This is a genomic window from Saccharothrix sp. 6-C (genome assembly GCF_016695385.1).
In the GTDB taxonomy this organism is placed as follows: domain Bacteria; phylum Actinomycetota; class Actinomycetes; order Mycobacteriales; family Pseudonocardiaceae; genus Actinosynnema; species Actinosynnema texasense.
In genome coordinates, this window is record NZ_CP064192.1 from 6,940,897 (window position 1) to 7,168,003 (window position 227,107).

Below are 227,107 nucleotides of genomic sequence, written 5' to 3' on the forward strand. Positions count from 1 at the left end.
CCGATGCCCTGCCGCAGCAGCGCGCCGAACGCCACCGCCGACTTGATCGTGCCCTGGAACGCCGGGCCCGCCTCCGTCACACCCAGGTGCAGCGGGTAGTCGCACTGCTCGGCCAGCAGCTCGTACGCCCGGACCATCACCACCGGGTCGTTGTGCTTCACCGAGATCTTCAGGTCGTGGAAGTCGTGCTCGGCGAACAGCGACGCCTCCCACAGCGCCGACTCCGCCAGCGCCTCCGGCGTCGCCTTGCCGTACTTCGCCATCAACCGCGGGTCCAGCGAGCCCGCGTTCACGCCGATGCGGATCGGCGTGCCGTGGTCCCGGGCCGCCGCCGCGATCTCCTTGACCTTGTCGTCGAACTTCTTGATGTTGCCGGGGTTCACCCGGACCGCCGCGCAGCCGGCCTCGATCGCCGCGAACACGTACTTCGGCTGGAAGTGGATGTCCGCGATGACCGGGATCTGCGACTTCTTCGCGATCGCCGCCAGCGCGTCCGCGTCGTCCTGCGACGGGCACGCCACCCGCACGATGTCGCAGCCGGCCGCCGTCAGCTCCGCGATCTGCTGGAGCGTGGCGTTCACGTCCGCCGTCACGGTCGTCGTCATCGACTGCACCGACACCGGGAACTCACTCCCGACACCCACCGAACCCACCATGAGCTGGCGGGTCTTGCGCCGCTCCGACAACACCGGAGGAGGCATCGCCGGCAGGCCGAGCATGACGCCGTCACTCATGAACTGGCACCTCTCACTGGGATCACTGGAAGAGCTTGATCGGGTTGACGATGTCCGCGGTGATCGTCAACAACGTGACCGATCCGCCGACGAAAATCACGAAGTAGGTGAGCGGCAAGAGTCGCAGGTAGTTGACCGGCGCGCCGGCCGGCAGCCCGCGCAGCTTCCGGATCCAGTCTCGCACCCGCTCGTACAGGTTGACGGCGATGTGACCACCGTCAAGCGGCAGCAGCGGCAGGAGGTTGAACACACCCACGAAGAAGTTCAGGCCCGCCAGCATCAGCCAGAACAGCTGCCACAGGCCGCGGTCGACCGCCTCGCCGCCGAGCCTGCTCGCGCCGACCACGCTGACCGGGCTGTCGATGTCGCGCTCGCCGCCGCCGATGGCCTCGATCACGGCCGGGATCTTCTTCGGGAAGTTGATCAGACCGCGCCAGGTGTTCTCGAACATCGTGCCGGTGAACGAGGTCGCGCCGCCGATGGCGGTGATCGCGTTGTACTCGAAGTTGCGCTGCTGGATGACGCCGATCGCGCCGACCTCTTCCTTGTAGCGCGTGCCGTCCTTGCGCTCCAGCTCGCGCTCGACCCGGGCGACGTCGGCGGTGAGGGTCAGCTCGCGGCCGTCGCGGAGCACCCGGAACTCGGTCGTGCCGCTGCGCTCGCGGGTCTTGGTGAGCACGTCGGCCCAGGTGGGCGTGGCCGCGCCGGCCACCGCCACGATCTCGTCGCCGACCTGGAAGCCCGCGTCCTTGGCCGGCGCGGGCGCGCCGGGCGCGCACTCGGCGTCGGTGCTGCTCTGCACGCACGGGGCGACCTCGGCGATCATCGCGCTGTCGCGGAGGTTCGGGATGCCCATGGTGAAGGCCATGAAGTACAGGATCACGAAGCCCACGATGAAGTGGGTGATGGAGCCCGCGGACAGCACCACCACGCGCTTCCAGGTCTTCTGCCGGTTGAACGCGCGGTGCTGGTCCTCCGGCGCGACCTCCTCCAGCGCGGTCATGCCGGTGATCTCGCAGAAGCCGCCCGCCGGGATCGCCTTGAGGCCGTACTCGGTCTCGCCGCGGCGGAAGGACCAGATCTTCGGACCGAACCCGATGAAGTACCGGGTCACCTTCATCCCGAACATCTTCGCGGTGGCCAGGTGGCCGAGCTCGTGCAACGCGATCGAGATGCCGATGAGCAGGGCGAACAGCAGAATGCCCAGGAAAACGAGCACGTCAGTCCCTTCCAGACCCCACCGAAGTGGCCACGAGTTCCCGCGCCCGCGCCCGGGCCCATTGCTCCGCCGCGAGGACTTCGTCGACGTCGACCGGCTCGTGCGCCCAGCCGTCCGCCTCCGCGAGCACCCGTTCGACAGTGTCCACGATGGAGGTGAACGACGTGCCGCCGCCGAGGAAGACCGCGACCGCTTCCTCGTTCGCCGCGTTGTACACCGCCGGCAGGCAGCCACCGCCGGAGCCCGCCTGCCTGGCGAGCCGCACCGCCGGGAACGTCTCGTCGTCCAGCGGCTCGAACGTCCACGCCGTCGCCACGTCGAAAGTACACGCGGCGGCGGCGCCGGGGATGCGGTCCGGCCAGCCCAGCGCCAGGGCGATCGGCAGCTTCATGTCCGGCGGGCTGGCCTGGGCGAGGGTGGAGCCGTCGGTGAAGGTGACCATCGAGTGCACGATCGACTGGGGGTGCACGACCACGTCGATGCGGTCGTAGGGCACGTCGAACAGCAGCTGCGCCTCGATCAGCTCCAGGCCCTTGTTGACCAGGGTGGACGAGTTGACGGTGATGACCGGGCCCATCGACCACGTGGGGTGCGCCATGGCCTCGCGCGCGGTGACGTCGGCGAGCTGGGCGCGGGTGCGGCCGCGGAACGGGCCGCCGGAGGCCGTGAGGACGAGCTTCGCCACCTCGTCGGCCCGGCCGCCGCGCAGGCACTGGGCCAGGGCGGAGTGCTCGGAGTCGACCGGCACGATCTGACCGGGCCGGGCCGCCTTGAGCACGAGCGGGCCGCCCGCGATCAGCGACTCCTTGTTGGCCAGGGCGAGGGTCGCGCCCGCTTCGAGGGCGTGCAGCGTCGGCGCCAGGCCGATCGAGCCGGTGATGCCGTTGAGCACCACGTCGGCCGGGGTGGAGTCGACCAGGTCGGTCATCGCGGTCGGGCCGGCCAGGATGCGCGGCAGCTTGAACGCCCCCCGGGCGTAGCCGCGCTTCTGCGCCTCGGCGTAGAGGGCGAGCGTGACGTCCTCGACCGCGGTGGCCCGGGCGACGGCCACGGCCTGGACGCCGAACTCGACCGCCTGGGCGGCGAGGGCGGCCGGGTCGGCGCCGCCGGCGGCCAGGCCGACCACGGTGAACCGGTCGCGGTTGGCGGCGATGACGTCGAGGGCCTGGGTGCCGACGGACCCGGTCGACCCGAGTACCAGGACCGTGCGTGGTGTGCTCATCACCCACCATTGTTCCCGAGCCGACCTGATAACCCGCACAGCGGTACTTTGATAACAGAACGATAACGAGCGCGTGGCATCACTCGAACGTGGGCATTCCTCGATCAAGCGCCCGACGGATCCGCCCGTCGCGGCCATCAGGAAGGAGAGCCCCGTGGGCATCTTGGGTTGGATCGTCCTCGGCCTCATCGCGGGTGCCATCGCCAAGGCCATCATGCCAGGTCGGGACCCCGGCGGCATCATCATCACGATGCTGCTCGGCATTGTCGGCGCCATCATCGGCGGCTTCGTCGGTCGGGCCATCTTCGGCACCGACATCAACACGTTCTTCGACCTGAGCACCTGGCTGCTCGCCATCCTCGGCTCGCTGATCGTGCTGGGCGTCTACCGCATGGTGACCGGTTCCCGAGCCAGGGCCTGACGTCCGCGAAAACCACTGACCACCGGGTGTGCCCCGTCGGCTGACCGACGGGGCACACCCCTGTGCGCACCCTCAGTTCGCCAGCCCCGCGTCCCGGGCCAGCAAGGCGGCCTGCACGCGGTTGGTGAGCCCCAGCTTGGCCAGCAGCCTGCTCACGTAGGTCTTCACGGTCGCCTCGCTCATGTGCAGGCGCTGCCCGACGTCGGCGTTCGACATCCCCAGCCCGAGCAGGGCCAGCACCTCGACCTCGCGGTCGGTCAGCCCCTCGACCTGGCGCATCGCCGCCTGCCGGCGCGGCTGACCCACCTGCGCCACCATGCCCACCACCCGACTGGTCACCATGGGTGACAGGTAGGCCTCGCCCGAGTGAACCGCGCGCACGGCGCGCAGCAGCTCTTCCGGGGCGGAGTCCTTCAGCAGGAACCCGGCGGCGCCGTCGGACAGCGCCCGGACGATGTTGTCGTCCTCGCCGAACGTGGTGAGCATCACCACCCGCACCGAGGGTGCGACGGACCGCAGCTCGCGCGCCGCCGCCAAACCGTCCAGGCGGGGCATCCGGATGTCGAGCACGGCGACGTCCACCCGCCGCTCCTGGGCGATCCGGACGGCTTCGCGCCCGTCACCGGCCTCGGCGACCAGTTCGATGTCGTCGGCGGTGCCGAGGATGGCCTTGATGCCCGCGCGCATCAGCGGCTCGTCGTCGGCGATGAGGACCCGGATCACTGTCACAACTCCTGCAAGTGGGTGTTCTTCTCGACCAGCGTGCCGTCGGCGAAGCAGAACCGCACGATCTTGGTCGCCCGCGAGGAGTAGGTCTGCACGTCGGCCACGCGGTACTCGCACCGCGCCCCGGCGGGTTCCGGCCCGGCGTCGGAGTTGAGGTCGCCCAGCGGCGGCTCGGCGCCACCCGGGAGCCTGGCCATCACCTCCGCCTCCGACTGCCCGACCGACACCGAGTCGTACAGCTCGTCGGACACCACCTTGGTGACGGGCTGCGACCCGATCCACGTGTAGCCGCCGACGACCACGAGCACCACGACCCCGGCCAGCACGATCGAGCCGACACCCGCCCACTTGCGGATGCCGGTGGGCTTGGCGGGTTCGGGCTGCTCCTCGTCGGACGGCTCGTCACCGGCCGCGGCGGTGTCCTCGTACGGCAGCACGGCCGCGATGCGGAACCCGCCGGCGGGCAGCTCGCCCACGTGCAGCATGCCGCCCGCCAACCGCACCCGCTCCCCCAACCCGATCAGGCCGAACCCGGCGCCGCCCGGCAGCTTGGCCCGCGGCGGGTTGTTGCGCACCTCCACCACCAGCGCGTCCGGCTCGTACTTCACGGTCACCTGCACGCTCGCGCCCGGCGCGTGCTTGTTGGCGTTGGTCAGGCCCTCCTGGGCGATGCGGTACGCGGCGTGGCTGACCTTCGCGGGCAGCGGCACGGCCTGGCCGCCGCGCACGAGGCTGACCCGCACACCGGCCCGCCGCGCGCCGTCGACCAGCTCGTCGATCGCGTCCACGGTCCGGTTGTCGGCTCCGCCGACGGTGGTCCGCCGCCCCTGGTCCTCTTCCGGCTCCTCGTCGCGCCGCAGCACGCCGATGACGCCCCGCAGCTCCTCCATCGCGGTGAGGGCCGCGCTGCGCAGCACCTGCACCGCCTCGCGCTGGCGTTCACCGAGACCGGTGTCCATGGTGAGCGCGCCCGCGTGCACGGAGATGAGGCTGAGCCGGTGGCCGAGGCTGTCGTGCATGTCCTGCGCGATCCGGTTGCGCTCGCGCAGCCGCACCTGGCGCGACACCATCCGCCGCTCCCGCACCACCCGTTCCTCGCGTTCCTGCAACGCCGCGACCAGCGCGTTGCGCTGCGCCACGTACCGGCCGACCAGGAACGGCAGCGCCACGACCATGCAGTAGACGGTCAGCATCACCCACTGGCCGAACGGCCCGGACAGGCCGGGCGCGGACACGCCCCAGGCGAACATGTGCAGGGCGAGCGCGAGGACCGCGGTGAGCAGCGAGCGCTGCCACGGCGTGATCCGGTAGCCGGCGGAGTAGGCCAGCATGACCACCATCGCGACGCCGCCGTGCTCGGAGCTGAACACCACCCAGGTGGCCACCAGCAGGGCCAGCGCGGGGAACAGCAGCCTCGACAGGAAGATCGCGACGTAGCCGACGCCCAGGGCGATCAGCACCCACCCGGACGACCGCCAGTCGCCGGAGACCCAGCCGGGGAACACGTCCAGCCCGAGCAGCACGACGACGGCCAGCACCTCGCGCGCCACCCGCCAGGGCGTGAGCTCGCCGAGCCGCTCGGCGTGGGCGCGCAGGAACGCGGCGGGCGCCTCCCGGAGATCCGGCAGGACGGGCCGGAGCCGCTGAACGACAGACGTCACAGGTGACCACGGTAAAGAACCAGCCGCCCGCCGGCCGCGTTCGTTGGTCTCGAGCCTCGCCGACGAAAGTTGACGCAGGTGACGTGCGCGCCGCGCACCACCCGACCGCAGCCGCTCCGGTGCCGCGCACCTCACGTCCCGCCTGGCACGCCCGTGTGCGACGATGACGCCGTTGGTGAACGTGATCGGGCAGGAAGGTCGTGCGGCTGTGTCTTCGTCCTCGGAACTGGACAAGCGTCCGGCGGTCGACCCCCACGAAGAGCCCTCGGCCGACTGGGGTTGGCACGGCGGCTTCCCCAAGGGCGTCAAGATCGCGGGCTGGCTCTCCACCCTGGCCGTCTTCGGCCTGCTGATCGGCAACCACCACGGCCGGACCGAGAACATCTGGGTGATCCTCGTGGGCCTCGGCATGGCCGCCCTGCTGATCTGGGACCAGGTCCGCAGCCGCACCTCCTGGCGCCGCTAGCCCACCCCGACCGGCCTCTTCCCCGAGGCCCGGTCGACCGTCGCGCCGCCTCGGCTTCAGCCCAGGGCCGCGCCGCAGGAGTGCGAACCTCGACTGCGACCTCGTCGACGCGGGACGTCGGATCAAGGTCGCAGTCGAAGAAGCCTGCTGATCAGCCTTCCGCGGCGAGCTGGCCGCAGGCGGCGGCGATTTCCTGGCCCCTGGTGTCACGCACGGTGCACGCGACGCCCTGGTCGTTGACCCGGCGGACGAACTCGCGTTCCACCGGCTTCGGCGACGCGTCCCACTTGGAGCCCGGCGTGGGGTTCAGCGGGATGACGTTGACGTGCACCAGTTGGCCCAGGTGCCTGCGCAGCAGCTTGCCCAGCATGTCCGCGCGCCACGGCTGGTCGTTGATGTCGCGGATCAGGGCGTACTCGATCGACACCCGGCGGCCCGTGCGGTCGGCGTAGCCGCGAGCCGCCTCCAGCACCTCGGCGACCTTCCACCGCGTGTTGACCGGCACCAGGGTGTCGCGCAGCTCGTCGTCCGGCGTGTGCAACGACACCGCCAGCCTGACCTGGAGGTTCTCCTCCGTCAGCTTCCGGATCGCCGGCACGAGCCCGACCGTGGACACCGTGACCGAGCGCTGCGAGATGCCCAGGCCGTCCGGCGCCGGGTCGCAGATGCGGTGCACCGACTCGACCACGCGCTTGTAGTTGGCCAGCGGCTCGCCCATGCCCATGAACACGATGTTGGACAACCGCCCCGGCCCGCCGGGCAGCTCGCCGTCACGCATGGCCGCCGCACCGCGCCGCACCTGGTCCACGATCTCCGCGGTGGACAGGTTCCGGGTCAGGCCGCCCTGCCCGGTGGCGCAGAACGGGCACGCCATGCCGCACCCCGCCTGCGACGAGATGCACAGCGTGGCGCGGTCCGGGTAGCGCATCAGGACGCTCTCGACCAACGTGCCGTCGTGGGCGCGCAGCAGCGTCTTGCGCGTCGTGCCGCCGTCGGCCTCGACGCTGCGAAGCTCCGTCCACAGCGGCGGCATCAGGTCGGTCACCAGGCGTTCGCGCGTGGCGGCGGGGATGTCGGTCATCGCGTCGGGGTCGACGGTCAGCCGACCGAAGTAGTGGTTCGACAGCTGCGCGGCGCGGAAGGGCTTCTCGCCGAGTGCGGCGACGGCCTCTCGACGCTGGTCGGCGGAGAGGTCGGCGAGGTGGCGCGGCGGCAGCCCGCGCTTGGGCGCGTCGAAGACGAGGGGGAGGGCAGTCATAGCGCCCTCCAGTGTCCCACGTGTGCGCGGCAGCCAGGACCACCCCGACTGCGACAGCCATCACCGTTGCATCGCGATACGTTCCGATATATCGTCGACACGTCGCAACCGATCGATACAAGGAGCATGAAGATGCACTTCCACGGACACAGGCACCACGAGCACAGGCTTCACCGCGAGCACGGCTTCGGCGACCCGCGGCAGGGTTTCGGCGGCGGGTTCGGCGGCGGCTTCAACCGCGGCGGCCCGTTCGGCGGCCCCCCGGTCCCGCCCGAACCGCCGGGTTTCCCCGGTCACGGCCGGGGACGGGGTCGCGGCGGCAGGCAGCGCAAGGGCAACGTCCGCACGGCGGTCCTGGCGCTGCTCGTCGAACGCCCCATGCACGGCTACGAGATGATCCAGGAGATCGGCGGCCGCACGGACGGCCTCTGGCGACCCAGCCCCGGCTCGGTCTACCCGACCCTGCAGATGCTGGCCGACGAGGGCCTCGTCGCCTCCACCGAGGAGGCGGGCGGCAAGAAGCTGTTCACGCTGACCGAGTCCGGTCGCGAGGCGGCCGGGAAGCTCGAGGGCGCGCCGCCGTGGCAGCAGGTCAACGAAGACCTCGACCTGCACGCGGCGAAGCTGCGCACGGCGGCACGGCACCTCGGCGCGGCCATGCAGCAGATGGCGCACGCGGGCACGCGTGAACAGCAGGCGCGGGCCGTCGAAGTCCTCAGCGAGGCCCGCCGCAAGCTGTACGCGATCCTCGGCGAGCTCGACGTCGAGGAAGACAACCCGGAAGAGTGAACTACCAGCGGTCGTGGACCAGCGGCCGGATCAGCGAGTCGTACACCGACCGCACCTCGTCCTGCGCCTGCGCGGACAACGGCGCGAGGTCCGCGGCGGCCGAGTTGGCGCGAGCCTGCTCGGCGTTGCGGGCGCCGGGGATGACCACGGTGACGCCCGGCTGGTCCACGATCCACCGCAGCGCGAACTGCGCCATGGTCGCGCCGGACGGCACGAGGGCGCGCAGCCGCTCCACCGCCTCCAGCCCGACCTCGAACGGCACGCCGGAGAACGTCTCGCCCACGTCGAACGCGTCACCGTTGCGGTTGTAGTTGCGGTGGTCGTCGGTCCCGAACGTGGTCGACGCGGTGTACTTGCCGGACAGTAGCCCCGAGGCGAGCGGAACGCGGGCGATGATCGCCACGCCCGCTTCCGCCGCCGCGGGCAGCACCCGCTCCAGCGGCTTGAGGCGCAGCGCGTTCAGGATGATCTGGACGCTCGCGACACCCGGTCGGGCGATCGCGGTCAACGCCTCCTCGACCGTCTCCACGCTCACGCCGTACGCGGCGACGCGCTTGGTCTCCACCAGCTCGTCGAGGGTGTCGAACACCTCGTCGGTCGAGTAGACCGGCGTCGGCGGGCAGTGCAGCTGCACCAGGTCGAGCGTGTCCACGCCGAGGTTGGCGCGCGACCGGTCGTTCCAGGCCAGGAAGTTCTCGCGGCGGTAGTTCTCCGGCACCTGGTCGACGCGGCGGCCCATCTTGGTGGCCACCGTGATGCCCGCGTCGCCGCGCTCGCGGAGGAACTTGCCGATCAGCGTCTCGCTGCGGCCGTCGCCGTAGACGTCGGCGGTGTCGAAGAAGTTCACGCCGGTGTCGGCGGCGGCGTGCAGCACCGCCAGCGCGTCGGACTCCTCGACCTGGCCCCAGTCCGCGCCGAGCTGCCAGCAGCCCAGACCCACGACGCCGACCTGCCGACCCAACCTGCCCGCGTTCCTGTTCTCCACGCCCCGAATCCTAGGTGAGCGCTCTCAGGGCAGCACAATCCCGACCGGCTTGCGCCTCACGTGGACGCGGTAGCCGACCTCGAACGACAGGCCGGGCGTGCTCGCGATGGCCTTCTCCGCGACGGTTCCGGAGAACTCGATGCGCAGCACGGCTTCCAGGTCCTCACGGCGTTCGAACCGCCACAGCGCGCGCACGCGCCGCAACGAGAACCCCTGATCGGCGAAGAACCGCTCCACGTCCGCCGGGTTGTAGCGCGGCTCGTCGGCGCACAGCCACGGCCCGTACGGCTCGGCCGTGCCGTCGAGGTCCACGATCGCCAGCGCGCCGCCCGGCCGCAGCACCCGGTCGGCCTCGCGCATCCCCGGCTCGCAGCCGGGACCGAAGAAGTACGCCGTGCGCGCGTGCACCAGGTCCGCGGTCGCGTCGCGCAGCGGCAGGCGCTGCGCGGGACCGGCGACCACCTCGGCGTTCGGCACGTCCGCCACCCGTGCGCGGGCGCGCTGCACCAGCGGGGGGTGCGGCTCGACGCCGATGACCGAACGCGCCTCCCGCGCGAGCACCGGCAGGTGGAACCCGTCGCCGCAGCCGACGTCGACCACGTCCCGCCCGGCCCAGTCGCACTCCTCGCGCAGCGCGCGCCAGATGGCCCCGTCCACGTCTTGGGCGCGGTTCTCGACCTCGTAGAGCTCGGGCCAGTGCCAGATGTTCGGGCTCGGCAGGACGTCGACAGGCCGGACTGCGGCCAACGCGGCGCGGACGAATCCCTTCACGGGACGACTTTAGAGCCGTAGCGTGATCGAACAAGCGGCTGGCAGGAGGTACCCGGTGTCGATCGTCCCCAATTCTCCCGCTCTGGCCGAGTTGCACCACGGCTCGCCGTGCTGGGTCGACCTCGCCACCACGGACCTCCAGGCCACGGTCGACTTCTACTCGGGCCTGTTCGGCTGGTACTTCTCCGACGTCGACGGCAACGCGATCGCCCTGGTGAACGGGTTGCCGGTGGCCGAGCTGGTCGTCGCCGACAAGCCGAGCGCCTGGACGCTGTACCTGAACACGCCGCACGCCCGCGCCACCGCCGAGAAGGCGCACGCGTTGGGCGGGGAGGTGCTCGGCGAGCCCTCGGACACCGTCACCGTGCTCGCCGACCCGACCGGCGCGGTCGTCGGCTTCCGGCACGTGCCACCCGACTGGGTGTTCGGCGCGGACGGGCACGGCGCGTACGCGTGGGCCGAGCTGAACACGCGCGACGGGCACGCCGCGGACGAGTTCTTCCACGAGCTGTGCGGGTACGAGATCACCCAGATCGGTGACGGCCAGGCGGTGGACTACACGCTGTGGGCCATCCAGGGGAACACCGTGCTCGGGCGGCAGCGGATGGGCCGGGCGTTCGCGCCGGAGACCCCGCCGCACTGGATGGTGTACTTCACCGCGGCGCCGGAGATCGGCACGGACTCGGCCGCGACCAGGGTGCTGGAGCTGGGCGGACGCGTCACCGTGGAGCCGTACGACACGCCGTTCGGCCGGATCACGGTCGTCGCGGACCACACGGGCGCGGTGTTCTCGGTGATCGACCCGTCCCGCACCACCCCGCTGTCCGACGAGGACACCGGCTCACGCGTGGACGACCCGTACGACGACTAGCGAGGTCGGCTTCCGGGTCACCTCGCCGCCGTCCGCGGCGCGGTGTCGGTCACACGAACAGGTGAAGCAGCAGCCAGGCGACGACGGCCGAGGGCAGCAGCGAGTCCATCCGGTCCATCAGGCCGCCGTGACCGGGCAGCAGCGTGCCCATGTCCTTGATCCCGAGGTCGCGCTTGATCAGCGACTCGACCAGGTCGCCCGCGGTCGCGGTGACGACGAGGGCCGCGCCGAACAGCACGCCCTGCCACCACTGGCCGTCCAGCATGAGGCCCACGGTGAGCGCGCCGCCGACCATGCCCGCCACCATCGAGCCCGCGAAACCCTCCCAGGACTTCTTCGGGCTGATGGTGGGGGCCATCGGGTGCTTGCCGAACAGCACGCCGGCCACGTAGCCGCCGGTGTCGGACAGCACGACGCCGATCAGGAACGCCAGGACGCGGAACACGCCGTCGTCCGGCACGACCAGCATGACCGCGAACGCCGCGAACACGGCCACGTAGGCGACCGTGAAGATGGACGCGGTGACGTCGCGCAGGTAGCCGTCCGCGCCGTCCTTGAGCCGCCAGATCAGGCACACCAGGATCGTCACCACGAACGCGCTGAGCACGCCGCCGCGCTCGTACGGCCAGGCCAGCCACACCACGGCCTGCCCGCCGGCCAGCACGGGCAGCAGCGCCACCCGGATGCCCGCGCCGCGCCGCAACGCGCCCGTCAGCTCGTACATCGACACGGCGACCGCGATCGCGACGACGCCCACGAACAGCTCGCGCACCGTGAACAGCGCCACGAGGATGACGGCGCCCAAGCCGACGCCCACGGCGATGGCCGCGGGCAGGTTGCGCCCCGCGCGTGACGCGCTCTTCTCCGGCGCGCCCTGGTCACCGCCGCCTGACACCTGCTGTGCTCCTATCACGGCCGTGCACCGGCCGAGCCAAGCGCGCGGGCACCTCGCCCGACCCGCCGAACCGACGTGACCACCTAGACCTCGAGCAGCTCGGCTTCCTTGTGCTTGACCAGCTCGTCGATCTGGGCGACGTAGCGGTGGGTGACGTTCTCCAGTTCCTTCTCGGCCCTGGTGCCGTCGTCCTCGCCGACCTCGCCGTCCTTGACCAGGCGGTCCAGCTCTTCCTTGGCCTTGCGGCGGATGTTGCGGACGGACACCTTGGCGTCCTCGCCCTTGCCCTTGGCGACCTTGACCATCTCGCGGCGCCGTTCCTCGGACAGCTGAGGGATCACCACGCGGATGATCGAGCCGTCGTTGCTGGGGTTCACGCCCAGGTCGGAGTCGCGGATGGCCTTCTCGACCGCGTTGAGCTGGGTGGCGTCGTAGGGCTTGATCACCGCCATGCGCGCCTCCGGGATGGCGACGCTGGCGAGCTGGTTCAGCGGGGTGGGCGAACCGTAGTACTCGACCACGATGCGGGAGAACATCGAGGGGTTGGCGCGGCCGGTGCGCACCGCGGCCAGGTCCTCCTTCGCCACGGACACCGCTTTTTCCATCTTCTCCTCGGCGTCGAGGAGGGTCTCGTCAATCACGGCTGACTCCCTTGGTGTGCGCAGTTCGGCTCGAATCCCAGCAGGTCTAGAAGGACGGGCGACCACCGGGGGTGCTCACCAGCGTGCCGATCTTCTCACCACGCACGGCTCGCGCGATGTTCCCCTCGGTGAGCAGGTTGAAGACCATGATCGGCATGTTGTTGTCCATGCACAGGCTGAACGCGGTCGCGTCGGCCACGTTCAGGCCGCGTTCGAGCACTTCCCGGTGGGTGATGTTGTCGAACATCTGCGCGTCCGGGTCGATCTTGGGGTCCGCGGTGTAGACGCCGTCCACGGCCTTGGCCATCAGCACGACCTCGCAGCCGATCTCCAGCGCGCGCTGCGCGGCGGTGGTGTCGGTGGAGAAGTACGGCATGCCCGCGCCGCCGCCGAAGATCACCACGCGCCCCTTGTCGAGGTGCCGCATGGCCCGGCGGGGGATGTAGGACTCGGCGATCTGGCCCATCGTGATGGCGGTCTGCACCCGGGTCTCGATGCCGTGCTCGCGCTCCAGGAAGTCCTGCAGGGCGAGGCAGTTCATCACGGTGCCGAGCATGCCCATGTAGTCGGCGCGGCTGCGGTCCATGCCGCGCTGCTGCAGTTCCGCGCCGCGGAAGAAGTTGCCGCCGCCGATGACGACCGCGACCTGGACCCCTGTTCGGACCACCGCGGCGATCTGGCGCGAGACGGTCTGCACGACGTCGGGGTCGACGCCGACCCCGCCACCGCCGAACATCTCGCCGCCGAGCTTCAGCATCACCCGGCGGTAGCCCTGGATCGGCTCCTCGTCGGCGTGGTCGGCTTTCGCGTGGTCTACCTCTGCGCTCACAGGTACTCCTCTGGACACGGCAAGGGCGGGGTCGCGACGTCTGCGCGCAACCCCGCCCTCACGCGAATCAGGCCTGGCCGACCTCGAACCGGGCGAAGCGGGTCACGGTGACACCGGCCTCGTCCAGCACGGCCTTGACGGTCTTCTTGGACTCCGTCACGGACGACTGCTCCAGGAGCACGACGTCCTTGAAGAAGCCGTTCACGCGACCCTCGACGATCTTGGACAGCGCCGCTTCCGGCTTGCCCTCCTCGCGAGCGGTCTCCTCGGCGATGTGGCGCTCGTTGGCCACCACGTCCGCGGGGACGTCGTCGCGGGTGAGGTAGCGCGGACGCATCGCGGCGATCTGCATCGCGGCGCCGCGGGCGGCGTCCTCGTTGTCGCCGGTGTACTCGACCACCACGCCGACGGCGGGCGGCAGGTCGGCGGCACGGCGGTGCAGGTAGGTGGTCACGGTGCCGTCGAAGATGGCGACCTTGGCCAGCTCCAGCTTCTCGCCGATCTTGGCCGAGAACTCCTGGACGACCGCGTCGACGGCCTTGCCGTCGAGGTCGGTGGCCTTGAGCACCTCGACGTCGGCCGGGCGGGTGGCCTTGGCGACCGCGACGATCCGCGCCGCCAGCTCCTGGAAGTCGGCGTTCTTGGCGACGAAGTCCGTCTCGCAGCGCAGCTCGATCATCACGCCGTCCTCGGCCATGACCAGGCCGTTCGAGGTCGTGCGCTCGGCGCGCTTGTCGACGTCCTTCGCGCCCTTGATGCGCAGGATCTCGACCGCCTTGTCGAAGTCGCCGTCGGTCTCCTCGAGCGCCTTCTTGCAGGCCATCATGCCTGCGGCGGTCAGCTCGCGGAGGCGCTTCACGTCAGCGGCGGTGTAGTTCGCCATCGTGCGATTTCCGTTCCTTCTGCGGTCTGGTCGTCGGCTTCGCTCGCCGACGCGTTTACGCGCTTGGGGTGGTGCTGTTCCGGCTGTTCAGCGCCGGCGCCGTGCGCACGCCGCGCCCGCCTCGATCAGGCAGGCGCGGCGTGCGGGCGGGTCAGGACTGGACGGCCTCGGTGCCCTCGGCGGCGGGCGCCTCGGCAGCGGGGGCGGCCTCGGCGGCAGCGGGCGCGGCGGGGGCGTCGGCGCCGACCAGCAGCTCCTGCTCCCACTCGGCCAGCGGCTCGTCGGTGCCCGGCTCGGGCTTGTCCGCGCCGTCGGCGGCCTTGGTGCGGGCGCCGGAGCGCGCCATCAGACCGGCGGCGGCGGCCTCGGCCACCACCTTGGTCAGCAGCGCGGCGGACCGGATGGCGTCGTCGTTGCCCGGGATCGGGTAGTCGACCTCGTCCGGGTCGCAGTTCGTGTCGAGGATCGCCACGATCGGGATGTTCAGCTTGCGCGCCTCGCCGACGGCGATGTGCTCCTTCTTGGTGTCCACGATCCACACGGCGCTGGGCACCTTGGACATGTCGCGGATACCGCCGAGCGTGCGCTCCAGCTTGTCCTTCTCACGGTTCATCATCAGGATTTCCTTCTTGGTGAAACCCTGGAAACCGCCGGTCTGCTCCATCGACTCCAGCTCCTTGAGCCGCTGGAGGCGCTTGTGCACCGTCGAGAAGTTGGTGAGCATGCCGCCCAGCCAGCGCTGGTTCACGAAGGGCATGCCGACGCGGAGGGCCTCGTTGGCGATGGCCTCCTGCGCCTGCTTCTTGGTGCCGATGAACAGGATCGACCCGCCGTGCGCGACCGTCTCCCGGACGAACTCGTACGCCCGGTCGATGTAGGTCAGCGTCTGCTGGAGGTCGATGATGTAGATGCCGTTGCGCTCGGTGAAGATGTAGCGCTTCATCTTCGGGTTCCAGCGACGGGTCTGGTGCCCGAAGTGCACGCCGCTGTCGAGCAGCTGCTTCATGGTGACGACGGCCATGGCCGGGTTCGCACCTCTTCGTTCAGGCGCGCCTGGCGTCGAGCCGGCGCGCGTTCCGGTTGGTCGCGGCGGGCCGGGTCCGGTCCGCCGCCCTGGTGCCCCTGCCGCCGTCCGAACCGGAGGACGTCTCGCCTCAGGACCGCTGGACGCCGTGATCCGACCACACCGAAACTGGTCGGGTCTGCATTGGCACGCGAAGTCGCCCCGCACTCACACGGGCCGCGGTCCGAGTGTACGCCGGTGAGCCGGAGAACCACGAACCGGGCCTGAAGTTGTCCACAGCCCCGCGAGTTGTCCACAGGTGGGCCGAAGCCACTGGTAGCCCCCGGTGCCCGCCGGGACGCTGGACCCGTGACTCCCACGATGCGAACACTGCTGGTCCTGGCCTTGACAACGGTGATGACGCTACCCGCGGCCGGTCTGCCCCCATCCGCGCGGGCCTCCCGCCCACCGCGCTTCGCCTGGCCGCTCGCCCCACCGCACCAGGTCGTCCGCGCCTTCGAAGCACCGGCCACGGAGTACGGCCCCGGCCACCGCGGCGTCGACCTGGCCGCCCCGGCGGGCGCCGCCGTCCTGGCCGCCGCCGACGCCGTGGTCGTGCACGCGGGCCCGGTCGCCGACCGCGCGGTCGTGTCACTGCTGCACCCCGGCGGCCTGCGAACCACCTACGAGCCGGTCACACCCGCGGTCCGCCGGGGCCAACCGGTCCGCCGAGGCGACCTGATCGGCACTCTCGACCCCGGCCACGAGGGCTGCCCGACGGACACCTGCCTCCACTGGGGCGCGCTCCGCCCCGACCCACCCCGATCCCCCACCTACCTGAACCCACTGCGCCTGCTCTCCACCGGCCGAGCCCGCCTGCTCCCCAGTCCTGCCCACCCCACCGAACCCACCACCCACCACGCCCGGTGACCCACCGAACCCGTCCCGACCCGCCAGCGCCGATCCCACCTCTACTTCAACCCACCGCACCCCAGCGCCCACCAGCCGAGTCCGCCTCCTCCCGAGGCCACCTCCTTCCCCTGCCCACCGACCCACCGGACCCTCTCGACCTGCGCGCGCCGCCCGCCCGACCCACACCCACCTGAACCCACTGCCCCGGTCTCCAACGACCAGGTCCGCGTCCTCCCAGTCGGACCACCCACCCGAGCTACCGGCCCAACAGCCCACCGACCCCTATCTCCTCCCCTGACCCGCCCGACCCGCGCGCCATCCACCTGACCGACTACGCCTCGTGTCCAACAGCCAAGTCCGCGTTCCGCCGAGGTCGGTCGGTCCACCCCGCCGGGCCCACCGGCCCACCGGACCCGTCCTCGCCTCCGCAGCTCGGCCAACCCAACCTGCTCGACCTGCGTGGTTCGAGCGCGCCCGCGCGCGGAAGTGCGCCGATGCCTGCCCGTTCCCGTAGCGGGTGTTCGGCGGTGACGGAGCGGGTCGTGGGTGTTTCGGCGGGCGGTCGGCTGGAGCCGGGGGAGGTCAGGCCTCCAGCTGCTCGTTCAGCTTGGTGCGCAGGCGCAGCACCGCCCGCGTGTGCAGTTGGCACACGCGGGACTCCGTGACGCCCAGGACCTTGCCGATCTCGGCCAGCGTCAGGTTCTCGAAGTAGTACAGGGTGACCACGACGCGGTCCCGTTCGGCGAGCTGGGCGATCGCGTCGGCGAGCTGGCGGCGGCTGTCCTGGTCGACCAGGGTGGCGATCGGGTCCTCCGCGCCCTCGTCGGGCAGGGACTCTGCCAGCGACGAGCCCGCGCCGCCCGTGTTGCGGCCCGCGGCGATCAACTCGTCCAGGGCGACCACGCTGGTGAGCTGGAGCTGGGCGTAGAGCTCGCGCAGCTCACCGAGGCCGATCTTCAACTCGGCGGCGAGCTCGCGGTCGGTGGGGGTGCGTTGCAGCCGCCCACCCAGGCGTTCCAGGGCACGTTCGACGTCGCGTGCCCGGCTGCGCACCGAGCGGGGCACCCAGTCCTGGGAGCGCAGGTCGTCGAGGATCGCGCCGCGGATGCGCTGCATCGCGTACGTCTCGAACTTCAGTCCGCGTTCGGGTTCGAACTTCTCGATCGCGTCGACCAGGCCGAAGATGCCGGACTGGATCAGGTCGGCCACGTCGACGTGCGCGGGCAGGCCGGTGCCGACCCGGCCGGCGACGTACTTCACCAGCGGCGCGTAGTGCAGCACCAGCCGGTCCCGCAGGGCCTGCCGACGCGACTCGCCGTAGGTGTGCCACAGCGCGATGATCCCGGCTTCCACGTCATCGGCGGTGCGCGACTCGGAAGCCGCGTGCGCGGGTCTACCGGGCGCCACCGCGGGGATGGCGTGCCCGTTCGTGCGCAGCGGCTCGCCGTCGACGTGGTGACCGTTCGTCCCAGCCGGGGTGCGCGCCGCCGACGAGGTCCCGACGTGCGCGGCGGAGGGAGAGGTCACGGTTGCGGTCCGCGAACCTCCCCCTGCGACGTCAGGAGCGGGGGTGGGTTCGGTCATGGATCGCCTTCAGCCGTTCGACGGTGACGTGTGTGTAGAGCTGAGTCGTTGCGAGCGTAGCGTGACCAAGAAGCTCTTGGACGGTGCGCAGGTCCGCTCCCCCTTCCAGCAGGTGCGTGGCCGCGGAGTGGCGCAGGCCGTGGGGGCCGGTGTCGGCCGTCTCGGGTACCGCACCCACCACATCGTGGACGACCCTCCTGGCAGTACGCGGATCAAGCCGGCCACCTCGCGCGCCCAGCAGCAGCGCACGTTGTGAACGGTCGTTGACCAGGGCGGATCGTCCATATTCCACCCAGCGCCGTACAGCCCGTTCGGCCGGAACGCCGAACGGCACGGTGCGTTCGCGACTACCCTTGCCCAGAACCCGAATCACCCTTTGGGAGTAGTCCACGTCGTCGAGGTCGAGACCGCACAACTCGGCGACCCGGACACCTGTTGCGTACAGCAACTCCACCACGGCTTGGTCACGCAGCGCAACCGGATCGCCCTGTTCCGCGTCTACTTCGACAACTGTCATGGCGGCGGCGGCTTGGTCCGGCCGCAGTACGGCGGGAAGGGTCCGGTGGGGACGGGGCGCGCTGAGCCGCGGACCGGGATCGGCGGCGAGCAAGTCGTGGCGGGAAGCCCAGGCGGTGAACGTGCGGGCGGAGGCGGCGCGTCGGGCCATCGTCGTCCGGCTCGCGCCGGCGGAGTGCTGGGAAGCCAGCCACGACCGCAGGCCCGGCAGGTCGATCGCTTCCACGGTGGCGTTGTCGGGTGTGCCCTCGGCTAAGTGGACCAGCAGGGCGACCACGTCACCGAGGTACGCGCGCACCGTGTGCGGTGACAGACCGCGTTCCATCGCGAGGTGGCGTTCGTAGCGGTCCAGGGCCGTCGCCACGTCTGCGGGCAGCGCTCGACGCAGGCGAACCAGGTCGACACGACGTGTCCGAGCGGGCGGCTGCGGGGACATAGACCCTGACGCTGCGCCCTCAAGCGCTCTTGGTCAAGTATCGCCACGCCAACTCCCGTCCTGGGAGCGCTTCCAACCGCTTTCCGCGCGTTCGGCGAGACTGGCCAGTTCCAATTGTGGCAGCAATGCGCGCACCCTGGACAGCTCGACGCCCGATTCCACGGAGATCGCCTCCGGGCTGTGCCCGACCGTCAGGCCCAGTGCCTCGAAGACCCGCATCGCGTCACCCTGCGGTGGTCCGGTGTCGGTGTTCCGGGTGGCTTCGACGAGGTCGACACCGAGCCGTCCGGTCGACTCGATGACCTCGGCGACGCTGGTCACGGGCAACGCGACGCCCGAACGCAGCAGCTCGTGGCAGCCCGACGAGCTGACCGAGGTGATCGGCCCGGGAACCGCCATCAGCACCCGTCCCAGCGCCGCCGTCGACGCCGCCGTGTTCTTGGCGCCGCTGCGCTGTCCCGCTTCGACGACGACGGTGCCTTCGGCGAGAGCCGCGATGAGCCGGTTCCGCGTCAGGAACCGGTGCCGCGCGGGCGTGTGGGTCGGCGGGTATTCGCTCACCAGCAGCCCTTGGCTCGGAATGCGTTCCAGCAGAGCACGGTGACCGGCCGGGTAGGCGACGTCGATCCCGCAGGCCAGCACCGCGATCGTCAGCCCGCCGGCCGTGATCGCGCCCCGGTGGGCCGCGCCGTCGATGCCGTAGGCCGCTCCGGACACCACGGTGATCCCGGCCTGGGCCAGCCCGAAGCCGAACTCGCCCGCGACGTGCTGCCCGTAGCCGGAGGCCGCCCGACTGCCGACCACCGCGACGGCACGCTCCGTGATCGTGGCGAGGTGGGCGTCGCCCCGGACCCACAACGCCAAGGGCTCCAGACCGCACCGCAGGCCGTTGGCGGCGGCGATGGCCAAGGCGTTGAAGGGCCAGCGGGGCCACTCGTCGTCCTCGGGCACCAGGAGCCGCCCACCGACCTTCGCGGCCGCCTCCAGGTCCTGTTCGGCCAAGTCCAGCGCCCGGCGGGCCGAGGTCTGGCTCTCGACCCCGGAAGGCACCTCCCCGGCCCGGACCAGCTCCGCCGCCTCGACCGGCCCGACTTCGGCGACGAACCGGGCCAGCGCGGCGGCGGGCGGCTCGGCCACCCGGGACAGGTAGGCACGGGCCAGCCGGATCTCGTCGGTGCTCACGGCCACCGCCACCATTCGTCGGGCCCCAGGCGCGTGGCCGGCGCGAACCCCTCACCGCGGTCGGCGTCACATTCCGCGCCACGCCCCATGTCCACCGCCACTGCCGTCGACGCCGGAACCGCCTTCGGCCCGCCCGGCGCCGAATCGACCGACCGGCCCGCGGGCCGACCACCGGCAAGCAGGCTGGACATGACCGAGGTCTGCGTCGCCGAGGCCGGCGCTGGGGCTGCGACCGGGACCGAGACCAGGGCTGAGGTGGGAGGCATGGGGGGAAGCACGGTGGAAGGCGGCGATGACGGGACCGAGGTTGACGTCGCGACCGGAGCGGGGGCTGGGGTCGGCGGTGGGAAGGGCGGCGGTGCGGGCGGGGTTGGGGCCTGGCCGGCGGAGAGCGGGGGTCGAAGGAGGAGGGGCAGGCCGTGGGCAGCGGTTGGCTGGGAGGCGAGGGGCCGGTCAGCGACGGTCGGGGCGCCTGAGGTCGGTTGACCGGAGGCGGTCGGAGCGGCGGCTGGGGTGACGGCGGTGGGATCGACGGCGGTGGGGGTCGGTTCGGGTGTGGTCGGGGCCGGGGCGGAGATGGCGGGAGTGAGGGTGGAGGCGGCTGGGGTCAGGGTGGAGGCGGGCGGGGTGGAGGTCGGCGGTTCGGTCATGACTTCCTGCGCTCTCGGAATTCCAGGGCGGCTGCGACGTGGTCGGCGGTGGGTTGGTCGACTTCGGCCAGGTCGGCCAGGGTCCAGGCGACGCGCAGGCACCTGTCCGCGCCGCGGCCGGTCAGCGCTCCGGTGGTCAGTGCCCGGTCCAGGACGGAGGTCGTGTGGCGAGGCAGGGCGTAGTCACGGCGGAGGACGGGGCCGGGGACCTCGGCGTTGGTCAGCCAGCCGTGGGCGGCCCAGCGTTCGGTGGCCCTCGTCCTGGCTTTGTGGACCCGCTCGCGGACGGTGGCGGTCGGTTCCGGTGAGGTGATCTCCGCGTTGCTCATGGCGGTCAGGGGGCGCATCACGACCCTCAGGTCCACGCGGTCCAGCAGAGGGCCGGAGAGCTTGCTCTGGTAGCGCCTCCGCGCGGCGGGCAGGCAGACGCAGTCGATGTCCTTCGGCGGCGCGCAGGGGCACGGGTTGGTGGCCATCACCAGCTGGAACCTGGCCGGGTAGCGGGCGATGCCGTCACGCCGCGCCAACCGCACCTCGCCCTCCTCCAACGCCGTGCGCAGCGCCTCCAGCTTCGCCGTGCCGAACTCCCTCGCCTCGTCCAGGAACAGCACGCCCCGGTGGGCCCGGCTCATCGCACCCGGCTTCGCCATCCCGGTGCCGCCACCGATCAGCGCCACCGTCGACGTGGAGTGGTGCAGCGAGACGAACGGCGGCGTGGCGACCAGCGGGGTCTCCGGGCTGAGCAACCCCGCGATGGAGTGCACCGCCGTGACACCGAGGGCCTCCGCCGGCGACAACGGCGGCAGGAGGCCCGCCAGGCGTTGGGCCAGCATGGTCTTGCCGGTGCCCGGCGGCCCGGTCAGCAGGATGTGGTGACCGCCGGCGGCGGCGACTTCGAGGGCCCACCGCGCCTCCGGCTGGCCGATCACGTCCGCCAGGTCCGGGCCGTCCGGTGGTGGGGCGACGGCGGGCGGGGTGGTGTGGTGCAGGGTCCGCTCCCCCGCCAGCCAGGCCAGGACGTCGGTCAGCGTGGTGGCGCCGTGCACGGTCATGCCGTCCACCAGGGCGGCTTCGGGGAGGGCGTCCACCGGGACCACGGCCTCGGTCAGGCCCGACCGCCTGGCGGCCAGCAGGGCGGGCAGGACCCCGCGGACGGCGCGGACCCGGCCGTCCAGGGCCAGCTCGCCCAGCAGGACGGTGTCGGCCAGGCGTTCACCCGGGATGGCCTTCGCGGCGGCCAGCACGACGCACGCGATGGCCAGGTCGTAGCCGGAGCCGTTCTTGGGCAGCGTGGCCGGGGACAGGCCCAGCGTCACCCGCTGGGACGGCCAGTCGTGCCCGCTGTTGCGCACGGCCGCCTTCACGCGGTCCTTCGACTCGTGCAGGGCGGCGTCCGGCAGGCCGAGGAGCTGGGTCTTCACCGTGCCCACGCCGACGTCGGCCTCGATCTCCACCGGCACGCCGTCCACCCCGAACAACGCCACCGACCACGTTCGCGCGAGCGCCATCACACACCCCGCAGGTGGTGCAGGTGGACCTTGCCCTCGGGCGGCCACTCGATCGCGATCACGTCGAACCGGATCTCCACGCGCCCGATGCGGTGGGCGCTCAGCCAGCGCAGGGCCGACTTCCGGACCCGCTCCAGCTTGTCCGGCGTCACGGCTTCCAGCGGCGTGCCCCTGGTGGTGCCCGAACGGCACTTCACCTCGACCACCACCAGCCGCGCGCCGTCGGTGGCTATGACGTCGAGTTCCCCTTCGCCGCACCGCCAGTTGCGCGCCAGGATCGACAGGCCCTGGTGCTCCAGGTACCGGCACGCCGCGTCCTCGCCACGCCTGCCCAGGTCGGTCGCCGTGTTCATGTCCCACTCCTCCGGAATCGGTCCTGGTTCGACCTTGCCGGGGCGGCGGGGAGCGGGCGATGGGCAGTTCGTCGGTTGTGGACAACTCCAGGGGCTGTGGATGGCGACGACGGAGATGTCGGTATCGCGTGGTAAGGGCCGGCAGACGCAAAGGGGCCCACCCTCACGGGCGGGCCCCTGCGACTTTGCGGGTATCAGGAGTTGAACGGACCGTCCTCAGGCAGCCTGAGGTCGGGTTTGTCCAGCTCCTCGACGTTGACGTCCTTGAAGGTGATGACGCGGACGTTCTTCACGAACCGGGCGGGGCGGTACATGTCCCACACCCACGCGTCGGACATCCGCACCTCGAAGTAGACCTCGCCGTCCGCGTTGCGGACCTGCACGTCCACCGAGTTGGCCAGGTAGAACCGCCGCTCGGTCTCCACGACGAACGAGAACTGGCTGACGATGTCGCGGTACTCCTTGTACAGCGACAACTCCATCTCGGTCTCGTACTTCTCGAGATCCTCTGCACTCATTACGCCTCCGCGCGGGTAATCATCGAATCCGCGCCCCTCCTCGTCGCGAGCCTGCCACCGCTGGTCTGCGGGGTTGTCCCATTCTGGACCACGGCGGCCCCGATCACGCCGCGCGCCACCCGGTGCGGCGCTTCCACCCCGTGCCGCAGCGCCGCGGCGGCCACGTTCGCATACGACCAGCGGTGTTGCGCGCTCGGGCCGTGCTCCACCAGCGCCGCCGAGTGCTCGGGGGTGCTGTAGCCCTTGTGCACGTCGAACCCGTAGACGGGCAGCTCCTCGTGCAGACCGGTCATGATCCGGTCCCGCGTGACCTTGGCCAGCACGGACGCCGCCGCGACGCACGCGGCCACCCGGTCGCCTTTGACCACCGGCATGTTCGGCGCCGTGAGACCGGGCACCGGGAAACCGTCCGTCAGCACGTACCCGGGGTGCGCGTCCAGCTGCGCGACCGCCCGCCGCATGCCCTCGATGTTCGCCACGTGCACGCCGATCAGGTCGACCTCGGCGGCCGGGATCACGATGACCGCGTAGTCCCGCGCCCGCTTGAGCACCAGGTCGTACATCCGGTCCCGCGCGGCGGCGGTGAGCAGCTTCGAGTCGGTGAGCCCCTCGAACTTCGCCGCGTCACCCGGCTTGAGCACGCACGACGCCACGACGAGCGGGCCCGCGCAGGCGCCGCGACCGGCCTCGTCCACGCCGGCCACCGGGCCGAACCCGCGGCGGTCCAACGCGGCCTCGAAGGCCCAGATGCCCGCGGTCTGCCGAACCTGGACGCGGGGCGGCTTGCGGATCACCCCACGACCCTATCTCAGCCGCGAACCCCGGAACCGCGACCTCACTCGCTTGCCCAGCAGCAGCACCGGCCACGCCGCCGCGAAGCCGACCCCGGCGGGCAGTGCGTCCTGCCACGGGGGCGCCCCGATGGCCACGACCTGCGGGTTGTGGTCCCCGACGCCCTGCCAGCGCGCCGGCGGCAGCACGATCACCCGCACCTTGCCCACCACGTTGCCCACCGGCACGAGACCGCCCTCGCGGCCGTCGCCCTGGCACCGCGAGTCGCACGAGTCGTTGCGGTTGTCACCCAGCACGAACAGGTAGCCCTCGGGGATCTTCAGCTCGGCGAACGACTCCTGCACGGTGCTGCGGCCCGGCGCCCAGTACACGTACGGCTCGTCCAGCGGCTTGCCGTCGACCATCACCCGGTTGCGGTCGTCGCAGCACTGCACGGTCTGCCCGCCGACCGCGATCACCCGCTTGACGAAGTCCTCCTCGTTCGCCGCCGGGAACCCCATCAGCGAGCCGAGCCCCTGCACCGCCTTGACCACCGGGTTCGTCGGCTCGGCCGCCACGAAGTCCTGGTTGATCCAGGTGTCGGGCCCGTGGAAGACCACGACCTCGCCCGGTTCGACGTCGGTGAAGTCGTAGACGAGCTTGTCGACCAGCACCCGGTCGCCGAAGCAGCCGCCGGAGCAGCCGTGCAGCGTCTGCTCCATCGACTCCGACGGGATCATGTAGACCTTCGCCAGGAACGACTGGATCAGCACCGCGAGCACCACCGCGACGCCGATCAGGATCGGCAGCTCTTTCCAGAACGACCCCTTGCGCTTGGCCGTTTTGCGCGCGCGGGCGCGCCACTGCTCGACCTTTTCCTCGTGCTCCGGTTCCCCCTCGTCGGAGGATCCCCGGGACGATGCGACGTCCACCACCGGGTCAGCGTACCGATCAGGGCTGTGTGGCCCTGGTCAACCGCCTGCGGACCTTGCGGCCGAAGAACACCAGCGGCCACGCCGCGGCCAGGCCGGCGCCCGCCGGGATGGCGCCCTGCCACGCGGGTGCGCCCAGCGCGAGGGCCTGCGGGTTGTGGTCGCCGATGCCCTGCCAGCGCGACGGCGGCAGCACGATGACCCGAGCCTTGCCGATGACGTTGTCCTCCGGCACGGTGCCCGCCAGACCGCCGCCGCCCTGCTTGCGGGAGTCGGTGGAGTTCGTGCGGTTGTCACCCATCACCCAAAGGTGTCCTTCGGGGACCTTCACCGGCTCGAACGGGTCGTGGTTCTCGGGTGACGTGCCGGGCTGCCAGTAGATGTACGGCTCGTCCAGCGGCTTGCCGTCGACCTTCACGCGGTGCTGGTCGTCGCAGCACTCGACGGTCTGCCCGCCGACCGCGATGACCCGCTTCACGAAGTCGCGCTCGTCCGGCGGCGCGAGGCCGACCAGCGAGGCCACCGACTGGATGCCGGCCACGATCGGGTTGTCCGACCGGCCGGAGTTGAAGTCGTTGTTGCCCCACGTCTCGGGGCCGCGGAAGACCACGACCTCACCCGGCTCGATGTCGGTGAAGTCGTAGACCAGCTTGTCGACCAGCACCCGGTCGTTGTTGCACCCGGGGCAGCCGTGGAGCGTCTGCTCCATCGACTGCGACGGGATCACGTACACCCGCGCCAGGAACGTCTGGATCAGGATGGTGAGGACGAGGGCCGTGGCGCCGAGCACGAGCAGTTCGCGCCAGAGCGGGGGCTTCTTCTTGTCCTTCTTCGACTTGCCGCCCGCAGTCGAATCCGTGGAGGACTCGACTGCGGGATCCTGACCGTCTTCGTCAGCGGAGCGGTGCACGGGATCTGCCACGTGGGCAGGCTACTGCTTCCGCGTGTGCCCGGCGTCAGGAGGCCGGGCGTGCCTCGCGCTTCTCCTTGATCTTGGCGGCCTTGCCGCGCAGGTCGCGCAGGTAGTACAGCTTCGCCCGGCGGACGTCGCCGCGGGAGGCGACCTCGATCTCGGCGATGTTCGGGGAGTGCACCGGGAAGGTGCGCTCGACGCCGACACCGAACGAGACCTTGCGGACGGTGAAGGTCTCGCGGATGCCGCCGTTCTGCCGGCGGATCACGACGCCCTGGAACACCTGGACCCGCTCACGGGAGCCCTCGATGACGCGGACGTGGACCTTCAGCGTGTCGCCCGGCCGGAAGCTGGGGATGTCGGAGCGCAGCGACTGGGCGTCAAGAGCGTCCAGGGTGTTCATCGGTGGTCCGTCCTCGTCCTCACGTGTATTGCGTACTCCCCCAGGGCGCGGCCGAACTCGAATCACACACGCGCGGGGGCGGGCCTAGCGCACGCCGGATGAGTTGAACCGGGTGCAGCAACCTGTCCAGTGTGCCAGACGAGGGGCGGTGGCACGAAATCGCCCCTCGTCCGACGCTCAGTCCAGCTCTTCGAGCAGCTTGCGGTCGTGCTTGTCGAGCGCCCCTTCGGGCAGGGCGGCGAGCAGTTCGGGACGGCGGTCGCGGGTGCGGCGCAGCGACTGGTCGCGCCGCCAGCGGTCGATCGCCCTGTGGTTGCCCGAGCGCAGCACCTCCGGCACGGCGAGGTCGCGCCACACCTCGGGCCGGGTGTAGCTGGGTCCCTCCAGCAGGCCGTCGGAGAACGAGTCCTCGGCGGCCGACTTGGGGTTGCCCAGCACGCCGGGCAGCAGGCGGACGACGGCCTCGACCATCACCAGCACCGCCACCTCGCCGCCGACGAGCACGTAGTCGCCGATGGAGACCTCGTCCACGCGCGTCCGGCGCGCCGCGTCGTCCACCACCCGCTGGTCGATGCCCTCGTACCGGCCGCAGGCGAACACCAGGTGCTCCTCCGCGGCCAGGTCGTGCGCCATCCGCTGGGTGAACGGCCGGCCGGCCGGCGTCGGCACGATCAGGCGGGTGGCCGGGGTGACGACCTCGTCCAGCGCCTCGCCCCACACCTGCGGCTTCATCACCATGCCGGGGCCGCCGCCGTACGGGCTGTCGTCGACGGCCTTGTGCACGTCGTGCGTCCAGTCCCGCAGGTCGTGCACGCCGACGCTGATCAGGCCCTTGTCGATCGCCTTGCCCAGCAGGGCGGCGCGCAGCGGGTCCAGGTACTCCGGGAAGATCGTGACGACGTCAATCCGCATCGAGGAGGCCCTCGGGCGGGTCCAGCACGACGCGCCCGCCCGCGAGGTCCACCGCGGGCACGATCTCGCGCACGAACGGGATGAGGGTCTCGTCGCCGTTCTCGCGCTTGACGACCAGCAGCTCACCGCCCGGGCCGTGCACGACCTCCAGCACGGTGCCGATCCGCGTGCCGTCCGCGAGCTCGGCGGCCAGCCCTTCGAGCTGGTGGTCGTAGAACTCGTCCGGGTCGCCGGTCGGCGGCAGGTCCTCGGTGCTGCCGAGCAGCACCGTGCCCCGCAGCGTCTCGGCGACGTCACGGGTCAGCACTTCCTCGAAACGCACCAGCAGCCGCCCGGAGTGGTTCCGGGCGGCTGCGACGGTGAGGTTGCGGGAAGTGCCGTCGCGCAGTTTGGCGGTCAGCACCGAGCCCGGCGCGAACCGGGTCTCGGGTGAGTCCGTGCGCACGTCGACCGCGAGCTCGCCGCTGATCCCGTGCGCCTTGGCCACTCGGCCGACGACGACGTCCATGTGCGCGTTCAGCGGTCGGTGTCGACCACGTCGACACGCACGCCACGACCACCGATGCCGGCCATCACGGTGCGCAGGGCGGTCGCGGTGCGACCGCTGCGGCCGATCACCTTGCCGAGGTCGTCCGGGTGGACGTGAACCTCGAGCGTGCGACCACGTCGGGTCGTGACCAGGTTCACCCGGACGTCGTCCGGGTGGTCGACGATGCCCCGAACGAGGTGTTCGAGAGCGTCAGCCAACAAACTCACGCCTCGTCCTTGGCAGCCTCGGGAGCGGCCTCGGCGTCAGCCTTCTTGGCGTCGTCCTTCTTGGCCGACTTCTTCTTCGGGGTGGTCGCCTCGGTGGACGGCGCGTCGCCCGCGGCGGCCAGCGCGGCGGCGAACAGGTCCGCCTTGCTGGTCTTGGGCTCCTTGACCTTCAGCGTGCCCTCGGCGCCCGGGAGGCCCTTGAACTTCTGCCAGTCACCGGTGATCTCCAGCAGGCGCTGCACCGACTCGGTCGGCTGCGCGCCGACACCCAGCCAGTACTGCGCGCGGTCGCTGTCCACCGCGATGAACGACGGCTCTTCCTTCGGGTGGTACTTGCCGATCGTCTCGATGGCCTTGCCGTTGCGGCGGGTGCGGGCGTCGGCGACGACGATCCGGTAGTACGGCTGACGGATCTTGCCAAGCCGCTGAAGCTTGATCTTGACGGCCACGGGTGTGGGTGCTCCTCGTGCTCTGTGTGCTCAGGTGCGGGCAGTCCTCACCCGAGTGGGGCGCGGGTGGTGAAAGCCCAGATGTCTGGGGCGCCATGGCACGGTGAGAGGGACCGACCTCGGCGAACAACCAACCATTCTGCCAGACAGTTCTACCGGGGGACGAATCGGGCCACGGGGACCCCCGCGTCGGCCAGCGCCGCGCGGATCTTCGTCGCGTGCTCGACCGCGCCCGGCGTGTCGCCGTGCAGGCAGACGGAGTCGACCTCCACCTTGAGCGAGGTGCCGTCCACGGCGACCAGCTCGCCGCGTTCGGCGAGCCCGAGCACCTGCGCCAGCACGGCTTCCGTGCTGGTCAGGACGGCGTTCGGCGCGCTGCGCGGCACCAGGGTGGCCTCGGGCGTGTACGCGCGGTCGGCGAACGCCTCCCGCACCGGGCGCAGGCCCGCCCGTTCGGCGTGGTGGAGCAGGCGCGAGCCGGGCAGCCCGAGCACGGGCAGGTCGCCGAACGCCCTCACGCCGTCCACGACGGCCCGCGCCTGCCGGTCGTGGTGCACGGTGGCGTTGTAGAGCGCGCCGTGCGGCTTCACGTACTCGACCGACGTCCCCGCCGCCCTGGCGCACGCGTCCAGCGCTCCGATCTGGTAGAGCACCTCGTCGGCCAGCTCCCCTGGGTCCGCGTCGATGAACCGGCGGCCGAAGCCCGCCAGGTCGCGGTAGGAGACCTGCGCGCCGACCGCCACGCCCGCGTCCGCCGCCTGGCGGCACACCCGGCGCATGGTCGACGGGTCGCCCGCGTGGAAGCCGCAGGCCACGTTCGCGCTGGTCACGATGTCGAGCAGGGCTTCGTCGTCGCCGAGGCGCCAGATGCCGAAGCCCTCGCCGAGGTCGCTGTTGAGGTCGATCGCGCGGGTGCTCACGCGGGCATCACCCCGACGGAGACGAGGAGGAGGGTCAGGCCGGGCAGGAAGTTGTTGATCACGTGTGCCACCACGCTCGCGGTGAGCCGGCGGGTGATGAGGCGGGCGATGCCGATGGGCAGCGCGATGACGATGAGCAACGACGTCCGCAGCGGTTCGAGGTGGCTGGCCGCGAAGATCAGCGTGGTCAGCACGAACGCGGCCCACCGGCTCCAGCGCTGCCGCTCGATCGCGCCCCACAGCAGGCCGCGGTAGATCACCTCCTCGCACACCGGGCCCAGGAAGCACACGTAGACGAACATCGCCACGGCGGCGCCGAGGGGCAGCCCCGCGCCGTCGACCAGCTCGCCGATCGCCGAGGTGGCGTTCTTGTCGCCGACCACCTTCGACCAGATCACCGCGGCCACGTAGGTGAGCACCAGGCCGAGCGCGCCGAGCTTGAGCCCGACCTTGACGTCCGCCCAGTCCCAGGCCAGCCGGAGGTCCTGGAACGGGCCGTTGCCGCGCAGGTAGGTGATGGTGACGGCGACCGCCGCGGCCAGCACCGTCGGCACCATGGAGCCGATCAGCACGAAGCTCACCGAGGAGCCGAGGTCCATGCCGGACGTGCGGGCCACCGCCGTGATGAACACCGCGCTCAGGATGAAGACGGCCTCGACGAGCAGGAACGCGCCGAAGCCCCACCGCTGGCCGGCGTGCACCGCTTCCGGCTCGCGCCCGACCGCGCGGACGCTGGCGATCAGGCCTGGGGGCGGTTCATCCGGTCGTGTCACAGCCATCCACCCTAGTCAGCCGGTGTAGAGGTAGACGGCGGGCAGCAGGTTGTTGGTGGCGTGCGCCACCACGCTGGAGGCCACCCGGCCGGTGATCATGCGGGCCGCGCCGATCGCGAGCCCCTGCGCGAACAGGCCGAGCACGCGCCAGCTCTCCTCGTGCAGGAACGCGAAGACGATGGCGGTCAGCGCCAGGATCGCGGTCCTGGGTATCCGGTAGTGGGCCAGCGCCTGCCACAGCGCGCCCCTGGTCAACAGCTCCTCGGTCAGCGGCGCGCCGAGGAAGACGAACAGCGCCGCGGCGGCCAGCCAGATCGTGCGGCCGCCGGAGAGCGCCTCGATCTCGTCCAGCGACCCGGACCGGTCGGGGTTGATGCGCAGCAGCAGGGCGCCGATGAGCCACGCGGCCAGCAACGCCGCGCCGCCGGCGGCCACGCCCACCTTCAGGTCGCGGAGGGTGGGCACCAGGCCGAAGTCCTTGCCGGGCCCTTCGCCGCGGCGCCACGAGATGACGACGGGGCCGAGGCCGAGCAGGACGTTGGGCAGAAAGACCAGCAGCAGGAGCGGGCCGAGCACCGGCGGGTCGGTGACGTCCACCTCGGCGAAGCGGTCGGCCGTCGCGGCGGTGAAGACCAGGATGGCGAGGTGGTAGCCGCCGAGCCCGGTGAAGAACGCGAGGAAGCCCCAGTGCGCCCGTCCGGTGTCCTGGTCCCGCTGTTCCTCCACTCGTCCGAACGTAGTGGTCCGGTGGGGCGGAGTGCTGCCCGAGGCCGTTCAAGATCACCCTGACGGCCGCAGCGCTCACCTCGGGTGGCGGAAGAACTCCTCGTCACCCGGCCCGGTGACGGATTTCCTACCGCCGGGGGACGGTGCGCGCGAGGTCAGGCGTGGATCCGGCCGCGCAGCATGACCAGCTTCGGGTGCCGCAGGGCGTCGAGGTCCTCGCGCGGGTCGTCCTCGTAGACCACGACGTCGGCGGCGGCGCCCTCGGTCAGCGACGGGAAGCCGAGCCACTCGCGGGCGGCCCAGGAGGCGGCGCCCAAGGCCTGCGTCGTGCTCAGGCCGACGCCGTGCAGCGCCTTGATCTCGTCCACGATCCGGCCGTGCTCGATGCCGCCACCCGCGTCGGTGCCCGCGAACACCGGCACGCCGGCCTCGACCGCCTTCGCGACGGTCTCGGCGTTGCGCTCGTGCAGGTGCCTCATGTGGCCCTGGTAGGCCGGGTACTTGTCCGCGCCGGCCGCGATGGCCGGGAAGTTCTCGATGTTGATCAGCGTGGGCACCAGCGCGGTCCCGTTGCGGGCCATCTGCGCGATCGTGTCGTCGGTCAGGCCCGTGCCGTGCTCGATGCAGTCGATGCCCGCGTTGAGCAGCGCGGGCAGCGCGTCCTCGCCGAAGACGTGCGCGGTGACCCTGGCCTTGTTCTCGTGCGCGACCTTGATCGCCTCGGTGAGCACGTCCTCGGTCCACAGGGGCGCGAGGTCGCCGGTCCCCCGGTCGATCCAGTCGCCGACGAGCTTCACCCAGCCGTCGCCGGCGGCGACCTGCTCGGCCACCGCGGCCGGCAGGTCGGCCGGGTCCTCGATCTCCACGCCCAGGTACTTGATGTACCGCTTGGGCCGGGCCAGGTGCCTGCCCGCGCGGATGATGCGGGGCAGGTCGAGGCGCTCCTGCAGCGGTCGCGTGTCCAGCGGCGAGCCGCAGTCGCGGATGAGCAGCGTGCCCGTCCGCCGGTCGGCCAGCGCCTGGTCCACCGCCTCGGGCAGGTCGACCGCGCCCTTGGCGCCCAGGCCGACGTGGCAGTGCGCGTCGACCAGGCCGGGCACCAGGTACCCGCCGCTGCTGACGGTGGTCGCGCCGGGCACCGGCTTGGTGCGGATCCGCCCGTTGACCACCCAGACGTCCCGCGGGTCGCCGCCCTCGGGGAGGACCACGCCCCGCAGGTGCAGGCCGCTCACTTGTCGAACTTCAGCTTCGACGGGTCGAAACCGGGTGGGAGCTGGTCGAAGCCGCCCAGCCCCGGCGGCAGCGCGGGACCGCCGCCGCCCTGGGTCGGCATGCCGGGCATCCCGGGCATCATGCCGGGCATGCCGGGGAACCCGCCGCGCACCTTCGGTGGCGTGGGGCCGCGGCCCTTGCCCTTCTTCCCCTTCTTGCCCTTGCCCTTGCGGTTGTTCTTGCCGCCGCCCGGCAGGCCGAAGCGGCCGGCCATCTGGCTCATCATCTTGCGCGCTTCGAAGAAGCGGTTGACCAGGTCGTTCACGTCGCTGACCCGGACGCCCGAGCCGTTGGCGATGCGCAGCCGGCGGGACGCGTTGATGATCTTCGGGTCGTCGCGCTCGGCGGGGGTCATGCCGCGGATGATCGCCTGCACCCGGTCCAGGTGCTTCTCGTCCAGGTTGGCCAGCTGGTCCTTCATCTGGCCCGCGCCGGGCAGCATGCCGAGCAGGTTCGCGATCGGGCCCATCTTGCGCAGGGCCAGCATCTGCTCCAGGAAGTCCTCGAGCGTGAGCTGGCCGGAGCCCATCTTGACCGCGGCGGCCTCGGCCTGGTCGGCGTCGAAGGCCTGTTCCGCCTGCTCGATGAGGGTGAGCATGTCGCCCATGCCCAGGATGCGGCTCGCCATCCGGTCCGGGTGGAAGACGTCGAAGTCCTCGAGCTTCTCACCGTTCGAGGCGAACAGGATGGGCTGGCCGGTGACCTCGCGGACGCTGAGCGCGGCGCCACCGCGGGCGTCGCCGTCGAGCTTGGTGAGCACCACGCCGGTGAAGCCGACGCCGTCCTGGAACGCCGTGGCGGTGTTCACCGCGTCCTGGCCGATCATCGCGTCGACCACGAACAGCACCTCGTCGGGCTGCACGGCGGCGCGGATGTCGACGGCCTGGCGCATCATCTCCTCGTCGACGCCGAGGCGGCCCGCGGTGTCGACCACGACGATGTCGTGCTGCGCCCGCTTGGCCTCCTCGATGCCCTTGCGGGCCACGTCGACCGGGTCGCCCACGCCGTTGCCGGGCTCGGGGGCGAACACGGGCACGCCCGCCCGCTGGCCGACCACCTGCAGCTGGGTCACCGCGTTGGGGCGCTGGAGGTCGCAGGCCACCAGCATCGGGGTGTGGCCCTGCGCCTTGAGCCACCGGGCGAGCTTGCCCGCCAGGGTGGTCTTACCGGCGCCCTGCAGACCCGCGAGCATGATCACGGTGGGCGGGTTCTTCGCCAGGTCGAGCCTGCGGGTCTCCCCGCCGAGGATGCCGACCAGCTCCTCGTTGACGATCTTGACGACCTGCTGGGCCGGGTTCAGGGCCTGGCTGACCTCGGCGCCCTTGGCGCGCTCCTTGACCTTCGCGATGAACGTGCGCACCACGGGCAGCGCGACGTCGGCCTCCAGCAGCGCGACCCGGATCTCGCGCGCGGTCGCGTCGATGTCGGCCTCGGACAGCCGCCCCTTGCCCCGCAGGTTCTGCAGGACCGAGGTGAGCCGGTCGGAAAGGGTGTTGAACACGATGCCGCCAGACCTCGCACGTCGTCGGTGGGTTCCTCGTACTCAGGGTAGCCGTTCACCCCGGCGTCACCGACAGGCGCAGGTGGTCACGACGGGTCAGCAGGGTCAGGCCCTGCCAGCCGCGCGGCGGCACGCCCTCGGCGAAGCGGGTGCGCAGCCGGGCCGCGCGGCGCACGTGCCGGGCGAACGACCGCGACCGGATCAGCCTGCCCCGCTCGACCTGCCCCGACAGCGCCTGCTCCGGGCTCGCGTCCAGCCACAGGAAGTGCCGCGGCCGGCGGGTGAGCACACCGACGGCGACCAGGCCGGCGCGGGTGGTCGGGCGGGTGGACGGCTCGTGCACGAGCAGCAGGCCGCTCGTGGTGATCGCGAACCACACGATCCGGGCGCGGTGCACGAGGTGCACCAACGGGCGGTAGAAGCGGTACGGCAGGGACTTCGGGAAGAAGGCGCGGAGGCTGGTCCGCACCTGGTCGGAATCGAGCACGACGGCGGGCGCGCCGTCCGTGTCGGCGGCGGCGAGCAGCGTCGACTTACCCGCTCCCGGCAGTCCGGCCAGCACGACCAGCGAGCGCGGCCTCACGGCGACAGCGGTCATCGCATCCATACTAAAGAGACGTTTCGGACGTCGACGAGTTCCGGCGTGATCGGGAGCGGCCCAACCCCTCGACAGGCCGCTCCCGATCACGCGGTGGCGACGACCCCGCCGGCGCCCCCCGGGCCACGCGGGTCCCCCGTGCCACGGGAGAAGCTTGCCCCGGCACGGGGGCCGACCGGCAGCGTGAGCACCCTCGGTCGGTTGTGCGTAGACCTACGCAACCTCAGCGCGCGGCCAGCAGCACGGCCCGCTCGATGCGCCGGCGCCGGTTCTCGTCCATGCCGTCGGGCGCGGTGATCGCGAACGAGTCGACCACCGTGGAGCCCAGCGTGGACACCCGCGACCACACGATGTCCACACCGGACTGCTCCAGCGCGCCCGCGACGTGGTGCAGCAGCCCGATGCGGTCCGCCGCGCGCAGTTCCAGCACCACCGCGCCGGTCGACTCGTCGTCGAACCAGAGCACCTTCGGCGGCGGCGGGTCCTGCGGCGGGCCGCCGTAGTCGCGTTCCTTCGCGGCCAGCTTGTCGGCCAGCGCGAGGGAGCCGTCCAACGCCCTGGTGAGCTGTTCGCGCAGCAGCGTCACGTCCGGCAGGGAGCCGAACCTGGGCGACACGGTGAACACGTCGACGGCGGCCGCCCCGGAGGCCGGGTCGCCGTGCGAGCGGAGCGTCGCGGCGTGCACTTCGAGGGAGTTGAGGGCGAGCACGCCCGCCGCGCGGGACAGCAGCCCCGGCCGGTCGGGTGCGACCACCGTGACGGTGGCGGCGTGGTCGCCCGGGTCGATCAGCACGTCCGGCCTGCCGCTGGCCAGCACGGCCCGCGCGAGGTCCTGCTGGCGCTGGTCCAACGGCTCCGGCTCGGGCAGCGGGTCGCCCGCCATCGCCGTGCGGCAGCGCGCGACCAGGTCGCTGATCAGCGACGCCTTCCAGTCCGACCACACGCCCGGCCCGGTGGCCACGGCGTCGGCCTCGGCCAGCGCGTAGAGCAGTTCCAGCAGCACCGGGTCGCCGCCGAGGGTGTCCACCACGCGCCGCACGGTGGCCTCGTCCTCCACGTCGCGGCGGGTCGCCGTGTGCGGCAGCAGGAGGTGGTGGCGCACCAGCGCGGTGAGCGTGGCCACGTCCTGCGGCCACAGGCCGAGCCGTTCGGCGATCTGCGTGGTGATCGCCGCGCCGACCTCCGAGTGGTCGGCCTGCCTGCCCTTGCCGATGTCGTGCACCAGCGTGCCGAGCAGCAGCAGGTCCGGGCGGGACACCCTGGTCACCAGGCGGGCCGCGTGCGCGGTGGCCTGCACGAGGTGGCGGTCGACGGTCCACGTGTGCGCGGCGTCGCGCGGCGGCAGGTCCCGCACCGCGCCCCACTCGGGGAAGAGCCTGCCCCACAGGCCGGTGCGGTCCAGCGCCTCGACCACGTCGATCAGGCCGGCGCCGGTGCCGAGCAGGGCCAGCAGCTCCTCGCGGGCCTCCGTCGGCCACGGTTGGCGCAGCTCCGGGGCCGAGTCGGCGAGCTTCGCCAACGTGCCGGCGGCGATCGGGTGCTTGCTGCGCGCGGCGGCCGTGGCGACGCGCAGCAGCAGGGCCGGGTCGCGGCTGGGCATCGCGTCCCGCGCCAACGCCACCTCGGAGCCGTGCAGCACGACGCCCTCGTCCAGCGGACGCCTGGCCGGGGCGCGCCTGAGCGGGGAGCGGGCGAACACGCCCAGTCCGCGCTTGGGCACCGCGGCGCGCGCCGTGCGCATGGCCACGTCCACGGCGTAGACGATCGTGCGCGCGGCGGACGACATCGAACGGGCCAGCGTGAAGCGGTCCTGCAGGCCCAGCGCGGTGGCGACCTCGTCGCCGTCCTGCGCGCGGAGCACGTCCCGGGGCTTGCCCGCCACCCGGCGCAGCTCGGTGCGCACGTCCAGCAGCAGCTTGCGGGCCTCGTTGACCTCGGCGGACGCCCGGTCGGTCAGCTGCGCCACGCTCAACGCGTCGAGCAGCGTCACGTCGCGCAGCCCGCCGCGGCCGTGCTTGAGGTCCGGCTCGACGCGGTGCGCGATCTCGCCGCTGCGCGCCCAGCGCCGCGACGCCGACTCGGCCATCTCGTCCAGCCGCGTGCGCACCCCGGTGCGCCACGCCTGCCGGGCGCTGTCGGTCAGCCGCTGGCTGATCTCCTGGTCGCCCGCGATGTGGCGGATGTCCAGCAGCCCCAGCGCGGTGCGCAGGTCGCCGGCGGCGACGCGCAGCGCCTCGCCGACCGTGCGCACCGAGTGGTCCAGGCCGATGCCGGAGTTCCACAGCGGGTACCAGAGCTTCTCGGCGATCCCGTCCACGCCCTTGTGCCCGTTGTGCACCAGGAGCAGGTCGAGATCGGAATAGGGCACCAGCTCCCGCCTGCCCAGACCCCCCACGGCGACCAGTGCGACCCCGCTGCCCGGTCCGCCGACGCCCGACTGCGAGGCGTGCGCGGTGAGCCAGAACTCGTGCAGGTCCACCAGCGCCTCGCGCAGCGACTCCCCCGTCAAACGGCGCCGACCTGGCGCGAGCAGCCGATCGCGTGCTCGCACCAGGTCGTCAGCCGTGACGACGGCCGCCTCGGCGTTGTCCATACGGCCGTCTCCCATTCCTACTTCGGATCCCTATAGGGCATCCGAGCCGCGCTCCCCGGTGCGGACGCGGATGACGGTGTCGACCGGCGTCACCCAGACCTTCCCGTCGCCGATCTTGCCGGTGCGCGCGGCCTCCACGACGGCGTCGAGGACCTTCTCCACGGCGGCGTCGTCGATCAGCACCTCGATGCGCAGCTTGGGCACGAAGTCCACGGCGTACTCGGCGCCGCGGTAGACCTCGGTGTGGCCCTTCTGCCTGCCGTACCCCTGGACCTCGCTGACGGTCATGCCCAGCACGCCCAGCTGTTCCAGGGACGCCTTCACGTCGTCCAGCGTGAAGGGCTTGATGATCGCGGTGACCAACTTCATGACTTGTTGCTCCCCTCGAGGACCGCAGTGGCGCCGGCGGCGACACTGGGCTTGCTGCCGCCACGGGCGCCGATGCCGCTGCCGAACTCGTACGCGGTCTCGGCGTGCTCCGCCTCGTCGATGCCGGCGACCTCGGCCTCCTCGTCGACCCGGAAGCCGACGGTGATCTTGACCAGGTAGCCCAGCACGAGGCTCAGCACGAATGAGTACGCGAGCACGGCCAGCGCGCCGACGGCCTGCCGCCACAGCTGGTCCAGACCGCCACCGTAGAAGAGGCCGTCGACACCCGCCGGGGCGGAGGAGCTGGCGAAGAAGCCGATCAGGATGGTGCCGGACAGACCGCCGACCAGGTGCACGCCCACCACGTCGAGCGAGTCGTCGAAGCCGAAGCGGTACTTCAGGCTGACCGCCAGGGCGCACAGGGCGCCGGTGATCGCGCCGATCGCGATGGCGCCGAGCGGGGTGACCGACGAGCAGGCCGGCGTGATGGCGACCAGGCCCGCGACGACGCCGGACGCGGCGCCGAGCGTGGTGGCGTTGCCGTCGCGGACGCGTTCCACGAGCAGCCAGCCGAGCATCGCGGCGGCGGTGGCGACCAGGGTGTTGACGAAGGTGACGCCGGCGGTGCCGTTCGCGCCGAGGGCGGAGCCCGCGTTGAAGCCGAACCAGCCGAACCACAGCAGACCGGCGCCCAGCACGACCAGCGGCAGGCTGTGCGGCTTCATCCGGTCCTTCGGCCAACCGACGCGCTTGCCGAGGACGAGCGCCAGCGCGAGGCCCGCCGCGCCGGCGTTGATGTGGACCGCGGTGCCGCCCGCGAAGTCGATGGCGAGCAGCTTGTTGGCGATCCAGCCGCCCGCGTCGACGACGTTGCCGTCGGCGTCCTTGCCGTCGAAGTCGAACACCCAGTGCGCGACCGGGAAGTACACGAGCACGGCCCACAGGCCGGCGAACAGCAGCCACGGCCCGAAGCGCGCCCGGTCGGCGATCGCGCCGGAGATCAGCGCCACCGTGATGATGGCGAACATCGCCTGGAACGCGACGAAGACGGTCGTCGGGATGGTCCCCGACAACGACTCCTTGCCGAGCAGGCCGTCGAGGCCGAAGAACTCGAACGGCTGACCGAGCAGACCGGCGCCGACGTCGGTGCCGAACGCCATCGAGTAGCCGACCAACACCCAGAGCACACCGACCACGGCGATTGCGCCCAGGCTCATCATCATCATGTTGAGCACACTCTTCGACCGGACCATGCCCCCGTAGAAGAAGGCAAGTCCCGGCGTCATCAACAGCACCAGTGCGGCACTGGTGAGCACCCAGGCGGTGTCCCCTGTATCCACGTCGACCTCCACTGCACGTCGGTTGCAGGGAGCATCGGTATGCCCTGTTTCACGCGGTTGCGCCTCAGGTTTCCGGCAGGTGAACTGTCCCGGCCCCGGTGTTACGGGCAGGTTTCACGGGCTTGAAGCGGGCAGTTCCACCCGCGAGGAGGCCGGGTCGCCGCGGAATTCGCGGTGACGGACCGTGCGAGCACAACTCGCCTTTGCGGTGGTTCGTGTGATCCCGTGGAGGGTCTCGACGACGCTGGGTCACCGGCGGTCGGACGCGGGACCGGGCGTGTCGCGACCGAGCCTGCCAGACCGGTCGGGGCCGCCCCCGCCGGGTGGCGGAGGCGGCCCGCGGCGGTGCGCCTACCAGCCCGGGATGGCCGGGGTCGGGCCTTCCGGGACGGGCTTCGCGGACGCCGACGCGACCGGCTGCGGCGCGGGCTCGACGGCCGCGCACCGCGCACCGGGACGCGGCGCCTTCAGGTCGACCAGGTACTCGTCCGTGGCGCCACGCGTGCAGTCGCTGCGGTCGTAGACGCCGTGGCCCCAGCCCTCGTAGGTCAGCAGGACCGTGGTGTCGCGGCTCTGCCGGTGGGCGTTGACGGCCCACTCGTACCCGGTGGCGGGGTCGTGCAGGGCGTTGAGCATCAGGATCTTCGGCGCGTGCTCGACGTCGAGCCGGTGCTGGGGGTTGTTGACCCGCTCCGGCAGACCGACGCAGCCCGCCGTCGCGCGGTGGCCGAGCGACGAACCCCGCATGTGCGGCGCGAGCTGCCGGGTGCGGTCCACCAGGGCGGCGAACTGGCGGTGGTCCTTCACCCGGATCGCCCAGTCCTGGCAGAACACGGCCGGGAACGGGTTGCGCGCGGTCTCCTCCGCGAACGCGGCCTCCGCCGGCGCACCCGCGCCGAGCTCGACCAGGAAGTCCGAGAGCTGCTGCCAGTCCGGGCCGTAGAACGCGCTGAACGCGCTGCCGATGATGTCGTCCGCGGTCACCTCGCGGCTCGGGTCGAACGGGTCGGCGACCTCGCCCCGGTCGGCGCGGGCCAGCAGGTCGTCCCAGACCGCCGCCACGTCCCGGCCGTGCAGGGCGCACGACTCGGTGCGGTCGCACCACGCGACGAACTCGCGGAACGAGTCCTCGGCGGTCGCGGCCTCGGTCTCGTTGAACCGCCACGTGCCGAGGCTGTGGTCCATGTTGGAGTCGATCACCATGGCGCGGACGTGCCGCCCGAACTCCTCGGCGTACTGCTGGCCGATGAGCGTGCCGTAGGACAGGCCGTAGTAGTTGATCCGGCGCTCGCCGAGCGCCGTGCGCAGCGCGTCGACGTCCCGGACCACGGCGCCGGTGTCGGCGTGGTCGTAGATCGGGCCGCTGCGCTCGCGGCAGTCGGCGGCCAGCTCGCGGTTGTACGCGGCGAGCGCGTCGAACTCCCGCTGGTCGGTCGGGTGCGTCGACGGCTGCGCGCGCAGCACCTCGAGCGAGCACCGCACGGCTTGGCTGCGGGCCACCCCGCGCGGGTCGAAGCCGACGATGTCGAAGCGCTGCCGCACCTGCGGGCTGAAGTAGCCGTCCGCGCCCAGCGCGAAGTTCACGCCCGAGCCGCCCGGACCGCCCGGGTTGACGACCAGGACGCCGATGCGCCCGGCCGGGTCGGTGGCCTTGCGGCGGGCCACGGCGAGGTCGAACCTCTCGCCCCGCGGCTTCGCCCAGTCGATCGGCAGGCTCAGCGTGCCGCACTCCACCTCGGCCTGCTCCGGGCACGGCCGCCAGTCGATCCTCCCGGGTCCGCCCGCTCGCGCCGGATCGGCCGACGCCACCGAGGTCGTGCCCACTGCCAGCGCCAACGCGGTGGCGACACCGCCGAGCGCCCTGATGACCGGTCGCACAGGTTCCTCCCTAGTTCCTGTTCACCCCATCGGGAGTTCGCAGGCTTCCAGGGCGGTCGGACACGCCACATCCGACTGGAGTCGCACCGATGATCAGCCCGAGGGCTGACAACTTTCACACCTCTCAGCGCAGGTCCTGGTAGCGCTGGGTGATCACCCTGAGGCCGTCGGCGGTCAACCCGCCGAACAGCCGCAGTCGTGCCATCCCGCCGTCCGGGTAGATGTCGAGCCGCGCGTGGGTGGCCTCGGCGCCGCCCTCGACGCGGAAGCGGTGGCGGGTGTCGGGCTGGAGCCGGGTGCGCGGCAGCACGTCGAACTCCGCGCCGGTGCGCGCGTCGCGGCCCCGGACCGACGCCCAGCCCGGCGCGTTGCCCTTGAAGTGGCTGGTGTCCAGCTCCGCGAGCCGGATGACGCCCGGCGCGGCCAGCTCGACCTCCACCCAGTCGTTGCCGTCGTCGCGCCGGCGCGCGGTCTCCCAGCCCTCGCCCATGACGGTGGCCTGGCCGGGCGCGATGAGGTTGCCCGGGTCGCTGTAGAACATGTTGCTGCACCCCGTGATCGACGCGCCGTTCTCCAGGGCCGCCAGGTCGAGCGCGTCCGGCAGGATCAGCTCGGGGTCGGCCACCGGCGTGCCGTGCACGCGCAGCCGGGCCACGCCGCCGTCCGGGTGGATGGTGAGCCGGACGTGCGTGTAGCGGCGGTGCGCGGACACCTCGAAGTGGTGCTTGCGGTCGCCGCCGAGCGGCGACTTCGGCACCACGGTCTCCCAGCCGGTCAGCTCGTCGGGCGCCGGGTGGCCGGTGGCGGAGGTCGCCTCGACCGACGCGAACGGCGGGAAGTTGCCCTTGAAGAACGCGGTGTCGACCACGACGCCCTTGACCACACCCGGCAGGCCGAGCCGGACGATCGCCCGGTCCTCGCCGCCTTCCCGGCGGCGACGCGTCTCCCACCCGTCGTAGACCTGGCCCTTGTGGCCGAACGTGTAGGTCCGGTACTCCGGTTCGGGTTTGCGGATGAGGTTCTCGCGCTCGGCGAAGGACTCGTCGTTGGCCCACACCACGCTGCCGCCGACCGCGCGGCAGGCCAGGTCGGGCAGGCGGGTCCAGCCGGGGACTTCCGTCATGCGTCTCCTCCGTCCGATCCCCGGCTCGGCCGGGGGCGCTGGAGCAACCGGCCGCGCGGCCGGTCGTCGATCGGGCGACCGCGCAGCCACGTCTGCCGCACCACGCCCGCCAGCGGACGGCCGTGGTAGGGCGTGACGGGGTTGCGGTGCAGCAGCGCGTCGCGGTCCACCACGAACGCGTCGTCCGGCGCGAACACGCAGAAGTCGGCGTCCGCGCCGGGCGCGATGCGGCCCTTGACGCCCAGCCCGACCAGGTCGGCCGGGTTCGTCGCCATCCACCGCACCACGTCGGTCAGCGCGTGCCCGCGTCGCCTGGCCTGGGTCCACACCGCGGACAGGCCCAGCTGAAGGCTCGCGATGCCGCCCCACGCGGTGGCGAAGTCACCCCGCTTCAGCTCCGGCGTGCACGGCGAGTGGTCCGTGACGACGAGGTCGATCAGGCCCTCGCGCAGCGCGTGCCACAGCTGCTCGCGGTTGGCCGCGTCGCGGATCGGCGGGCAGCACTTGAACTCCGTGGCGGTGTCGCCGATCTCCTCCGCGACGAACGTCAGGTAGTGCGGGCACGTCTCGGCGGTCAGCCGCAGCCCGAGTCCCTTGGCGATCCGCACCTGCCGCACGGCCTCGCCGCTGGACAGGTGCAGCACGTGCAGCCTGGCCCCCGTCTCGTTGGCCAGGTCGACCACGGTGGTGATGGCGTGCTGCTCGGCCCGGTGCGGCCGGGAGTCGAGGAAGGCGCGGTAGCCGGGACCGGGCTCGGTGACCTCGTGCGGGTCCTCGGCGTGCACGATCGTCAGGGCGTCGCGGGCGCGCAGCCGCAGCAGGGCCGCGCGCAGCTCGTCCTCGGTGACGTGCGGGAACTCGTCGACGCCCGAGTGGATCAGGAAGCACTTGAAGCCGAACACGCCGGCGTCGTGCAGCTCCTCCAGGTCGTCCAGGTTGGTCGGCACGATGCCGCCCCAGAACCCGACGTCGACGTGCGCCTCGTCCCGCGCCGCCTCCTGCTTGGCCTTCAGCGCGGCCACCGTGGTCGTCGGCGGCAGGCTGTTGAGCGGCATGTCGACGATCGTGGTGACGCCGCCGGCCGCCGCCGCCCTGGTCGCGGTCTCGAAGCCCTCCCAGTCGCTGCGGCCGGGGTCGTTCACGTGCACGTGCGTGTCGACCAGGCCGGGGAGGAGGACTTCGTCGTCGGCGAGGGTCACGACGGTCGCGGCGTCCAGGCGGTCGGCCACCGCGACGATCCGACCGTCCGCGACGCCGACGTCGGCACGGCGTTCGCCGTCCGGGGTGATCACTCGGGCCGCGCGCAGCACCAGATCCATGCGCTTCACTCTCCCAGCCGGTCGGCGGCGATGCGACCGGCCAGACGTCGCAGGAACCGGTTCCGGCGCGGCCGGGCGGCAGCCCGACCACCTCTGCCGCCGGAGGTGTGGCCGCCCGCCGCAGGCGGGCCCTCGACGGCGGCGCGAGACTGTTGACACGTTCGGAGGGCGCTCGTAGCGTCCCCTCTTTGCGGAAATGGGATTCCGCGATACAGAAAAGAGAGCCTGCGTGCCCGATCTGGAAGGGTTCAACTCCGCGCCCGCGGCCGAGCTCCGCCCCCTGCTCACCGACTGCCTCGCCGTGCCGCGCTGGGTCGACGCGCTGCTCGCCGACCGCCCCTACCCCGACGTGGACGCGCTGGTCGCCGCATCGGACCGGCACGCGGACCTGACGGACGACGAGGTGCGCGCCGCCATCGCGAGCCACCCGCGCATCGGGGAGAAGGCCGCGGGAGGCGGGGTGTCGGCGAAGTGGTCGGCCGACGAGCAGTCCGGCGTCACCGCGCCCCTCGCCGACCGGCTGCTCGCCGCCAACACCGCCTACGAGGACCGGTTCGGGCACATCTACCTGGTGTGCGCGACCGGCCTGAGCGGCGAACGCGTCCTGGCCGACCTCGCCGCCCGGATGGACAACCCGCCGGACGCGGAACTGCGCGTGGTGAGCCGGGAACTGGCGAAGATCGCGGCACTGCGACTGAGGAAGGCGCTGGCATGACCACCACCGGTGAGGCGGACCCGAGGTCGACTTCGCTGTCCACCCACGTGCTCGACGCCGAGGCCGGCCGGCCGCGCGTCGGCGTGCCGGTCCGGTTGGAGCACGACGGCGGGGTGCTGGCCGAGGGCGTCACCGACGACGACGGCCGGCTGAGGTTCGCCCGCGAGCTGAGCCCCGGCGTGCACCGGCTGACGTTCGAGGTCGACACGCCGTTCTACCCGGAGATCACCGTCGCGTTCCGGGTCACCGGCGACCTGCCGCACCTGCACGTGCCGATCCTGTTGAGCCCGTTCGCCTTCACGACCTACCGAGGGAGCTGACCGATGGCCATCGTCCTGGGGCCCAACCAGTACGGGAAAGCGGAGAACCGCCTCGTCACGGTGACCCGCGACGGCGCCGTGCACACGATCAGGGACCTCACGGTCAGCACCTCCCTGCGCGGCGACCTGACCGACACCCACCTGACCGGCGACAACTCGAAGGTGCTGGCGACCGACACGCAGAAGAACACCGTCTACGCCTTCGCCAAGCAAGCGCCGGTCGGCGAGATCGAGGACTTCGCGCTACGGCTGGGCCGGCACTTCGTCTCGTCGCAGGAGGCGATCACCGGCGCCCGCGTGCTGGTCGACGAGCACGCTTGGGAGCGCATCGAGGACGACGACCACTCGTTCGTGCGGGGCAGCGACGAGAAGCGCACGACCGCCGTGACCGTCGAGGGCGGCCGCGCGTGGGTGGTGTCGGGCGTGCGGGACGTGGTGGTGCTCAAGTCGACCGGCTCGGAGTTCCACGGCTTCCCGCGCGACGAGTACACGACGTTGAAGGAGACCCACGACCGGATCCTGGCCACCTCGGTGACCGCGCGGTGGCGCTACCAGGGCGAAGGGATCGACTGGGCGGAGAGCTTCACCGAGATCCGGCGGCTGCTGCTGGCCACGTTCGCGGCGAAGCACAGCCTGTCGTTGCAGCAGACGCTGTACGCGATGGGCGAGGCGGTGCTGCGGGCCCGGCAGGAGGTGGCGGAGGTGCGGCTGTCGATGCCCAACAAGCACCACTTCGCGGTGGACCTGTCGCCATTCGGGCTGGAGAACGACAACGAGGTGTTCTACGCCGCCGACCGGCCGTACGGGCTGATCGAGGGTTCCGTGCTGCGCGACGACGCCGAGGACCCCGGGTCCGCCTGGTACACCCTGCCCGCGTTCTGAGCGGGTCCGACCGTGCTCCCCCACCCGGGAGCACGGTCGTCTCCGGTGCCGTCACCCCTCGGGCGCCGTCACTTCTTGGCGCCGTCGCTCTTGTGCAGCGCCATGCGTTGCAGCCGCCAGGCGTGGAACAGGTCGGCTTCCTCGTACCAGTCCACGGCGGTCGGCCGGCGCGCGGTGAACATGAACTCCAGCAGGACCTCCCGGTAGGTCGTCAGCGGCACGCCCACGCCCGGCGGGAAGTCGGTGTAGGTCTCGTCCACGTACGGCGCGTCCGGCTCGCCCTTCGGCCAGCCGGTGAACTCGTCGTCCACGTAGTTGAGGTAGCCCCACGCGCCTCGGACGGCGAGCACCAGGTTGTGGTCGCTCTCCCCCTCCGCGTCGGGCGCCCGGCCGAAGTGCTCCAGCATCCCGTCATTGCACTCGGGCCGCGCCAAGGCGGCGATGAGCACGTCCACGTCCGCCGCGCACGCCACCACCTGGTAGCGGAACTCCGCCCGCTCCAGGTCCGGCAGCCCGGTCCACAACCCGGCCCGCATGGTCATGGACACACCCTGACCGGTATCGCGTGATCCGGCTTTTCGCTGGTTCGAGGATCACCCCATCCAGCGATGCCACGATCACTCTCTTCTGGCTAGAGCCTGCAAATCGGTCACGGTGAGTCCCGTCGCGCGGCGGATTTCGTCCTCGTCCAGGGCACCGCAGTCCAAGGCGCGGAGGAACGACGTGGACAACGCCTGCGCGGTCGCGGGCTCGTCCAGCACCGAGCCGCCGGCCCGGTCCACGTACGCCTTGAGCCGGCGCGCGTCGGCGTCCACGCCTTCGAGGTAGAACGCGTGCACGGCCGCGTACCTGGTCACCAGCTGCGCCGGGTGCAGGTCCCAGCCCTGGTAGAAGCCGTGCGCCAACGACCGCCGCACCAGCCGGTAGTGCGTGCGCCAGCCCTCGTGCACGTCGTCGCCGACCGGCAGCACGTTCGTGGACCCGTCCGACAGCGCGACCCCGGTGCCGGCCGCGGACACCTGCATGACGTTGCGGGCGAAGTCGCACGCCCCGTGCGCCAGGTGCTGGTGCGCCGCGCCCAGGCCGCAGCCCGCCGTGTAGTCGTACGTGCCGAAGTGCAGCCCGGTGACCCGGCCGCGGCCCGCCTCGATGAACCGGGGCAGCGCCAGCCTGCCCTCGCCGTCCACGATCGACCGGGTCGTCTCGACCTGGATCTCGAACCGCAGCGGCAGCCCGAACAGGTCGAGGACGTCGCCGAGCACCTCCACCTGGGCCACCGAGGTGACCTTCGGGAACGTGATCACGAAACCCCCGGGCGCCTCACCCAGCGCGGTGAGGAAGACGTCCAGCGTCCGGATGCCGCGCTCGCGCGACGCCCTCGTGTCGAAGGACTTCATCCGCAGGCCGAACCGCGACGGGGCCGTGCCGTCGCGCAGCCAGTCCCGCACCACGAGCGCGGTGCGTTCGGCGTCCGAGTCCTCCTCCGCGTCGGACCGGACGCCGTAGCCGTCCTCGAAGTCGACCCGCAGGTCCTCCACCGGCGCGCCGACCAGCTTCGCCCGCACCCGCCCGTGCACGACCTCCGCCAGGTCCGGCGCGAGGCCCAGCACGCCGGCCAAGCCGTCCGGCGCGTGCCCGTCCAGTGCCGCAAGCGCTTGCGCGCCCCAGTCGTCGAGCGTGGACGGGCCCACCCGGTCGGCGGGCACGTAGCAGGTGTGCACCGGCTGGCGGCCCGCCGGCGCGCGCAGCTCCACATCGGACAGCCGCGCGGTGACCGCCCGCACCGCGTCGGCCGACAACGACGTCCGCGGCACGTCAGCCGATCCGCTCGTAGGCGGGCAGGGTCAGGAAGTCCACGAACTCGTCGGACAGCGCGACCTGCTCGAACAGCTCCACGGCCAGGTCGAGGTGCTCGCCCTCCAGCTCCTCCTTCGCCCAGGCCAGCGCGTCGCGCACGAGGTCGGCGGTGACCGGCGTGCCGTCGTCCAGCACCACGTCGTTGTGCACCCACTGCCACAGCTGCGAGCGGGAGATCTCGGCCGTGGCCGCGTCCTCCATCAGGTTGTGGATGGCCGCCGCGCCGTTGCCGCCGAGCCAGGACATCAGGTACCGCACGCCGACGTCCACCGCGGACGCCACACCCGCGCGGGTCGCGCTGCCGCCCGCCGACGCGAAGTCGAGCAGCTGCTCGGCGGTGACGGACACCTCGGGCCGCAGCTCGTCGAGCTGGTTGGGACTGCCCGAGAACTTCTGGTCGAAGATCTCCGCGCACTCCCCCACCAGGTCCGGGTGCGCCACCCACGAACCGTCGAAGCCGTCGCCCGCCTCGCGGCGCTTGTCGTCGCGCACCTTCGCCAGCGCGTCTCGCGTGACCTCCGGGTCGCGCCGGTTCGGGATGAACGCCGCCATGCCGCCCATCGCGAACGCGCCGCGCTTGTGGCACGTGTGCACCAGCAGCTCGGTGTAGGCGCGCATGAACGGCACGGTCATCGTGATGCTGTTGCGGTCGGGCAGCACGAAGTCGCGGCCGGCGTCGCGGAAGTACTTGATGATGCTGAACAGGTAGTCCCAGCGGCCCGCGTTCAGGCCCGAGGCGTGCTCGCGCAGCTCGTAGAGGATCTCGTCCATCTCGAACGCGGCCGGGATCGTCTCGATCAGCACGGTCGCGCGGATCGTGCCGTGCGGGACGCCGAGCCGTCGCTGGGCGGCGGTGAAGACGTCGTTCCAGAGCCGGGCTTCGAGGTGGCTCTCCATCTTCGGCAGGTAGTAGTAGGGCCGGCCGAGTCCGGCGTTGTGGAAGAAGTGCAGGCCGAAGTCGACCAGCGCGCCGATCGCGGGACGGCCGTCGACCTCGACGTGCCGCTCGGGCAGGTGCCAGCCGCGCGGCCGCACCACGATCGTCGGCCGGGGCACGTCGTCGCGCAGCGTGTAGTGCTTGCCCTCCGGCGAGGTGTGCTCGACCGTGCCGCGGGCCGCGTCGTAGAGGTTGACCTGGCCGGAGACGACGTTGTGCCAGTGCGGCGTGTTGGCGTCCTCCAGGTCGGCCAGCCACACCTTCGCGCCGGAGTTCAGCGCGTTCACGGTCATCTTCCGCTCGGTCGGGCCGGTGATCTCCACCCGTCGGTCGCGCAGCGGTTCGGGCGCCTCGGCGACCCGCCAGTCACCGTCGCGGATCGCCTGCGTCTCCGGCAGGAACCCGAGCGGGCGGCGGTCCGCGCGGCGGCGCATCAGGGCGGCGTGCTCGAGCGCGAACGCGCGGTGCAGCTCGGCCACGAACTCCAGCGCGTCCGGCGTGAGGATCTCGTCCCCGCGCTCCACTTCGCCACCGAGGACGCGAACACCGGACATGGAAGCCCACCTCGTTCCGAGTCGGTTTCTACTTCGCGGACTATAGTTTTCACCACGCGGAACGGCAACGAAGGAGTGATGTCGGTGGCACGAGAGTCCACGGGCGGCGTGCAGTCGCTCCAACGTGCCTTCGACCTGCTGGAACGCCTGGCCGACGCGGGCGGCGAGGCGAGCCTGTCCGAGCTGGCCGCCACCTCCGGCCTGCCGCTGCCGACCATCCACCGGCTGATCCGCACCCTGGTCACGTCGGGGTACGTGCGGCAGAACAGCAACCGCCGCTACACCCTCGGGTCCCGGCTGATCCGGCTCGGCGAGAGCGCGTCGCGGCAGTTCGGCACGTGGGCGCGGCCGTTCCTGGCGCAGCTGGTGGACAAGGTCGAGGAGACCGCGAACCTGGCCGTGCTGGACGGCGACGAGGTGGTGTACGTGGCGCAGGTGCCGTCACGGCACTCGATGCGGATGTTCACCGAGGTGGGCCGCCGGCTGCTGCCGCACGGCACGGGCGTGGGCAAGGCGATGCTGTCGCAGCTGCCGCGGAACGAGGTGCGCGCCCTGCTGGCCCGCACCGGCCTGCCCGCGTACACGCCGAACACCATCACCGACGCCGAGGAGCTGCTGGCGTCCTTGGACCAGATCGCCGAGCAGGGCTACGCGCTGGACGAGAGCGAGCAGGAGCTGGGCGTGCGCTGCGTCGCCGTTCCGCTGCACGGCGCCCCGACCCTCGCCGCCGTCTCCGTCTCGGGCCCGGACAGCCGCCTCACCAAGGACTCGCTGACCAGGATCATCCCGGAGGTCCTGACCATCGCCACCCGCCTCTCCACCCACTCCCACCACTGACCCCCACGAGAGTCGTACCTCCACCTCGCGTGAGTCGTACCTCCACGCGCCGAGAGTCCTACGTTCAGAGCACCTGAATTCAACGCTCACGCATCGACCGTTCGTCGTGAGCGTTGAATTCAGGGTGCGTGAACGTAGGACTCTCGCGCCGTGAACGTTGGACTCTCGCGGGGTCAGGTGAGGAGGGCGTCGACGAAGGCGGTCGGTTCGAAGGGGGCCAAGTGGTCGGCGCCCTCGCCGAGGCCGACCAGCTTGACGGGGACGCCCAGCTCGCGCTGGACCTGGAACACGATGCCGCCCTTGGCGGTGCCGTCCAGCTTGGTCAGCACGATGCCGGTCACGTCGACCACCTCGGCGAACACCCGCGCCTGGGTCAGGCCGTTCTGGCCGGTGGTGGCGTCGAGCACGAGGAGCACCTCGTCGACCTCCGCCTGCTTCTCCACCACGCGCTTGACCTTGCCCAGCTCGTCCATCAGGCCGGTCTTGGTGTGCAGCCGGCCCGCCGTGTCGATCAGCACGGTGTCCACACCGGCGGCGACGCCCTGCTTCACCGCCTCGAACGCCACCGAAGCCGGGTCCGCGCCCTCGGCGCCGCGGACGGTCGACGCGCCCACGCGCGAACCCCACGTCTCCAACTGGTCGGCCGCCGCCGCGCGGAAGGTGTCCGCCGCGCCCAGCAGCACGGTGCGGCCGTCGGCCACCAGCACCCGGGCCAGCTTGCCGGTCGTCGTGGTCTTGCCGACGCCGTTCACGCCGACCACCAGCACCACGGCGGGCTTCGGCCCGGACGCGCCGTCGGCGTGCGGCAACGCGTTCACCGCGCGCCGCATCTCCGGGTGCAGCGCGTCGACGAGCACGTCGCGCAGCAACGCCCGCACGTCGTCGGACGTGCGCACGCCACGCGCCACGATCTGCTCACGCAGCGCCGCGACGATCTGGTCCGTGATCGCCGCGCCGAGGTCGGCCATCAGCAGCGTGTCCTCGATGTCCGTCCACGAGTCCTCGTCCAGGTCGCCCGCGCCGAGCAGCCCCAGCAGGCTCTGCCCGAACGTCGACCGCGACCGCGACAGCCGTCCGCGCAGCCGCTCCAACCGACCGGAGGTCGGCTCGATCTCCTCGATCTCGGAGGCCTGCTCGGGCAGGTCGACCTCGACGAACCCGCGCTTGGCCGAGTCGCGCGGCACGGCGGCGTCGTCACCGACGCCCGGCTGCCCGTCGACCTCGGTCCGCTCGGCGACCGGGTGCTCGACCGGCTCGACCCGCTCGACCCGCTCGGCCGGTTCGACCGGCGCGGCCCGTTCGACCGGAGCGGGTGACGCTCCGGAGCGCTCCACGGGCTCGGCCGGTCTGGTCGGTTCCGCCACCGGTGGCGCGGGCTCGTTGAACGTGATGGCGCCACCGGCCCGGTAACCGCCCTTGGCCGGCTTGTCCTGCTCGGGCTCGGTGAGGCTGATCCGCCGGCGCCGCGCCAGCACGACGCCCGTCACGAGGGCGACCGCGAGGAGTACCGCGACGACGACGATGATCCAGATCAGGGACGTGGTGGACACGGCGCAATCCTCGCACGCCACCATATGTTGACGATCGACGAACCAGGTTGATTTCAGGCAACTTTCAAACGAACACTCTTGCGCAAGCGTGCAGTGTGGAATAGACCACAGGGCGTGAGGGTGATCGGGCTCATCTCGGGCACGTCGATGGACGCCGTCGACGTGGCCGTCGCCGACCTGTCCCTGGCCGGCCGCACGGTCGTGCTGACCCCGGTCGAGCACGCCGAGCACCCGTTCCCAGAGGACCTGCGCAGGCCGCCGACCAGCGCCGCCGACCTGTGCGTGCTCGACACCCGGCTCGGGCAGGTGTTCGCCGAGGTCGCCGCCCGGTACGAGGGCGACCTGGTGTCGTCGCTGGGCCAGACCGTGCACCACTGGGTGGAGGACGGCCGCTGCCTGGGCACGCTCCAGCTCGGCCAGCCCGCGTGGATAGCCGAAGCCACCGGCCTGCCGGTGGTGGCCGACCTGCGGGTCCGCGACGTCGCCGCGGGTGGTCACGGCGCGCCGTTGGCGAGCACCCTGGACGCGCTGTGGCTGGCCGACTTCGACGGACCGGCCACCGCGCTGAACATCGGCGGCATCGCCAACGTCACCAAGGTCTCGCCCGAAGGCGTGATCGCCTACGACACCGGACCGGGCAACGCGCTCATGGACGCCGCGATGACCGTGCTGTCCGGCGGTTTGCGGAACCAGGACACCGACGGTGGGTTCGCCGGTCGCGGCCGGGTGCGCGCCGACCTGCTCGACCGCCTGCTGGCCGACCCGTACTACGCCCTCCCCGCGCCCAAGTCGACCGGCAAGGAGCACTTCGACCGCGCCTACCTGGACCGCGTCACCGAGGGCCTGACCATGCCCGCCGAGGACCTGCTGGCCACGCTGACCGAGCTGACCGCGCGCACGATCGCCGCCGAGTGCGAGGGCACGGTCATCGGCTCCGGCGGCGGCATGCGCAACCCCGTGCTGGTCGAGTCGTTGGGACGGCGCGTGGACCTGCGCACGAGCGACGAGCTGGGACTGCCCGCCGAGGCCAAGGAGGCCTACCTCGCCGCCTTGCTCGGCTTCCTCACCTGGCACGGCCTGCCCGCGAACGTGCCGTCCGCCACCGGCGCCGCCGGCCCGCGCCCGCTGGGGTCGATCACCCCCGGCCGCTACCCGCTGCGCCTGCCCGAGCCCGTGATCACCGCCGTGACGGGATTGACGATCGGCCGCCGTGAGAGGCAGTCGGATGGGAGAGGCCATGCGCGCGCTTGATGTCGCCATCATCGTGCTGTTCCTGGTGGGCATGCCGCTGCTGGGCGTGTGGATCGCCGGGCGCCAGCGCTCCGCCACCGACTACTTCGTCAGCGAACGCCGCATCTCGTGGTGGGTCGTGTGCGTGTCGGTGGTGTCGGCGGAGACGTCCACGCTGACCGTGCTGAGCGTGCCGACGGTCGCCTACCTGGGCACGATGACGTTCCTGTCGCTGGCCGTCGGCTACCTGATCGGCCGGATCGTGGTGTCGTTCGTGCTGCTGCCCAAGTACATCGCGGGCGAGCTGATCACCGCGTACGGGTTCCTGGGCAAGCGGTTCGGCCGCAACATCCAGAGCACGGCGTCGCTGACGTTCCTCGTCACGCGGTTGCTGGCGGACGGCCTGCGGCTGTTCGCCACCGCCATCCCGATCAAGGTCGTGCTCGTCGCGTACGGCGTGGACGTGTCGTACTGGGTGATCGTGGCGGCGCTCGGCGTCGCGATGGTCGTCTACAGCTTCCTGGGCGGCGTGCGGGCCGTGGTGTGGGTCGACGCGATCCAGATGCTCTGGTACGTGATCGGCGCGTTCGCGGTGATCCTGGTGCTGAACGGCAAGCTGCCCGACGGGTGGTTCGCCAGTGCCGCCGACGCGGGCAAGTTCCAGGTCCTCGACTTCGACGCCAGCGCCTTCACCTCGCCCTACGCGATCGTCGTCGCGTTCATCGGCGGCGCGGTGCTGTCCATGGCCTCGCACGGCGCGGACCAGCTCATCGTGCAGCGGCTGATGGCGACCAAGGACGTGCGCGCGGCGCAGAAGGCGCTGATCGCCAGCGGTGTCGTGGTGTTCCTCCAGTTCGCGCTGTTCCTGTTCATCGGCGTGATGCTGTGGGCGTTCTACAAGGCGGCCAACCCGGTCACGGACCTCAAGCTCAACAACAACGACGAGCTGTTCGCCAACTTCATCGTCAACGACATGCCGTCGGGGCTGTCCGGGTTCGTGATCGCGGGCATCCTGGCGGCGGCGCTGTCGTCGTCGTTGGGCGCGCTGGCCTCCTCGACCGTGACGGACATCGTGCAGCGCGTGGTGCGGCGGCCGATGAGCGAGGCCGAGGTGTTCAAGCAGGGTCGGATCTGGACGGTGGTCTGGGCGGGTCTGCTGATCGTGTGCGCCGGGCTGTTCGCCACGCTGACGCGGCGCGGCAACCCGATCGTGGAGCAGGGCCTGTCGATCGCCGGGTTCACCTACGGCGCGCTGCTCGGCGCGTTCCTGCTGGGGCTGGTGTTCCGCAAGGCCAAGGAGCTCGACGCGATCGTGGCGTTCGCGGTCACGGTGGTGGTGATGGCGTTCGTGATCCTGGGGGTGAAGTTCGTCGGGCCGGAGGCGAGGATGGTGATCGACTTCGCGCCGGCGGCGCCCGCGCGGAAGTTCGTGTCGCTGGCCTACCCCTGGTACACGGTGCTCGGCGTGCTGGTGACGCTGGTCGTGGGCGGGTTGATGTCGTTGCGGCACAAGGGCTACCAGCCGCCGGGCGTGCAGGACGACGTGATGTCGGCCAAGGCGTCGTAGGGCTCGGGCGTCGTAGGGCTCGGGCTGCGTGGGGCTCGGGCTGCGTGGGGCTCAGGCTGCGTGGGGCTCAGGCGGCGGGGTTGGCGCGGTAGGCGACGAGTTCGAGGTGCAACCGGAAGCCGAGCCGGTCGAAGAGCCGCTGGGAGGAGCGGTTGCCGGCCAGTATCGCGGCGGCGGCCTGCGGTCGTGCCCCGGACTTCTCGGCCAGCTTCCAGACCAGCTCGGTGACCAGCGCCGCGCCGACGCCCTGCCCGCGCACGTCCGGTTCCACGGCGACGAAGTCCAGGTAGAACTCGCCCGGCTCGGCCTTGCCCGAGGCGTAGCCGAGGACGCGGTCGCCGTCCATGGCCACCACCACGGTGTGCCGTCGGGCGGCGTCCACGAGCTTGCGCCCGCTCAGGTAGGTCTTGGGGAAGCACCGCTCGTGCAGCACCGCCACCGCTTCGTGCACGGCCGGGTCGGTCGGCAGGACCCGCATCTCGCGGGCCGGTCCGGTGCGCGGGCAGCTCGCCTCGCGCAGCAGCAGGCCGCGCAGGCCGTCGCCGTCGAGGACGTGTATCCCGCACGCCCGGGCGGCGGCGAAGCGGTGCCGTTCGGCGAACGCGGCCAGCCGCCGGTGCCCGGTGTGGCCGAGCAGCTCGCGGTCCGGGACGCCGTCGAGCAGCGGCAGGGCGGCCGCGTAGAGCGCGTCGGCGGTCTGGTCCCAGATCCGGCTGCCCGCCGGGTGGTTGACCGGCACGTCGACGAACGGTCCGTGCAGGTAGGCGCGGCCGGACTCGGCGTCGAGCTCGACGCTGAGCGCGCCGACGACCCAGCCGGAGTCGTCGGTGGCGACCACGGTGCACGCGGCCCAGTCGGGCTCGAACTCGGCCAGCTCGGCCGAGATGTCGCCGAGCGTCTCGCCGAGGTAGCCGATGTGGTGCGCGTCGTCGGCCTGCAACCGCAGGACGAGCGAGAGGACGGCGTCCAGGTCGTCCTGGGCGGCGGGACGGATGTCGTACATGTCTGGAATGGTCACCCGCGGGACGGCCGAACGCGAGGGAGTTTTCGGTGGTGGACGGGCCGGACGTGACGGAAGTCGCCGAAGTGCCCCGGATGGGGCCGGCACCGTGCTCCCCCCGCTCCTAGCGTCGGGGTCATGACGGACGACGTCCTCGACATCCCCTTCGCCGATGCCTTCGCCTTCGACCCCTCGCCCACGTGGGCGAAGCTGCGCGACGAGTCGCCCGTGGTCCGGGTCCGCACGCTCGCGGGCGCCGAGGTGTGGCTGGTGACCCGCTACGACGACGTCAAGCTGGTGCTGGCCGACCCGCGGTTCTCGCGGGCCGGCGTGGTGGCGGCGGGCGCGCCCCGGGTCGGCGTGTCCCGGCCGCTGCCCGGCACCCTGCCGACCACCGACCCGCCCGAGCACACCCGGCTGCGCAAGCTCGTGTCCGGCGCGTTCTCGCACCGGACGATCTCGCAGACCCGGCCGTGGGTGCGCGAGCTGTGCGAGCGGCTCGCCGACGACGTGGTGGACGGCGCCGACCTGCGGCAGGTGTACGCGCTGCCGTTGCCGATCCAGGTCATCTGCACGCTGCTCGGGGTGCCGTACGCGGACCGGGAGCGGTTCCGCGAGTGGACCGAGCTCGCGTACAGCCTGGAGATGGCCGACCAGCCGCGGGTCGAGGCGGCGATGGCGAGCCTGCTCGCGTACATGGGCGACCTGGTCGCGGCGAAACGGCGGGAGCCGAGGTCGGAGGACCTGCTCGACGAGCTGTGCGCGACGCCCCTGACGCACGACGAGCTGACCGCGTTCGCGTTGAACCTGCTGGTCGCGGGGCACGAGACGTCGGCCAACCAGATCACCAGCTTCGTCGCCACCCTGCTGCGCGAGCCGGCGCAGTGGGACCGGCTGGTCGCCGACCCGGAGCTGGTGCCGAGCGCGGTCGAGGAGCTGATGCGGTTCACCCGGCTCAGCGAGGTGGGGCAGCTGCGGGTGGCGTTGGAGGACGTGCGGGTCGCGGGGGTGACGGTGCGGGCGGGCGAGGGCGTGATGGCGTCCATCGGCTCCGCCAACCGGGACCCCCGCGCGTTCGCCGAGCCGGACTCGCTGGACCTGGCGCGCACGCCCAACCAGCATTTGGCGCTCGGCATCGGCCCCCACTTCTGCCTCGGCGCGCAGTTGGCCCGCATCGAGCTCCAGGAGGCGCTGCTGGTGCTGCTGCGGCGGTTCCCGGGGCTGCGGGCGGCCCGGCCGGTCGAGGAGCTGGCGTGGCGGAGGGTCCTGGTCAGCGGTCTGGCCGAGTTGCCGGTCAGCCTCGGATGACCGACATCTCTTGCCGCGCGTTTCGCGTTGGGGAACCCTGGTGGGGTGAGCGAGGAAACGATCCAACTCGAACTCAACGACAGCGGGGTGGCGGTAGACCTACCGATGCCTGCCAACCAGCGGGACCAGGTGCAGGAGGTCCCCTACCGGCCGGTCGAGTTCCGTGACGACGACCTGCCCAACGCGTTGGAGCGCGCAGCGTCCTGGCTGCGGCAGACGCAGGACTGGCTCGGTGAAGCGGTCGACGTGATCGCGGTCCACCTGGACTACGACGACACCAAGGGTTCGCCGTATTACGCCCTGAAGCTGCTGTGCAATGAGGAGGACCTGGCAGGCGTTCCCAAGGTGGTGCGCGAGCACGATCGCACTACTGACGAGTAACGTAAGCTGGGTCCATGCCAGATCGCGTGTACCCGCCGGTGATCGCCGCAGCCAAACTGATGTTCCGCGTGCTCGACATGCGGATCACCGTGGAGGGCGCGGAGCACGTGCCGACCACCGGCGGGGCCGTGCTGGCCTCGAACCACGTCTCCTACCTCGATTTCATCTTCGCCGGCTACGGCGCGCACCCGGCGCGCAGGTTGGTCCGGTTCATGGCCAAGCACGAGGTGTTCAAGCACCGCGTGTCCGGCCCGCTCATGCGCGGGATGCACCACATCCCGGTGGACCGGGCCGCCGGGCAGGCGTCCTACCAGCAGGCGTTGGACGCGCTGCGGGCCGGTGAGATCGTCGGGATCTTCCCCGAGGCCACGATCAGCCGGTCGTTCACGGTCAAGGACGTGAAGAGCGGCGCGGTGCGGCTGGCGGCCGAGGCCGGCGTGCCGTTGCTGCCGACCGCGGTGTGGGGCACGCAACGCCTGTGGACGAAGGGCAGGCCGAAGTCGCTGACCCAGCGGCACGTGCCGATCACCATCATCGTCGGCGAGCCGATGGAGCCGACCACGGACGCCGCGCTGCGCGAGCGGATGCAGGACCTCGTGGACGACGCCCAGGCCCGCTACCCGGAGTCGGGCGAGGGCCAGTGGTGGCAACCGGCGCACCTCGGTGGCGCCGCGCCCACGCCGGAAGAGGCCAAACGCCTCGACGACCGCTGACGCCGCGTCCTAGGCCCACTTCTGCAGGGACTCCGCCAGCCGCCGTTCGAACGTCAGGAACGCCTGGCCCTCGCCGCCGTCGCAGACCACCACCAGCTCACCGGAGACGGTGACGCAGCAGGCGAGCCCGCGAGGGCCGCGGCGGACACCGACGACCTCCTCGACGTGCGGCCGGTCGTCCTCGCGGTAGACGCAGGCGGTGAGGGTGTCGTAGCTGAAGCCGTCCTCGTCCAGGAACCCGGTGAGCGGCAGCGGCTCGCCGCCCTCGACCTCCACGAGATCACCGGCGGCCGTGACGGCGACCCCGCCTTCGGCGAACAGGACGTCGTGCTCGACCACGGTCGTCCACGCCATCCCGAACCGCTTCTTCGACCGGTGCTCGACGGAGACGCGCCTGGGCGCCATGCCGATCGCCGCGGCGACGCGCGCGAACGCCCGCGCCTGCTCCCGCCACGACTCGCGGTGCTCCGGCAACCGGGCCATGACCTCCGCCGCGACCCGCCGCCCCCGGCTCCGCTCCAGCCGCACGTGCTCGACCCGCTCCCGGAGCCGGGTCTCGAAGTCAGCCATGAGCCGACCCTACGCAGGCCCGGCACACCGCAGGCCCGGCACGTTCGCAGACGCAGCACCTTCGCAGGCGGGTGCTTCACAGGCGGGGGACTTCACGGGCCAGGGCTTCGCAGGCGTCCCCGCCCAGGGGGTCCCCTGTTCTTGATCCTGCCGGCCGGCACCGACATTCCGGACCGCTGGACGCGAGCCTGTGGACAACTCGGGTTTGTGCCGGCGCCGAGACGACCTAGGGCGTGTTTCAAAGGTGAGGTGAGTGGCGGCGTGTCGGTGGCCGGAACATAGCAAGGTCTCCGGTAAGTCGGTTAGCGACCAAGCAAACCTGAACACCGGAGACCTCGTGGTCAGCGTAGCGGCAGCGGGGCGGGCCGACCTGACCGACGCGCAGTGGGCGGTGCTGCAACCTCTGCTGCCCGTCGGTGCCAAGCCGGGCCGTCCGCCGAAGTGGAGCAAGCGGCAGTTGATCGACGGCATCCGGTGGCGGGTGCGTGTCGGGGCCCCGTGGCGTGACGTCCCGCCCGAGTACGGACCCCGGCAGACGGTCTACGGGTTGTTCCGGCGTTGGCAGCGTGCCGGGGTCTGACGGCAGGTCCTGACCGCGTTGCAGGCCCGCGCCGATGCCGCCGGGTCGATCGTGTGGGACGTGTCGGTGGACTCCACGGTCATGCGGGCGCACCAGCACGCCGCCGGTGCGCGGAAAAGGGGGATCTCCAGGTCGAACCGCCCGACACACCTGACGGCGGCACGGAACCGGACGACCACGGGTTGGGCGGTCGCGGGGCGGGTGGACCAGCAAGCTGCACCTGGCCTGTGAACAACGGCGGCGGCCATTGCCGCTGCTGCTTACCGCCGCTCAGCGGGGTGACAGCCCGCAGTTCACGCCTGTGATCGAGCAGATCTCGGTGCCGCGCGTCGGCCCCGGCCGGGCACGAACCCGACCGGACCGGGTCCTGACGGACAAGGCCTACAGCTCCAAGGCCAACCGCGCCTACCTGCGGCATCGCGGGATCAAGGCGACCATCAACCAGCCCCGCGGCCAGGCGGCCCACCGCAAGGCCAAAGGCTCCGCGGGTGGACGGCCGCCTCTGATCGACAGAGAGATCTACAAACAGCGCCACGCGGTGGAATGCGGCATCAACCTGCTCAAGCAGCACCGGGCGGTCGCCACCCGATACGACAAACTCGCCGTCCGCTACCAGGCCACCATCGACATCGCCGCCATCAACATCTGGCAACGCCACATCTGAAACACGCCCTAGTCGGAGGCGGCGGGCGGTCCGGTCTCAGGAGTAGCGGCGGCGGGTTCCGGAGCGGCGGGTTCCGGAGCGGCGGTGGTGGCGGCCGGTGGAGCGGCGGCCACGGCGGCGGGTTTGGCGCGTTTCGGCTTGTCCTCGCCCCGCAGGCGTTGGGAGATCACCTGGCTGATGCCGTCACCGCGCATGGAGACGCCGTACAGCGCGTCGGCGATCTCCATCGTCGGCTTCTGGTGCGTGATGATCAGCAGCTGCGAGTGCTCGCGCAGCTGCTCGAACAGGCTGATCAGCCGGTGCAGGTTGGTGTCGTCCAAGGCCGCTTCGACCTCGTCCATCACGTAGAACGGCGACGGGCGGGCGCGGAAGATGGCGACCAGCATCGCCACGGCCGCCAGCGACTTCTCGCCACCCGACAGCAGCGACAGCCGCTTGACCTTCTTGCCCGGCGGCCGGGCTTCCAGCTCGATGCCGGTGGTCAGCATGTCGTCCGGCTCGGTCAGCACCAACCGCCCCTCGCCGCCGGGGAACAGCACCTTGAACACGACCTCGAACTCGCGGGCGACGTCCTCGTAGGCCGACGTGAAGACCTCCAGGATCTTGTCGTCGACCTCCTTCACCACGGTCAGCAGGTCGCGCCGCGTCGCCTTGATGTCCTCCAGCTGGTTGGACAGGAACTTGTACCGCTCCTCCAGCGCCGCGAACTCCTCCAGCGCCAACGGGTTGACCTTGCCCAGCAGCGACAGGTCCCGCTCGGCGCGCTTGGCCCGCCGCGCCTGCGTGTCCCGGTCGTACGGGATCGGCTGCGGCGCGGTCACCGCCTCGCCGCGCTCCTTCGCCACCTCGTACTCGGCCATCTCCTGCGGCGACGGCGGGATGAACACGTCCGGGCCGTACTCGGCGACCAGGTCCTCCAGGCCGATGCCGAACTCCTCGGCGACCTTGGTCTCCAGCTGCTCGATGCGCATCCGCTGCTCGGCCCGCAGCACCTCGTCGCGGTGCACGGCGTCGGTCAGCTTCTCCAGCTCCACCGACATCTCGCGGACGAGGTTGCGCACCTGCGCCAGGTACGTCTCGCGCCGCGACTTGCGCTCCTGCGCCGCGTCCCGCTCCGCGGCCGCCCGGCTCAACGACGCGGCGATCCGCTCCAGCGCGACCTCGCCACCGCGCACCACGGCCTTCGCCACGACCGCGCCCCGGGCCCGGGCGGCGTGGGCGCGCTGGGCGCGTTCCCGCGCCTCACGTTCCGCCCGTGCGGCCCGCCGGAGCCCTTCCGCCTTGCCCTGCAAGGCGCGAGCGCGTTCCTCGGCGGTCCGCAGCGACAGCCGGGCGTCGACCTCCCCCTGGCGCGCGGCGGCCAGCTCGGCGGCCAGCTCGTCGCGGTGGGAGCTGTCCGGCTCGTCGTCCAGCGGCTGCTCCTCCGCCACCAGCAGGCGTTCTTCCAGCTCGCCGAGCTTGAGCAGGTTCTCCTCGCGGGCCGCCTCGACCTTCGCCCGCTGCGCCCGCACGCGCTCCACCTCGGCCTCGGCCGAGCGCACCGCCGCGGCCAGCCGGTTCAGCCGCTCCGACGACCGGGCGCGCCGCACCTTGGCCTCGTTGAGCTGCTCCTTCACCGCGGCGACCTCGGCCCGCCGTGCCTGCTGCTCGGCCCGTGCGCCTTCCAGGGCGGCCGTGGACTGCTCCAGCGCGCGCTCCGCCAGCGCCAGCTTCTCCGACGCCTCGTCCACCGCGGCCTGGACCTCGATGACGCTCTGGCTGCGCCCGGACCCGCCGACCGCCCAGTCCGCGCCGAGCACGTCGCCGTCACGGGTCACCGCGCGCACCGACGGGTGCGCGTCCACCAAGCCGCGCGCCGTGGCCAGCGAGTCGACCACCACGACCTTGTCCAACGCGCGGTGCAGCGCGGGCCGCAGCGGCTCCGGCGCCTGCACCACGTCCACCGCCCACCGCGCGTCCGGCGGCAACGACGGCCATCCGGACCGGTCGACGCTCACCGGCGCGCCGCCGACCAGCACCCCGGCCCGACCGGTGTCCTGCTCCTTCAACAGCTCCAGCGCCGCCACCGCGTCCGCGCCGGAGGCCACCGCGACCGCGTCCGCGATCGGGCCCAGCGCCGCCGCCAGCGCGACCTCCGCGCCCGGCTCCACGGTCAGCAGCGCCGCGACCGACCCGAGCAACCCCGGCAGCCGCGACGCCAGCAACGCGCCCGCGCCGTCCTTGCGGGTCAGGCCCAACGACAGCGCGTCCACGCGCGCCTGCCACGACGCGATGTCCCGCTCGGCGGTCCGCTCGGCCTTGACCAGCTCCTCGACCCGGCGGCGCGCGGCGTCGTCCGACTCGGCGGCCAGCCGGTGCCGCTCGTCGAGCCCGACGTCGTCCTCGTCCTCGGTCCCGGTCACCTCGCGGGCCTCGGCCAGCTCCTGCTGCACGACCTCCGACCGCTCGACCGCCTCGGCCAGCGCGACGGACATCCGCTCGATCTCCTCGGCGGTCGCGCTCGTCTTCGACCGCAGCGCCTCCACCTGGCCGGACAGCCGGGCCAGGCCTTCGCGCCGGTCCGCGATCGCCCGCACCGCGGCCAGGTGCGCCTTCTCCGCCGCGGACACCACGCGTTCCAGCTCGGCCCGCGTCTCCACGGCCTCCGCCAGCCCCACCCGGGCCTCGGTCACGCCGTCCTGGAGCTCCTGCTCCAGCTCCGCGGTCTGCTCGGCCTCGGCTTCCAGCTCGTCCGGGTCACGCCCGCCGCGCGGCGCGTCGACCGCCGCCGACAGGTGCCGCTCCCGTTCCACGGCCAGCCGCACGGTGCCGCGCAGCCGTTCCTCCAACGCCGACAGCCGGTACCAGGTGTCCTGGGCCTGCTGGAGCTTCGGCGCGTCGGCCGCGACCTGGTCCTCCAGCTCGTTCTGCTGGAACTGGGCCTGTTGCAGCGACTTCTCGACCTCGGTGCGCCGGGCCCGGGCGACGGCCTCGTCCTGCTCCTCGCGCGCCAACGCCTCGCGCTGCGTCACCAGGTCGTCGGCCAGCAGGCGCATCCGGGCGTCGCGCAGCTCCGACTGCACGGCCTGCGCGCGGCGCGCGATCTCGGCCTGCTTGCCCAGCGGCTTGAGCTGGCGGCGCAGCTCGGCGGTGAGGTCGGTGAGGCGGGTCAGGTTCGCCTGCATCGCCTCCAGCTTCCGCAGCGCCTTCTCCTTGCGCTTGCGGTGCTTCAGGACGCCCGCGGCCTCCTCGACGAACGCGCGCCGCTCCTCGGGCTTGGACTCCAGGATCGCGGCGAGCTGGCCCTGGCCGACGATCACGTGCATCTCGCGGCCGATGCCGGAGTCGCTGAGCAGTTCCTGGATGTCCATCAACCGGCACGAGTTGCCGTTGATCTCGTACTCGGTGGCGCCCTCGCGGAACATCCGGCGGGTGATCGACACCTCGACGTAGTCGATCGGCAGCGCGCCGTCGGAGTTGTCGATGGTCAGCGTCACCTCGGCGCGGCCCAGCGGCGCGCGGCCGGACGTGCCGGCGAAGATGACGTCCTCCATCTTGCCGCCGCGCAGGTCCTTCGCGCCCTGCGTGCCCATGACCCAGCGCAGCGCGTCGAGCACGTTCGACTTGCCGGACCCGTTCGGACCGACGACGCAGGTGATGCCGGGCTCGAAGCGCAGCGTGGTAGCCGAGGCGAAGGACTTGAACCCCTTCAGCGTCAGGCTCTTGAGGTGCACGCCGGGCAGCGTACCCGTGCGGCCCGTGAACCCGGCGGCGGCACGCTGACCTGCGCGATCACCGCCGGACCGAGACCAGCACCGTCATGTCGACCACCAGGTCCAGCCGTTCGATCTCCTGGACCGGGAACGACGTGGAGCCGGGTATCCGCTCGTCGGGCGCGTGGTCGGTGCCCCACCAGCCGCCGATCTCGGTCCGGCCGGCCCGGTCGTGGACGATCAGCTTGCACCGCACGCCCTTCGGCATGTTCTCGACGCGCATCCACAGCTCGGTGCCCCAGGACCTGCCGACGAGATCGGCGCTGGCCACCACGCCGGACGTGCCGTCGGCGGCGTGCCACGTCACGGCGTCGTCGCCGGCCAGGCGCGGCACGACCACCACGCCCAGCGCCACGAGCACGACCAGCACACCCGCGCCCACCAGCACCGGCCACCGCCGCCGCCGTGCCCGCACGGGCGACGGCCCCGGCGCCGCCAGGGGCGGCAGCGGCCGGAGGTCGGGATCGGGCGCGGGGTCGTCGAACGGCAGCTCCAGGTCCGACAGCTGCACCTGGCCGAGCAGCCCCGGCAGCGGCGCCAGCCGCACCATCTCGCGCCGGCAGTCGGCACAACCGCGCACGTGCCGCTCGAACGTCGAGCGCTCCGCCGGGTCGAGCGAGCCGAGCAGGTAGGCGCCGAGCGCCACGGTCTGGGCGCAGCTCACGACTCCGTCACCCCCCGCTCCTCCAACGCGTCGCGCAGCGCGCGCAGGGCGTAGAAGCAGCGCGACTTGACCGTGCCGGGCGGGATGCCGAGCACCGCCGCCGCCTCCGCCACCGATCGCCGCCGGTAGTACAGCTCGACCACGACGTCGCGGTGGTCGGCGCTGAGCCCGCGCAGCACCTCCGCGACCTGCCAGCTCTGCAGGACGTGCTCCACCTCGTCCGCGACCGGGGGCAGGTCGCCCGGTTCGATCGGCACCTCGGAGTGCCGGCCGGCGCGCTTGCGGAAGCCGGAGATGACCAGGTTCCTGGCCACCGTGTAGAGCCACGGGCCCGCGTCGGCGGGGGTCAGCTCGTCGACGTGCCGCCAGGCGCGCAGCAACGTCTCCTGGACGACGTCCTCCGCCTGCTGGTGGTCACCGCCGACCAGACGCAGGACGTAGCCGTGCAGCGGGCCGCGCCAACGGCCGTACAGCTGCCTGACGACATCTTCGCCACGGTCCACATCGATGTACTACGCCACCGGGCCCTTCGGCGTTCAACGCTCGACGAAACCCGTGAAGCCGCCGCGGGCCTCCGACCAGCGCTCCACGATCGAGTCCACCCGCCCGGGGGTAGCGCCGGAACGCAACGCAGTCAGCAGATCCCGGCACGCGGATTCCGGCCCTTCCGCGTTCACCTCGACCCGACCGTCACGCAGGTTGGACGCCGAACCGACAAGTCCCAGCTCAAGCGCCCTGGCGCGGGTCCACCAGCGGAAACCGACACCCTGCACGTGGCCCCGCACCCAGGCGGTCAGGCGCACGGTCTGCTCTACTCCAGCCACAAGAGCCATCCTGTCATTTCACCCGTTAGTGGTACGGTGCGCGACCGTGACAGCACGGCGTGGTAACCGATCCGTGATCGGCGGACTCGTCGGCCTGCTCCTCGGCGCGGCCGGTGCGACCGGCGTCGCCGTCGCCAACCCGGAACAGCTCGCCCCGTTCGTCGGGGAAAGCGCAGCACAGCGCAGCGGTTCCGACAACATCGGCGCCGGCGGGGTCGGGGGCGTGGGCGAGCCCGAACGGGGCCGTGAGCCGGTGACGCCGCCGACCACCACCGAAGCGCCGCCGTCCACGACGACCACGACCCAGACGACGACCACCACCGAGACCACCACGACGACGGAGACGACGACCGCCACGTCCGAACCGTCCCCCGAGCCCACGACGACGACCGCGCCCGCCGACCTGCCGCAGGCGCAGCAGGTCGTCGCCCTGGTGAACGAGGCGCGCGACCTCGCCGGCTGCGGGCCGCTCGAGGTGGACGACCGGGTGGTCCAGGCCGCGCAGGGCCACAGCACCGACATGGCCCGGCGCGACTACTTCTCGCACACCACCCCCGAGGGCGTCGACTTCGCGCAGCGCATGCGCGCGGCGGGCTACCCGAGCCCCGGCGGCGAGAACATCGCCATGGGCCAGCGGTCCCCCGAGCAGGTCATGAAGGCCTGGATGAACTCCGACGGGCACCGCCGCAACATCCTGAACTGCGGGTTCACCACCATCGGCGTGGGTCTGGACACCCGCGGCTGGTACTGGACCCAGAACTTCGGCTGGTAGAGACCGTCCGACAGACCTTGGGAGAACCGTTGTACGAGACCCCGGAGCCCGAGCGCGCCCGCCCGCGCGTGTCGCCCCACGTGCTGCTGGCGGCGTCCGGTGTCGCCGTGTCGACGATCTTCGCCACCATCGCGGCCCTGGCGGGCGCGACCCCGGACGCGTCGCCCGGCAGCCAGCTGCCGCGTGAGGACGTCGTGTCCCGCAGCACCCTCAGCACGTCCCCGCGCACGTCTTCGTCGTCCTCGGCGGTCAGCCTGACCACCACCGCGGAGTCGACCACCACGACGACCGAGGCCACCCCGACGACGACCACGTCGCGCCGCACCCGCGTGACCACGGTGACCCGGCCGGACGGCACCACCACGACCACGGTGGTGGAAGAGCCCCAACCCACGAACACGAACACCGGTCAGCCGACCACCACCACGACCGCGGTCGTCACCACCACGACCGACCCCAAGCCGACGACGACCACGACCGTCCCCACGACGACCACCACCACGGTGCCGGTCGACCCGCCGTCGGGCGCGTAACGAGATCACCCGCAGCCGGTGACGGTCCGCCACACCATCGGGTGGTGGACCGCCGGAACGTTGAGGCACGCGGCGTGAGCGGCCGATAACCCGAACACTGACCATCCGTCCGGATCCCCCGCAGGGAGATGGTGTGTTCGAGGAAGACCAGGCCGCGCCGCCGAAGAAGAAGCTCACCTCTGTGGTGCTGCTCGCCGCGGGCGGCGCCGTCGTCGCCACCGTGATCGCCACCCTCGCGTCGGTGCTGGCCGGCGGCGGGTCCACGGCCGCCCCGCCGCCCGTGCCGCGGGTCGAGGTGCTGACGACGCAGGACGTGCCGGAAGCCGCCGCGCCGGACGCGAGGACCGCCACGCTGGTGGTCACGGTGTCCAAGCGGGCGGGCGAGCAGCCGCCGCCGGGCAAGGCGGGCGGCTCGACGCCGGCGGACGCGCGGGCGAAGGCCGACCCGGGCGCGGAGTCGACCGCGGCGACGTCGCCCGAACCCGCGGTCACCACCCAGCCGCCGAGCAACCCGCCGGCGACCTACGACCCGCCGGCGCCGTCGTCCTCCGCGTCGACCACCACCGCCACCACGCCGACGACCGAGGACGACGAAGCGCCGTAGCTACCAGACGTCGCCGTCCCGCCAGTCGCACACGAGGTCGCCCGCCAGGTCGAGCGGCACGACCGGCAGGACGAAGATCCCGTCGTCCTCCTCTTCGGTGCGCTCGACGCCCGTGGGCGTCATCGCGAACGTCCGTCCCCGCCACCGCCGCCACCCCCGCGCCGCGTAGAACTCCAGGGCGTCCTCCGACGCGCTGAGAGCGCCGAGGGGGTACGCGCCGCGCACGACGGCCTCCAAGGCCGCCATCACGGCCCCGCCAACGCCCAGGCGTCGTCGGTCCGCGCGCACCGCGACACCTTCCACGTACCCGGCCCGCAGCGCGCGGGTCGTGTGCGGGAGACCCGTGCCCTGGCGTGCGTGCAGCAACCGGCGCTGCACGACGGCGCCGTGGCCGATCAACTCGTCACCGTCCCAGGCGAAGGCGTGCACGCCGCCCAGGCTGTGCTCCCAGTCGTCATCGCCGAAATCGCCGTCGAAGGCCTCGTCGAGCAGCTCGCGGGCGGCGGCGAGCGCCGACTCGGGCGCTTGCCAGGTGTGCAGCACGGAGACAGGTGACACGGCTCACACCCTAGGCCGTCACGTCCGGCGCTCCCGTCTCGCTCCTCTGGCAGCGAAAGGAGCCCGAAATGGCAGAGCACATCGTGGTCGTCGGCGCGGGTTACGCGGGTCTGGCCGCGGCCAAGCTGGCCGCCAGGTGGACCGACTCGAAGGTGACCCTGGTGAACGCGCGGGACCGGTTCGTCGAACGGGTCCGGCTGCACCAGTTCGCGGTGGGGCAGCAGCTGCGGGACGTCCCGCTCGCCGCCGTCCTCAAGGGCACCGGCGTCGAGCTGGTGGTGGACCGGGTCACCGGCATCGACCCCGACGCGCGCAAGGTGCAGCTCGCCAACGGCGCGCTGACCTACGACCGGCTGATCTACGCCCTGGGCAGCCAGGCGGACCTGGGCGGCGTCCCGGGCGCGGCCGAGCACGCGCACGCCGTCTCGACCCAGGAGGACGCCGAGGAGCTGGCCGCGGCGCTGCGGACCGCGCGCACGGTCGCCGTCACGGGCGGCGGGCTGACGGGCATCGAGGCCGCCGCCGAGTTGGCCGAGTCGCGCCCGGACCTGGACGTGCTGCTGGTCACCGCCGGCGGTTTCGGCGAGGCACTGTCGGACAAGGGCAGGCGGCACCTGGTCAAGGTGTTCGCCCGGCTCGGCGTCGAGGTCCGCGACCACGTCCGGGTCACCGAGGTCCGCGCCGACGGCCTGGTGCTCGACACCGGTGACCTGGTCGCCGCCGACACGGTCGTCTGGACGGCCGGTTTCGCCGTGCCGGACCTGGCGGCGCGGGCCGGGTTCGCGGTGGACGGCCGCGGCCGGATGCTGGTCGACCACACGTTGACCTCGACCTCGCACCCGGAGGTCCAGGGCATCGGCGACGCCGCCGCGATGAAGCGGCACGACGGCCTGGAACTGCGCATGGCGTGCGCGACCGGCCTGCCGACGGCGCAGAAGGCCGTGCGGGCGCTGGCGAAGCGGCTCGGCGGTGGCGTGCCGGCCGACCGGCTCGACTTCCGCTACCTCAACCAGTGCATCAGCCTGGGCCGCCGGGACGGCCTGATCCAGTTCGTGAACGCCGACGACAGCCCGAAGGAGCGCGTCCTCACCGGCCGGCCGGCGGCGCGCTACAAGGAACTCGTGGTGCGCGCCGCCCTGATGTTCCAGCGCCACCCCACGATGCCGGCGGGCTGAGCCGTCACCGGGCCGCGAGGCCCGCGTCCGCCACGTCGTGCGCGTCGCGGCGCGGCACCTCGCCGCCGAACACGAGCCGGTACAGCGACGGGTCGGCCGCGGCGGACCCGACGAGCCCCGGGCCGCCGCGGCCGCCACCAGGGCGGCCTCGTCCGCGAAGTGCGGGTGGGCCGCGGTGTGCGAGACACCGGCCGTCGCCGCGGCACGGCGCAGGGTCGGGTCTTCGGCGTCCTCGGCGACGACGAGCGAGCGTGCCGCCGCGACCAGGGCGGCCCGCAGGTCCCCGTGGTGGTAGGGCCGCCGGGGCGATGTCGCCACCGGGGACTCCCTCTCCGGACGGGCGCTAGATGTAGTGACTAATCAGGTTGTTGACGGCGTGTCGGGTTGAACGCAGGGAGGACCTCCGGGCGGAGTGGATGTGTCTGACGCATCCCATCGGCACACGGAGGTCCTCGCGTGCACAGTAACGCCCGCACCACGGTCCATGCCCGCAGGCTGATCGTGACCCGTCGCGCGGCCGGGTGGTCGCCCGCGAGCATCGCCGAGCAGCTCGGTATCTCCCGGGCCACCGTGCACAAGTGGCTGGCCCGGCACCGCGGTGAAGGAGACGCCGGGCCGGCCGACCGCAGCTCACGACCGCACCACAGCCCCCGGCGCACCCCGACCGAGATCGAGGACCGCATCCTCGCCGTCCGACGGTCGGTGCGACGCGGGCCGGTGCACCTGTCCGGACTGCTCGGACTGCCGGCCTCCACGATCGGCCGGGTCCTGCGCCGCCGCGCCGAGCCCGCCCTGGCCGCGACCGATGCGATCACCGGCCTGCCGGTGCGGCGCCGGCACACCGGCATCCGCTACGAACGCCCCCACCCCGGCGACCTGCTGCACGTCGACGTCAAGAAACTCGGCCGCGTCCCCGACGGCGGCGGCTGGCGGGCGCACGGCCGCAGCGAGAAGGTCCGCGGCCGGGGCATCGGCTACGACTACCTGCACGTCGCCGTGGACGACCGCACCCGCCTGGCCTACGTCGAGGCACTGCCCGACGAGCGCGACGCGACCTGCGCCGCCTTCCTGCACCGCGCCGTGGCCTGGTTCCGCGACCGGGGCGTCGTGGTGCTGCGGGTGCTCACCGACAACGCCAAGACCTACCGCGTCGGCGGCAACTGGCGGGCGGTCTGCGTCGCCCTGGGCATCCGCCGACGCTTCACCAAACCCGGCTGCCCCTGGACCAACGGCAAAGCCGAACGCTTCAACCGCACCCTGCGGACCGAGTTCGCCTACGCCCAAGCCTGGACCGGCAACGACCACCGCCTGACCGCCCTGCCCGACTGGGTCCACGACTACAACCACCACCGCGCCCACAGCGCCCTCGGCGGCCAGCCACCCATCACCCGACTGACCCCCTAGACGTCAACAACGTCACGAATCAGTACAGCTAGAGCTCGAACCGGTAGCCCATGCCGGGCTCCGTCACCAGGTGCCGGGGGTGCGCGGGCTCGGGCTCCAGCTTGCGGCGCAACTGGGCCAGGTAGACGCGCAGGTAGTGGGTCTCCTTCGCGTACGCCGGCCCCCACACCTCCTGAAGCAGCTGCTTCTGCGCCACCAGCCGGCCCCGGTTGCGGGCCAGGATCTCCAGCAGGCCCCACTCCGTGGGCGTCAGGTGCACCTCGACGCCCTCCCGGCGCACCTTCTTCGCCGCCAGGTCGACGGTGAACGACGCGGTCTCCACGACCGCGTCCCCGCCCTCCGCCACCGCCGACCGGCGCACCGCCGCGCGCAGCCTGGCCAGCAGCTCGTCCATCCCGAACGGCTTGGTCACGTAGTCGTCGGCGCCCGCGTCCAGCGCCTGCACCTTGTCGGCCGAGTCGACCCGCGCGGACAGCACGATGATCGGCACGGTCGTCCAGCCGCGCAGTCCCGCGATGACCTCGGCGCCGTCCACGTCCGGCAGGCCCAGGTCGAGCACCACCACGTCCGGCCTGCCCTCGGCCGCCGCCTTGAGCGCCGCCGTGCCGTCGTGCGCGGTCAGGACCGAGTAGCCGCGGGCCGACAGGTTGATCCGCAACGCCCGCACGATCTGCGGCTCGTCATCGACCACCAGCACCTTTGTCACGCTGAGACACTACGCCCGGACCACGCCCGCCGACCGGGTCCGACTACGTTCGGCGAGCTTCCTGACGGGCCCTTGATGCGAGCCCGTTCACCCTTTATGGCGTTTTGACGGGTCCTTCTCCGCATCAGTGCGGAAAGGGTGAGTACATCCGGGTGCGAATGCAATCATTCCCTGGACAGCCGTACTGCGAAAGTGCGAATGTCCTGTCCGAATTCGGACACTTGCTCACTCACGGTGAGCCACGAGGAGGTCTGATGACCACCAGTGTGACCAATCAGGACGCGTTACAACTCGTGGTCGCCGTGCACCGGCTGATCCGCAGCCTGCGCCAGTCCGCGTCCGTCCGGCGCCTGCAGCCCACCCAGCTGCTGGTGCTGGCGGAGCTCGCGTCGCAGGGACCGATGCGGATCGGCGAGATCGCGGTGCGCGCGCTGTGCTCGCAGCCGACGGCGACCACGGTGGTGACGGGCCTGGAGTCCAGCGGCCTGGTGCGCCGCGAATCCGATCCGGCCGACGGGCGGGCCACGATCGTCGAGCTGACCGGCCTCGGGCGGGACACCATCCTGTCCCTCGCGCACGGCGAGGCGGAGCTGCTGTCCGAGCGGATCTCCCGGCTGGAACCGGAGGAGCGCGACGCGCTCAGGTCGGTCACGCCGCTGCTGCGCAGGCTCGCCGACCCGGCGCGGTGAGCGCGCCCGTCAACCCCTCGGTCGGGGTTGGCAGCGCGGGCACGAGTAGGACGAGCGGTTCATGAACGGCTCGCGCCTGATCGCCGTCCCGCACCGCCGGCACGGCTCGTTCTCCCGCCCGTACACGGCCAGGGACCGGTCGAAGTAACCCGACTGGCCGTTCACGTTGACGTAGAGCGCGTCGAACGACGTGCCGCCCTCACCCAGTGCCTCGTACATCACCCGGGTGGCGTGCGCCAGCAGCTCGGCGGCCTTGGCCCTGGTCAGCTTGTCCACGGGCCGCGACCCGTGCAGCCGGGCCCGCCACAGCGCCTCGTCGGCGTAGATGTTGCCCACGCCGGAGACGACCGTCTGGTCGAGCAGGGCGCGCTTGACCTCGGTCCGCCGCTTCCGCAGCGCCGCGACCGCCGCGTCCGGGTCGAACGCCGGGTCCATCGGATCACGCGCGATGTGCGCCACCGGCCGCGGCAGCATGGCGCCGTCGACCTCGACGATGTCCGCCAGCGCCAGTCCGCCGAACGTGCGCTGGTCCACGAAGCGCAGCTCCGGCCCGCCGTCGGCGAACCGGACCCGCACCCGCAGGTGCTTCTCGTCCGGCGCGTCGACGGGCTGGACCAGCATCTGGCCGCTCATGCCGAGGTGCGCGAGCATGGCGTCGCCGCCCGACAGGTCGACCCACAGGTACTTGCCGCGACGGCGCGCGGCCTCCAGTCGCTGACCGGTCAGGCGCACGGCGAAATCCGCCGCACCGGGCAGGTGTCGGCGGATCGCGCGTGGGTGGAGGACTTCTACCGCTTCGACGGTCCTCCCGGCGACGTGCTCGTGCAGACCTCGGCGGACTACCTCGACCTCGGGCAGCTCGGGCACGGGCGGGTGATCAGTCCTCGGACTCGCGCTCGGCGGCGGCGGCCTCGGCCTGCTCCAGCTCTTCGAGCATCTCGTAGGCGGCGGCCTGCGGCTTGGTCGGCTTGAGCATCCAGCCGCCCGCCTGGGCGGTGTCGCGCACGAGGACCAAGCCCTGGATGCCGCCGTTGCGGCTGGCGTTCAGCGGGCGGGACGGACGCGCGTGGCGCGCGCGGCGGTTCGTCCGGACGTTCGTGGCATACATTTCGGCGTCAGTCTTCCTGAGTAGGTGAAGCCTGGGGTGAAGCCTGCGTGGCCGAGCCGGACGCGTGGCCGTTCCCGGACGCGCCGGTCTCCTCGGCGCGAACCCGTTCGTGCAACACGCGGTAGGCGGCCTCGGCCGCCTTCTGCTCGGCTTCCTTCTTCGTGCGCCCGTCCCCGGTCCCGTAGGCCTGACCACCGACGAGCACCGTGGCGGTGAACTCCTTGCGGTGGTCCGGGCCCTGGTCGTCCACCCGGTACTCGGGGACGCCAAGACCGGCGGACGCGGTCAGCTCCTGAAGACTCGTCTTCCAGTCCAGTCCAGCACCCCGCAGCGGCGCTTCCGCCAACAACGGGTCGAACAGGTGGTGAACGAGTTGACGCGCGGTTTCAATGCCGAACTGCAAGTACACCGCGCCGATGACGGCTTCCAGGCCGTCCGCGAGGATGCTCGCCTTGTCCCTGCCGCCGGTCAGCTCCTCGCCGCGACCGAGCAGCAGGTGCCCGCCCAACCCGTCGTCGCCGAGACCCCGCGCGACGCCCGCGAGGGCGTGCATGTTGACCACGCTCGCGCGGAGCTTGGCGAGCTGCCCCTCGGGCAGGTCGGGGTGCGTGCGGTACAGGTGATCGGTGACGACGAGGCCGAGCACCGCGTCGCCGAGGAACTCCAGCCGCTCGTTGGGCGGCAGACCACCGTTCTCGTACGCGTACGACCGGTGTGTGAGTGCGAGCGTCAGCAGCTCGGCGTCCAACGGGACGCCGAGCGCTTCGATCAACGGGGCGCGGTCGGCGGACCGACCGCGCGACGACCTACCCCCCACGATTCGCCGCTACCTTCGCCAGAGAGGTGATCAGGCCGGCTGGACGACCTGGCGGCCGTCGTACTGGCCGCAGGCCGGGCAGGCGACGTGCTGGGGCTTCGGCTGGCGGCAGGCCCGGTTCTGGCACGCCACCAGGTGCACGGCACTGGTCTTCCACTGAGCGCGGCGCGAGCGCGTGTTCGAGCGCGACATCTTCCGCTTCGGGACGGCCACGACTAGTTCTCCTCTGGATTGTCACGATTCCCGTCGAACCGCTCTTGCAAGGCGGCCCAACGGGGGTCAATCGTCTCATGCCCGTGGTCGGGGCCGAGATCAGCCAGCCTGCCGCCGCAGTCGACGCACAGCCCGAGGCAGTCCGGCGAGCACAGCGGCACCTGCGGCAACGCGAGCACGATGGCGTCGCGCACCACGGGTTCGAGGTCGATCAGGTCGTCGTGCAGACGGCTGACCTCGTCCTCTTCGGTGGTCTCGTCGGTGGTGCTGTCCGGGTAGGCGTACAGCTCGGTCAGCTCCACCTCGACCTCCGCCGACAGCGGGTCCAGGCAGCGCGAGCACTCCCCTTCGACCACCGTCGCGGCCGTGCCCGTCACGAGCACGCCTTCGACCACCGACTCCAACAAGAGGTCGAGTTCGACGTCGCCCCCCGCCGGCACCGCGATCACGCCGAGAAGGCCGACGCCCTCCGCGGGCACCGTCCGGCGCACACCGCGGCTGGAGCCCGCTCGACGCCCGAGGTCCCTGGTGTCGATGACCCAGGGCCCGGTCGCTGTGGGACGCGCGGAGGCGTGACGATGCTCAGACATGATGTTTGGTGTTGCCGTCGGGGACTTACCACGACCAGCCGGTCAAGGGTACGGGACAACGGGCGTCCACGTGAAATCGGCTGGTCGGAGCGTCGTCCGGTCGGGTTATTCGTGGTAGTCGAACGGCGCGGCGGCGCTCGCGACGGCCGGGCCGCGCAGGTGCGAGCGACCCTTCCCGACGCTGCGCAGGGTGTGCGCGAGCAGGTCCTCGAAGTCGGCCAGCTTGCCGTCCACGTACGCGTCGCACTCGTTGCGCAGCCGGATGGCCTCCGTCTGCGCCGCGTCCAGCACCCGGGCGGCCTCGGCGTGCGCGGCCTGCACGACCTCGGTCCCGTCGACCAGGCGCGCCTGCTCCGCCCGGCCCTCCTCGATCGCGCGCTCGTAGTTGGCCCGGCCCGCCTGGACCATGCGGTCGGCCTCGGCGTGCGCCCGGCCCACCAGGTCCTCGTACTCCTGGCGGCCCGCGGAGACGGTGCGCTGCGCCTGGTCCTCGGCGTCGGCGACCATCCGCTCGGCCCGCGCCCGCGCCTCGGACAGCATCCGCTCGGCCTCGTGCTGCGCCTCGGAGACCATCCGCTCGGCGTCGGACCGCGCCTTGCTCACGGCCTGGTCCGCGTCGTGCTGGGCCTTGCCGACCAGCTCGTCGCGGTGGTCGAGCACGTCCTGGGCGTCGTCCAGCTCCGCCGGGATGGCGTCGCGCACGTCGTCGAGGAGTTCGAGCACGTCGCCGCGCGGCACGACGCACCCGGAGGTCATCGGCACGCCACGCGCTTCCTCGACGATCGTGACCAGCTCGTCGAGGGCCTCGAACACCCGGTACACGTCTCACTCCTCGCGCCCACAGCAGTACCCGTCCTAGTGTGCCCTGCCGATCTCGTCGCCGCCGGGAGATCGGCAGGGCGTGTCCGGCTACCGGGTGATGTCCGCCGGGACGGGGCCGGCGCGGTGGTCCGGGCTCGCGTCGCCGATCACGACCCGCCGCGCGCCACGCGTGCGGAGGCCCGTCGTCTTGACCGCGCCCACCTCGCAGCAGCCGGTCGAGCACGCCTGCGCGGCCGTGGAAGGTCCACTTGTCCTGCGGATACGGCCGCACGGTGTCGACGGCCCGGGCGGGCGGGCCGACAGGCCGACCTCGCGGCAGGCGGCGTGCCGCCCGCACCGGCGCGACCGCCCGAGCGGGCGCGGTGGCCGTGCCCGCTCGGGGAGGGCAGCGCCTTCGCGGTGCGCGATGTGATCTCGCTCATGCCGGTGAACGGTCACCGCACCGAGCGACGAGCCGGTTCACGGACCGTGAACGGTCAGCGACCCTCGGCGAGCCGGGCGGAGAGCCGGTCCTTGATCGTGGGGGGCAGCAGGCTCGTCACGTCGCCGCCGTAGGTCGCCACGTCCTTGACCAGGGAGCTGGCCAGGAAGCTGTAGATCGGGTTGGTCGGCATGAACAGCGTCTCGACCCCGGTGAGCTGGTGGTTCATCTGCGCCATCTGCAGCTCGTAGTCGTAGTCGCTGACCGCCCGCAGGCCTTTGACGATGGCCTTGATGTCGTTCTCCAGGCAGTAGTCGACCAGCAGGCCGTGCCAGGCGTCGACGCGGACGTTCGGCCACTGCGCGGTGACCTCGCGCAGCATTTCGGTGCGCTCCTCCACCGAGAACAACGTCTTCTTGTTCTTGTTGATGAGCACGGCGACGACGACTTCGTCGAAGAGCTTCGCCGCTCTGCCGATGATGTCCAGGTGTCCGTTGGTGGCCGGGTCGTAGGAGCCGGGGCACACGGCACGCGTCATGGTTTCGGACGGTAGCACCCGATCGGACGCGTCCACTCCGGTGCGTGGTCGGCATCACCCGGAGGCGTCAACCTGTTCGGCCCAGTGCAGCGCCGTGTCGCCGTATCGCTTGCTGCGCAAGGATTCCACCGGGCTTGGCCAAATCGGTTCAGGGCTGCGCGCGCCCCGTTCGACGACGAACAGCGAGCCCGGTTTCGTCCAACCGTTCGTGACCAGCGACGCGAGGAGCCGGTTGAGCTGTTCGTCCGTCACCGCGTAGGGCGGATCGGCGAAGACCACGTCACAGGCGACCTCCGCCGCACCGCCCGCCACGGCCTCCGCGGTGCGGTTGACGACCGTGGCGCCGGGCAGCGCGACCACCTTGGCGTTGCTCTTCAAGACTTCGGCAGCCCGCTTGTCCGACTCCACGAACGTGGCCCTCGCCGCGCCCCTGGACATCGCCTCGAACCCGAGCGCCCCGGACCCCGCGTACAGGTCCAGCACCACCGCGCCGTCCAGGTCGACCAACGTCTCCAACGAGCTGAACAACGCCTCCCGCACCCGGTCGGAGGTGGGTCGGGTACCCCTGGGCGGCACTCGCAGCCGGCGGCCACCGGCGGCGCCCGCGACAATCCTGGTCACCGGGTCATCGTCCCACCGCGAGTGCCTGCCACCACCCGTCGACCTCCGGCGGCTGCCCCACGTCGACCCGCTCGCCGGGCCTGGGCACGGCCAACGGCACCCCGTGCGCCTTCGCTTCCCGCCACACCCGGTCCACCGGTTCGGTCCAGTCGTGGAACGCCAGGTTGAAGGTCGCCCAGTGCACCGGGATCAGCAGGCCGCCCCGCACGTCCCGGTGCGCCGCCACGCCCTCTTCCGGCGTCATGTGGATGTCCGGCCACCCGGGCCCGTAAGCACCGATCTGGATCAAGGACGCGTCGAACGGGCCGTGCTCTTCACCGATCGTCCGGTAACCGTCGAAGTAACCCGTGTCACCGCTGTAGTAGACGCGGTGCCGCGGCCCCTTCAGCACCCACGAAGCCCACAGCGTGTTGTCCCGCTGGAAGCCCCGACCGGAGAAGTGCTGCGCCGCCGTGGCCACCAACGTGACCCCGGCCACTTCGTGCGACTCGTCCCAGTCCAGCTCGACGATCCGCTGCTCGGGCACGTCCCACCGGCGCAGGTGCGCCCCGATCCCGAGCGGCACCACGAACACCGCGTCCGTGTCCGCCGTCAACGCGCGCACCGTCGCCAGGTCCAGGTGGTCGTAGTGGTCGTGCGAGATCACCACCGCGTCCACCCGCCCGACCTCGTGCAACGCGTGCGGCACCGGGTGCAACCGCTTCGGACCGACCACTTGCGACGGTGACACGCGGTCGCTCCACACGGGGTCGACCAACACCCGCGCGCCGTCGATCTCGACCAGCGTCGACGCGTGCCCGTACCAGGTGATGTGCAGCCCGTCCGCCGACCCGACGACCGGCGGCACCAACGGCACCTCCCCGACCGGCCGCCGCTGCTGCCCGCCGAAGAACATCTCCCGCACCGTCCCGGCCGCGCCGTCGGGCGGCATGGTCCGCGTGCGGGCGTCGTTGTGGAACTTCCCGTCGCGATACCGAGGCGACCGCCGCACCCGCTCCCCGCCGAGCTTCCCGCCCAACGCCGACGACACGTCCCGCGCCGCCCAGGCGAGAGCGCCGGCCGTGAGAGCGAGCAACCCAACCGCGACCTTCTTCATGCCCCGACCAACGCCAACCCCAACCCGGGGGTTCCCCCCACCGCGCTATGTGTCCACCAACACCACCAGCCCTCGAAGCCGCCCCACAACACACCACCAAGGCCCGATTTGACATGGGTTCGGGCGCCATAGGCTGGACGAAGCCGGGCAGGCGTGGCGGACGCCCTTCCCGCCATGCCTGCCCGGCTTCGGCCTGCCTGGGGTGCCCGTAAGGGCCCCATGTCAAATCGAGCCGTACTCCCCCCAACCCAACCCCGACCCCGACCCCGACCCTCACTCCAGCACGATCAGCAGATCCCCACCCTCGACCTGCTGCACCCCGCGCACGGCCAACCGCCTGACCCGCCCGGCCTTGGGCGCGGTGATCGCGGCCTCCATCTTCATCGCCTCGATCGTCGCGATCGTCTGCCCGACCTCGACCTGTTCGTCCTCTTCCACGCTCGGCGTGACGACCCCGGCGAACGGCGCCGCGACGTGCCCCGGGTTGCCCCGGTCCGCCTTCTCCGCCACGGGCACCTCGGCCGCGATCGACCGGTCCCGCACCTGGATCGGGCGCAACTGCCCGTTCAGCGTGGCCATCACGGTGCGGATACCGCGCTCGTCGGCCTCGCCGATGGCTTCCAGCCCGATCAGCAGCCGCACGCCCGGCTCCAGGTCGACCTGGTACTCCTCCCCCGGCTTGAGCCCGTAGAAGAAGTCCTTGCTGCCCAGCACACTCGTGTCGCCGTACGCCTCGCGGTGCGCGAGGAACTCCTTCGTCGGCGCCGGGAACAGCAACCTGTTGAGCGTCGCCCGCGGGTCGTCCTCCAGGCCCTTGACGTCGTCCTCGGTCAGCTCCGCGACGCCCTTCGGCGCGGCGCGGCCCTGCAACGCCTTGCTCCGGAACGGCTCCGGCCACCCGCCCGGCGGGTCGCCCAGCTCACCGTGCAGGAACCCGATCACCGACGCCGGGATGTCGAACCGACCGGGGTCCGCCTCGAACTCCTTCGGCGAGACGCCCGCGCCGACCAGGTGCAACGCCAGGTCGCCGACGACCTTGGACGACGGCGTCACCTTCACCAGCCGACCCAGCATCCGGTCGGCCGCCGCGTACATGGACTCGATCTCCTCGAACTTCTGCCCGAGGCCGAGCGCGACCGCCTGCGTCCGCAGGTTCGACAGCTGCCCACCGGGGATCTCGTGCGAGTACACGCGTCCCGTCGGGCCGGGGATGCCCGACTCGAACGGCGCGTAGACCTTGCGCACCGACTCCCAGTACGGCTCCAGGTCGCACACCGCCCGCAGGTCCAGGCCCGTGGACCGCTCCGTGTAGTCGGTGGCCGCGACGATCGCCGACAGCGGCGGCTGCGACGTCGTGCCCGCCATCGACGCCACCGCGCCGTCGACCGCGTCGACCCCGGACTGGATGGCCGCCAGGTACGTCGCGAGCTGCCCGCCCGCCGTGTCGTGCGTGTGCAGGTGCACCGGCAGGTCGAACTCCTTGCGCAACGCCGTCACCAGGCGCGCCGCCGCCGGCGGGCGCAGCAGCCCGGCCATGTCCTTCACCGCGAGGACGTGCGCGCCGGCGCCGACGATCTGCTCGGCCAGCTTCAGGTAGTAGTCGAGCGTGTAGATCCGCTCGTCGGGGTTGGAGAGGTCCGAGGTGTAGCACAGGCAGACCTCGGCGACGGCCGTGCCGGTCTCGCGGACGGCCTCGATCGCCGGCCGCATCTGCTCCACGTCGTTCAGCGCGTCGAAGATCCGGAAGATGTCGATGCCGGTCTTCGTCGCTTCCTGGACGAACGTGCTGGTCACCGCCTCGGGGTAGGGCGTGTAGCCCACCGTGTTCCGGCCGCGCAGCAGCATCTGCAGGGTGATGTTCGGCACCGCTTCGCGCAGCGCCGCCAGCCGCTCCCACGGGTCCTCGGCCAGGAACCGGAGCGCCACGTCGTACGTCGCGCCGCCCCACGCCTCCAACGACAGCAGCTGCGGCGTCATGCGTGCCACGTGCGGCGCGATGGCCAGCAGGTCCTTCGTCCGCACGCGCGTCGCCAGCAACGACTGGTGCGCGTCGCGGAACGTGGTGTCGGTGACGGCCAGCGCCTTGCCCTCCCGCAGCCAGCGGGCGAAGCCCTCCGGCCCCAGCTCCTCCAGCTTCTGCTTCGACCCCGCCGGCGGCTCGGCGTTCAGGTCGACCGCCGGCAGCTTCACCTTCGGGTCCACGACGGACGGGCGCGGGCCGTTCGGCCGGTTCACCGTCACGTCGGCCAGGTAGGTCAGCATGCGCGTGCCGCGGTCGGCGGAGTGCCGCGCGGTCAGCAGGTGGGGTCGCTTCTCGATGAACGACGTCGTGACCCGGCCCTCGTAGAAGTCCGGGTCGTCCAGCACCGCCTGGATGAACGGGATGTTCGTGGACACGCCCCGGATGCGGAACTCGGCCACCGCGCGCCGCGCGCGGGCCACCGCGGCGGAGAACGTGCGCCCGCGGCACGTCAGCTTGACCAGCATCGAGTCGAAGTGCGCGCCGATGACCGTGCCCGCGCCGGTCGTGCCGCCGTCCAGCCGGATGCCCGAGCCGCCCGGCGAGCGGTAGGCGCTGATCATGCCGGTGTCCGGGCGGAAGCCGTTGGCCGGGTCTTCCGTCGTGATGCGGCACTGCAGCGCCGCGCCGCGCAGCTGCACGGTCTCCTGGCTCAGCCCCAGGTCGGCCAGGGTCTCGCCGCCCGCGATGCGCATCTGCGACTGCACCAGGTCCACGTCGGTGACCTCTTCGGTGACCGTGTGCTCGACCTGGATGCGGGGGTTCATCTCGATGAAGACGTAGTTGCCGCGCGGGTCGAGCAGGAACTCGACGGTGCCGGCGTTGCGGTAGCCGATGTGCCGGGCGAACTTCACCGCGTCGGCGCAGATCCGGTCGCGCAGCTCCGGCGCGAGGTTCGGCGCGGGCGCGATCTCGATGACCTTCTGGTGACGGCGCTGCACCGAGCAGTCGCGCTCGAACAGGTGAATCACGTTGCCCTCGCCGTCGGCGAGGATCTGCACCTCGATGTGCCGCGGCTCGACCACGGCCTGCTCCAGGAACACCGTCGGGTCGCCGAACGCCGACTCCGCCTCGCGTGACGCGGCCTCCAGCGACTCCCTGAGCTGGGCGGGCTCTTCCACCCGCCGCATGCCGCGTCCGCCACCACCCGCGACGGCCTTCACGAACACCGGGAACGAGATGTCCTCGGCGGCCCGGACCAGGGCGTCGATGTCGCTCGACGGCTCGCTGGACTTGAGCACCGGCAGGCCGGCCGCGCGGGCCGCGGCGATCGCGCGGGCCTTGTTGCCGGTCAGTTCGAGCACGTCCGAGGGCGGGCCGACGAACGTGATGCCGGCGTCCGCGCAGGCCTTGGCCAGCTCGGGGTTCTCGGACAGGAAGCCGTAGCCGGGGTAGACCGCGTCGGCGCCCGCCTTGCGCGCCGCCTTGATGATCTCCTCGACGGACAGGTAGGCCCGGACGGGGTGGCCGGGCTCGCCGATCTCGTAGGACTCGTCGGCCTTCAGCCGGTGCAGGGAGTTGCGGTCTTCGTGGGGGAAGACGGCAACGGTGCCGGCGCCAAGCTCGTAGGCAGCGCGAAAGGCCCGGATCGCGATCTCGCCGCGGTTGGCGACAAGAACCTTGCGGAACATGCGGCGTTCCCTCCCGGTTACTCGGCGAGTCGCGCCCGAGCGCGGGCGGAACTCGATGAATCAAGGCACGCTACCGTGCGCTTCCCGCCCCTCGGGAGTTCCATCTCACGTGACGGACGTCATCGTGATCGTTCACTCACCCGGTCAAGGCAGGCGCGACCTGGGATCACGCTCCGGGATTCTCCCTTGTGAGGTCGCCCGGCGCAGCCCCCACGCGCACGGCGGATTGACGGACCGGCGGCGGAGGCGCGGTGCGGCCCTTTACCGCACCGACCGCCATCGCGCCTTCACCCCACACGGTGGATCATCGACTCGTTACGGTGCGTTCGCTGCATCGGGTGACTACGGCCGGCGACTTCTCGGTAGGGTTGGCCGCATGGCCGGGGCTGAAGGGACTGGGCAGCCTGCTGCCCGCACCCATTTCGACGTCGTACTGCGCGGGTACAACCAGCGTCAGGTGAACGAACGGGTGACGCGGCTCGAGTTCGACCTCAAGAACTCGAACCGGGCCCGGGACGCGGCGTCGGCCCAGGCCGCGGAGCTGGGCAAGCTGCTCACCTCCACCCGCGCCGAGCTCGACAAGGTCAAGTCCCAGCTCGGCAAGCTCGCCGCCAGCCCCTCCAGCGCGTCCAACGTCACCGAGCGCGTGCGCGTGATGATGACGTTGGCCGAGGAGGAGATCGCCGACATCCGCAAGGCCGCGCTGGACCAGGCCAACGCCACCCGCGCCGAGGCCGAGCGGGCCGCGGCCGAGGGCAAGGCGGCGCACCACCGCGCGATGGGCGAGCTGGAGGACCGGCGGCGGCAGCTGGAGGCGGCCCACCAGCAGCGGACCACCGAGCTGGAGCGGCAGTACGACGAGCGCCGCACCGAGCTGGAGCGCTCGCACGAGGAGCTGCGGGCCAAGCTGACCGCCGAGCACGAGGCGTTGATGGCGGAGGCCCGCGCCGACCGCGAGAAGCTCACCGCGGACTTCGAGGCCAAGACCGCCGAGCTCGAGGCGAAGCGGGTCGAGCTGGAGCAGAAGTACAAGGGCTACCACGACGACCTCGACAAGGAGTACGACGAGCTGCGCACCAAGCTCCGCAAGGAGCACGAGGTGCACGTGGTCGAGGCGAAGGCCGAGGCCGTGAAGCTGCTCGAAGCCGCTCGGACCGAGGCCGCCGAGCTGCGCGCGGAGACCGAGAAGCAGGTCGCCGAGCTGGAGTCCGAGGCGCTGGCCAAGACCGAGCAGACGATCAGCGAGGCCAACGCGCTGGCCGAGAAGACCGTCACCGAGGCCGACGCGCACGCCAAGAAGACCATCACCGAGGCCGACGCCCACGCCGACCGGCGCACCACCGCCGCCGACCGGAAGCTGGCCGAGCTGCACCGCGTGCACCGCACGGTGAGCGAGCAGTTCGCCGCGGCCCAGGAAGCGGTCTCCCGCGCGGTCGCCACGCTCACGCCGCTGGACGAGGAAACCGCAACCGACCAGCCCGCAGCCGACCACGCGGCGGGCACGTCGACCGAAGCGGCAACCGGCCCGGCCGCGGACGCGGACCCGCCCACCAAACCGGCGACCGCCAAGCCCGTGCCCGCCAAACCGGCCGGCTCCAAGCCCGCCGCCAAGGCCAAGGACGTCGACCCCTCCGAGCAGCCGACCACCCAACTGCCGGTGCCCAAGACCAGGCAGTCCAGGTAACCGGGTCTGCCCGCGGTCAGCTCACTGGGGCAGCTGGTCGGCCGGCACGACCTCACCCTGCTCCGGCACGGTGATCCCGACCGGCTCGCCCCACCCGCGGAACCGGGTCGTCGACTGCTTCACGACCTTGCCGTCCAGCTCGAACCGGTACTCGGCGCGCACCGGCGCGCTCGTGTCGTCCACCCACACCGACGCGGCGATCTTCACGCCGTACTCGGCCAGCTCGGTGTGCTGGAGCTGGATGTCCTGGTCCTGGATGACCTTCGCCATCTTCAACGGGTCCACCACCAGGTCGAACCGCGTCACCGGCGCCCCGTCCACCTGTTCGGCCGACCTGCCCACGATCAGCGCCGCCCGGGGCTGCACGTAGTCCAGCTCCGCGCCCGGCACCGCGCTCGGCCCGAAGCCGCGCAGCAGCGCGGCCACCTCGCCACCGCTCGCCGCCGGGTAGAAGCCCCACTTCTTGCCCGCGGGCATCGGGGCGCCCTCGACCTGCACGTACGTGCCGTCGCGCACCACCACCAACGCGATCTTCCTCGGCTGCCCGCCGGTCGACACGTCCATCGTCATCGACCCGGTCACGTCGTCACCGTCGCGCCGCAGCACGCCGTCGGTCACGTTGCGCACCTCGGTGGCCTGCCCGTCCGAGGCGAAGCCCTCGGTGTGGAAGGTCGCCGTGCCCAGCTCGGCCCGCCGCTGCTCGATGCGGTCGGCGAGCACCGCCAGGTCGCCCTTGGGCAGCGAGGACGTGGTCGGGGCCCGGTCGTCGGCGGGCGCGGCCGTGCACGCGACGAGCACCAACGGAACCAGGGCGAGCAGGAATCGGCGCACAAGCCAGGGTAACCGGCGCGCCCGCGCAGGCCCGTGACCCGGCCACGACCCTCCGCGCTCCCCGGGAACCAGGTGTCGGCTACGCCTTCTCCAGGTACTCCGCCCGCTCGTCGTCCAGCAGCCCCGCCACGAGCCCGGCCAGCCCGGGGTGCGCGGTCAGCTCAGGGTCCGCCTCCACGACCTCCTGCGCCACCACCCGCGCCTCGGCGATCACGTCCTCGTCGCGCAGCAGCGACAGCATCTTCAGCCCCGACCGCGTCCCGGACTGCGCCGCGCCGAGGATGTCGCCCTCCCGCCGCAGCTCCAGGTCCAGCTGCGCCAGCTCGAACCCGTCCAGGGTGGACTCCACGGCCCGCAGCCGCTCCATCGTCGACGTGCCGTCCGGCATCTCGGTGACCAGCAGGCACAGGCCCGCCGCGCTGCCCCGCCCGACCCGGCCGCGCAGCTGGTGCAGCTGGCTGACCCCGAACCGGTCCGCGTCCATGATCACCATGACGGTGGCGTTGGGCACGTTCACGCCGACCTCGACGACGGTCGTGGCGACGAGCACCTGCACCTCGTTCGCCGCGAACGCCCGCATCACGGCGTCCTTGTCCTCCGGCGGCATCCGGCCGTGCAGGATGTCGATCCGCAGGCCGCGCAACGGCCCCTCGGCCAGCCGGTTCGCCACGTCCACCACCGCGAGCGGCGGCCGGCGATCGGAACCGTCGTCCTTCGGCGAGCCCTTCGACGAGCCCTTGGCCGCGGACTCCTTCGGCGGCGCCTCCCCGTCGTCCTCCGCGTCGCCGTCGCCGATCCGCGGGCACACCACGTACGCCTGGTGCCCCTTGCGGACCTCTTCGTGGATCCGCTGCCACGCCCGGTCCAGCCAGCCCGGCTTCGCCGCCACCGGCACCACGGACGTGCTGATCGGCGAACGCCCCTGGGGCAGCTCGCGCAGCGCGGACACCTCCAGGTCGCCGTACACCGTCATCGCCACCGTGCGCGGGATCGGTGTGGCCGTCATCACCAGCACGTGCGGCGTCGACCCGCCGGCGCGCCCGCTCAACGCGGCCCGCTGCTCCACGCCGAACCGGTGCTGCTCGTCCACCACGACCAGTCCCAGGTCGGCGAACTCCACCTTGTCCTGGATCAGCGCGTGCGTGCCGACCACGATCCCGGCCTCGCCGGACACGATCTCCAGCAGCGCCCGCTTCCGCGCCGCCGTGGCCATCGAACCGGTCAGCAGCGTCACCCGGGTCGCGTGCTCGGCCCCACCCAGCTCGCCGGCCTGCCCGAGGTCGCCGAGCAGCTCCCGCAACGACCGCGCGTGCTGCGCCGCCAGGACCTCGGTCGGCGCGAGCATCGCCGCCTGCCGCCCGGCGTCGACGACCTGCAACATCGCCCGCAGCGCCACGATGGTCTTCCCCGAGCCGACTTCGCCCTGGAGCAGCCGGTTCATCGGGTGCTCGCCGGACAGGTCCCGGACGATCTGCTCGCCGACCTCGCGCTGCCCCGCCGTCAGCTCGAACGGCAGCCGGGCCTCGAACGCGTCGCGCACCAGACCGGCGCGGGGCGGGCACGCGGGCGCGGGGCGGGCCGTCGCCGAACGGCGGCGTTGCGCCAGCGTGAGCTGCACCGCCATCGCCTCGTCCCACTTCAACCGCTGCTGCGCGACGGTGATCGCGGCCCAGCCGTCCGGCCGGTGGATGTCGCGCAGCGCCTTCTCCAGGCCGATCAGCCCGCGCTCGGCGCGCAACGACTCCGGCAGCGGGTCCTGCGCCACCCCGTCCCACACCGCGAGGACCTGCTCGACGCAGTTGGAGACGTTCCACGACTGGATGCCCTGCGCCGCCGGGTAGACCGGGATCATCGCGCCCGCGAAGTCGGCCGCCGCGGCGTCCTCGCCGTCGAGCACCTGGTAGTCGGGGTGCGCGAGCTGGAGCTTGCCGTTGAACATGCCGACCTTGCCCGCGAACATCGCCTCGCGCCCCGGCAGCAGCTCCCGCTCGACCTTGCGCGAGCCGCGCCCGAAGAACACCAGGTGCAGGTCGCTGCTGCCGTCGGTGATCACGGCCTCCAGCAGCTCGCCGCTGCGCGACTTCATCCGCCGCTGCCGCGCGCTCTTGACCCGCGCCTGCACGGTGGCGTGCTCGCCCAGCTCCAGCCCGGCGATCTCGGTCAGCTTGCCGCGCTCGTCGTAGCGGCGCGGGTAGTGGCGCAGCAGCTCGCCGACGGTGGTCAGGCCGAGCCCGGCCTCCAGCGCGTCGGCGCTCTTCTTGCCGAGCACCGACACCAGCTTCTCGTCGAAGGTCGTCATCCCGGCCCATCCACCTACTCGACACCGACAGTCAGCAGGGCGTCGCGCTGCCCGCCCGGGTAAGCGGCCAGTTCCACCTCCGGGTGGGCGACGCGCAGGTGATCCTCCAACACCCGCTCGACCCCGTCCGGGGCGGCCCGCCCCAACAGCACGGTGACCAGCTCGCCGCCGCTGGCGAGCATCCGGTCGACCAGCCGGCACGCCAGCGCGCCCACGTCGGCCGGGTCGGGCTCGACCAGCACGACCTCGCCGTCCACCATGCCCAGCAGGTCGCCGGGGCGGCACCGGCCGACCCAGGTGATCGCCTCCCGGTCGGACACCGCGACCTCGCCGCGGCGGGTGGCCGCCGCCGCCTCGGCCATCGCGACCACGTCGTCGCCGGCGCGGCGGGTCGGCGAGTGCACGGCCAGCGCCGCCAGCGCCTGCACCGGGGAGAACGTGGGCACGACCACGACGTCCTGACCCGCGGCGACGGCTTGCGCGACGGCCTCGTCCAGCGGTTCGCGCCAGGTCGGGTCGCCGGGCAGCACGGTCACCTGCCGCGCCCGCGTGCTCACCACCACGGCCAGCAGGTCCGCGGCCGTCACCCCGTCGCCGGGCTCGAACACCACCGCGCCCTCGGACCGGAACAGCTCGGCCGCGCCCTCGCCCTCGACCAGCACGACGATCGCCCGGTCGCGCACGAACCGGGGCGCCTGGGCGGCGATCTGGTCGGCGAAGCGCGTCACCGTGATCCGGTGCGGCCGGCCGGCCCGGATGCCCGCCTCGACGGCCGCGCCGATGTCGTTGCAGTGCACGTGCACGGTCCACAGCCCGGCGCCGTCGCCGACCACGGACACGCAGTCGCCGACGGCCGTCAGCTCGCCCTTCAACGCTTCCACGGCCGGCGAGCCGTCCAGCAGGTACATGACCTCGTACTCGAACTCGGCCGACCCGGCCTCCCGCGCGGTGGTCAGCGGCTCGCGCGGCACCGTGGCGACGACCGGCGCGTCCTCGACCTCGCGCCCGGTGACCACCGCCGCCAACGTGTCCAGCAGCACCACCAGCCCGCGCCCGCCCGCGTCCACCACCCCGGCCCGCGCCAGCACGGCCAGCTGGCGCGGTGTGTCGGCCAGCGCCTCCGCGCCCGCCTTCGCCGCGACCGTGATCACCTCGTCCAGGTCGTCGGACGCGCTGTCGCGAGCCGCCTCGGCCGCCGCGCGCAGCACGGACAGCACCGTGCCCGCCACCGGCTCCGAGACGGCCGCGGTGGCCAGTTCGTCGGCACGCCACAACGCCCGCCGCAACGACGCGCCGGACGCCGTGGAGGCCCCTTGGACGGCCTCCGCCAGGCCGCGCAGCACCTGCGACAGGATCACCCCGGAGTTGCCCCGCGCACCGGCCAGCGCGCCTCGCGCGAGCGCGCCCAGCGCCGCGCCCACCGTGTCGACGGGTGTCCTGAGCAGCGCGTCCAACGCCGAGCGCATCGTCTGGAGCAGGTTGGTCCCGGTGTCGCCGTCCGGCACGGGGAACACGTTGCTGCGGTCGATGTCCTCCCGGTTGGCGTCCAGGGACCGAACACAGGCGTCCGCCCACTGGCGCACCGCGACCGCATCGAGTGCCTGCATGCCGGCGAGGGTATTCGACCCGGTTTGGTGGCAGAACGCGCCACCGGCTACCCTGACGGGGTTGCCATGCCCGGCTGAGGCTTGTGCACGCTTGCGCGCCCGCCGGGGCGTGAGTACCGATCAGGAACCTTAAGGAGTGGCTGACGTGGCTGCCGTGTGCGACGTCTGTGGCAAGGGGCCGGGCTTCGGCCATTCTGTCTCGCACTCCCACCGGAAGACGAACCGCCGGTGGAACCCGAACATTCAGACCGTGCGCGCGAAGGTTTCCTCTTCGACGCGGCAGCGGCTGAACGTGTGCACCTCGTGCCTGAAGGCGGGCAAGGTGGTGCGCGGCTGATGACCCGCGCCTGAGCTCGTCGAAAGGCCCCCGGAACGCGGTTCCGGGGGCCTTTCGGCATTCTCGGTGTTCTCGGTGTTCTGGGTGTTCTTCAGTCGCTCAGGGCAGCTTCCAGTCGATCGGCTCGGCGCCCTGCTTCACCAGCAGCTCGTTGACCTTGCTGAACGGCCGCGAGCCGAAGAAGCCGCCGGCCGCGGACAGCGGGCTCGGGTGGACCGACTCCACGCAGCGGTCGGCGCCCAGCAGCGGCTTGAGGGCCCGCGCCTGGCTGCCCCACAGGATCGCGACCAGCGGCGCGTCCCGCTCGGCCAGTGCCTTGATCGCCTGCTCGGTCACCGGCTCCCAGCCCTTGTTGCGGTGGGAGTTCGACTTGCCCGGCTGCACCGTCAACGCCCGGTTGAGCAGCAGCACGCCGCGCTCGGTCCAGGGCGTCAGGTCGCCGTTGGAGGGCTTGGGGTGCCCCAGGTCGGCCACGTACTCGGTGTAGATGTTGACCAGGCTCTTCGGGATGGGCCGGGTCTCCGGCGACACCGAGAAGCTCAGCCCCACCGCGTGCCCCGGCGTCGGGTACGGGTCCTGGCCGACGATCAGCACCCGCACGGAGTGGAACGGCTGCTGGAACGCCCGCAGCACGTTCTCCCCGGCGGGCAGGTAGGTCCGCCCGGCGGCCACCTCCGCCCGCAGGAACTCGCCCATCGCGGCGATGCGATCGGCCACGGGCGCGAGTGCCGCGGCCCAGCCGGCTTCCATGATCTCTTCAAGCGGACGTGCCACGGCGGGACCTTATCTCAGTCCAGGCGGCGCAGTCCCTTGCGGTAGAGCAAGATGTTGTCCACGTACTTGTCCACGGCGAACTGCCACGCGCCGTCCGGCACGACGTAGCCCTCGCGCACGCGGGCGGGCACGCCGAGCGCCATCGACCGGGCGGGCACGTGCCCCTCGAACGACACCACCGCGCCCGCGCCGACGATCGCGCCGGTCTCCACCACGGCGCCGTTGAGCACCACCGAGCCCGAGGCGATCAGGCAGCGGTCGGCGATGGTCGCGCCCTCGATGTGCACGTTGTGCCCGACCACGCACTCCGCGCCGATCAGCGTCGGGTGGACCTCCGTGCAGTGCACGACCGTGCCGTCCTGGATCGACGTCCGCTCGCCGACCTCGATGCGCCCGTAGTCGCCGCGCAGCACGGCCTGCGGCCACACCGAGGCGTGCGCGCCGATCCGCACGTCGCCGATGACCGTCGCGTCGGGGTGCACGTAGGCGTCCGGGTGGATCACCGGCTCGAAGTCGCCCAACGCGTAGATCGCCATCGCGGTCCCTCCCGGCCCGTCAGAGATCCTTCGCGAAGCAAAGGCTTTCCGGATGATGCCGGTAGACGCCGAAGTTGTCGATGCGCGCGTATCCATTGGCCCGGTAGAGGCCGATGGCCTCCGGTTGGCGCAGCCCGGTCTCCAGCACCATCCGCCGGCGACCGGCCGCGCGCGCCGCCGTTTCCAGCGACGCCAGCACGACCCGCGCGAGACCGCGGCCGCGCACGGCCTCCACCACGTACATGCGCTTGATCTCGGCGTCGCCGGGGCGCAGGGAGTGCTCGGCCACGTCGTGCGCGCGCCACCCGCCGCACGCCACCGGCACGCCGTCGAGGTAGCCGACCACGAAGTGCCCCGACGGCGCGGCGAACTCCGCCGGGTCGACCGGGGTGACGTCGCCCTCGCCGTAGCGGTCCACGTAGACCTGCTGGAGGTCGGCGATCAACTTCACCGAGTCTGGATGGTCATACGCGAGCGTGCATAGTTCCACATACCTGAGGCTACCTACCGCCAGTGCTCCCAGCCAGGGGGTTTCTCGTACGCGCGCCCGTCGACCGTCACGCCGCTGCCGTGCCGGACCGTGCCGATCGTGCGCCAGCCCTCGGGCACGGCCCCCGGCTCGGGGAACGTCGCCGCCAGGGCGTGATCCTCGCCACCGGTCAGCGCCCAGTGCCGGGCGTCCGCGCCGAGCGCCGCCGCGACGTCGATCAGCCGCGGGTGGACCTCCAGCAGCTCCGTGCGGATGTCGATGCCGATGCCCGACTCGTCCGCGATGTGCCCCAGGTCGGCCAGCAGTCCGTCCGACACGTCGATCATCGCCGTCGCGCCCGCCGCGGCGGCCTGGGGCCCGGCCTCGTAAGGGGGTTCGGGGTTCCGCTGCGCGCCGACGACCGCGACCGGCGACCGGAACCCGCGCTGCAGCACGGCCAACCCGCCCGCCGCCCAGCCGAGCCGCCCGCACACCGCGACGACGTCACCCACCTGCGCGCCCGACCGGGTGACGGGCTCGAAGCCGCCCATGTCACCCATCGCGGTAACGGAGATCACCAGTGTCGCGGACGACACCATGTCGCCGCCCACCACGCCCGCGCCCGCCACGGTCGCCTCCTGCCACAGCCCGGCGGTGATCCCCTCCACCACGGCCGACGGCGTGTCGGCGGGGCACGCGAGGCCGATCAGCAGGGCCGTGGGCATCGCGCCCATGGCCACCACGTCGGCCAGGTTCACGGCCGCCGCCTTGCGCCCCACCTGCTCGGGAGACGACCAGTCGAGTCTGAAGTGGACGCCTTCGACCAGCACGTCGGTGGACACCACCACGCGACCGTCGGGCGCCGCGACCACAGCCGCGTCGTCACCCGGCCCGAGCAGGGTGGTGGGCGGCTGCGTCCGACCTGCCGTCACCCGGCGGATGAGACCGAACTCACCCACCTCAGCGACCGTGTCCGCGTTGCGCGGCGGCTCCGGACGCAAGATTGCCTCCCGTTCTGAGCATTCGGAACCCCAACTGGGGTACGTTGCTGTGCACGTTCCTACCCCGACCTAACCTGTCGCGACGAAGGGGCACGCCGTGGTGCACGCATACATCCTCATCCAGACCGAGGTCGGGAAGGCAGCCGCCGTTGCGGCGGAGATCTCCGGCATCCCCGGTGTGGCCACCGCGGAAGACGTCACCGGCCCGTACGACGTCATCGTCCGCGCCGAGGCCGACACCGTCGACCAGTTGGGGCAGCTCGTGGTCGCCCGCATCCAGAACGTGGAGGGCATCACGCGAACGCTGACCTGCCCGGTGGTCCATCTCTAGGCCCGTGCTGTCATAGCCGGGTGGCCCAGGAACCGGAACCCGCCTCGCTGCTCCCCCGCCCGCTGCTCGTCGTCGCCCTCGGGCTGACGGCGCTGCTCGTGGTGGGAGTGGCGGCGGCGGGTCTCGTCCTCGGCGGCCGCGACGACGCGGCGGACCCGTCCGCCGTGCGCACCGGGCCCGTGGCGCTCGTGCCGGTGCCCGCGCCGGAGGCCGGGTCGGCCGAGTGCGCGGCGCTGCTGGGCGCGCTGCCCGCGCAGCTCCTGTCCGGTGGCGTCACCCTGCCCCGCCGCGAGCTGGCCACCCCCGCGCCGGCCGGCGCCCTCGCGTGGGGTGACGAGCGGCACGAGCCCGTCGTGCTGCGGTGCGGGCTGGACCGTCCCGGCGACCTCACCCCGACCTCCCAGCTGCGGGTCATCTCGGACGTGCAGTGGCTGGAGGTGTCCGACGGCGGTTCGGCCACCTGGTACGTGGTGGACCGGCCGGTGTACGTGGCGCTCACCGTGCCGTCCGACGCGGGCACGGGGCCCCTGCAGGACGTCTCGACCACGATCCGAGACACCCTCGCCAAGGGCCCCGTGGACACCAAGGGCTGACTAGCGCAGGCCCGTGCCGCGGGCGATCGCCGTCTCCACCAACGTGGTCAGCAGCGCCGGGTAGTCGACGCCCGTCTCGGCCCACATCCGCGGGTACATCGAGATCGGCGTGAAGCCGGGCATGGTGTTGACCTCGTTGACCACGAGCTCGTCGTAGTCGGTGACGAAGAAGTCGACCCGGGCCAGGCCCTGGCAGTCCAGCGCGCGGAACGCGGCGACGGCCATCTCGCGCAGGTCGCGGGTGACGTGCTCGTCGAGCTTGGCGGGGATGTCGAACTCGCACACGTCGTCGAGGTACTTGGCGTCGAAGTCGTACCAGTCGACCTCGCCGCCGACGATGCGCAGCTCGGCGGGCAGCGACGCCTCGACGCGGCCGTCCGGGAACTCCAGCACGCCGCACTCGACCTCGCGGCCCGAGACGGCGGCCTCGATGATCACCTTCGGGTCGGTCTTGCGCGCCAGCGCGATCGCGCTGTCCAGGTGGGCCCAGTCGACGACCTTCGAGATGCCGACGGACGACCCGGCGCGCGCGGGCTTGACGAAGACCGGCAGGCCCAGCCGCTCGCGGTCGGCCTCGGTCAGCGTCTCCTGCTCGCGCCGCAGCACCGCGAACTCGCCCACGGGCAGGCCCGCGCCCTTGAGCAGGCGCTTGGTGAACTCCTTGTCCATGGCGACCGCGCTGGCCAGCACACCCGGTCCCACGTACGGGATGTCGGCCAGCTCCAGCAGGCCCTGGATGGTGCCGTCCTCGCCCCACGCGCCGTGCAGCACGGGGAACACGACCTCCACGTCGGCCAGCACCTCGGTGGGCGCCACCGGCACCAGTTCGCTGCCGGACACGGGGACCAGCGCGTTGACGGTGGGCAGCTGCCGGTCCCGCACTTCGAGCGCCTTGGTGTCGTCCGCGCCGATCACCCACGCGCCCGTTTCGGTGATGCCGACGGGCACGACGTCGAACCTGTCCCGGTCCAGGTGCGGCAGGACACTGCCGGCGGACAGGCAGGAGACCATGTGCTCGCTGCTGCGCCCGCCGAACACCACGGCGACCTTGGTCTTGCGCTGTGTCATGGCTCGGACCCTACCCGGATGGCGTAACCACCCACTGGCACCGCGCACCCGAGCGCACAACTCACGCGTCGCGAACGTACGACTCTCGCGAGAGTCGTACGTTCGCGACGCGTGAGTCCAACGTCCAGGCGTCCTGAGTTCAACGCTCGCGACGGGCCGGTGTGGTGGCGAGGATGCCGATCAGGGTGGGGATGGCGGCGGTCAGCTGCTCGCGCGAGCAGGCGCTGTAGCCGATCGCCGCGCCGTGCACCTTCGGCCGGCCCGCGTGGTGGCGGCCCAGGCCGTCCAGCCGCAGGCCGCGGTCGTGCGCCTCGGCCAGCACGTCGCGCTCCGCCTGCGCCGACGGCAGCGGCACGACGATGTGCGCGCCCGCGTCGTCGCCGAGCACGGGGATCCCGGCCTCGGCGAACGCCGCCGACAGCAGCGCGCGGCGCTCGGACAGCTCACGGCGGAGCTTGCGCAGGTGCCGGCCCAGGTCGCCGTTGCGCGCCAGCTCGACCAGGACCCGCTGCCCCGCCGCGGACGGGCTGGTGCCGGTCCGGTCCCGGTGCGCCATCACCTCGGCGGCGATCGGCTCGGGCGCGACCATCCACCCCGCGCCCAGCGTCGGCGTGAGGATCTTGCTCGTCGTGCCCAGGTGCACCACCACGTCCGGCGCCAGCGCGGCCAGCAACGGCAACGGCGCGACGTCGTAGCGCAGCTCGCCGTCGTAGTCGTCCTCGACGACCAGCCACCCCTCCGCCCGCGCCCGCTCCACCAGCGCCACCCGCCGCGCCGCCGACATCCGCCCGCCCATCGGGTACTGGTGCGCCGGCGAGCAGTACACGCCGCGCACCCCCGGCGGCACGGCCTCCACCAACAGCCCTTCGGCGTCCACGGGCGCCTGCACGACCTTCACCCCGGCCGACCTCAACGCCCACACCGCCCGCTGGTAGCCCGGCTCCTCCACCGCCACCGCGTCACCCGGCCGCAGCACGGCCGACCCCAGCTCCACCAACGCCGCCGTGGTCCCGCCGGTCGCCAGCACCAGCTCCTCCCGCAACCCGCCGCGCACCGCCAACCCCCGGTGCCGCAGCAGGTGCTCCGCCACCACCGCCCGGTACTCGGGCAACCCGCCCCGCGCCGGCCGGAACAACGGCTGCACGTCCGCCGCCGCGCGCCAGGCCCGCCGCCAGGCCGCCCGGTCCAACCCCTCCGCCCACGGCGCGCCGGGCGCGAGGTCCACCACGTCCACCGGCGCGGCGGGCGCCGCCACCCGCCGGGCCCGCGACTTCAACGCGCCCGGCGGCGTGGTCGTCACGTAGGTGCCCGACCCGTGCCGCCCCGCGATCCAGCCCTCGGCGTGCAGCTGCTCGTATGCTGCCGCGGTCACGGTCCGGCTCACGCCGAGCCGCTCGGCCAGCGCCCGGGTCGAGGGCAACCGGTCACCGCTGCGCAGCCGCCCGTCGCCCGCCGCCGTGCGCAGGGCGTCCGCGAGCTGCACGGCCAGCGGTTCGGCCGACTCGCGGTCCAGCACCACCGCCAACGCCGTCTCCGCCACAGTGGCCTCCTCAAAACGCCGAGAATTGGCACTTGAAGAAGGCCACTTTACCGGACAAGCTCGTCGCATGACGTTGTCACCGACGGACCGCAGCACCATCAAGCGCGGGCGCAACCGCGCCGTCACCGAACGCGAGGCGCTGCACGCGGTCCTCGACGCCGCTCTCGTCTGCCACCTGGCCGTCGTCGTGGACGACGCGCCGCTCGTGCTGCCCACCGGCTACGGCCGCGACGGCGACACCCTCTACCTGCACGGCTCGACCGGCGCGCGCAGCCTCCGCGAAGCCGGGACCGGCGTGCCCGTGTGCGTCGCCGTGACGATCCTCGACGGCGTCGTCTACGCCCGCTCGGTGTTCGACCACTCGATGAACTACCGCGCCGCCGTCGTGCACGGCACCGCCGTCCCCGTCACCGACCCGGACGCCAAGCTGCACGCCCTGCGCGTGCTCACCGAGCACATCGCCCCCGGCTCGTGGGACTACGCCCGCCCGCCGACGCCGAAGGAGCTGGCCGCGACCGCCGTGCTGTCGCTCGACCTGGCCGAGGCGTCGGTCAAGATCCGCAGCGGCCCGCCCGGCGACGAGGACGAGGACGTCGCCGCCAACGCGAGGTGGGCGGGTGTGCTGCCGCTGCGCACCGCGTGGGGCGAGCCCGAGCCGGACCCGGCGCTGGTCGGTGACTGGGACGTCCCGCCGCACGTCACCGCGCGGAGGTAGGCCCGGCGAGCGGGTCGAACCGGACCGGCCGGATGGTGCGCCCGCCGTCGCGGAACACGTGGATCGTGACGGCGGGGTCGGTGCCGTCGTTGCGCACCTGGTGCGCGTAGCCGGGCCCGAAGACCCGCGACTGGCCCGCCACCAGGTGGTGCAGCACCTGGGTCGGGCCCGGCGTGACGACCTCCGTCAGCGAGCCGCTGACCACGGTGAACGCGCCACTGGTGACGCCGTGGTCGTGCAGCTCGGCGCGTTGGCCGGGCAGCCAGCTCATCAGCCACACCTCCTGCTCGTCGGTGCGGTCGACCAGCGCGGCGAAGCGGGTCTCGGGGTCGTAGCGCAGCAGGTGGGCCCAGCGCTCCCGCCGTGCCGCCGTGTCGAGCGCGATCCGCACCGGGTGCAGGGCGGCGTGCGACTGGGGCAGGGCGATGGTGTTCTCCGGAACGGCGAACATGGTTCCTTCTCGGTGCTCGGTGATGTGGCGAGCCTCACGGGCTCGCGGGACGCGAGACGATCACCGGGAAGGACAGAGCGCGCTGGCGACCAGGCGCAGGTCGATGTGACCCCGCCCGTCGGTCATGGCGCGAAAAGACATGGTGACGAGGGTGGCAGCCGCCTCGCCGCCGCGCAACCACGTCCCACGAACTGGACCCGTCAGAGTGACCGGAGCACGTCCTCGACGAGGTCGGCGGTGTCCTCGCAGCCCGCGGACAGCCGCACCAGGCCCTCGGGCACCGGGTCGCCCCACTGCGCCCGCCGGTCCAGGCTCGTGTGCAGGCCGCCGAAGCTCGTGCTCGCGTAAACCAGCCGCGACCGCTCCAGGAAGGACGCCACCGCGCCCTCGTCGGCCAGCACGAACGTCAGCACCCCGCCGAACCGCCGCATCTGCCGCGACGCCACCTCGTGCGCCGGGTCCCCCGGCGCGCCCGGCCACCGCAGCCCGCTGACCGCCGGGTGGTCCTTCAAGACCTCGTGCAGCGCCGCCGCGTTCTCCGCCTGCCTGCCCAACCGCAGGTCGAGCGTGCCGAGACCCCGGTGGGCCAGCCACGCCTCGAACGGCCCGGGGATCGCGCCGCCGGTCGTCCGCGCCGCCCGCACCCGTTCCGCCAGGTCCGGGTCCGAGGTGGACACGTGGCCCAGCAGCACGTCGCTGTGCCCCGCGACGGCCTTCGTGTCGCTGCTCACCACCGCGTCCGCGCCCAGCAGCAGCGGCTGCTGCCCCAACGGCGTGGCGGTGGTGTTGTCCACCGCCACCAGCGTGCCCGCCGCGTGCGCGGCGGCCACCAACGCGCTGATGTCGCACACGTCCAGCCCGGGGTTCGACGGCGACTCCAGCAGCACCAGCCGCACGCCCTCGAACGACGGGTACGGCCCGGCCGTCGGCGCCTCGACCACCTCCACCGGCATGTCGGCGACCAGCGTGCGCGTCAGGTAGTAGCCGTCGCTCGGCACCACCACGACGTCACCGGGCGCGAGCACGACCCGCAGGAACGTCGAGATCGCCGCCATCCCGGACGGGAACAGCACGGTCGTGCCGCCGTCCAGCTCGCCCAGCGCCACCTCCAACGCCCGCCACGTCGGGTTGTGCACCCGCCCGTAGGTGTCGGCGCCGCCCAGGTGGTACGCGGACGCGAACACCGGCCCGGCCAGGAACGGCTCGCCCCGCACCGCCGGCGTCGAGTGCACCACGCGGGTGCCGTCGCCCCAGGTCATTGCCGTTCCGCCTTCCGCTCGCGCCCGAGCAGCGCCGTCGTCAGCACGCGCGGGTCCAGTCCTTCGTGGCACACCTGGTGCACGCCGTCGGTGATCGGCATGTCCACGCCCACCCGCGCGGCCAGCTCCCGGATCGACGAGCACGACTTCACGCCCTCGGCGACCTGCCCGTGCGCGGCCTCCTGCGCCTGCGCCAGCGAGTCGCCGAGACCCAGCCGCTCGCCGAACGACCGGTTGCGCGACAGCGGCGAGGCGCACGTGGCCACCAGGTCGCCCAGCCCGGCCAACCCGGCGAACGTCAACGGGTCCGCGCCCAGCGCCGCGCCCAACCGCGCCGTCTCGGCGAGACCGCGGGTGATGATCGAGGCCATCGTGTTGTCCCCGAACCCCATGCCCGCCGCCATGCCGCACGCCAGCGCGATCACGTTCTTGCACGCGCCACCGAGCTCGCAGCCCACCACGTCGACGTTGGTGTACGGCCGGAAGTAGGAGTTCGAGCACGCGTGCTGCAACTCCACCGCGCGGTCGTGGTCGGTGCAGGCGATGACCGTCGCGGTGGGCTGCTCGGCCGCGATCTCCTTGGCCAGGTTGGGCCCCGACACCACCGCGACCTGGTCCTCCGGCACGCCGGCGACCTCGCGGACCACCTCGCTCATCCGCTTCAGCGTGCCCAGCTCGACCCCCTTGGCCAGGCTGACCAGCGTCGCGCCCGCCGGCAGCCACGGCCGCCAGCCGCCCAGGTTCTCCCGCAACGTCTGGCTCGGCACCGCCAGCACCACGGCCCCCGCCCCGGCCAGCGCCTTGCGCGCGTCCGACGTGGCGGTCAGGTTCGGGGGCAGCGCCACACCCGGCAGGTAGTCGTCGTTGACGCGGCCCGCCGTGATGGCGTCGGCCACGTCGGAGCGCCGCGCCCACAGCACCACGTCCGTGCCGGAGTCCGCGAGCACCTTCGCGAAGGCGGTGCCCCACGACCCGGCGCCCAGCACCGCGACCCGGTTCACGTCAGGCCTTCTTGGTGTAGAAGCCGTCGGGCGCCTGCTCCTCGCGGATCTCCGCGAGCAGGCCCTTCACGTCGTTCATCAGCACGTCGGTCACCTCGCGCAGCAGCGCCAGGTTCTGCGGCCTGCTGCGGTAGGCGTCCAGGTCGGCGGGCGGGCCCACCTTCGTCACCACGGTCTTGCGGGGGAACGGCCGGAACTTCTTCCGGTAGTGGTCGTAGACCTCGCGCGTGCCCCACCGCGCCGCGGGCAGCACCGGCACGTCGTGCTCCAGCGCGAGCCGCGCGACCCCGGTGCGCGAGGCCATCGGCCAGCCGTCCGGGTCGCGCGTGATCGTGCCCTCCGGGTAGATGATCACGACGAGGCCCTGCTCCAGGGCTTCGTGGGCGGCGCGCAGGCTCTGCTGCGCGTCGGCCGTGCCCCGGTACACCGGGATCTGCCGGGCGCCCCTGACCACCGTGCCGACGAACGGGACGTTCCACAGGCTGTGCTTGGCGAGGAAGTGCGGCACGCGGCCCTGCCTGTGCGTGAAGACGGCGTCGTAGACGGGGTCCAGGTGCGACACGTGGTTCATCACGATGAGCGCCCCGCCCGTCCTGGGCACCCTCTCCGCGCCTTCGTCGCGCCGCCGCGCCATCACCGCGGTGGCGGGGTAGAAGACCGCCGCGGCGAGCCCGACCCAGAAGCCGCCCTTCTCCTTGGCCACGTGCACTCCCTCTTCGTCGTGGACCTGGAGTCTTCCCCACGTCGCCAGGGGCGACAATCAGGCCCGAGGCCCCTGGCCAGGTCCAGCCGGCATCCGGGAGTATGGCGGGGTGGGAGCCGACGTCGACCTGGTGGTACCGGTCAAGACCCTGCAACGGGCCAAGACCCGGCTGGTCGGCGCCCGGCTGGACCGCCCGGCGCTGGCCCTGGCGTTCGCGGTGGACACCATCGCCGCGGCGCTGCCGGCCGTCCGCCGTGTGGTGGCCGTCACGTCCGACCCGTCGGTCGTCGCGGAGCTGCGGGCGCTCGGCGTCGAGTCGATCCCCGGCCCCGAGGGCCTGAACGAGTCCCTGCGCCACGGCTTCGACGTCCTGCGGTCCCGCGACCCCGCCTCCGCGATCGGCGCCCTCCAAGCCGACCTGCCGGCCCTCCGGACCGCGGAGCTCGCCGCCGCCCTCGCCGCCGCGCGCGGCCGCTCGTTCTGCCCGGACCGCCAGGGCACCGGCACCACGCTGCTCCTGTCGTCCCCCGGCGGCGACCTCGCGCCCGCCTTCGGACCCGGCTCCGCCGCCGCCCACTCGACCTCGGGGGCCACTCCCCTGCTCGGCCCGTGGCCGTCGCTGCGCCACGACGTCGACACCGCCGACGACTTGCGCCTCGCCGCCGACCTGGGCCTGGGTCCGCGCACCGCCGCCGCCGTCACGCCCGTCGGCGGCTGAGACCCCGTTCCCCCGGTCCGGTCAGGACTCCTTGGGCTAGCTTTGCCCCCGTGACCGACCACCCGACCGAGCGCGAGCAGGCCACGGTGAGCGCCCACCACCCCGACGGCTCGGCCACCGTGCTGCGCGACGACGGCGTGCTGGTCGACGTGACGGCCGAAGCCGTCGCCGAAGGCGGCTGGCGCTCGCTGCGCCCCGGCCAGCGGGTCGCGCTCGTGCGGGACGCCGCTGGTGACGTGCGCGGCGTGCTCCGCCCGGTGTGACGCGGAGTTCACTTCCTCGTCGGCTCAGCTCAGCGCGCAGCCGCCCATATTGGGGAACAATGCTGATCGTGAGCACGGAAGACACTCCCGACCAGCCCGCGCCGAAGCGACGGACGAGGACGCCGCGGACCGCGCCCGCCGCGAGCACCCCCCGCCGCCGTCCGCGCCCGGCCACCCGCCGCGGCGCCGCAGGCACGCGTGCGGGCACGACGGCGGCCACGGCGCAGCAACCCGCGCCGGCCGACGGCGCGTCCCGGTCGTTCCCGAGCTCGCCGCCCGCGGTCACGGCCACCGAGGCCCAGGCCGACCTGCCCGACGACCGGTACTTCAACCGGGAGCTGTCCTGGTTGGACTTCAACGCCAGGGTGCTCGCGCTGGCCGAGGACGCCTCCCAGCCGTTGCTGGAGCGGGCGAAGTTCCTGGCCATCTTCGCCTCGAACCTCGACGAGTTCTACATGGTCCGGGTCGCGGGCCTGAAGCGCCGCGACGAGACGGGCCTCTCGGTGCGCAGCGCGGACGGGCTCACCCCGCGCGAGCAGCTGGCGAACATGTCCAAGCGCGCCCAGGGCCTGGTCGAGCAGCACGCCAGGGCGTTCCTCGACCACGTGCAGCCGGAGCTGGAGAAGCACGGCATCAGCATCGTCAACTGGGCGCAGCTCAGCGACTTCGAGCAGCTGCGGCTGTCCAACTACTTCACCGACCAGGTGTTCCCGGTGCTCACACCGCTGGCCGTGGACGCCGCGCACCCGTTCCCCTACATCTCCGGCCTGTCGCTGAACCTCGCCGTGACGGTGCGCGACCCGGAGGGCGGCGCGGAGCGGTTCGCGCGCATCAAGGTGCCGGACAACGTGCCGCGCCTGGTCCGCGTGGAGAGCGACCGGACCAGCCCGACGGCGACGTTCCTGCCGTTGGAGGAGCTGATCGCGGCGCACCTCGGCGAGCTGTTCGCGGGCATGCAGGTGATCGAGTGCCACGCGTTCCGGGTCACCCGCAACGCCGACCTGGAGGTCGAGGAGGACCAGGACGAGGACCTGCTCAAGTCGTTGGAGCGGGAGCTGGCGCGCCGCCGGTTCGGGCCGCCGGTGCGGCTGGAGATCGCCGACGACATGACCGAGCACATGCTGGAACGGCTGCTGCGCGAGCTGGAGGTCGACCCGCACGACGTCGTCCAGGTGCCCGGCCTGCTGGACCTGTCGTGCCTGTGGCAGCTCTACAGCGTGGACCGCAAGCAGCTCAAGGACGCGCCGTTCGTGCCCGCGACGCACTCGGCGTTCGGCGAGCGCGAGACGCCCAAGAGCATCTTCGCCACCCTCCGCGAGGGCGACGTGCTGGTGCACCACCCGTACGACTCGTTCTCCACGTCCGTCCAGCGGTTCATCGAGCAGGCGGCGGCCGACCCGCGCGTGCTGGCCATCAAGCAGACGCTGTACCGCACGTCGGGCGACTCCCCGATCGTCGACGCGCTGATCGACGCGGCCGAAGCGGGCAAGCAGGTCGTGGCGCTGGTGGAGATCAAGGCGCGGTTCGACGAGCAGGCGAACATCAAGTGGGCGCGCGCGCTGGAGAAGGCGGGCGTGCACGTCGTCTACGGCCTGATGGGGCTCAAGACGCACTGCAAGACCTCGCTGGTGGTGCGGCAGGAGGGCTCGCGGATCCAGCGGTACTGCCACATCGGCACCGGCAACTACAACCCGAAGACGGCCCGGCTGTACGAGGACATCGGCATCCTCACCGCCGAGCCGACCATCGGCGCGGACCTCACCGACCTGTTCAACGTGCTCACCGGGTACGCCCGGCAGGACCACTACCGCAGCCTGCTCGTCGCGCCCTACGGCGTGCGGCGTGGGATCGTGGAGCGCATCGAGCGCGAGGTCGAGCACGCCCGGGCGGGCGCGCCCGCCGGTGTGCGCATCAAGGTGAACTCCCTGGTCGACGAGCAGGTCATCGACTCGCTGTACCGGGCGTCGCAGGCCGGCGTGCGGGTGGACGTGGTGGTGCGCGGCGTGTGCGCGTTGAAGCCGGGCATCAAGGGGCTGTCGGAGAACATCCACGTCCGGTCCGTCCTCGGCCGGTTCCTGGAGCACTCGCGGGTGTTCCACTTCGTCGGCTCGGGCGAGCACTGGATCGGCAGCGCCGACATGATGCACCGCAACCTGGACCGGCGGGTGGAGGTGCAGGTGCGGGTGACCGACCCGAAGCTCACCGCGCAGCTCGACGCGATGATGGACTCGGCGCTGGAACCCACCACGCGGTGCTGGGTGCTGCAACCGGACGGCGAGTGGGAGGCGTCGCCCGCGGACGGCACCAGGGTGCGCGACCACCAGACCGAGATGCTGCGCACCCACCGCGCGATCGGGTGAGTCGGTGATCCGGGCAGCGGGCGCCGTGCTGTGGCGCGAGGGTTCCGTGGCGGTCGTGCACCGGCCGCGGTACGACGACTGGTCCCTGCCGAAGGGCAAGCTGGACCCCGGTGAGACCGTGCCGGCCGCAGCGGTGCGCGAGGTGCTGGAGGAAACCGGGTACCACGCCGTGCTGGGTCGGCACCTGAGCCAGGTGTCGTACCGCGCTTTCGGCAAGCCGAAGGTCGTGGACTACTTCAGCGCGCGGGTCGCGGCGGGCGAGTTCACGCCGAACGACGAGGTGGACGAGCTGCGGTGGGTGCCGGTGGCCGAGGCGGCTTCCCTGGTGACGAAGCACACGGACCGCTCGGTGCTGGCGGCGTTCGCGGCGGAGCCCACCGACTTGGCCACCGTGCTGCTGGTGCGGCACGCGAAGGCGGGCAAGCGGGACAACTGGCCCGGTGACGACGACCTGCGGCCGTTGAGCTCGGCGGGGTGGCGGCAGGCCGGCGGGTTGCGGTCGATGCTGCCGCTGTGGGGGCCGGTGCGGGTGCACTCCGCGCCCAGGGTGCGGTGCGTGGAGACCGTCCAGGGGGTGGCGGAGGACCTGGGCATCGGCGTGCTGCTGGAGCCGAGGTTGTCCGAGGAGGGGTTCTGGCCGGACCGCGAGGCCGGGTTGGTGCGGCTGCTGGAGATCGCGGACGGCCCCGGCACACCGGTCGTGTGCAGCCAGGGCGGGGTGATCCCGGACATCGTCTCCACCCTCGCCGACCTGGGCGGTCTGTCGTTGGACGGCACGCCGTGCAAGAAGGGCAGCGCGTGGCTGCTGGCGTTCCGGCGGCCGGAGCCGGGCTGGTCCACTTCGGACTCGCACACGTCCTGGCCGCGGCTGGTCTCGGCGCACTACTTCCCCACCGCGCTGCCCGCCCCGACCGCCTGATCCGGGCGGCCCACTAGGCCGGTCGGGTCACGCCGGGAGTCCGTTCGAGCACCGCGGGTTCGCCGCCGGCGACCCGCGATCCGGGCACGCGTTCCGGGCTGCGGGCCACGGCCCCGGCCCGTTCCGGGCGTTCAACTCGGCTGTTCCGAACGCAGGACACGGCTGTTCCGAACGCAGGACATGGGCGTTCCGGAGGTAGGACACGCGGGGGTTCGGGGTTCCGAGGGGCTGAGGAGGTCGCTGCGGGGCCGGGACAGGGCCGGTAGGGGGAAAAGCGCCAGGGCCCGGTGCGCGTCCGCACCGGGCCCTGAGCGTCTGTTGCGTGCCTGGCCGGTGATCACCCGGCCCGACTTCACTTCTTCTTGGCCGGGGCCTTCTTCGCCGCGGCCGCCGGCTTCGCGGCTGCGGCCGTGGTGGCCTTCGCCGTCGTCGCCTTCGCCGTGGTGGCCTTCGCCGTGGTGGCCTTCTTCGCCGCCGCGGGCTTGGCCGCGGTCGCCGTCGTCGCCTTCGCCGTCGTCGCCTTCGCGGCGGTGGCCTTGGTCGCGGTGCTCTTGGCAGGCGCGGCCTTGGTGGCGGTGGCGGCGGGCTTCGCAGCCGCGGCGGTCCGGCGGGTCGCCGGCGCCTTGGTGGCTGCCGCAGCCGCACGCGTGGCCGTACCGGTGCTGCGCGTCGCGCGCGCAGTGGTGGTACGAGCGGTGGTGCTGCGGGTCGCCGGCGCCTTGGTGGCAGCGGCCGGCTTGGCCGCCGCACCGGCGGCGGCGGGCTTGGCGGCCGTCACGCGCGGCAGCTTCTTCGTGCCGCTGATGACGTCCTTGAACGTCGAACCCGCGCGGAACGCGGGCACGTTGGTCTTCTTGACCTTCACGGTCTCACCGGTGCGCGGGTTGCGAGCGGTGCGTGCCGCACGGGCGCGCTTCTCGAAGACACCGAAACCGGTGATGTTGACCTTCTCGCCCTTGTGGACGCTGCGGACGATGACGTCGACGATGCCGTCGACAGCGGCAGCGGCGTTCTTCTTGTCGCCAAGGCGCTCGGCGAGCGCCTCGATGAGCTGGGCCTTGTTCACCTTCAGTCCCTCCCAGGACGCTCACGGCCCTAGTCGGGCCGACTGATTGCCCACGGTAAGCCCATATGCAAGGAAATACCAATCGCCACGCCAGATTTCTTGTTGTGGCGTGGGCAATTACGACCTGTCGAGGGACACCCGGGCGGCCGGCGGAGGGATCGAAGGGGTCGGATTCCCGCTGTTCGGAGGGAATGCGACCCCTTCCCCGGTCACCCCGCGGGCAGCGGATCGGTAGTCGGCAACCAACCCTGCCTGCGCTGCTCGAACTCCGTGATGTCGTCGGCGTGGCGGAGGGTCAGGGCGATGTCGTCCAATCCCTCCAGCAGCCGCCAGCGGGTGTACTCGTCGACGGTGAAGGGGGCGGTGAAGTCCTTCGCCACAACCGTGTTCCGGGTGAGGTCGACGGTCACCTCGGTGCCCGGCTCGTTCTCCAGCAGCTTCCACAGCAATTCGACATCGGACTGCTCGCACTGGGCCGCCACGAGGCCCTGCTTGCCCGCGTTGCCCCGGAAGATGTCGGCGAACCGGGACGAGATGACCACCCGGAAGCCGTAATCCATGAGCGCCCACACGGCGTGCTCCCGGGACGACCCGGTGCCGAAGTCGGGCCCGGCGACGAGCACGCTGCCCGCCCGGAACGCCTCCTGGTTGAGCACGAACTGCTCGTCACCGCGCCAAGCGGCGAACAGGCCGTCCTCGAAGCCCGTGCGGGTCACGCGCTTGAGGTAGACGGCCGGGATGATCTGGTCGGTGTCCACGTTGGACCTGCGCAGCGGAACGCCGACCCCGGTGTGCCTGGTGAACGCTTCCATGTTCCTAGAACTCCCTCAGACCAGGTCGGCGGGCGACGACAGCGTGCCGCGCACAGCGGTGGCGGCGGCCACGAGTGGCGAGACCAGGTGGGTGCGCCCACCCTTGCCCTGCCTGCCCTCGAAGTTGCGGTTGGAGGTCGACGCGCTGCGCTCACCCGGCTTGAGCTGGTCCGGGTTCATGCCCAGGCACATCGAGCAGCCGGCCTGGCGCCACTCGGCGCCCGCCGCCAAGAACACTTCGTGCAGTCCTTCGGTCTCGGCCTGCGCGCGCACCCGCATGGACCCGGGCACGACGAGCATCCGCACGCCGTCGGCCACCTTGTGGCCGCGCAGCACGTCCGCCGCCGCCCTCAGGTCCTCGATGCGGCCATTCGTGCACGAGCCGAGGAAGACGGTGTCGACGTGGATGTCGCGCAGCGGGGTGCCCGCTTCCAGGCCCATGTAGGTCAGGGCCTTCTCGGCGGCCACGCGCTCGTTCTCGTCGACGATGGCCTCGGGGTCGGGCACGCTGGCGCTCAGCGGCAGGCCCTGGCCGGGGTTGGTGCCCCAGGTGACGAACGGCGTCAGCTCGTCGGCGTCGAGGCGGACCTCGGCGTCGAACTCGGCGTCGTCGTCGGTGCGCAGGGTCTTCCAGTACTCGACCGCCGCGTCCCAGTCCGCGCCGGACGGCGCGTGCGGACGGCCCTGGATGTAGTCGAACGTGGTCTGGTCCGGCGCGATCATGCCCGCGCGGGCGCCCGCCTCGATCGACATGTTGCACACGGTCATGCGGGCTTCCATGGACAGCGCCTCGATCGCGCTGCCCCGGTACTCCAGGACGTAGCCCTGGCCACCGCCGGTGCCGATCTTCGCGATCACCGCGAGGATGATGTCCTTGGCCGTGACACCGGGCTGCAACTCCCCGTCGACCGTGATGGCCATGGTCTTGAACGGCCGCAGCGGCAGCGTCTGGGTGGCCATCACGTGCTCCACCTCGGACGTGCCGATGCCGAACGCCAACGCGCCGAACGCGCCGTGCGTCGACGTGTGGCTGTCACCGCAGACGACCGTCATGCCGGGCTGGGTCAGACCCAGCTGCGGGCCGACGACGTGCACGATGCCCTGCTCGGCGTCGCCCATCGGGTGCAGCCGCACGCCGAACTCCGCGCAGTTCTTGCGCAGCGTCTCGACCTGCGTCCGCGACACCGGGTCGGCGATGGGGAGCTCGATGTCGATCGTCGGGACGTTGTGGTCCTCGGTGGCGATCGTGAGGTCCGGGCGGCGGAGCCCGCGCCCCGCCAACCGCAGGCCGTCGAACGCCTGCGGGCTGGTCACTTCATGCAGCAGGTGGAGGTCGATGTAGAGCAGGTCCGGCTCCGCGCCACTGCCGTGGCGCACGACGTGTGCTTCCCACACCTTCTCCGCGAGCGTGCGGCTCATCGCAACTCTCCCAAGATCTGGACAGTCGATAGATCTGGACTTCCCAGACAGTGGGAAGTTAGTATCGGCTTGTGGGACAGCATAGCGGGATCGGCGTGCTCGACAAGGCAGTGGCCGTCTTGAACGCCGTCGCAAAGGATCCGTGTGGGCTCGCCGAGTTGTGCAACCGGACGGGCTTGCCGAGGGCTACCGCGCACAGGTTGGCGGTCGGGCTCGAGGTGCACCGGTTGCTGCGACGGGGTTCCGACGGCCGCTGGCGCCCGGGCGCGGCACTGGCGGAGTTGGCGGGCGGTGCCACCGACCCGCTGCTCGACGCGGCGTCCTCGGTGTTGCCGAGGTTGCGCGACATCACGGGGGAGAGCGTCCAGTTGTACCGGCGGGACGGGATGCAGCGGATCTGCGTGTCCTCCGCGGAACCACCGAGTGGTTTGCGCGACACCGTGCCGATCGGCGCGCGATTGCCGATGACGGCGGGTTCCGGCGCGAAGGTATTGGCGGCGTGGTCCGATCCGGGAACTCAGCGGTCCGTTCTCGCGGACGCCGTTTACGGCGAGCGCACATTGTTGGAAGTGCGCCGCCGGGGTTGGGCACAATCGGTGGCGGAACGGGAACCGGGCGTGGCGAGCGTTTCCGCGCCGGTCCGGGACAGCACCGGCACGGTGGTCGCCGCGGTGTCGGTTTCCGGCCCCATCGACCGCATGGGCCGCCGTCCGGGCGCCCGCTGGGCCGCGGACCTCCTGGCCGCCGCCGAGGCCCTCCAGAGCCGTCTCTGAGGCCTGGCTTGCACTAATGGGCTCCCGTTCCCGCCACACGCCGATCGGTGGCGGGAACGGGAGCCCGCTTGCGCGGGGGTGCAGGGGGCGAAGCCCTCCTGCCCGGGGTCCGGGGGTGGAACCCCCGGTGTAAATGCGAAAGATCCCTGTTTCGCATAAGCGAAACAGGGATCTCCCTGATCTGTAGCCCCGATGGGATTCGAACCCACGCTACCGCCTTGAGAGGGCGGCGTCCTAGGCCGCTAGACGACGGGGCCGGGAACTTTCGATATTCACTTTAGCAGATCTTGTCTTGCTGTCCTGCGTTGCGAGTAGCTTACCACACTTGGTTTCGCACTTCGCAGCTGGGGTACCAGGACTCGAACCTAGACTAACTGAACCAGAATCAGTCGTGCTGCCAATTACACCATACCCCATTGGTTTCCCGGTTCGACTCCCTGTCGGTCTTGCTCAGGGGGCCTCTCCGTTCCGCCGGGAGGAATACTAGACCACGTACCCGGCGGAACGGAAATCGGGGTCACGCGGAGGCGGCGGACAGCTCGCAGACCAGCAGTTCCGGCAGCTCAGCGAGGCTGGTGATGGCGGAGATGCCGGCGGGCAGCACGCCTTCGCGCGGGCCCTGGCGGTTCAGCCACACGCCCCTCATGCCCGCGTCGCGGGCGCCGATCGCGTCGGCGTGCAGGCGGTCGCCGATGTGCACCGTGTCACCCAGGTCCACGCCGAGGTCCGCGCAGGCGGTGTCGAAGATCACCCGGTCCGGTTTCGCCGCGCCGACCTCGCCGGCGATGAGGACCGTGTCGAAGTACTGCGCGAGCCCCAGCGAGGCGATCTTCACCCGCTGGTGGTTGCCTGAGGCGTTGCTCACGGCCGCCATGGGCAGACCGGTGGCCCGCAACCACTCGAGGCAGGGCACGACGTCGGGGAACAGCCGCCAGCCGGACGCGAGGACTTCCTGCCGGCGCAGTTCCCGGCGGGTCGCCTCCTCCTGGTCCAACTCCTCGCCGAGGGCCGCGAAGAAGGCACGGGTGCGGATGTTGCGCATCGTCTCGTACTCGAGCTCGCCGGCGAGGAGCCGTTCGCAGTGCTCATCCGTGATGCGCTGCCACAGCGGCCAGGCGTCGGCGTTGCCGACCATCGCGGCCAGGGCGGCCCGGGACGAGGTGCTGTAGTCGACGAGGGTGTCGTCGACGTCGAGGCACACGGCCCGGATCTCGCCGGTTCTCCGAGGGGTGAAAGTCGGGGCTGCGGTTGTCACCCCGTGAGGCTAGGTGCGGTCGCCCCTCGTCCGACTCGACCAGAGAGGTGATATCTAGGGGTTCTTGCACGGTCAAGCACCCCTGAACCGACCGAACGCACCAGTCAGATTGCCCCGAGCGCGCGGCGCAATCGCCCGATCGAGCGACTCTGACCCAGTAGTTCCATGGATTCGTACAGTGGCGGCGAGACGGTACGACCCGTCACGCCGACCCGCACGGGGGCGTACGCCTTGCGCGGTTTGAGGCCCAGTCCGTCCACAAGCGACACCTTCAGCGCCTCCTCGACGGAGGCGGCCGTCCACTCCGGAAGCGGCTCCAGGGCGGCGATGGCCGCTTCGAGCACGGGCCGCGCGTCCGGGCCCAGCGCCTTGGCCGCCGAGTCCTCCTCGGGGGCGAAGTCCTCCTCCGCGACGAACAGGAACCGCACCATTCCGGACGCTTCGGACAGCACGACGAGCCGCTCCTGCACGAGCGGCGCGACGCCCGACAGCAGGGCGACCTGCTCCGGCGTCGGCTCGGCCGGCAGCACGCCGTCCTTGACCAGGTAGGGCAGCACGCGGCTGACGAAGTCCTCGACCGGCAGCGCGCGCAGGTGCGTGGCGTTGATCGCCTCGGCCTTCTTCAGGTCGAAGCGGGCCGGGTTGAGGCTGACCTTGTCCAGCTCGAACGCCTCGACCAGCTCGGTCACGGTGAAGATGTCGCGGTCGTCGGCGATGGACCAGCCGAGCAGCGCCAGGTAGTTCAGCAGGCCCTCGGGCAGGAACCCGCGGTCGCGGTAGAGGAACAGGTTCGACTGCGGGTCGCGCTTGGAGAGCTTCTTGTTGCCCTCGCCCATCACGTACGGCAGGTGGCCGAACCGCGGCGTGAACGTGGTCACGCCGATCCGGGTCAACGCCCGGTACAGCGCGATCTGGCGCGGGGTCGACGGGAGCAGGTCCTCGCCGCGCAGCACGTGCGTGATGCCCATCAGCGCGTCGTCCACCGGGTTCACGAACGGGTACAGCGGGTCGCCGTTGGCGCGCAGCAGCACGGGGTCGGGCGTGTTGCCCGCCTTGAACGTGATCTCGCCGCGCACGAGGTCGTCCCAGGTGATGTCCTCGTCGGGCATCCGCAGCCGCAGCACCGGTTCGCGGCCCTCGGCCCGGAACGCGGACTTCTGCTCGTCGGTGAGGCCGCGGTCGTAGCCGTCGTAGCCGAGCTTCGGGTCCTGGCCCGCGGCCTTGCGGCGGGCCTCGATCTCCTCGGCGGTGGAGAACGACTCGTACAGCTCGCCCGCCTCGAACAGGCGCTTGGCGATGTCGGCGTAGAGGTCGCGGCGCAGGCTCTGCCGGTACGGCGCGTGCGGGCCGCCGACCTCGGGGCCCTCGTCCCAGTCCAGCCCGAGCCACCGCATGGCTTCCAGCAGCGAGAGGTACGACTCCTCGGAGTCGCGGGCCGCGTCGGTGTCCTCGATCCGGAACACCGCGGTGCCGCCGGTGTGGCGGGCGTACGCCCAGTTGAACAGGGCGGTGCGAATCATCCCCACGTGGGGGGTGCCGGTCGGCGACGGGCAGAAGCGGACGCGGACCTCTGAAGATGCTGCTGATGCGCTCATGACCCGATCAGAGTATCGGGCTTGACCGGGGCGTCGCGCAGGAGCATCCTGAAGTTATTCAACTGGTGTTGAAAATGTGAGGGGTGGATCATGGAGAGGACAGGCGTCGTGGTCGTCGGGGGCGGCCCGGCCGGCATGGTGGCCGGGTTGGTGCTGGCCAGGGCCGGTGTCGAGGTGACGGTGCTGGAGAAGCACGGCGACTTCCTGCGCGACTTCCGCGGCGACACGGTGCACGCGTCGACGCTGACGCTGCTGGACGAACTGGGCCTGGGCCCGTCGTTCGCGGCGGTGCCGCACCAGCTCGTGGACCGGATGCAGGTGCTGCTGGACGCGGGCCCGCAGACGATGGCCGACCTGCGCAGGCTGCCCGGCGCGCACAAGCACATCGCGTTCGTGCCGCAGTGGGACTTCCTCGACCTGCTGGCCGACGCGGGCAGGCGCGAGCCGTCGTTCGCCCTGCGGATGAACACCGAGTTCACCGGCCTGCTCGAGAAGGGCGGCAAGGTGACGGGCGTGCGCTACCGCACGGCGTCGGGCGAGACCGGCGAGCTGGCCGCGGACCTGGTCATCGCGGCCGACGGCCGCGCTTCGCTGGTGCGCGAGCAGCTCCGGCTGCCGGTGCGCTCGTTCGGCGCGCCGATGGACGTGTGGTGGTTCCGGCTGCCGCGCGAGGAGGGCGAGCTGAGCGGCGCCACCGGCCGGTTCGGCCGGAGCGACGGACTGGTGCTGATCAACCGGGGCGACTACTTCCAGTGCGCGTACCTGATCCGCAAGGGCACCGACGAGCTGCTGCGGTCCGAGGGGGTCGCCGCGTTCCGGCGGCGGATGGCGAAGCTCGTGCCGTGGCTGGAGGAGCGGCTGGAGACCCTCGACTCGCTCGACGACGTGAAGCTGCTCGACGTGAAGCTCGACCGGTTGCGGCGCTGGCACGCCGACGGCGCGCTGTGCATCGGTGACGCGGCGCACGCCATGTCGCCCATCGGCGGTGTCGGCATCAACCTGGCCGTGCAGGACGCGGTGGCCGCCGCGACGCTCGTGGCCGGTCCGCTGCGCCGGGGCGAGCTGGACCAGAAGGTGCTGGCCAAGGTGCGGCGCAGGCGGTGGCTGCCGACCGCGGTGACGCAGGCGATCCAGCGGCGGATCCAGGACTCGTTCCTCAAGCCGACGCTGGCGGGCACGTCGAGCGCGGCGCAGGGCCGGGTGCCGCGGCCGATCCGGCTGATGCAGCGGTTCCCGCGGCTCCAGGTCGTGCCCGCCTACCTGGTGGCGATCGGGCTGAGGCCCGAGCACGCGCCGCGGTTCGCGCGGCGCGCGCCCGAGCGCATCGAGCGGAGCTGACGCCTCAGCGGTTGGTGACGGTGTTCGTCAGCGTGCCCAGGCCCTCGACGGTCACCGAGACGCTCTGCCCGGCGGTCAGCGGGCCGACGCCGGCGGGGGTGCCGGTGAGGATCACGTCCAGCGGTCGCAGGGTCATCACCGACGAGATGTACTCGATGAGCGCGGGGATGTCGTGCACCAGCATCGAGGTGCGCGAGTCCTGCTTGACCACGCCGTCCACCTCGGTGCGGATGGCCACGTCGGACGGGTCGAAGTCGGTCTCGACCCACGGCCCCAGCGGGCAGAACGTGTCGAAGCCCTTGGCCCGCGTCCACTGGCCGTCGGCCTTCTGCAGGTCGCGCGCGGTGACGTCGTTGGCGATCGTGTAGCCGAGGATCGACTGGCGGGCGCGCGAGGCGGGGATGTCCCGGCCGCCGACGCCGACGACCACGGCCAGCTCGCCCTCGAAGTCGACCCGCTCGGACACCGCGGGCAGCTTGATGTCCGCGTTCGGCCCGATCACCGCGGTGTTGGGCTTGAGGAACATCAGCGGGCTGTCCGGCACCTCGTTGCCCAGCTCGGCGGCGTGCTCGGCGTAGTTGCGGCCGATGGCCACGATCTTGGGCGGCAGGAACGGCGCCAGCAGTCGGACGTCGGCCAGCGGCCAGCGTCGACCGGTGAACGTCGGGTTGGCGAAGGGGTCGTCGGCGATCTCGACGGCGGTGAGGTCGTCGCCGTCGCCTTCGATCGCGGCGAAGGCCAGGCCGTCGGGTTGGGCGATACGGGCAATGCGCACCAGATCACCCTAACCGGCGGCTGGAAACCGCACCGCGCGTGCCTAGCGTCGGAGGGATGCGAACCCTGCTGCTCGTCCTGACCCTGCTCGTCGCCGCGGCCGCGCCCGCCGCGGCGGCCACCGCCGCGCTGCCGACCCCGCTGGAGGCCGGCACCGCCCTCTACCCGGCCAACGGCGCGCGCTGCGCCAACGGCTTCAACGTCCGCGGCCACCTGCTCGTGTCGCCGTCCTGCGGGACGGTCGGCACCACCGTCCGCGGCCCCGGCATGGTGGACATAGGCCCGATCGTCGCGGTCCGGACGACCTACGCGGTCGTCCGGATCACCAACACCGCGGCCTGGGTCCAGCGGCCCACCATCGCCGGTCGGTCCGGCACCATCACCGGCTCGGCGGAGACGCCCGTCGGCGGCCAGGTCTGCGCGGCGGGCCGCACCACCGGGTTGCGGTGCGGCGCCGTGCAGGCCAAGAACGTGACCGTCAACTACCCGGAGGGGGTCGTCTACGGGTTGACGCGGACGACGGTGTGCACCGAGCCCGGTGACCAGTGGGCCCCGGTGTTCACCGGCTCGCAGGCCCAGGGGCACTCGCTCGGCGGCAGCGGCAACTGCTCGGTCGGCGGCTCGTCCTTCTTCTACCCGCTCAACCGCATCCTGGCCGAGAACGGGTTCACGCTGGTGACGGGCTGACCCGCAGCGCCTTGTGCACGAGCGCGTCGCACAGGGCGAGCCAACTGGCCTCGACGATGTTGCCGTGCACGCCCACGGTGGTCCACTCGCGCTCGCCGTCGGAGGTCTCCACCAGGACGCGGGTGACGGCGTCGGTGCCGTGCTCGGCCGAGTTGTGGGAACCGGGGAGGATGCGCACCTTGTAGTCGTTCAGCTCCACCACGTCCAACCACGACAGGTGGGGCAGCAGCGCCTTGCGCAACGCCGCGTCCAGCGCGTGCACCGGGCCGTTGCCCTCGGCGGTGGCGATGACGCGCTCGCCCGCCACGTGCACCTTGACCGTGGCCTCGGACACGATCGAGCCGTCCTGGTGGTGGTCGAGCACGACGCGGTACGACTCGAGCGTGAACGGCGGCGCGTCCAGGTCGGACATCTCCGCCTTGAGGAGCAGTTCCAGGGAGGCGTCGGCGGCCTCGAACGACCAGCCGCCCGCCTCCAGCTCCTTGACCTTGCGCACCACGTTGGTGAGCGCGTCGGGCCGGCGGGTCAGGTCGATCCCGAACTCACGTCCCTTGAGCTCGAGACTGGCCCGACCCGCCATCTCGGTGACCAGCACCCGCATGTCGTTGCCGACGGTGTCCGGATCGATGTGGTTGTACAGCTCCGGGTCCACCTTGATCGCGCTCGCGTGCAGCCCCGCCTTGTGGGCGAAGGCCGACGACCCGACGTAGGCCTGGTGGGTGTCGGGCGCGATGTTCGCGATCTCGGCCAACGCGTGGGAGACCCGGGTGAGCTCGGCCAGCGACTCGTGCGGTAGCACCTGCAGGCCCAGCTTGGTCACGAGGTTCCCGACGACGGCGAACAGGTCCGCGTTGCCCGCCCGCTCGCCGTAGCCGTTGGCGGTGCACTGGACGTGGGTCGCCCCCGCCTGCACCGCGGCGATGGTGTTGGCCACCGCGCAGGACGTGTCGTCCTGGCAGTGGATGCCGACCCGGAAGCCCGTGCGGGCGACCACGTCGGCGACGGTCTCGGCCAGGCCCAGGGGCAGTTGGCCGCCGTTGGTGTCGCACAGCACGACGACGTCCGCGCCACCCTCCACTGCGGACTCCAGCACCCGCAGCGAAGTGTCGGGGTCGTGGGCGAAGCCGTCGAAGAAGTGCTCGGCGTCGAGGAAGACCCGGCGGCCCTCGTCGACCAGGAAGGCCACGGTGTCGCGGACCATCGCGCAGTTCTCCGCCACGTCGGTGCGCAGGGCCTTCTCGATGTGCCTGCGGTCGGACTTGGCGACCAGCGTCACGACCGGCGTCCGGGCCTCCAGCAGCGCCCTGACCTGCGCGTCCTCCTCGACCTTGACGCCCGCCTTGCGGGTGGAGCCGAACGCGACGAGCTGCGCGTGCTTGAGCGTCAGCTCCCCCGCCGCGGCCCTGGCGAAGAACTCCGTGTCCTTCGGCATGGCGCCCGGCCAGCCACCCTCGATGAAGCCGACGCCGAGCGAGTCGAGCAGGCGGGCGACGGCCAGCTTGTCGTTGACCGAGTAGGAGATGCCCTCGCGCTGGGCACCGTCCCGCAAGGTCGTGTCGAAGACGTGGAATGAATCGCCGAGGGGGGTCACGAGAGGGCTCCTGGGGGTCTGGAGAAAACAAAAAGACCCCCCGCAGGATGCGAGAGGTCGGCGCGTCGGGTGCTTCGAGGGAGCACTACCCGACGCGCTGGGAAATAATGGTCGCGGTGTGGAGAGCCACGTCGCCGATGGTGCCACAACCCGTCCGCGGATACCAAGCCACGGACGGGTCGTCCCACATCATGGGTGGTAGCTATCGACCAGGAACCTGGCGAACGCCTCGATCGCGGCGGGGTTGCGAGGGCTCTCCACCAGGGCCGCGTACGGCAGCACGAAGAAGCGCCCGGCCTTGATGGCGGGCACGTCGGCCAGCGGCGGGTAGGACGCCAGGAACGCCCGCTTCTCGTCCGGTGTGGTCGCCTCGCCGTCGGCGTAGTCGTTGATCAGGACGACGTCCGGCGCGCGGTCCACGACGGCCTCCCAGCCGACCGTGGTCCAGCTGTCGTCGAGGTCGCCGAAGATGTTGTCGCCGCCCGCCTTGCCGATGATGTCGTGCGGCGCGGCGTTGCGGCCCGACGTGAACGGCTGGTCGAGGCCGCTGTCGTAGAGGAACACCTTCGGCCGGCGCCCCTCGACCAGCGCCTCGGCGTCCTGCACCTGCTTGCGGTAGCCCGCGATGAGGGCCTCGGCCTTCTCCTGCACCCCGAAGACGCGGCCGAGGTTGCGCAGGTCGGTGTAGAGGGCGTCCAGCGGCGGCATGATGCCGCGCTGCTTGCCGACGCCGTTGCGGCACGCCTCGGTGAGCTGGTAGGTGGCGATGCCGAGGTCGTCGAGGGCGTCCGGCGTGAAGCCGGTGGCCTCGGAGAAGCCGTAGTTCCAGCCCGCGAAGACGAAGTCCGCCCCGGCGCCCTGGACCAGCTCCTTGGTGATCTGCTCGCCGAGGTTCGGCACGCGGTCGAAGTCCGCTTTCCACGGCGACGAGGCGACGTCGCGCGCCTGGCCGCCGCCGATCACGTAACCGGCCATCCGGTCGCCGAGGCCGAGGGCGAACATGAGCTCGGCGATGCCGGTGTCGTTGGTGACCACCCGGGACGGTCTGGCGTACGAGACCTCCTGGCCGCAGTTGGTGACGGTGACCGCGTCGGTGGCGGCGGTCGGCGTGATCTGCGCGCCGCAACCCGTCGTGAGGAGGAGGGCGAGGGCGACGAACTTCTTCACTTCGGTGGGCTCCTAGTGCTCGAACAGCAGCTGCGGCGCGCCGCTGGTGGGGTGGCGGACGACGTGCGCGCGGACGTGGAAGACCTCGCGCAGCACTTCGGGGGTGAGCACTTCGTCCGGTTTGCCGCTGCGCACCACCCGGCCGCGGTCGAGCACGTGCAGGCGGTCGCAGTAGGCGGCGGCGAGGTTGAGGTCGTGCAGGACCGCGAGGACGGTCACGTCCAGGCTCCGGACCAGCGAGAGGACCGCGAGCTGGTGGCTGATGTCGAGGTGGTTGGTGGGTTCGTCCAGGACCAGCACCTGCGGCTCCTGGGCGAGGGCGCGGGCGATGAGCACGCGCTGGCGCTCGCCGCCGGAGAGGCTGAGGAAACCCCGGTGGGCGAGGTGCGAGGCGTCCACCCGGGACAGTGCCCCGGCCACCACCTCGTCGTCGCGGTCGGGGGTGGAGCGGTGCGGGAGGCGGCCCATCGCGACGACCTCGGTGACCGTGAAGTCGAACTCGACGCGGCTGTCCTGGGTGAGCGCGGCGAGGTGTCCGGCGGTGTCGCGGACCTTCATCGCGGCGATGTCCCGGCCGCCGAGGCGGACCACTCCCCCGGACGGCGCGAGCGCCCGGTACACGCAGCGCAACGTGGTGGACTTGCCGCTGCCGTTGGGCCCGACGATGCCGTGCACCTCGTGCGCCGGCGCGTGCAGGTCGACGCCGTGGAGGATGTCGGTGACGGCGAGGTTCTCCAGCCGGACGTCCATCAGCGACCGCCGAAGACGTAGCCGCGGCGGCGCATCAGCAGGATGAAGCACGGCACGCCCAGCGCGGCCGTGATGACGCCGAGCGGCAGCTCCTCGGGCGCGGCCAGCAGCCGTGCGGCGACGTCCACCCAGATGAGGAAGCACGCGCCCGCCGGCGGCGCGACGGCGAGCACCTTGCGGTGGTCCGCGCCGACCGTGAGGCGGACCAGGTGCGGCAGCATGAGGCCCACGAACCCGACCGCGCCGCTGACCGCGACCAGCACACCGGTCATGGCGGCCGTGACGCCGAACAGCGCCTTGCGGGTGCGGGAGACGTCGATGCCGAGGGTGGTGGCGGTCTCGTCGCCCATGGACAGGGCGTTGAGGTGCTTGGCGCGGGTCCGCAGGTAGGCGACGCCGGCCAGCACGACCGCGGCGGCGACCGGCAGCGAGCCCCACGTGACGCCGCCGAGGCTGCCGAGCAGCCAGAACATCGCGGCGCGGGCGGCCTCGCCGCGGGGCGACTGGAAGACCAGCAGCATGGCGACGGCCGAGAAGCCGTAGGCCAGGGCGGTGCCGGTGAGCACCAGGCGCAGCGGGGCGAGGTCGCGGCCGGCGACCACGTAGACCAGGGCCATCGCGGCGAGCGCGGCGAGGAACGCGGCCGTGGACAGGGCGTAGACGCCGAGCGAGGCGAACAGGCCCGTGGTCACGACGGCGGTGGCGCCGACGCTCGCGCCGGAGGAGATGCCCAGCACGTACGGGTCGGCCAGGGCGTTGCGGACCATGGCCTGGATGGCGACGCCGACCACGGACAGGCCCGCGCCGACGACGGCGGCGAGCAGGACGCGGGGCAGCCGGATGTCCCACACGATCCGGTAGGGGCCCGCTTCGGCGGCGTCGATCGTGCCGCCGGTGAGCGCGGCGCCGAGGAAGCGGAGGACGTCGCCGAACGGGACGTTCACCGGGCCGAGCGCGACGCCGGCGACGACCGAGGCGGCGAGGACGGCGGTGAGGACGAGGCACAGGCCCGTGGTGGGCGGGCGGCGCGGCGTCGACTGCGGGGTGCGCGGTGTCGGCGGCGGGGTGCGGTCGGCCGTGCCCCGGTTGCTGGTGGAGGTCACCGGTCGCCTTTCGGACGGGTGGCCCAGACCGGCCACCCGCACCCGCTCGCGGCAGGCCGGCGCACCCGTCCCGCAGACCACGGCAGGAGTTGGAGCTTCTTCCCACCGCCCACGGGTGATCGGGCTCGCCGAGCCTGGTGCAGCACTCGGCCTACCGTTGCGGGTCAGCGCCGGAATTCGACCGGACTTCCCCCACGGGCGGCACCGGCGACCATACGGCCCGTCACGCGGTCAGGGCCACCACGACGTCGCCGTGGTGGCCCTGATCACGTGTGCCGAGCGGTCAACTCGGGTGTTCCGAACGCAGGACACGCGTGTTCCGGACGTAGGACACGCGCGCCCCGGAGGTGGGGCTCCCGCCGGTCAGCCCGTCCTCACGTTCGAGGAGACCAGGGCGGCCAGGCGGTCGCCCACCGCGTAGGTGGCGCCCGGCGACGAGTGGTCGCGAGTCGCCAGGTCGAAGGCCACGGAGGCCTCGATCCGCCGAGCGGCTTCCGACTCGCCCAGGTGGTCGAGCATCAGCGCCACCGACAGCACCGCGGCCGTCGGGTCGGCGATGCCCTGCCCGGCGATGTCCGGCGCGCTGCCGTGCACCGGCTCGAACATGCTCGGGTTGCGCCTGGTCACGTCGAGGTTGCCCGACGCCGCCAGCCCGATGCCGCCGGTCACGGCCGCCGCCAGGTCGGTCAGGATGTCGCCGAACAGGTTGTCCGTCACGATCACGTCGTACCGGCCCGGGTCGGTCACCAGGTGGATCGTCGCCGCGTCCACGTGCTGGTAGGCCACCGTCACGTCCGGGTGCTGCAACGACACCTCCTCCACCACGCGCGACCACAACGACCCGGCGTGCGTGAGCACGTTGGTCTTGTGCACGAGCGTGAGGTGCTTGCGCGGCCGGTTCGCGGCACGGGCGAACGCGTCGCGCACCACCCGCTCCACGCCGAACGAGGTGTTGATCGACACCTCGGTCGCGATCTCGTGCGGCGTGTCCTTGCGCAAGAGGCCGCCGTTGCCGGCGTACAGGCCCTCCGTGCCCTCGCGCACCACCACCATGTCGATCTCGGGCGGGTCGGCGATCGGGCTGCGCACGCCGGGGTAGAGCCGCGCCGGGCGCAGGTTCACGTGGTGGTCGAGCTCGAACCGGAGCCGCAGCAACAGGCCGCGTTCCAGGATTCCGCTCGGCACCGACGGGTCGCCCACGGCGCCGAGCAGGATCGCGTCGTGTTGACGGAGTTCCCCCAGCACGGACTCCGGCAGCAACTCACCTGTGGCGTGCCAGCGCGCCGCGCCGAGGTCGTAGCGGGTGATCTCAGCCGCTGGAACGACCTCACCGAGCACCTTCAGGGCCTCGGCGACGACCTCGGGCCCGATCCCGTCTCCTGGGATCACTGCGAGCCGCATCCACACACCTCCCAGGTATAAGTCCCATTGCGCGGGACTAGTTTCCTTTGCGAAAGGCTACCGGTCCGAGGCGGCGAAACCGCACTCGGAACACCCCTCCGTGGTCATATCTCCCGGACTGCGGGACACCCGAACGGTCCAGTGCACCCGTTCGGTCGTCACCCGATGCGCTTAAACGGCTCTGGCCGGCCGGGGCAACCCCCGACCGGCCAGAGCGGTGCACGTCGATCAGGCCACTGAGCGGACGGCCGGGCCGACCGTCGTCTTCGCCCGGATCTTCACCACGTCCGCCCGGTCACCCGAGGCGTTGTGGTGGTGCAGGACCAGCAGGCTGTCCGCGCCGTCGGCCGCCGCGGCGGCCGCGTCGTGGTTGACCACCAGCGCGGTGGCCGGACGCGCCTGGTAGGACAGCGCGGCGTCGCCACCGCCCTGCACCCACAGGCCCGGCTTGAGCGGGTCGAACGACAGCGCGTTCGGGATCGCGTCGACCAGGCCGTTGGACGTGCCCGGCGCGACGTAGAAGCCGGCCACGCCGACCTGGTAGCTGATCCGCGAGGTGTCCGCCGAGGCGTCGATGCCCAGCGCCGACAGCAGCACGGGCAGGACCACCACGTTCGTGTCGAACACGTTCGTGTCGACGTCGCCGAACTGGCCGTTGACGCCCTGGAGGTCGACCGTGGCGCCCGTGCTCAGGTCCACCGTGGCCGCGACCAGCAGGTCGGTGTCGGTCAGCTTGGTCGCGTACACCTCGTAGTCGAACGTGCCGTCACCGTTGGTGTCGATGTCGACGAACGGGATGGTGTTGCTGCCCAGGTTGTACCAGTTGCCCCAGGTCGAGAGGCCGAACGCGAGCAGCGCGTTCTCCGGCGTGCCCTGCGCCTTCGCCAGCGGCGCGGTCGAGGCGACGCCCACGTGCCGCAGGTCGCCGCCCTTGGCGGTGTCGTTCAGCACGCAGTTGTCGGTGACGTTGCGGCGGCACTCCGGCAGCTGCGGCGAGGACGCCTGCAGCTCCAGCACGCTCACCAGGGAGCGGTAGCCGCCCTGGTCGACGCCCCGGCCGGTCAGGTTCAGCACGCCCTGGCCCTTGCCGCCGATGCGCACGTTGTTGGCCACCGCGATGTCGGCCACCGGCTTCGGCGCGGAGTACACCGGCACCCTCAGCGCGACGGACGAACCGGACGTCGGCGTGAGCACGACCCGGCCCGACGCGTCGGCCAGGTACTGGCGCGGCACGTCGAGGTGGTTCGCCTCGATCGTCGGGTCGACGGTCTTGCGCAGCGCCGCCGGGTCGTCGATCTTCAGCGTGACGGTGACCCGGGCGATGCCGCGCGGGCTGAGCCGCACGGTGTTCGCGGACAGCTCGTAGCGCACACCCGGGATCTGGGTCAGCGCCTCGTAGCCCACGGTGTAGTCCACCCACTTGGTGGACTTGTTGACCACCTTGATGGTCTTGGTGAGGCTGACCGGCGCGGCCACCTCGACCGTGCCGAACGACGCGGACACCGCGCCCGGGTTGTCCTGCACGTAGGCGAGGACCTGGTTCTCGACCGCGGCCTTGCCGTCGACGCGGCCGGCGCCGACGCGGTTGGGCGCGTAGGTCTTGCCGTCGGCCTTCACGTCGTGGCCGGCGGTGTTCATGACCGCGGCCTTGACCTCTTCGGGCGTCCAGTCCGGGTGGACCTGGCGCACGAGCGCGGCGATGCCGGTGATGTGCGGCGCGGCCATCGACGTGCCGGAGTTGACCATCGTCTGGTTGCCCGAGCCGACCAGCGCGGAGGCGATGGTGTCACCGGGCGCGGCCACGTCCGGCTTCACGACCGGGCCGCGCACGCCACGCGAGGTGAACGAGCTCGGGGTGTCGCTGATGGACTGGTCGAACGTGGGCAGCGAGGTGCGCAGCGCGCCCGCCTGGCGGACGACGAGCGTGCCCGCCGCCAGCGCCGGGCGCAGGGCGGTGGTCGCCGAGCCGGTCAGCTGGAAGACCGGGATCGTCGCGTTGCCGGAGATGCCCGCGTTGAAGTGCTCCAGGTTCGAGGTGAACACCGCGCCGACGGCGCCGGCGGCGGTGGCGTTGTTGGTCCGGCCGACCGAGCCGCAGCGACGCGTGGCGTCGTTGTCGTCCCACTCCAGCCACACCATCTTGCCCGCGACGGCGGCCTTGTCCGCGGCTGAGAACGGCAGGCAGCCGTCCTTGTTGGCCGCGTCGCCCATCCCCACGACCGGGGCGGTGAGGTTCAGGCCCTCGTAGTTGAACGCCACGCTGTACTGGCCGGGCTTGCGGCCCGCGACGCTGCCGGGCGCGGTCACCTCGACCGCGTCGCGCAGCACGTACGAGTCGCGGGTGCTGGCCACGGTCAGCGCCTCGGGGGTGCTGCCCGGCGAGCCGCCGATGTCGTACAGGTCGCCGCCGTTGCCCGCGGAGAACACGGTCAGCACGCCGGTGGCGTTGAGCTTGCGCACGAACAGGCTGTCCGGGTCGTCCGGGGCGCCGTAGTCGGAGCCGAGCGACAGGTTGACCACGTCGAGGTGGTCGGAGAAGTCGCCGTCGCCGTCGGGGTCGAGCGCCCAGTCCAAGGCCTGCGAGGTGACGTTGGTCGAGCCCTCGCAGCCGAAGACCTTCAGCGCGTACAGCAAGCCCTTCGGCGCGGTGCCGGGACCGATCCGCATGGCGTCCAGCGCTTCGGGGGTGAGCTTGGTGTAGTCGCCCTTGAAGGTGGAGCCGTCGGCGTTGACGCCGAAGCCCGCCGCAGTGCCGGCGACGTGCGAGCCGTGGCCGTTGCAGTCGAGCGGGTTCGGGTCCGGCTTCGGGGTGTTGACCGCCGGGTCGTCGCTCTCGCCGTCGTAGGCGTTGCCGACGAAGTCGTAGCCGCCGACCACCTTGGGGGTCGGGAAGTACGAGGCGTCGACCTTGGTCTCGTCGATCGCCTGGAAGGCCTCGATGGTGCCGGGGCCCGCGAAGTCGCTGTGGGTGTAGTCGATGCCCGTGTCGATGATGCCGATGCGGGTGTCGTCGCCGAGCTTGCCGTACTCCTGCCACGCCTTGAGCGTGTTCGTCAGCTGCACGGCGGTGGAGTTCTGGCGGGACTTCGGCACCACGGTGCGCACGGACTTCACGTCCGCGCGCTGGGCCAGCTCGCGCACCTTCGCGGCGTCGGCCCGCACGACCACGCCGGGCACGCCGTTGGCGGTGCGGAACAGCTCCTTGGTGGCGGAGTCCTTGCCCTTCAAGGCGTCCACGACGACGTCGGTGACCCGACCGGTGTCGTTCTTCGTGGCCTTGGCGGCGTCCTTGGCCTGCTGCTTCGTCGCGCCCTGGCTGGTCTTCTCGGCGAACGTGTCGACGGCCGGCTTGGCCTCCAGCTCCACGAACGCGGTGACCCTGCCCTTGGCGGCCGTCAGCCGGTCGGACACCTTCAACTGCAACTTGCCCGCATCCAGACCGCGCGCGTTCGCGACGGACGGTGCCAGTGGATCTTCCGCGGCCAGTGCGGTACCGGCGGTGGCCCCGGCGACGAGTATCGCCGCCAACACCGGTACGGCAGATCTGGCGACAACGCGAGATCGGCTCACAACGTGCCCCAAGCGAGGTCGGATTCGACCGGGCAGGCAGCGTCATCTCCAGTGGGGGCACTGCCCGCGTGGTGCCGTGCCCTCTACGGCACCGGGTCAACCTCGTGCGAGGAACCTAATCGCTCGATCGAGCCGATCAGTTAGCCCGAACGAGTGATGGCAACCACAGTTTTGACAACTAACGGTGAATGTGACACCGCCGAGACCTGCGACGATATACATCGACAAGTCTCGGCGGCGTTACTCCGTTCCAGGGACTAACCGGTCACTCGAAGTTGACCGCGCGCACCGTGCGCGCACCGACGGCCGCGCCGATCGGGTCGAGCACCGCGGTGTCCACCGGGCGGTCGACGCGCAGCAGCATGAACGCGTCCGCGCCGTCCTTGGTCTGGCTGATCTGGGCGGCCTCGACGTTCACGCCCGCCTCGCCGAGCAGCGTGCCGACCGCGCCCATCACGCCCGGCCGGTCCGGGTACTCCAGCAGCAGCACGTTGCCCTCGGCGCGCAGGTCGAAGCCGCGGTCGTTGATGCCGACCAGCTTCTCCACCTGGTCCAGGCCCGTGAGCGTGCCCGACACCGTGATGACCGCGCCGTCCGCCTGCACCGCGCGCACCGTGACCAGGCTGCGGTGGTTGGCGCTCTCCGGCTCCTTGACCAGGTCGACGCTCACGCCCAGCGAGGTGGCCAGCGCCGGCGCGTTGACGAAGGTGACCTGCTCCTCGACCACGCTGGAGAACACGCCGCGCAGCGCGGCCAGCGGCAGCACCGCCACGTCCTCGTTGGACAGCTCGCCGCGCACCTCGACGGTGACGCTCGTCGGGGCCTTCGCGCTCAGCGCCGCGACCACCGTGCCGAGCTTCTGCACCAGCGGTAGGTACGGGCGGACCTCCTCGCCGACCACGCCGCCGCCCTGCACGTTCACCGCGTCCGGCACGAAGTCGCCGGCCAGCGCCAGCAGCACCGACTTGGCCACGTCCGTGCCCGCCCGGTCCTGCGCCTCCGTGGTGGACGCGCCCAGGTGCGGGGTGACGACGACGTTCGGCAGGCCGAACAGCGGGCTCTCGGTGGTGGGCTCGGTGGAGAACACGTCGATGCCCGCGCCGCCGACCTGGCCCTCCTTCACGGCCTCGGCCAGCGCCTCCTCGTCGATCAGACCGCCGCGGGCCGCGTTGACGATGATCACGCCGCGCTTGGCCTTGGCCAGCTGCTCGGCGCCGATCAGGCCCTTGGTCTCCGGGGTCTTCGGCAGGTGGATGGAGATGAAGTCGGCGCGCTCCAGCAGCTCCTCCAGCGTCACCAGCTCGATGCCGAGCTGCGCGGCGCGGGCGGCGCTGACGTACGGGTCGTAGGCGATGAGCTCGGTGCCGAAGGCCGCGATGCGCGCGGCGAACAGCTGGCCGATCTTGCCCAGGCCCACCACGCCGACGGTCTTGCCCTGCACCTCGACGCCGTTGAACTTGCTGCGCTTCCACTCGTGCTCCTGCAGCGTGGCGTGCGCGGCCGGGATCTGGCGCGCGGTGGCGAGCAGCAGGGCGACCGCGTGCTCGGCGGCGCTGACGATGTTCGAGGTGGGCGCGTTGACCACCATGACGCCGCGCTCGGTGGCGGCGGGCACCTCGACGTTGTCGAGCCCCACGCCCGCGCGGGCGACGACCTTCAGCTTGGTGGTGGCCTTGAAGACCTCGGCGTTCACCTTCGTGGCGGAACGGACCAGGAGTGCGTCGGCGTCGGCGACGGCTTCGAGCAGCGCGGGACGGTCGGTGCCGTCGACGTGGCGCACCTCGATGCCATCACCGAAGACGTCGAGAACGGACGGTGCGAGCTTCTCGGCGATGAGCACAACGGGCTTGGTCACGGACGTCGCTCCCGGAGGTGTGAACGGGTGGGGAGCGCGGGGCCGTCGAGCAGGTCGTCACCCGCGCCGGCCGGCCACGGCAATGTGTCCGGGTTGTTAACGAGCATAGTCAGCGCCCGACCGGTGGTGGACACCCGGGTGCCCCGTTTCACCTGCTGGAACACGGTACGCACGTCCTACTTGGACCACCGCGCCGAGCCGAACGTTCAACTCGGGGTGCGCGAACGTAGGACACGGCCGTTCCGGACGTAGGACACGCGCGGTGTGGAGGTCGGACTCTCGCGCGTACCGGCGTTCGGGTCGCGCGCGTCGTGCGTTCGGGCGGGTCACCAGGGTTCGTCGAACTCGCCGTCCTTGACGCCGAGGATGAAGGCCTCCCACTCGGCGGGGGTGAACACCAGCACCGGGCCGTCGGGGTGCGCGGAGTTGCGCATCGCCGTGTAGGTCACGCCGTCGGTGTGCTCGACGAACGCGATCTCGACGTGCTCCTCCTCGTCCTCCGCGCCCTCGTCGCTGCGGATCCACTCGGCCGCGCCGAGGTCGAGGTTGCCCCGGACGTGGGCCTTGTCGTCGTAGATGGGCGCGCTGTCGGTCATGGGCCCTAGGTATACCGGGGCCCGCGGTCGAAACCGCGGGCCCCGGTGAAAAAACCGCTGATCTTACGCCGTTTCGGTGATGGGGCGGTCGACCCAGGACATGAGGCCCCGCAGCTTCTTGCCGACCTCCTCGATCGGGTGCTGCTCGCCCTCCTGCTGCAACTTCTTGTAGTTGCCGCGGCCGGCGTCGTCCTCGTTCACCCACTCGGTGGCGAAGGTGCCGTCCTGGATCTCGCCCAGGATCTTGCGCATCTCCTCCTTGACCCCCGGCGTGATGACGCGCGGGCCGCGGGTGAGGTCGCCGAACTCGGCGGTGTCGGAGATCGAGTACCGCATGCGGGCGATGCCGCCCTCGTACATGAGGTCCACGATGAGCTTCAGCTCGTGCAGGCACTCGAAGTAGGCGACCTCGGGCGCGTAGCCGGCCTCGGTCAGCACCTCGAAACCGGTCTGCACCAGCGCCGACGCGCCACCGCAGAGCACCGCCTGCTCACCGAACAGGTCGGTCTCGGTCTCCTCCTTGAACGTGGTCTTGATGACGCCCGCGCGCGTGCCGCCGATGCCCTTGGCGTAGGACAGCGCCAGCGCCTGCGCGGTGCCGGAGGCGTCCTGCTCGACCGCGATCAGCGCGGGCACGCCCTTGCCGTCCACGAACTGGCGGCGCACCAGGTGGCCGGGGCCCTTCGGGGCGACCATGGCGACATCCACATTGGACGGCACGGTGATCAGGCCGTAGCGGATGTTGAAGCCGTGGCCGAAGAAGACCGCGTCGCCGTCCTTGAGGTTCGGCGCGATGTCGTTGGCGTAGATGTGCCGCTGCGCGGTGTCCGGCGCCAGGATCATGATCAGGTCGGCCTCGGCGGAGACCTCGGCGGGGGTGCCGACCGGCAGGCCCTCCTCCTCGGCCTTGGCGCGGGACTTGGAGCCCTCGGGCAGGCCGATCCGGACGTCGACGCCCGAGTCGCGCAGGCTCAGCGCGTGCGCGTGGCCCTGGCTGCCGTAGCCGATGACCGCGACCTTGCGCCCCTGGATGATGCTCAGGTCGGCATCGTCGTCGTAGAAGATCTCGACGCTCACTGGTGGTACTTCCTTCCTCGGAACTGGAAAATCAGCGCACCGCGGTCGCGGTGATGGAGCGGGCGCCACGGCCGATGGCGACCATGCCGGACTGGACGATCTCGCGGAGCCCGTAGGGCTCCAGCATCCGCAGCAGCGCGTCGAGCTTCTCAGACGTGCCGGTGGCCTCGACGGTGACCGCCTCCGGGGAGACGTCGACGACCTTCGCGCGGAAGAGCTGCACCGTCTCCAGGACCTGGCTGCGCACCGTCGCGTCGGCGCGCACCTTGACGAGCAGGAGCTGCCGCTGGACGGACGCGGCGGACTCCAGCTCCACGATCTTGATGACGTTGACGAGCTTGTTGAGCTGCTTGGTGACCTGCTCCAGCGGCAGCTCGTCGACCGACACCACGATGGTCATCCGGGAGATGTCCGGGTGCTCGGTGCGGCCGACGGCCAACGACTCGATGTTGAAGCCGCGCCGCGAGAACAGCCCCGCCACACGGGCGAGGACACCGGGCTTGTCCTCGACCAGAACGCTCAGGGTGTGCCTAGTCATCACGGGTCACTCGTCCTCGTCGAACAGCGGGCGGATGCCACGCGCGGCCATGATCTCGCTGTTGCCGGTGCCGGCCGCCACCATGGGCCACACCTGGGCGTCCTTGCCGACCACGAAGTCGATGACGACCGGCCGGTCGTTGATCTCCATGGCCTGCTGGACGACCGCGTCGACCTGCTCGCGCGACTCGGCGCGCAGGCCCGCGCAGCCGTAGGCCTCGGCGAGCAGCTTGAAGTCGGGGATGCGGTGCTTGTGCGTGCCCAGGTCGGTGCTGGAGTAGCGCTCGCCGTAGAACAGCGTCTGCCACTGGCGGACCATGCCCAGGTTGCCGTTGTTGATGACCGCGACCTTGATCGGCAGGCCCTCGATGGCGCAGGTGGCCAGCTCCTGGTTGGTCATCTGGAAGCAGCCGTCGCCGTCGATCGCCCACACCTGGACGTCCGGCACGCCGGCCTTCGCGCCCATCGCGGCGGGCACCGCGTAGCCCATCGTGCCGAGGCCGCCGGAGTTGATCCAGGTGCGCGGGCGCTCGTACTTCACGAACTGCGCGGCCCACATCTGGTGCTGGCCGACACCCGCGGTGAACAGGGTGTCCGGCGGGGTCAGCAGGCCGATCCGCTCGATCACGTACTGCGGGGACAGCGTGCCGTCCTCGGGCCAGTCGTAGCCCAGCGGGAACGTCTCGCGCAGCGCGTTGAGCTGCTCCCACCAGGGCGCCAGGTCGACCGGGCGGGTCGCGTTCTCCTTCTCCGCGCGCACCGCGTCGACCAGGTCGCGGATGATCTCCTTGCAGTCGCCGACGATCGGCACGTCCGCGCGGCGGTTCTTGGAGATCTCGGCCGGGTCGATGTCGGCGTGCACGACCTGCGCGTCCGGCGCGAACGAGGCCAGCTGACCGGTGACCCGGTCGTCGAACCGCGCGCCGAGGGCGATCAGCAGGTCCGACTTCTGCATCGCGGCGACCGCGCCGACCGTGCCGTGCATGCCGGGCATGCCCATGTGCTGCGGGTGCGAGTCGGGGAACGCGCCGCGCGCCATCAGCGTGGTGACCACCGGGATGCCGGTGGACTCGGCCAGCTCGAGCAGCTCGGGCGACGCCTCGGCCTTGATCACGCCGCCGCCGACGTACAGGACGGGGCGGCGGGCCGCGGCGATCAGCTTCGCGGCCTCGCGCACCTGCTTGCCGTGCGGCCGGGTCGTCGGCCGGTAACCGGGCAGGCGCAGCTCCGGCGGCCAGGAGAACGAGGTCATCTCCTGGAGCACGTCCTTGGGGATGTCCACCAGGACGGGGCCGGGTCGGCCGGTGGAGGCCAGGTGGAACGCCTCGGCGACGGCGCGCGGGATGTCCGCGGCGTCGGTGACGAGGAAGTTGTGCTTGGTGATCGGCATCGTGATGCCGCAGATGTCGGCTTCCTGGAACGCGTCGGTGCCGATCAGGGGGCGGGACTGCTGGCCGGTGATGGCGACCACCGGGACGGAGTCCATGTTGGCGTCGGCGAGGGGCGTGACGAGGTTCGTCGCGCCCGGCCCCGAGGTCGCCATGCAGACGCCGACCTTGCCGGTGGCCTGGGCGTACCCGGTCGCGGCGTGACCCGCGCCCTGCTCGTGGCGGACCAGGATGTGCCGCACCTTGGTCGAGTCGAGGAGCGGGTCGTAGGCAGGCAGGATCGTGCCGCCGGGAATGCCGAAGACCACTTCGCAGCCCACTGCCTCCAGCGAGCGGACGAGGGACTGGGCACCGGTCACGCGGATGGGAGCGCCGCTCGGCGGGGCCGGTTTCGGCCGCGGTCCAGGGCGGGGCGACGACTCTCCGGGAGCCGGTCGCGAGGTTGCGCTGGTCATCTGTCTGCCTCGTGGGTAAGGAGAATGCACGGTCCGGGCACGAAAAAACCCTCGCCAACCCGAACGGGTCGTACGAGGGTCGCGCGTCGACGCAAGCTCGAATGCCTAGGCGTCGACGCGCCTGGGAAGTACGAGAACGAGGTTGCGCTGCATGGGCCTGACGTTAACCGTCAAGCGGGTGGAGCGTCAACTGTGCGGGACGGCACTCCCGGATGGTGGAAGCCCCACGTGCGTGGACGCGGGGCGAGGTCACCCGCTCGGACGAGGAGGTGGCAGCATCTCGAACCGTGCCGAAAGCCGTGTTCCGCATCCCCACGCCCGCCCTGCTCGCCGCCGGTTCCGCGGCGATCTGCGCCACCCCCGTCGCCTGGGGCGTGCCCGGTCTCCAGGCCCTCTACCTGCTGCCGGCCGCGTTCGCCTGGTGGGTGGTGCGCAACCGGACGACCGTGGACGACGAGCGGATCGTGGCGCGCGGCACGTTCGGCAAGCGGGTCGTGCCGTGGTCGGACGTGAAGGCGATCAAGGTGGTACCGAAGGGGTGGTTGTCGGCGGTGCTCCGCGACGACGCGCTCGTCCGGCTGCCCGCCGTCCGCGCCGCCCACCTGCCGACGTTGTCGCTGGTCAGCGGCGGGCGGGTGGCCGACCCGTCGGCCGCGGCCGAGGCCGGCGACCCCGCCGGGGCGGCCTCCGGGCCTGACCGGGACGACACGCCGCCGCCCGTAAGGTCCGAGGAGTGAGTTCGAACACGCGGACCTTCGGCCGGCTGCCGGTCGTCAGCCTGGTGCTGTCGCTGGCGGGCCTGGCGGTGTCGACCTACCTCACCGTCGCGCACTTCACCGCGGGCGCGCTGCTGTGCGCCGAGGGCGAGGTGATCGACTGCGGCACGGTGACCACCAGTGAGCAGTCGGAGCTCCTCGGCATCCCGGTCGCGGTGCTGGGGCTCGCGTTCTTCGCGTTCATGACCGTCGCGTGCCTGCCCTTCGCGTGGCGCAGCGAGGCGCTGCACTGGGCGCGGCTGGTGGCCGTCGGCGTCGGCGTGCTGTTCGTGGTGTACCTGGTGGCCGCCGAGTTCCTGCTGATCGGGAAGATCTGCCTCTGGTGCACCGCTGTGCACGTCATCACGCTCGCGCTCGCCGCCGCCCTGGTCACGGGCGCGCTGCGGCGGAGTAACCTCTGAGGCACCGCTCCCCACCTCTCGCGCCCCACACCCCCGCGCGCGTCGTACGCGAAATCGTCTGGCAAAGACTTCTGGAGGAGCCGTGCCACCGCTCCGTTCCCGCACCACCACCCACGGCCGCAACGCCGCGGGCGCACGCGCGCTCTGGCGCGCGACCGGCATGACCGACAGCGACTTCGGCAAGCCGATCGTGGCCATCGCCAACTCCTACACGCAGTTCGTGCCGGGGCACGTGCACCTGCGCGACCTCGGGGACATCGTGGCCGAGGCGATCCGCGAGGCGGGCGGGGTGCCGCGCGAGTTCCACACGATCGCGGTCGACGACGGCATCGCGATGGGGCACAGCGGGATGCTCTACTCGCTGCCGTCGCGGGAGATCATCGCCGACTCGGTCGAGTACATGGTCAACGCGCACCAGGCCGACGCGATCGTGTGCATCTCCAACTGCGACAAGATCACGCCCGGCATGCTCAACGCGGCGATGCGGCTCAACGTCCCGGTGGTGTTCGTCTCGGGCGGGCCGATGGAGGCGGGCAAGGCGGTCGTGGTGGACGGCGTCGCCGTCGCGCCGACCGACCTGATCACCGCGATCTCCGCGTCCGCCTCGCCGGACGTGGACGACGCCGGGTTGGCCGAGGTCGAGCGGTCGGCCTGCCCGACCTGCGGCTCGTGCTCGGGCATGTTCACCGCGAACTCGATGAACTGCCTCACCGAGGCGCTGGGCCTGGCGCTGCCCGGCAACGGCTCCACGCTGGCCACCCACGCCGCCCGCCGCGAGCTGTTCGCCGAGGCCGGCCGCACGGTCGTGGAGCTGTGCGAGCGGTACTACGGGCAGGACGACGAGTCGGTGCTGCCTCGCTCGATCGCGAACCGCCGGGCGTTCGAGAACGCCATGGCGCTGGACATGGCGATGGGCGGCTCCACGAACACCGTGCTGCACATCCTGGCCGCCGCGCGGGAGGGCGAGGTCGACTTCACGCTGGCCGACATCGACGCGCTCAGCCGCCGCGTGCCGTGCCTGGCGAAGGTGTCGCCGAACTCGGACTACCACATGGAGGACGTGCACCGGGCGGGCGGCATCCCGGCCCTGCTCGGCGAGCTGTGGCGGGCCGGCCTGCTCAACGAGGACGTGCGCACCGTGCACAGCCCGGACATGGCGTCGTGGCTGGGCCAGTGGGACGTGCGCGCCGAGTCGCCGTCACCGCGCGCGGTCGAGCTGTTCCACGCGGCGCCCGGCGGGGTGCGCACCACCGAGGCGTTCTCCACGGCCAACCGGTGGTCGAAGCTGGACACGGACGCGGCGGGCGGCTGCATCCGCGACGTCGAACACGCCTACACCAAGGACGGCGGCCTGGCCGTGCTGCACGGCAACCTGGCCGAGCGCGGCGCGGTCATCAAGGCGGCGGGCATCGACGAGGAGCTGTGGCACTTCGAGGGGCCGGCGCGGGTGGTCGAGTCCCAGGAGGAGGCCGTCTCGGCGATCCTGAAGAAGGAGATCCAGGCCGGTGACGTGCTCGTGGTCCGCTACGAGGGCCCGGCGGGCGGTCCGGGCATGCAGGAGATGCTGCACCCGACCGCGTTCCTGAAGGGCGCGGGCCTCGGCCGCAAGTGCGCGCTGATCACCGACGGCCGGTTCTCCGGCGGCACGTCGGGCCTGTCCATCGGCCACGTCTCGCCGGAGGCGGCGGGCGGCGGCGTGATCGGCCTCGTCCAGGACGGCGACCGGATCGTGATCGACATCCACGAGCGGCGGCTGGAGCTGCTGGTGGACCCCGTCGTGCTGGCCGAGCGGCGGGCCAAGATGGAGGCGTCGGAGCGGCCGTGGCAGCCGGTCGACCGGGTCCGCCCGGTGACGGCGGCGCTGCGCGCCTACGCCCGGATGGCGACCGACGCGTCCACGGGCGCGGTGCGGGACGCGGACAAGTAACCGGCCGGAACAGCCGACGCTTCCCCTCTGTCCACCGCCTGGACCACCACGCGAGGTCGCGTCGACCGTTCGCGACTCATTTCCCGGCGATCACGCTCTTCGATCGTCGGGGGATCAGGCGCGAACGGTCGACTTCCAGGCGACCGAGCCGCCGTCCGCGGAGCAGCGGCCACCTAGCGGAAGACGTAGAGGGTGGCGGCGGTCGCGCCGGCGGCGAGGACCAGGCAGATGAAACCGGACAGCAGCGGGTGGCGGAACCAGCTCCGGTTGTAGTCGAGGGCGGCGCGGCCGGGGCCGGCGAACAGCGCGGCGAACGCCATCGCCGCGTACGCCACCTCCAGCTCGACGCCGTTGGGCGCGAAGAAGCCGCCCTTGTACTTCAGGGCGACGACGTTCGCCATCACGCCGAGCACGCCGGCCGCCGCGAGCGGCGTGAACAGGCCGAGGACCAGCAGCGCGCCACCGCCGAGCTCGGTCACGCCGGTGACCCAGGCCAGGATGCGCGCCTCGCGGAACCCGGCGGACTGCAGGTACCGGGTGAACCCGTCGATGCCCGGCCCGCCGAACAGGCCGAACACCTTCTGCAGGCCGTGCGCGACGAACGCGCCGCCCAGCGCCAGCCGCAGCACCAGCAGGCCGATGTCGGCGCCGGCGGTCCAGCCGAACGGCTTGCGCTCGTCCTCGTCGTCGTAGGTGTCGTAGTGGGCGGGCTTGTCCTGGAGGTCGGCCACCGGCGTGTAGCCGGAGGTGTCGAAGCCCTTGGTGTCCTTGCCGAACGCGTCGCCGTCGAGCGTCCGCGTGCCGTCGTCGAAGTGGTGCACTCCTCCGCCAACGCCACTCGCCGAGTAGAACCCGTCGTCGGAGTAGCCGCCAGATGCGCTCGAGCGGTCGTCGTGAGTAGCCACGCACCCGCACGTTAGGAGGTTCGGCCGACGTCCGCGAGCGTCCGTTCAGCCGCGCAACTTCACCCGATCGGCCTAGTAGTCGCCCTGGACCAGGTTCCGGGGCCGCTCGCCGCGGGCGAACCGCCCGACCTCGGCCGCCACCACCGCGTACGCGCGCTCGGCGTGGCCCGTGCAGCTGCCGGCCACGTGCGGGGTGAGGAACAGGCCCGGCGCCGTCCACAGTGGATGGTCCGGGGGCAGCGGCTCCGGCTCGGTCACGTCCAGCGCCGCGCGCAGCCGCCCCGAGGACAGCTCGGCCAGCAGCGCGTCGGTGTCGACCACCGCGCCGCGCGCGCCGTTGACCAGGATCGCGCCGTCCTTCATCCGGGAGAGGAACTCCGCGTCCACCATCCCGGTGGTCTCCGCGGTCAGCGGCACCACGACCAGCACCGCGTCGAAGCCGCCGAGCAGGTCGGGCAGCTCCGCCACGCCGTGCACGCCGTCGCGCGCCGTGCGGCCGACCATGGTCGCGGTCGCGTCGAACGGCTCCAGCCTGCGCCGGAACTGCTCGCCCAGGTCGCCCGCGCCGACCACGAGCACCTGCTTGCCCTGCAACGTGTCCGTGAGGTGGTAGTCCCAGCGGCGTTCCTGCCTGGCCCGCTCGAACACCGGGAAGTCCCGGTAGAGGGCGAGCAGCGCGCCGATCGCCCACTCGGCCGTGCTGCCGCCGTGGGCCCCGCGACACGTCGACAGCATCACACCATCGGGTACGACGCCGATGAACCGCTCGGCGCCCGCCGACAGCAGCTGCACCAGCTTCAGCGACGGCAGCCGGTCGAACACCTCGCGCGGGTCCGCGCCCTGGAGGAACTTCGGCACCAGCACTTCCGCGTGCGCGGCCTCGGCGGGCAGCGGCTGCCCCGGCTCGTAGCGGACGGGCCGGACACCCTCCACGTCGGACAGCACGCGGACACCCAGGTCGTCGGGGACCAGCACGGTGAGGCTCACGGGCACGCACGTTACGGCACACTTGCCGCCATGCGGGAGCACGACGTCTTCTCCGCGGACGGCACGCGGATCAGGTTGTGGCGCACCGAGGCCGACGGCCCGGACGTGCTGCTGAGCCACGGCCTCGGCGTCGTGCCCGCGGTGTGGCCGGAGCTGCCGTCGGCCCGCCTGCACGGCTGGCACCACCGCGGCACCCTCGACTCGGACCGGCCCGCCGACCCGGCCCGCGTGCAGCCGGCCGACCACGTCGCCGACGCGCTGGCCGTGCTGGACGACGGCGGCGTCGAGCGGTGCGTGGTGGTCGGCTGGTCGATGGGCGTGACGGTGGCCGCGGAGCTGGCGCTGCGGCACCCGGACCGGGTGACCGGCCTGATGCTGGTCACGGGCGCGCCGGGCGACGCGTTCGCGAACGCGTTCGGCTTCCCGGGCGTGCCGGAGCCGGTGCGGCGGCTGCTCGGCGTGGGCGGGCTGACGGCGTTGAAGGCCGCCGCGCCGCTGCTGGACGCCGTGCTGCACCGCGTGCCGGTGCCGGACGTCGGCGGCCCGCTGGTCGGGTCGCTGCGCCGCTACCTCCGGCACGACTGGGACTGGTACCTCACCCTCGCGCTGGCGCTGGGCCGCGCGCCCCGGCTCGACCTGGCCGGCGTGACGTGCCCCACAACGGTGCTGGCGGGCCGGTACGACTTCCTGGCCTCCGCCGACGGCGTGCTCGGCCCGGTCGCCGCGCTGCCGCAGGCCAGGGTGCGGGTGCTGCCGAACACCCACTTCCTGCCGCTGGAGGACCCCGAGGTGGTGGTGCGGGAGCTGGAGCTCCTGCTCGACCGGGCCGACGCCGTGCAGCGGGCCGTGCGCGACGACGCGGAAGGGCCGCTCACCTCGCGTTCACGGCCGCGCGCTTAACCTGGGACCCGTGTCTCGACTGCGTGGAGTGCTGATCGGTTCGGCCCTCGGCCTGCTGGCCGCGGGCTGCGCGAGCTTCCCCGAGCAGCCGGGACCGGCGGGGTGGAGCGCGGCCCAGCAGCTGACGCCGCAGGCCGGGCCGGTGCCCGAACTGCCCGGCGAGCTGCCGAAGGGCCCCGCCCAGGGTCAGCAGCCCGGCCAGCAGCCGACGCCCGTGCCACCGCCGCAGGGCTGCAAGGACTTCAACCCCGCCGTGGTCGGCACGTGCCTGAGCCCGATCTCCGGCGTGGCGCTGACCGACGTCAACCAGGCCACCGGCGCGGTGACGGCGCTGGCCACCGAGCGCGCCACCGGGCGGTTGCTCAGGGTGACCAAGGACGTCGACCCGGTCGAGGTGGCGAAGCTCGAGGTGGACGCGGCGGGTGACGGCGGGCTCACCGGGCTCACGCTGTCGCCGACGTACGCCGAGGACCAGCTGATCTTCCTGTACGTGACCACCGCGACCGACAACCGGGTGCTGCGGATCGCGCCGGGCGACGTGCCCAAGCCGGTGCTGACCGGCATCCCGAAGGGCCCGACCGGCAACCGGGGCGCGCTCGCCTACGACCGCACCGGCGCGTTGCTGGTGGCGACCGGTGACGCGGGCAGCCCGGCGGCGGCGGCCGACCCGAACTCGCTGGCCGGGAAGGTGCTGCGGATCGACGCCACCGGCCGGCCCGCGCGCGGCAACCCGGCGGAGGGCTCGCGGGTGCTGGCGAGCGGGCTGCGGTCGCCCGGCGGGGTGTGCGTGTCCGGCGACGGCACGAAGACGTGGGTGACCGACGCGGGCGCGACCGCGGACCTGCTGTACCGGGTCGAGCCGGGCAAGGCGCTCGGCGACCCGGCGTGGTCGTGGGCCGAGCGCCCCGGCGTGGGCGGCTGCGCGTCGTTCTCGAACACGGTGATGGTGACCGCGAGCGCCACCCCGGGCCTGCTCAGCCTGCCGATGAACCCGGACGGCAGCTTCACCGGCAAGCCCGAGGCGACCATGACCGGCGAGGAGGGCTTCGGCCGCCTCGGCCCGCTGGTGATGCTGGACGACACGACCGCGCTGGCCGGCACGGTGAACAAGAACGCGGGCGGCACGCCGGTCTCCAGCGACGACCGCGTGGTGGTCATCGTGCGGGAGAGCGTCGCCGGCGGCAGCAAGGACTGACCGCGGTCAGGGCGCCGCGGTGCGGTAGATGGCGTCCGCGACCTGCCAGTACAGGCCCTTCGGGTGGTCGCGGAACAGCGGTTCGGTGCCGAACAGCACCGCCCGCGCGCCCCGGGGCGACGTGCCCGCGACGACCGCCGCCTGACCGGCCGCTGCCGCGCTGCCCCCCGAGCCGTCCGGGCGGGTCGCCCAGTGCCCGGCGACGAAGCCCTGGTACCGCTGCCGCGCGCTCACCCCCGGCCCGAGGTCGGTGAACCAGTGCGGCGCGTACACGAACGAGTGGCCGACCGCGCCCGCTTCGTCCACCACCGACACCACGCCGTTCGCGTCCTCCCGGCCCGCGACCGCGCGCACCGGCAGCACACCGGCGTCGGCGTTGAACCGCGCGCCCGTCGCACCCCGGGTCACCACGCCGCCGCGCCCCAGGAACGCGTCCACCGCCGCCTTGGCCGCCGCGCCGAGCCGGTCGTACCGCAACCCCGACGACACGAGCAGCACGTCGACGCCGGCCAGGTCGAACCCGTCGTCCAGCACCGCCGTCGACACCGGCCGGACGTCGAAACCCATGTCCCGCAACGCCTTCAGCTCGTCCGCCGCCACCGCGCCCGCCACCACCGGGCGGCGCAGCGGCACTCCGCCCGGCGCCGCCGCGGTGAACCGCGCGCCGTAGCGGTCCGACACCTCCTCGGCGGCCGACCGCGCCGACGCGGGCACCACGATCGTGCCGTCGGCCTGCCGGCGCAGCCCGATCCCCCGCGCGAGCAGGTCGTTCACCGCCGCCGCGTCCTCGCCGTCGGCCAGTGCCAGCGCCAGGTCACCGCCCGCGGGCGCGGTCAGCGAACCCGTGGCCGACGCCGCCATCACCTCGCGCCCGCGCACGTCCAGCGGCCCGTCGCGCACGACGTCCACCGACGCGCCCCACAGCAGCCGGTGGCTCCACCCGCTGATGTCGTACATGACCGGCACGGTGCCGGAGATGTCCCGGCCTGCCTCCAGCATCACGTTCGCCAGCGCCCGCTTCGGCTGGTGCAGGTCCACCACGTAGGACCCGGCCGGGTAGGACCGGTCGCCCAGGGTGAACGGCCGGGTGGCCCGCTTCACCCGGACGTCGTGCGCCACCAGGTGGTCGACCAGCCGGGCGGCGGCCTGCCCGGACCGCTGCCCGTCGCCGACCGGTATGACGTACCCGCGCGGGAACTCGGTGGTGTAGCGGTCCTCGGGGCCGAACCCGGGCACGAAGCCGTCCGGCACGGCCCGCTGCGGCTCGCCCGCCAGGCCGCGGCGGAACATCTCGATCTGGTTGTCCACCATGGCGGTCCGGTGCTCGTCCACGTACGTGAGCGCGCTGCGGATCGTCGCCTCGACCACGTCGGTGTTGATCGCCGAACGCCGCCGCAGCTCCGCCACCGGCTGTGTCGTGTAGTCCGCCCGGTTCACCCGCATGGGGATCTCGACCGTGTAGGACACCGCGCCGTGGTACATCGAGTACTGCGCCGTGTAGATCGGCGCCCAGCCGTCCCAGACGCCCGGCTCGTAGTCGCGGAACGGGATCTCCGGCTGTGCCGCCTCCGGGTGGCCGAGCGCCTGGACCGCCGCCTCCATCCGCAGTCCGCCCGCGTAGCCGTGCCCGACGTAGAGGTCGAAGTCGTAGTTCTGGCCGTGCGGCGGCGTGGTGGGCTCGATCAGCGTGTCGGCCACGTAGCCGTGCTCGTCGAGCACCAGCAGCGGCTGGAGGCGCTTGACCACGTCCCGCATCGCCCGCGACTCCGGCTGCGACGAGGTGACGAAGTCGCGGTTGAGGTCGAACCCGGCCGCGTTGGCGCGCGTGCCCGCCACCCGGCCGTCCGGGTTCGCGGTCAGGTTCACGTGGACGCGGTGGCGGCGCAGGAAGTCCCGCGCGGCCGGGTCGACGGCGAGGTCCTCGATCACGCGCAGCGCGCCGTCGGTGCCCTCCCACTCGTCGCCGTGGATGTTGGCGTTGATCCACACCGGGGCCTTGTAGCCGGCGCGCAGGAAGATGTCGCGGGCGGCGGCGGTCGGGTCGTTCTCGATCTTGTCCCGCCACGCGTCCTGCCTGCGGGTCTCCGCCGGGCTCTCCGGCGCGGTGACCGTGACCAGGTAGAGGTCGCGGCCCGCGGTCGACCGGCCGACCACCTCGACGGACACCCAGTCGCTGCGCCCTTGCAGGTCGTCGAGGCGCGGCGCGAGCGCGTGGTAGGGCGCGAGGCCGAGCTTGATCGCCTGGTCGGTCGGGTCCTCCGGGTAGGCGCGCAGCCGCGTGCGGCGCGGGTAGCCGGGGTTGGCGTCGGGCCAGTTGTCGCCGCGCGCGGTGGCGTGCCGCGGCGGGTCGACGGCGGCGACCTGGTTGCGCTCGGGCCCGTTGCCCGGCTCGTGCGCCCGGCCGGCCGCGGGCGCGGCGGTCGCGGGGGTGGTCATCGTGGCCAGCAACAGCACCGTGAGCGTCAACCAGCGCACCGGGCCCCCCTAGGGGTGATCGCCGAAGAACTCCTCCACCCTGACTAGTGGGTGCGGGTGATCCGGGTCAACCGGTCGAATGGCTGGTCAGCGCCGCTATCCCGAACCCAGGCACACGAACGGGCGGCGCAGCGGGTCGACGGCGACCGCCTCGGCCAACGCCACCGCGGGCGACGCGCCGCCCGCGAGGATGCGGTGGAAGTCGGCCATCGCCGCCGCCGAGGGCTCGTCGCCGACCCGGCTGGACGCGGCGATCACCGTCCGCGCGCCGGCGGCCAGCAGCGCCCCCGCGAAGCCGAGCGGCTCGTCACCGGGGCGCACCCGGTTCAGCGCCAGCTCGCACGCGGCCAGCACGACCTGGTGCGGCGGGCGGCGCACCCGGCCGATCTCGTGCGCGAACATCGCCCCGTCCACCAGCTCCAGCCGGGAGAACAGCGCGTTCTCCGGCTCGTGCTCGCCGTGCGCGGCGATGTGCGCGAGCTCGACGCCGTCCAGCGCCTCCAGCACCGCCCCGACCTTGGCCTCGGCGACGCCCAGCAGCCTCGCGTCGCCGTGGTAGCCGGCGAGCCGGTCGATCTCGCCCTGCGCGGCCTGCAACCCCGGGCCGCGCACCAGCAGCACGCCCTCGACGTGGTCTCGTTCCCGGCGGACCGCCGACACCCACGCGGTGGCCGACGGCACCGCCGTCGTGGGCCGGTTCACGCAGGTCGGCAGCACTCCCCACGGCACCACGTACAACGCGCCGGTCGGCACCACCACCAGCGCCCGGTCACCGATCATCGGCGCGAGCGGGCGCAGCAGCAGCCGGTCCAGCTTCTCCGCCTCACGGCGCGCGGACGCCGAGATGACCGCCGCCAACGGCGCCGGCAGGTGGTCGGGCGCGAGCGCGTTGAGGTCGGCGTGCAGGCGGCGCGCGCCCTCGGTGGCGTCGGCGGCCGACCCGAGGCGCACCATCCGCACCCGCGTGCCGGCGAACACCACGGCGATCAGCTCGTCACCGGACACCGCGAAGCTCACCATCGCCCGCCCGGCCAGCCGGGACAGCACCTCGTCCGGCGTGACGACGGGACGCGGGGTGCCCCACGGGCTGGCGCTCCAGCCCATCCGGGTGGCCGCGCGCTGGCTCGCCTTGAGCCGCGACTCCAGCTCACCGGTCGGCAGGCCGTCGAGGCGGGCCCGCAGCAGCGCCCGGCTCAGCGTGCGCACCTCGGTGATCCGCTCACCCAACTCGGAGTCCACAGTGGACACTGCCGGGTCGTACCGGTACAGCTGGGCCCTGGTGCGCTCCAGCCAGGTGAACAGGCGCTTGGCGTTGGCCGCCGAGTCCGTGCCGCCCAGCACCAGGCGCACGGCGAGCTCACCCAGCTCACGGCCGTGCACGGCGGTGCCGGACACCAGTTCCAGGCCGCCGAGCCGGTCCCGCATCCGGCCCAGCTCGGCCAGGCCCGCCTTGGCCTGCGCCAACGCCACCCGCTGGTTGCCGCGGGCCAGCGCCAGCTCCGCCCGGCACAGCCGCAGCAGCATCCGGTGGTCGATCGGCGTGATCCGGCGCGTCTTGGGCACGCTGCGCAGCAGTTCGGCGCCGCGGTCCGGGTCGCCGCGCCGGATCTCCAGCCGGGCGGCCAGCACCAGCGCGAACGTCGACTGGTCGTGCAGCTTCAGCGCCGCCAGCTCCGCGGACAGCTCGACCGCCCGCCGCACCACCCCGGCGACCGGCCGTCGCGAGCCGAGCGCGCGGACCGCGTCCACCCGCAACGCGATCAGCCCCGCGACCGCCGCCCACGCCGGGCTGCCGCGACCGAGCAGCTTGCGCTGCGCCGAGGTCGCCGTCCGCCGGGCCAGCACCAGGTCGCCGTCCTGCAACGCCGCCGCCGCGCGGAACAGCTCGGCCTCGGCCACGTCCTGCCCGATGCGCTGGCGGCGCAACTCCGGCAGCACCTCGTCCAGCAGCCGGCCCGCCTCGTCGGCCAGCCCGACGCTGATCATCGCCTCGGCCTGGTCGATGCGCAGGCGCAGCAGCAGGCCGGGTTCGAGCGCCTGGAACGCCCGGTTGGCCTCGTGGTAGTGGCGCAGGGCGGCCGGGATGTCGCCGGCGCGCTGCACCGCGTTGCCCAACGCGTGCTTGGCGATCGCGGCGCGCAGCGGCAGGCCGTGCGCGTCGGCGAGCTCGACGGCGCGGTCGAGGTCGCGGGCGGCCTTGTCGTGGCGGTGCACCTCGCCGTGCGCGTTGCCCCGGTTGGACAGGGCCAGCGCCAGCAGGTCGACGGCCTCGGGGTCGGCGTGCGCGGGCAGGCGCCGCGCGCTGCGCTCGATCTCGCGGTCGAGCTGGGCGATGCCCTCGTCGATGCGGCCGACCCGGCACAGCAGGGCCGCGCGGTTGAGGTTGACCAGCGTGGACAGGTGCGCCCGCAGCTCCTCGTCCCGCAGCCCGGCGAGTTCCGCGTCGACCCCGGCGAGCTGGGTGAGGCCGTCGTCGACCTTGCCCGTCTCGGCGAGGCAGAACGCCAGCGTGTTCCGCAGCCGGGTGCGGACCTCGAGCCGTTCCTGGGGGTCGATGCCGGGCGCCTCCAGCAGCGCCAGGCCCCGGCGCATCTGCCGGATGGCGGCCGGGTGGCGGTCCGCGGTGGCCGCGTCCAACGCGCTGCGGTGCAACTGCCGGGCCCGTCCGACGGCGTGTTCCGGGCCGGCGGGGCCACGCGTTTCGCCAGGCACGCCCATATGAGATCACAAGCGGCAGAGGAATGCCGCCGGCCGGTGGCCGACGGCATTCAGCGTGACGTCACCGTGATTGTCGGTGACCCGTATTAGTTCGTCTGGGTGACAGCCACCGGCTCGTCGGTGGTGGGCTTGTACGGCCCGCCGTTCGTCTCCGGGTCGCCGGTCGGCTTGTAGGGGCCGCCCATCGGCTTCACGAGCCGCTCGACCTCCGGGTCGTCCGTGGTCGGCTTGTACGGGCCGCCCGTGGGCTCCAGCCCACCGACGTCGACCAGGTCGGTGGTGGTCTGGCCGGTGTCCGCGACCACGTCGGCGACCGCGTCCTCGATCTCGGCGACGAGCTTCGGGTCAGTGCGTGTCATGGCGTTGCCTCCCCTACAACGGAATCCCCTGATCGGGGCATCCTCGGCGGATGATTCAGGTCGTTCCGGTGGCCCCCCGGCCTGCCGAACGGCCCAAGCCTGACACAGATGGACGCACCTGAGAGGAGGAAATTCACCGAGAGCTACCAACAAGTGGATCTTGAGCTTCCCTGACCAGCACGGGAGCGGCCGTTCGGAAAGTGTTACCACTCGAATGGACGAATGTGTTAACAGGCTGCACGCGCGCCGGGTCCGCAATAGGGCGAGTCCACCGGGTCCGGCCGACGTGGAATCACGCTCCGGACATTCCCGGGCCGGACACGGGCCGTCCCGAAATGGTGACCAACGGTATCCGGAGAACGGCGGATCACGAATGGGCCGCCCGCGGGTGGACGGTCCGCGCACCGCCGCGAAAACGGCGATGGGGCGGCGCCGCGACCGCGACACCGCCCCACCGCCGAGCAGACCCCTACGAACAGCGGGCGATGATCAGCTCGCGCACGCGCTTCGCGTCCGCCTGCCCCTTCGTCGCCTTCATCACCGCGCCGACGATCGCACCGGCCGCCGCCACCTTGCCGTCGCGGATCTTCGCCGCCACGTCCGGCTGCGCCGCCAACGCCTCGTCCACCGCCAGCTCCAGCGCGGAGTCGTCCGAGACGACCTTCAGGCCACGCGCCTCGACCACGGCCTCCGGCTCACCCTCGCCGTCCAGCACACCGGTGACGACCTCGCGGGCGAGCTTGTTGGTCAGCTCACCGGAGTTCACCAGCCCGATCACCCGGGCGATCTGCGCCGGCGTGATGCCCAGCTCGGCCAGCTCGACACCGCGCCCGTTGGCCTCCTTCGTCAGGTAGGCCACCCACCACGACCGGGCCTCGGCGGGCGTCGCACCCGCCTCCACCGTGGCCGCCACCAGGTCCACCGCGCCGGCGTTGACCAGGTCGCGCAGCTCGGCGTCGGTCAGCGACCACTCCTGCTGCACCCGCTTGCGGCGCTCCCACGGCAGCTCGGGCAGCGTGCCCCGCAGCTCCTCCACCCACTCGCGCGACGGCGCGATGGGCACCAGGTCGGGCTCCGGGAAGTACCGGTAGTCCTCCGCGGTCTCCTTCGTGCGGCCCGACGAGGTCGACCCCGTCGACTCGTCGAAGTGCCTGGTCTCCTGCGTGATCGTGCCGCCGCCGGCCAGCACCGCCGCCTGCCGGGTCATCTCGAACCGCACCGCCCGCTCGACGCTGCGCAGCGAGTTCACGTTCTTGGTCTCGGTGCGCGTGCCGAACTCGGTCGCGTCCTTCGCCATCAGCGACACGTTCGCGTCGCAGCGCAGCGAACCCTGGTCCATCCGCACGTCCGACACGTCGAGCGCCTTCAACAAGTCGCGCAACGCGGTGACGTAGGCGCGCGCCACCTCCGGCGCGCGCTCACCGGTGCCCTCGATCGGCTTCGTGACGATCTCGATCAGCGGCACGCCGGCGCGGTTGTAGTCCAGCAGCGAGTGCTCCGCGCCGTGGATGCGGCCGTCCGAGCCGCCCACGTGCAGCGACTTGCCGGTGTCCTCCTCCATGTGCGCGCGCTCGATCTCGACCCGGAACAGCGAGCCGTCGTCCAGCGTCACGTCCAGGAAACCGTTGAACGCGATCGGCTCGTCGTACTGCGACGTCTGGAAGTTCTTCGGCATGTCCGGGTAGAAGTAGTTCTTCCGGGCGAACCGGCACCACTCGGCGATCTCGCAGTTGAGCGCCAACCCGATCCGGATCGCCGACTCCACCGCCACGCCGTTCACCGCCGGCAGCGCGCCCGGCATGCCCAGGCAGACCGGGCAGACCTGCGTGTTCGGCTCGCCGCCGAACACGTTCGCGCAGCCGCAGAACATCTTGGTGTTGGTGTGCAGCTCGACGTGCACCTCCAACCCCAGCACCGGGTCGAAGCGCTCGATGACCTCGGCGTAGTCCATCAGCTCGTGCACCGACGTCATGCCTTCCCGTCCTTCCGCAGACCCCGCGCCGCCAGCGCCGCGCCCGTGATCGCCACCAGGATGCTCGCCGCCGCGTTGGCCAGGGCGAGCTTGTCGTTCTTGCCGCGAGCCGACTTCAACGTGGAGAACGCGCTGGTGGCCGCGCCCGCGGCGCCGACGAGCGCGAGGACGGTCCGAACCCGCCCCACCGCGCCCCGCTTCACCGGGCACCCGCCAACTGCGGCACACCGCTGATCACGGTCGCGCCCAGCGCCGCGTCCCGCGCCACCTCGTACGCCGCCGCCACCCGGTACATCCGGTGGTCCTGCAACGCGGGCGCCATGATCTGCAGCCCCACCGGCAGCCCGTCCTCGTCGGACAGTCCGCTGGGGACGCTCATCGCCGCGTTGCCCGCCAGGTTCGCCGGGATCGTGCACAGGTCGGCCTTGTACATCGCCATCGGGTCGCCGGTGCGCTCGCCGATCGGGAACGCGGTGGTCGGCGTGGTCGGCGAGACCAGCACGTCCACGGTGGCGAACGCGGCGTCGAAGTCCCGGCTGATCAGCGTCCGCACCTTCTGCGCCGAACCGTAGTAGGCGTCGTAGTAGCCCGACGACAGCGCGTACGTGCCGATCATGATGCGGCGCTTCACCTCGGGACCGAACCCGGCCTCGCGGGTCAGCGACATGACCTCCTCGGCGCTGCGCGTGCCGTCGTCACCCACCCGGATGCCGTAGCGCATCGCGTCGAAGCGGGCCAGGTTCGACGACGCCTCACTGGGCGCGATCAGGTAGTACGCGGGCAGCGCGTAGTCGAAGCTCGGGCACGACACCTCGACGACCTCCGCGCCCAGCTGCTTCAGCTGGGCCACCGCCGCCTCGAAGCTGCGCAGCACGCCCGCCTGGTAGCCCTCGCCGCTGAACTGCGTGACCACGCCGACGCGCACACCCGACAGGTCGCCGTTCGCGCCCTCGCGCGCCGCCGCCACCACGGGCGGGACCGGCGCGTCGATCGAGGTGGAGTCCATCGGGTCGTACCCGGCGATGACCTCGTGCAGCAGGGCCGCGTCCAGCACCGTCCGGGCGCACGGCCCGGCCTGGTCCAGCGACGACGAGAACGCCACCAGCCCGTACCGGGACACACCGCCGTAGGTGGGCTTCACGCCGACCGTGCCGGTGACCGCGCCGGGCTGGCGGATCGACCCGCCGGTGTCCGTGCCGATCGACAGCGGCGCCTGGAACGCGGCCAGCGCCGCCGCCGAACCACCGCCCGAACCGCCCGGGATGCGGTCCAGGTCCCACGGGTTGTGGGTCGGGCCGTAGGCGGAGTTCTCGGTGGAGGACCCCATCGCGAACTCGTCCATGTTGGTCTTGCCGAGGATCACCACGCCGGCTTCCTTCAACCGGCGGGTCACCGTGGCGTCGTAGGGCGGCACCCACCCCTCGAGGATCTTCGAGCCGACCGTGGTCGGCACGCCCTCGGTGGTGAGCACGTCCTTGAGCGCGATCGGCACGCCGGCCAGCGGACCGACGTGCGCGCCGGCGGCGATGTCCTCGTCGACCTTGCGGGCCGCCTGGAGCGCGCCGTCCGCGTCGACGTGCAGGAACGCGTGGACCGCGCCGTCGACCTCGGCGATCCGGTCGAGGTGGGCCTGGGCGACCTCCACCGCGGACACCTCGCGGCTCGCGATCTTGGCGGCGATTTCTGCGGCGGTGCTGCGGATCAGACTGTTCATGATTCCGCCTCCGCGCGGAAGATAACGTCGGCGGTCATGCTTCCTCCCCGAGGATGCGGGGCACGCGGAAGCGGCCGTCCTCGGCGGCGGGGGCGCCCGCGAGCGCCTGCTGCTGACCGAGGCTGGGACGCACCACGTCCTCGCGGAACACGTTGGTCAGCGGAACGGCGTGCGAAGTGGGCGGGATGTCCGCGGTGGCGATGTCGCCCACCGTGGCCACCGACTGCAGGATCACGTCCAACTGGCCGGCGAACAGGTCCAGCTCGTCGTCGGTGACGGCGAGCCTCGCCAAGCGGGCCAGGTGCGCGACCTCGTCGCGGGAGATGCTGGGCACCTCGTCAACCCCCGTGGGTCGGTTTTTCGGATTCGGGACCCACCGAGTCTATTGGCTGGTCAGGCCGACCTCCGACCGGGTTACCCGCGCTCGCGCGCGTGGGTGCGCGATTTTACCGGTGCGCAACGCCCCTGGTGGGTCGGAAAGCGAAGCTGCGTCTGCGAGAATCATCGGCCGGCGAGTTTCCACCTCGATGCTCCACCACAGCCTTTGGAGGCGTGCACCGTGTCCTTCCTGATCCGGGTCCAGCTCCCGGACCGTCCCGGCACCCTGGGCGCGGTCGCCTCCGCGCTCGGCGAGATCGGGGCCGACATCCTCAGCGTGGACGTGGTGGAGCGCGGGGCGGGCCTGGCCATCGACGACCTGGTGGTCGAACTGCCCTCCGGGCGGCTGCCCGACGTGCTGATCACGGCCGCGGAGTCCATCGAAGGCGTCGAGGTGGACGCGGTCCGGCCCTACGCGGGCGTGCTGGACACCCACCGCGAGCTGGAACTGGTGGAGGAGGTCGCCGAGGACCCCCGCAACGGGCTCGCGGTGTTCACCGAGGGCGTGCCGAAGATCATCCGGGCGGGGTGGGCGGTGGTCGTGTCGTGGGACGGCAGCACCGCGCGCCGCCTGACCTCGTCCTCGGCCGCGCCGGAGACCAAGCTGCAGACCCCGCCGTGGCTGCCCCTGGCTCGCGCCACCGTCCTGGACGGCGAGGACGACTGGGTGCCCGAGACCTGGCAGGAGCTGGGCACCGAGCTGGCCGCCACCCCTCTCGGCAAACCGGACCGCGTCCTGCTGGTGGGCCGCCCGGGCGGCCCGATGTTCCGCGCCGCCGAAGTCGCCCGCCTGGCCCACCTGGCCGGCATCGTCTCCGTCGTCCTCCCCGACTGACCCGAGAGTCCAACCTCCACGGCGCGAGAGTCCAACCTCCGCGGCGCGAGAGTCCAACGTTCACGTGCCCTGAATTCAACACTCGCGCTCGGTCGGCACCGATGCCCGAGCGTTGAATTCAGGGTGCCTGAACGTTGGACTCTCGAGGGCTGAAGGGAGGACTCTCGCGGTGAGCTGGGGTCAGTCCTTGCGGCCCGTGGTGGCGATGGTGACGCCCAAGCCGATCATGGCCAGGCCGCCGGCGCCGCCCACCAGGGCCAGGCGGCGCGGTGAGCGGGCGAACCAGGTGCGCGCGGTGGCGGCGGCGAGGCCCCAGACGCTGTCGGACGCCACCGCGATGGCGTTGAACACCAGGCCGAGCAGGAGCATCTGGACGGCGACGTGACCTTGCCCGCGATCCACGAACTGCGGCAGCACGGCGGCGAAGAACACGATCGTCTTCGGGTTCGCCACACCGACCGCGAAGCCCTCCCACAACGTGCGCAGCCCACCCCGAGCCGGACCGCCGGCGGTGAACGTCGCGTGCAGCGACCCGCGCTGCCGCACGGCCTTCACCCCGAGGTACACCAGGTACGCCGCGCCGGCCAGCTTCAACGTCGTGAACACGACCGCCGACCGCTCCACGATCGCCCCGACGCCGAACGCGACGGCCACGACCAGGGCATAGGCGCCGAGCGTGTTGCCCAGGACCGTGATCAGCGCGGCACGCCGCCCCTGCGCCAACGCCCGCCCGACCACGAACAGGACGCTCGGCCCCGGGATCACGATCAGCAGGAACGACATGGCCGCGAAGGCGAGGAGCCGGTCGGTGGACACCATGGCGCAACGAAACCACGGCACCCGGCCGTGCTACCAGCGCTTTTCCGCGGTTCGGAGGGCCAGTTCGACCAGCTGCGCGTTGCCCGCCGCCGGGGTGCCGTCACGCGAGGTGAGCGTGTCCTCGAGACCGATGCGGGTGTCCAGCCCGCGCGTCACCGCGTAGTCCAGCACCGGCCACGCGCTGTCGTCCTCGCCGTGCAGCAGGACCGGCGCCCCGAGCGGTCCGAGGAGGTCGAGGAGCCGTGCCGCGTGCTCCACCGTCTCCCCCGGCTGCACCTCGGCCAACACCCGGACCGTCCCCGGCGGCACGCCGACGTCGAGCAACGTCCGCGCCGCCTCGACGTGGAACACGCCCAGCTCGATCCCGATGCCCGCGTCGCGCAACGCGGCGGCCACGTCGAGCCAGCCGTCCTCGTGCACGTTGACCGACGCGTAGTCGGGACGTCCGGCGGCCAGTCCCGCCCACCCGCGCACCAGCTCCGCCCGCCGCACGGGGTCGGGCACGATCCACGCGCCGGTCGTCACGCCGATCTCCGCCCGCGCCACCGCCGTCCGCACCACGGACACGGTGGTGGCGACCTCGGGGCCGGCCAGCACCTCCAGTCCCACCACGTCACGGGGGTGCAGGTGGAACGACGTCACGCCGAGTTCGGCGCACTCCGCGGCGTCGGCCGCCAGCTGCTGCGGCGTGATCGGCACACTGGGGTGGCTGCCCGGCTGACGGGCGCCGTTCAGACAAGCCTGGAGCACGAAACCCACCGAACCACAAGGTGTTGGATACCGCCATGCCGACGCTGACCTCAGCCCTGCTGCGCCACCACGCGGGCGCCAAGTCGTACTGGCGCGGGCTGACCTACCGGGACGCCGTGGTCGACCTGGCCGTCCGTTCACGGCACGTGGAAGGCGTCGTGGTCGGCGCGGCCGAGTACCGGGTGACGCTCCAGTGGGAGGACACCCGCTTGGACGGCGCGTGCACGTGCCCGTACGGGTCGCAGGGGTTCTTCTGCAAGCACTGCGTCGCGGTCGGCCTGGTGCTGCTGGAACGCGGCCTGACCGTGCCGCCGCAGGACGCGGAGGACGAGGAGCTGCGCGTCCGCCTCGCCGAGCTCGACCACGCGACGCTGGTGGAGCTGCTCTACGACCGGGCCGCGCGGGACCGTTCGCTGCGCGACGAGATCATGCGAGTTCGAGGCTGAACCCGAGCGCGGTCACGTCGACGTCCGGCGCGGGCTGCCAGTCGCGATCGGGCCGCCGCCGGAACCCGAGCCGCCGGTAGAGGCGGTGCGCGGTGGTCATGTGCTCGGAGCTGCTCATCACCAGCCGGTGCGCGCCCAGCTCACGCGCCCGCACGATCACCGCGCGCACCAACGCCTCACCGACCCCGCGGCCGCGTGCCGACGGGCTCACCGCCAGCATCCGGAACTCCACCTCGCCGTCCCGGCTGACCTCGGCGTACGGGGTGCCGGGCCGGACCACCGTGACGGTGCCGAGCACGGTGTCCCCGTCGTCCACCGCCACCAGCAGCTCCGCTTCCCGGGCGCGGGTGCGCGCATCGACCAGCGTGTCGGCGTACCCGCCGGTGTGGCTGTCGATGTGGCGGTCGGCCTGGTAGGCGGCCACGGTGATCTCACCCGCCGCCGCCCACTCGTCTTCCCTGGCGGGCCTCACCACGATGTCGGCCATCTGGTTCCCCTCTGCGTCATCGGACCGTTCCCGATTGTGGTCCAGCCAACTGCGCCGGCGGGCGTTCGATCAAGGTTTCGGCTGGATGTGGGGCCGGATGTCCCGAGTGCCGCCTCCCAGCCGACCGCAGGACTGCGGGCGGGATGATGTCGGGATGACGCTTCCCGGTGCGATCGAACTGCCCGACGGCGCGCTGGTGCGCGGTCGCGGCCTGCGCAACCCCACTCCCGAGGGCACGCCCGACTACGGGCTGTACCTCGGATCGCCGAGGATGCGGCGCTCGGTGATGGCGCGCGTGGACGCCCCTTCGTGGTCGCACGAGTGGGTCGAGTGGCCCGACTTCCGACTGCCCAAGTCGACCGAGCGGGCCGTGACCCTGATCCGGGACCTGCACGCGCGGGCCTTGGCGGGTGAGCGGGTCGAGGTGGCGTGCGGCGGGGGTGTGGGACGGACCGGCACCGTGATCGCGTGCCTCGCCGTGCTGGCGGGCGTTCCGTCGGGTGACGCCGTGGCGTGGACGCGGGCCCACTTCAACCGGCGCGCGGTGGAGACGCCGTGGCAGAAGCGGTGGGTGGCACGCTTCCCGCACGAGTGACGTGATCCGGGCCGGATCGCCCAGGCCAAGCCCAGACGACGCGAGGTCGAGGCCGCGGATCTGCTGCGCCTGTGCGCGAATTGCCGTGCGGCCGGGCGAACAGCCGCGCCGGTCCCACGCGCGGGCGGTGCGGTTGTGAGCGCGTGAGGTGCGGTGGTGCTTCGCGGATTGCCCGGCGGGGTGCGAGCGGAGCGGAGGGCGGGACAGGGCGGAGTGGGATGCCGGTGGCGGGCTGCGGGCTGCGGGGTGGGTGCAGGGTGTCGGCGGCGGGGTGGGTGGGTGGATGGTGGTGTGGAGGGGGGGTTGGTTGGCGGCCTCGTTGTTTCAACCGACGTTTCAGGGTGTTGGAAACGGCGTTTTGGTTTGGTACTCCTATTGTGATCACTCGGTCGTGGGGGCCGTAGTCGGGGTTGTTGCTGGTCAGGGCGGTGGTGGTGGTGGGGTCAGGGTGAGGTGGAGGGTTGGAGGGGTGGTTCGGTGGTGGGGGTTTCGGGGGGTGGTCGGGGTTTCGGTGATGGTGGCGATGGCCGTGGCGGCTTCCGGGCCGTTGGTCAGCAGGACGCGGAAGCCAGCTTCGTCCAGGATCGGGACCTTCAGCTGTTCCGCCTTCTCCGCCTTGGAGCCCGGCGACTCGCCCACGACGACGAACGCGGTCTTCTTCGACACCGAGCCCGCCGCCTTGCCGCCGCGCGACAGGATCGCCTCCTTCGCCTCGTCCCGCGAGAACGTCTCCAGCGACCCCGTCACCACGATCGACAACCCGGCCAGGTTGCGCGGGACGGAGGTGTCGCGCTCCTCGGCCGTGCGCACCCCCGCGGCTTGCCACTTCCGCACGATCTCCTGCCGCCACGGGGTCTCGACCCACTCCCGCACGGCTGTGGCGATGGTCGGGCCCACGCCCTCGGCGGAGGCGAGTTCCTCTTCCGTGGCCGCGACGATCCGCTCCAGGGAGCCGAACTCCTGCGCCAGGGCACGGGCGGCGGTGGGGCCCACGTGGCGGATGGACAGGGCGACCAGGACTCTCCACAGTGGACGCTGCTTGACCGTTTCCAGGTTGTCCAGCAGCTTCACCGCGTTCGCGGTCAGGTCGCCGTCCTTGGTGCGGAACAGCTCGACCTGTCCCAGTTTGTCCGCGTCCAGGTCGAACAGGTCGCCCTCGTCGGCGTAGACCGGGGAGTCGACCAGGGCCGCCGCCGCCTCGAAGCCCAGCACCTCGACGTCCAGCGCCGAACGTGACGCCAGGTACGCGAGCCGTTCCCGCAGCTGACCCGGGCACCCCGCCGCGTTGGGGCAGCGGATGTCGACGTCCGCCTCCTTCATCGGGCGCAGCGCGTGGCCGCACTCGGGGCACGTCAGCGGCATCTCGAAGGCGCGGGCGTCGGCCGGGCGGGCGTCGATCACCGGGCCCAGCACCTCGGGGATCACGTCGCCGGCCTTGCGGATCACGATGCGGTCGCCGATGAGCACGCCCTTGCGCTTGACCTCGCCGGCGTTGTGCAGGGTGGCCCGCGCGACGGTGGACCCGGCGACCTTCACCGGTTCCATCACGGCGAACGGTGTGACGCGGCCGGTGCGACCGACCTGCACCTTGATGTCGAGGAGGGTGGTGGTCGCTTCCTCGGGCGGGTACTTGAAGGCGATCGCCCACCTCGGCGCGCGGGAGGTGCTGCCCAGGCGGCGTTGCAGCGAGACCTCGTCGACCTTGATGACGACGCCGTCGATCTCGTGCACGGCGTCGTGGCGGTGCTCGCCCCAGTGGGCGACGTGCTCGGAGACCTCTTCGAACGTGCGCAGGACCTTGGTGTGCGAGGACACGGGCAGGCCCCACGCCCGCAGCGCCTCGTAGGCCTGGGACTGGGTGGTGAGGTCGAAGCCGTCGCGCTTGCCGAGGCCGTGGCAGATCAGCCGCAGCCGGCGGGACGCGGTGATCTTGGGGTCTTTCTGGCGCAGCGACCCGGCGGCGGTGTTGCGCGGGTTCGCGAAGGGCGGTTTGCCCGCTTCGACGAGCCGCGCGTTGAGCTCCAGGAAGTCCTCCACGGCGAAGAACACCTCGCCGCGCACCTCGACCAGGGCGGGCACTGGGTGCTCGTCGGTGCCGGTCAGCGTCTCCGGCACGTCGGGCAGCGTGCGGACGTTGAGCGTGACGTCCTCGCCGGTCCGCCCGTCGCCGCGGGTCAGGGCGCGGACCAGGCGGCCGTGCTCGTAGAGGAGGTTGATCGCCAACCCGTCGATCTTCAGCTCGCACAGGAAGTGCGCGTCCGCGCCGACCTCCTTGCGCACGCGCTCGAACCAGGCTCGCAGCTCCTCGGCGGAGAACACGTTGTCGAGGCTGAGCATCCGCTCCAGGTGGTCGACCGCGGTGAAGTCGGTCGAGAAGGTGCCGCCGACGAGCTGCGTGGGCGAGTCGGGTGTGGCGAGGCCGGGGTGCGCCTGCTCCAGCGCCTCCAGCTCGCGCAGCAGCGCGTCGAACTCGCCGTCACTGACCGTCGGCGAGTCGAGGACGTAGTAGCGGAACTGGTGCCCGCGCACCACCTCGGCCAGCGCGGCGTGCCGCTCGCGCACGGGGGCGGGCACGTCCTCGACGCCCTCGGCGGGGGCCTGGGTCGGGTTCAACGGGTCGTCGCTGGTCACGGCATGAGGGTAACCAGGGGGTCCGACAATTTCAGGTGGGTTCGCCGACCATCGCGCGGACCAGTTCGCGGAACTCCAGCAGGTCGATCGTGCCCTCCGGTTCGGCGGACGCGGTTTCCACCCGGCCGAGTCGTTCACCGGCCAAACGCTCACCCAGCGTGACGTCCAAGGGGAGGAACGTCATGGTCTGCCTGGCCTTGTCGTCGAGGTGGGCGAACTCGGGGTGGTAGACGGCGACGTCCACCAGGCCGAACGAGACCTGGGCGACCAGCCGCACGTCGGCCAGCCGCATCCGGCGCGGTCCGACGTTGATGGTGACCAGGGTCGGGTCCGGCACCGGGGGCACCGAGTCGTGGTACTCCCAGATCATGTCCTCGCTCGGCGCGGCTTCGATCCAGGCGTCGGTGTAGGGCCGCAGCCTGGGGTCCTCACGGCTGGTGATCACCAGGGCGTAGATGGCGCGGTGGCCGCGTTCGAGGGAGAACTCCAGGTCGGGGTGCATGGCGGCGACCATCGCGCCCAGGTCGCCCTCCACCCGGTAGGGCTCGCCGTCGCCGAGGGCCGCGCTGACGGTCGGCAGCAGCTCGAACCACTCCTGCCAGAACGCGACCGCGGCTTCGGCCGGGTTGGGCAGGTGGACGGGTTCGGGTTCGGGCTCGGTGCGGCGGCGGAACCAGCTCATGGCTCCATTGAACTACGGCCGGCCGACGGCTGCGCCGACCCGCGCCGGGTGGCCACCGACAGCAGTTCCGCCGCGGGTCCGACCAGCTTGCGGCCGCCCGGCCACACGGCGCGCAGCACGCGGCGCAGGTCGAGCTCCGTCGGCACTTCGACCAGCCGGCCCTCGGCGAGGTCGACGTCCACCGCGAGGACGCTGAGCGCGGCGGGTGCGACGCCGGCGACGACCGCGCCGCGCACGGCCGTGGTGGAGCCGAGCTCCAGCGCGGGCGGGCACGCGGCCGGCAGCGCCCGGTCCAGCGTGTCGCGGGTGCCGGAGCCGCGTTCGCGCATCACGAGGGGTGTGGCGGCCAGTTCCGGCGGGGTGAGCGGTCGGCGTCGGCGGGACCACGGGTGGCCGGGTGCGACGACCACCGCGAGCCGGTCCACCGCCACCTTCCGGGTCGAAAGCCCTGGCAGCGGGCCTGGTGCTTCGACGAATCCGAGGTCGACCGCGCCGTCGCGGACGAGTGCGCCGACCGTTTCCGAGTTCGTCACCCGCAGGCCGACGCGCAGGTCGGGGCGGGCGCGGCGCAGTTCGCCGATCCAGCTCGGCGCGAGGTGCTCGGCCACGGTCATGCTGGCGGCGACCCGCAGCTCGGCCTCCCTCGCCGAGCGGAGCGCCCGCGCGCCCTCGACCAGGCCCGCGACCTCGTCCAGCACCCGCCGGGCCCGTTCGGTCACGACCACGCCCGCGGGTGTGAGCACGGAGCCGCGCCGCCCGCGGTCGACCAGCACGACGCCGAGGCGCCGTTCCAGGGTGGACAGCCGCTTGCTGGCCGACGGTTGCGCGATGCCCAGTTCCCCGGCGGCCCGGCCGAGGCTGCCCAGCTCCCCGACGAGCACCAGCAGGCGCAGCGACTCGAGGTCCGGGGTCATAGCCACAGGGTATGACTTCAGAGTCGGGGGCCGCCTACCGGAAGCGCCCGCGCGGACGGAGGCTGGGCGGTGTGCTGATCGCCGCGTTGGTCCTGGGTGTGCTGGTGGGTGGGCGCCTGCCGGAGCTGGCCGGTGTGACGCGCTGGCTGCTGCGCGGCGGGGTGGTGCTGCTCGGTCTGCAGCTGTCCGTCGGGCAGCTGCTCGCCCTGGGGCCCGGTGTCCTGGTCGCGATCGTGGTGACGGTCTCGGTCACGTTCTTCGGCACGGTGCTGCTGGGCCGCCGGCTGCGCCTGCCGCGTGGCCTGTACGTGCTGGTGGCCAGCGGTTTCTCGATCTGCGGCGCGTCGGCCATCGCGGCCGTCGAGGGTCGGGTGGACCGGGAGGACGAGCACGTGGCCACGAGCGTCGCCCTGGTCACGCTCTACGGCACCCTGGCGATGATCGCCTTGCCGCTGTTGCACGCCTCGCCGCAGTGGATCGGGCTGAGCGTGCACGAGGTCGCGCAGGTGGCCGCCGCGGCGCCGGCCGGCGGGTTGGCGACGGCGATGGCGGTGAAGCTCGGCCGGGTGGCGTTGTTGGCGCCGATCGTGGCCGGTGTGGGTGGTCGCGGGGCTCCGCCGGTGCCCGGCTTCCTGCTCGGTTTCCTGGCGTTGATGCTGCTCAGCCCGCTGGTTCCGCGGTCCGTCGTGGAGGTGGCCGGCACCGTGACGACCGTCGTGCTGGCCGCGGCGCTGTTCGGCCTGGGCACGTCGGTGCGGCTCAAGAGCCTCGTGCGGAGCAGCCCCAGGGCGCTGCTCCTGGGGCTGTTCGCGACGCTCCTGGTGTGCGGGACGGGTTACCTGTCGCTGCGGGTGGTGTGAGCGCGCAGCAGGTCGGCGTTCAGGCGGGCGATGGTGGTCAGCGGGATGCCCTTGGGGCACGCGGACGTGCACTCGCCGGTGTTCGTGCAGCCGCCGAAGCCGGACGCGTCGTGCTCGGCGACCATGTCCCGCGCCCGCGAGTACCGCTCCGGCTGCCCCTGCGGCAGCACGCCGAGGTGGGTGGCCTTGGCGGCGGTGAACAGCATCGCGGACCCGTTGGGGCACGCCGCCACGCACGCGCCGCAGCCGATGCACGCCGCCGCTTCGAACGCGGTGTCCGCGTCCGGCTTGGGCACGGGTGTCGCGTGCGCGTCCGGCGCGGACCCCGTGGGCACGCTGACGTACCCGCCGGCCGCCACGATCCGGTCGAACGCCGACCGGTCCACCACCAGGTCCCGCACCACCGGGAACGGCTCGGCCCGCCACGGCTCCACGGTCACCACGTCGCCGTCGCGGAAGTGCCGCAGGTGCAGCTGGCAGGCCGTGGTGGCCTTCTCCGGCCCGTGCGCCATCCCGTTGATCATCAGCCCGCACATGCCGCAGATGCCCTCGCGGCAGTCGTGGTCGAACGCCACCGGCTCCTGCCCGGAGGTGATCAACCGCTCGTTGAGCACGTCCAGCGCTTCGAGGAACGACATGTCCGGCGACAGGTCGTCCACGACGTACTCCACCAGCCGTCCGGTGGCGCCGCTCTGCCGCCAGATCCGCAGGGTCAGCTTCACGAGTAGCTCCGGGTGCTCGGCGTGACGTGCTCGAAGGTCAGCTCTTCCTTGTGCAGCACGGGCGGTCGGCCCACGCCCGTGTACTCCCACGCGGCGACGTACGCGTAGTTCGCGTCGTCGCGCAACGCCTCCCCGTCCGCCGTCTGGCTCTCCGACCGGAAGTGGCCGCCGCACGACTCCGCGCGGTGCAGGGCGTCCACGCACATCAGCTCCGCCAGCTCGAAGAAGTCCGCGACCCGGCCGGCCTTCTCCAGCTCCTGGTTGAGCCGCTCGCCCGTGCCGGGCACCTTCACCCGTCGCCAGAACTCGTCGCGCAGCTCGGGGATGCGCTCCAGCGCCTTGCGCAACCCGGCCTCGTCGCGTTCCATGCCGCACTCGTCCCACATCAGCCGGCCCAGCTCGCGGTGGAACGACTCGACCGTGCGGTCGCCGTCCACGGCCAGCAACGTCTTCACCCGGCCGCGCACCTCGGACATCGTGTCCGCGACCGCGGGGTGGCTGTCGTCGACCGCGTCGAACGGCGCGTCGGCCAGGTAGTCCCCGATCACGCCGGGCAGCACGAAGTAGCCGTCCGCCAGACCCTGCATCAACGCCGACGCGCCCAGCCGGTTCGCGCCGTGGTCGGAGAAGTTCGCCTCACCGATCACGTACAGGCCGGGGATCGTGGACCGCAGGTCGTAGTCCACCCACAGCCCGCCCATCGTGTAGTGCACGGCCGGGTAGATGCGCATCGGCGTGCGGTAGGGGTCGTCGCCGGTGATGCGCTGGTACATCTCGAACAGGTTCCCGTAGCGCTGTTCGACGGCGAGCGCGCCGAGGCGGCCGATGGCGTCGGCGAAGTCCAGGTAGACGCCGCGCTTCTCGTCGGAGATGTTCTTCGCCGCCCGGGACGCGATGTCGCGCGGCACGAGGTTGCCGAACGCCGGGTACATGCGCTCCAGGAAGTAGTCCCGGTCGGTCTCGGGGATGTCGTTCGGCGCGCGGGTGTCGTGCGGGTCGCGCGGCACCCAGACGCGGCCGTCGTTGCGCAGCGATTCGCTCATCAGCGTGAGCTTCGACTGGTGGTCGCCGCTGATCGGGATGCACGTCGGGTGGATCTGGGTGAAGCACGGGTTCGCGAACAGCGCGCCCCGCCGGTGCGCCCGCCAGATGGCGGTGGTGTTGCAGCCCTTGGCGTTGGTGGAGAGGTGGAACACGTTGCCGTAGCCGCCGGTGGCGAGCACGACCGCGTCCGCGAAGTGGGTGGACACCTCGCCGGTGACGAGGTCGCGCACGACGATGCCGCGCGCCCGGCCGTCCACCACGACCAGGTCGAGCATCTCGGTGCGCGCGTGCATCTCGACGCGTCCGGCGGCGATCTGGCGCTCCAACGCCTGGTAGGCGCCGAGCAGGAGCTGCTGCCCGGTCTGGCCGCGGGCGTAGAAGGTGCGGGAGACCTGCGCGCCGCCGAACGAGCGGGTGTCGAGCAGGCCGCCGTACTCGCGGGCGAACGGCACGCCCTGGGCCACGCACTGGTCGATGATCTCGACGCTGATCTGCGCCAACCGGTGCACGTTGGACTCGCGGGAGCGGAAGTCGCCGCCCTTGACGGTGTCGTAGAACAGGCGGTGCACGCTGTCGCCGTCGTTGCGGTAGTTCTTGGCCGCGTTGATGCCGCCCTGCGCGGCGATGCTGTGCGCGCGGCGCGGGCTGTCCTGGTAGCAGAACGACTTGACCTGGTAGCCGAGCTCGGCGAGCGTGGCCGCGGCCGAGCCGCCCGCGAGTCCGGTGCCGACCACGATCACGCTGCGGTTGCGCCGGTTCGCGGGGTTGACCAGCCGGGCGGAGAAGCGGCGGCGGTCCCAGCGGGTCTCGATCGGGCCGACCGGCGCGCGTTGGTCGGCGATCGGGGCGCCTTCGGTGTAGGGCATGTCAGCTCACCAATCCGGTGAAGACGGCGAAGGGAACGGAGAGGAACCCGGCGCAGACCACCACGGCGACGCCGAGGCCGATCACGCGGGAGGTGGTGACGCCGAGGGTCTGGGTGGCGCTCCACACGCCGTGGCGGATGTGGAAGCCCAGGGCCAGCACGGCGACCGCGTACGCCAGCACCACGTACCAGTGCTGGAAGTCGGCGACCACGTTCGCGTGGATCTCGCCGGGCACGCCGTGGGGGTTGAGCCACCCGACGGTGAGGTCGAGCAGGTGGTAGACCACGAACAGGGCGATGATCACGCCGCCCCAGCGCATCGTGCGGGCCGCGTAGCTGCCCTGGACCCGTCGGCGGTGCTCGTACCGGCCCCTGGCCTTGCGGGCCTTCGCGGTCAGTTGGTAGGCGGCGACGAAGTGCAGCGCCACGCAGGCCAGGAGGGCGACCCGGGTCGGCCAGACCGCGCCGATCTCGCGCAGCAGGCGGCCGTAGCCGTCGATCGCGTCCGCGCCGGAGAAGACGGTGAGGTTGCCGAGCATGTGCACGACGACGTACAGCAGCAGCCCGGCGCCGGTGACGGCCATGACGACCTTCTTGCCGACGGTGGTGCGGTAGAGCCCGATCGTGTCCACGTCGCTGACGCTAGGAACCGGTGTGACGAGTCGTCCAATACATCGTGAGCTGCCTGAAGATAGCCTGGGGCTATGACGCTCCAACAGCTCGTGTACTTCCTGGCAGTGGCCCGGACGCGGCACTTCACGCGGGCGGCGGCGGAGGCGCGTGTGGCGCAGCCCTCACTGTCCAAGCAGATCCACGCGTTGGAGAAGGAGCTCGGCGCGGAGCTGTTCAGCCGGGCGCGCGGCAACGTCACGTTGACCCCGGCGGGCGAGGCGCTGCTGCCCGTGGCCGCCCGCATCCTGTCCGATGTGGACACGGCACGGCTGGAGGTGGCCGAGCTGGTGGGGCTGCGGCGGGGCCGGGTGCGGGTGGGCGCGACGCCGAGCCTGTGCGTCAGCCTGTTCGCGGACGTGATCAAGCGCTACCACGACGCGTACCCCGGCATCCAGGTGTCGGTGACGGAGGGCGGGTCGCGGGACCTGGTGGCGGCGTTGGAGGCGGGGCAGCTGGACCTGGCCCTGGTGATCGTGTCGCCCGCCGACGCCGACCGGGCGCTGACCGTGGTGCCGGTGCTGCGGGAGGAGCTGGTGGTGGCGTCGGCGTCGCCGCTGGGGGTGACCCGGATGCGGTTGACGGACCTGCGCGACCAGCCGCTGGTGATGTTCCGGCCGGGCTACGACCTGCGGGAGACGACGCTGGCCGCGTGCCGGCAGGCGGGGTTCGAGCCGCGGTTCGCGGTGGAGGGCGGCGAGATGGACGCCGTGCTGCGGTTCGTGGAGGTGGGGTTGGGGGTGGCGATCGTGCCGAGCACGGTGCTGGCCACGCGGTCGCTGCACGGGACGCCGCTGACCCCGGCCACCACGCGGACGGTGGCGCTGGCGCACCGGACGGACGTGGCGCCGACGTCGGCGGGGCGGGCGTTCCAGAGCGTGCTGCTGGCGTTCCTGCGCGACGCGGAAATGCCTTCGGGGGTTCACCTGGTGGAGCCGTAAGGTGCCGAGTCGTGCTGATCCGACGCGAGACCGCCGCAGACACCCAGGTCGTCCACGACGTGACGGAGGCCGCGTTCGCGGCGCGACCGGGCGGTGAGGCGGGCCTCGTCGGCGCGCTGCGGGCCGACCTGGGCTGGATCCCGGCGTTGTCGCTGGTCGCGGAGGTGGACGGGGTGGTCGTCGGGCACGTGGTGTGCACGCGCGGCTCCGTCGGCGGCAAGCCCGCCCTGGGCCTCGGCCCGTTGAGCGTGCTGCCCGCCCACCAGCGTTCCGGTGTCGGCAAGGCCCTCATGCACGCCGTGCTGGGCGCCGCGGACGCCCTGGACGAGCCGCTGGTCGTCCTCCTGGGCGACCCCGCGTACTACTCGCGCTTCGGCTTCGTCCCGGCGTCGACCTACGGCGTCACCCCGCCGGACCCGGCCTGGACGCCGCACTTCCAGGCCCGCGCCCTCGCCACCCACACCCCCGACCTCACCGGCCCGTTCACCTACGCCGCGCCGTTCGCCGACCTCTAGCGGTCACCAGCCCTCGGGCGGTTCCACGAACGCCTTGCCCACGTCCCGCGTCAACGCCAACGCCCGCCGCACCCACTTCTCGCTCGCGCCCGCCATGCCGCACGTCGGCGTCGGCACCGCGTGCGTGCCCAGGATCGAACGCGGGAAACCGAGCCGGTCCACCAGGTCCAGCGCGGGCCGGGCCAGCGACTTCAGCGTCTGCTTCGGCGTCGGGTCGGTGCTCGGCGCCAGGCCGAGGAACAGCTGGGTCTTCTCCTCCCACGCCTCCCCGATCTCGTCCCACATCGAGTCGTCCAGGACCGTGACGTCGAACGAGACGGCCCGCGCGCCCGCCTGGCGGATCAGCGTGATCGGCGGCTTCGACGCGCAGCAGTGCACGACCACGTCCGCGTCGACACCGTCGATCACGGTCTCGAGCAGGGCGCGCGCGTCCGGCTCGGGCACGGCGGCGACCGTGCCCAGCTTGGACGGCGTCGGCAGCAGGCCCGCCAGCACCGCGGGCAGCCCCGGTTCGTCCAGCTGCACGACGACCTTCGCGCCGGTGCGCTTGGCGACCTCGGCGACGTGCTGGTTGAGCCCTTCGACCAGTGACTGGGTGTACTCGCGCAGCGCGCCCTTGTCGGTCAGCACGCGGTGGCCGCGCGCCAGCTCGACGCTCGCGGCGAGCGTCCACGGTCCGGTGGACTGCACCTTGACGACCGGCGGCGGCACCGGGTCGGCGGCCTCCTCGAACGCGTCGAGGTCGCGGCGCAGCAGGTCCACCGCCCGCCGGTGGTCCTTGCCGGGGTGCGCGGCGGTCCGCCAGCCGGACGGGACCACCTCGACCGGGAGGTCGACCAGGAGCGCGGCGGTGCGGCCGATCATGTCCGCGCCGACACCCCGTGCGGGGAGTTCGGGCAGGTGAGGGAGGTCGGGGAGTTCGCCGAGGACGATCCTGGCGGCCTCCAGCGGGTCGGTTCCGGGTAGCGAGCCGATGCCGGTTGCGGCGCCGGCGGACCAAGGGAGGGCATCCACCCGGACAGTCTCCCACCACGGGCGGCCGACCGTTCGAGACCGAAAAGGTCTAGACCCATTGACGAGGTGGTCCAGTCCACCTACGGTCACCTTGTCGGTGCCGACGGTGTTCGCGGGCACCGCCCACGACGTGGTGTGGGGGCGTGCCGCGCCCCGCGCTCCCGCACCACTCCCACCCCGTTCCCCCTGCACGGGAGTAGGTGCCCATGTCCACGAAGCGCAAGAGCCTGGCCGCACTGGCGGCAGGCGTCACCGCCGTCGCCGGTCTGCTGATGGCCGCCCCCGCGGGCGCCGCGCCGACCCCGACGGCCGTGTTCACCCAGGACTCCGCGTGGAGCTCCGGCTACCAGGGCAAGTTCACCGTCACCGCCGGGTCCGGCGCGGTGTCCGGCTGGAAGGTCGAGTTCGACCTGCCGGCGGGCACCACGCCCGGCTCGTACTGGGACGCCACCCTGACCAGCAGCGGCTCGCACCACGCGTTCACCAACCGCGAGTACAACGGCAGCCTGGCGGCCGGCGCGTCCACGTCGTTCGGGTTCCTGGTGAACGGCCCCGGCCTGCCCGCCAACTGCAAGCTCAACGGCCAACCCTGCACCGGCGGCACCACCACCACGACGACCACCAGCACCACGACTACGACCACCACCACTTCGGACCAACCACCGCTTCCCGGCAGCCTGAAGTCCGCGCCGTACGTGGACATCACCATGCCGACACCGTCACTGGAGTCGATCGCCCGCGCCACCGGCCAGAAGGTGTTCACGCTGGCCTTCGCACTGGCGGACAGCAGCGGCTGCAACCCGTCGTGGGGCGGCACGATCCCGTTGACCGACAGCCGGATCATCAACGACGTGCGGGCGTTGAAGGCGCTGGGCGGTGACGTGATCGTCGCGACCGGCGGCGCGGCCGGGCCCTACCTGGAGTACTCGTGCTCCACCGCCGACTCGCTGCTGGCCGCGTACAAGAAGGTCCTCGACGCCGTCGGCAGCAACCACCTGGACGTGGACGTCGAGGCATCCATCCCGCACGACCTGGTCAACACCGCGTTGAAGCGCCTCCAGACCGAACGCGGCACGTCGATCAGCTACACGATGCGCGTGCAGGGCGACGACTACGGCATGGACCCCTACTCGGTGCAGATCCTGCAGAACGCCGCCGCCAAGGGCCTGACCGTGCTCGTGAACCCCATGACCATGGAGTTCGGCTCCTCCCGAGCGGACTGGGGCGACGCCGTCATCGCCGCCGCCGAGAGCAGCCTGCGGCAGATGAAGCAGATCTGGCCCGCCAAGTCCGACGCGGAGCTGAAGCGCCTGCTCGGCGTCACCCCGATGATCGGCCGCAACTTCAACGGCAAGGTCTTCACCCAAGCCCACGCCCGCAAGCTCGTGACGTGGGCCAACACCAACCGCATCGGCCTACTCGGCTTCTGGTCCGCGGGCCGCGACAACGGCAGCTGCCCGGGCGGCGGCATCTCGCCGACGTGCAGCAGCATCAGCCAAACCCAGTACGAGTTCACGAACATCTTCAAAGGCTTCACCGCCTGACGCCGGTCAGTACAGCGGTGTGAAGTGGAGTTCGAAGCCGTAGTCGGCGCGATCGCCCGCGGTGGCCGCGATCCAGTACTCGCCTGGCCGGACGATGGCGCCCGCGTACGAGTTCGACTCACCGCCGCCGTGTGCGAGGCCGACCACCTGGGTCGGCGGGTTCTCCGGGCCGACGGTCAGCCGCACGGTGGCCGTGTAGCCCGTGACGAAGTAGACCGACACGTAGCCCAGCACGTCGGCCCGGTAGAGGGTGTCCAGTTTCGGGCGGGTGCGGGCGCCGCCCACGCTCAGCGGGGTGGCGCGGGCTTCGAGGGAGCGCACGGCGGCTTCGGCTTGGCGGGCCAGGGACTCGACCCTGGTGGCGTCGTCGAGCAGCGGGCGGGTGGCGGACAACTGGGCGGACAGGGTGGCGACCTGGCGTTCCAGGTCCGCCACCCTGGCCCGCAGCTCCTCGGCTTCGCGCTTCGACCTGAACACCTAGCCTCCCAGCAGGATCAGCACACCGATCACGATCAGCACCACCGGCAGCACCACGTGCCCCCAGCGGCTCAGGGCGCGGGCGATGAGGGGGCGGGTCGCGAAGAAGCGGCCCGCACCGCACCACACTGCCACCAGGACGAGGAACACGATCACGTATCCGGTGATGCCGGTGGTGGCGAAGACCGGGACGTAGACGCCGATGTTGTCGCCGCCGTTGGCGAACGTCACGGCCGCCACGCCGAGCGCGCCCGTGGCCGCCGGCTCCGAGTCGTCACCCCCGCGCCACGCCTGCCACGCCGCCTTCACGCCCAGCGCCAGCGGCAGCAGGCCGAGCCACGGGAGCACCGACGGCGGCAGCAGGGTCGCGCCGAGGGCGGCGGCGATGGCGACCGCCAGGATGCCCGCGAACCCGAGGTACTGGCCGAGCACGACCCGCCACGGGGGCACGCCCCGCGCGAAGAACAACGCCAGCAGCACGATGTCGTCGACGTTCGTCACCGCGAACAGCCCGACCGCGCGGATGATGTCCAGCACCCGTGAACCCTAAGGTGCAGGGATGAACGGACCCGCGGAGATGCTCGCCAACCACGCCGCCTCGGCCGCCTTGGGCATCCGGGCGCTCGAACTCGGCGACGGCACGGCCAAGCTCGCCATGACCGTCACCGACCGGATGGTCAACGGTCACGGCATCGGGCACGGCGGGTACGTGTTCCTGCTCGCCGACACCGCCTTCGCCTGCGCGTGCAACCGCCACGGCTCGGTGACCGTGGCGGCGCAGGCGGAGATCGACTTCCTCGCCCCCGTGCACGAGGGCGACGAGCTGGTGGCCGAGGCGGTGGAACGGGCGCGGTTCGGGCGCAGCGGGATCTACGACATCACCGTGCGCCGCGGCGACCAGGTGGTGGCCGAGTTCCGCGGCCGGAGCCGGACCCTCAGGCCGAACGGCGCAGACCCAGCACCTGGAGGGTGACGAACCCCAGCACGGCGACCGCTTGGGCGACGATCAGGAAGACACCGAACCCGGTCACCGGGAACCACCCGGCGAACGCGGTCAGGAAGCTGTCCAGAACCCACACCGAATTGCCGATCACCACCACGGCGACGAGTGGGCGGATGGGCCGCAGGCCGAGCAGGAACACACCGACGCCGTAGGCGACGAGAAATGCGCCGAGCCCGATCACGAGACCGCGCGGCAGTCCCGTCGGGAGGTCGAGGAGCAGGGCCAGCAGGCCGAGCCCGCCCGAGCTGACACCGTCGAGCTTGAGGGCGAAGCGGAGGAGACCGTCGTGGTGGACCCGAGTTGTCGTCATGGCCCGAAAGCTAGGGTCGGCGGCACTGCCGGCGGAACGCCGAACACTGCCAACACCTGCCAGTCACACGGCTTCGACCTGCGCGGACAAGTCTTCGGCCACCAGCTTCGCCCCCGCGTTCTGCCAGTTGTGCAGGGTCCGCTCCGGCACCTGGTCGACGAACCACGCCAACGCCCGCCGCCCCTCCGCGTCGAGGCCTTCGCGCTTGGTCCGCCTGCTGTAGGGCCGGATACCGACCACGTAGTAGAAGTACAGCGCGTTGTAGTGCCGCCATTCGTCGCTGGTGCCGAACTCGCCGTCCCGCGGTTTGAGCCGGCCGATGCTCTCCGACAACAACGCCTTCAACTCGGCCGCGCGTTCCAGCGGTTGGTCGGACGCGCCCCGGGCGGCCAGCCGGGCGTCGATCACCGGCAGTTGCGTCAACGGGCTGGCGACCAGCTTCCCGAGGTCGCCGTAGTTGCTCAACGCCCGCCGGGTCAGCTTCACGAACTCGGCGGGGTCCAGCGGCGCCCGGCGCGGCAGCGCCTCGGCCGCGTCACGCAGCTCGGCCCGCGACGCGGCCACCTCCGGCACCGCGACCCGGTCCACCAGCAGCGCCAGCAGGTTGGCCGACACCTGCACCGCGATCGCGGCGGCGACCGTGCCGAACAGCAGCGGCACCAGCCGGTCGTCCAGGAACAACGCCACCTGCCCGCCGAACACCGCCGCCAACCCGGCCGACGTGAGCAGCGAGCGCACCATGTCGGCCCGGATCGCCTCACCTTCGTCGAACGCGTCCGCCACCGCCACGACCACGCCGAGCACCAGCAGGTCGAGCCCCGCCGACGCGATCACCACCGGCTCGGGCAGCACGTCTGCCAGGAGCAACGCGCAGCTGAGCCCGAACAGGACCGTCGCCGCGCCCAGCAGCGCCCGCCGCACCCGCAGGCACAGCACCAGCGCCGCCGCCAGCGGGACCAGCACCACCACGGGCGCGAAGTAGGCGGCCACCAGCAACGGCGGCACGCTGTACCGCCACCAGCGTTCGTAGCGCACCGGCAGCCAGCACACGACGACCCCGGTCCACGCCACCGCGGGCACCGCCATCGCCATCGCGGGCACCGGCAGGACGATCACCAGCGCGTAGGCGAGCAGCCCGACCGAGGCCCGCTGGAGCAGGCGCTTGCGGGGATCGCGCACGAGCAGGTACAGCCCGAGCCACCAGGCCAGGCCGAACGTCACCACCGAGACCGCGATCACCCGGAGATCGTACGGTTGCACGTCCTGGGACGATGTCCTCCATGCCGCTCGAGCTGACGCTCCACAAGGCCGCCGAAGAGGTGGAACGCGGTGACCTGGCCAGTGTCCTGAGGGCTCGACAACGGCTGGTCGGGCTGGTCTGCAGCTATCCCGACCGGCTCGACCTGCGCGAGCGCCTCGCCGAGGTGTACCGGCTGCTCGGTGACGCGGCGCAGGCCGGGCGGTGGAGCTACCTGTCCGAGGTGCGCGACGAGGCGGAGGTGGCGGCGTTCGAACGCGCCTACCGCACGCCCCTGGCGCGGCTGACGGCGATGAACTGGACCAGCGGCGAGGCAGGCGCCTCCACCCCGACCGCCCGGGAACGGCTGGTGGCGCTGCGGGAGGGTGCCAACGACCAGCTGCACGCCGAGCTGTCGGTCGCCGACGACCGCGACTCGTCCTGGCGCACGAACGTGTTCGTGCTGATCGGTTTGGTGCTCGTGCTCCTGTGCTTCGTCGTCGGCGCGGTGACGCTGGTCATGTGGGTCTACAGGTGGTTCGCCGGATGAGCGCATGCTGGGAGGCATGACCCCCGACGTCGCCGCCGCCGCTGACCGCATCCGCCCGCACGCCCGCCGCACTCCCACTTGGCGCACCGAAGTCGACGGCCGACCGATCGTGTTCAAGCTCGAACACCTCCAGCTCACCGGCTCGTTCAAGCTGCGCGGCGCCCTCAACACGCTGCTCGCCTCGGGGTCACCGGACCGGGTGGTCACGGCGTCCGGCGGCAACCACGGCCTCGGCGTCGCCAAGGCCGCGCAGCTGCTCGGCCTGCACGCCACGGTCTTCGTGCCGGTCAGCGCGCCGGAGGGCAAGGTACGCCGGATCGAAGCCGCGGGCGCGAAGCTGATCCGGCACGGCGACACCTACGCCGAGGCGGTCCTGGCAGCCCGCGGGACACCGGGTTTCTACGTCGAGGCCTACAACGACCCGATCGTCATCGCCGGTCAGGGCACCGTCGCCGCCGAGGTGGTCGAGGACGCGCCGGATGTGGACTCGATCGTGGTCGCCGTGGGCGGCGGCGGCCTGGCCGCGGGCACCGCCCTGGCCTCGGGTCGTCTGACCGTCGCCGTGGAACCTGACCGGTGCTGCGCCCTGCGCCACGCGCTCGACGCGGGCGAACCGGTCGACACCGAGGTCGACTCGATCGCCGCCTCGGCCCTGGGCGCCACCCGGGTGGGCGAGGTGCCGTTCGACATCCTGAGCACCCGCCCGGTGACCTCGGTCCTCGTCCCCGACCAGGCGACCCTGTCCGCCCGGGACCGGCTCTGGGAAGAGTTCCGGCTGGCCGTCGAACCGGCAGCCGCCGTCCCGTTCGCCGCCTGGCTGGCCGGCGACGTGCCGGGCGACCTGGCCTGCGTGGTCCTGTGCGGCGCCAACACCGACTGGACCCCCTGACCCCGGGGACCACCCCACCGAGGCCCGATGCGACGTGGGTTCGGGTGCTCCGGGCCGGCCAAGCCGGAAGCACCCGAACCCGTGTCACATCGAGCCGGCCTTCACCCCGGACACCGACCTACAAACCGGTCAACGACATTCCGTCACCCGATCGGCAGACCCCAGCTCCACCGACCCCCGATCCCGATCCGGCGCCACTCGCCCCAGCGACGCGCCTGCCTGCGGCGGCACCTCGACTTCCAGCGCGAGCGCCGGGTCGAGCCGCTCCACCCGTTCCACCATGGCCTCGACCTCGGCGATGAGGTCGGCCCACTCGGGCCGGTGCAGGCGCTCCCGGACCACCCAGCGCAGCGTGCGCACTTCCGCGCGCAGCCGTTCGAACTGCTCCGCGTCGAGACGTTGCGCGGATGGGTGGTCGAGCTTGCTCGAGAGCACCCTCACCCGGATCCCGATGTCCACCAGCGACCTCCGGCGTCGTGCGTTGTCATACGGCACGCACGCAGTGTCGCAGGCGCCACCGACAAAACAACAAACCGGACCTCACTGGGTCGCACTTATGGTCGCGCTGGCGAGGACCAGGTCGCCCGCCTCGGCGTCCTCCCGGTACACCGCGACCGCCTGACCAGGGGCGACGCCGCTCAGCGGCTCGCGCAGGTGGACCAGCAGCTCGCCGTCGACGACTTCGGCCACCGCAGGCGCGAGGCCGCCGTGGGCCCTCACCTGCGCCACACACTCCACCGGACCATCAAACGTGATTCGCGTCACAGGTCGCTGGGCGACGATCTCGGTGACTTGGAGCTTCTCCGCCGCGCCGACCCGCACGGTGCCGCTCACCGGCTCCAGGGAGAGCACGTACCGGGGCCGACCGTCGGGCGCGGGCGCGTCGATGCCCAGGCCCTTGCGCTGGCCGACGGTGAACTCGTGCACACCGACGTGCCGACCGAGGACCGCGCCGGTCTCGTCGTCGACCAGGACGCCGGGCTGCTCGCCCAACCGCCGGGTCAGGAAGCCCCGGGTGTCGCCGTCGGGGATGAAGCAGATGTCGTGGCTGTCCGGCTTGTCCGCGACCTGGAGCCCGCGCTCGGCGGCTTCGACGCGCACCTCGGCCTTGGTCGAGTCGCCCAGCGGGAACATCGCGTGCGCCAGTTGCTCGTGCGTCAACGACGCGAGCACGTACGACTGGTCCTTGCCGTCGTCGGCCGAGCGGCGCAGCTCCACCACACCGTCCACAGTGGACAGTCGGGCGTAGTGCCCGGTGGCGACCGCGTCGAAGCCGAGCGCGATCGCCTTGTCCAGCAACGCCTCGAACTTGATCTTCTCGTTGCACCGCAGGCACGGGTTGGGCGTGCGGCCGGCCGCGTACTCGGCCACGAACTCGTCCACGACCTCCTCGGTGAACCGCTCCGCGAAGTCCCAGACGTAGAACGGGATGCCGAGCACGTCCGCCGCGCGCCGCGCGTCCCGGGCGTCCTCGATGGTGCAGCAGCCGCGCGCGCCGGTGCGCAGCGTGCCGGGCTTCGCCGACAACGCCAGGTGCACGCCGGTCACCTCGTGCCCCGCCGCCACCGCCCGCGCCGCAGCCACGGCGGAATCCACCCCGCCGCTCATCGCCGCCAGCACCCGCATGCCGTCACACCTCCGCCGTCGCCTTGCCCGCAAGCCTCTTCAACCCCGCGATGCCCGCCGTGCGGGCGCGTTCGACCACCGGGCCGATCACCTCGGCCAGTACGCGCACGTCCGCCGCCGTGGACGTGTGGCCCAGCGAGAACCGCAGCGAGCCGCGGGCCCGCACCGGGTCCACGCCCATGGCCAGCAGCACGTGGCTGGGCTGCGCCACGCCCGCCGTGCAGGCCGAGCCGGTGGAGCACTCGACGCCCTTGGCGTCCAGCAGCATCAGCAGGCTGTCGCCCTCGCAGCCGGGGAACGTCAGGTGCGCGTTGCCGGGCAGCCGGTGCACCGGGTCGCCGTTCACCCCGACGTCCGGCACCACGCGCCGCACCGACGCCACCAGCTCGTCGCGCAGCGCCGCGACCTCGGCGGCGGCCGCGGCCTGGTGGGTCACCGCGTGCCGCACCGCCACGGCGAGGGCGACGATCGACGGCACGTCCAGCGTGCCGGACCGCACTTCCCGCTCCTGCCCGCCGCCGTGCAGCACGGGCGTGGTCGCCACGTCACGTCCCAGCAGCAGCGCGCCGACGCCGTACGGCCCGCCGAGCTTGTGCCCGGTGAGCGTCAACGCGGACGCGCCCGAGGCGGTGAAGTCGACCGGCACCGCGCCGACGGCCTGCACCGCGTCCGTGTGGAACGGCACCGCGCGCTCGGCGGCCAGCTCGGCCAGCTCGCGCACCGGGTTGATCGTGCCGACCTCGTTGTTCGCCCACATCGTGGTGACCAGGGCGACGTCGTCGTCCAGCGCGTCGCGCAGCGCCTCGGGCCCGATCCGGCCGAGCCCGTCGGGCTCCAGCCAGGTGACCTCGGCGCCCTCGTGCTCGACCAGCCACTGCACGGCGTCGAGCACGGCGTGGTGCTCGACCGAGGTGGCCACCACCCGGCGGCGGCGCGACGTGCGGCGGGACCAGTAGACGCCCTTGACCGCGAGGTTGTCGCTCTCCGTGCCGCCGCTGGTGAAGATCACTTCGGAGGGTCGCGCGCCCAGGGCGTCCGCGATGTCCTCCCGCGCCTCCTCGACCAGCCGCCGCGCCCGCCGGCCCGAGGTGTGCAACGACGAGGCGTTGCCCGTCGTGGACAACGCCCGAGTCATCGCCTCGATCGCCTCGGGGAGCATGGGGGTCGTGGCGGCGTGGTCGAAGTAGGCCATCAGCTTTCCAGGGTAGCCCTGCCCAGACGTCCCGCGAGCACCGCACCGAGCACCGCGACGCCCGCCATCAGCAGGTCGAACGGCACCACGGCGGCCGTCGGCGCGGCGGCGGAGGCGAACGTGGTGACGAGCACACCGCCGAGACCGACCAGCAGCGCCGAGCCGAGCATGTCGCTGATCTGCAGGGCCGAGGAGTTGAACCCCCGGTCGACCTCGGACGACGCGCCCAGCGTGAGCACGCTCAGGCTCGACATGGCCATCCCCATCCCCGCTCCGGCCACCGCCCACAGCACCGGGGTGGCCCACGCCGGACCCCACGACGGTGCGATGAGCGTCACTCCGGAGATTCCCACCGCGTTGAGCACGAACCCCCAGCGCACCAGCTTCTCGCGCGGGATGTCCGGTCGGCGGGACTGCCACCAGGCGGCGCTCGACCAGCCCAGCGCGCTCAGCGTGAGCGGGATGCCGGCGGCGATGGCCGAGTAGCCGTGCACGGCGGTCAGCGTCAGCGGGATGAACGCCTCGGCGGCGAAGAACGAGCCCGCCAGCAGCGCGCGGGCCAGGATCGTCACCGGCAGGCCGCGACGGGCGGTGAGCGTGCCCTTGGGCAGCAGCACGCGCAGCGCGGGCGCCAGGGCGAGCAGCCCGGCCAGGCCGATGACCAGGTTGACGCCGGTGGGGTGCTGGGCGGCCCAGCTCAGCGCCGCGACGCCGAACCCCGCGCCGAGCGCGGCCAGGGGCAGGCCGCGCCGGGTGTTCTGGTCGGGGGTGTGCGGCGGCAGGTTCCGCAGCACGGGCACCAGCAGCAGCACGCCGACCAGCACGAACGGCGCCAGCCCCAGGAACACCCACCGCCAGCTCAGCGTCTCGGTCAGCCACCCGGACAGCGCCGGCCCGACCAGCGACGGCACCACCCACGCCGACGCGAGCAGGCCGAACACCGCGGGCCGGTCCCGTTCCGGGTAGACCAGGCCGATCAGGACGTAGACCGCGACCACCTGCGCGCCGCCGCCGATGCCCTGCAGCACGCGGCCGAGGAGCAGCAGCGGCATGTCCTGGGCGAGACCGGCGACGACCAGGCCGACCAGGAACAGCGCGGGACCGATCAACAGCGACGGCCGCGGTCCGCGCAGGTCGCTGAGCCGTCCGGACAGGACGGTGGCGACCACGCTCGCGGCGAGGAACGCCAGGAACGGCCACGCGTACAGGTCGTTGCCGTCGAGGTCGGCGACCATGCGCGGCATCGCCGTGCTGACGCCCATGTTCTCGAACGCGAGCAGCGTGACGAGCAGGATGATCCCGACCGTCGGGCCCCGCCGTTCGGGTGTCCAGAGGTTGCTCCTGGCGGGCGTGTCGGTCGTCGTCGTCACGGCTCAATGGTTCAACCTCTACCCGGGTGGAGGTCAAGGCAATATGACGCAGTCGAGCCGGGACCACCTGCGCGAACGGCGTGGTGCGAACGACCGGTGTGGCGGTGGGCGATGCGGTGTTCACTGGGCGTGACCCACTCGTGCCCCGAAGGAGAAGCCGTGCGCCAGCGCTTAACCGTCCTGCTCGCCTCCCTGGCCCTGGCCGTCGGCGGCCTCGCCGCCACGGCGGGCCCGGCGTCCGCCGAGAGCTACGGCTACATCAACTGGACCAACAACTGCGGCGGACCCTGGCTGTTCGGGATCATCTACGCCAGCGGGACGAAGTCCGGCACGTCCGTCGCGCAGGAGACCGACGTCCCGGCGGGCGCGACGCGCAGCCGGCAGGTCCAGGCCGGCTACCAGTACAACGTGACCGCGAACGGCGGCTGGAGCACCGTGACGATCTACAACATCGCCGGCCGGGTGCACTCCGTGTCGGTCAAGGCCTGCTGAGCGCGGTTCAGGCGACCCGGGTGGCGTGCCGGCGCGGCGAGGGCACCTCGACCGAGGCGTACGCCACCCGTTCGGCCTCCTGCTGCACGAGCGCCGCGAGTTCGCGGCGCGTCTCGGCGCGGCCCGGCGCGACCTCGTCCAGCACGTGCACCTCCACCACCAGCCCGCGCGAGCGCAGCACCCGCCGCAGCGAGTCGACCAGCGTGTCGGAACCCACGAACGCGGGGGTGGTGGACGTCGCCGACCCCTGCGAGTAGCGCAGCACCACCGGCCGCACGGGCACGCCGGCGTCCAGCGCGGCCTGGAACAGCGCCGGCCGGTAACGCCCGGACGCCAGGCCGCACCACGTCGTCCCCTCCGCGTGGATGCCGACCGCCGCGCCGTCGCGCAGCGCCGCCGCCAGCTCGGCCACCGTGCCCGGCAGCAGCGACAGCCGCTCCCGGTCCAGGTACACCGTGCGGGCCGCGGTGATCAGCGGGCCGAGCACCGGCCAGTCGCGGATGTCCCGCTTCGCGACCATCCGGATGGGCTGCACCGCGTCGATCGCCAGCTCGTCCAACCAGGACACGTGGTTGGACACCACCAGCACGCCGCGTCCCGGGTTGTCCTGGAACACCGGCCCGAGCACCCGCAACCGCACGCCGAACGCGCCGAGCAGGGCCCGGAACCAGCGCCGCAGCAGCGCCGAACGCGCCCGCCCCCGCACGCACAGCACACCGAGCACCACGAGCAGCCCGGACAGCACGACCGCGGACGCCGCCACCACCCGCCACGCCGTCCGGACCCGGCCGACGGAGGCCGTCGAGTGGTCCACGCACCCGTCGCCGCACGGCGAGACCGGCATCCACGCGTGCTTGCTCACGCCGTCTCCCCGAGGAAGAACTTGAGGTAGCGCTGGTCCACCCGGTGCATCCCGAGCAGCACGGGCAGGTCGGCCACGCCGAAGTCGGCGTCCAGGGCGGGCCGGCCGGCGACCCACGCGCCCAGGCGCAGGTAGCCCTTCAGCAGCGGCGGCAGCACGGTCTTCGCCGGCCGCGCCACCGAGTCGACGTCCCACGGCGTCAGCGGCCGCACCCGGTACTCGTCGGGCGCGTAGTGCTTGGCCTGGACGACGTCCCAGACTCCCGCCGCGAACGAGCCGCCGTCGTGCGGTGCGCCCGGTTCCAGGGGAACGGAGGCGCAGCCGATCAGCCACGAGTGCCCGGACAGCAGCATGTACCGGGCGATCCCGGCCCACACCAGCGACACCACGGCCCCGTTGCGGTGGTCGGGGTGCACGCACGACCGGCCGGTCTCCACCAGCGACGGCCGCAGGGGGTCGAGCGCGGACAGGTCGAACTCGCCGTCGGAGTACAGCCCGCCCGCTTCGGCCGCCCGTTCCGGCGGCAGCATCCGGTAGGTGCCGACGATGTCGCCGGTCCGGTCGTCGCGGACCACGAGGTGGTCGCAGAACCGGTCGAAGTGGTCGACGTCGTGCCCCGGCACGGAGCTGTGCAGCACGGCGCCCATCTCGGTGGCGAACACCTGGTGCCGCAGCCGCTGCGCGGCCACGACCTCGTCGCTGTCGCGCGCGACCAGCAGGGAGTAGCGCGGCGCGTCGGAAGCGGCGTCACCGGTGCTGACAAGCAGTTGCGGCTGCGTCATGGGTCTGGTCTACCGACCGGTTGGCGACCGGGAGCAGGCCGTTCCGGTGACGCCTCGGTGGCAGGTCGGTTAAGGCGCGGTGAGGCCGCCGACAGCACGAGGGCCGCCCCGCGCGAAGCGGAGCGGCCCTCGACCGCACTGGCGGGCGAACCCGCAGGTCAGCCCTCGCCGACCGGGCGGATCAGCCCTGGTCCTCGTCGGTCAGCCCTTGCGCTTGCCGACCTCGTCGGTCAGCTGCGGCGCGACCGCGAACAGGTCGCCGACGACGCCGAAGTCGGCGATCTCGAAGATCGGCGCCTCCGGGTCCTTGTTGACCGCGACGATGGTCTTGGACGTCTGCATGCCCGCCCGGTGCTGGATCGCGCCGGAGATGCCCAGCGCGATGTACAGCTGCGGCGAGACCGTCTTGCCGGTCTGGCCGACCTGGAACTGGTGCGGGTAGTAGCCGGAGTCCACCGCGGCCCGGGACGCGCCGACCGCCGCGCCGAGGCTGTCGGCCAGCTTCTCCACGACGTCGAAGCTCTCCGCGCTGCCCACGCCACGACCGCCGGACACGACGACCGACGCCTCGGTCAGCTCGGGCCGGTCGCCACCGGCGACCGCTTCACGGCCGGTGACCTTGGTGACCAGCGCCGGGTTCGCGGCGGGCGCCTCGACGGCCTGCTCGACCGCGTCCGCGGGCGACTCGGACGCCTCGACGCCACCGGGGCGGACCGCGATGACCGGCACGCCCTTGCTGACCTTCGACTTCACCACGTACGCGCCACCGAAGATCGACTGCGTGGCGACGCCCTCGCCGTCGAGGTCGACGGCGTCGTAGAGCAGGCCGGAGTCGAGGCGCACGGCGAGCCGGCCCGCGACCTCCTTGCCCTCCAACGTCGCCGACACCAGCACGGCGGCGGGCGACGCGGTGGCCGCGAGCGCGGCGAGCGCGTCCACCTTCGGCGTGACCAGGTGGTTCACCGCGTCGTCCGACTCCACCGCGTACACCTTCACGGCGCCGTAACGGCCCAGCGACTCCCTCACCTTGCCCGCGGTGCCGGGCGATCCGACCACCACCGCGGCCGGCTCGCCGAGACGGCGCGCGGCGGATAGAAGCTCATAGGTGACCTTCTTGACCTCGCCGTCGACGTGGTCGACGAGGACGAGTACTTCGGACATTGGATTCCTCGCCTTCAGATGAGCTTCTGGTCGACCAGGTACGCGGCGATCTTCGAACCGCCGTCACCCGAGTCCTCGACACGCTGACCGGCGCCGCGCGGCGGCTTCGGCGCCGACTCCAGCACCTGCGACCAGGCCGCGCCGAGGCCGACCTCACCCGCGTCGAGCCCCAGGTCCGCGACCGTGAGCTTGCTGACCGGCTTCTTCTTGGCCGCCATGATGCCCTTGAACGACGGGTACCGCGGCTCGTTGATCTTCTCGTTCACGCTGACGACGGCGGGCAGGCTCGCCTCGAGGTGCGCGACGCCCTCGTCGGTCTCCCGCTCGGCCTTGACCGTGCCGCCTTCGACGGTGAGCTTGCGCACCTGCGTCACCTGCGGCACGCCGAGCAGCTCCGCCAGCATCGCGGGCACCGCGCCCGCGCGGCCGTCGGTGGCCTCGTTGCCGGCGATGACCAGGTCGAAGCCCTCGATGGTGCCGATGGCCTTGGCCAGCACCTTGGCGGTGGTGAGCGCGTCGGAACCGTGCAGGGCCTCGTCGGAGACGTGCACGGCCTTGTCCGCACCCATGGAGAGCGCCTTGCGGATCGCGTCGGTCGCGCGGTCGGGACCCATCGCGACGACGGTCACCTCGCCGCCGTGCGCCTCCTGGAGCAGCAGCGCCTCTTCCACGGCGCGCTCGTTGATCTCGTCGAGCACGGCGTCCGCGGACTCGCGGTCGAGGGTGTGGTCGGCGTCGGCGAGCTTGCGCTCGGACCAGGTGTCGGGCACCTGCTTGACCAGGACGACAATGTTCATGGGTCCTCTTCGACCTCCTGCGGACGGGCGGCGACGTGGTTGGGCGACGGTAGTTGCCTGCGGTCGCCGGATTGTTCGTGACCCTGCCATGTCATCGCCGCATTGGCATGGTGGTGTCGGCCACCTGGATGTTACCCACCGGTAGCAGAGGTGCAAACGACTGCAAGCACCCACTGCGGGTGATGATGCTCACTGGCACGTTTCCGGCCATTCGGACAATGTCGTCCTTCGGCACGACAGCGTTACAGGCCATCCCCCGACTGGGCTAGGTTCGAGCGCATGTCGTCTCGGCGAGTAGCGATTGTCACCGACTCCACCGCCTGCCTGCCGCCGCAGTTGACCGAGAAGCTCGGCGTGACCGTCGCGCAGATCCAGGTGCGCATCGGGGACTGGGTGGAGGACGAGGCGCGCGTGCCCGTGCCGAAGCTCGTGGACGCCCTGCGCGGGCAGCTCGACGTGACCACCACGCCACCGGACCCCGGCGCGTTCTTCTGGTCCTACGCCGACGCGGCGGCCTCCGGCGTCGAGGCGATCGTGTCGCTGCACGTGTCGACCGGCTTGTCGCGGACCGTGGAAGCCGCCCGGCAGGCGGCGGCGCAGGTGCAGGTGCCGGTGCACGTGGTGGACACGCAGACCTGCGGCATGAGCCTCGGGTACGCGGTGGTCGCCGCCGCCACCGCGGCCGCCGCCGGCGGTGACGCGAACCACGTGCTGTCCGCCGCGCGGCACAGCGTCCGGCGCAGCACCGAGCTGATCTACGTGGACACGCTGGAGTACTTGCAGCGCGGCGGGCGGATCGGCCGGGCCGCCGCCCTGCTCGGCTCGGCGCTGTCGATGAAGCCGCTGCTGACCGTGGCCGACGGGCGGATCACGCCGCTGGACAAGGTGCTCGGCGCGGAGCGGGCCATCCGCAGGCTGATCGACATCGCGGCCAAGCGCGCCGGCCAGGACGCGGTGGACATCGCGGTCGAGCACTTCGACGCGGCCGACCGCGCCGGGACCGTGCTGGACCAGTTGCGCGCGAAGCTGCCGAACGTGCGGCGGTTCCTGGTCACCCAGGTCAGCTCGGCGATCGGCGCGCACGTCGGACCGGGCGCGGTGGGCGTGACCGTTTCGCCGGTTTAGTCGGGTTGGGAACTCCTTGCGGGGTTTGAGCGTTGAGCGGACAGGGAAGGAGGTGGACATGGCATCTCTGTTCAGCAAACTCGCCGCGTTCGCCCGCAGTCCGCAGGGTCGCCGGGTCACCGAGCAGGTCAAGCACGTGGCACGCGACCCCCGAAACAAGGCCAAGGCCGAACAACTGCTGCGCAAGTTCCGCAAGCGCTGAGCAGTGCACGTTCAGCGGCCCGCTACCGGCTGTCCCGGCGGGCCGCTTCGAACGCGCGGACCCACCACGGGTCAGGGCCGGGCCACGACCTGGACGACCCCGGGTTCCTCGGCCCCGCCCGACTCCTCGGCTCCACCCGGCTCGACAACCACCGCGGCGGTCTCGCCGCCCGATCCCGCCGGCTCGACCGACCCGGCGGGCACCGACACCAGCTCGACCGGCTCGGCGGGCACCGCACCCGGCTCGATCGACTCGTCAACCGTGACGAGGGGGTCGACCGGGTCGGCCCCCTCCTGCGGCTCGGGCTCGGCCCGCACCACGTGCATCCGGCGCACTTCGTCCGGCCGCGCGGATTTCCCGCCCTCCGCCACCGGGTCCGGGACGACCACCAGGTTCGGCCGCGGCGGGAGCGGGGCCGAGCGCAGCCGTTCCGGCGCGGGCAGCGCGGTCGGGAAGCCCATCACCGGGTTGCGGTGGATGGGTCTCGTCGCGTAGTCCTCCGGCGGGAACCGCGGCTCGAACAGGGGCGCCGGCGCGGCGGGGACCGGGTGCGCCGCCGGTTCGGGCGGCTGCTCCCGGCGGAGCATGATCGCGGTCAGCACGCAGCCCGCCGCGAACGACAAGGCGCACGACCCGACCACGACCGCCACCCCGCCCATCACACGCCCTCACTCGACCGGCGGGCCGTCGGCGGCACCGCCATCAAGCACCGACCCGCTGGCCGTCGCTGCCCGCCTGCTCGCCCTTCGCCGGCCCGACGCCGACCTCCCCGGCGCTGATCGTCCCGGCGCTGATCGTCTCGGTGAGGGGCCCGACCGGCTCCGCACCCCCCTGCCCGGCATCCATCTGCCCGGCGCCCGTCTGCCCGGCACTCGCCTGCTCGACGGTCGTCTGCTCCGGGATCAGGGTCGGCACGCGGTCGGCCGCCTCGTCCAGCGCGACGCGCGCCGAGGCCAGCTGCACGGCCACCATGTGGCGCAGCTCGCGCAGGTCCTCGGACTGCCGCTGGATCTCGTCGATGCGCCGGTGCGCCTCGCGGGCCGCGAGCTTGATCAGGAACGCGGCCCGCGCCTTCGCCAGCTCCTCCTGCTCGGCGAAGTGCTGCTGGGCCTCGTTGCGCCGCCGATTCATGGTCAGCTCGAAGAAGTTCTGCGCCTTGGCGCGCTTGGCGTCGGAGTCGGCCTCCAGTCGCGCGCACCGCTCGGCGGCCTCCCGCAGCAACCGGTCCGCGTCCTGCTCCGCCTCGGCCATCGCGGCAGCGCACTCGGCCTCCACCTGCTCGACGCGGGCCCGCAGGTGCGCCTCGACCTCGGCCTGACGGCGCTCCAGGTCGACCTCGCGCTGGTCCAGCGCGGCGGCGCGCTGGTTCGCCGCCTCGCGCTGGTCGCGCGCACGCCCGTCGGCCTCCGCCCGTTGCGCGGCCAACTCCTCCTCGACCTGGCGCCGTCGTTCGGCCAACTCCGCCTCGGTGCGCTCGCGCAACGCGGTGACGTCGTGCTCGGCGCGCACCCGCAGGTCGTTCGCCTCGTCCTCGGCGAGCGTCAGCATCCGGTGCAGTCGCTCGGTCGCGCCGGAGGTCGTGTTGGGCGACATCTCCAGCCGTTCGATGCGGGCCCGCGCCGCGTCCAGGTCGCCCCTGGTCATCTCGAGGAGCTTGCGCAGGTCCGCCGCCTGCGCCAAGGCCTCGGTCCGGTCGAGGGCCGTGTACTTGAGCTGCTCGTCCAGGTTCTCCAGGTGTTCGATCACCTGTCGGCGGTGGAATCCCCGGTACACCACGTCGAAACCCGCGTGCAGCGGAACAATGTCCGGCTCTTTCGCACCCATGGCGGCCCCGCTCGTTCGAAGATTGACCGAGGGTACCGAGCGTAAGGCACCCGACCGGCCCATGACCACCCACGACTACCCTGGTATGAGCCGGCTGAAGCGCCGTGCTTGCAGGCGAAACACCATCAGGGAAGATCGTCGCAAATCTGGTGTAGGTCACCCGATGGAGTTATTTCACCGAAATCGACCGGTGTATTGCGAATGCGCTCAGCAACAAATACCGGCCATCGAGTGGCGAGAAGTTCACACGAAACAGTGACGCTCTACCGGACAGGCGCTGCCTACCCGCGAGTAACGAGCAACTAGGCTGGCCGGGTGACCGTCGAGCCGCTGCCCCTCACCGGTGAGCGCACCGTGCCCGGGATCGCCGAGGAGAACTACTGGTTCCGGCGTCACGAGGCGGCGTACCTGGACCTGGTCCGGCACTGCGTCGGCGCGGTCGTGCTGGAGGCCGGCTGCGGCGAGGGCTACGGGGCCGCGTTGATCGCCGGGCACGCCGCGCGGGTCGTCGCGCTCGACTACGACGAGCTGACCGCGGCGCACGCGCACCGGGCGTACCCGGAGCTGGCGGTGCTGCGCGGGAACCTGGCGACGCTGCCGTTGCGCGACGCGAGCGTGGACGTGGTGGTTAACCTGCAGGTCATCGAGCACCTGTGGGACCAGGAGGGCTTCCTGGCCGAGTGCGCGCGGGTGCTGCGGCCCGGCGGCAGGCTGCTGGTCACCACGCCGAACCGGATCACCTTCTCCCCCGGCCGCGACACACCGCTCAACCCGTTCCACACCCGTGAGCTGGCGCCCGCCGAGCTGCGCGAGCTGCTGGCCGGCGCGGGGCTGAGGGTCGAGCTGCTGGCCGGGCTGCGGCACGGGCCCGCGTTGCGCGCGCTGGACGGGCGGTTCGGCGGTTCGATCATCGACGCGCAGGTGGCCGTGGTGGTGGACGGCGGCACGTGGCCCGACGACCTGCTCGCCGCCGTGTCGTCGGTGCGCGCCGAGGACTTCGAGATCACGACCGACGACCTGGACGCGAGCCTGGACCTGGTCGCCGTGGCGGTGCGCCCGTGACGCACGAGGGCACGTTCTGCCTGGTCCTGCACAGCCACCTGCCGTGGCTGGCGCACCACGGCGCCTGGCCGGTCGGCGAGGAGTGGCTGTACCAGGCGTGGGCGCACTCGTACCTGCCGGTGGTGGACCTGCTGGAGCGGTTCGCCGCCGAGGGCCGCGAGGACGTGCTGACGCTCGGCGTCACGCCGGTCCTGGCCGCGCAGCTCGACGACCCGTACAGCCTGCGCGGCCTGCACGACTGGCTGGGCGACTGGCAGCTGCGCGCGCACAGCGCGTCGTCCCGGCTGCCCGACCTGGCGGCACGCGAGCACCGCGCGTCGGCGTGGGCGCTGGACCGCTTCGAAGCGCGGTGGCGCCACGGCTTCTCGCCGGTCCTGCGGTCCCTTGTGGACTCGCGAGCGGTCGAGCTGCTCGGCGGACCGGCCGCGCACCCGTTCCAGCCGCTGCTCGACCCGCGGCTGCGCGCGTTCTCGTTGCGCGCCGGGCTGGACGACACCGCGCACCGGATCGGGTCGACCCCCGAGGGCATCTGGGCGCCGGAGTGCGCGTACGCGCCGGGCATGGAGCACGACTACGCGCGGGCGGGCGTGCGCCGGTTCCTGGTGGACGGGCCGTCGCTGCGCGGCGACACCGCCTCCGGCAGGCCGGTCGGCACGTCGGACGTGGTGGCCTTCGGGCGCGACCTGGAGGTGTCGTACCGGGTGTGGTCGCCCAAGGTCGGCTACCCCGGTGATCCGGCGTACCGGGACTTCCACACCTACGACCACGCCAGCGGGCTCAAGCCGTCGCGGGTGACGGGCAAGACCGTCGAGCCGGCCGACAAGCGGCCCTACGACCCGGACCTGGCGGCGCAGGCCGTCCAGCGGCACGCGGCGGACTTCGTGGACACGGTGGTGCGGCGGCTGCGCGCGTTGAAGGAGCAGCACGGCGAGCCGTCCCTCGTGGTCGCCGCGTACGACACCGAGCTGTACGGGCACTGGTGGCACGAGGGTCCGGCGTGGCTGGAAGCGGTGCTGCGGCAGCTGCCCGGGGCCGGGGTGCGGGTGACGACGCTGCGCGGCGCGGTCGAGGCCGGGCACGTGGGCGCGCCGGTCGACGTGCCGCCGTCGTCGTGGGGCTCGGGCAAGGACTGGCAGGTGTGGAACGGGCCCCAGGTCGCCGACGTCGTGCACGGCAACGCGGAGGTGCAGCGGGAGCTGCTCGCGCTCGACCTGTCCGGCGTGGTGCGCGACCCGGTCGCCGACCAGGCCGTGCGGGAGGCGCTGCTCGCGCTGTCCAGCGACTGGGCGTTCATGGTCACCAAGGACTCGGCGGCCGACTACGCCCGGTACCGGGCCAAGACCCACGCGGACCGGTTCACCGAGCTCGTCGCGCTGCGGCGGGCGGGACGCGGGCGTGACCGGGCGGCCGAACTGCGCCTGGTCGACGGTCCGTTCGGCCACCTGGACGCGCGAGGACTGGCTAGATGACGGTCCCGGCCCCGCCGTCCTGCTGCCGCTGCGCGATGCCCGCCGAACCCGGGTGGTCGATCCGGGCCTGCACCACCGGGTCCGCCTTCGAGCGGCCCTTGGTGTCGGCCGGTCGGACGAGGCCCGCGCGCTTGGCGCGTGCCCTCCGGTCGACCGCGTACCCGATCGTCAGCGCCGCGGCGCAGAACAGGACCGCCCAGATCCAAGGCTGCATGGCCGTTCCCCCACTTCCCCCTGAGCTTCCCAGGGTAGCGGCGCCGAGATGCGAGGATGGCCCATGCGCGTGCTGATGTTGTCCTGGGAGTACCCGCCGGTCGTCGTCGGCGGTTTGGGCCGGCACGTGCACGCGCTGGCCGGGCACCTGGCGGCACAGGGCCACGACGTGGTCGTGCTGTGCCGGCAGCCCTCGGGGACGGACGCGGTCACGCACCCCACCTCGGACGCCCCGGTCGACGGCGTGCGGCTGATCCGGGTGGCCGAGGACCCGACGCACCTGGTGTTCGAGCGGGACCTGGTGGCGTGGACGCTGGCCATGGGGCACGCGATGACGCGGGCCGGGCTGGCGTTGCTGCGCGGCTGGCGGCCGGACGTCGTGCACGCGCACGACTGGCTGGTCACGCACCCCGCGATCGCGCTGGCGCAGGAGTGCGGCGCGCCGTTGGTGGCGACCGTGCACGCGACCGAGGCCGGGCGGCACAGCGGGTGGCTGTCGCAGACGTTGAACCAGCAGGTGCACTCCGTCGAGTGGTGGCTGGCGAACCGGGCGGACGCGCTGATCACGTGCTCGTCGGCGATGCGGGCCGAGGTGGCGCACCTGTTCGACGTCGAGCCGTCGTCGGTCACCGTGCTGCACAACGGCATCGAGCCGCGCCGCTGGCGGGTCCGCCCGGCCGACGTGGCCGCCGCGCGGGCCGCGCACAGCCCGTCGGGCGCGCCGCTGCTGCTGTTCTTCGGGCGGTTGGAGTGGGAGAAGGGCGTGCAGGACCTGATCGCCGCCCTGCCCCGGATCCGCCGCGTCCACCCCGGCGCGCGGCTGGTCGTGGCCGGCACGGGCACCCACCGCGACTGGCTAGTGGACCAGGCGCGCAAGCACAAGGTGCGGCGGGCGGTGGACTTCGTCGGCCACCTGCCGGACCGGGAGCTGGCGGCGGCGCTGGCGGCGGCGGACGCGGTCGTGCTGCCGAGCAGGTACGAGCCGTTCGGCATCGTCGCGCTGGAAGCGGCGGCGGCCGGCGCCCCGTTGGTCGCCTCCACCGCCGGCGGTCTGGGCGAGGTCGTCCTGGACGGCGTGACGGGCCTGTCGTTCGCGCCCGGTGACGTCGAGGCCCTGGCCGGCGCGGTCCGGACCGTGCTGGCCGACCGGCCGGCCGCCCTCCGCCGCGCCCGCGCCGCCAAGTCCCGCCTGGCCACGGACTTCGACTGGTCGAAGATCGCCGAGGACACGACCGCGGTCTACCGCTGCGCCGCGGTCCGCGACCACCCGCCGCTGGGCCGGCCCAAGATCCCGACCGGCAACGTGTTCCTCTAGGCCATGCGCCGTGACACCCCGAGCGCCGGGTCCAGGTCCGCGTGGGTTCCTCCGACCTCGTGCGCGCACAGGTAGTCCCGGACGAGCCCGAAGGTGCCTGGTCGAACAGCCGGTGCCCGGCCTCCGCGCTGATGGCGTCCGCCGCGTCCAGCAGCGCGTCGAGCCGGTCCGGCGGTGCACCGATCCTGCGATCGGCCCGGTCGTCAGCGGTCCGGGATGGTCAGCACCAGCTTGCCCGTGGTCCGGTTGGCCTCACCCACCTCGTGCGCCTTGACGACGTCCGCCAGCGGGAACGTCTCGGCGACGACCACCCGCAGCTCGCCGCGCTCCACCAGCGCCGCCACGTGCTCCAGCGCGGCGTGGTCCGGGGCCACCGACACGACCGCCGCGCGCACGCCCAGCGCGTCCGCCGCGACGCGGAGGTCGGGCAGCCGGCCCGGGTCCGGCATGCCGACGTACGTCCCGCCGGGCCTGAGCACGCCCATCGACCGCCGCTCGTAGTCTTCGCCGCCGACCAGGTCGATCACCACGTCGACGTCGCGCAGCTCCCCGAAGTCCCGCGTCGCGTAGTCCACCGGCTCGTCGACGCCCAGCTCCCGCAGCAGGTCGTGCTTGCCGGCACTCGCGGTGCCGATCACCCACGCCCCGAGCGACTTCGCGAGCTGCACGGCGAGGTGCCCGACACCGCCCGCGGCGGCGTGCACCAGCACCCGGTCGCCCGGCTCGACGTCGGCGGCCTCGGTGAGGGCCTGCCACGCGGTCAGCGCGGCCAGCGGCAGGGCCGCCGCGTGCACGTGGTCGAGGCCGGCGGGCTTGCGGGCGAAGTGGCGCGCCGGCGCGGCGACGTACTCGGCGTACGCGCCGGCCGCGCGCGGCAGGTGTGGCATGCCGAACACCTCGTCGCCCACCCGGAACCGGTTCTCCCCCGCCGGCGCCCGCACCACCACGCCGGAGACGTCCCAGCCCGGCACCCACGGCGTGGTGAACCAGTAGCCGTCCCGGCGCACCTTCCAGTCGAACGGGTTCACGCCGGCCGCGCGCACCTCGACCAGGACCTCGTCCCGCTCCGGCACCGGCCGCGCGACCGTCCGCACCCGCATGACCTCCGGCCCGCCGAAGGCCTCGACCGCCACCGCTCGCATCTCGTCCGTCATGCGCACAGGATCATCTTCAGTGGTACCTCTTGTGAAGTAGGCACCTGAATGGTAATTAGGTTCCTCGTGTATACCACCCCTGACCTGCGCCCCTACGGCGGTGTGGACGCCTACCTCCGCACCTGCGCGTCACGTGCGGTGCTCGACCTGCTGACGAACAAGTGGGTGTGCCTCGTCATCGGCGCCTTGCGGCCCGGCACCCTGCGCTTCGGCGAGCTCCGGCGCCGGCTCGACGGCATCACCCAGAAGATGCTCACCCAGACCCTGCGGGACCTGGAGCGGGCGGGTCTCGTGCACCGCGCCGTCTACCCGAGCGTGCCGCCGCGCGTCGAGTACCGCCTCACCCCGCTGGGCGACAACGTGGGCGGCCTGATGGACGCGATCAGGGTGTGGTCGGAGACCTACATCGAGGACATCCGCGCCGCGCAGGAGGAGTACGACCGCAAGGCGGGCGAGGAGCTCCAGCCCGTCTAGGAGCCGTCGCGGGACTGGTCGAGGGCTTCGCGCGCCTTGCGGGCCATGTCGGCGACGGCGGCGCGGCGCGCGGCGTCGGCCTCGTAGTCCTCGCGGCGGTCCTTGACGACCCTCGCCGGCAGGCCCACGGCGATCTTGAAGTCCGGCACGTCGCCGCGCACCACGGCGTGCGCGCCGATCACGCAACCGCGCCCGATGCGCGTGCCGCGGGTGACCGTGACCTTCGTGCCGAGCCAGCAGTCCGGCCCGATGCGCACCGGCGACTTCACGATGCCCTGGTCCTTGATCGGCAGCGTGATGTCGGCCGTGACGTGGTCGAAGTCGCAGATGTAGACCCAGTCGGCGATCAGCGTGGCCGCGCCGATCTCCACGTCCAGGTAGCAGTTCACCGTGTTGTCCTTGCCGAACACGGCCTTGTCGCCGATCCGCAGCGAGCCCTCGTGGCAGCGGATGGCGTTGCCGTCGCCGATGTGGACCCAGCGGCCGATCTCCAGCCGGCCGTAGCCGGGGCGGCAGTGCAGCTCGACCTTCCTGCCCAGGAACACCATGCCGCGCAGCACCACGTGCGGGTTCGCCACCCGGAACTTCAGCAGCCGCCAGTACCGCACCAGGTACCAGGGCGTGTACGCGCGGTGGCGCAGGACCCAGCGCAGCGACGCGAGGGTGAGGAACCTGGCCTGCGCCGGGTCGCGGCGCGAGCTGCGCCACCTCGTCCACACCGGGGCACCCCACATGCTCGTCACGCCGGGCACTCTAACCGTGGGGTGGCCGCTGCTCGGCGCCCGGCGGCGCGGGTCCGGCGCTGCCGCCGGCCGCGGGGCAGCGGCAGAATCAGCGCGGTGACCACTCCGCTGATCATCGACACCGACCCCGGCGTGGACGACGCGTTCGCCCTCGCCCTCGCCGCCGCCAGCCCCGAGGTCGACCTGATCGGGGTGACCACCGTCTTCGGCAACGTCTCGCTGGAGAACACCACGCGCAACGCACTGCGGCTGCTGGCGCTCCTGGGCCGCGACGACGTGCCGGTCGGCGTCGGCGCGTCCCGGCCGTTGGTGCACCCCCACCCGCACCTGTCCAGCGCGCACGGCGCGGACGGCCTCTCCGGCTACGCCGACACGCTCCCCCGGCCCACCCGCGGCCCCGACCCGCGCGACGCCGTCACGCTCCTGCGCGACCTGCTCGACCAGGCCGACCGGCCCGTCACGATCGTGCCCATCGGCCCGCTCACCAACATCGCGCTGCTGCTCGCCGCCCACCCCGGCCTCAAGCCGAAGATCGGCCGGCTCGTCGTGATGGGCGGCGGCGTGAACGGCGGCAACATCACCGCCACGGCCGAGTTCAACGTCTGGAGCGACCCCGAGGCCGCCCGCCGCGTGCTGGTCGAGGAGGACGTGCCCACCACGCTGGTGCCGATGGACCTGACCCGCCGGTGCGCGGTGAGCAGCCAGTGGCTGACCGACCTCGCCGGGACCTCCCCCGTCGCGCGCGCCCTCGTCGACCTCACCCCCGACTACCTGGCGACCTACCGCCGGTTCCTCGGCTGGGACGGCATGGCCGTGCACGACGCGGTGGCCGTGGCCGAGGCGGTCCGGCCGGGCCTCCTCGGCGGCACCCCGTTCCCGGTGGACGTCGACTGCTCGTACGGCCCGAACCGGGGCGCGCTCGTGGTCGACCGACGGCGGGAGGTCGACGCGCCCAAGACCCTCGACATCACGATGGAGGCCGACCTCGACGGCCTGCGCGCCTTCCTGTTCGAGAGGCTAGGTGCGCTCGGCGTGCGCCAGTAGGTAGACGGGACGGCGGCCGATGCGCGTCAACGCCACGGTCGCCTCACCCGACCCGGTCAGCTTCAGCCTCGGCCGCAACGCGTTCGGGTCCACGTCCAGACCGCGCACCAGGATCTCCAGCCGACCCACGTCGTGCGCCCGCAGCACGGACCGCAACGCCTTCTCGCTGTAGTGCCCGTGCTCGACCACCCGGAACGCGCGCACGCCCGGCGGCGGCGTGGGTCCGGTCAGGTAGGCGATCCGCTCGTCCAGCTGGGCCAGCCCGTGCCGGGCCGCGTAGTGCCGCACCAGCCCGGCCCGCACCACCGCGCCGTCCGGGTCGACCAGCCACCCGTCCGGCTCCCGCACCGGGCAGTCGTCGGGGTCGGCGGAGGTGATCGTCCACTCGGGACCGTCCGACCGCAGCACGGTCGCCCGCCGCGACACGCCGAGCGTGGCCAGGCCGCGCGTCCACAGGCACGCCTCGCGCACCTGCCCGTCCAACGACACCAGCTCGACCTCGTCCGCCCACGGCGCGACCGCGAAGTCCACGCCCGGCGCGCACTTCACCGCCAGGTCACGCCCCGCGTAGGCGTCCGCCAGCTCGTCCAGCGGCGGCGCGAAGTCCGAGGGCCGCCACGTGCGCCGCCCGCTCGCGTCCCGCCGGGCCGGGTCGGCGAGCACCGCCGTGCCGCGCGACACCGGCCGCAACGCGTCCGCCCGCACCAGCGGCACCCGGTCACCCAGGTTGTGCCGCGCCATGGCCAGCCGCACCGGGTCCAGGTCGGACCCGACCGAGCCCTCTGGCAACGCCGCCAGGTCCGCCCCGACCGAGCACGTCACGTCGTGCGCGGGACCGCGGAACCGGCGCGCCCGGTGCGCCGCGACCGGGTGCGCGGTGGCCTGCTGCAACGCGTCGGAGGTGAACAGCCCGTCGGCGAACGCGACCTTCCCGGCGGCCTTGCGGCGCAGCAGCACCGTCTCCAGCACCGCCGCGAAGTGCGTCGGCGAGACCTGCCGGGCCCGGTTCACGTCGGCCAGCCGCGACGCGGGCGTCAACGGCAGGTCGGCCAGCGCCGACAACGCGGCGCGCCCGGCGTCCGACCGCAGGTGCGCCACGTCGTCGAGGCTGAAGGCGTAGGCCACTAGACCGGCTTGCGACCCGTCACGGAGACGTTGTAGAACACCTCGCGCGGCAGCATCTTGGCCAGCACGTTCTCGTCCACCCAGGACAGCCGCTGCCAGGTCCGGTAGGCGAACATCGCCCACCCGAAGCCCAGCTTCTCGCGCGGCACCGCGGCCTCGAACGTGCGCACCGGCCAGCCGAACAACGCCGCCGACAGCTCCTCGGTCACCGCGCGCACACCGACCGCGCCGGCCCCGCGAGCGGTCCGCTCCAGGTCGGACGGGTCGAACGTGTGCAGGTCGACCACCGCCTCCAGCGCCGCGGCCCGGGAGGACTCGTCCAGCTCCTCCTGCGGCCGGCGCCAGTCGTTGAGCGGGGCGAGCTTGGTCACGGTGGTGGTCAGCCACCACGTCAGCTGGCCGAGCTTGCGGGCGTAGAGGTTGCCCACGTTCGTCGGGTCGCCCGCGAACACGAACTTGCCGCCCGGCTTCAACACCCGCAGCACCTCGCGCATCGCGGCGGGCACGTCCGGGATGTGGTGCAGCACCGCGTGCCCCACCACCAGGTCGAACGTGTCGTCGTCGTACGGGATGCGCTCGGCGTCGGCCACCCGGCCGTCCACCGGCAGGTCGAGCTGCCCGGCGTTGCGCAGCGCCACCTCGACCATGCCCGGCGACAAGTCGGTCACCGAGCCGCGCTCGATCACCCCGCCCTGCATGAGGTTGAGCAGGAAGAAGCCCGTGCCGCAGCCCAGCTCCAACGCGTGCCCGTACGGGCCGACGTCGCCGGCGACCGCGCGGAACCGGTCCTTGGCGTAGGTGATGCAGCGCTCGTCGTAGGAGATCGACCACTTCTCGTCGTACGTGCCGGCTTCCCAGTCGTGGTAGAGCACGTTGGCGAGCTTCGGGTCGGCGTACGCCGCCTCGATCTCCTCGGCGGTGGCGTGCGGGTTGGGCTTGGGATCAACGGCCACTGAACTTCGCCTTCCCCGGGCCGTTCTCGATGAACGACGCCATGCCGGTCTTCTGGTCCTCGGTGGCGAACATCGCCGCGAACAGCTGGCTCTCCAGCTTCAGGCCGCTGCCGAGGTCGGTGTCCAGCCCGCCGTCGATCGCGGCCTTCGCGGCGGCGTACGCGCGCACCGGGCCGTTCACGAACTGCCCGGCCCACCGGCGCGCCGCCTCGTACACGTCGTCCGGCGCCACGACCTCGTCCACCATCCCGATCCGCAACGCCTCCTCGGCGCCCACGAACCGGCCGGTGTAGATCAGGTCCTTGGCGCGCGACGGGCCGATGAGCCGCGGCAGGCGCTGCGTGCCGCCCATGCCGGGGATGACGCCGAGCAGGATCTCCGGCTGGCCGACCTTGGCGTTGTCGCCCGCGATCCGCCGGTCCGCGCACAGCGCCAGCTCGAACCCGCCGCCCAGCGCGTACCCGGTGATGGCCGCGACGGTCGGCTTGGGGATCTCCTCCACCGAGCGCAACGCCGACGTGAAGGCGCCCGCGCGGGCGGCCATCTCGGCGTACGACAGCTCGGCCATCTCCTTGATGTCCGCGCCCGCCGCGAACACCTTCGGCCCCCCGTACACGATCACCGAGTAGACGTCGGCCCGGCCGGTCGCCTCCAGCGCGGCCGAGCGGATCTCTTCCTGGACCTGCCGGTTGAGCGCGTTCATCGGCGGGCGGTCCAGCCGGATGGTGCCGATCCCGTCCTCGACTTCGAGCCTCACGAACTCAGCCACGCGGTCCTCCTCGACCTCCGTCGGTGCGCCTCGCAGGTTACCCCTCGGTAGTTTTCCGCCGGGCGAAGTACCTGTCACCCGACCGCTGGAGCTCCAGCGGCTGGTCGAACGTCTTCGACAGGTTCTCCTCGGTCAGCACGTCCGCCAGCAGGCCCTGCGCCACGATGCCGCCGTCACGCAGCAGCAGCGCGTGCGTGAACCCGGGCGGGATCTCCTCCACGTGGTGCGTGACCAGCACCGTCGCCGGCGCGTCCGGGTCCATCGCCAGCTCCGACAGCCGGGCGACCAGGTCCTCGCGGCCACCCAGGTCGAGGCCCGCCGCCGGCTCGTCGAGCAGCAGCATCTCCGGGTCGGTCATCAACGCGCGCGAGATCAGCGTGCGCTTGCGCTCGCCCTCCGACAGCGTGCCGTAGGCGCGGTCGGCCAGGTGCTCGATGCCCATCGCGGCCAGCAGCTCCACGGCGCGACCGGTGTCGAGCTTGTCGTACTCCTCGCGCCACCGGCCCAGCACCGCGTACCCGGCGCTGACCACCAGGTCGACCACCTTCTCGTCGGGCGGGATCCGCCCGTTCAGCGCCGACGAGGACAGCCCGATCCGGGGTCGCAGCTCCGCCATGTCCGTCCGGCCGATCCGCTCGCCGAGCAGGTGCACCTTGCCCTTGGTGGGGTGCAGCTCCGCGCCGGCCAGCCTCAGCAGCGTCGTCTTGCCCGCGCCGTTCGGACCGAGCACGACCCAGCGCTCGTCCAGCTCCACGCTCCAGTCGACGTCCCCGACCAGCGTGGTCTTGCCACGTCGAACCGAAACACCCTGCATGTGGATGACCAGATCTTCGTTTTCCACGCCTGCCCTCGCCCCGTCGATGCGCCGCCGCCGCCATTGTTCTGCACCCCGTTCCGCCGGTGGTCCGGTGGGGGGAGGTACGGGCGCGGTCGGTGAAGCTCTGCGCGCTCGTACCCACACGGGGCGTGTGTGCTGGAAAGATCGGTCGCATGGCTGCCGACTCGATCCTGCTCGCGGGCCGACCGTTCCCCCTCGGGGCGCACCCCGAGGCCGGAGGTGTGCGCTTCGCGGTCTCGGCGCCGCCCGCCCACGCCGTGGAAGTGTGCCTGATCAGCGAAGACGGCACCGAGGAGCGGGTCGAGCTGACCGAGCGCACGTTCGGCGTCTGGCACGGGTTGATCTCCGGCGTCACACCCGGTCAGCGCTACGGCTACCGCGTGCACGGGCCGTACGACCCGTCACGCGGCCTGCGGTGCAACCCGGCGAAGCTGTTGGTCGACCCGTATGCGACGCGGATCACGGGCGCCTTGTCCGACCTCGACGCGGCGCTGGGCTACGTGGACGACCCGATGCTCGGCGGCCCGTCGCCGGTCGACTCGCTGGGCAGCGTGCCGCTGTCCGTGGTCACCTCGCCCGGCGGGCCGGCCACGGGCGCGAAGCCCGAGGTGCCGTTCGAGGAGGCGGTGTTCTACGAGCTGCACGTGCGCGGGTTCACCAAGCTGCACCCGGCCGTGCCCGAGCACCAGCGCGGCACCTACCTGGGGCTGGCGCACCCGGCCGTGCTGGAGCACCTGACGCGGCTCGGCGTGACGTCGGTGGAGCTGCTGCCCGTGCACGCGTTCGTCGACGAGCCGTCGTTGATCCGCGACGGCAGGCACAACTACTGGGGCTACTCCCCGCTGAGCTACTTCGCGCCGCACCCCGGCTACGCCAGCGAGCCGGGCCGGGAGGTGGAGGAGTTCCGCACGATGGTCGCCGCGCTGCACGCCGCGGAGATCGAGGTGATCATCGACGTGGTCTTCAACCACACGTGCGAGGGCGGCCCGGAGGGTCCCACGCTGTCCTACCGCGGGTTCGACGCGCCCGGCTACTACCTGCACATCGACGGCGGCGGCACGCTCGACATCACCGGCTGCGGCAACACCACCGAGGCCGGGTCGCCGCAGTTCGTGCGGCTGGTGACGGACTCGCTGCGGTACTGGGCCACCGAGATGGGCGTGGACGGGTTCCGGTTCGACCTCGCGTCCACGCTGGGCAGGCCCGGCGGCGGGCGGTTCGACCGGGCCTCGGCGATGCTCACCGCGATCACCTCGGACCCGGTGCTGTCGCGGTGCAAGCTCATCGCCGAGCCGTGGGACGCCACCGGCGACGGCTACCGGGTCGGCGACTTCGGCGTGCAGTGGGCCGAGTGGAACGGCCGGTACCGCGACACCGTGCGCGACTTCTGGCGCGGCATGACGAGCGTGCGCGACCTGGCGTACCGGCTGTCCGGCTCGTCCGACCTGTACGCCGACGACCTGCGGCGGCCGTGGCAGTCGATCAACTTCGTCACCGCGCACGACGGGTTCACGCTGCGCGACCTCGTGTCGTACAACGACAAGCACAACCTGGCCAACGGCGAGGACAACCGCGACGGCACCAACGACAACCGGTCGTGGAACTGCGGCGTCGAGGGCGAGACGGACGACGCCGAGGTGCTCGCGCTGCGGGCCCGGCAGGCGCGCAACCTGTTCGCCACGCTGATGCTGTCCACCGGCACGCCGATGCTCACCGCCGGTGACGAGCAGTGGCGCACGCAGGGCGGCAACAACAACGCCTACTGCCTGGACGACGAGACCTCCTGGATGGACTGGGGCCTCGGCGACGAGGGCGAGGCGATGCTGGCGTTCGCCCGGCGGATCGTCGCGGTGCGCCGCGCGTCACCCGCGTTGCGGCAGCCGCAGTTCTTCGACGGCCGCACCACCGCGTCCGGCGCGCCCGACCTGGTGTGGTTCCGGCCCGACGGCGAGGAGATGGCCGAGACCGACTGGTTCGACGACGGCCGCCGGTTCCTCGGCATGTGGATCGACGGCTCGAACAGCCTGTCGCGCTCGCGGGACGGCGAGCTGGTGTCGGACGACTCGTGGCTGCTGCTCCTGCACGCGGGCGCGGACCCCGTCGAGGTCACCCTGCCGGGGCCCGAGTACGGCGGGCGCTACCAGCCGACGATCGACTCCACCACCCCCGACGGCTCGCCCGTGGCCGGGGAGAGCCTGCCGGCCGGCGCGACCGTCGTGCTGGAAAGCCGGTCCCTGCTGCTGCTGCGGGTCCCGAACTGAGGTGTGTCGGTGACCGACTGCCTCCGCCACCGAGGCAATCCTGCCTGGTGAGAGGCCTGCGCGCGGTGCGCTGATCCGTGGCACGATGCGGGCGTGGCCCGTCCGTTGCTGACCTGGTGCGACCGCACGATCGACCTCCTCCTGGTGGCGTCGTGCGGGTGTAGCGGGACGCGACGCGGCCGGTCACGCCCCACGGGTTGACGCCGCGTCGCGTCTTGATCGCTACCCCGCCCGACCCGTAGCCATCAGGAGCGACTCATCGTGACCGCGACGATCGCGCGCGCCGACCTGCACCCGAACCTGGACGTGCGGTTCCTGCGCGACATCATCCACCCGGAACGCGACCTGTGGACGCCGCGCGAGCTGCGCGAGCTGACCTCGACCGTGGCCGCCGAGCTGACCACCCCGCTGCTGGACATCCTCCGGTTCGACGCCGACCGTCGCTGGTGGGCGCGGCTGGGGCTGACCGAGGGCGTCGAGCTGTGGCTGCTGAGCTGGCTGCCCGGCCAGGGCACCGAGCCGCACGACCACGGCGGCGCGGCGGGCTCGTTCACCGTGCTGACCGGCGAGCTGGCGGAGGACTACCGCTACCCCGGTGGGCCGATCCGCAGCGCGGCACGACCCGTCGGCAGCGCGTTGGGCTTCGGCGCCGGGCGTGCGCACCGGGTGCTGAACCAGGGCAGCACCGGCGCGGCGAGCGTGCACGCCTACTCGCCGCCGTTGGTGCCGACCCGGGAGTACCCGAGCCTCGCCGACATCCCGCAGGAGATCCCGCCGTTGCCCGCCCTGCGGCTGCCGTTGGAGCAGCTGCGCGTTCTGGCCGACCAGGAGGGCCCGTGAGTGCCGAGGAGTTGCTGGAAGAGGCGCGGCGGTCGTTGACCCGCGTGTCGCCGGAGGAGCTGGCCGGGTTGGCCGACGTGCTGGTGGTCGACATCCGACCGCACCACAACCGGGCGGCGGAAGGCGAGATCCCCGGCTCGATCCCGGTGGAGCGGATCGTGCTGGAGTGGCGGCTCGACCCGGACGGCGAGCACCGCATCCCCGGCTTCACCGCGGACACCACCGTGGTCGTGCTGTGCAACGAGGGCTACGCCTCCAGCCTCGCCGCCCGCGACCTGCAACGCGTGGGCCTGCCGCGCGCGACGGACCTGGTGGGCGGCTTCCGCGGCTACGCCGCCGCCGGCCTCCCCGTCCGCCCGGGCGCCACCCAGGCCGTCACCTGACCACCCTGAACGCTCAACTCGCCTGTTCCGAACGTAGGACACGCGCGACGCGAACGTAGGACTCTCGCGCGTGTCCTACGTTCCGAACGCGCGTGTCCTGCGTTCGGAACGCGCGTGTCCTGCGTTCGGGGAACCGGGAGGTCGGCGGTAGCGTCTCCAGGTTCGTGTGGAAAGCGCTGACCGGGTTGGCCCTGGTCGTCCTCGTGCTCTGGCGGCCCGGTGTCGCGACGTTCGGCGGGGCCGCGGTCGGGGCGTGGGCCGTCGCCGTGGCGGTGCAGGTCGGCCTGTTGGCCGGCGCACGCCTGTGGCACGTGCGGGTGCCGTTGGTCGAGATCGGCGTCGGCGGTGAGATCCGCACGTGGACGAAGCCCCACCTGCGGGTGGTGTGGCGGACGGTCCCGCTGCTGATGTCCGTCGGCCTCACGTCGGTCAAGGCGCCGGTCCGCCGCCGGCTGTGGCTGACCGGGCTCACGTCGGTGCTGGTGGCCGCGGCGGCCGTCGCGGTGGCCTGGCTCGGCGCGCTCCTCTGGTCGGACGCGGACCAGCCGTTCCTGCGCGGCTTCGCGGTCGCGGGCACGGCCGTGCTGCTCAACGCCCTGTGGCCGCGACGCGGCGCGGGCACCACCTCGCCCGGCTGGTTCCTGTTCGCCCTGCCCCGGACCTCCGGCCGCACGGCCGCGGAGTTCGAGGCGACGCCCCTGGTCAACCAGGTGACCGACGCGCTCGAAGCCGGCGACCTCGACCGGGCCGAGGCGCTCGCCGACGAACTGGTCGAACGCCACCCCACGCTGCTGGTCGCGATCGGCGCGCGGTCCTCCGTGCTCACCCTGCGCGCCCGGTACGGCGAGGCGTTGCACCTGGTCAGCGCCCTGGTCGGGCGCACCGACCTGGAGCAGCGGGACATGGCGTTCGTGCTCGCCGCGATGGCCGGGTCCACGGCGAACGCGGTCGAGGGCGGCCAGCTGCCCGCCGAGATCGGCGTGCCCGCGGCGAGGCGCGCGGCGGACGGCGCGATGAAGTTCGGCTACCCGCGCCACCGCTGCACGGGCACGTTGGCGCAACTCGCCCTGATCGAGCACGACCACGTCACCGCGCTCGCCCTCGCCACCCAGGCCAAGGCGACCAGCGAGAGCGGTCTCGCCCGCGCCGACGCCCTCGCCACGATCGCCCGCGCGCACATGGCCGCCGGTGACAACGCGGCCGCCCGCGCGAGCCTTGTCGAGGCACGGCGACTCGCCGGCTGGATGCCCCGGGTCGCGGACACCACCGCCCGCCTCGACATCTCGTAGGAGATCCGGCGGACCGCGGAGATCAGGAGGACCGGGCGGGGTCCGGCATGGTCGGCATCCCGCCCTCCGGCACGGGCAGGCCGCAGTTCTTCAGCGCCTCGTTCAGGACCTTCAACCAGGTCTGCGCCTCGGCCCGCAGCTTCCCCGGGTCCGGCGGCACGGCGCCGGGCACGAGCTTGCTCAGCACGCTGAACGCGCCCGCGAACATCGCCAGGTCGTGCGACAGGCACAGCTCCGGCCCGTGGAACCGGACCTCCGCGGCCCCGGTCATCGGCGGTGTCGGCAGGCACTTCGCCGCCGTCATCGCCACCAGCAGCCGCAGCACGTCGCCCAGCGGCACGGCGGCCTTGTCGGGCGCCGGCGGGGTCGCGGCCAGCGGCTCGACCACCTTCTTGAGCGTGTCCGCGAGCTGCGCCACCAGTCCCGCGCACGCGGCGGGAGGTTCCGCCGACTGCCGTTGCGCCGACGCGGCCGGGATGACGGCCACGGCGAGCACGACGGCGAGCACCGTGCCGATCGTCGCGATTTTCCTCACGTGGCAAGCGTAAGCGGGGACGAGCGGCCACCCGCCGGTGAGAACGACGAGTTCACCCGACCGAAGAAACCCCGCCCCACCAGCGTGGACGACACGCGGACCAGATGACCGCCGGTCACCCCGGCGGTCATCTGATCGAGCGGTGTCAGCCCGCCAGCACGACCCGACCGAGTTCGGCCGGCGACGCGAGCAGGTCGTGCCTCGGCAGCACGCGCACCGTGTAGCCGACGGCGCCCGCGTGCGGCAGCGGCACCTCGACCTCGTAGTTGCCGTTGCCCGCGTAGTCCATGCCGTGCGTGACCACGTCGTACAGCTCGTCGGAGTCGCCGACCCGGCCCAGCGCCACCTGCACGTCCACTTCGGACGGTTCCAGGCCGGCCAGCTCGATCCGGGCCCGCACGGCGACCGGCGAGCCGAGGTTCGGCGTGACCGACCCGTTCAGCGACATCTCCGACTCCAGCACCCGCACCCGCGTCCACGACGCCCGCAGCCGCTGCCGGTACGCGGCCAGCTCCTTGGCGCCCCGGAAGCCCTCGCCGACCACCGAGGCGGCCGACGACGCGGCGGGGGCGTACAGGTTCTCCACGTACTCGCGCACCATCCGCGACGCCTGCACCGCCGGGCCGAGCGAGGCGAGCGTGTGCCGCACCATCGCCAGCCACCTGGTCGGCACGCCGTCCTCGCCGCGGTCGTAGAACAGCGGCGCGACCTGGCTGCCCAGCAGGTCGTACAGCGCGGCGGCCTCCAGGTCGTCGCGCCGGGTCGGGTCGGTGACGCCGTCGGCGGTGGGGATGGCCCAGCCGTTGCTGCCGTCGTACAGCTCGTCCCACCAGCCGTCGCGGATCGACAGGTTCAGCCCGCCGTTGAGCGCCGACTTCATGCCGGACGTGCCGCACGCCTCCAGCGGGCGCATCGGGTTGTTCAGCCACACGTCGCAGCCCCAGTACAGGTACCGGGCCATCGACATGTCGTAGTCGGGCAGGAACACGATCCGGTGCCGCACACCCGCGTCGTCGGCGAACCGCACGATCTGCTGGATCAACGCCTTGCCGCCGTCGTCGGCGGGGTGCGACTTGCCCGCGACGACCAGCTGCACCGGCCGTTCGGGGTGCAGCAGCATCGAGCGCAGCCGCTCCGGGTCGCGCAGCATGAGCGTCAGCCGCTTGTAGGTCGGCACGCGGCGGGCGAAGCCGACGGTCAGCACGCCCGGGTCGAACACCGAGTCGGTCCAGCCCAGCTCCAACGCCGACGCGCCGCGCTGCAACCACGAGGCGCGGGTGCGGCGGCGGACCTCGTCGACGAGCTTGCCGCGCAGGTCGTTGCGCAGCTCCCACAACCGCTGGTCGGTGACCGGCTCGAACCCGTGGATGCCGACGCCGCTCTCCTCGGTGTCGCCGACCAACCTGCTCATCTCGGTCGCCGCCCACGTCGGGCCGTGCACGCCGTTGGTGACCGAGCCGATCGGCACCTCCGAGGCGTCGAAGCCCGGCCACAGGCCGCGGAACATGTCGCGGCTGACCGTGCCGTGCAGCTTGGAGACGCCGTTGGCGCGCTGCGCGAGCCGCAGGCCCATGTGCGCCATGTTGAACAGGCCCGGGTTGTCCTCCGCGCCGAGGGCGAGCAGCCGCTGGGTGTTCACGCCCGGCAGCAGGGTCTCGGCGCCGAAGTAGTGCTGCACCAGGTCGACGGGGAACCGGTCGATGCCCGCCGGCACCGGCGTGTGCGTGGTGAACACCGTGCCCGCGCGGACCGCCGCCAGCGCCTGGTCGAAGTCGAGGCCCTCGGTGGTGACCAGCTCGCGGATGCGCTCCAGGCCGAGGAAGCCCGCGTGGCCCTCGTTGGTGTGGAACACCTCGGGCGACGGGTGCCCGGTCAGGTCGCAGTAGGTGCGCACGGCGCGGACGCCGCCGACGCCGGCCAGGATCTCCTGCCGGATGCGGTGGTCCTGGTCGCCGCCGTAGAGGCGGTCGGTGACGCCGCGCAGGTCGTCGTCGTTCTCCTCCACGTCGGAGTCGAGCAGCAGCAGCGGGATGCGGCCGACCTGCGCCTTCCACACCTTGGCGCGCAGCACCCGGTCGCCGGGCATGGCGACGTGCACCAGGATCGGCGCGCCGGACGGCTCGGCGAGCAGCTCCAGCGGCAGGCCGCGCGGGTCCAGCACGGGGTAGTGCTCGATCTGCCAGCCGTCCAGGGACAGGGCCTGGCGGAAGTAGCCCGACCGGTAGAGCAGGCCGACCGCGATCAGCGGCACGCCCAGGTCGGAGGCCGCTTTGAGGTGGTCGCCCGCCAGCACGCCGAGGCCGCCGGAGTAGTTCGGCAGTGCCTCGGTGACGCCGAACTCCATGGAGAAGTAGGCGATCGCGGAGGGCAGGGGGTGCGGGTCGCGGTCGCCGTGCTCGCGGCGCTGCCCGATCTCGTCCTGGCGGCGCTGGAACCAGCGCGGCCCGGTGGTGTAGCGGTGCAGGTCGTCGGCCAGGGCGCGGGCGTGGGCGAGGAACTGCTCGTCGCGGGAGAGCGCTTCGAGCCGCTCGGGCGCGACGACGGACAGCAGCCGCAACGGGTCGCCGCTCTCGGCCCACAGCTCGGGGTCGACCGACGCGAACAGGTCCTGGGTGGGCGGGTGCCACGTCCAGCGCAGGTTCGTGGCGAGGGTGCCCAGGGCCGCCAGCGGCTCGGGCAGACTGGCTCGGACGGTGAACCGGCGAAGTGCTCGCATGGCGTCGGACCTTATCCCCCATCCAGCGGTGCGGGACACCGGTCACCCGAACCGATGCAGGGACCGATCCAGCCCCACCAGCGCAAACGCCGCTCTGCAAGTTATTTCGCGCACCGCGCGCAACCGTCAAGATCGACGCGGTCGGCCGGCGCGCGGGCCCGCGGCGTGATCACCGGGCCGGGGAGGTCGGACCGCCCGCCGGGTCGCGCGTCCCCTGCCCGGGTGACCCGGGTCGCTCGATCGGTACCGGCGTGGCACGGCTTCGGAACCGATCACGATTTGCGAATCTGCTCGAATCGCGAGACGGACACCACCGCCAAGTGTGCAATCCGCGCGGACGGGGTAGGAACAGCGAGTAGAGGTGTCCCGGTGGTGGGTGTTCCGACCGCTGAGGGCAGACTTGACCGTGCAAGCGTCACACCAGGTGAGAGGGGCGCTGCCGATGAGCGGACGACTCGGTATCGACGATGTCTCCCCGACCGTGAGCGGCGGTCGCTACCCGGCGAAGGCCGTGGTCGGCGAACACGTGCCGGTCGAGGCCACGGTGTGGCGCGAGGGCCACGACGCCGTGGCCGCCACGGTGGCGTGGCGGGGACCGGACGACCGGGTCGCCAGACAGACGAGGATGGTCCCGCACGGGGTCGGCCTCGACCGCTGGACCGCCACGATCGTGCCGGACTCGCCGGGTGCGTGGACGTTCCGGGTGGACGCCTGGAGCGACCCGTGGGCCACCTGGGAGCACGCCGTCGAGGTCAAGATCGCCGCGGGGCAGAGCGCGCACGAGCTGGACAACGACCTGGAGGCGGGCGCCCGCCTGCTCGACCGCGTCAGCCGCCGCCCCGACCGGCGCAAGGACAAGCCGCTGCTGGTCAACGCGGCCACCGCGCTGCGCGACGAGCACCGGCCCCTCGCCGAGCGGGTCGCGCCCGCCCTCGCGGGCGACGTCCGCCGGATCATGCACGAGCACCCCGTCCGCGAGCTGATCACCAGGGGCAAGCCGCAGAAGGTGTGGGTCGACCGCAAGCTGGCGGCGTTCGGCTCCTGGTACGAGTTCTTCCCCCGCAGCACGGGCGGCGTCGACGAGTCGGGCGTCCCGGTGCACGGCACGTTCGTCACCGCCGCCAAGGAGCTCGACCGCGTCGCGGCCATGGGCTTCGACGTCGCCTACCTGCCCCCGATCCACCCGATCGGGCGGGTGAACCGCAAGGGCCCGAACAACACGCTCACCGCCACCGAGGACGACCCCGGATCGACCTGGGCCATCGGCGCGGACGAGGGCGGGCACGACGCGGTCCACCCCGAGCTCGGCACCATCGAGGACTTCGACGCGTTCGTCGACCGGGCCCGCGAGCTGAACATCGAGGTGGCGCTGGACCTGGCGCTGCAGTGCGCCCCCGACCACCCGTGGGTGCTGAAGAACCCCGAGTGGTTCACCACGCGCCCCGACGGCTCGATCGCCTACGCGGAGAACCCGCCGAAGAAGTACCAGGACATCTACCCGGTCAACTTCGACAACGACCCCCAGGGCATCTACAACGAGGTGCTGCGCGTCGTGCTGCACTGGGTGGACCACGGGGTGCGGATCTTCCGGGTCGACAACCCGCACACCAAGCCGCCGGACTTCTGGGCGTGGCTGATCTGGGCGGTCAAGGACCGCCACCCGGACGTGCTGTTCCTGTCCGAGGCGTTCACCCGGCCGGCCCGCCTGTACGGCCTGGCCAAGCTCGGCTTCACGCAGAGCTACACCTACTTCACCTGGCGCACGACCAAGGAGGAGCTGACCGAGTTCGGCGCCGAACTGGTCGAGCACTGGGACGAAGCGCGACCCAACCTGTTCGTCAACACACCCGACATCCTGCACGAGTCGCTGCAGCACGGCGGCCCGGGCATGTTCGCGCTGCGCGCGGCGCTGGCGGCGACGATGGCGCCGACCTGGGGTGTGTACTCGGGTTACGAGCTGTTCGAGCACGAGGCCGTCCGGCCGGGCAGCGAGGAGTACCTGAACTCGGAGAAGTACCAGCTCCGCCCCCGCGACTACGCGGCGGCGGTGGCCGAGGGACGGTCGCTGGAACCGTGGTTGCGCAAGCTGAACGCGATCCGCCGGGCGCACCCGGCGCTGCAGCAGATGCGAACACTCCGGTTCCACCACGTCGACAACCCGGCGCTGATCGCCTACTCCAAGCAGGACCCGGCCGGCGGCGACACGGTCGTCGTCGTGGTCAACCTGGACCCGCACAACGCGCAGGACGGCACCGTCTGGCTGGACCTGCCCGCGCTCGGCGTCGACTGGCACGAGCGGCTGATCGCGCACGACGAGGTGTCCGGGGAGACCTGGGACTGGGGCCAGGCGAACTACGTCCGCCTGGAACCCTGGCGCGCCCCGGCGCACGTCGTCGGCGTCCAGCGCAGGTTCAGCAGCGCCGGTTGACCCGGCGGGGAGAAACCCTGCCCGGTCCCCTTTACCGAGTCCCCGTGCCCGCCGAAGAGCACGAGGGACGATCGAACGCACCCCCAATGAGGTGGGACGAGGTGGAGCACACATGCAGGAAGAGGCACGACCCGACGCCGCGCTGGTAGGCCTGGAGAACGTGCCGCACACCGGCGAGGCCATCGGCGCGGACGGCCTGCTGGTCGAACCGCAGGCCGAGGACTTCCGGTCGGCCAAGCTCGTGCCGCGCGAGCGCGACTGGTTCAAGGGCGCGGTGTTCTACGAGGTGCTGGTGCGGGCGTTCAGCGACTCCAACGGCGACGGCACCGGAGACCTCCGGGGCCTCGCGTCCCGCTTGGACTACCTGGAGTGGCTCGGCGTCGACTGCCTGTGGCTGCCGCCGTTCTACGCCTCGCCGCTGCGCGACGGCGGCTACGACATCTCCGACTTCCGCGCGGTGCTGCCGGAGTTCGGCTCGGTCGAGGACTTCGTGTACCTGCTGGACGAGGCGCACCGGCGCGGCATCCGGGTGATCACCGACCTGGTGCTCAACCACACCAGCGACGCGCACCCGTGGTTCCAGCAGTCGCGCACCGACCCGGACGGGCCCTACGGCGACTACTACGTGTGGGGCGACGACGACCAGCGCTACGCGGACGCGCGGATCATCTTCGTCGACACCGAGTCGTCCAACTGGACCTACGACCCGGTGCGCGGCCAGTTCTACTGGCACCGGTTCTTCTCCCACCAACCCGACCTGAACTTCGAGAACCCGCACGTCCAGGAGGCCATGCTGGACACCCTGCGGTTCTGGCTCGACCTGGGCATCGACGGGTTCCGGCTCGACGCCGTGCCGTACCTGTTCGAGGCGGAGGGCACGAACTGCGAGAACCTGCCGCGCACGCACGACTTCCTCAAGCGCTGCCGCAAGGTCGTCGACGACGAGTACCCGGGCCGGGTGCTGCTCGCGGAGGCCAACCAGTGGCCGTCGGACGTGGTCGAGTACTTCGGCGACCCCGAGGTGGGCGGCGACGAGTGCCACATGGCGTTCCACTTCCCGCTGATGCCGCGCATCTTCATGGCGGTGCGGCGCGAGTCGCGGTTCCCGATCTCGGAGATCCTGGCGCAGACCCCGGAGATCCCGTCCGGCGCGCAGTGGGGGATCTTCCTGCGCAACCACGACGAGCTGACGCTCGAGATGGTCACCGACGAGGAACGCGACTACATGTACGCGGAGTACGCCAAGGACCCGCGGATGAAGGCGAACATCGGCATCAGACGGCGCCTGGCGCCGCTGCTGGAGAACGACCGCAACCAGCAGGAGCTGTTCACCGCGATGCTGCTGTCGCTCCCCGGCTCGCCCGTCCTCTACTACGGTGACGAGATCGGCATGGGCGACAACATCTGGCTGGGCGACCGCGACGCGGTGCGCACGCCGATGCAGTGGACCCCCGACCGCAACGCGGGGTTCTCCAGCTGCGACCCCGGCCGGATCTACCTGCCGGTGATCATGGACCCGGTGTACGGCTACCAGGCGCTCAACGTCGAGGCGCAGCTGAACAACCAGTCCTCGCTGCTGCACTGGACCCGGCGGATGATCGAGGTGCGCAAGCAGCACCACGCGTTCGCGGAGGGCGACTTCACCGACCTGGGCGGGTCGAACCCGAGCGTGCTGGCCTACCGCCGGCGGTGGTTGCGGCCCGACGGCCACGAGGACGTCGTGCTGTGCGTGAACAACCTGTCGCGGTTCCCGCAGCCGGTCGAGCTCGACCTGTCGGAGCACCACGGCAGCAGGCCGGTCGAGCTGACCGGCGGCGTCGTCTTCCCGACCGTGGGCGACCTGCCCTACCTGCTGACCCTGCCCGGGCACGGCTTCTACTGGTTCCAGCTCGTGGAAGCCGACGACGACAGCGAGCCGAGGTGATGGACGTGACGCAGCCCCACGACCTGGTCGACGCGGTGCTGGCCGAGCTGCCCGAGTGGCTGCCCGCCCAGCGGTGGTTCGGCGGCAAGGACCGCCCGGTCACCTCGATCCGCCCGCTGCGCACGGCGGTGCTGCGGGCCGAGGACCCGGTGCTGGTGCACCTGGTGGTGGAGGTGGAGCAGCCGGACCGGCGCGAGCCCTACCAGCTGCTGGTCACCGACCACGCGGACAACCACGAGGCCACCCACGTGCCGGAGCTGACCGGCGTCCTGCTCGACCTCATCGCCGAGGGCGCCGAGGTCGAGGGCCTGCGGTTCGCGCACGAGCCGGGCGTGGAGCTGCAGACCGGGCTGCGCGGCCGGCCGATCACGTCCGAGCAGTCCAACACCTCGATCGTGTTCGGCAACCAGTACATCCTCAAGCTGTTCCGCAAGCTCACCTACGGCGAGAACCCGGACCTGGCGCTGCACCGAGCGCTGCGCCAGGTCGGGTGCGAGCACATCGCCCAGCCGCTCGGGTCGATCACGGGACGGCTGGACGGCCGCACGACGACCATCGGCATGCTCCAGCAGTTCATGCCGGACGCGGTGGACGGCTGGGCGATGGCCACCACGAGCGTGCGCGACCTGATGGCCGAGGCCGACCTGCACGCCGACGAGGTCGGCGGCGACTTCGCGGGTGAGGCGCAGCGGCTCGGCCAGGCCGTGGCCACTGTGCACGCGGACCTGGAGCGCGCCCTGGGCACGCAGTCCGCGGACGCCGAGAACATCGACCGGACCGTGCGGGCGATGGTCGCGCGGCTGGACTCGGTGGTGGCCTCCGTGCCGGAGCTGCGGCCCTACGTGCCCGCGCTGCGGGAGGCGTTCGAGCAGGCCCGGGAGACCCCGGACGCGGTCGCGGTGCAGCACATCCACGGCGACCTGCACCTCGGTCAGGTGCTGCGGACCGTGCAGGGGTGGCTGCTGATCGACTTCGAGGGCGAGCCCGGGTCGCCGATCGCGGAGCGGATGGAGCTGCGCTCGCCGTTGCGCGACGTGGCGGGGATGCTGCGGTCGTTCGACTACGCGGCCCACCAGCTGCTCGTCGGCCAGCCGGAGGACCACCAGCTGACCGTGCGGGCGCTGGAGTGGGCGCGGCGCAACCGCGCGGCCTTCGCCGAGGGCTACGCGGAGGCGGCGTCGGACTCGGTGGGCGACCCGCGCAAGCGGGGCTACCTGCTGCGGGCGTTCGAGCTGGACAAGGCCGTCTACGAGGTCGCCTACGAGCACGCGAACAGGCCGGAGTGGTTGACGGTCCCGTTGTCGTCGATCGCGCGGATCACTGGAGAGGGAGCGGTGCAGTCATGATCTCGCCCGAGGACGTCGACCGGCTGTTGGCCGGGGCGCACCACGACCCGCACTCGGTGCTGGGCGTGCACCACGCGCCGGAGGGCGTGGTCGCGCGGGCGCTGCGGCCGGGCGCGACCGCGGTGGCGGTGATGGCCGCCGACAAGCGGTTCGACCTGGACCGGGTCGCCGACGGGCTGTTCGCGGGCGAGCTGCCCGAGCACCCCGGCGACTACCGGCTGGAGGTCGAGTACGGCGACCACGCCGTCGAGGTGGACGACCCGTACCGGTGGCTGCCCACCGTCGGCGAGCTGGACCTGCACCTCATCGGCGAGGGGCGGCACGAGCGGCTGTGGGACGTGCTGGGCGCGCGGGTGCGCACCTACGACACGCCCAACGGCACCGTCTCGGGCGTCTCGTTCGCCGTGTGGGCGCCGACCGCGCGCGGTGTGCGGGTGTGCGGCGACTTCGACGGCTGGGACGGCCGGGCGAACCCGATGAGGTCGCTCGGCTCGTCCGGCGTGTGGGAGGTCTTCATCCCCGGCATCCCCGAGGGCACCCGGTACAAGTTCCGCATCCTGGGCCGGGACGGCGGGTGGCACGAGAAGGCCGACCCGATGGCGTTCGCCACCGAGACGCCGCCGCAGACCGCCTCGGTCGTCACCCGGACCGCGCACGAGTGGGGCGACGCCGAGTGGCAGGCCAAGCGCGACGCCACGCAGTGGATCAACGCGCCGATGAGCGCGTACGAGGTGCACCTGGGCTCGTGGCGGCCCGGCCTGAGCTACCGGGAGCTGGCCACGGAGCTGGCGGACTACGTGGTGGACGCCGGGTTCACCCACGTGGAGCTGATGCCGGTGGCCGAGCACCCGTTCGGCGGGTCGTGGGGCTACCAGGTGACGTCGTACTACGCGCCGACGTCGAGGTTCGGCTCGCCGGACGACTTCCGGCACTTCGTGGACGTGCTGCACCAGCGCGGCGTCGGCGTGATCATGGACTGGGTGCCGGCGCACTTCCCGAAGGACTCGTGGGCGTTGGCGAAGTTCGACGGCAGCGCGCTGTACGAGCACGAGGACCCCCGCCGGGGCGAGCACCCGGACTGGGGCACGCTGGTGTTCGACTTCGGGCGCAACGAGGTGCGCAACTTCCTGGTCGCCAACGCGCTGTACTGGATCGAGGAGTTCCACATCGACGGCCTGCGGGTCGACGCGGTGGCCTCGATGCTGTACCTGGACTACTCGCGGCAGGAGGGGCAGTGGCTGCCCAACCAGTACGGCGGCCGGGAGAACCTGGACGCGGTGCGGTTCCTGCAGGAGCTGAACGCGACGGTCTACAAGCGCCACCCCGGCGTGGTGATGGTGGCGGAGGAGTCGACGGCGTGGCCGGGCGTGTCGCGGCCCACGCACCTGGGCGGCCTCGGGTTCGGGTTCAAGTGGAACATGGGCTGGATGCACGACTCGCTGCACTACCTGTCGCGCGAGCCCATCCACCGGTCGTTCCACCACAACGAGATCACGTTCTCGCTGGTGTACGCGTGGAGCGAGAACTTCGTGCTGCCGCTGTCGCACGACGAGGTCGTGCACGGCAAGGGGTCGTTGTGGCAGCGGATGCCCGGCGACGACTGGAACAAGGCGGCCGGGCTGCGCTCGCTGCTGGCGTTCATGTGGGCGCACCCCGGCAAGCAGCTGCTGTTCATGGGCGGCGAGTTCGGGCAGCGGGAGGAGTGGTCGGAGAGCCGGTCGCTGGACTGGCACCTGCTGGACTCGCCGCTGCACGGCGGCCTGCACCGGCTGATCGGCGACCTGAACCGGGTCTACCGGGGCTCGCCCGCGCTCTACAGCGCCGACAACAAGCCCGAGGGGTTCTCGTGGATCGACGCGAACGACTCGGCGGGCAACGTGCTGAGCTTCCTGCGCATCGGTGAGGACGGCTCGCTGCTCGCGTGCGTGGCGAACTTCGCCGGCCTGCCGCACCACGATTACCGGGTGGGGCTGCCGGTCGCGGGTCGGTGGCGCGAGGTGGTGAACACGGACTCGGAGGTCTACGGCGGGTCCGGGGTCGGGAACTTCGGCGTGGTGGAAGCGGAAGAGCGCCCCTGGCACGGCAGGCCCGCGTCGGCGGTGCTGCAACTGCCGCCGACGGGCGTGCTGTGGCTCGCGCCGGAGGCGCCCGCGGTCACCGCGACGGTCACCGCGGAGGACCGGGCGAGCGTCGAGGGCCCGATCGACCCGGACGACCTCGAGATCACCTGATCCGGGCCGCGCCCGGCGGGGGCTTCGACCCGGGAGCCCCCGCCGGGTCGCCGGCCGGACCCGAACCGCGTAGTGCGGAACGTCGTCGGCGGGGGTCGGCGCCTGCCATGCTGAGCCCCATGGCGGACGAGGTGTGGGCGGTCGGCGAGGCGTACGAGGCTTACGTCGGGCGTTGGAGCGCGCCCGTCGCGCGGCGGTTCCTCCGGCTGCTGGACGTGCCGGCGGGCCGCCGGTGGCTGGACGTCGGCTGCGGCACGGGCGCGTTGACCACCGCGATCCTCAAGCTCGCCGACCCGACCGAGGTCGTCGGGGTCGACCCGTCCGAGGGTTTCCTGGCCACCGCCGAGCACCGGGTCACCGACCCGCGCGCGGCCTTCCACGTCGGTGATGCCCGGTCCCTCCCGCTGCCCGACCGCTCGTTCGACGCCGTGGTCAGCGGTCTCGCGCTCAACTTCGTGCCCGACCCCGCCCGCGCCGTGGCCGAGTTCGCCAGGGTCGCCGCGCCGCGGGGCGTGGTCGCCGGCTACGTCTGGGACTACGCCGAGGGCATGGCGATCACCCGCTTCTTCTGGGACGCCGCCACCGACCTCGACCCGGCCGCCGCCGCCCTGCACGAGGGCAGGCGCTTCCCCCTCTGCCGTCCCGAACCGCTCCGCGAGCTGTGGACCGGCGCCGGGCTGACCGGGGTGCGCGTGGAGGCGTTGGAGGTGCCGACGGTGTTCAACGACTTCGACGACTACTGGCGCCCGTTCCTCGGTGGCCAGGGACCGGCGCCCGGCTACACCGCGTCCCTGCCCGAGGACCGCCGGCGGGCCCTGCGCGACCTGCTCCGCACCCGCCTGCCCACCCATCCGGACGGCTCCATCCGCCTGGCCGCGCGGGCGTGGTCGGTGCGCGGCTTCACGGCGCCGGCGTGAACCCCGGCAGCAGGACGGGCAGCCGCTCGTCCCCCCGCCCGGTGACGAGGAGCTCCCTGGTGCCGTCCTGACGGCGGACCAGGCCGTCGGCCACGAACGCGTCCAGCACGAGCCGGCCCAGGTCGCCGCCCAGGTGCGGGACGCGGTGCGTGCGGTCCAGGCAGGCCGACGCGAGGCGGCGGCGCGGCGCGACGGCGGCCGGGTCGACGCCCAGGCGGTGCAGCGCGGTCAGGTCGTCGCCCAGCGCGAGGTCGCCGGTGCGGCCGTCGGGCGGGCGGAGCGCGCCCGCCTCGACGAGGGTCGCGAACACCGAGATCCCCAGGCGACCGGCCGCGTGGTCGTAGCACGTGTGGGCGACGTCGACCGGCGATGACGTGCGCCGGGGCGTGACGGGGTCGCCGCGGTGGGCGTACCGGGCCAGTGCGGTGAGGACGTCGGCGATGTCGGCGCGGCCCACCTGGTAGACGGCGTGCCGACCGGTGTGCTCGACCGTGACGAGGCCGGCGGCGCGCAGGCGGGCCAGGTGGTTGCCCAGCCGCGGCGGCGAGACGCCCATGGCGTCGGCCAGCTGCACCATCGTGTGCGGGCCCTCGGCGGCGAGCAGTTGCAGCGCGGTGAGCCGGACCGGGTCGGACAGCTCGCGGGCCAGCGCGACGACCGACGCCTGGACGGCGTTGCCCGAGTCGACCCATCCCGCCACAGGTGCACCCTAGCACCGTTCACGATGTCCTGAACTCTGATTGCGACCCGGCGGTGACGCGGGTTACGGTCACGGTTCATCACACCGTGAAGGGTGAGTGCCGATGGGGCTGGGCGTGCTGCTGTGGGGACGCGGGGTCTCGGCGCTCGGCGACGGCCTGTGGTTCACCACCTGGGCCTTGTTCTTCACCCGCGTCCTCGGGCTGCCGCCGACCGCGGTGGGCGTCGGCATGGCGGTCGCGGGCGCGGCGGGGCTGGTCGCGGCGGTGCCGCTCGGCGCGCTGGCCGACCGCTTCGACCCGAGGCTGGTGCTGGCGGCGCTCACCGTCGTCCGCGCCCTGGCCACGGCGTCCTACCTGGCGGTGGACGGCACGTGGTCGTTCCTCGCGGCGACGGTGGCGTTTCACCGCGCCCGCCAACGGCGGCAACGCCGTGCGGACGGCGTTGATCACCGGCCTGGTGGCCGACGACGCGGCCAGGGTGCGAGCGCTGGCCCGGCAACGGGTCGCGCAGCACGTCGGCTACGCCATCGGCGCCGGCCTGGGCGCCCTGGTGCTGACCGCCGACGACCCCGCCACCTACGCCCTGGCGATCACCGGCAACGCGATCACGTTCGGCGTGCTGGCGGCGACCACGCTCGCCGTGCGCAGACCGGCGCCGGTGGACGGGACGCCACGCGCGCGCGCCGCGTTGAGCGACCGCCCGTACCTGGCCGTCGTCGCGGTCACCTCGGTGCTGTCGCTGTGCTGGGCGATGCTGTCGACCGGGCTGCCGCTGTGGCTGTCCCGGTCGACGGACCTGCCGCTCGCGCTGGGCGGCGTGGTGGTGGTCGTCAGCTCGGTCGGCATCGCGGCGCTCCAGGTGCCCTTCTCGCGGTTCGCCCGCACCCCCGGCCAGGCCGCGCGCACCGTGGTCCGGTCGGGGATCGCGCTGGCCGCGAGCTGCGCGCTGCTCGCCACGACCGCGGGCGGCTCCGGTGCGGCGGCCGTCGCGGTCGTGGTGGCGGCGGCCCTGCTCCACGTGGTCGGCGAACTGGGTTACGTGGCCGCGAACTGGGGGTTGTCGGTCGGCCTCATGCGCGACGAGTCGCGTGGCGCCTACCAGGGGGTGAACGAGGCGGCCACGGCCACCGTGCAGCTGTTCGGGCCCGCGGTCTTCACGTTCGCGCTCGGCGGTCCCGGCGCGGGCGGTTGGCTCGCCGTGGCGGCGATCTTCCTGGTCGCGGTCGCGCCCGTGCCCGCGCTGACCCGGTGGGCGACGCGCACGCGCGAGCCGGCGGTGCCGTCGAACACGACCCCGTAGGGGTTCGGGGCAGGCACAATGGCCCCATGCGGCTCGTATCGGCTCGGCTGGTCCTGCTGGCGGCGGTCCTGCTCACGGCTAGCGCCTGTGCCCAGGCGATCCCGGGCAAACCGGTGGCGGGTGAGGCCGTCACCAAGGGCACCGTCGACCCGGGCTTCATCCGGGGCACCGACGGCGGCCCGATCGACCAGCTGGCGGCCACCGCCGTCACCGACATCGACTCGTTCTGGCAGGAGGCGTTCCCGGACACGTTCGACCGGAAGTGGGAGCCGATCGAGGGCGGCATCTACTCGGTCGACACCTCCGACTCCTCCGCCAAGCCGCCGCCGTGCACCGAGAAGGCGAGCGACGTCGAGGGCAACGCGTTCTACTGCCCCAGCGCCGACGCCATCGCCTGGGACCGCGCCGCGCTGCTGCCCGTGCTCAAGGACCGGTTCGGCGACGCGGCCGTGGTGATCGTGCTGGCGCACGAGATGGGCCACGCCGTGCAGAACCGGATGGGCATCACGCCGGAGGCCGAGCGGCGCGAGCCGCAGCGGTTCCCGACGATCCTCACCGAGGCCATGGCCGACTGCTTCGCGGGCGCCTTCACCAAGTGGGTCAACGACGGCAAGTCCGAGCACCTCGACATCGGCTCCGACACGCTGGACTCCGCGCTGGGCGCGCTGATCACGTTCCGCGACCCGGTCGGCACCTCGGCCAACGACCGGTCCGCGCACGGCAACGCGTTCGACCGGGTGTCCGCCTTCCAGGACGGCTACCAGCAGGGCACCGAGTTCTGCGCGGCCATGACCACCGACAACCGGGTGTTCACCCAGCAGGCGTTCATCTCCGCCGACGACCGCGACCGCGGCGGCAACCTGCCGTTCGACGAGATGCTGGAGAACGTCACGCCCGACCTGAACCTGTACTACAAGACCCTGGTCGAGCAGGCGGGCAAGAAGTGGACCGACCCGAAGTCCACGCCCACCGAGGAGGAGCCTGACTGCTCCGGCGACCAGGGCCCGGTGGCGTACTGCCCGGCGGAGAAGTCGGTGGAGTTCGAGGTGAAGGCCGACCTGCCCGAGCTGCACGCCGAGATCGGCGACTACGCCACCGGCCTGCTGCTGGCGAGCCGGTACGGGATGGCCGCGATGGCGGCGGTGGGCGCGGACCTCGACGGCGAGAGCGCGGCGACCAGCGCGTTGTGCCTGGCCGGCGCGTACACGCGGGAGGTCTTCACCCGGCAGAAGGGGTTCGGGCTGTCCCCCGGCGACCTCGACGAGGCGGTGCAGGTGCTGCTCGCCTACGACTACGCGGCGCGCGACGCGAGCGGGTCGGCGTCGCTCGGTCCGGGGTTCAAGCGGGTCGAGGTGTTCCGCGGCGGCGTGTTCGACGGCGTCAAAGCCTGCGGTTTGGCCTAGCCACCCGAGCCGGCCAAGTAGGGTTCGGGCTCGGATCGGCACGGACCGGGGATGGGGCTTGGGCATGGCTCGACGGGCTTGGGTCGCGGCGACGCTGGCCACCGCGATGGCGTTGACGGGGTGCACCCAGACGGTGAGCGGCTACGGCCGGTCGGAACGACCCGACGTCACCAAGGTGGCCGGGTTGGACATCACCACCGGTGAGAGCGGCGCGAAGCCGGGCGTGCCGGACGCCGACCTGCAGGTGGAGAACGGCGACGGCGGCGAGATGGACCGGCTGGCGATCAACACGCTGGCCGACGTCGAGGAGTACTGGGCGGAGCAGCTGCCGGCGCGGTTCGGCAAGGAGTTCGAGCCGGTGAAGCGGCTGGTGTCCTACGACTCCAACGGCAAGGGCGTCGAGATCTGCCGCACCAACACCGCGGGCGTGGCCAACGCGTTCTACTGCTCGTTGGACGACTCCATCGCGTGGGACCGCGGCGAGCTGCTGCCGATGCTGGACGACGCGTTCGGGCCGATGTCGGTGGTGACCGTGCTGGCGCACGAGATGGGCCACGCGATCCAGTACAAGCTCGGCGACGTCGGCGGGATCAACCAGGCCACGCCGTCGATCATCAAGGAGCAGCAGGCCGACTGCTACGCGGGCAACTTCTTCCGGTGGGTGGCCGAGGGCAAGTCCAAGCACTTCCGCATCTCGACCGGGCCCGGGTTGAACCAGGTGCTGGCGACGATGTTCTTCATCCGGGACGCGGCGGGCACCTCGGCCGAGAAGCAGGGCGCGCACGGCAGCGCGTTCGACCGGGTGGCGGCGTTCCAGTTCGGGTTCGCCGGCGACCCGGAGCGGTGCGCGGAGATCGACGAGGCCGAGATCAAGGCGCGGATCACCCAGCAGAAGTTCGACGCGGAGGACAAGGACACCGGGCAGGGCAAGGGCAACCTGAAGGTGGACGACCAGCGTTCGCTCGACCTGCTGGAGGAGTCGCTGCGCACGGCGTTCAAGGAAGCCGCCGCCACGCCGCCCTCGTTGTCCACCTCGTCGTCCGCGCAGTGCCCGGACGGCGGCGACACCTCGCCCGCGGCGTACTGCCCGGCCACGAACTCGATCTCCATCGACCTGCCCGACCTGGTGAAGATCGGCACCCCGCCGAAGCGGGGGCAGAAGGGCGGGATCGGCGACTTCGCCGCGTTCGCCGAGATCGCGTCGCGGTTCGCGCTGTCGATCCAGAAGGCGACCGGGTACGGGCTGGAGGGCCCGGCGGCGGGGTTGCGGACGGCCTGCCTGACCGGGGCGTGGGCCGGGACGACGACGAACAGCGCACCGGCGCAGGGCAAGGCCGCGCTGCGGCTGTCCTCGGGCGACCTGGACGAGGCGGTGGCCGAGCTGCTGGCGGACAAGAGCCTGATCGCGGCCGACGTGAACGGGACCGTCGTGCCGTCCGGCTTCGCCCGCGTCGAGGCGTTCCGCGACGGCTTCTACCAGGGCGCCGGCCTCTGCACCCGCAAGTACGCCGGCTGACCCCAGGTCAGGGCGCGGGGCCGGTGTGCCCGGTCTGGTCGTGAGCGAGTGCTGGTGACAGGGGCCCGGGGCGGGCCCCTGTCGGGGTGTGCTCAGAACAGGGCGCTGGCCAGGTTGCGGCGGGCCTTCGCGACCCGGTCGTCGTCCGGCGGGAAGAGCTCGAACAGGCTCACGAGGTGCTCTCGGACCTTGTCGCGGTCCTCGCCGAAGACGCGGCGGACCGTGTCCACCAGCCGCTTGAACGCCTGGTCGACGTCGTTGGTCGCCAGCTCCAGGTCCGCGGCGGCCAGTTGGGCGTCCACGTCGTCCGGGTTGCCGTCGGCCTTCGCGATGGCGTCCGCGGGCACCGCCTCGGCCCGGGCCGTGAACCGGACCTGCGCCAGGGCGGCCTTGGCCTCGGCGTTGCCCGGCTCGGCGGCCAGGATCGCCTCGTACGCGGCCTCGGCGGCGGCGAAGTCGCCCTGCTCGAACGCGTCCTCGGCCGCGGTGAAGCGGGGGTCCTCCGGCTCGGGGGCGGGCTCCTCGCCGGGCTCCGCCGCGCGGTTCGCCTCCGCCGCCTTGATGCCCGGCAGCCGGTCGCGCAGGGCGTCCAGCAGGCGGGCGATCCACTGGCCGAACTCGGCCTCCGGCAGCGGTCCGGCGAAGGCGTCGAGCGGCTGGCCGCCGGCGATCGCGACCACGGTCGGCACGGACTGCACGCCGAACACCTGGCCGATGCGCGGGTTGGCGTCGAGGTCGACCCTGGCCAGCAGCCAGGTGCCGCCGCCCGCCCTGGCCGCGCGTTCCAGCACGGGCGAGAGCTGGCCCGCCTCGGGGCTCCACGAGGCGGTCAGCTCGACGACGACCGGGATGTCCAGCGAGCGTTCGACGACCGACTGGAACGTCGCCTCGGTGACGTCGAGCACCCACGGGCTCGGACCGGCGTCCGAACCGCCGACGGCTCCACCGGAGCCGGGCGACGGGGGTGGGGCGGTGGCGCGCTGCCTCGCGGCGTCGGCCCGGGCCTTCAGCGCGCCGAGGTCGACCGCCCCGGACAACGCGGCGGACAGTGCGGCGGTCTTTCGGGGGTCTGGCCTTGTCACGCCTTCCATCCTGGCACGAGTCCGGCGGTTGGCCGCGCGCGGCTAGCCGGGGAGTTGCGCGACCGGGTCGATCGCCATCGGGTTCGTCCGCATGGCCTCGTTCAGCCGCCCCAGGCGCAGCGCGATCGGGGTCGTCAACTCGGCGAAGCGGGCGGTGCCCGCCGGGCCCAGCACCTCCCACGGACGGGTGGCGGCCTCGTCGGTGCGCCGTTCGACGTCCTCCCGCAACGCCCGACCGGCCGGCGTGAGGCCGCCGTCGCCGTCGAGCAGGCCCCGGTCGGCGAGCGCCGCTTCGGCTTCCCGCCACTCCGGCTCCGACCAGCCGCGCGCGCCGCGCATGTACGCCGCGTCGAGGGCCTTGTCGGCGCTGAACAGCACCAACGCCTCGCACGGCCCGAGGTCGGCGGCCACCAGCGCGGCCACGTGACCGTCACCACGTGACTCGCGCAACGTCGTGCACGCCTGCCACAGCGCCAGGTGCGGCTCGTCGGGCAGGGGCAGCGCGCGGTTCGCGGCGGCCAGCACCCGGCCCGCCGTCGGCGCCGCCTCGGCCGCCCGAACGGCCAGCTCGGCGGCCTCGGCGACGTCCAGGCTCGTCAGCATCCGCCGCAACGCCCCGTCGACGCCCTCCAGCCGTGCCCGCAGGAACCGGGCGGGACCGGCCACGTCCCACGCGTCGGGCAGCGCGCGGGCCACCATGCGCGGGTGGAAGTTGTAGAACGCGGCGGTCACGACCTCCGGCGACGCCGCGCCCAACGGGGCCGCGCGCTGGCCGAAGTAGCCCATCCAGCCGCCCTTGCAGCCCAGCGCGTCGGTGACCGCCCGGGACTCGGGCGAGAAGTACGTGACGTCGTGGTAGGTCTCGAAGCGGACCCACAGGTCTCTCGGCTCCATGCCCACCAGAATAGTAGGACGTCCGACTATTCGTCTGCTGCCAGGTGGTGCTCGACCCGCTCCACCTTGGCCGTGAGCTGACCCGTCCAGCCCGGCCTGATGTCCGCCTTGAGCACGAGGCTCACCCGCGGCGCGGTCGCCTGCACGACCTCAGTCGCCTTCTTCACCACCGCCATCACCTCGTCCCACTCCCCCTCGACCAGCGTGAACATGGCGTTGGTCTCGTTGGGCAGACCCGACTCGCGGACCACCCGCACCGCCTGGGCGACGGCCTCGGCCACGCCGTCGGACTCACCGCCGAGCGGGCTCACACTGAACGCGACGAGCACTTCTGCCTCCTGGTCGGGGTACCCACTGGTAGCTTCGGCGCATGACGTCCCAGCCGCTGCCGTTCGACCCCATCGCGCGCGCCGCCGAGCTGTGGGAGAAGCGGATCGGACCGTCGACGGCGATGGCGGCGGTCACCAGCGTCATGCGAGTACAGCAGATCATCCAGTCCGCCGTGGACGCCGCCCTCAAGCCGCACGGGTTGACCTTCGCGCGGTTCGAGGCGCTGGTGCTGTTGACGTTCGCCCGCACGGGCAGCCTGCCGATGCGGGTCATGGGCGAACGGCTCCAGCTGCACCCGACGAGCGTCACGAACATCGTGGACCGGCTGGAAGCCGACGGACTCGTGCGCCGCAACCCCCACCCCACCGACCGGCGCACCACCCTCGTGGAGATCACCGAAGCCGGGCACGCCCGGCGCGAGGCCGCCACCGAAGCCGTCACCGCCGTCGAGTTCGGGTTGCGCGGCCTGACCGACCGGCAGACCGAGCAGCTGACCGACCTGCTGGCGAAGGTCCGCCGCGCGGTCGGCGACTTCGAGGACTGACCCCCTCGGCGGTTCGACGGCGCAATTCGGTCGACAGACCGACACCGGCCGGTCACGCTGCACGACGTGCGCGAGATCAGGGCTCTGGTGACGGTCGGCGGCCGGTTCGTCGGCGAGGCGGAGCCGTTCACCGTCGACAGCCCCTGGTGGAACGACGTCGAGCCCGTGACCGCGCGCCTGGACCGGGACCTCGGCGTGACGACCAGCGTGTTGCGGCTGGTCGGGACCACCACCCCGGCCATGCGCGACGGCGTGGTGACGTACCAGGTGGAGGCCGACCGCGTGCCGGACCGGGGCCTGACGACCGGCGGGCGGCACGCGGTCGGGGACCACCCGCTGCGGCTGCCGTGGGCGCGCCCGGGCGGGCCGGCGGCGCTGGTCGGGTGGGCGCGGGGCCACGTCGACGTGACCGGGCCGGCGGTGCAGGTGAAGACGTGGAACCTGTCGTGCCTGTACCGGCTGCCGACCGCGCGCGGGAACGCGTGGGCGAAGGCCACGCCGCCGTTCATGGCGGACGAGGCCGAGGTGATCCGGCTGGTGGCGTCGGTCGACCCGTCGTTGGCGCCGGTGCTGCTCGCCGCCGAGCCCGGTCGGGTGCTGCTCGCCGAGGCGCCGGGGGTGGACTGCTGGCAGCCGGGCGCGGACGTGGTCGAGCGGATCGTGCCGCGGTGGGTGGCGGTGCAGGCGGCGTTGGCCGGCGAGCCGCGGCTGCGGGCGCGCGGGGTGGGCGTGCCGGACTTCGGGCTGCCGGACACCCTGCTGCACGGCGACTTCCACCCGGGCAACTGGCGTTCCGGCGGGGTCGTGCTCGACTGGGGCGACGCGCACTGGGGCCACCCGGCGTTGGACGCGGCGCGGCTGATCGGGTTCGTCGCACCGGAGATGCGGGCCGCCGTGGAACGCGTGTGGGTCGACGCGTGGTCGCGCCACTTCCCGTCGAGCGATCCGGCGAGCGCGCTGCGGCACGCCCGCCCGGCGTCACACCTCGTGAGCGCGCTGGTGTACCAGGAGTTCCTGGACAACATCGAGCCGAGCGAACGCGTGTACCACCTCGGCGACCCCGAGGCGGAGCTGGCGCTGGCTCAGTCGTCGGCGGTCTGAACCCCGGTCTCGGCCAACCGGCCCGTGCGGTTGGCCCAGCGCTCGAACACCACGGTGCCGAACGGCGGGATGCTCGCGACCAGGCCGAGCACGAGCGTCTTGCGGTCCCAGCGGTGGGCCAGCATCAACGTCACCAGGATGTAGCCGACGAAGATCGCGCCGTGCACGGGCCCGAAGACCTTGACGCCGATCTCGTTGCCCACCACGACGTACTTGAAGAACATGCCGATCAGCAGACCGGCCCACGACACCGCCTCGGCCAGGGCGAGCAGGCGAAACCGACCAACACCGCTGCTAAGCATGCCTCCATTGTGCTTCGTGACCCCCCTCACCCCACCCCCACCCCCGCGTGAGTCCTACCCCCACCCCGCGAGAGTCCTACGTTCACGACGCGAGAGTCCTACGTTCAGAGCCCCTGAATTCAACGCTCAGCACACGCAGGGCAAGACGCCGCGAACGCTGAGCGTTGAATTCAGGTGTCGTGAACGTAGGACTCTCGACGGCTGGAGGTACGACTCTCGGGGTTAGTCTTCCCAGCGGAAGATGCGGGCGGCGATGAAGCCCACGACCAGGGTGAAGGCGACCAGGACGGCGGAGGGGACGAGGAGGGCTTCCACGCCCTTGCCCCGCACCAGGACGTCCAGCATGCCGTCGTTCATGTGGCGCAACGGGAACACGTTCGACACGGCCTGCAGCCACGCCGGGGCGTTCTCCACCGGGAAGAACGTGCCCGACAGGAACGCCATCGGCATGATGATCACGTTCGCCGCGCCCGACGCCGACTCCTCCGTCTTGCAGAACGCGCCCACCAGCATCCCGATCGCGAAGAACGCCGTGGTGCCCAGCACCAGCAGCGGCAGCGCCAGGTACCACTGCCCGGTCAGCTTCAGCCCGAACACCGGCAGCAGCGCCACCGCCACGAACACGACGCCCTGCACGATGGCCGTGCCGACGCTCACCACCACCCGCGACGTCAGCACGGTCGTCGTGCTCACCGGCGCCAGCCGGATCCGCCGCAGCACCTGCTTCTTGCGCCACGCCACCATGGTCAGCGCCGAGCCGAACACGCCCGAGAACGAGATCGCCCACGACAGGATGCCCGGCGTCAGGTACTGGATCGGCTTGAGCGACGCGTCCTCGACCGACTTCGTCTCCAACGTGAACCGGGGCGCCACGTCCGCCGCCCCCAGGTTGATCTTGTCGACGACCCCGGACACGATCCCCAGCACGGTGCCCGCCGCGACCTGGTCGCTCGCCGCGTAGATCAGCTCCACGCGGTCGCCGTCCACGACCACGGCGGCGGGCAGGTCGCCGTCGTCCACCTTCCGCCGCGCGGCGGCCGTGTCGTCGTACTTCTCCAGCTCGATCGCGCCGGTCTGCTCCAACGTCGTCAGCACGGGCCCGTCGCCGACCGCCGCGATCTTGGTCTTGTCGCTGCCCGAGTCGCCGAGCAGCAGCCCGAACACGACGAGGAACATCAGCGGGAACAGGAAGACGAAGAACAACGTCATCTTGTCCCGCAGGAAGCCCTTGATCATCGCGGTCGACAGGCTCCGGAACGCGGTCATGCGCGGTACTCCCGTCCGGTCAGGTCGAGGAAGACGTCCTCCAACGTGGCCGTGCGCACCTGCAACCCGTCCAGGGTGCCGCGTTCGGCGAGCGCCGACAGCACCGGCGCGGGCTTGCGGGTGGAGATGGTCAACGACACCTCGTCCTCGTGCGCGTCGTCGACCCCGGTGATGCCGCGCGCCGCCTCACGCGTCAGCGACCCCTTCTGCAGCACCACGTGCGTCGGCGCGTCGAGACCGCGCACGAGCGTCGCGGGCGCGTCCATGGCGAGGATCCGGCCCCGGTCCATGATCGCCACGCGGTCGCACAGGATCTCGGCCTCGTCGAGGTAGTGCGTGGTGTAGACGATGGTCTTGCCCCTGGCCTGGATCGCCCGCAGCACGTCCCACAGGTTGCGCCTGGCCTGCGGGTCGAGCGCGGCGGTCGGCTCGTCGAGGAAGACGAGGTCCGGGTCGTGCACGAGGGCGCACGCGATCGACAGGCGCTGGCGCTGGCCGCCGGAGAGCTTGTTCTCCTGCACGTCCGCCTTGTCGGACAGGCCGACGAGCTCCAGCATCTCGTCGGCCGTGCGCCGGGTCACGCCGTACAGCGAGCCGAACGTCTGGAGCTGCTCACGGGCGGTCAGCTTCTCGAAGAAGCTGGACGCCTGGAGCTGCACGCCGATGCGCGGCAGCAGCTTCGGGTTGCGCGGCCACGGCTGCTCGCCGAGCAGCGTCACCCGGCCGCCGTCGGGCTTGCGCAGGCCTTCGACGATCTCCAGCGTGGTCGTCTTGCCCGCGCCGTTCGGCCCCAGGATGCCGAAGAACTCCCCCTCGGCGACGGTGAACGAGACGCCGTCCACCGCCTTCAGCTCGCCGTAGCTCTTCCTGATGTCGGCAACCACGACGGCCGGTATGCGTGCCCCTGTCATGGCTGGACGGTAAGCCGTGCCGGGGGTCGCCGGCGGCACTTCGATCCGTTCGCGACGGAAGTAATCGGCGATCGAGACTTTCGACGCATCCCTTGGTAGCTCTGCGCATGGCCTCGATCACGAGACGTGCGCGCCGGTGCCGGGGGACGGCGGCGCGGACCCGGGACGGGTCGCCCACGTCGCTTCCGCCGGGTCCGCGGTCAGGACGTAGTCGAGGTTCGCGCCGGCGTCGAGCCGGTCGACGTTCAGGCACACGTCGTCCCAGGGTTCCGAGTCGACGTTCAGCGACCGCACGTACCGCAGCGCCGACGGGTCCGCGCCGGCCGCGGTGATGGTGATGTCCCGGCCGTTCTCCAGGTGGATCACCGCCCGGTCGAACCTGGGCGCGTTCAGCACGAGGTCGCCGGTGCCCGGTGTGACCGGGTACAGCCCCAGGGCGCCGAGCACGTACCAGGCCGACATCTGGCCCAGGTCGTCGTTGCCGGTCACGCCGTTGGGCGCGTCGACGAACAACGTCTGCGCCGCCCGCACCACGGCCGAGGTCTTCCACGGCTGCCCGATCAGCGCGTACATCCACGGCACGTGCAGGTCCGGCTCGTTGTTCGGGTTGTAGCGGAACTGGTTGTAGTAGCTGTACGGCCCGACGACCCACTTCGAGCGCACGGTCCCCGCCGGGTCGGCCACCAGGTCGGGGTAGGCGAAGAAGTCGTCCAGCCGGGCCAGCGCCGCGTCCCGGCCGCCGAGCAGCTCCACCAGGCCGGGCACGTCCTGCTGCGCCAGCCACTGGTACTGCCACGCCGTGCCCTCGTGGAAGCCGTCGGGCCCCTGCGGGGTGAACGGGGCCAGCCACCTGCCGTCGGCCAGCTTCGGCCGGGGGAAGCCGGTGAACCCGCGGTCGGCCACCGAGCGGTCCCAGAGGACCCGGTAGTTCAGCCCGCGGCGGCGCAGGGCCTCGGCGTCGTCCTCCCGGCCCAGCGCGCGGGCCATGATCGACAACGAGCAGTCGGCGAGCGCGTACTCCAACGTCGCCGAAGCACCGTGGTGCGGGTCGACGTCCTGCCCCTTCTTGCGGAAGTCCTTGTCGTACTGCACGTAGCCGTCCCGCAGGTAGGACGGGTTGCCGACCCGGCCCTCGAACGGCGACGACGCGGGCGGCACGCCGGTCGCGTTCTGCCACAACGCCTCGTACGCCCGCTCCTCGAACCCGGCCAGCGCGCCGAACCGCCACAGGTCCACCAGGAACGGTGTGACCGGGTCGCCGGTCATGGTGTTCGTCTCCTGGTTGGCGTAAGCCCAGCGGGGCAGCCAGCCGCCCTGCTCGTGGATCGCCAGCAACGACCGGGCGATGTCCTCGGCCCGCGACGGCCGCAACAGCGCCAGCAGCTGGTTCTGCGCGCGGTAGGTGTCCCAGAGCGAGAAGTACTCGTGGTAGGTCCAGCCGTCGGCCGTGTGCACCTTCCCGTCGAACCCGCGGTACCGGCCGTCCACGTCGTTGCCGGTCAGCGGTTGCAGCAGCACGTGGTAGAGCGCGGTGTAGAAGACCGTGCGGTCGGCGCCGGTCGAGGAGGTCTCGACGCTCGACAGCTCACGCCGCCACGTCTCCTGCGCCGCCGCGCGCAGCTCGTCGAACGTCTTCCCGCGAGCTTCGCCGAGGTTCTTCGTGGCGCCGTCCGCGTCCACGTGCGAGATGGCGGTGGCCGCGGTCACCGGGCCGTCCTCGAACGTGACCCACTGCCCGCGCAGGCCCGAGCCGCCCTCCGCGCCGCCCCAGTTGCCGGTCGCCTTGAACGGCCGGTCGAACGTCGTGGTGAAGTAGGTCGTGTAGGGCTTGCCGCCGCAGAACGCCTGCGCCACCACGGTGCCGGCCAGCGTCCGGTCGTCCACCACCCGCACGCCGCTGGCGAACACGGGCTCCTTGTCGTTCGCCTGGCCGACGTTCACCAGCACGTGCGGCGTCACCCCCGGCGGGAACGCGAACCGCTCCACCCCGGCCCGGGTCGTCGCCGTCGCCTCCACCGTGATGCCGGACGCCAGCCGCACCCGGTAGTAGCCGGGCCGGCCGACCTCGCCCTCGTGCGTGTAAGCCGCGCCGTAGGTGCGGTGGTCGAAGCTGCGCGGCAGGCCCGTCGTCGGCAGGATCGACACCAGCCCGCCCTGCTCCGTGCACCCGGCGCCGGACAGGAAGAAGTGCCCGAACCCCCGGATCACCGGGTCGTCGTAGCGGTAGCCCGCGTAGTGCGAGCCGATGGGGCTGGAGTGGGCCATGCCGAACGGCATCGACGCGCCCGGGAACGTGTTCCCGTCGTCCTTCGTGCCGATGAACGTGTTCACGGACTCCACGGGGTCAGCGGTCACCGATCCACCATAGGGTCAGCCCACCGCGATGGCGAACACGTGGAACGTCCCGCCGGTCGCCGACGACGGCAACGTCACCGAGCGGACCTGCTTGCCGGCCTGCAACGCGATGGGCGCGGTGGCGAACAGGTGCACCCCGAGCTGCTGCGGCTCGCCGCTGGAGTTGTTGCGGTACGGCATCGAGACCACGGTCCGGTTGTCGAACGACGGCGGCAGGTTCGCCGCGCCGCCCAGCGCCCAGTCGGAGAACCCGACCTCGGCGGTCTGCGTGCTGCCGTCGGTGTAGGTGACGGTGAGCGTGCCGGACGCCTTGCCGGACGCCGCGCTGCCCAGCAGCCCGAGCTTCGCCGCGCCCGCCGGCGCGCTGACCGTCACCGTCTCGCCGGAGGCGTTCACGTTGTCCGGCTCGCCGGTCGGCGAGGTGGGCCAGGTGTAGGCGAGGCCGTCGGAGGTGACCGTGCCGCCGGGTGTCACGCCCGCTTCGGCCAGCGCGTCGCGCGAGTAGCTCCACCCGCCGCCGTCGAAGTTGCCGATCGCCTGGTCGTCGTCCGGCGACGTGCCGACGTTGTCGAACGCCGCGCGCAGGCTCCCCGGCTCGGCCACCAGCACCGAGATCGTGGACCGCTGCCCGTTGGAGAAGGTCAGCGGCACGCGGAGGGTCTGCTCGGGCGCGTCGGCGGCGACCGCGACGGTGACCGGGACACCGGCCTTCTCCCCCGCCGGGATCGTCACCTGGCCGGACGCGGGGGTGAGCGTGATGCCGGCGGGCGGTTGCGCGGTCCACGACACCGTGCCGCCGTTGCCGGAGAAGTCCTGCGCGCCGATGGTGACGGCGCCGCTGCCACCCGCGGGCAGCACCAGCCGACCCGGTTCCACGTACGCCTGCTGCCCGGTCTCGCCGTCGCGGAACGACGGCGGCGCGTCGGCCGGGCCCGTGCCCCAGGCGGTGGGCGCCTCGGACAGCCCGAACTCCACCGTGCCGCCGTTCGCCACGAACGACTCGGGCAGCCAGGTGCGGCTCTGCGCGCGGCCGTTCACCTTCAGGTCGGCGACGTGCGCCCCGCTGCCCGAGGCCTTGATCACGATCGGCGCGCCGTTCGGCCGGGTGATCGTGACCTCGCTGAACAGCGGGCTGTTGAGCACCAGCTCGGCCCGGCCGGGGATCACCGGGTACATGCCCAGCGCCGCCCACACGTACCAGGACGACATCTGGCCGAGGTCGTCGTTGCCCATCAGCCCGTCCGGGCCGGGGCCGAACAGCTCGGTCACCGCGCGCCGCGTCACGGCCTGGGTCTTCGCCGGCGCGCCCGCCCAGTTGTAGAGCCACAGCGAGTGCATGATCGGCTCGTTGCCGAGGAACGCGTACGGCTCGTCCGGGCCGGCGTTGAGCTTGGTGAAGAACGTGTCCAGCCGGTCGCGGACCTTCGCGTCGCCGCCCATCGCGGTGAACAGGCCACGCGCGTTGTACGGCACCATCCACGTGTACTGGGCGGCGTTGCCCTCGACCCAGTTGTCCGGGCTGCCCGGGGTGAACGGCTCCACGTACGAGCCGTCCCGGTTGCGGGGCTGGGTGTAGCCGGTGGCCGGGTTGAAGACGTTCTGCCAGTGCTGGGCGCGCTTCATGAACGTCTGCCAGGTCGCGCCGTCGCCCAGCCGGCGGGCGAGGTCGGCGATGGCGAAGTCCGCCGTCGTGTACTCCAGGGTGGTGGCGGGCGGGCCCCAGACGTTGCGCGCGCCGATCGGCACGTACCCGAGGTCCAGGTAGTCGGTCAGGCCCGGCCGCTCCTCGTAGCCCTGGGTCGGCTGGGTCGCGCCGCGCAGCATCAGCAGCAGTGCTTTCCGGGCGTCGAAGTCCTTCGCCCCGAACGCGTAGGCGCCGGCCACCATCACGTGGTACGGGTCGCCGACCATGACGCCGGTGTAGCCGTTGGCCACCGTCCAGCGGTCCCAGGAGCCGCCCTGCTCGGCGAACGCCGTCATCGAGCGGACCATGTCCGAGGCTTCCCGGGGCGCGAGCAGCGCCAGCAGCTGCATCTCCGACCGGTAGACGTCCCAGCCGGAGAAGTTGGTGTAGACGGCGTGGCCGCGCTCCGCGGTGTGGACGCGGCCGTCGAAGCCCGGGTAGCGGCCGTCGGTGTCGGAGAAGACGTTGGGCTGCAACAAGGAGTGGTACAGCGCGGTGTAGAACGTGGTGCGCTGGGCGTCGGTGCCGCCGGTGACCTTCACCTGGCCGAGCCGGTCGTTCCAGGCCTGGCGGGCGGCGGCGCGCACGGCGTCGAACGACTTGCCGTCGCTCTCCGCCTTCAGGTTCTTCTTCGCGCCGTCGATCGAGACGAACGACAGGCCGACGCGCATGGTCACGTCCGGGTCGTCGAACGTCACCCAGCCGCCCGAGCCCGGACCGGACACCGTGGTGTCCTCGGCCTTGACGTCGGGACGGCCCTGAGCCTGCAGCGTCTTCGGCGCGTCACCGAGGCCCTCGCGGACGCCGGAGCCGCCGCGCTCGGTGGCGCGGCCGGGCGTGACCGCGCCGTTCTTCCACGTGCCGATGGAGGCGAACGGCTGGTCGAACCGGGCGTGGAAGTACACCCGGTAGCGGTGGTCCGCGCCGCAGAACCGGCCGCTGGTCGCCCAGCCGCTGATGGTGTCCGCGCCGATGGTGATCTCGGCGTCGTCCGTGCCCGAGATCGAGCCGGAGGTGTTGACCAGCAGCGTGGACGGCTGCCCGCCGGGGTAGGCGAACCGGCCGACGCCGGTGCGCTGCGTGACCGTCAGCTCGACCTTCGTCCCGCTGTCGAGGGTCACCCCGTAGTAGCCGGGGGACGCGGACTCGTGGTCGTGCGAGAAGGTCGAGACGTACCGGTCGGGGTCCGTCGCGGGCGACGTGGTGATCTCACCGGTGAACGGCGTGATCGGGATGTCCTGGTAGGTCGAGCAGCCCGCGCCGGACAGGTGGGTGAGGCTGAAGCCCTTGATCCGGTCGTCCTCGTAGGCGTAGCCGCCGTGCTGGCGGGTCACCGTGTCGGGGCTCCACTGCACCATGCCGAACGGCACGTCCGCGCCGGGGAAGTTGTTGCCCGCGCCACCGCCGGTGCCGTGGTCCGGGCCGCCGGGTCGGGTGCCGACGAACGGGTTCACCCAGCTCGCCGAGTCCTCCGGCTGCGCCTGCGAAGCAGGCGGATGGGCCGCCGCGAGCGCCACCGAGAGACCCAGTACCGCCGCGAGAGCGAGAGTGATGCGCACGAGCCGCCTCCCGTGACAACGCTGTCCACGAACTATCCGTGATCGCATAATCGCGGAGAGTGCGGGGGTGGCGTCAACCCCGGAGCCGACTGTTGTCCGGTTCGAGACAGCGCCGGGCGTTGACATCCGTTAACGCGAGGTGTGTGATTCGCGCACTATGACAACGTTGTCCCCGAACGGCGCGGCAGGCGCCCGCAAGGTGCGGCGTGCCACGATGAACGACGTGGCACGGCTGGCGGGCGTCAGCATCAAGACCGTCTCCCGCGTGGTGAACGACGAGGCGGGCGTGCACCCGGCCACGGCCGAACGCGTGCTCGCGGCGATCGACCAGCTCGGCTTCCGGCGCAACCTCAGCGCGCGCAACCTGCGCCGCGGCTCGTCGACGGGCACGGTCGGCCTGGTGCTGGAGGACGTCGGCAACCCGTTCTACTCGGGGGTCACGCGCGCGGTCGAGGAGATCGCCCGGCTGCGCGGGCGCCAGGTGATCACCGGCTCGTCGGACGAGGACCCGGCGCGCGAGCGGGAGCTGTCGCTGGAGTTCTGCTCACGCCGGGTGGACGGGCTGCTGATCGTGCCCGCCGGGTTGCAGCACGGGTACCTGGTGCCGGAGATGCGGGCGGGCACGCCGGTGGTGTTCCTGGACCGGCCGGCCGGCGACGTGGTCGCCGACACCGTGCTGGTGGACAACATCGGCGGCACCGCCGAGGCCGTCACGCACCTGGCGTCGTTCGGGCACCGGCGGATCGCGTTCCTCGGCGACGCGCCGGACATCTTCACCGCCAACGAGCGCCTGCGCGGCTACCGCGAGGGCTGCCTGCGGGCCGGCATCGGCTACCACGAGTCGCTGGTCGTCATGGGCCCGCACGACGAGGAGTCGGTGCGCAAGGCGTTGCAGGGCCTGCAGAACGCCGCCGACCCGGCGACCGCCGTGGTGACCGGCAACAACCGGATCACCGTGCACGCGGTGCGCGCGTTGGCGGGTGCCACCGCGCGGCCCGCGCTCGTCGGCTTCGACGACTTCGAACTGGCCGACCTGCTGTCACCGCCGGTGACCGTGATCGCGCACGACGCGAGCGCGCTCGGCAAGGCAGCGGCGGACCTGCTCTTCGCCCGACTGGACGGCGACGGCTCACCACCGCGCCGCGTCGTCCTGCCGGTCCGGTTGGTGGCCCGTGGATCAGGAGAGGTACCCGTATGAGTTCCGATGCCCAGCCCGTCGCGCTGGAGGCCAACCAGCCCCGGCAGTTCTACCGGGGCGGCCCGGCCATCGCGGCGTTCCGGAACCGCGACGTGGCCGACCTGGGTCCCGAGGACTGGGTCGCGTCGACCACCACGCAGTTCGGCAAGGACGAGGCCGGGTTGTCGCGCCTGCCGGACGGGCGGTGGCTGCGCGACGCGGTGGCGACGGACCCGGCGCTGTGGTTGGGCGCTCAGCACGCGGCGGAGTTCGGGGCGGACACCGCGCTGCTGGTGAAGCTGCTGGACGCCGGGCAGCGGCTGCCGGTGCACTGCCACCCGTCCGACGCGTTCGCGTCCGCCCACCTGGGCTGCCGGCACGGCAAGACCGAGGCGTGGATCGTGATCGGCACGTCCGGCCCCGACCCGACGGTCTACATCGGGTTCCGCGAGGACGTGCCCGCCGCCGTCGCCGCCGAGTGGGTGTCCACTCAGGACTCGGCCGCCATGCTCGGCGCGCTGAACCCGGTCAAGGTCTCGCCCGGCGACACGGTGTTCGTGCCCGCCGGCGTGCCGCACGCGATCGGCGAGGGCGTGTTCATCGTCGAGCTCCAGCAGCCGACGGACTTCTCGGTCACGTTGGAGTGGCGGGGCTTCCTGGCCGACGCCGAGGCGGGGCACCTCGGCCTGGGCTACGACAAGGCATTGGACTGCCTGGAGCGCCGCGCCCAGTCGCCCGAGGACCTCGTGCGCCGGACGCAGGCGCTCACCGGGCCCGCGGTGGACCTGTTCGACGCCCAGGCCGACCCGTTCTTCCGCGCCGACCGGCTGCACGTGTCCGGCACGGCGGCGCTGGAGCCCTCGTTCGGCGTGTTCGTGGTGCTGGAGGGCGCCGGCACGCTGGGTCCCGTCGCGGTGCACCGGGGCAGCACGGTGGTCGTGCCGCACGCGGCGGGTGAGGTCGTGGTGACCGGCGACGTGGTCGCCGTCCGGTGCAGGCCGCCATCGGTGTCGAGCCCCGGGAGCTGAGCGCATGGCGTTACCCCTGTTGGACGCACGGGAGTTGGTGAAGCACTACGGGAACGTGGAGGCGCTGCGCGGCGCCTCGTTCACCGCGCACGCGGGCGAGGTGGTCGCACTCGTCGGTGACAACGGCGCGGGCAAGTCGACGCTGGTGAAGTGCCTGTCCGGGGTGGCGCGGCCCGACTCGGGGACCATCCTGTTCGACGGCGCGCCGGTCGCGCTGGACTCGCCGGTGTCCGCGCGGGAGCTCGGCATCGAGACCGTCTACCAGGACCTGGCCGTGGCGCCGGACCTGGACCCGGCGGCGAACCTGTTCCTGGGCCGGGAGCTGCGCCGTCCCGGTCTGCTCGGCAGGCTCGGCGTGCTGGACAAGCGGGAGATGCGGCGGCGGGCGGTGGCCTCGTTCCACGAGCTGGGCGTGACGCTGCCGGACGTGGACGTGCCCATCGGGGCGTTGTCGGGTGGTCAGCGCCAGAGCGTCGCGGTGGCCCGGTCGGTGGTGTGGGCGAGCCGGTTGGTGTTCATGGACGAGCCCACCGCGGCGTTGGGCGTGGTGCAGCGCGAACGCGTCCTCGACGTGATCCGGCGGGTGCGCGACCAGGGCATGGCGGTGGTCCTGATCAGCCACAACATGCCCGAGGTGCTGGCCGTGGCGGACCGGGTCGAGGTGCTGCGGCTCGGCCGGCGGGTGGCCCGGTTCGACGCGGCGGCCACCACGGTCGAGGAGCTGGTCGGCGCGATGACCGGCGCGCTGACCCAGGAGGACGCGTGAAGCCGCGCACGGGGCTGCGGCGGTTGGCCGGCGCGAACACGTTGTGGATCGCGGTGGTGCTGCTGGTGCTGATCGCGGTGTTCGGCGCGCTGCGGCCGGACGCGGTGCTGACCGTGTTCACGTTGCAGACGACGCTGGTCGAGACCTCCGTGCTGCTGGTGCTGTCGGTCGGCATGACCTACGTGGTCGTCACCGCCGGGATCGACCTGTCCGTCGGCTCGGTGCTGGTGTTCTCCGGCGTCACGTCGGCCATGGCGATGAACGCGCTGCACGGCGGCGACGCGACGACCGCCGGGTGGGGCGTGGTGCTGGTGGGGCTGCTGGTGGCCCTGGTGTCCGGCGCGGCGTGGGGCCTGGTGAACGGCCTGCTCATCGCCCGCACCGGCCTCCCGCCGCTGATCGTGACGCTCGGGTCGTTCGGCGCGGCGCTCGGGGCGGGGCAGCTCATCTCCGACGGGTCGAACGTGGCCGGCGTGCCGGACGTGCTCAGCGACACCCTGGGCACCGGCACCTGGTTCGGCGTGCCCAACCTGGTGCTGGTGGCCGCCGCGGTGACGGCGGTGGGCGCGCTGGTGCTGGGCGCGACGGCGTTCGGGCGGCACACGTACGCCATCGGCTCGAACGAGGAGGCGGCCCGGCGGGCGGGCATCCCGGTGACCCGCCACCTGGTCCGGGTGTACCTGCTGGCGGGCGTGCTGGCGGGGCTGGCCGGGTTCATGGCGCTGGCCTACTTCCGGGTCGCGTCGATCACCGGGCACGACACCGACAACCTCAACGCCATCGCCGCCGTGGTGCTCGGCGGCACCAGCCTGTTCGGCGGCGCGGGGTCGGTGGTCGGCACGGTGCTCGGGGTGTTCATCCCGGCCGTGCTGCGCAAGGGGTTCGTGATCGTCGGCGTGAACGTGTACTGGCAGCCGATCGCGGTGGCGCTGGTCCTGGTGGTGGCCGTGTGGTTCGACCAGTCGCGGAGGAAGGCCCGGGACAGACGTTAAGGAGAGAACATGTCAACGAGGACGGTTGCTCTTGTCTCAGCGGCTTTGTTGCTCACCGCGTGCGGAGGCGGCGGGCAGATCGGCGACACCGGCGGCACGGGTGACGCGAAGAAGATGGTGCTGATCCCCGGCGTGGCCGCGGAGCCGTTCTACATCTCGATGGAGTGCGGTTTCCGGGAGGCGGCCTCGGCGGCGGGCTACGCGGTCGACGTGCAGGCGCCGGCGAAGTTCGACGCCACGCAGCAGACGCCGATCGTGACGGGCGTGCTGGCCGACAAGCCCGGCGCGGTGCTCATCGCGCCGACCGACGACAAGGCCATGGCCGGGCCGATGCGGCAGCTCAAGGACGCCGGCATCAAGGTGGTGGAGGTCGACACCAAGCTGGAGGACACGTCGATCGCCTCCTCGACCATCTCCTCCGACAACGAGCAGGGCGGACGGCTGGCGGCGCGGACGTTGGCCGAGCTGGTCGGCGGCAAGGCCGGCTCGGTGCTGGTGCTGGACACGAAGGCGGGCACCTCGACCACGGACGCGCGCGCCGCCGGGTTCGAGGAGGAGATCGGGAAGCACCCGAACCTGAGGTACGTCGGCCGGCAGTACACCGACAACGAGCCGGACCAGGCGGCGTCGAAGGTGACGGCCACGCTGTCGGCCAACCCGGACCTGATTGGGGTGTTCGCGACCAACCTGAACACCGGGGAGGGCGCGGCGACCGGGTTGCGCAACGCGGGCAGGACCGGCGCGGTGAACCTGGTCGGGTTCGACGCGTCGCCCAAGCAGGTGGAGGACCTGCGGGGCGGCGCGGTGCAGGCGCTGATCGCGCAGGACCCGGCGACCATCGGCCGGACCGGCGTCGAGCAGGCGATCGCGGCGCTGGAGGGCGAACCGGTGCGCCGGGACGTCGAGACCGACCTGGTCGCGTTGACCAAGGCGGACATGGAAGCCAACTCGAAGTACTTCTACAAGCAGCGCTGCTGACGCGCGCGGTGGCCGGGCGCGACGCCCGGCCACCCGGCGTCACAGGTACTTGTTGGCCAGCTCCGAGTACTCCTTCTCCAGGTCGTCGGCCAGGTAGGCGACGTACGCCCAGGGCACGTCGTGCACGTGGTCGCGCATGCCGAGCAGGTGGCGCTTGGCCCGGGGCGCGTCGTCGGCCAGGGCGAAGGCCGCCGCGAACAGGTTGTGGGCCTGCAGCACGCGCGGGTGGGGTTTGGCCGGGGCCGAGTCCCACCTGTCCGCCGCCGCGGCGATCTCGTCGCGGTGCCGGGTGAAGTAGCGCATCTTCAGCGTCGCGATCTTCAACGCGGACCGCGACTGCACGGCGTCCTCGAACTGCTCCAGGAAGATCTCGAAGTGCGCCAGCGGCAGCATGGCCACCACCGGGTCGCCGGGCGGCGCGGCGTCGACGCTGCCCTGCGCGAACGCCATCATCTCCTCGGCCGAGCCGCCCCACTTGGACGCCAGGATCTGCAACCGGGTCCAGTGCGCCGGGTACAGCGACGCGCAGCGCGCCACGATCTCCCGCCAGACCTCGTCCTTCTGGTCCCGGTCGACCTGCAACCCGAGGCCCGCGGTCTGCAGCTGCGCCCACGGCACGGCGTCGCGCGGCAGGAGCTTGGCGGCCTCGTGCAGCGGGCCGACGGCCTTGCGCAGGGTGCCGAAGAAGACCTTGAACCGGTCCTTGCCGACGCTGTCGGCCCGCCCCGACCCGCGGATCGCCCACGCCTCGCGGATGAACGCGGTGCCGGCCAGCAGCCACAGGTCCGGGTCGGTGTTGTTCTTCGCCAGCTCCAGCAGCTCGTCCGCGTGGCCGATGGCGTGCTCGCCGAGCACCTCGGCGCGCAGCGCCCGCACCTCGGGGTCCTCACGGCACTCCGCGAGCACCGTGGTCGCCGCCCTCAGGTGGCCCGCGTCCATCTCCTCCGCCGCGATGTCCAGGATCGCGTCGTCGTAGGTGTGGTCCCGCACCACTTCACGGGCGATCGCGGCAGGCCGCTTCCTCCGGAAAATCCCCACTCCAGCGACCTTACTTTCCTCCGAGCCCGAGTGGCTTAAGTCTTTCGTAGAGCCGAACAGGGCCTTTCTGCGGTTGTCCCCCAGCGTACGTGCGCGGCGCGGTGGAGTCCTCGACGGAGGGGGACATCCATGCGGGCCGGAACCGCCGGCGCCGCCACCGCGGCGCTGATCGGGGGCGGCCCGGCCGACGTACGCGCAGGCCGGGCCCCGGCCGGGGCGGACCGTCACCTGGTCCCCGTGCGCCGAGCACGAGGGGTCGGAGTGCGCCGCGTCCCAGGCGTCGTGCCGACAACCCGGGCGAACCGCCCACAACCTCCCGGAGCGGTACAGCTAGAGCCCACCGGTCTGCCGCCGGCGGGCGGCGTAGACACCGGCCTCGGTCCGGCGGTCGAAGCCGAGCTTGTGCAACAGCGAGGAGACGTAGTTCTTGACCGTCTTCTCGGCCAGGAACAGCCGGTTCGCGATCTGCCGGTTGGTCAGGCCCTCGGCGATCAGGTCGAGGATGCGCCGCTCCTGCGGGCTCAACGCCGCGTAGCGCGGGTCCTCGACCGGTCCGCCGCGCAGCCGTTGCAGCACGGTCGCGGTCACGCCCGAGTGCAGCAGCGAGCCGCCTGCCGCGAGCGTGCGGATCGCGGACACCAGGTCGTTGCCGGAGACCTGCTTGAGCATGTACCCGGCCGCGCCCGCCATGATCGCGCCGAACAGCGCCTCGTCGTCGGAGTACGAGGTCAGCATCAGGC

Annotated in this window: 218 protein-coding genes, 2 tRNA genes and 1 pseudogene (2 of these 221 running past the window's edge); 75 read left to right on the forward strand and 146 right to left on the reverse strand. The window is 72.2% G+C overall.

Annotated elements, in window-relative coordinates:
- The 3 genes in view from ispG to dxr are tightly spaced (at most 22 nt apart) and all read right to left on the reverse strand, a layout consistent with a single transcriptional unit that may run on beyond the window.
- Positions 1–734, reverse strand: partial view of a flavodoxin-dependent (E)-4-hydroxy-3-methylbut-2-enyl-diphosphate synthase gene (gene ispG / locus IOD16_RS29440; protein ID WP_123745993.1) — the 5' portion only. 424 nt of this gene lie to the left of the window's left edge; 734 of the gene's 1,158 nt are visible here — the first part of the coding sequence; it begins with the start codon at positions 732–734; the stop codon falls past the left edge of the window.
- A 22-nt stretch (positions 735–756) separates the two neighbouring features.
- The gene (locus tag IOD16_RS29445) at positions 757–1,953 is read right to left on the reverse strand and encodes a M50 family metallopeptidase (RefSeq protein ID WP_201436942.1); all 1,197 of its coding nucleotides are present in this window, start codon (positions 1,951–1,953) and stop codon (positions 757–759) included.
- Between the two features lies 1 nt (position 1,954).
- Positions 1,955–3,175, reverse strand: coding sequence for a 1-deoxy-D-xylulose-5-phosphate reductoisomerase (gene dxr / locus IOD16_RS29450; protein WP_201436943.1), 1,221 nt, complete (start codon positions 3,173–3,175; stop codon positions 1,955–1,957).
- Positions 3,176–3,329: 154 nt separating this feature from the next.
- Between dxr and IOD16_RS29455 the strand changes: the two genes are divergently transcribed.
- A complete protein-coding gene (locus IOD16_RS29455; protein ID WP_123745991.1) occupies positions 3,330–3,596 on the forward strand; it encodes a GlsB/YeaQ/YmgE family stress response membrane protein in 267 nt (88 codons plus the stop codon).
- Between the two features lie 72 nt (positions 3,597–3,668).
- Here the strand turns inward: IOD16_RS29455 and IOD16_RS29460 are convergent, their stop codons facing one another.
- Both IOD16_RS29460 and IOD16_RS29465 read right to left on the reverse strand, forming a co-directional pair.
- A complete protein-coding gene (locus IOD16_RS29460) occupies positions 3,669–4,319 on the reverse strand; it encodes a response regulator (RefSeq protein ID WP_123745990.1) in 651 nt (216 codons plus the stop codon).
- A 2-nt stretch (positions 4,320–4,321) separates the two neighbouring features.
- Entirely contained in the window at positions 4,322–5,983 is a 1,662-nt protein-coding gene (locus IOD16_RS29465; RefSeq protein WP_201436944.1) for a sensor histidine kinase, read from the reverse strand.
- A 208-nt stretch (positions 5,984–6,191) separates the two neighbouring features.
- Between IOD16_RS29465 and IOD16_RS29470 the strand changes: the two genes are divergently transcribed.
- On the forward strand, positions 6,192–6,449 hold the full coding sequence (locus IOD16_RS29470; protein ID WP_236594458.1) for a DUF2631 domain-containing protein: 258 nt from the start codon (positions 6,192–6,194) through the stop codon (positions 6,447–6,449).
- Positions 6,450–6,600: 151 nt separating this feature from the next.
- Here the strand turns inward: IOD16_RS29470 and rlmN are convergent, their stop codons facing one another.
- Complete coding sequence (gene rlmN / locus IOD16_RS29475; protein WP_123745987.1) at positions 6,601–7,707, reverse strand: 23S rRNA (adenine(2503)-C(2))-methyltransferase RlmN; 1,107 nt, start codon at positions 7,705–7,707, stop codon at positions 6,601–6,603.
- A gap of 132 nt (positions 7,708–7,839) precedes the next feature.
- On the opposite strand from rlmN, the gene IOD16_RS29480 reads away from it, so the two are divergent.
- On the forward strand, positions 7,840–8,496 hold the full coding sequence (locus tag IOD16_RS29480) for a PadR family transcriptional regulator (protein ID WP_201436946.1): 657 nt from the start codon (positions 7,840–7,842) through the stop codon (positions 8,494–8,496).
- A 1-nt stretch (position 8,497) separates the two neighbouring features.
- Here IOD16_RS29480 and IOD16_RS29485 read toward each other — a convergent pair whose 3' ends face one another.
- Together IOD16_RS29485 and IOD16_RS29490 are read right to left on the reverse strand one after the other, a co-directional pair.
- Positions 8,498–9,481: an aldo/keto reductase gene (locus IOD16_RS29485; RefSeq protein WP_201436947.1), complete on the reverse strand. Its 984-nt coding sequence runs from the start codon at positions 9,479–9,481 to the stop codon at positions 8,498–8,500.
- 24 nt (positions 9,482–9,505) lie between these two features.
- Entirely contained in the window at positions 9,506–10,252 is a 747-nt protein-coding gene (locus IOD16_RS29490) for a class I SAM-dependent methyltransferase (protein ID WP_201436948.1), read from the reverse strand.
- A gap of 55 nt (positions 10,253–10,307) precedes the next feature.
- Between IOD16_RS29490 and IOD16_RS29495 the strand changes: the two genes are divergently transcribed.
- Positions 10,308–11,123 (forward strand): VOC family protein, encoded by an 816-nt coding sequence (locus tag IOD16_RS29495; protein ID WP_201436949.1) that lies wholly within the window; start codon positions 10,308–10,310, stop codon positions 11,121–11,123.
- A gap of 49 nt (positions 11,124–11,172) precedes the next feature.
- Here the strand turns inward: IOD16_RS29495 and IOD16_RS29500 are convergent, their stop codons facing one another.
- From IOD16_RS29500 to rpsB, 5 genes are all read right to left on the reverse strand, one after another.
- Positions 11,173–12,018, reverse strand: coding sequence for a phosphatidate cytidylyltransferase (locus tag IOD16_RS29500; protein WP_201436951.1), 846 nt, complete (start codon positions 12,016–12,018; stop codon positions 11,173–11,175).
- Between the two features lie 83 nt (positions 12,019–12,101).
- The gene (gene frr, locus IOD16_RS29505; RefSeq protein WP_106613536.1) at positions 12,102–12,659 is read right to left on the reverse strand and encodes a ribosome recycling factor; all 558 of its coding nucleotides are present in this window, start codon (positions 12,657–12,659) and stop codon (positions 12,102–12,104) included.
- Between the two features lie 46 nt (positions 12,660–12,705).
- Positions 12,706–13,416, reverse strand: a complete 711-nt coding sequence (pyrH, locus tag IOD16_RS29510) for a UMP kinase (RefSeq protein ID WP_236595242.1) — start codon at positions 13,414–13,416, stop codon at positions 12,706–12,708.
- A 139-nt stretch (positions 13,417–13,555) separates the two neighbouring features.
- A complete protein-coding gene (tsf, locus tag IOD16_RS29515) occupies positions 13,556–14,371 on the reverse strand; it encodes a translation elongation factor Ts (RefSeq protein ID WP_201436953.1) in 816 nt (271 codons plus the stop codon).
- Between the two features lie 151 nt (positions 14,372–14,522).
- Positions 14,523–15,392, reverse strand: coding sequence for a 30S ribosomal protein S2 (gene rpsB / locus IOD16_RS29520; protein WP_123745979.1), 870 nt, complete (start codon positions 15,390–15,392; stop codon positions 14,523–14,525).
- A 399-nt stretch (positions 15,393–15,791) separates the two neighbouring features.
- On the opposite strand from rpsB, the gene IOD16_RS29525 reads away from it, so the two are divergent.
- Positions 15,792–16,304 carry a M23 family metallopeptidase gene (locus IOD16_RS29525; protein WP_236594459.1) on the forward strand — a complete coding sequence of 171 codons (513 nt, stop codon included), beginning with the start codon at positions 15,792–15,794 and terminating at the stop codon, positions 16,302–16,304.
- Positions 16,305–16,868: 564 nt separating this feature from the next.
- On the opposite strand, the gene IOD16_RS29530 is transcribed toward IOD16_RS29525, so the two are convergent.
- The 26 genes from IOD16_RS29530 to allB form a co-directional block, all read right to left on the reverse strand.
- On the reverse strand, positions 16,869–17,870 hold the full coding sequence (locus IOD16_RS29530; RefSeq protein ID WP_201436956.1) for a FliA/WhiG family RNA polymerase sigma factor: 1,002 nt from the start codon (positions 17,868–17,870) through the stop codon (positions 16,869–16,871).
- Entirely contained in the window at positions 17,845–18,822 is a 978-nt protein-coding gene (locus IOD16_RS29535; protein WP_201436958.1) for a tyrosine recombinase XerC, read from the reverse strand. The genes IOD16_RS29530 and IOD16_RS29535 overlap by 26 nt, the downstream gene beginning before the upstream one ends.
- Positions 18,823–18,855: 33 nt before the next feature.
- On the reverse strand, positions 18,856–20,004 hold the full coding sequence (dprA, locus tag IOD16_RS29540) for a DNA-processing protein DprA (RefSeq protein WP_236594460.1): 1,149 nt from the start codon (positions 20,002–20,004) through the stop codon (positions 18,856–18,858).
- 646 nt (positions 20,005–20,650) lie between these two features.
- Positions 20,651–22,162: a YifB family Mg chelatase-like AAA ATPase gene (locus IOD16_RS29545; protein WP_201436962.1), complete on the reverse strand. Its 1,512-nt coding sequence runs from the start codon at positions 22,160–22,162 to the stop codon at positions 20,651–20,653.
- Positions 22,162–22,515: a YraN family protein gene (locus tag IOD16_RS29550; protein WP_123745957.1), complete on the reverse strand. Its 354-nt coding sequence runs from the start codon at positions 22,513–22,515 to the stop codon at positions 22,162–22,164. The genes IOD16_RS29545 and IOD16_RS29550 overlap by 1 nt, the downstream gene beginning before the upstream one ends.
- 194 nt (positions 22,516–22,709) lie before the next feature.
- The gene (locus IOD16_RS29555; protein WP_015104440.1) at positions 22,710–23,033 is read right to left on the reverse strand and encodes a DUF2469 domain-containing protein; all 324 of its coding nucleotides are present in this window, start codon (positions 23,031–23,033) and stop codon (positions 22,710–22,712) included.
- Entirely contained in the window at positions 23,033–23,827 is a 795-nt protein-coding gene (locus tag IOD16_RS29560; protein WP_123745956.1) for a ribonuclease HII, read from the reverse strand. The genes IOD16_RS29555 and IOD16_RS29560 overlap by 1 nt, the downstream gene beginning before the upstream one ends.
- A gap of 9 nt (positions 23,828–23,836) precedes the next feature.
- Positions 23,837–24,739 (reverse strand): signal peptidase I, encoded by a 903-nt coding sequence (gene lepB, locus IOD16_RS29565; RefSeq protein ID WP_201436964.1) that lies wholly within the window; start codon positions 24,737–24,739, stop codon positions 23,837–23,839.
- A gap of 16 nt (positions 24,740–24,755) precedes the next feature.
- Entirely contained in the window at positions 24,756–25,658 is a 903-nt protein-coding gene (gene lepB / locus IOD16_RS29570; protein WP_123745954.1) for a signal peptidase I, read from the reverse strand.
- Positions 25,659–25,692: 34 nt separating this feature from the next.
- The gene (rplS, locus tag IOD16_RS29575; RefSeq protein WP_123745953.1) at positions 25,693–26,052 is read right to left on the reverse strand and encodes a 50S ribosomal protein L19; all 360 of its coding nucleotides are present in this window, start codon (positions 26,050–26,052) and stop codon (positions 25,693–25,695) included.
- Positions 26,053–26,229: 177 nt separating this feature from the next.
- The gene (gene trmD, locus IOD16_RS29580; protein WP_201436966.1) at positions 26,230–26,964 is read right to left on the reverse strand and encodes a tRNA (guanosine(37)-N1)-methyltransferase TrmD; all 735 of its coding nucleotides are present in this window, start codon (positions 26,962–26,964) and stop codon (positions 26,230–26,232) included.
- Positions 26,954–27,472: a ribosome maturation factor RimM gene (gene rimM / locus IOD16_RS29585; protein WP_123745951.1), complete on the reverse strand. Its 519-nt coding sequence runs from the start codon at positions 27,470–27,472 to the stop codon at positions 26,954–26,956. The genes trmD and rimM overlap by 11 nt, the downstream gene beginning before the upstream one ends.
- A gap of 8 nt (positions 27,473–27,480) precedes the next feature.
- Entirely contained in the window at positions 27,481–27,720 is a 240-nt protein-coding gene (locus IOD16_RS29590) for an RNA-binding protein (RefSeq protein ID WP_015104447.1), read from the reverse strand.
- Positions 27,717–28,169 carry a 30S ribosomal protein S16 gene (gene rpsP, locus IOD16_RS29595; protein WP_123745950.1) on the reverse strand — a complete coding sequence of 151 codons (453 nt, stop codon included), beginning with the start codon at positions 28,167–28,169 and terminating at the stop codon, positions 27,717–27,719. The genes IOD16_RS29590 and rpsP overlap by 4 nt, the downstream gene beginning before the upstream one ends.
- 152 nt (positions 28,170–28,321) lie before the next feature.
- Positions 28,322–29,089 (reverse strand): LamB/YcsF family protein, encoded by a 768-nt coding sequence (locus IOD16_RS29600; protein ID WP_236594461.1) that lies wholly within the window; start codon positions 29,087–29,089, stop codon positions 28,322–28,324.
- Positions 29,086–29,868, reverse strand: coding sequence for a CPBP family intramembrane glutamic endopeptidase (locus tag IOD16_RS29605; protein WP_123745948.1), 783 nt, complete (start codon positions 29,866–29,868; stop codon positions 29,086–29,088). The genes IOD16_RS29600 and IOD16_RS29605 overlap by 4 nt, the downstream gene beginning before the upstream one ends.
- 9 nt (positions 29,869–29,877) lie before the next feature.
- Positions 29,878–30,588 carry a CPBP family intramembrane glutamic endopeptidase gene (locus IOD16_RS29610; RefSeq protein ID WP_201436968.1) on the reverse strand — a complete coding sequence of 237 codons (711 nt, stop codon included), beginning with the start codon at positions 30,586–30,588 and terminating at the stop codon, positions 29,878–29,880.
- 155 nt (positions 30,589–30,743) lie between these two features.
- The gene (locus IOD16_RS29615) at positions 30,744–31,820 is read right to left on the reverse strand and encodes an amidohydrolase family protein (RefSeq protein WP_201436970.1); all 1,077 of its coding nucleotides are present in this window, start codon (positions 31,818–31,820) and stop codon (positions 30,744–30,746) included.
- Positions 31,817–33,361, reverse strand: a complete 1,545-nt coding sequence (gene ffh, locus IOD16_RS29620; protein WP_201436971.1) for a signal recognition particle protein — start codon at positions 33,359–33,361, stop codon at positions 31,817–31,819. Before ffh ends, IOD16_RS29615 begins: the two co-directional genes overlap by 4 nt.
- 55 nt (positions 33,362–33,416) lie before the next feature.
- Positions 33,417–33,959, reverse strand: a complete 543-nt coding sequence (locus IOD16_RS29625) for an AAA family ATPase (RefSeq protein ID WP_236594462.1) — start codon at positions 33,957–33,959, stop codon at positions 33,417–33,419.
- A gap of 223 nt (positions 33,960–34,182) precedes the next feature.
- Positions 34,183–36,552, reverse strand: coding sequence for a [protein-PII] uridylyltransferase (locus IOD16_RS29630; RefSeq protein WP_123745944.1), 2,370 nt, complete (start codon positions 36,550–36,552; stop codon positions 34,183–34,185).
- Between the two features lie 30 nt (positions 36,553–36,582).
- A complete protein-coding gene (locus IOD16_RS29635) occupies positions 36,583–36,921 on the reverse strand; it encodes a P-II family nitrogen regulator (protein WP_123745943.1) in 339 nt (112 codons plus the stop codon).
- On the reverse strand, positions 36,918–38,261 hold the full coding sequence (locus IOD16_RS29640) for an ammonium transporter (RefSeq protein ID WP_123748385.1): 1,344 nt from the start codon (positions 38,259–38,261) through the stop codon (positions 36,918–36,920). The genes IOD16_RS29635 and IOD16_RS29640 overlap by 4 nt, the downstream gene beginning before the upstream one ends.
- A gap of 351 nt (positions 38,262–38,612) precedes the next feature.
- Positions 38,613–40,139 carry an alpha/beta hydrolase gene (locus tag IOD16_RS29645; RefSeq protein ID WP_201436974.1) on the reverse strand — a complete coding sequence of 509 codons (1,527 nt, stop codon included), beginning with the start codon at positions 40,137–40,139 and terminating at the stop codon, positions 38,613–38,615.
- A gap of 124 nt (positions 40,140–40,263) precedes the next feature.
- Positions 40,264–41,262 carry an allantoicase gene (gene alc / locus IOD16_RS29650; RefSeq protein WP_201436975.1) on the reverse strand — a complete coding sequence of 333 codons (999 nt, stop codon included), beginning with the start codon at positions 41,260–41,262 and terminating at the stop codon, positions 40,264–40,266.
- A complete protein-coding gene (gene allB / locus IOD16_RS29655) occupies positions 41,259–42,581 on the reverse strand; it encodes an allantoinase AllB (RefSeq protein WP_201436976.1) in 1,323 nt (440 codons plus the stop codon). The genes alc and allB overlap by 4 nt, the downstream gene beginning before the upstream one ends.
- Before the next feature lie 229 nt (positions 42,582–42,810).
- On the opposite strand from allB, the gene uraD reads away from it, so the two are divergent.
- From uraD to pucL, 3 genes are read left to right on the forward strand one after another with little or no spacing between them, the layout of a single operon-like run.
- Positions 42,811–43,296: a 2-oxo-4-hydroxy-4-carboxy-5-ureidoimidazoline decarboxylase gene (gene uraD / locus IOD16_RS29660; RefSeq protein ID WP_236594463.1), complete on the forward strand. Its 486-nt coding sequence runs from the start codon at positions 42,811–42,813 to the stop codon at positions 43,294–43,296.
- Positions 43,293–43,616 carry a hydroxyisourate hydrolase gene (locus IOD16_RS29665; protein WP_201436978.1) on the forward strand — a complete coding sequence of 108 codons (324 nt, stop codon included), beginning with the start codon at positions 43,293–43,295 and terminating at the stop codon, positions 43,614–43,616. The genes uraD and IOD16_RS29665 overlap by 4 nt, the downstream gene beginning before the upstream one ends.
- A 3-nt stretch (positions 43,617–43,619) precedes the next feature.
- The gene (gene pucL, locus IOD16_RS29670) at positions 43,620–44,498 is read left to right on the forward strand and encodes a factor-independent urate hydroxylase (RefSeq protein ID WP_201436979.1); all 879 of its coding nucleotides are present in this window, start codon (positions 43,620–43,622) and stop codon (positions 44,496–44,498) included.
- A 68-nt stretch (positions 44,499–44,566) separates the two neighbouring features.
- On the opposite strand, the gene IOD16_RS29675 is transcribed toward pucL, so the two are convergent.
- The 3 genes from IOD16_RS29675 to aceB all read right to left on the reverse strand — a co-directional run bounded on the left by IOD16_RS29675 (position 44,567) and on the right by aceB (position 47,846).
- On the reverse strand, positions 44,567–45,040 hold the full coding sequence (locus IOD16_RS29675; RefSeq protein ID WP_148088949.1) for an Imm1 family immunity protein: 474 nt from the start codon (positions 45,038–45,040) through the stop codon (positions 44,567–44,569).
- A gap of 75 nt (positions 45,041–45,115) precedes the next feature.
- Entirely contained in the window at positions 45,116–46,312 is a 1,197-nt protein-coding gene (locus IOD16_RS29680; protein ID WP_201436980.1) for a DUF6986 family protein, read from the reverse strand.
- A gap of 1 nt (position 46,313) precedes the next feature.
- Positions 46,314–47,846 carry a malate synthase A gene (gene aceB / locus IOD16_RS29685; RefSeq protein ID WP_201436981.1) on the reverse strand — a complete coding sequence of 511 codons (1,533 nt, stop codon included), beginning with the start codon at positions 47,844–47,846 and terminating at the stop codon, positions 46,314–46,316.
- 78 nt (positions 47,847–47,924) lie between these two features.
- Between aceB and IOD16_RS29690 the strand changes: the two genes are divergently transcribed.
- Positions 47,925–48,683 carry an IclR family transcriptional regulator gene (locus tag IOD16_RS29690; RefSeq protein ID WP_201436982.1) on the forward strand — a complete coding sequence of 253 codons (759 nt, stop codon included), beginning with the start codon at positions 47,925–47,927 and terminating at the stop codon, positions 48,681–48,683.
- 173 nt (positions 48,684–48,856) lie between these two features.
- Here IOD16_RS29690 and ftsY read toward each other — a convergent pair whose 3' ends face one another.
- Positions 48,857–50,257 (reverse strand): signal recognition particle-docking protein FtsY, encoded by a 1,401-nt coding sequence (ftsY, locus tag IOD16_RS29695; protein WP_201436983.1) that lies wholly within the window; start codon positions 50,255–50,257, stop codon positions 48,857–48,859.
- Positions 50,258–50,347: 90 nt separating this feature from the next.
- On the opposite strand from ftsY, the gene IOD16_RS29700 reads away from it, so the two are divergent.
- Positions 50,348–51,484, forward strand: a complete 1,137-nt coding sequence (locus tag IOD16_RS29700) for an anhydro-N-acetylmuramic acid kinase (RefSeq protein WP_201436984.1) — start codon at positions 50,348–50,350, stop codon at positions 51,482–51,484.
- The gene (locus tag IOD16_RS29705; RefSeq protein WP_123748381.1) at positions 51,471–53,030 is read left to right on the forward strand and encodes a sodium:solute symporter; all 1,560 of its coding nucleotides are present in this window, start codon (positions 51,471–51,473) and stop codon (positions 53,028–53,030) included. Before IOD16_RS29700 ends, IOD16_RS29705 begins: the two co-directional genes overlap by 14 nt.
- A gap of 67 nt (positions 53,031–53,097) precedes the next feature.
- Here IOD16_RS29705 and IOD16_RS29710 read toward each other — a convergent pair whose 3' ends face one another.
- Complete coding sequence (locus IOD16_RS29710) at positions 53,098–54,033, reverse strand: GNAT family N-acetyltransferase (protein WP_123745933.1); 936 nt, start codon at positions 54,031–54,033, stop codon at positions 53,098–53,100.
- 135 nt (positions 54,034–54,168) lie between these two features.
- On the opposite strand from IOD16_RS29710, the gene IOD16_RS29715 reads away from it, so the two are divergent.
- From IOD16_RS29715 to IOD16_RS29725, 3 genes are read left to right on the forward strand one after another with little or no spacing between them, the layout of a single operon-like run.
- Complete coding sequence (locus IOD16_RS29715; protein WP_123745932.1) at positions 54,169–55,338, forward strand: cytochrome P450; 1,170 nt, start codon at positions 54,169–54,171, stop codon at positions 55,336–55,338.
- A gap of 45 nt (positions 55,339–55,383) precedes the next feature.
- Positions 55,384–55,719, forward strand: coding sequence for a hypothetical protein (locus IOD16_RS29720; protein WP_123745931.1), 336 nt, complete (start codon positions 55,384–55,386; stop codon positions 55,717–55,719).
- Positions 55,720–55,733: 14 nt separating this feature from the next.
- Positions 55,734–56,432, forward strand: coding sequence for a lysophospholipid acyltransferase family protein (locus IOD16_RS29725; protein ID WP_123745930.1), 699 nt, complete (start codon positions 55,734–55,736; stop codon positions 56,430–56,432).
- Positions 56,433–56,441: 9 nt separating this feature from the next.
- Here IOD16_RS29725 and IOD16_RS29730 read toward each other — a convergent pair whose 3' ends face one another.
- Positions 56,442–57,002 (reverse strand): hypothetical protein, encoded by a 561-nt coding sequence (locus IOD16_RS29730; RefSeq protein WP_201436985.1) that lies wholly within the window; start codon positions 57,000–57,002, stop codon positions 56,442–56,444.
- A gap of 337 nt (positions 57,003–57,339) precedes the next feature.
- Here IOD16_RS29730 and IOD16_RS29735 point away from each other — a divergent pair.
- Positions 57,340–58,246: pseudogene (locus IOD16_RS29735) on the forward strand (IS5 family transposase).
- Between the two features lie 8 nt (positions 58,247–58,254).
- Here IOD16_RS29735 and smc read toward each other — a convergent pair.
- From smc to IOD16_RS29755, 4 genes are read right to left on the reverse strand one after another with little or no spacing between them, the layout of a single operon-like run.
- On the reverse strand, positions 58,255–61,959 hold the full coding sequence (gene smc / locus IOD16_RS29740; protein WP_201436986.1) for a chromosome segregation protein SMC: 3,705 nt from the start codon (positions 61,957–61,959) through the stop codon (positions 58,255–58,257).
- Between the two features lie 58 nt (positions 61,960–62,017).
- Positions 62,018–62,662, reverse strand: coding sequence for an anti-sigma factor family protein (locus tag IOD16_RS29745; protein WP_201436987.1), 645 nt, complete (start codon positions 62,660–62,662; stop codon positions 62,018–62,020).
- The gene (locus tag IOD16_RS29750; protein WP_201436988.1) at positions 62,659–63,165 is read right to left on the reverse strand and encodes a sigma-70 family RNA polymerase sigma factor; all 507 of its coding nucleotides are present in this window, start codon (positions 63,163–63,165) and stop codon (positions 62,659–62,661) included. Before IOD16_RS29750 ends, IOD16_RS29745 begins: the two co-directional genes overlap by 4 nt.
- A gap of 33 nt (positions 63,166–63,198) precedes the next feature.
- Positions 63,199–63,495 (reverse strand): acylphosphatase, encoded by a 297-nt coding sequence (locus tag IOD16_RS29755; RefSeq protein WP_123745926.1) that lies wholly within the window; start codon positions 63,493–63,495, stop codon positions 63,199–63,201.
- A gap of 64 nt (positions 63,496–63,559) precedes the next feature.
- Here IOD16_RS29755 and IOD16_RS29760 point away from each other — a divergent pair, with 64 nt between their 5' ends.
- The 3 genes from IOD16_RS29760 (at position 63,560) to IOD16_RS29770 (ending at position 65,395) form a co-directional block, all read left to right on the forward strand.
- A complete protein-coding gene (locus IOD16_RS29760) occupies positions 63,560–64,258 on the forward strand; it encodes a CAP domain-containing protein (protein ID WP_236594465.1) in 699 nt (232 codons plus the stop codon).
- 29 nt (positions 64,259–64,287) lie between these two features.
- Positions 64,288–64,791, forward strand: a complete 504-nt coding sequence (locus tag IOD16_RS29765; protein ID WP_201436991.1) for a hypothetical protein — start codon at positions 64,288–64,290, stop codon at positions 64,789–64,791.
- A 133-nt stretch (positions 64,792–64,924) separates the two neighbouring features.
- A complete protein-coding gene (locus IOD16_RS29770) occupies positions 64,925–65,395 on the forward strand; it encodes a hypothetical protein (protein ID WP_201436993.1) in 471 nt (156 codons plus the stop codon).
- Here the strand turns inward: IOD16_RS29770 and IOD16_RS29775 are convergent, their stop codons facing one another.
- The gene (locus IOD16_RS29775) at positions 65,396–65,953 is read right to left on the reverse strand and encodes a GNAT family N-acetyltransferase (RefSeq protein ID WP_201436995.1); all 558 of its coding nucleotides are present in this window, start codon (positions 65,951–65,953) and stop codon (positions 65,396–65,398) included. It lies immediately after the preceding gene.
- A gap of 68 nt (positions 65,954–66,021) precedes the next feature.
- Here IOD16_RS29775 and IOD16_RS29780 point away from each other — a divergent pair, with 68 nt between their 5' ends.
- Both IOD16_RS29780 and IOD16_RS29785 read left to right on the forward strand, forming a co-directional pair.
- The gene (locus IOD16_RS29780; protein WP_201436997.1) at positions 66,022–67,128 is read left to right on the forward strand and encodes an NAD(P)/FAD-dependent oxidoreductase; all 1,107 of its coding nucleotides are present in this window, start codon (positions 66,022–66,024) and stop codon (positions 67,126–67,128) included.
- 456 nt (positions 67,129–67,584) lie between these two features.
- Positions 67,585–68,532, forward strand: a complete 948-nt coding sequence (locus IOD16_RS29785; protein WP_201436998.1) for an IS481 family transposase — start codon at positions 67,585–67,587, stop codon at positions 68,530–68,532.
- Between the two features lie 28 nt (positions 68,533–68,560).
- Here the strand turns inward: IOD16_RS29785 and IOD16_RS29790 are convergent, their stop codons facing one another.
- On the reverse strand, positions 68,561–69,238 hold the full coding sequence (locus IOD16_RS29790) for a response regulator (RefSeq protein WP_123745921.1): 678 nt from the start codon (positions 69,236–69,238) through the stop codon (positions 68,561–68,563).
- A gap of 254 nt (positions 69,239–69,492) precedes the next feature.
- On the opposite strand from IOD16_RS29790, the gene IOD16_RS29795 reads away from it, so the two are divergent.
- A complete protein-coding gene (locus IOD16_RS29795; RefSeq protein WP_123745920.1) occupies positions 69,493–69,927 on the forward strand; it encodes a MarR family winged helix-turn-helix transcriptional regulator in 435 nt (144 codons plus the stop codon).
- A gap of 9 nt (positions 69,928–69,936) precedes the next feature.
- Here IOD16_RS29795 and mutM read toward each other — a convergent pair whose 3' ends face one another.
- The 10 genes from mutM to IOD16_RS29845 all read right to left on the reverse strand — a co-directional run bounded on the left by mutM (position 69,937) and on the right by IOD16_RS29845 (position 79,804).
- Complete coding sequence (mutM, locus tag IOD16_RS29800) at positions 69,937–70,794, reverse strand: bifunctional DNA-formamidopyrimidine glycosylase/DNA-(apurinic or apyrimidinic site) lyase (protein ID WP_201437000.1); 858 nt, start codon at positions 70,792–70,794, stop codon at positions 69,937–69,939.
- Positions 70,795–70,804: 10 nt separating this feature from the next.
- Positions 70,805–71,035, reverse strand: a complete 231-nt coding sequence (locus tag IOD16_RS29805) for a hypothetical protein (RefSeq protein WP_123745918.1) — start codon at positions 71,033–71,035, stop codon at positions 70,805–70,807.
- A gap of 7 nt (positions 71,036–71,042) precedes the next feature.
- Positions 71,043–71,852: a ribonuclease III gene (gene rnc / locus IOD16_RS29810; protein ID WP_201437002.1), complete on the reverse strand. Its 810-nt coding sequence runs from the start codon at positions 71,850–71,852 to the stop codon at positions 71,043–71,045.
- 30 nt (positions 71,853–71,882) lie between these two features.
- The gene (gene rpmF, locus IOD16_RS29815; protein WP_123745916.1) at positions 71,883–72,065 is read right to left on the reverse strand and encodes a 50S ribosomal protein L32; all 183 of its coding nucleotides are present in this window, start codon (positions 72,063–72,065) and stop codon (positions 71,883–71,885) included.
- Positions 72,066–72,067: 2 nt separating this feature from the next.
- On the reverse strand, positions 72,068–72,655 hold the full coding sequence (locus tag IOD16_RS29820) for a YceD family protein (RefSeq protein ID WP_123745915.1): 588 nt from the start codon (positions 72,653–72,655) through the stop codon (positions 72,068–72,070).
- A 105-nt stretch (positions 72,656–72,760) separates the two neighbouring features.
- A complete protein-coding gene (locus tag IOD16_RS29825; protein WP_123745914.1) occupies positions 72,761–73,477 on the reverse strand; it encodes a DivIVA domain-containing protein in 717 nt (238 codons plus the stop codon).
- Between the two features lie 476 nt (positions 73,478–73,953).
- Positions 73,954–74,436, reverse strand: coding sequence for a pantetheine-phosphate adenylyltransferase (coaD, locus tag IOD16_RS29830; protein ID WP_123745913.1), 483 nt, complete (start codon positions 74,434–74,436; stop codon positions 73,954–73,956).
- 54 nt (positions 74,437–74,490) lie between these two features.
- Positions 74,491–75,057, reverse strand: a complete 567-nt coding sequence (gene rsmD, locus IOD16_RS29835) for a 16S rRNA (guanine(966)-N(2))-methyltransferase RsmD (RefSeq protein WP_201437004.1) — start codon at positions 75,055–75,057, stop codon at positions 74,491–74,493.
- A 4-nt stretch (positions 75,058–75,061) separates the two neighbouring features.
- Complete coding sequence (locus tag IOD16_RS29840) at positions 75,062–76,153, reverse strand: MBL fold metallo-hydrolase (RefSeq protein ID WP_201437005.1); 1,092 nt, start codon at positions 76,151–76,153, stop codon at positions 75,062–75,064.
- Positions 76,154–76,426: 273 nt separating this feature from the next.
- A complete protein-coding gene (locus IOD16_RS29845) occupies positions 76,427–79,804 on the reverse strand; it encodes a pyruvate carboxylase (RefSeq protein WP_201437007.1) in 3,378 nt (1,125 codons plus the stop codon).
- 469 nt (positions 79,805–80,273) lie between these two features.
- Here IOD16_RS29845 and IOD16_RS29850 point away from each other — a divergent pair, with 469 nt between their 5' ends.
- On the forward strand, positions 80,274–81,488 hold the full coding sequence (locus tag IOD16_RS29850; protein WP_236594466.1) for a hypothetical protein: 1,215 nt from the start codon (positions 80,274–80,276) through the stop codon (positions 81,486–81,488).
- Positions 81,489–81,509: 21 nt separating this feature from the next.
- Here IOD16_RS29850 and IOD16_RS29855 read toward each other — a convergent pair whose 3' ends face one another.
- The 3 genes from IOD16_RS29855 to IOD16_RS29865 all read right to left on the reverse strand — a co-directional run bounded on the left by IOD16_RS29855 (position 81,510) and on the right by IOD16_RS29865 (position 86,225).
- Complete coding sequence (locus IOD16_RS29855) at positions 81,510–82,319, reverse strand: hypothetical protein (protein WP_201437009.1); 810 nt, start codon at positions 82,317–82,319, stop codon at positions 81,510–81,512.
- Positions 82,320–82,398: 79 nt separating this feature from the next.
- Positions 82,399–84,618 carry an ATP-dependent DNA helicase RecG gene (recG, locus tag IOD16_RS29860; protein WP_123745907.1) on the reverse strand — a complete coding sequence of 740 codons (2,220 nt, stop codon included), beginning with the start codon at positions 84,616–84,618 and terminating at the stop codon, positions 82,399–82,401.
- A 14-nt stretch (positions 84,619–84,632) separates the two neighbouring features.
- Positions 84,633–86,225 carry a DAK2 domain-containing protein gene (locus IOD16_RS29865; RefSeq protein WP_201437010.1) on the reverse strand — a complete coding sequence of 531 codons (1,593 nt, stop codon included), beginning with the start codon at positions 86,223–86,225 and terminating at the stop codon, positions 84,633–84,635.
- Positions 86,226–86,370: 145 nt separating this feature from the next.
- Between IOD16_RS29865 and rpmB the strand changes: the two genes are divergently transcribed.
- Complete coding sequence (rpmB, locus tag IOD16_RS29870; protein WP_033437952.1) at positions 86,371–86,562, forward strand: 50S ribosomal protein L28; 192 nt, start codon at positions 86,371–86,373, stop codon at positions 86,560–86,562.
- A gap of 99 nt (positions 86,563–86,661) precedes the next feature.
- On the opposite strand, the gene IOD16_RS29875 is transcribed toward rpmB, so the two are convergent.
- The 4 genes from IOD16_RS29875 to IOD16_RS29890 are packed head-to-tail and all read right to left on the reverse strand — an operon-like array spanning position 86,662 to position 89,342.
- Entirely contained in the window at positions 86,662–87,336 is a 675-nt protein-coding gene (locus tag IOD16_RS29875) for a uracil-DNA glycosylase (RefSeq protein ID WP_123745905.1), read from the reverse strand.
- A 14-nt stretch (positions 87,337–87,350) separates the two neighbouring features.
- Positions 87,351–87,872, reverse strand: a complete 522-nt coding sequence (locus IOD16_RS29880; RefSeq protein ID WP_123745904.1) for a gamma carbonic anhydrase family protein — start codon at positions 87,870–87,872, stop codon at positions 87,351–87,353.
- A gap of 19 nt (positions 87,873–87,891) precedes the next feature.
- On the reverse strand, positions 87,892–88,362 hold the full coding sequence (locus IOD16_RS29885; RefSeq protein ID WP_123745903.1) for a GNAT family N-acetyltransferase: 471 nt from the start codon (positions 88,360–88,362) through the stop codon (positions 87,892–87,894).
- Positions 88,363–88,376: 14 nt separating this feature from the next.
- Entirely contained in the window at positions 88,377–89,342 is a 966-nt protein-coding gene (locus IOD16_RS29890) for a thiamine-phosphate kinase (protein WP_123745902.1), read from the reverse strand.
- Positions 89,343–89,439: 97 nt separating this feature from the next.
- On the opposite strand from IOD16_RS29890, the gene IOD16_RS29895 reads away from it, so the two are divergent.
- Together IOD16_RS29895 and IOD16_RS29900 are read left to right on the forward strand one after the other, a co-directional pair.
- On the forward strand, positions 89,440–89,673 hold the full coding sequence (locus tag IOD16_RS29895) for an Lrp/AsnC family transcriptional regulator (protein WP_015104517.1): 234 nt from the start codon (positions 89,440–89,442) through the stop codon (positions 89,671–89,673).
- A gap of 20 nt (positions 89,674–89,693) precedes the next feature.
- Positions 89,694–90,266 carry a DUF3515 domain-containing protein gene (locus tag IOD16_RS29900; RefSeq protein WP_201437011.1) on the forward strand — a complete coding sequence of 191 codons (573 nt, stop codon included), beginning with the start codon at positions 89,694–89,696 and terminating at the stop codon, positions 90,264–90,266.
- Here the strand turns inward: IOD16_RS29900 and IOD16_RS29905 are convergent, their stop codons facing one another.
- Both IOD16_RS29905 and pdxR read right to left on the reverse strand, forming a co-directional pair.
- Positions 90,267–91,334, reverse strand: coding sequence for a D-alanine--D-alanine ligase family protein (locus IOD16_RS29905; RefSeq protein WP_123745900.1), 1,068 nt, complete (start codon positions 91,332–91,334; stop codon positions 90,267–90,269).
- A 139-nt stretch (positions 91,335–91,473) separates the two neighbouring features.
- Positions 91,474–92,874, reverse strand: a complete 1,401-nt coding sequence (gene pdxR, locus IOD16_RS29910; protein WP_236594467.1) for a MocR-like pyridoxine biosynthesis transcription factor PdxR — start codon at positions 92,872–92,874, stop codon at positions 91,474–91,476.
- 67 nt (positions 92,875–92,941) lie between these two features.
- On the opposite strand from pdxR, the gene IOD16_RS29915 reads away from it, so the two are divergent.
- Positions 92,942–93,589 carry a pyridoxamine 5'-phosphate oxidase family protein gene (locus IOD16_RS29915; protein ID WP_201437013.1) on the forward strand — a complete coding sequence of 216 codons (648 nt, stop codon included), beginning with the start codon at positions 92,942–92,944 and terminating at the stop codon, positions 93,587–93,589.
- Here IOD16_RS29915 and IOD16_RS29920 read toward each other — a convergent pair.
- From IOD16_RS29920 to IOD16_RS29935, 4 genes are all read right to left on the reverse strand, one after another.
- A complete protein-coding gene (locus tag IOD16_RS29920) occupies positions 93,573–94,040 on the reverse strand; it encodes a cysteine dioxygenase (RefSeq protein WP_201437014.1) in 468 nt (155 codons plus the stop codon). The two genes, IOD16_RS29915 and IOD16_RS29920, sit on opposite strands and share 17 nt — an antisense overlap.
- 200 nt (positions 94,041–94,240) lie before the next feature.
- The gene (locus IOD16_RS29925; protein WP_123745896.1) at positions 94,241–95,299 is read right to left on the reverse strand and encodes a cystathionine gamma-lyase; all 1,059 of its coding nucleotides are present in this window, start codon (positions 95,297–95,299) and stop codon (positions 94,241–94,243) included.
- Positions 95,296–96,300 (reverse strand): NAD(P)H-dependent glycerol-3-phosphate dehydrogenase, encoded by a 1,005-nt coding sequence (locus tag IOD16_RS29930; protein ID WP_201437015.1) that lies wholly within the window; start codon positions 96,298–96,300, stop codon positions 95,296–95,298. Before IOD16_RS29930 ends, IOD16_RS29925 begins: the two co-directional genes overlap by 4 nt.
- 1 nt (position 96,301) lies before the next feature.
- Positions 96,302–97,003: a lysophospholipid acyltransferase family protein gene (locus IOD16_RS29935; protein ID WP_123748379.1), complete on the reverse strand. Its 702-nt coding sequence runs from the start codon at positions 97,001–97,003 to the stop codon at positions 96,302–96,304.
- A gap of 109 nt (positions 97,004–97,112) precedes the next feature.
- On the opposite strand from IOD16_RS29935, the gene cofC reads away from it, so the two are divergent.
- The 4 genes from cofC to IOD16_RS29955 are packed head-to-tail and all read left to right on the forward strand — an operon-like array spanning position 97,113 to position 101,263.
- Positions 97,113–97,721 (forward strand): 2-phospho-L-lactate guanylyltransferase, encoded by a 609-nt coding sequence (cofC, locus tag IOD16_RS29940; protein ID WP_201437016.1) that lies wholly within the window; start codon positions 97,113–97,115, stop codon positions 97,719–97,721.
- A 50-nt stretch (positions 97,722–97,771) separates the two neighbouring features.
- Positions 97,772–97,984: a hypothetical protein gene (locus IOD16_RS29945; RefSeq protein ID WP_201437017.1), complete on the forward strand. Its 213-nt coding sequence runs from the start codon at positions 97,772–97,774 to the stop codon at positions 97,982–97,984.
- Positions 97,985–98,043: 59 nt separating this feature from the next.
- The gene (locus tag IOD16_RS29950) at positions 98,044–100,344 is read left to right on the forward strand and encodes an RNA degradosome polyphosphate kinase (protein ID WP_201437019.1); all 2,301 of its coding nucleotides are present in this window, start codon (positions 98,044–98,046) and stop codon (positions 100,342–100,344) included.
- 7 nt (positions 100,345–100,351) lie between these two features.
- Entirely contained in the window at positions 100,352–101,263 is a 912-nt protein-coding gene (locus IOD16_RS29955) for an NUDIX hydrolase (protein WP_201441628.1), read from the forward strand.
- Between the two features lie 352 nt (positions 101,264–101,615).
- On the opposite strand, the gene IOD16_RS29960 is transcribed toward IOD16_RS29955, so the two are convergent.
- The 3 genes from IOD16_RS29960 to leuC form a co-directional block, all read right to left on the reverse strand.
- Positions 101,616–102,329, reverse strand: coding sequence for an HU family DNA-binding protein (locus tag IOD16_RS29960; protein WP_201437020.1), 714 nt, complete (start codon positions 102,327–102,329; stop codon positions 101,616–101,618).
- A gap of 209 nt (positions 102,330–102,538) precedes the next feature.
- Positions 102,539–103,141, reverse strand: a complete 603-nt coding sequence (gene leuD, locus IOD16_RS29965) for a 3-isopropylmalate dehydratase small subunit (RefSeq protein WP_123745891.1) — start codon at positions 103,139–103,141, stop codon at positions 102,539–102,541.
- A 15-nt stretch (positions 103,142–103,156) separates the two neighbouring features.
- Positions 103,157–104,560 (reverse strand): 3-isopropylmalate dehydratase large subunit, encoded by a 1,404-nt coding sequence (gene leuC, locus IOD16_RS29970; RefSeq protein WP_123745890.1) that lies wholly within the window; start codon positions 104,558–104,560, stop codon positions 103,157–103,159.
- 71 nt (positions 104,561–104,631) lie between these two features.
- On the opposite strand from leuC, the gene IOD16_RS29975 reads away from it, so the two are divergent.
- Positions 104,632–105,333, forward strand: a complete 702-nt coding sequence (locus IOD16_RS29975) for an IclR family transcriptional regulator (RefSeq protein WP_170185238.1) — start codon at positions 104,632–104,634, stop codon at positions 105,331–105,333.
- A gap of 184 nt (positions 105,334–105,517) precedes the next feature.
- On the opposite strand, the gene IOD16_RS29980 is transcribed toward IOD16_RS29975, so the two are convergent.
- The 4 genes from IOD16_RS29980 to gltX all read right to left on the reverse strand — a co-directional run bounded on the left by IOD16_RS29980 (position 105,518) and on the right by gltX (position 108,183).
- Positions 105,518–105,590 (reverse strand) — tRNA-Glu (locus IOD16_RS29980).
- 87 nt (positions 105,591–105,677) lie between these two features.
- Positions 105,678–105,749 (reverse strand) — tRNA-Gln (locus tag IOD16_RS29985).
- A 101-nt stretch (positions 105,750–105,850) separates the two neighbouring features.
- On the reverse strand, positions 105,851–106,588 hold the full coding sequence (locus IOD16_RS29990) for an HAD family hydrolase (protein WP_236594468.1): 738 nt from the start codon (positions 106,586–106,588) through the stop codon (positions 105,851–105,853).
- A 104-nt stretch (positions 106,589–106,692) separates the two neighbouring features.
- Positions 106,693–108,183: a glutamate--tRNA ligase gene (gltX, locus tag IOD16_RS29995; protein WP_201437022.1), complete on the reverse strand. Its 1,491-nt coding sequence runs from the start codon at positions 108,181–108,183 to the stop codon at positions 106,693–106,695.
- 90 nt (positions 108,184–108,273) lie between these two features.
- Here gltX and IOD16_RS30000 point away from each other — a divergent pair, with 90 nt between their 5' ends.
- Positions 108,274–109,521, forward strand: a complete 1,248-nt coding sequence (locus IOD16_RS30000; protein ID WP_201437024.1) for an FAD-dependent oxidoreductase — start codon at positions 108,274–108,276, stop codon at positions 109,519–109,521.
- A gap of 4 nt (positions 109,522–109,525) precedes the next feature.
- Here the strand turns inward: IOD16_RS30000 and IOD16_RS30005 are convergent, their stop codons facing one another.
- Positions 109,526–110,296: a fumarylacetoacetate hydrolase family protein gene (locus IOD16_RS30005; protein WP_123745886.1), complete on the reverse strand. Its 771-nt coding sequence runs from the start codon at positions 110,294–110,296 to the stop codon at positions 109,526–109,528.
- Positions 110,297–110,352: 56 nt separating this feature from the next.
- Here IOD16_RS30005 and IOD16_RS30010 point away from each other — a divergent pair, with 56 nt between their 5' ends.
- Entirely contained in the window at positions 110,353–110,982 is a 630-nt protein-coding gene (locus IOD16_RS30010; protein ID WP_201437026.1) for a S1 family peptidase, read from the forward strand.
- Here IOD16_RS30010 and cimA read toward each other — a convergent pair.
- From cimA to IOD16_RS30065, 11 genes are all read right to left on the reverse strand, one after another.
- Entirely contained in the window at positions 110,963–112,573 is a 1,611-nt protein-coding gene (gene cimA / locus IOD16_RS30015) for a citramalate synthase (protein WP_201437027.1), read from the reverse strand. The two genes, IOD16_RS30010 and cimA, sit on opposite strands and share 20 nt — an antisense overlap.
- A 189-nt stretch (positions 112,574–112,762) precedes the next feature.
- A complete protein-coding gene (locus tag IOD16_RS30020) occupies positions 112,763–113,740 on the reverse strand; it encodes an ABC transporter substrate-binding protein (RefSeq protein WP_201437029.1) in 978 nt (325 codons plus the stop codon).
- A gap of 12 nt (positions 113,741–113,752) precedes the next feature.
- Complete coding sequence (locus IOD16_RS30025) at positions 113,753–114,490, reverse strand: heme ABC transporter ATP-binding protein (protein WP_201437031.1); 738 nt, start codon at positions 114,488–114,490, stop codon at positions 113,753–113,755.
- Positions 114,490–115,497 (reverse strand): FecCD family ABC transporter permease, encoded by a 1,008-nt coding sequence (locus tag IOD16_RS30030; protein ID WP_201441629.1) that lies wholly within the window; start codon positions 115,495–115,497, stop codon positions 114,490–114,492. The genes IOD16_RS30025 and IOD16_RS30030 overlap by 1 nt, the downstream gene beginning before the upstream one ends.
- Before the next feature lie 459 nt (positions 115,498–115,956).
- Positions 115,957–116,994: a 3-isopropylmalate dehydrogenase gene (locus IOD16_RS30035; protein WP_123745881.1), complete on the reverse strand. Its 1,038-nt coding sequence runs from the start codon at positions 116,992–116,994 to the stop codon at positions 115,957–115,959.
- A gap of 228 nt (positions 116,995–117,222) precedes the next feature.
- The gene (locus IOD16_RS30040) at positions 117,223–120,564 is read right to left on the reverse strand and encodes a S8 family peptidase (protein WP_201437033.1); all 3,342 of its coding nucleotides are present in this window, start codon (positions 120,562–120,564) and stop codon (positions 117,223–117,225) included.
- 265 nt (positions 120,565–120,829) lie between these two features.
- On the reverse strand, positions 120,830–122,419 hold the full coding sequence (gene serA / locus IOD16_RS30045; RefSeq protein ID WP_123745879.1) for a phosphoglycerate dehydrogenase: 1,590 nt from the start codon (positions 122,417–122,419) through the stop codon (positions 120,830–120,832).
- A 326-nt stretch (positions 122,420–122,745) separates the two neighbouring features.
- On the reverse strand, positions 122,746–123,015 hold the full coding sequence (locus IOD16_RS30050) for a DUF397 domain-containing protein (protein ID WP_123745878.1): 270 nt from the start codon (positions 123,013–123,015) through the stop codon (positions 122,746–122,748).
- 63 nt (positions 123,016–123,078) lie between these two features.
- The gene (gene ilvC, locus IOD16_RS30055; RefSeq protein ID WP_123745877.1) at positions 123,079–124,092 is read right to left on the reverse strand and encodes a ketol-acid reductoisomerase; all 1,014 of its coding nucleotides are present in this window, start codon (positions 124,090–124,092) and stop codon (positions 123,079–123,081) included.
- Positions 124,093–124,123: 31 nt separating this feature from the next.
- Positions 124,124–124,630, reverse strand: a complete 507-nt coding sequence (gene ilvN / locus IOD16_RS30060) for an acetolactate synthase small subunit (protein WP_123745876.1) — start codon at positions 124,628–124,630, stop codon at positions 124,124–124,126.
- 6 nt (positions 124,631–124,636) lie between these two features.
- On the reverse strand, positions 124,637–126,472 hold the full coding sequence (locus IOD16_RS30065) for an acetolactate synthase large subunit (RefSeq protein WP_170185236.1): 1,836 nt from the start codon (positions 126,470–126,472) through the stop codon (positions 124,637–124,639).
- 287 nt (positions 126,473–126,759) lie between these two features.
- Here IOD16_RS30065 and IOD16_RS30070 point away from each other — a divergent pair, with 287 nt between their 5' ends.
- The 3 genes from IOD16_RS30070 (at position 126,760) to ilvD (ending at position 129,576) form a co-directional block, all read left to right on the forward strand.
- Positions 126,760–127,209 (forward strand): PH domain-containing protein, encoded by a 450-nt coding sequence (locus tag IOD16_RS30070; protein WP_236594469.1) that lies wholly within the window; start codon positions 126,760–126,762, stop codon positions 127,207–127,209.
- Entirely contained in the window at positions 127,206–127,649 is a 444-nt protein-coding gene (locus IOD16_RS30075; RefSeq protein WP_201437037.1) for a vitamin K epoxide reductase family protein, read from the forward strand. Before IOD16_RS30070 ends, IOD16_RS30075 begins: the two co-directional genes overlap by 4 nt.
- An 82-nt stretch (positions 127,650–127,731) precedes the next feature.
- On the forward strand, positions 127,732–129,576 hold the full coding sequence (ilvD, locus tag IOD16_RS30080; RefSeq protein WP_201437039.1) for a dihydroxy-acid dehydratase: 1,845 nt from the start codon (positions 127,732–127,734) through the stop codon (positions 129,574–129,576).
- Positions 129,577–129,749: 173 nt separating this feature from the next.
- Here the strand turns inward: ilvD and IOD16_RS30085 are convergent, their stop codons facing one another.
- Positions 129,750–130,481, reverse strand: coding sequence for a DoxX family protein (locus IOD16_RS30085; protein ID WP_123745872.1), 732 nt, complete (start codon positions 130,479–130,481; stop codon positions 129,750–129,752).
- Between the two features lie 72 nt (positions 130,482–130,553).
- Positions 130,554–131,468, reverse strand: a complete 915-nt coding sequence (locus IOD16_RS30090) for a 2-hydroxyacid dehydrogenase (protein ID WP_201437041.1) — start codon at positions 131,466–131,468, stop codon at positions 130,554–130,556.
- 30 nt (positions 131,469–131,498) lie between these two features.
- Here IOD16_RS30090 and IOD16_RS30095 point away from each other — a divergent pair, with 30 nt between their 5' ends.
- Together IOD16_RS30095 and IOD16_RS30100 are read left to right on the forward strand one after the other, a co-directional pair.
- Complete coding sequence (locus IOD16_RS30095) at positions 131,499–132,368, forward strand: alpha/beta fold hydrolase (protein WP_123745871.1); 870 nt, start codon at positions 131,499–131,501, stop codon at positions 132,366–132,368.
- Positions 132,369–132,378: 10 nt separating this feature from the next.
- Positions 132,379–133,563: a PQQ-dependent sugar dehydrogenase gene (locus IOD16_RS30100; protein ID WP_201437043.1), complete on the forward strand. Its 1,185-nt coding sequence runs from the start codon at positions 132,379–132,381 to the stop codon at positions 133,561–133,563.
- Between the two features lie 6 nt (positions 133,564–133,569).
- Here the strand turns inward: IOD16_RS30100 and IOD16_RS30105 are convergent, their stop codons facing one another.
- From IOD16_RS30105 to gatC, 7 genes are all read right to left on the reverse strand, one after another.
- Entirely contained in the window at positions 133,570–136,038 is a 2,469-nt protein-coding gene (locus tag IOD16_RS30105) for a M14 family zinc carboxypeptidase (protein ID WP_236594470.1), read from the reverse strand.
- Between the two features lie 96 nt (positions 136,039–136,134).
- Positions 136,135–138,750, reverse strand: coding sequence for a CHAT domain-containing protein (locus IOD16_RS30110; RefSeq protein WP_328809371.1), 2,616 nt, complete (start codon positions 138,748–138,750; stop codon positions 136,135–136,137).
- Positions 138,751–138,842: 92 nt separating this feature from the next.
- On the reverse strand, positions 138,843–139,115 hold the full coding sequence (locus IOD16_RS30115; protein WP_201437046.1) for a hypothetical protein: 273 nt from the start codon (positions 139,113–139,115) through the stop codon (positions 138,843–138,845).
- A gap of 469 nt (positions 139,116–139,584) precedes the next feature.
- Complete coding sequence (gene gatB, locus IOD16_RS30120; RefSeq protein WP_123745867.1) at positions 139,585–141,087, reverse strand: Asp-tRNA(Asn)/Glu-tRNA(Gln) amidotransferase subunit GatB; 1,503 nt, start codon at positions 141,085–141,087, stop codon at positions 139,585–139,587.
- The gene (locus tag IOD16_RS30125; protein WP_123748371.1) at positions 141,084–141,275 is read right to left on the reverse strand and encodes a hypothetical protein; all 192 of its coding nucleotides are present in this window, start codon (positions 141,273–141,275) and stop codon (positions 141,084–141,086) included. The genes gatB and IOD16_RS30125 overlap by 4 nt, the downstream gene beginning before the upstream one ends.
- 11 nt (positions 141,276–141,286) lie before the next feature.
- Positions 141,287–142,801, reverse strand: coding sequence for an Asp-tRNA(Asn)/Glu-tRNA(Gln) amidotransferase subunit GatA (gene gatA, locus IOD16_RS30130; protein WP_201437047.1), 1,515 nt, complete (start codon positions 142,799–142,801; stop codon positions 141,287–141,289).
- Between the two features lie 34 nt (positions 142,802–142,835).
- Positions 142,836–143,135 carry an Asp-tRNA(Asn)/Glu-tRNA(Gln) amidotransferase subunit GatC gene (gatC, locus tag IOD16_RS30135; protein ID WP_015104569.1) on the reverse strand — a complete coding sequence of 100 codons (300 nt, stop codon included), beginning with the start codon at positions 143,133–143,135 and terminating at the stop codon, positions 142,836–142,838.
- Positions 143,136–143,360: 225 nt separating this feature from the next.
- Between gatC and IOD16_RS30140 the strand changes: the two genes are divergently transcribed.
- Positions 143,361–144,014 (forward strand): ACT domain-containing protein, encoded by a 654-nt coding sequence (locus IOD16_RS30140; protein ID WP_123748370.1) that lies wholly within the window; start codon positions 143,361–143,363, stop codon positions 144,012–144,014.
- A gap of 180 nt (positions 144,015–144,194) precedes the next feature.
- Here IOD16_RS30140 and IOD16_RS30145 read toward each other — a convergent pair whose 3' ends face one another.
- On the reverse strand, positions 144,195–144,833 hold the full coding sequence (locus tag IOD16_RS30145; protein WP_201437049.1) for a LysE family translocator: 639 nt from the start codon (positions 144,831–144,833) through the stop codon (positions 144,195–144,197).
- Between the two features lie 30 nt (positions 144,834–144,863).
- A complete protein-coding gene (locus IOD16_RS30150) occupies positions 144,864–145,592 on the reverse strand; it encodes a 3-keto-5-aminohexanoate cleavage protein (protein WP_236594471.1) in 729 nt (242 codons plus the stop codon).
- Positions 145,593–145,618: 26 nt separating this feature from the next.
- Between IOD16_RS30150 and IOD16_RS30155 the strand changes: the two genes are divergently transcribed.
- Complete coding sequence (locus tag IOD16_RS30155) at positions 145,619–146,029, forward strand: SWIM zinc finger family protein (RefSeq protein WP_201437051.1); 411 nt, start codon at positions 145,619–145,621, stop codon at positions 146,027–146,029.
- On the opposite strand, the gene IOD16_RS30160 is transcribed toward IOD16_RS30155, so the two are convergent.
- The gene (locus IOD16_RS30160) at positions 146,010–146,516 is read right to left on the reverse strand and encodes a GNAT family N-acetyltransferase (RefSeq protein WP_201437053.1); all 507 of its coding nucleotides are present in this window, start codon (positions 146,514–146,516) and stop codon (positions 146,010–146,012) included. The two genes, IOD16_RS30155 and IOD16_RS30160, sit on opposite strands and share 20 nt — an antisense overlap.
- Before the next feature lie 154 nt (positions 146,517–146,670).
- On the opposite strand from IOD16_RS30160, the gene IOD16_RS30165 reads away from it, so the two are divergent.
- Positions 146,671–147,111, forward strand: a complete 441-nt coding sequence (locus IOD16_RS30165) for a protein-tyrosine phosphatase family protein (protein WP_123745862.1) — start codon at positions 146,671–146,673, stop codon at positions 147,109–147,111.
- Between the two features lie 420 nt (positions 147,112–147,531).
- On the opposite strand, the gene ligA is transcribed toward IOD16_RS30165, so the two are convergent.
- The 3 genes from ligA to IOD16_RS30180 are packed head-to-tail and all read right to left on the reverse strand — an operon-like array spanning position 147,532 to position 151,338.
- Positions 147,532–149,742 carry an NAD-dependent DNA ligase LigA gene (gene ligA / locus IOD16_RS30170; RefSeq protein WP_236594472.1) on the reverse strand — a complete coding sequence of 737 codons (2,211 nt, stop codon included), beginning with the start codon at positions 149,740–149,742 and terminating at the stop codon, positions 147,532–147,534.
- Positions 149,743–149,773: 31 nt separating this feature from the next.
- Positions 149,774–150,424 carry a hypothetical protein gene (locus IOD16_RS30175; RefSeq protein ID WP_201437055.1) on the reverse strand — a complete coding sequence of 217 codons (651 nt, stop codon included), beginning with the start codon at positions 150,422–150,424 and terminating at the stop codon, positions 149,774–149,776.
- Entirely contained in the window at positions 150,421–151,338 is a 918-nt protein-coding gene (locus IOD16_RS30180) for a LysR substrate-binding domain-containing protein (RefSeq protein WP_201437057.1), read from the reverse strand. The genes IOD16_RS30175 and IOD16_RS30180 overlap by 4 nt, the downstream gene beginning before the upstream one ends.
- Positions 151,339–151,349: 11 nt before the next feature.
- Between IOD16_RS30180 and IOD16_RS30185 the strand changes: the two genes are divergently transcribed.
- A complete protein-coding gene (locus tag IOD16_RS30185; protein WP_201437058.1) occupies positions 151,350–152,198 on the forward strand; it encodes a YeiH family protein in 849 nt (282 codons plus the stop codon).
- On the opposite strand, the gene IOD16_RS30190 is transcribed toward IOD16_RS30185, so the two are convergent.
- From IOD16_RS30190 to IOD16_RS30200, 3 genes are read right to left on the reverse strand one after another with little or no spacing between them, the layout of a single operon-like run.
- On the reverse strand, positions 152,174–152,920 hold the full coding sequence (locus IOD16_RS30190) for a succinate dehydrogenase/fumarate reductase iron-sulfur subunit (protein ID WP_201437060.1): 747 nt from the start codon (positions 152,918–152,920) through the stop codon (positions 152,174–152,176). The two genes, IOD16_RS30185 and IOD16_RS30190, sit on opposite strands and share 25 nt — an antisense overlap.
- Entirely contained in the window at positions 152,917–154,830 is a 1,914-nt protein-coding gene (locus IOD16_RS30195) for a fumarate reductase/succinate dehydrogenase flavoprotein subunit (protein WP_201437062.1), read from the reverse strand. The genes IOD16_RS30190 and IOD16_RS30195 overlap by 4 nt, the downstream gene beginning before the upstream one ends.
- A gap of 1 nt (position 154,831) precedes the next feature.
- Complete coding sequence (locus IOD16_RS30200) at positions 154,832–155,461, reverse strand: succinate dehydrogenase cytochrome b subunit (protein ID WP_268957646.1); 630 nt, start codon at positions 155,459–155,461, stop codon at positions 154,832–154,834.
- 72 nt (positions 155,462–155,533) lie between these two features.
- Between IOD16_RS30200 and IOD16_RS30205 the strand changes: the two genes are divergently transcribed.
- A complete protein-coding gene (locus IOD16_RS30205) occupies positions 155,534–156,439 on the forward strand; it encodes a LysR family transcriptional regulator (RefSeq protein ID WP_201437065.1) in 906 nt (301 codons plus the stop codon).
- Between the two features lie 11 nt (positions 156,440–156,450).
- A complete protein-coding gene (locus IOD16_RS30210; RefSeq protein ID WP_201437067.1) occupies positions 156,451–156,954 on the forward strand; it encodes a GNAT family N-acetyltransferase in 504 nt (167 codons plus the stop codon).
- A gap of 3 nt (positions 156,955–156,957) precedes the next feature.
- On the opposite strand, the gene IOD16_RS30215 is transcribed toward IOD16_RS30210, so the two are convergent.
- A complete protein-coding gene (locus tag IOD16_RS30215) occupies positions 156,958–157,968 on the reverse strand; it encodes a methionine synthase (RefSeq protein WP_201437069.1) in 1,011 nt (336 codons plus the stop codon).
- A 206-nt stretch (positions 157,969–158,174) separates the two neighbouring features.
- On the opposite strand from IOD16_RS30215, the gene IOD16_RS30220 reads away from it, so the two are divergent.
- A complete protein-coding gene (locus IOD16_RS30220; RefSeq protein ID WP_201437071.1) occupies positions 158,175–159,512 on the forward strand; it encodes a glycoside hydrolase family 18 protein in 1,338 nt (445 codons plus the stop codon).
- A gap of 6 nt (positions 159,513–159,518) precedes the next feature.
- Here the strand turns inward: IOD16_RS30220 and IOD16_RS30225 are convergent, their stop codons facing one another.
- Together IOD16_RS30225 and IOD16_RS30230 are read right to left on the reverse strand one after the other, a co-directional pair.
- A complete protein-coding gene (locus tag IOD16_RS30225) occupies positions 159,519–159,989 on the reverse strand; it encodes a hypothetical protein (RefSeq protein WP_201437073.1) in 471 nt (156 codons plus the stop codon).
- Complete coding sequence (locus IOD16_RS30230; protein WP_201437075.1) at positions 159,990–160,526, reverse strand: cadmium resistance transporter; 537 nt, start codon at positions 160,524–160,526, stop codon at positions 159,990–159,992. It lies immediately after the preceding gene.
- 22 nt (positions 160,527–160,548) lie between these two features.
- Here IOD16_RS30230 and paaI point away from each other — a divergent pair, with 22 nt between their 5' ends.
- A complete protein-coding gene (gene paaI, locus IOD16_RS30235) occupies positions 160,549–160,962 on the forward strand; it encodes a hydroxyphenylacetyl-CoA thioesterase PaaI (RefSeq protein ID WP_236594473.1) in 414 nt (137 codons plus the stop codon).
- On the opposite strand, the gene IOD16_RS30240 is transcribed toward paaI, so the two are convergent.
- Positions 160,925–161,302 (reverse strand): hypothetical protein, encoded by a 378-nt coding sequence (locus tag IOD16_RS30240; RefSeq protein WP_201437076.1) that lies wholly within the window; start codon positions 161,300–161,302, stop codon positions 160,925–160,927. The two genes, paaI and IOD16_RS30240, sit on opposite strands and share 38 nt — an antisense overlap.
- A 63-nt stretch (positions 161,303–161,365) precedes the next feature.
- Positions 161,366–162,541: a hypothetical protein gene (locus IOD16_RS30245; protein WP_201437078.1), complete on the reverse strand. Its 1,176-nt coding sequence runs from the start codon at positions 162,539–162,541 to the stop codon at positions 161,366–161,368.
- Positions 162,542–162,582: 41 nt separating this feature from the next.
- Between IOD16_RS30245 and IOD16_RS30250 the strand changes: the two genes are divergently transcribed.
- Both IOD16_RS30250 and IOD16_RS30255 read left to right on the forward strand, forming a co-directional pair.
- Complete coding sequence (locus IOD16_RS30250; RefSeq protein WP_201437080.1) at positions 162,583–163,089, forward strand: DUF6584 family protein; 507 nt, start codon at positions 162,583–162,585, stop codon at positions 163,087–163,089.
- A 4-nt stretch (positions 163,090–163,093) separates the two neighbouring features.
- A complete protein-coding gene (locus IOD16_RS30255; protein WP_201437082.1) occupies positions 163,094–163,978 on the forward strand; it encodes a serine/threonine dehydratase in 885 nt (294 codons plus the stop codon).
- A 129-nt stretch (positions 163,979–164,107) separates the two neighbouring features.
- Here the strand turns inward: IOD16_RS30255 and IOD16_RS30260 are convergent, their stop codons facing one another.
- The 4 genes from IOD16_RS30260 to IOD16_RS30275 form a co-directional block, all read right to left on the reverse strand.
- Positions 164,108–164,437 (reverse strand): hypothetical protein, encoded by a 330-nt coding sequence (locus tag IOD16_RS30260; RefSeq protein WP_123745846.1) that lies wholly within the window; start codon positions 164,435–164,437, stop codon positions 164,108–164,110.
- Positions 164,438–164,518: 81 nt separating this feature from the next.
- Positions 164,519–165,604, reverse strand: a complete 1,086-nt coding sequence (gene mnmA / locus IOD16_RS30265; protein ID WP_123745845.1) for a tRNA 2-thiouridine(34) synthase MnmA — start codon at positions 165,602–165,604, stop codon at positions 164,519–164,521.
- Between the two features lie 4 nt (positions 165,605–165,608).
- Entirely contained in the window at positions 165,609–166,796 is a 1,188-nt protein-coding gene (locus IOD16_RS30270) for a cysteine desulfurase family protein (protein WP_201437083.1), read from the reverse strand.
- The gene (locus IOD16_RS30275; RefSeq protein ID WP_201437085.1) at positions 166,796–168,166 is read right to left on the reverse strand and encodes an MFS transporter; all 1,371 of its coding nucleotides are present in this window, start codon (positions 168,164–168,166) and stop codon (positions 166,796–166,798) included. Before IOD16_RS30275 ends, IOD16_RS30270 begins: the two co-directional genes overlap by 1 nt.
- Positions 168,167–168,325: 159 nt before the next feature.
- Between IOD16_RS30275 and IOD16_RS30280 the strand changes: the two genes are divergently transcribed.
- On the forward strand, positions 168,326–168,658 hold the full coding sequence (locus IOD16_RS30280; RefSeq protein WP_201437087.1) for a hypothetical protein: 333 nt from the start codon (positions 168,326–168,328) through the stop codon (positions 168,656–168,658).
- 7 nt (positions 168,659–168,665) lie between these two features.
- Here the strand turns inward: IOD16_RS30280 and IOD16_RS30285 are convergent, their stop codons facing one another.
- From IOD16_RS30285 to IOD16_RS30300, 4 genes are all read right to left on the reverse strand, one after another.
- On the reverse strand, positions 168,666–169,520 hold the full coding sequence (locus IOD16_RS30285) for a lysophospholipid acyltransferase family protein (RefSeq protein WP_236594475.1): 855 nt from the start codon (positions 169,518–169,520) through the stop codon (positions 168,666–168,668).
- Complete coding sequence (locus IOD16_RS30290) at positions 169,517–170,302, reverse strand: GNAT family N-acetyltransferase (protein ID WP_201437088.1); 786 nt, start codon at positions 170,300–170,302, stop codon at positions 169,517–169,519. The genes IOD16_RS30285 and IOD16_RS30290 overlap by 4 nt, the downstream gene beginning before the upstream one ends.
- Before the next feature lie 201 nt (positions 170,303–170,503).
- Positions 170,504–171,463, reverse strand: a complete 960-nt coding sequence (locus tag IOD16_RS30295) for an electron transfer flavoprotein subunit alpha/FixB family protein (protein WP_123745840.1) — start codon at positions 171,461–171,463, stop codon at positions 170,504–170,506.
- A gap of 14 nt (positions 171,464–171,477) precedes the next feature.
- Positions 171,478–172,260 (reverse strand): electron transfer flavoprotein subunit beta/FixA family protein, encoded by a 783-nt coding sequence (locus IOD16_RS30300; protein WP_123745839.1) that lies wholly within the window; start codon positions 172,258–172,260, stop codon positions 171,478–171,480.
- A 279-nt stretch (positions 172,261–172,539) separates the two neighbouring features.
- Here IOD16_RS30300 and IOD16_RS30305 point away from each other — a divergent pair, with 279 nt between their 5' ends.
- Positions 172,540–173,385 (forward strand): DegV family protein, encoded by an 846-nt coding sequence (locus tag IOD16_RS30305; RefSeq protein WP_201437090.1) that lies wholly within the window; start codon positions 172,540–172,542, stop codon positions 173,383–173,385.
- 58 nt (positions 173,386–173,443) lie between these two features.
- Positions 173,444–173,587, forward strand: coding sequence for a hypothetical protein (locus tag IOD16_RS30310; protein WP_170185233.1), 144 nt, complete (start codon positions 173,444–173,446; stop codon positions 173,585–173,587).
- Between the two features lie 71 nt (positions 173,588–173,658).
- Here IOD16_RS30310 and IOD16_RS30315 read toward each other — a convergent pair whose 3' ends face one another.
- A complete protein-coding gene (locus tag IOD16_RS30315; RefSeq protein ID WP_201437091.1) occupies positions 173,659–174,246 on the reverse strand; it encodes a hypothetical protein in 588 nt (195 codons plus the stop codon).
- A 43-nt stretch (positions 174,247–174,289) separates the two neighbouring features.
- Positions 174,290–175,411 carry a hypothetical protein gene (locus IOD16_RS30320; RefSeq protein ID WP_201437093.1) on the reverse strand — a complete coding sequence of 374 codons (1,122 nt, stop codon included), beginning with the start codon at positions 175,409–175,411 and terminating at the stop codon, positions 174,290–174,292.
- A gap of 315 nt (positions 175,412–175,726) precedes the next feature.
- Here IOD16_RS30320 and IOD16_RS30325 point away from each other — a divergent pair, with 315 nt between their 5' ends.
- Complete coding sequence (locus tag IOD16_RS30325; RefSeq protein WP_201437095.1) at positions 175,727–176,473, forward strand: class I SAM-dependent methyltransferase; 747 nt, start codon at positions 175,727–175,729, stop codon at positions 176,471–176,473.
- Entirely contained in the window at positions 176,470–177,942 is a 1,473-nt protein-coding gene (locus IOD16_RS30330) for a 1,4-alpha-glucan branching protein domain-containing protein (RefSeq protein WP_201437096.1), read from the forward strand. The genes IOD16_RS30325 and IOD16_RS30330 overlap by 4 nt, the downstream gene beginning before the upstream one ends.
- On the opposite strand, the gene IOD16_RS30335 is transcribed toward IOD16_RS30330, so the two are convergent.
- A complete protein-coding gene (locus tag IOD16_RS30335) occupies positions 177,935–178,156 on the reverse strand; it encodes a hypothetical protein (RefSeq protein WP_201437098.1) in 222 nt (73 codons plus the stop codon). The genes IOD16_RS30330 and IOD16_RS30335 overlap by 8 nt on opposite strands.
- Before the next feature lie 63 nt (positions 178,157–178,219).
- Here IOD16_RS30335 and IOD16_RS30340 point away from each other — a divergent pair, with 63 nt between their 5' ends.
- The gene (locus tag IOD16_RS30340; protein ID WP_201437100.1) at positions 178,220–179,470 is read left to right on the forward strand and encodes a glycosyltransferase family 4 protein; all 1,251 of its coding nucleotides are present in this window, start codon (positions 178,220–178,222) and stop codon (positions 179,468–179,470) included.
- Positions 179,471–179,673: 203 nt separating this feature from the next.
- On the opposite strand, the gene IOD16_RS30345 is transcribed toward IOD16_RS30340, so the two are convergent.
- The gene (locus IOD16_RS30345) at positions 179,674–180,624 is read right to left on the reverse strand and encodes an NADP-dependent oxidoreductase (protein ID WP_236594476.1); all 951 of its coding nucleotides are present in this window, start codon (positions 180,622–180,624) and stop codon (positions 179,674–179,676) included.
- Between the two features lie 66 nt (positions 180,625–180,690).
- Between IOD16_RS30345 and IOD16_RS30350 the strand changes: the two genes are divergently transcribed.
- On the forward strand, positions 180,691–181,098 hold the full coding sequence (locus tag IOD16_RS30350) for a winged helix-turn-helix transcriptional regulator (RefSeq protein WP_236594477.1): 408 nt from the start codon (positions 180,691–180,693) through the stop codon (positions 181,096–181,098).
- Here IOD16_RS30350 and IOD16_RS30355 read toward each other — a convergent pair.
- Complete coding sequence (locus tag IOD16_RS30355; protein ID WP_123745830.1) at positions 181,095–181,841, reverse strand: acyltransferase; 747 nt, start codon at positions 181,839–181,841, stop codon at positions 181,095–181,097. The genes IOD16_RS30350 and IOD16_RS30355 overlap by 4 nt on opposite strands.
- A gap of 96 nt (positions 181,842–181,937) precedes the next feature.
- Between IOD16_RS30355 and IOD16_RS30360 the strand changes: the two genes are divergently transcribed.
- Positions 181,938–182,885 (forward strand): nucleoside hydrolase, encoded by a 948-nt coding sequence (locus IOD16_RS30360; protein ID WP_201437102.1) that lies wholly within the window; start codon positions 181,938–181,940, stop codon positions 182,883–182,885.
- On the opposite strand, the gene IOD16_RS30365 is transcribed toward IOD16_RS30360, so the two are convergent.
- The 4 genes from IOD16_RS30365 to IOD16_RS30380 are packed head-to-tail and all read right to left on the reverse strand — an operon-like array spanning position 182,859 to position 186,546.
- Positions 182,859–184,010: a THUMP-like domain-containing protein gene (locus tag IOD16_RS30365; protein WP_201437104.1), complete on the reverse strand. Its 1,152-nt coding sequence runs from the start codon at positions 184,008–184,010 to the stop codon at positions 182,859–182,861. The genes IOD16_RS30360 and IOD16_RS30365 overlap by 27 nt on opposite strands.
- Positions 184,010–184,963 (reverse strand): class I SAM-dependent methyltransferase, encoded by a 954-nt coding sequence (locus tag IOD16_RS30370; protein ID WP_201437106.1) that lies wholly within the window; start codon positions 184,961–184,963, stop codon positions 184,010–184,012. Before IOD16_RS30370 ends, IOD16_RS30365 begins: the two co-directional genes overlap by 1 nt.
- The gene (locus IOD16_RS30375) at positions 184,953–185,732 is read right to left on the reverse strand and encodes an enoyl-CoA hydratase/isomerase family protein (protein WP_123745826.1); all 780 of its coding nucleotides are present in this window, start codon (positions 185,730–185,732) and stop codon (positions 184,953–184,955) included. The genes IOD16_RS30370 and IOD16_RS30375 overlap by 11 nt, the downstream gene beginning before the upstream one ends.
- A gap of 37 nt (positions 185,733–185,769) precedes the next feature.
- The gene (locus IOD16_RS30380; protein WP_201441637.1) at positions 185,770–186,546 is read right to left on the reverse strand and encodes an ABC transporter ATP-binding protein; all 777 of its coding nucleotides are present in this window, start codon (positions 186,544–186,546) and stop codon (positions 185,770–185,772) included.
- 176 nt (positions 186,547–186,722) lie between these two features.
- Between IOD16_RS30380 and glgX the strand changes: the two genes are divergently transcribed.
- From glgX to IOD16_RS30400, 4 genes are all read left to right on the forward strand, one after another.
- On the forward strand, positions 186,723–188,831 hold the full coding sequence (gene glgX, locus IOD16_RS30385; RefSeq protein WP_201437108.1) for a glycogen debranching protein GlgX: 2,109 nt from the start codon (positions 186,723–186,725) through the stop codon (positions 188,829–188,831).
- A 261-nt stretch (positions 188,832–189,092) separates the two neighbouring features.
- Positions 189,093–189,671 carry a cysteine dioxygenase gene (locus IOD16_RS30390; protein ID WP_201437109.1) on the forward strand — a complete coding sequence of 193 codons (579 nt, stop codon included), beginning with the start codon at positions 189,093–189,095 and terminating at the stop codon, positions 189,669–189,671.
- A complete protein-coding gene (locus IOD16_RS30395; RefSeq protein WP_123745822.1) occupies positions 189,668–190,054 on the forward strand; it encodes a rhodanese-like domain-containing protein in 387 nt (128 codons plus the stop codon). The genes IOD16_RS30390 and IOD16_RS30395 overlap by 4 nt, the downstream gene beginning before the upstream one ends.
- 164 nt (positions 190,055–190,218) lie before the next feature.
- On the forward strand, positions 190,219–191,343 hold the full coding sequence (locus tag IOD16_RS30400) for a hypothetical protein (protein WP_201437111.1): 1,125 nt from the start codon (positions 190,219–190,221) through the stop codon (positions 191,341–191,343).
- A gap of 22 nt (positions 191,344–191,365) precedes the next feature.
- Here IOD16_RS30400 and IOD16_RS30405 read toward each other — a convergent pair whose 3' ends face one another.
- Together IOD16_RS30405 and glgP are read right to left on the reverse strand one after the other, a co-directional pair.
- A complete protein-coding gene (locus IOD16_RS30405; protein ID WP_201437113.1) occupies positions 191,366–191,878 on the reverse strand; it encodes a hypothetical protein in 513 nt (170 codons plus the stop codon).
- 145 nt (positions 191,879–192,023) lie between these two features.
- Positions 192,024–194,594 carry an alpha-glucan family phosphorylase gene (glgP, locus tag IOD16_RS30410; protein ID WP_201437114.1) on the reverse strand — a complete coding sequence of 857 codons (2,571 nt, stop codon included), beginning with the start codon at positions 194,592–194,594 and terminating at the stop codon, positions 192,024–192,026.
- Positions 194,595–195,036: 442 nt separating this feature from the next.
- On the opposite strand from glgP, the gene IOD16_RS30415 reads away from it, so the two are divergent.
- From IOD16_RS30415 to IOD16_RS30435, 5 genes are all read left to right on the forward strand, one after another.
- Complete coding sequence (locus tag IOD16_RS30415; RefSeq protein WP_201437116.1) at positions 195,037–197,022, forward strand: alpha-1,4-glucan--maltose-1-phosphate maltosyltransferase; 1,986 nt, start codon at positions 195,037–195,039, stop codon at positions 197,020–197,022.
- Positions 197,023–197,134: 112 nt separating this feature from the next.
- Positions 197,135–198,946 carry a maltose alpha-D-glucosyltransferase gene (gene treS / locus IOD16_RS30420; protein WP_201437118.1) on the forward strand — a complete coding sequence of 604 codons (1,812 nt, stop codon included), beginning with the start codon at positions 197,135–197,137 and terminating at the stop codon, positions 198,944–198,946.
- Positions 198,947–198,951: 5 nt separating this feature from the next.
- Complete coding sequence (locus IOD16_RS30425; protein ID WP_328809372.1) at positions 198,952–200,292, forward strand: maltokinase N-terminal cap-like domain-containing protein; 1,341 nt, start codon at positions 198,952–198,954, stop codon at positions 200,290–200,292.
- Positions 200,289–202,523, forward strand: coding sequence for a 1,4-alpha-glucan branching protein GlgB (gene glgB / locus IOD16_RS30430; protein ID WP_201437121.1), 2,235 nt, complete (start codon positions 200,289–200,291; stop codon positions 202,521–202,523). Before IOD16_RS30425 ends, glgB begins: the two co-directional genes overlap by 4 nt.
- A 119-nt stretch (positions 202,524–202,642) precedes the next feature.
- Positions 202,643–203,440: a class I SAM-dependent methyltransferase gene (locus tag IOD16_RS30435; RefSeq protein ID WP_236594478.1), complete on the forward strand. Its 798-nt coding sequence runs from the start codon at positions 202,643–202,645 to the stop codon at positions 203,438–203,440.
- On the opposite strand, the gene IOD16_RS30440 is transcribed toward IOD16_RS30435, so the two are convergent.
- Positions 203,424–204,140 (reverse strand): ArsR/SmtB family transcription factor, encoded by a 717-nt coding sequence (locus tag IOD16_RS30440; protein WP_201437123.1) that lies wholly within the window; start codon positions 204,138–204,140, stop codon positions 203,424–203,426. The two genes, IOD16_RS30435 and IOD16_RS30440, sit on opposite strands and share 17 nt — an antisense overlap.
- Positions 204,141–204,571: 431 nt before the next feature.
- Here IOD16_RS30440 and IOD16_RS30445 point away from each other — a divergent pair, with 431 nt between their 5' ends.
- The 3 genes from IOD16_RS30445 (at position 204,572) to IOD16_RS41130 (ending at position 208,360) form a co-directional block, all read left to right on the forward strand.
- Complete coding sequence (locus IOD16_RS30445; RefSeq protein WP_236594479.1) at positions 204,572–205,441, forward strand: MFS transporter; 870 nt, start codon at positions 204,572–204,574, stop codon at positions 205,439–205,441.
- Between the two features lie 26 nt (positions 205,442–205,467).
- Positions 205,468–206,844 carry a neutral zinc metallopeptidase gene (locus tag IOD16_RS30450; protein ID WP_201437125.1) on the forward strand — a complete coding sequence of 459 codons (1,377 nt, stop codon included), beginning with the start codon at positions 205,468–205,470 and terminating at the stop codon, positions 206,842–206,844.
- A 64-nt stretch (positions 206,845–206,908) separates the two neighbouring features.
- On the forward strand, positions 206,909–208,360 hold the full coding sequence (locus IOD16_RS41130; protein WP_201437127.1) for a neutral zinc metallopeptidase: 1,452 nt from the start codon (positions 206,909–206,911) through the stop codon (positions 208,358–208,360).
- A gap of 92 nt (positions 208,361–208,452) precedes the next feature.
- Here the strand turns inward: IOD16_RS41130 and IOD16_RS30460 are convergent, their stop codons facing one another.
- The 3 genes from IOD16_RS30460 to IOD16_RS30470 are packed head-to-tail and all read right to left on the reverse strand — an operon-like array spanning position 208,453 to position 210,665.
- Entirely contained in the window at positions 208,453–209,442 is a 990-nt protein-coding gene (locus IOD16_RS30460) for a co-chaperone YbbN (RefSeq protein WP_442978066.1), read from the reverse strand.
- A 42-nt stretch (positions 209,443–209,484) separates the two neighbouring features.
- Positions 209,485–210,336: an SCO6745 family protein gene (locus tag IOD16_RS30465; protein WP_201437130.1), complete on the reverse strand. Its 852-nt coding sequence runs from the start codon at positions 210,334–210,336 to the stop codon at positions 209,485–209,487.
- A gap of 26 nt (positions 210,337–210,362) precedes the next feature.
- Entirely contained in the window at positions 210,363–210,665 is a 303-nt protein-coding gene (locus tag IOD16_RS30470; RefSeq protein WP_123745808.1) for an MTH1187 family thiamine-binding protein, read from the reverse strand.
- 41 nt (positions 210,666–210,706) lie between these two features.
- On the opposite strand from IOD16_RS30470, the gene IOD16_RS30475 reads away from it, so the two are divergent.
- Together IOD16_RS30475 and IOD16_RS30480 are read left to right on the forward strand one after the other, a co-directional pair.
- Positions 210,707–211,210 carry a MarR family winged helix-turn-helix transcriptional regulator gene (locus IOD16_RS30475; RefSeq protein ID WP_123745807.1) on the forward strand — a complete coding sequence of 168 codons (504 nt, stop codon included), beginning with the start codon at positions 210,707–210,709 and terminating at the stop codon, positions 211,208–211,210.
- Between the two features lie 66 nt (positions 211,211–211,276).
- The gene (locus IOD16_RS30480) at positions 211,277–212,311 is read left to right on the forward strand and encodes a phosphotransferase (protein WP_201437132.1); all 1,035 of its coding nucleotides are present in this window, start codon (positions 211,277–211,279) and stop codon (positions 212,309–212,311) included.
- Here IOD16_RS30480 and IOD16_RS30485 read toward each other — a convergent pair.
- From IOD16_RS30485 to IOD16_RS30505, 5 genes are all read right to left on the reverse strand, one after another.
- Positions 212,293–212,613 carry a DUF3817 domain-containing protein gene (locus IOD16_RS30485; RefSeq protein ID WP_201437134.1) on the reverse strand — a complete coding sequence of 107 codons (321 nt, stop codon included), beginning with the start codon at positions 212,611–212,613 and terminating at the stop codon, positions 212,293–212,295. The genes IOD16_RS30480 and IOD16_RS30485 overlap by 19 nt on opposite strands.
- A 222-nt stretch (positions 212,614–212,835) precedes the next feature.
- Positions 212,836–213,879, reverse strand: a complete 1,044-nt coding sequence (locus tag IOD16_RS30490) for an ABC transporter permease (RefSeq protein ID WP_123745805.1) — start codon at positions 213,877–213,879, stop codon at positions 212,836–212,838.
- Complete coding sequence (locus tag IOD16_RS30495; RefSeq protein WP_123745804.1) at positions 213,876–214,790, reverse strand: ABC transporter ATP-binding protein; 915 nt, start codon at positions 214,788–214,790, stop codon at positions 213,876–213,878. Before IOD16_RS30495 ends, IOD16_RS30490 begins: the two co-directional genes overlap by 4 nt.
- A gap of 117 nt (positions 214,791–214,907) precedes the next feature.
- A complete protein-coding gene (locus IOD16_RS30500; RefSeq protein ID WP_201437136.1) occupies positions 214,908–217,145 on the reverse strand; it encodes a GH92 family glycosyl hydrolase in 2,238 nt (745 codons plus the stop codon).
- 15 nt (positions 217,146–217,160) lie between these two features.
- Positions 217,161–220,436 (reverse strand): GH92 family glycosyl hydrolase, encoded by a 3,276-nt coding sequence (locus IOD16_RS30505; protein WP_201437137.1) that lies wholly within the window; start codon positions 220,434–220,436, stop codon positions 217,161–217,163.
- 166 nt (positions 220,437–220,602) lie between these two features.
- On the opposite strand from IOD16_RS30505, the gene IOD16_RS30510 reads away from it, so the two are divergent.
- Genes IOD16_RS30510 through IOD16_RS30530 form a run of 5 tightly spaced genes read left to right on the forward strand, consistent with a single transcriptional unit; the run spans position 220,603 to position 225,329 of the window.
- The gene (locus IOD16_RS30510; protein ID WP_123745802.1) at positions 220,603–221,586 is read left to right on the forward strand and encodes a LacI family DNA-binding transcriptional regulator; all 984 of its coding nucleotides are present in this window, start codon (positions 220,603–220,605) and stop codon (positions 221,584–221,586) included.
- The gene (locus IOD16_RS30515; RefSeq protein ID WP_201437139.1) at positions 221,583–222,593 is read left to right on the forward strand and encodes a class I mannose-6-phosphate isomerase; all 1,011 of its coding nucleotides are present in this window, start codon (positions 221,583–221,585) and stop codon (positions 222,591–222,593) included. Before IOD16_RS30510 ends, IOD16_RS30515 begins: the two co-directional genes overlap by 4 nt.
- 4 nt (positions 222,594–222,597) lie before the next feature.
- Positions 222,598–223,359: an ATP-binding cassette domain-containing protein gene (locus IOD16_RS30520; RefSeq protein ID WP_123745800.1), complete on the forward strand. Its 762-nt coding sequence runs from the start codon at positions 222,598–222,600 to the stop codon at positions 223,357–223,359.
- Entirely contained in the window at positions 223,356–224,351 is a 996-nt protein-coding gene (locus IOD16_RS30525) for an ABC transporter permease (RefSeq protein ID WP_201437141.1), read from the forward strand. Before IOD16_RS30520 ends, IOD16_RS30525 begins: the two co-directional genes overlap by 4 nt.
- A 9-nt stretch (positions 224,352–224,360) precedes the next feature.
- On the forward strand, positions 224,361–225,329 hold the full coding sequence (locus tag IOD16_RS30530) for an ABC transporter substrate-binding protein (protein ID WP_201437143.1): 969 nt from the start codon (positions 224,361–224,363) through the stop codon (positions 225,327–225,329).
- 39 nt (positions 225,330–225,368) lie between these two features.
- Here the strand turns inward: IOD16_RS30530 and IOD16_RS30535 are convergent, their stop codons facing one another.
- Positions 225,369–226,367, reverse strand: a complete 999-nt coding sequence (locus IOD16_RS30535) for a hypothetical protein (RefSeq protein ID WP_236594480.1) — start codon at positions 226,365–226,367, stop codon at positions 225,369–225,371.
- A 330-nt stretch (positions 226,368–226,697) separates the two neighbouring features.
- On the reverse strand, positions 226,698–227,107 hold the 3' portion of the coding sequence (locus IOD16_RS30540; RefSeq protein ID WP_123745796.1) for a response regulator. 238 nt of this gene lie beyond the right edge of the window; only the last 410 of its 648 coding nucleotides appear in the window; its start codon lies beyond the right edge, outside the window; its stop codon occupies positions 226,698–226,700.

What these genes read in the sequence shown, in the direction of transcription:
- IOD16_RS30095 (WP_123745871.1), top strand. Translation starts at nt 131,499, where the DNA reads ATGCGGGAGCACGACGTCTTCTCCGCGGACGGCACGCGGATCAGGTTG.
- IOD16_RS29755 (WP_123745926.1), bottom strand. Translation starts at nt 63,495, where the DNA reads ATGGCTCTTGTGGCTGGAGTAGAGCAGACCGTGCGCCTGACCGCCTGG.
- ilvN (WP_123745876.1), bottom strand. Translation starts at nt 124,630, where the DNA reads ATGACTAGGCACACCCTGAGCGTTCTGGTCGAGGACAAGCCCGGTGTC.
- IOD16_RS29630 (WP_123745944.1), bottom strand. Translation starts at nt 36,552, where the DNA reads ATGGACAACGCCGAGGCGGCCGTCGTCACGGCTGACGACCTGGTGCGA.
- gatB (WP_123745867.1), bottom strand. Translation starts at nt 141,087, where the DNA reads ATGACGTCGGTGCACGAGCTGATGGACTACGCCGAGGTCATCGAGCGC.
- IOD16_RS29905 (WP_123745900.1), bottom strand. Translation starts at nt 91,334, where the DNA reads ATGACACAGCGCAAGACCAAGGTCGCCGTGGTGTTCGGCGGGCGCAGC.
- IOD16_RS29545 (WP_201436962.1), bottom strand. Translation starts at nt 22,162, where the DNA reads ATGGCGCTCGCGCGAACGTGGTCGGTGGCGTTGTTCGGGGTGGACGGC.
- trmD (WP_201436966.1), bottom strand. Translation starts at nt 26,964, where the DNA reads ATGCGGATTGACGTCGTCACGATCTTCCCGGAGTACCTGGACCCGCTG.
- IOD16_RS30450 (WP_201437125.1), top strand. Translation starts at nt 205,468, where the DNA reads ATGCGGCTCGTATCGGCTCGGCTGGTCCTGCTGGCGGCGGTCCTGCTC.
- IOD16_RS29865 (WP_201437010.1), bottom strand. Translation starts at nt 86,225, where the DNA reads ATGCAGGCACTCGATGCGGTCGCGGTGCGCCAGTGGGCGGACGCCTGT.
- IOD16_RS30145 (WP_201437049.1), bottom strand. Translation starts at nt 144,833, where the DNA reads ATGGTGTCCACCGACCGGCTCCTCGCCTTCGCGGCCATGTCGTTCCTG.
- IOD16_RS30305 (WP_201437090.1), top strand. Translation starts at nt 172,540, where the DNA reads ATGTCGTCTCGGCGAGTAGCGATTGTCACCGACTCCACCGCCTGCCTG.
- IOD16_RS30320 (WP_201437093.1), bottom strand. Translation starts at nt 175,411, where the DNA reads ATGGGTGCGAAAGAGCCGGACATTGTTCCGCTGCACGCGGGTTTCGAC.
- IOD16_RS30050 (WP_123745878.1), bottom strand. Translation starts at nt 123,015, where the DNA reads ATGACCGACAGCGCGCCCATCTACGACGACAAGGCCCACGTCCGGGGC.
- IOD16_RS30155 (WP_201437051.1), top strand. Translation starts at nt 145,619, where the DNA reads ATGCCGACGCTGACCTCAGCCCTGCTGCGCCACCACGCGGGCGCCAAG.
- paaI (WP_236594473.1), top strand. Translation starts at nt 160,549, where the DNA reads ATGAACGGACCCGCGGAGATGCTCGCCAACCACGCCGCCTCGGCCGCC.
- IOD16_RS30000 (WP_201437024.1), top strand. Translation starts at nt 108,274, where the DNA reads ATGGAGAGGACAGGCGTCGTGGTCGTCGGGGGCGGCCCGGCCGGCATG.
- IOD16_RS29880 (WP_123745904.1), bottom strand. Translation starts at nt 87,872, where the DNA reads ATGGCGATCTACGCGTTGGGCGACTTCGAGCCGGTGATCCACCCGGAC.
- mnmA (WP_123745845.1), bottom strand. Translation starts at nt 165,604, where the DNA reads ATGCGGGTGCTGGCGGCGATGAGCGGCGGGGTGGATTCCGCCGTGGCT.
- IOD16_RS30335 (WP_201437098.1), bottom strand. Translation starts at nt 178,156, where the DNA reads ATGCAGCCTTGGATCTGGGCGGTCCTGTTCTGCGCCGCGGCGCTGACG.
- IOD16_RS30240 (WP_201437076.1), bottom strand. Translation starts at nt 161,302, where the DNA reads ATGACGACAACTCGGGTCCACCACGACGGTCTCCTCCGCTTCGCCCTC.
- IOD16_RS30515 (WP_201437139.1), top strand. Translation starts at nt 221,583, where the DNA reads ATGAGTTCCGATGCCCAGCCCGTCGCGCTGGAGGCCAACCAGCCCCGG.
- rplS (WP_123745953.1), bottom strand. Translation starts at nt 26,052, where the DNA reads ATGAACACCCTGGACGCTCTTGACGCCCAGTCGCTGCGCTCCGACATC.
- glgB (WP_201437121.1), top strand. Translation starts at nt 200,289, where the DNA reads ATGATCTCGCCCGAGGACGTCGACCGGCTGTTGGCCGGGGCGCACCAC.
- leuD (WP_123745891.1), bottom strand. Translation starts at nt 103,141, where the DNA reads ATGGAAGCGTTCACCAGGCACACCGGGGTCGGCGTTCCGCTGCGCAGG.
- IOD16_RS30380 (WP_201441637.1), bottom strand. Translation starts at nt 186,546, where the DNA reads ATGCAGGGTGTTTCGGTTCGACGTGGCAAGACCACGCTGGTCGGGGAC.
- IOD16_RS29675 (WP_148088949.1), bottom strand. Translation starts at nt 45,040, where the DNA reads ATGACCATGCGGGCCGGGTTGTGGACCGGGCTGCCGGACCTGGAGCGG.
- IOD16_RS29665 (WP_201436978.1), top strand. Translation starts at nt 43,293, where the DNA reads ATGACCACCACCGGTGAGGCGGACCCGAGGTCGACTTCGCTGTCCACC.
- IOD16_RS29840 (WP_201437005.1), bottom strand. Translation starts at nt 76,153, where the DNA reads ATGAAGAAGGTCGCGGTTGGGTTGCTCGCTCTCACGGCCGGCGCTCTC.
- IOD16_RS29920 (WP_201437014.1), bottom strand. Translation starts at nt 94,040, where the DNA reads ATGTTCGCCGTTCCGGAGAACACCATCGCCCTGCCCCAGTCGCACGCC.
- glgX (WP_201437108.1), top strand. Translation starts at nt 186,723, where the DNA reads ATGGCTGCCGACTCGATCCTGCTCGCGGGCCGACCGTTCCCCCTCGGG.
- IOD16_RS29845 (WP_201437007.1), bottom strand. Translation starts at nt 79,804, where the DNA reads ATGTTCCGCAAGGTTCTTGTCGCCAACCGCGGCGAGATCGCGATCCGG.
- IOD16_RS29730 (WP_201436985.1), bottom strand. Translation starts at nt 57,002, where the DNA reads ATGGCTGACTTCGAGACCCGGCTCCGGGAGCGGGTCGAGCACGTGCGG.
- leuC (WP_123745890.1), bottom strand. Translation starts at nt 104,560, where the DNA reads ATGAGCCGCACGCTCGCGGAGAAGGTGTGGGAAGCACACGTCGTGCGC.
- IOD16_RS30180 (WP_201437057.1), bottom strand. Translation starts at nt 151,338, where the DNA reads ATGACCCCGGACCTCGAGTCGCTGCGCCTGCTGGTGCTCGTCGGGGAG.
- alc (WP_201436975.1), bottom strand. Translation starts at nt 41,262, where the DNA reads ATGACGGAAGTCCCCGGCTGGACCCGCCTGCCCGACCTGGCCTGCCGC.
- IOD16_RS30065 (WP_170185236.1), bottom strand. Translation starts at nt 126,472, where the DNA reads ATGACCAGCGCAACCTCGCGACCGGCTCCCGGAGAGTCGTCGCCCCGC.
- treS (WP_201437118.1), top strand. Translation starts at nt 197,135, where the DNA reads ATGCAGGAAGAGGCACGACCCGACGCCGCGCTGGTAGGCCTGGAGAAC.
- IOD16_RS29535 (WP_201436958.1), bottom strand. Translation starts at nt 18,822, where the DNA reads ATGTCCCCGCAGCCGCCCGCTCGGACACGTCGTGTCGACCTGGTTCGC.
- IOD16_RS30520 (WP_123745800.1), top strand. Translation starts at nt 222,598, where the DNA reads ATGGCGTTACCCCTGTTGGACGCACGGGAGTTGGTGAAGCACTACGGG.
- IOD16_RS29710 (WP_123745933.1), bottom strand. Translation starts at nt 54,033, where the DNA reads ATGTACGACATCCGTCCCGCCGCCCAGGACGACCTGGACGCCGTCCTC.
- IOD16_RS29950 (WP_201437019.1), top strand. Translation starts at nt 98,044, where the DNA reads ATGCTGATCGTGAGCACGGAAGACACTCCCGACCAGCCCGCGCCGAAG.
- coaD (WP_123745913.1), bottom strand. Translation starts at nt 74,436, where the DNA reads ATGACGCGTGCCGTGTGCCCCGGCTCCTACGACCCGGCCACCAACGGA.
- IOD16_RS30205 (WP_201437065.1), top strand. Translation starts at nt 155,534, where the DNA reads ATGACGCTCCAACAGCTCGTGTACTTCCTGGCAGTGGCCCGGACGCGG.
- IOD16_RS29550 (WP_123745957.1), bottom strand. Translation starts at nt 22,515, where the DNA reads ATGAACACGGCGACCGACCTGGGCAGGCGTGGCGAGGACGCGGCGTGC.
- IOD16_RS30315 (WP_201437091.1), bottom strand. Translation starts at nt 174,246, where the DNA reads ATGGGCGGGGTGGCGGTCGTGGTCGGGTCGTGCGCCTTGTCGTTCGCG.
- IOD16_RS30485 (WP_201437134.1), bottom strand. Translation starts at nt 212,613, where the DNA reads ATGCTTAGCAGCGGTGTTGGTCGGTTTCGCCTGCTCGCCCTGGCCGAG.
- IOD16_RS30220 (WP_201437071.1), top strand. Translation starts at nt 158,175, where the DNA reads ATGTCCACGAAGCGCAAGAGCCTGGCCGCACTGGCGGCAGGCGTCACC.
- IOD16_RS30295 (WP_123745840.1), bottom strand. Translation starts at nt 171,463, where the DNA reads ATGTCCGAAGTACTCGTCCTCGTCGACCACGTCGACGGCGAGGTCAAG.
- IOD16_RS29635 (WP_123745943.1), bottom strand. Translation starts at nt 36,921, where the DNA reads ATGAAGTTGGTCACCGCGATCATCAAGCCCTTCACGCTGGACGACGTG.
- glgP (WP_201437114.1), bottom strand. Translation starts at nt 194,594, where the DNA reads ATGCGAGCACTTCGCCGGTTCACCGTCCGAGCCAGTCTGCCCGAGCCG.
- IOD16_RS30435 (WP_236594478.1), top strand. Translation starts at nt 202,643, where the DNA reads ATGGCGGACGAGGTGTGGGCGGTCGGCGAGGCGTACGAGGCTTACGTC.
- IOD16_RS41130 (WP_201437127.1), top strand. Translation starts at nt 206,909, where the DNA reads ATGGCTCGACGGGCTTGGGTCGCGGCGACGCTGGCCACCGCGATGGCG.
- IOD16_RS29715 (WP_123745932.1), top strand. Translation starts at nt 54,169, where the DNA reads ATGACGGACGACGTCCTCGACATCCCCTTCGCCGATGCCTTCGCCTTC.
- IOD16_RS30255 (WP_201437082.1), top strand. Translation starts at nt 163,094, where the DNA reads ATGCTGGGAGGCATGACCCCCGACGTCGCCGCCGCCGCTGACCGCATC.
- pucL (WP_201436979.1), top strand. Translation starts at nt 43,620, where the DNA reads ATGGCCATCGTCCTGGGGCCCAACCAGTACGGGAAAGCGGAGAACCGC.
- gltX (WP_201437022.1), bottom strand. Translation starts at nt 108,183, where the DNA reads ATGAGCGCATCAGCAGCATCTTCAGAGGTCCGCGTCCGCTTCTGCCCG.
- IOD16_RS30175 (WP_201437055.1), bottom strand. Translation starts at nt 150,424, where the DNA reads ATGAGCTGGTTCCGCCGCCGCACCGAGCCCGAACCCGAACCCGTCCAC.
- rimM (WP_123745951.1), bottom strand. Translation starts at nt 27,472, where the DNA reads ATGGACGTCGTCGTCGGCCGAGTGGCCAAGGCGCACGGGATCAGCGGC.
- rlmN (WP_123745987.1), bottom strand. Translation starts at nt 7,707, where the DNA reads ATGACTGCCCTCCCCCTCGTCTTCGACGCGCCCAAGCGCGGGCTGCCG.
- IOD16_RS30290 (WP_201437088.1), bottom strand. Translation starts at nt 170,302, where the DNA reads ATGACGCAGCCGCAACTGCTTGTCAGCACCGGTGACGCCGCTTCCGAC.
- gatA (WP_201437047.1), bottom strand. Translation starts at nt 142,801, where the DNA reads ATGAACAGTCTGATCCGCAGCACCGCCGCAGAAATCGCCGCCAAGATC.
- IOD16_RS29690 (WP_201436982.1), top strand. Translation starts at nt 47,925, where the DNA reads ATGTCGGTGGCACGAGAGTCCACGGGCGGCGTGCAGTCGCTCCAACGT.
- IOD16_RS30025 (WP_201437031.1), bottom strand. Translation starts at nt 114,490, where the DNA reads ATGGACGTCCGGCTGGAGAACCTCGCCGTCACCGACATCCTCCACGGC.
- IOD16_RS30310 (WP_170185233.1), top strand. Translation starts at nt 173,444, where the DNA reads ATGGCATCTCTGTTCAGCAAACTCGCCGCGTTCGCCCGCAGTCCGCAG.
- aceB (WP_201436981.1), bottom strand. Translation starts at nt 47,846, where the DNA reads ATGTCCGGTGTTCGCGTCCTCGGTGGCGAAGTGGAGCGCGGGGACGAG.
- IOD16_RS29625 (WP_236594462.1), bottom strand. Translation starts at nt 33,959, where the DNA reads ATGACCGCTGTCGCCGTGAGGCCGCGCTCGCTGGTCGTGCTGGCCGGA.
- IOD16_RS30270 (WP_201437083.1), bottom strand. Translation starts at nt 166,796, where the DNA reads ATGGCCTACTTCGACCACGCCGCCACGACCCCCATGCTCCCCGAGGCG.
- IOD16_RS29780 (WP_201436997.1), top strand. Translation starts at nt 66,022, where the DNA reads ATGGCAGAGCACATCGTGGTCGTCGGCGCGGGTTACGCGGGTCTGGCC.
- IOD16_RS29795 (WP_123745920.1), top strand. Translation starts at nt 69,493, where the DNA reads ATGACCACCAGTGTGACCAATCAGGACGCGTTACAACTCGTGGTCGCC.
- IOD16_RS30165 (WP_123745862.1), top strand. Translation starts at nt 146,671, where the DNA reads ATGACGCTTCCCGGTGCGATCGAACTGCCCGACGGCGCGCTGGTGCGC.
- IOD16_RS29525 (WP_236594459.1), top strand. Translation starts at nt 15,792, where the DNA reads ATGACGCTACCCGCGGCCGGTCTGCCCCCATCCGCGCGGGCCTCCCGC.
- IOD16_RS30475 (WP_123745807.1), top strand. Translation starts at nt 210,707, where the DNA reads ATGACGTCCCAGCCGCTGCCGTTCGACCCCATCGCGCGCGCCGCCGAG.
- rpsB (WP_123745979.1), bottom strand. Translation starts at nt 15,392, where the DNA reads ATGGCCGTCGTCACCATGAAGCAGCTGCTCGACAGCGGCGTGCACTTC.
- ftsY (WP_201436983.1), bottom strand. Translation starts at nt 50,257, where the DNA reads ATGGTGGCGTGCGAGGATTGCGCCGTGTCCACCACGTCCCTGATCTGG.
- recG (WP_123745907.1), bottom strand. Translation starts at nt 84,618, where the DNA reads ATGACGACCTTCGACGAGAAGCTGGTGTCGGTGCTCGGCAAGAAGAGC.
- IOD16_RS29705 (WP_123748381.1), top strand. Translation starts at nt 51,471, where the DNA reads ATGCGCGCGCTTGATGTCGCCATCATCGTGCTGTTCCTGGTGGGCATG.
- IOD16_RS29555 (WP_015104440.1), bottom strand. Translation starts at nt 23,033, where the DNA reads ATGAGTGCAGAGGATCTCGAGAAGTACGAGACCGAGATGGAGTTGTCG.
- IOD16_RS30530 (WP_201437143.1), top strand. Translation starts at nt 224,361, where the DNA reads ATGTCAACGAGGACGGTTGCTCTTGTCTCAGCGGCTTTGTTGCTCACC.
- IOD16_RS30345 (WP_236594476.1), bottom strand. Translation starts at nt 180,624, where the DNA reads ATGACGGACGAGATGCGAGCGGTGGCGGTCGAGGCCTTCGGCGGGCCG.
- IOD16_RS30510 (WP_123745802.1), top strand. Translation starts at nt 220,603, where the DNA reads ATGAACGACGTGGCACGGCTGGCGGGCGTCAGCATCAAGACCGTCTCC.
- IOD16_RS30250 (WP_201437080.1), top strand. Translation starts at nt 162,583, where the DNA reads ATGCCGCTCGAGCTGACGCTCCACAAGGCCGCCGAAGAGGTGGAACGC.
- IOD16_RS29530 (WP_201436956.1), bottom strand. Translation starts at nt 17,870, where the DNA reads ATGACCGAACCCACCCCCGCTCCTGACGTCGCAGGGGGAGGTTCGCGG.
- IOD16_RS29820 (WP_123745915.1), bottom strand. Translation starts at nt 72,655, where the DNA reads ATGTCTGAGCATCGTCACGCCTCCGCGCGTCCCACAGCGACCGGGCCC.
- IOD16_RS30495 (WP_123745804.1), bottom strand. Translation starts at nt 214,790, where the DNA reads ATGACAGGGGCACGCATACCGGCCGTCGTGGTTGCCGACATCAGGAAG.
- IOD16_RS30195 (WP_201437062.1), bottom strand. Translation starts at nt 154,830, where the DNA reads ATGCCCTACACCGAAGGCGCCCCGATCGCCGACCAACGCGCGCCGGTC.
- IOD16_RS30115 (WP_201437046.1), bottom strand. Translation starts at nt 139,115, where the DNA reads ATGACACGCACTGACCCGAAGCTCGTCGCCGAGATCGAGGACGCGGTC.
- IOD16_RS30505 (WP_201437137.1), bottom strand. Translation starts at nt 220,436, where the DNA reads ATGCGATCACGGATAGTTCGTGGACAGCGTTGTCACGGGAGGCGGCTC.
- IOD16_RS30300 (WP_123745839.1), bottom strand. Translation starts at nt 172,260, where the DNA reads ATGAACATTGTCGTCCTGGTCAAGCAGGTGCCCGACACCTGGTCCGAG.
- IOD16_RS29925 (WP_123745896.1), bottom strand. Translation starts at nt 95,299, where the DNA reads ATGACCTGGGGCGACGGCACCCGCGTGGTGCACTCGACGCCGGCGGTG.
- IOD16_RS30465 (WP_201437130.1), bottom strand. Translation starts at nt 210,336, where the DNA reads ATGGAGCCGAGAGACCTGTGGGTCCGCTTCGAGACCTACCACGACGTC.
- IOD16_RS30340 (WP_201437100.1), top strand. Translation starts at nt 178,220, where the DNA reads ATGCGCGTGCTGATGTTGTCCTGGGAGTACCCGCCGGTCGTCGTCGGC.
- IOD16_RS30160 (WP_201437053.1), bottom strand. Translation starts at nt 146,516, where the DNA reads ATGGCCGACATCGTGGTGAGGCCCGCCAGGGAAGACGAGTGGGCGGCG.
- IOD16_RS29480 (WP_201436946.1), top strand. Translation starts at nt 7,840, where the DNA reads ATGCACTTCCACGGACACAGGCACCACGAGCACAGGCTTCACCGCGAG.
- dxr (WP_201436943.1), bottom strand. Translation starts at nt 3,175, where the DNA reads ATGAGCACACCACGCACGGTCCTGGTACTCGGGTCGACCGGGTCCGTC.
- IOD16_RS29725 (WP_123745930.1), top strand. Translation starts at nt 55,734, where the DNA reads ATGCCAGATCGCGTGTACCCGCCGGTGATCGCCGCAGCCAAACTGATG.
- IOD16_RS29915 (WP_201437013.1), top strand. Translation starts at nt 92,942, where the DNA reads ATGACGTTGTCACCGACGGACCGCAGCACCATCAAGCGCGGGCGCAAC.
- allB (WP_201436976.1), bottom strand. Translation starts at nt 42,581, where the DNA reads ATGGATCTGGTGCTGCGCGCGGCCCGAGTGATCACCCCGGACGGCGAA.
- IOD16_RS30415 (WP_201437116.1), top strand. Translation starts at nt 195,037, where the DNA reads ATGAGCGGACGACTCGGTATCGACGATGTCTCCCCGACCGTGAGCGGC.
- IOD16_RS30185 (WP_201437058.1), top strand. Translation starts at nt 151,350, where the DNA reads ATGACTTCAGAGTCGGGGGCCGCCTACCGGAAGCGCCCGCGCGGACGG.
- IOD16_RS29605 (WP_123745948.1), bottom strand. Translation starts at nt 29,868, where the DNA reads ATGGCTGTGACACGACCGGATGAACCGCCCCCAGGCCTGATCGCCAGC.
- IOD16_RS30035 (WP_123745881.1), bottom strand. Translation starts at nt 116,994, where the DNA reads ATGCGGCTCGCAGTGATCCCAGGAGACGGGATCGGGCCCGAGGTCGTC.
- pyrH (WP_236595242.1), bottom strand. Translation starts at nt 13,416, where the DNA reads ATGCTGAAGCTCGGCGGCGAGATGTTCGGCGGTGGCGGGGTCGGCGTC.
- IOD16_RS30010 (WP_201437026.1), top strand. Translation starts at nt 110,353, where the DNA reads ATGCGAACCCTGCTGCTCGTCCTGACCCTGCTCGTCGCCGCGGCCGCG.
- IOD16_RS30490 (WP_123745805.1), bottom strand. Translation starts at nt 213,879, where the DNA reads ATGACCGCGTTCCGGAGCCTGTCGACCGCGATGATCAAGGGCTTCCTG.
- IOD16_RS29805 (WP_123745918.1), bottom strand. Translation starts at nt 71,035, where the DNA reads ATGTATGCCACGAACGTCCGGACGAACCGCCGCGCGCGCCACGCGCGT.
- tsf (WP_201436953.1), bottom strand. Translation starts at nt 14,371, where the DNA reads ATGGCGAACTACACCGCCGCTGACGTGAAGCGCCTCCGCGAGCTGACC.